The sequence below is a fragment of the Brevibacterium metallidurans genome (assembly GCF_037101285.1).
Lineage (GTDB): Bacteria > Actinomycetota > Actinomycetes > Actinomycetales > Brevibacteriaceae > Brevibacterium > Brevibacterium metallidurans.
Genome location: NZ_BAAAAF010000001.1, coordinates 227,821 through 457,155 on the forward strand (window position 1 = coordinate 227,821; position 229,335 = coordinate 457,155).

General features: G+C 68.7%; 200 protein-coding genes (2 of these 200 cut by a window edge). 80 read left to right on the plus strand and 120 right to left on the minus strand.

Annotated features, from left to right (window positions below):
* Both fbaA and AACX88_RS00990 read right to left on the minus strand, forming a co-directional pair.
* A protein-coding gene (gene fbaA / locus AACX88_RS00985; protein WP_339391240.1) for a class II fructose-bisphosphate aldolase crosses the window boundary here: on the minus strand, positions 1-335 show its beginning. The gene continues 688 nt to the left of window position 1, outside the view; the window shows 335 of its 1,023 coding nt (coding positions 1-335); the start codon lies at positions 333-335; its stop codon lies beyond the left edge, outside the window.
* 391 nt (positions 336-726) lie between these two features.
* Positions 727-2,772, minus strand: coding sequence for a BCCT family transporter (locus tag AACX88_RS00990; protein ID WP_339391241.1), 2,046 nt, complete (start codon positions 2,770-2,772; stop codon positions 727-729).
* Positions 2,773-2,893: 121 nt separating this feature from the next.
* Between AACX88_RS00990 and AACX88_RS00995 the strand changes: the two genes are divergently transcribed.
* Positions 2,894-4,213, plus strand: coding sequence for an MFS transporter (locus tag AACX88_RS00995; RefSeq protein ID WP_063249639.1), 1,320 nt, complete (start codon positions 2,894-2,896; stop codon positions 4,211-4,213).
* Between the two features lie 78 nt (positions 4,214-4,291).
* On the opposite strand, the gene AACX88_RS01000 is transcribed toward AACX88_RS00995, so the two are convergent.
* Both AACX88_RS01000 and AACX88_RS01005 read right to left on the minus strand, forming a co-directional pair.
* Entirely contained in the window at positions 4,292-4,780 is a 489-nt protein-coding gene (locus tag AACX88_RS01000; protein WP_063249638.1) for an SRPBCC family protein, read from the minus strand.
* A 71-nt stretch (positions 4,781-4,851) separates the two neighbouring features.
* Entirely contained in the window at positions 4,852-5,193 is a 342-nt protein-coding gene (locus AACX88_RS01005; protein WP_063249636.1) for an ArsR/SmtB family transcription factor, read from the minus strand.
* Positions 5,194-5,317: 124 nt separating this feature from the next.
* Between AACX88_RS01005 and AACX88_RS01010 the strand changes: the two genes are divergently transcribed.
* Genes AACX88_RS01010 through AACX88_RS01020 form a run of 3 tightly spaced genes read left to right on the plus strand, consistent with a single transcriptional unit; the run spans position 5,318 to position 8,609 of the window.
* Positions 5,318-5,974 carry a TetR/AcrR family transcriptional regulator gene (locus AACX88_RS01010; RefSeq protein ID WP_063249634.1) on the plus strand — a complete coding sequence of 219 codons (657 nt, stop codon included), beginning with the start codon at positions 5,318-5,320 and terminating at the stop codon, positions 5,972-5,974.
* Positions 5,971-6,906: an ABC transporter ATP-binding protein gene (locus AACX88_RS01015; protein WP_063249632.1), complete on the plus strand. Its 936-nt coding sequence runs from the start codon at positions 5,971-5,973 to the stop codon at positions 6,904-6,906. The genes AACX88_RS01010 and AACX88_RS01015 overlap by 4 nt, the downstream gene beginning before the upstream one ends.
* Positions 6,903-8,609: an ABC transporter permease gene (locus AACX88_RS01020; RefSeq protein WP_082834895.1), complete on the plus strand. Its 1,707-nt coding sequence runs from the start codon at positions 6,903-6,905 to the stop codon at positions 8,607-8,609. The genes AACX88_RS01015 and AACX88_RS01020 overlap by 4 nt, the downstream gene beginning before the upstream one ends.
* A 147-nt stretch (positions 8,610-8,756) precedes the next feature.
* Here AACX88_RS01020 and AACX88_RS01025 read toward each other — a convergent pair whose 3' ends face one another.
* Positions 8,757-11,072: a helix-turn-helix transcriptional regulator gene (locus tag AACX88_RS01025; protein ID WP_339391542.1), complete on the minus strand. Its 2,316-nt coding sequence runs from the start codon at positions 11,070-11,072 to the stop codon at positions 8,757-8,759.
* Positions 11,073-11,301: 229 nt separating this feature from the next.
* Here AACX88_RS01025 and AACX88_RS01030 point away from each other — a divergent pair, with 229 nt between their 5' ends.
* The 3 genes from AACX88_RS01030 (at position 11,302) to AACX88_RS01040 (ending at position 14,900) form a co-directional block, all read left to right on the plus strand.
* Positions 11,302-12,504, plus strand: coding sequence for a lipid II:glycine glycyltransferase FemX (locus AACX88_RS01030; RefSeq protein ID WP_063249628.1), 1,203 nt, complete (start codon positions 11,302-11,304; stop codon positions 12,502-12,504).
* 117 nt (positions 12,505-12,621) lie between these two features.
* Complete coding sequence (locus AACX88_RS01035; RefSeq protein ID WP_339391242.1) at positions 12,622-13,857, plus strand: lipopolysaccharide biosynthesis protein; 1,236 nt, start codon at positions 12,622-12,624, stop codon at positions 13,855-13,857.
* Complete coding sequence (locus AACX88_RS01040) at positions 13,854-14,900, plus strand: polysaccharide pyruvyl transferase family protein (protein ID WP_063249624.1); 1,047 nt, start codon at positions 13,854-13,856, stop codon at positions 14,898-14,900. The genes AACX88_RS01035 and AACX88_RS01040 overlap by 4 nt, the downstream gene beginning before the upstream one ends.
* A 16-nt stretch (positions 14,901-14,916) precedes the next feature.
* Here the strand turns inward: AACX88_RS01040 and AACX88_RS01045 are convergent, their stop codons facing one another.
* The 13 genes from AACX88_RS01045 to AACX88_RS01105 all read right to left on the minus strand — a co-directional run bounded on the left by AACX88_RS01045 (position 14,917) and on the right by AACX88_RS01105 (position 35,213).
* Positions 14,917-16,014 (minus strand): EpsG family protein, encoded by a 1,098-nt coding sequence (locus tag AACX88_RS01045; RefSeq protein WP_063249622.1) that lies wholly within the window; start codon positions 16,012-16,014, stop codon positions 14,917-14,919.
* Between the two features lie 3 nt (positions 16,015-16,017).
* Complete coding sequence (locus AACX88_RS01050) at positions 16,018-16,620, minus strand: arsenate reductase/protein-tyrosine-phosphatase family protein (protein ID WP_063249620.1); 603 nt, start codon at positions 16,618-16,620, stop codon at positions 16,018-16,020.
* The gene (locus AACX88_RS01055) at positions 16,617-17,636 is read right to left on the minus strand and encodes a glycosyltransferase family 2 protein (protein WP_082834894.1); all 1,020 of its coding nucleotides are present in this window, start codon (positions 17,634-17,636) and stop codon (positions 16,617-16,619) included. The genes AACX88_RS01050 and AACX88_RS01055 overlap by 4 nt, the downstream gene beginning before the upstream one ends.
* A complete protein-coding gene (locus AACX88_RS01060) occupies positions 17,633-18,697 on the minus strand; it encodes a glycosyltransferase (RefSeq protein WP_339391243.1) in 1,065 nt (354 codons plus the stop codon). The genes AACX88_RS01055 and AACX88_RS01060 overlap by 4 nt, the downstream gene beginning before the upstream one ends.
* On the minus strand, positions 18,694-20,289 hold the full coding sequence (locus AACX88_RS01065; RefSeq protein WP_339391244.1) for a tyrosine-protein kinase domain-containing protein: 1,596 nt from the start codon (positions 20,287-20,289) through the stop codon (positions 18,694-18,696). Before AACX88_RS01065 ends, AACX88_RS01060 begins: the two co-directional genes overlap by 4 nt.
* Positions 20,290-20,425: 136 nt before the next feature.
* Positions 20,426-21,610 (minus strand): DegT/DnrJ/EryC1/StrS family aminotransferase, encoded by a 1,185-nt coding sequence (locus AACX88_RS01070; RefSeq protein ID WP_063249615.1) that lies wholly within the window; start codon positions 21,608-21,610, stop codon positions 20,426-20,428.
* Complete coding sequence (locus AACX88_RS01075; RefSeq protein WP_082834893.1) at positions 21,607-22,647, minus strand: sugar transferase; 1,041 nt, start codon at positions 22,645-22,647, stop codon at positions 21,607-21,609. The genes AACX88_RS01070 and AACX88_RS01075 overlap by 4 nt, the downstream gene beginning before the upstream one ends.
* Position 22,648: 1 nt before the next feature.
* Positions 22,649-23,788, minus strand: a complete 1,140-nt coding sequence (locus tag AACX88_RS01080; RefSeq protein WP_339391245.1) for a GNAT family N-acetyltransferase — start codon at positions 23,786-23,788, stop codon at positions 22,649-22,651.
* On the minus strand, positions 23,785-24,927 hold the full coding sequence (locus AACX88_RS01085; RefSeq protein WP_063249612.1) for a GNAT family N-acetyltransferase: 1,143 nt from the start codon (positions 24,925-24,927) through the stop codon (positions 23,785-23,787). The genes AACX88_RS01080 and AACX88_RS01085 overlap by 4 nt, the downstream gene beginning before the upstream one ends.
* 16 nt (positions 24,928-24,943) lie before the next feature.
* Positions 24,944-26,938 (minus strand): polysaccharide biosynthesis protein, encoded by a 1,995-nt coding sequence (locus AACX88_RS01090; RefSeq protein WP_339391246.1) that lies wholly within the window; start codon positions 26,936-26,938, stop codon positions 24,944-24,946.
* 214 nt (positions 26,939-27,152) lie between these two features.
* The gene (locus AACX88_RS01095) at positions 27,153-29,690 is read right to left on the minus strand and encodes a LuxR C-terminal-related transcriptional regulator (protein ID WP_167560624.1); all 2,538 of its coding nucleotides are present in this window, start codon (positions 29,688-29,690) and stop codon (positions 27,153-27,155) included.
* 447 nt (positions 29,691-30,137) lie between these two features.
* Positions 30,138-32,504 carry a helix-turn-helix transcriptional regulator gene (locus tag AACX88_RS01100; RefSeq protein WP_339391247.1) on the minus strand — a complete coding sequence of 789 codons (2,367 nt, stop codon included), beginning with the start codon at positions 32,502-32,504 and terminating at the stop codon, positions 30,138-30,140.
* 183 nt (positions 32,505-32,687) lie between these two features.
* Positions 32,688-35,213 (minus strand): helix-turn-helix transcriptional regulator, encoded by a 2,526-nt coding sequence (locus AACX88_RS01105; RefSeq protein WP_009378779.1) that lies wholly within the window; start codon positions 35,211-35,213, stop codon positions 32,688-32,690.
* 304 nt (positions 35,214-35,517) lie between these two features.
* Here AACX88_RS01105 and AACX88_RS01110 point away from each other — a divergent pair, with 304 nt between their 5' ends.
* Both AACX88_RS01110 and AACX88_RS01115 read left to right on the plus strand, forming a co-directional pair.
* On the plus strand, positions 35,518-36,711 hold the full coding sequence (locus AACX88_RS01110; protein ID WP_063249610.1) for an acyl-CoA dehydrogenase family protein: 1,194 nt from the start codon (positions 35,518-35,520) through the stop codon (positions 36,709-36,711).
* A 24-nt stretch (positions 36,712-36,735) separates the two neighbouring features.
* Positions 36,736-37,881, plus strand: a complete 1,146-nt coding sequence (locus AACX88_RS01115) for an acyl-CoA dehydrogenase family protein (protein WP_009378777.1) — start codon at positions 36,736-36,738, stop codon at positions 37,879-37,881.
* A gap of 245 nt (positions 37,882-38,126) precedes the next feature.
* Here AACX88_RS01115 and AACX88_RS01120 read toward each other — a convergent pair whose 3' ends face one another.
* The 7 genes from AACX88_RS01120 to AACX88_RS01150 all read right to left on the minus strand — a co-directional run bounded on the left by AACX88_RS01120 (position 38,127) and on the right by AACX88_RS01150 (position 44,009).
* Positions 38,127-38,762: a TrmH family RNA methyltransferase gene (locus AACX88_RS01120; protein WP_339391248.1), complete on the minus strand. Its 636-nt coding sequence runs from the start codon at positions 38,760-38,762 to the stop codon at positions 38,127-38,129.
* On the minus strand, positions 38,759-40,624 hold the full coding sequence (locus tag AACX88_RS01125) for an ABC transporter permease (RefSeq protein ID WP_339391249.1): 1,866 nt from the start codon (positions 40,622-40,624) through the stop codon (positions 38,759-38,761). Before AACX88_RS01125 ends, AACX88_RS01120 begins: the two co-directional genes overlap by 4 nt.
* Entirely contained in the window at positions 40,624-41,496 is an 873-nt protein-coding gene (locus AACX88_RS01130; protein ID WP_339391250.1) for an ABC transporter ATP-binding protein, read from the minus strand. Before AACX88_RS01130 ends, AACX88_RS01125 begins: the two co-directional genes overlap by 1 nt.
* A gap of 150 nt (positions 41,497-41,646) precedes the next feature.
* Positions 41,647-42,213: an orotate phosphoribosyltransferase gene (gene pyrE, locus AACX88_RS01135; RefSeq protein ID WP_339391251.1), complete on the minus strand. Its 567-nt coding sequence runs from the start codon at positions 42,211-42,213 to the stop codon at positions 41,647-41,649.
* A gap of 59 nt (positions 42,214-42,272) precedes the next feature.
* Positions 42,273-42,710: a hypothetical protein gene (locus AACX88_RS01140; protein WP_339391252.1), complete on the minus strand. Its 438-nt coding sequence runs from the start codon at positions 42,708-42,710 to the stop codon at positions 42,273-42,275.
* Positions 42,711-42,942: 232 nt separating this feature from the next.
* Positions 42,943-43,449 (minus strand): Asp23/Gls24 family envelope stress response protein, encoded by a 507-nt coding sequence (locus AACX88_RS01145; RefSeq protein WP_339391253.1) that lies wholly within the window; start codon positions 43,447-43,449, stop codon positions 42,943-42,945.
* Entirely contained in the window at positions 43,446-44,009 is a 564-nt protein-coding gene (locus tag AACX88_RS01150; RefSeq protein WP_339391254.1) for an RNA polymerase sigma factor, read from the minus strand. Before AACX88_RS01150 ends, AACX88_RS01145 begins: the two co-directional genes overlap by 4 nt.
* 242 nt (positions 44,010-44,251) lie before the next feature.
* Between AACX88_RS01150 and AACX88_RS01155 the strand changes: the two genes are divergently transcribed.
* The 5 genes from AACX88_RS01155 to AACX88_RS01175 all read left to right on the plus strand — a co-directional run bounded on the left by AACX88_RS01155 (position 44,252) and on the right by AACX88_RS01175 (position 46,527).
* Entirely contained in the window at positions 44,252-44,734 is a 483-nt protein-coding gene (locus AACX88_RS01155) for an Asp23/Gls24 family envelope stress response protein (RefSeq protein WP_339391255.1), read from the plus strand.
* Between the two features lie 77 nt (positions 44,735-44,811).
* Positions 44,812-44,994 carry a DUF2273 domain-containing protein gene (locus AACX88_RS01160; protein WP_339391256.1) on the plus strand — a complete coding sequence of 61 codons (183 nt, stop codon included), beginning with the start codon at positions 44,812-44,814 and terminating at the stop codon, positions 44,992-44,994.
* 5 nt (positions 44,995-44,999) lie between these two features.
* Positions 45,000-45,368, plus strand: coding sequence for an Asp23/Gls24 family envelope stress response protein (locus AACX88_RS01165; protein ID WP_339391257.1), 369 nt, complete (start codon positions 45,000-45,002; stop codon positions 45,366-45,368).
* Positions 45,365-45,931: a DUF6286 domain-containing protein gene (locus tag AACX88_RS01170; protein ID WP_339391258.1), complete on the plus strand. Its 567-nt coding sequence runs from the start codon at positions 45,365-45,367 to the stop codon at positions 45,929-45,931. Before AACX88_RS01165 ends, AACX88_RS01170 begins: the two co-directional genes overlap by 4 nt.
* Positions 45,931-46,527 (plus strand): Asp23/Gls24 family envelope stress response protein, encoded by a 597-nt coding sequence (locus AACX88_RS01175; protein WP_339391259.1) that lies wholly within the window; start codon positions 45,931-45,933, stop codon positions 46,525-46,527. Before AACX88_RS01170 ends, AACX88_RS01175 begins: the two co-directional genes overlap by 1 nt.
* 963 nt (positions 46,528-47,490) lie before the next feature.
* Here the strand turns inward: AACX88_RS01175 and AACX88_RS01180 are convergent.
* Complete coding sequence (locus tag AACX88_RS01180; protein ID WP_339391260.1) at positions 47,491-48,366, minus strand: SDR family NAD(P)-dependent oxidoreductase; 876 nt, start codon at positions 48,364-48,366, stop codon at positions 47,491-47,493.
* Positions 48,363-49,187: a thioesterase family protein gene (locus AACX88_RS01185; protein ID WP_339391261.1), complete on the minus strand. Its 825-nt coding sequence runs from the start codon at positions 49,185-49,187 to the stop codon at positions 48,363-48,365. Before AACX88_RS01185 ends, AACX88_RS01180 begins: the two co-directional genes overlap by 4 nt.
* Before the next feature lie 51 nt (positions 49,188-49,238).
* On the opposite strand from AACX88_RS01185, the gene AACX88_RS01190 reads away from it, so the two are divergent.
* The 6 genes from AACX88_RS01190 to AACX88_RS01215 all read left to right on the plus strand — a co-directional run bounded on the left by AACX88_RS01190 (position 49,239) and on the right by AACX88_RS01215 (position 55,508).
* Positions 49,239-50,024, plus strand: coding sequence for an exodeoxyribonuclease III (locus tag AACX88_RS01190; RefSeq protein WP_339391262.1), 786 nt, complete (start codon positions 49,239-49,241; stop codon positions 50,022-50,024).
* Between the two features lie 150 nt (positions 50,025-50,174).
* Complete coding sequence (locus AACX88_RS01195; RefSeq protein ID WP_339391263.1) at positions 50,175-51,086, plus strand: GTP pyrophosphokinase; 912 nt, start codon at positions 50,175-50,177, stop codon at positions 51,084-51,086.
* 33 nt (positions 51,087-51,119) lie between these two features.
* Complete coding sequence (locus tag AACX88_RS01200; RefSeq protein WP_339391265.1) at positions 51,120-51,992, plus strand: DUF5926 family protein; 873 nt, start codon at positions 51,120-51,122, stop codon at positions 51,990-51,992.
* Between the two features lie 62 nt (positions 51,993-52,054).
* Entirely contained in the window at positions 52,055-52,810 is a 756-nt protein-coding gene (locus AACX88_RS01205; RefSeq protein ID WP_339391266.1) for a glycosyltransferase family 2 protein, read from the plus strand.
* On the plus strand, positions 52,807-53,733 hold the full coding sequence (gene pheA / locus AACX88_RS01210; protein ID WP_339391267.1) for a prephenate dehydratase: 927 nt from the start codon (positions 52,807-52,809) through the stop codon (positions 53,731-53,733). Before AACX88_RS01205 ends, pheA begins: the two co-directional genes overlap by 4 nt.
* A 98-nt stretch (positions 53,734-53,831) precedes the next feature.
* Entirely contained in the window at positions 53,832-55,508 is a 1,677-nt protein-coding gene (locus AACX88_RS01215; protein ID WP_339391268.1) for an FAD-binding dehydrogenase, read from the plus strand.
* A gap of 37 nt (positions 55,509-55,545) precedes the next feature.
* Here AACX88_RS01215 and AACX88_RS01220 read toward each other — a convergent pair whose 3' ends face one another.
* Positions 55,546-56,541 (minus strand): NAD-dependent epimerase/dehydratase family protein, encoded by a 996-nt coding sequence (locus tag AACX88_RS01220; RefSeq protein WP_339391269.1) that lies wholly within the window; start codon positions 56,539-56,541, stop codon positions 55,546-55,548.
* 257 nt (positions 56,542-56,798) lie between these two features.
* Between AACX88_RS01220 and AACX88_RS01225 the strand changes: the two genes are divergently transcribed.
* Both AACX88_RS01225 and clpB read left to right on the plus strand, forming a co-directional pair.
* On the plus strand, positions 56,799-58,376 hold the full coding sequence (locus AACX88_RS01225) for a Na+/H+ antiporter (RefSeq protein ID WP_339391270.1): 1,578 nt from the start codon (positions 56,799-56,801) through the stop codon (positions 58,374-58,376).
* A 97-nt stretch (positions 58,377-58,473) separates the two neighbouring features.
* Complete coding sequence (gene clpB / locus AACX88_RS01230) at positions 58,474-61,080, plus strand: ATP-dependent chaperone ClpB (protein ID WP_339391271.1); 2,607 nt, start codon at positions 58,474-58,476, stop codon at positions 61,078-61,080.
* 294 nt (positions 61,081-61,374) lie between these two features.
* Here the strand turns inward: clpB and AACX88_RS01235 are convergent, their stop codons facing one another.
* The 3 genes from AACX88_RS01235 to AACX88_RS01245 all read right to left on the minus strand — a co-directional run bounded on the left by AACX88_RS01235 (position 61,375) and on the right by AACX88_RS01245 (position 64,729).
* Positions 61,375-62,526 (minus strand): HTTM domain-containing protein, encoded by a 1,152-nt coding sequence (locus AACX88_RS01235; protein WP_339391272.1) that lies wholly within the window; start codon positions 62,524-62,526, stop codon positions 61,375-61,377.
* On the minus strand, positions 62,516-63,304 hold the full coding sequence (locus AACX88_RS01240; RefSeq protein WP_339391273.1) for a DUF5819 family protein: 789 nt from the start codon (positions 63,302-63,304) through the stop codon (positions 62,516-62,518). The genes AACX88_RS01235 and AACX88_RS01240 overlap by 11 nt, the downstream gene beginning before the upstream one ends.
* A 246-nt stretch (positions 63,305-63,550) precedes the next feature.
* Positions 63,551-64,729: a CaiB/BaiF CoA transferase family protein gene (locus tag AACX88_RS01245; RefSeq protein ID WP_339391274.1), complete on the minus strand. Its 1,179-nt coding sequence runs from the start codon at positions 64,727-64,729 to the stop codon at positions 63,551-63,553.
* A gap of 210 nt (positions 64,730-64,939) precedes the next feature.
* Here AACX88_RS01245 and AACX88_RS01250 point away from each other — a divergent pair, with 210 nt between their 5' ends.
* Both AACX88_RS01250 and AACX88_RS01255 read left to right on the plus strand, forming a co-directional pair.
* Positions 64,940-65,959, plus strand: coding sequence for an agmatine deiminase family protein (locus tag AACX88_RS01250; RefSeq protein WP_339391276.1), 1,020 nt, complete (start codon positions 64,940-64,942; stop codon positions 65,957-65,959).
* A gap of 284 nt (positions 65,960-66,243) precedes the next feature.
* Positions 66,244-66,870, plus strand: coding sequence for a hypothetical protein (locus tag AACX88_RS01255; RefSeq protein ID WP_339391277.1), 627 nt, complete (start codon positions 66,244-66,246; stop codon positions 66,868-66,870).
* Between the two features lie 133 nt (positions 66,871-67,003).
* On the opposite strand, the gene cls is transcribed toward AACX88_RS01255, so the two are convergent.
* Positions 67,004-68,491, minus strand: coding sequence for a cardiolipin synthase (gene cls / locus AACX88_RS01260; protein ID WP_339391278.1), 1,488 nt, complete (start codon positions 68,489-68,491; stop codon positions 67,004-67,006).
* 239 nt (positions 68,492-68,730) lie between these two features.
* Here cls and AACX88_RS01265 point away from each other — a divergent pair, with 239 nt between their 5' ends.
* Positions 68,731-69,363: an NUDIX hydrolase gene (locus tag AACX88_RS01265; RefSeq protein WP_339391279.1), complete on the plus strand. Its 633-nt coding sequence runs from the start codon at positions 68,731-68,733 to the stop codon at positions 69,361-69,363.
* A gap of 109 nt (positions 69,364-69,472) precedes the next feature.
* On the opposite strand, the gene AACX88_RS01270 is transcribed toward AACX88_RS01265, so the two are convergent.
* From AACX88_RS01270 to AACX88_RS01280, 3 genes are all read right to left on the minus strand, one after another.
* Positions 69,473-70,273 carry an enoyl-CoA hydratase-related protein gene (locus AACX88_RS01270; RefSeq protein ID WP_339391280.1) on the minus strand — a complete coding sequence of 267 codons (801 nt, stop codon included), beginning with the start codon at positions 70,271-70,273 and terminating at the stop codon, positions 69,473-69,475.
* Positions 70,274-70,282: 9 nt separating this feature from the next.
* Positions 70,283-71,479, minus strand: a complete 1,197-nt coding sequence (locus AACX88_RS01275; RefSeq protein ID WP_339391281.1) for an MFS transporter — start codon at positions 71,477-71,479, stop codon at positions 70,283-70,285.
* An 83-nt stretch (positions 71,480-71,562) separates the two neighbouring features.
* The gene (locus AACX88_RS01280; RefSeq protein WP_339391282.1) at positions 71,563-73,500 is read right to left on the minus strand and encodes a DUF222 domain-containing protein; all 1,938 of its coding nucleotides are present in this window, start codon (positions 73,498-73,500) and stop codon (positions 71,563-71,565) included.
* A gap of 611 nt (positions 73,501-74,111) precedes the next feature.
* On the opposite strand from AACX88_RS01280, the gene AACX88_RS01285 reads away from it, so the two are divergent.
* A complete protein-coding gene (locus AACX88_RS01285; RefSeq protein WP_339391283.1) occupies positions 74,112-75,695 on the plus strand; it encodes an FMN-binding glutamate synthase family protein in 1,584 nt (527 codons plus the stop codon).
* 2 nt (positions 75,696-75,697) lie between these two features.
* A complete protein-coding gene (locus tag AACX88_RS01290; protein WP_339391284.1) occupies positions 75,698-76,288 on the plus strand; it encodes a dienelactone hydrolase family protein in 591 nt (196 codons plus the stop codon).
* 1,234 nt (positions 76,289-77,522) lie between these two features.
* Here AACX88_RS01290 and AACX88_RS01295 read toward each other — a convergent pair.
* Both AACX88_RS01295 and AACX88_RS01300 read right to left on the minus strand, forming a co-directional pair.
* Complete coding sequence (locus AACX88_RS01295; RefSeq protein ID WP_339391285.1) at positions 77,523-78,428, minus strand: MurR/RpiR family transcriptional regulator; 906 nt, start codon at positions 78,426-78,428, stop codon at positions 77,523-77,525.
* A 44-nt stretch (positions 78,429-78,472) separates the two neighbouring features.
* Positions 78,473-79,276: a 3-oxoacyl-ACP reductase gene (locus AACX88_RS01300; protein ID WP_339391286.1), complete on the minus strand. Its 804-nt coding sequence runs from the start codon at positions 79,274-79,276 to the stop codon at positions 78,473-78,475.
* A gap of 156 nt (positions 79,277-79,432) precedes the next feature.
* On the opposite strand from AACX88_RS01300, the gene AACX88_RS01305 reads away from it, so the two are divergent.
* The 5 genes from AACX88_RS01305 (at position 79,433) to AACX88_RS01325 (ending at position 86,089) form a co-directional block, all read left to right on the plus strand.
* Positions 79,433-80,443: a hypothetical protein gene (locus AACX88_RS01305; RefSeq protein ID WP_339391287.1), complete on the plus strand. Its 1,011-nt coding sequence runs from the start codon at positions 79,433-79,435 to the stop codon at positions 80,441-80,443.
* Positions 80,444-80,618: 175 nt separating this feature from the next.
* On the plus strand, positions 80,619-81,647 hold the full coding sequence (locus AACX88_RS01310) for a 3-oxoacyl-ACP synthase III (RefSeq protein ID WP_339391288.1): 1,029 nt from the start codon (positions 80,619-80,621) through the stop codon (positions 81,645-81,647).
* Positions 81,648-81,655: 8 nt separating this feature from the next.
* Positions 81,656-84,397, plus strand: a complete 2,742-nt coding sequence (locus tag AACX88_RS01315; protein WP_339391289.1) for an alpha/beta fold hydrolase — start codon at positions 81,656-81,658, stop codon at positions 84,395-84,397.
* Between the two features lie 70 nt (positions 84,398-84,467).
* Positions 84,468-85,436 carry an NAD-dependent epimerase/dehydratase family protein gene (locus tag AACX88_RS01320; RefSeq protein WP_339391290.1) on the plus strand — a complete coding sequence of 323 codons (969 nt, stop codon included), beginning with the start codon at positions 84,468-84,470 and terminating at the stop codon, positions 85,434-85,436.
* 92 nt (positions 85,437-85,528) lie between these two features.
* A complete protein-coding gene (locus AACX88_RS01325; RefSeq protein ID WP_339391291.1) occupies positions 85,529-86,089 on the plus strand; it encodes an AAA family ATPase in 561 nt (186 codons plus the stop codon).
* 141 nt (positions 86,090-86,230) lie between these two features.
* On the opposite strand, the gene AACX88_RS01330 is transcribed toward AACX88_RS01325, so the two are convergent.
* On the minus strand, positions 86,231-87,028 hold the full coding sequence (locus tag AACX88_RS01330; RefSeq protein ID WP_339391292.1) for a prolipoprotein diacylglyceryl transferase: 798 nt from the start codon (positions 87,026-87,028) through the stop codon (positions 86,231-86,233).
* Positions 87,029-87,131: 103 nt separating this feature from the next.
* Between AACX88_RS01330 and AACX88_RS01335 the strand changes: the two genes are divergently transcribed.
* Complete coding sequence (locus AACX88_RS01335; RefSeq protein ID WP_339391293.1) at positions 87,132-89,054, plus strand: acetate--CoA ligase; 1,923 nt, start codon at positions 87,132-87,134, stop codon at positions 89,052-89,054.
* Positions 89,055-89,159: 105 nt separating this feature from the next.
* On the opposite strand, the gene AACX88_RS01340 is transcribed toward AACX88_RS01335, so the two are convergent.
* Complete coding sequence (locus AACX88_RS01340) at positions 89,160-90,296, minus strand: hypothetical protein (RefSeq protein WP_339391294.1); 1,137 nt, start codon at positions 90,294-90,296, stop codon at positions 89,160-89,162.
* A gap of 86 nt (positions 90,297-90,382) precedes the next feature.
* On the opposite strand from AACX88_RS01340, the gene AACX88_RS01345 reads away from it, so the two are divergent.
* Positions 90,383-91,039 (plus strand): MarR family winged helix-turn-helix transcriptional regulator, encoded by a 657-nt coding sequence (locus tag AACX88_RS01345; protein WP_339391295.1) that lies wholly within the window; start codon positions 90,383-90,385, stop codon positions 91,037-91,039.
* A 150-nt stretch (positions 91,040-91,189) separates the two neighbouring features.
* Here the strand turns inward: AACX88_RS01345 and AACX88_RS01350 are convergent, their stop codons facing one another.
* The 4 genes from AACX88_RS01350 to AACX88_RS01365 all read right to left on the minus strand — a co-directional run bounded on the left by AACX88_RS01350 (position 91,190) and on the right by AACX88_RS01365 (position 95,469).
* A complete protein-coding gene (locus AACX88_RS01350; protein WP_339391296.1) occupies positions 91,190-91,675 on the minus strand; it encodes an SRPBCC family protein in 486 nt (161 codons plus the stop codon).
* A 74-nt stretch (positions 91,676-91,749) separates the two neighbouring features.
* Positions 91,750-93,207, minus strand: coding sequence for an LssY C-terminal domain-containing protein (locus AACX88_RS01355; RefSeq protein ID WP_339391297.1), 1,458 nt, complete (start codon positions 93,205-93,207; stop codon positions 91,750-91,752).
* 100 nt (positions 93,208-93,307) lie between these two features.
* Positions 93,308-94,483, minus strand: coding sequence for a MerR family transcriptional regulator (locus AACX88_RS01360; protein WP_339391298.1), 1,176 nt, complete (start codon positions 94,481-94,483; stop codon positions 93,308-93,310).
* Between the two features lie 293 nt (positions 94,484-94,776).
* Positions 94,777-95,469 (minus strand): HEAT repeat domain-containing protein, encoded by a 693-nt coding sequence (locus AACX88_RS01365; protein WP_339391299.1) that lies wholly within the window; start codon positions 95,467-95,469, stop codon positions 94,777-94,779.
* 237 nt (positions 95,470-95,706) lie between these two features.
* Here AACX88_RS01365 and AACX88_RS01370 point away from each other — a divergent pair, with 237 nt between their 5' ends.
* Entirely contained in the window at positions 95,707-96,327 is a 621-nt protein-coding gene (locus tag AACX88_RS01370) for a GyrI-like domain-containing protein (protein WP_339391300.1), read from the plus strand.
* A 41-nt stretch (positions 96,328-96,368) separates the two neighbouring features.
* On the opposite strand, the gene AACX88_RS01375 is transcribed toward AACX88_RS01370, so the two are convergent.
* On the minus strand, positions 96,369-96,575 hold the full coding sequence (locus tag AACX88_RS01375; RefSeq protein WP_339391301.1) for a flagellar basal body-associated FliL family protein: 207 nt from the start codon (positions 96,573-96,575) through the stop codon (positions 96,369-96,371).
* A 179-nt stretch (positions 96,576-96,754) separates the two neighbouring features.
* Here AACX88_RS01375 and AACX88_RS01380 point away from each other — a divergent pair, with 179 nt between their 5' ends.
* Together AACX88_RS01380 and AACX88_RS01385 are read left to right on the plus strand one after the other, a co-directional pair.
* Entirely contained in the window at positions 96,755-97,342 is a 588-nt protein-coding gene (locus AACX88_RS01380; protein WP_339391302.1) for a peptidoglycan-binding protein, read from the plus strand.
* A gap of 44 nt (positions 97,343-97,386) precedes the next feature.
* On the plus strand, positions 97,387-98,367 hold the full coding sequence (locus AACX88_RS01385; protein ID WP_339391303.1) for an ABC transporter substrate-binding protein: 981 nt from the start codon (positions 97,387-97,389) through the stop codon (positions 98,365-98,367).
* Between the two features lie 28 nt (positions 98,368-98,395).
* Here the strand turns inward: AACX88_RS01385 and AACX88_RS01390 are convergent, their stop codons facing one another.
* Entirely contained in the window at positions 98,396-99,805 is a 1,410-nt protein-coding gene (locus AACX88_RS01390; RefSeq protein WP_339391304.1) for an aminotransferase-like domain-containing protein, read from the minus strand.
* Between AACX88_RS01390 and AACX88_RS01395 the strand changes: the two genes are divergently transcribed.
* Genes AACX88_RS01395 through AACX88_RS01405 form a run of 3 tightly spaced genes read left to right on the plus strand, consistent with a single transcriptional unit; the run spans position 99,804 to position 101,595 of the window.
* Entirely contained in the window at positions 99,804-100,871 is a 1,068-nt protein-coding gene (locus AACX88_RS01395; protein WP_422614397.1) for a DMT family transporter, read from the plus strand. The genes AACX88_RS01390 and AACX88_RS01395 overlap by 2 nt on opposite strands.
* Positions 100,868-101,197 carry a hypothetical protein gene (locus AACX88_RS01400; RefSeq protein WP_339391305.1) on the plus strand — a complete coding sequence of 110 codons (330 nt, stop codon included), beginning with the start codon at positions 100,868-100,870 and terminating at the stop codon, positions 101,195-101,197. Before AACX88_RS01395 ends, AACX88_RS01400 begins: the two co-directional genes overlap by 4 nt.
* A gap of 38 nt (positions 101,198-101,235) precedes the next feature.
* Entirely contained in the window at positions 101,236-101,595 is a 360-nt protein-coding gene (locus AACX88_RS01405) for an ArsR/SmtB family transcription factor (RefSeq protein WP_339391306.1), read from the plus strand.
* Between the two features lie 76 nt (positions 101,596-101,671).
* On the opposite strand, the gene AACX88_RS01410 is transcribed toward AACX88_RS01405, so the two are convergent.
* Both AACX88_RS01410 and AACX88_RS01415 read right to left on the minus strand, forming a co-directional pair.
* Positions 101,672-102,811, minus strand: coding sequence for a pyridoxal phosphate-dependent aminotransferase (locus tag AACX88_RS01410; protein ID WP_339391544.1), 1,140 nt, complete (start codon positions 102,809-102,811; stop codon positions 101,672-101,674).
* A gap of 125 nt (positions 102,812-102,936) precedes the next feature.
* Positions 102,937-103,620, minus strand: a complete 684-nt coding sequence (locus tag AACX88_RS01415) for a peroxidase-related enzyme (protein ID WP_339391307.1) — start codon at positions 103,618-103,620, stop codon at positions 102,937-102,939.
* Between the two features lie 106 nt (positions 103,621-103,726).
* Here AACX88_RS01415 and AACX88_RS01420 point away from each other — a divergent pair, with 106 nt between their 5' ends.
* Positions 103,727-104,077: a cupin domain-containing protein gene (locus tag AACX88_RS01420; protein ID WP_339391308.1), complete on the plus strand. Its 351-nt coding sequence runs from the start codon at positions 103,727-103,729 to the stop codon at positions 104,075-104,077.
* A 180-nt stretch (positions 104,078-104,257) separates the two neighbouring features.
* Here the strand turns inward: AACX88_RS01420 and AACX88_RS01425 are convergent, their stop codons facing one another.
* Both AACX88_RS01425 and AACX88_RS01430 read right to left on the minus strand, forming a co-directional pair.
* Complete coding sequence (locus tag AACX88_RS01425; protein ID WP_339391309.1) at positions 104,258-105,082, minus strand: hypothetical protein; 825 nt, start codon at positions 105,080-105,082, stop codon at positions 104,258-104,260.
* 165 nt (positions 105,083-105,247) lie between these two features.
* Positions 105,248-106,726, minus strand: a complete 1,479-nt coding sequence (locus tag AACX88_RS01430; protein ID WP_422614399.1) for a glutamate-cysteine ligase family protein — start codon at positions 106,724-106,726, stop codon at positions 105,248-105,250.
* A 135-nt stretch (positions 106,727-106,861) separates the two neighbouring features.
* On the opposite strand from AACX88_RS01430, the gene AACX88_RS01435 reads away from it, so the two are divergent.
* Positions 106,862-108,034 carry a M20/M25/M40 family metallo-hydrolase gene (locus AACX88_RS01435; RefSeq protein WP_339391311.1) on the plus strand — a complete coding sequence of 391 codons (1,173 nt, stop codon included), beginning with the start codon at positions 106,862-106,864 and terminating at the stop codon, positions 108,032-108,034.
* 12 nt (positions 108,035-108,046) lie between these two features.
* Here the strand turns inward: AACX88_RS01435 and AACX88_RS01440 are convergent, their stop codons facing one another.
* On the minus strand, positions 108,047-108,991 hold the full coding sequence (locus AACX88_RS01440) for an FkbM family methyltransferase (protein WP_339391312.1): 945 nt from the start codon (positions 108,989-108,991) through the stop codon (positions 108,047-108,049).
* Positions 108,992-109,129: 138 nt separating this feature from the next.
* On the opposite strand from AACX88_RS01440, the gene menC reads away from it, so the two are divergent.
* Positions 109,130-110,254 carry an o-succinylbenzoate synthase gene (menC, locus tag AACX88_RS01445; RefSeq protein WP_339391313.1) on the plus strand — a complete coding sequence of 375 codons (1,125 nt, stop codon included), beginning with the start codon at positions 109,130-109,132 and terminating at the stop codon, positions 110,252-110,254.
* Positions 110,255-110,351: 97 nt separating this feature from the next.
* On the opposite strand, the gene AACX88_RS01450 is transcribed toward menC, so the two are convergent.
* From AACX88_RS01450 to AACX88_RS01490, 9 genes are all read right to left on the minus strand, one after another.
* The gene (locus AACX88_RS01450; protein WP_339391314.1) at positions 110,352-110,585 is read right to left on the minus strand and encodes a hypothetical protein; all 234 of its coding nucleotides are present in this window, start codon (positions 110,583-110,585) and stop codon (positions 110,352-110,354) included.
* Positions 110,586-110,595: 10 nt separating this feature from the next.
* Positions 110,596-110,784, minus strand: coding sequence for a hypothetical protein (locus AACX88_RS01455; RefSeq protein WP_339391315.1), 189 nt, complete (start codon positions 110,782-110,784; stop codon positions 110,596-110,598).
* Positions 110,774-111,862, minus strand: coding sequence for a hypothetical protein (locus tag AACX88_RS01460; RefSeq protein WP_339391316.1), 1,089 nt, complete (start codon positions 111,860-111,862; stop codon positions 110,774-110,776). The genes AACX88_RS01455 and AACX88_RS01460 overlap by 11 nt, the downstream gene beginning before the upstream one ends.
* The gene (locus tag AACX88_RS01465) at positions 111,859-112,125 is read right to left on the minus strand and encodes a hypothetical protein (protein ID WP_339391317.1); all 267 of its coding nucleotides are present in this window, start codon (positions 112,123-112,125) and stop codon (positions 111,859-111,861) included. The genes AACX88_RS01460 and AACX88_RS01465 overlap by 4 nt, the downstream gene beginning before the upstream one ends.
* Entirely contained in the window at positions 112,122-115,448 is a 3,327-nt protein-coding gene (locus AACX88_RS01470; RefSeq protein WP_339391318.1) for an FtsK/SpoIIIE domain-containing protein, read from the minus strand. The genes AACX88_RS01465 and AACX88_RS01470 overlap by 4 nt, the downstream gene beginning before the upstream one ends.
* Positions 115,449-115,905: 457 nt before the next feature.
* Complete coding sequence (locus AACX88_RS01475; RefSeq protein WP_339391319.1) at positions 115,906-116,814, minus strand: cation diffusion facilitator family transporter; 909 nt, start codon at positions 116,812-116,814, stop codon at positions 115,906-115,908.
* Between the two features lie 210 nt (positions 116,815-117,024).
* Positions 117,025-118,929, minus strand: a complete 1,905-nt coding sequence (locus AACX88_RS01480) for a flotillin family protein (RefSeq protein WP_339391320.1) — start codon at positions 118,927-118,929, stop codon at positions 117,025-117,027.
* 265 nt (positions 118,930-119,194) lie between these two features.
* Positions 119,195-119,647, minus strand: coding sequence for a DUF3817 domain-containing protein (locus AACX88_RS01485; protein WP_339391321.1), 453 nt, complete (start codon positions 119,645-119,647; stop codon positions 119,195-119,197).
* Positions 119,648-119,785: 138 nt separating this feature from the next.
* A complete protein-coding gene (locus tag AACX88_RS01490) occupies positions 119,786-121,795 on the minus strand; it encodes a M20/M25/M40 family metallo-hydrolase (protein WP_339391322.1) in 2,010 nt (669 codons plus the stop codon).
* A gap of 348 nt (positions 121,796-122,143) precedes the next feature.
* On the opposite strand from AACX88_RS01490, the gene AACX88_RS01495 reads away from it, so the two are divergent.
* Entirely contained in the window at positions 122,144-123,250 is a 1,107-nt protein-coding gene (locus AACX88_RS01495; RefSeq protein ID WP_339391323.1) for a VIT1/CCC1 transporter family protein, read from the plus strand.
* Between the two features lie 125 nt (positions 123,251-123,375).
* Positions 123,376-124,251, plus strand: a complete 876-nt coding sequence (locus tag AACX88_RS01500; protein WP_339391324.1) for an aminotransferase class IV — start codon at positions 123,376-123,378, stop codon at positions 124,249-124,251.
* Here the strand turns inward: AACX88_RS01500 and AACX88_RS01505 are convergent.
* Complete coding sequence (locus tag AACX88_RS01505; protein WP_339391325.1) at positions 124,235-124,477, minus strand: hypothetical protein; 243 nt, start codon at positions 124,475-124,477, stop codon at positions 124,235-124,237. The genes AACX88_RS01500 and AACX88_RS01505 overlap by 17 nt on opposite strands.
* A gap of 166 nt (positions 124,478-124,643) precedes the next feature.
* On the opposite strand from AACX88_RS01505, the gene AACX88_RS01510 reads away from it, so the two are divergent.
* Entirely contained in the window at positions 124,644-124,943 is a 300-nt protein-coding gene (locus tag AACX88_RS01510; RefSeq protein WP_339391326.1) for a DUF4235 domain-containing protein, read from the plus strand.
* Between the two features lie 110 nt (positions 124,944-125,053).
* Here AACX88_RS01510 and aroD read toward each other — a convergent pair whose 3' ends face one another.
* Complete coding sequence (aroD, locus tag AACX88_RS01515) at positions 125,054-125,857, minus strand: type I 3-dehydroquinate dehydratase (protein WP_339391327.1); 804 nt, start codon at positions 125,855-125,857, stop codon at positions 125,054-125,056.
* A 452-nt stretch (positions 125,858-126,309) separates the two neighbouring features.
* On the opposite strand from aroD, the gene AACX88_RS01520 reads away from it, so the two are divergent.
* From AACX88_RS01520 to AACX88_RS01535, 4 genes are all read left to right on the plus strand, one after another.
* Positions 126,310-127,662 (plus strand): quaternary amine ABC transporter ATP-binding protein, encoded by a 1,353-nt coding sequence (locus AACX88_RS01520; RefSeq protein WP_339391328.1) that lies wholly within the window; start codon positions 126,310-126,312, stop codon positions 127,660-127,662.
* On the plus strand, positions 127,662-128,534 hold the full coding sequence (locus tag AACX88_RS01525; RefSeq protein WP_339391329.1) for an ABC transporter permease: 873 nt from the start codon (positions 127,662-127,664) through the stop codon (positions 128,532-128,534). The genes AACX88_RS01520 and AACX88_RS01525 overlap by 1 nt, the downstream gene beginning before the upstream one ends.
* A gap of 32 nt (positions 128,535-128,566) precedes the next feature.
* Positions 128,567-129,565, plus strand: coding sequence for a glycine betaine ABC transporter substrate-binding protein (locus AACX88_RS01530; RefSeq protein ID WP_339391330.1), 999 nt, complete (start codon positions 128,567-128,569; stop codon positions 129,563-129,565).
* 185 nt (positions 129,566-129,750) lie between these two features.
* Positions 129,751-130,275, plus strand: coding sequence for a methylated-DNA--[protein]-cysteine S-methyltransferase (locus AACX88_RS01535; protein ID WP_339391331.1), 525 nt, complete (start codon positions 129,751-129,753; stop codon positions 130,273-130,275).
* 87 nt (positions 130,276-130,362) lie between these two features.
* Here AACX88_RS01535 and AACX88_RS01540 read toward each other — a convergent pair whose 3' ends face one another.
* The 11 genes from AACX88_RS01540 to AACX88_RS01590 all read right to left on the minus strand — a co-directional run bounded on the left by AACX88_RS01540 (position 130,363) and on the right by AACX88_RS01590 (position 142,054).
* A complete protein-coding gene (locus tag AACX88_RS01540; protein ID WP_339391332.1) occupies positions 130,363-131,697 on the minus strand; it encodes a Dyp-type peroxidase in 1,335 nt (444 codons plus the stop codon).
* A gap of 25 nt (positions 131,698-131,722) precedes the next feature.
* A complete protein-coding gene (locus tag AACX88_RS01545) occupies positions 131,723-132,340 on the minus strand; it encodes a copper chaperone PCu(A)C (RefSeq protein WP_339391333.1) in 618 nt (205 codons plus the stop codon).
* Positions 132,341-132,613: 273 nt separating this feature from the next.
* The gene (locus AACX88_RS01550) at positions 132,614-133,273 is read right to left on the minus strand and encodes a hypothetical protein (protein WP_339391334.1); all 660 of its coding nucleotides are present in this window, start codon (positions 133,271-133,273) and stop codon (positions 132,614-132,616) included.
* A 240-nt stretch (positions 133,274-133,513) separates the two neighbouring features.
* Positions 133,514-135,373 (minus strand): Ig-like domain-containing protein, encoded by a 1,860-nt coding sequence (locus AACX88_RS01555; protein ID WP_339391335.1) that lies wholly within the window; start codon positions 135,371-135,373, stop codon positions 133,514-133,516.
* Positions 135,374-135,581: 208 nt separating this feature from the next.
* Positions 135,582-136,052, minus strand: a complete 471-nt coding sequence (locus tag AACX88_RS01560) for a hypothetical protein (RefSeq protein WP_339391336.1) — start codon at positions 136,050-136,052, stop codon at positions 135,582-135,584.
* 51 nt (positions 136,053-136,103) lie between these two features.
* A complete protein-coding gene (locus tag AACX88_RS01565) occupies positions 136,104-137,300 on the minus strand; it encodes an N-acetylglucosamine-6-phosphate deacetylase (protein ID WP_339391337.1) in 1,197 nt (398 codons plus the stop codon).
* Entirely contained in the window at positions 137,297-138,106 is an 810-nt protein-coding gene (locus AACX88_RS01570; protein ID WP_339391338.1) for a DeoR/GlpR family DNA-binding transcription regulator, read from the minus strand. The genes AACX88_RS01565 and AACX88_RS01570 overlap by 4 nt, the downstream gene beginning before the upstream one ends.
* A gap of 45 nt (positions 138,107-138,151) precedes the next feature.
* Positions 138,152-138,997, minus strand: a complete 846-nt coding sequence (locus AACX88_RS01575) for a class II fructose-bisphosphate aldolase (RefSeq protein ID WP_339391339.1) — start codon at positions 138,995-138,997, stop codon at positions 138,152-138,154.
* Complete coding sequence (locus AACX88_RS01580) at positions 138,994-140,184, minus strand: PfkB family carbohydrate kinase (protein ID WP_339391340.1); 1,191 nt, start codon at positions 140,182-140,184, stop codon at positions 138,994-138,996. The genes AACX88_RS01575 and AACX88_RS01580 overlap by 4 nt, the downstream gene beginning before the upstream one ends.
* Positions 140,181-141,128 carry an ROK family protein gene (locus tag AACX88_RS01585; protein ID WP_339391341.1) on the minus strand — a complete coding sequence of 316 codons (948 nt, stop codon included), beginning with the start codon at positions 141,126-141,128 and terminating at the stop codon, positions 140,181-140,183. Before AACX88_RS01585 ends, AACX88_RS01580 begins: the two co-directional genes overlap by 4 nt.
* Complete coding sequence (locus tag AACX88_RS01590) at positions 141,125-142,054, minus strand: SIS domain-containing protein (RefSeq protein WP_339391342.1); 930 nt, start codon at positions 142,052-142,054, stop codon at positions 141,125-141,127. Before AACX88_RS01590 ends, AACX88_RS01585 begins: the two co-directional genes overlap by 4 nt.
* A gap of 117 nt (positions 142,055-142,171) precedes the next feature.
* Here AACX88_RS01590 and AACX88_RS01595 point away from each other — a divergent pair, with 117 nt between their 5' ends.
* Positions 142,172-143,572: a sugar porter family MFS transporter gene (locus AACX88_RS01595; protein WP_339391343.1), complete on the plus strand. Its 1,401-nt coding sequence runs from the start codon at positions 142,172-142,174 to the stop codon at positions 143,570-143,572.
* Positions 143,573-144,228: 656 nt separating this feature from the next.
* The gene (locus tag AACX88_RS01600) at positions 144,229-146,769 is read left to right on the plus strand and encodes a LuxR C-terminal-related transcriptional regulator (protein WP_339391344.1); all 2,541 of its coding nucleotides are present in this window, start codon (positions 144,229-144,231) and stop codon (positions 146,767-146,769) included.
* Here AACX88_RS01600 and AACX88_RS01605 read toward each other — a convergent pair.
* The 11 genes from AACX88_RS01605 to dcd all read right to left on the minus strand — a co-directional run bounded on the left by AACX88_RS01605 (position 146,762) and on the right by dcd (position 158,551).
* Complete coding sequence (locus AACX88_RS01605) at positions 146,762-147,454, minus strand: hypothetical protein (RefSeq protein WP_339391345.1); 693 nt, start codon at positions 147,452-147,454, stop codon at positions 146,762-146,764. The two genes, AACX88_RS01600 and AACX88_RS01605, sit on opposite strands and share 8 nt — an antisense overlap.
* Positions 147,451-149,139, minus strand: coding sequence for a sensor histidine kinase (locus tag AACX88_RS01610; RefSeq protein ID WP_339391346.1), 1,689 nt, complete (start codon positions 149,137-149,139; stop codon positions 147,451-147,453). Before AACX88_RS01610 ends, AACX88_RS01605 begins: the two co-directional genes overlap by 4 nt.
* Positions 149,136-149,888: a response regulator transcription factor gene (locus AACX88_RS01615; RefSeq protein WP_339391348.1), complete on the minus strand. Its 753-nt coding sequence runs from the start codon at positions 149,886-149,888 to the stop codon at positions 149,136-149,138. Before AACX88_RS01615 ends, AACX88_RS01610 begins: the two co-directional genes overlap by 4 nt.
* The gene (mnhG, locus tag AACX88_RS01620; RefSeq protein ID WP_339391349.1) at positions 149,878-150,273 is read right to left on the minus strand and encodes a monovalent cation/H(+) antiporter subunit G; all 396 of its coding nucleotides are present in this window, start codon (positions 150,271-150,273) and stop codon (positions 149,878-149,880) included. The genes AACX88_RS01615 and mnhG overlap by 11 nt, the downstream gene beginning before the upstream one ends.
* A complete protein-coding gene (locus tag AACX88_RS01625; protein ID WP_339391350.1) occupies positions 150,263-150,910 on the minus strand; it encodes an MrpF/PhaF family protein in 648 nt (215 codons plus the stop codon). The genes mnhG and AACX88_RS01625 overlap by 11 nt, the downstream gene beginning before the upstream one ends.
* The gene (locus AACX88_RS01630; protein WP_339391351.1) at positions 150,907-151,509 is read right to left on the minus strand and encodes a Na+/H+ antiporter subunit E; all 603 of its coding nucleotides are present in this window, start codon (positions 151,507-151,509) and stop codon (positions 150,907-150,909) included. Before AACX88_RS01630 ends, AACX88_RS01625 begins: the two co-directional genes overlap by 4 nt.
* Positions 151,506-153,089 carry a Na+/H+ antiporter subunit D gene (locus AACX88_RS01635; protein ID WP_339391352.1) on the minus strand — a complete coding sequence of 528 codons (1,584 nt, stop codon included), beginning with the start codon at positions 153,087-153,089 and terminating at the stop codon, positions 151,506-151,508. Before AACX88_RS01635 ends, AACX88_RS01630 begins: the two co-directional genes overlap by 4 nt.
* On the minus strand, positions 153,086-153,640 hold the full coding sequence (locus AACX88_RS01640) for a Na(+)/H(+) antiporter subunit C (RefSeq protein ID WP_339391353.1): 555 nt from the start codon (positions 153,638-153,640) through the stop codon (positions 153,086-153,088). The genes AACX88_RS01635 and AACX88_RS01640 overlap by 4 nt, the downstream gene beginning before the upstream one ends.
* A complete protein-coding gene (locus AACX88_RS01645; protein WP_339391354.1) occupies positions 153,637-156,690 on the minus strand; it encodes a Na+/H+ antiporter subunit A in 3,054 nt (1,017 codons plus the stop codon). Before AACX88_RS01645 ends, AACX88_RS01640 begins: the two co-directional genes overlap by 4 nt.
* Before the next feature lie 215 nt (positions 156,691-156,905).
* Positions 156,906-157,976, minus strand: a complete 1,071-nt coding sequence (locus AACX88_RS01650) for a hypothetical protein (protein ID WP_339391355.1) — start codon at positions 157,974-157,976, stop codon at positions 156,906-156,908.
* A complete protein-coding gene (gene dcd / locus AACX88_RS01655; RefSeq protein WP_339391356.1) occupies positions 157,973-158,551 on the minus strand; it encodes a dCTP deaminase in 579 nt (192 codons plus the stop codon). The genes AACX88_RS01650 and dcd overlap by 4 nt, the downstream gene beginning before the upstream one ends.
* Before the next feature lie 395 nt (positions 158,552-158,946).
* Between dcd and AACX88_RS01660 the strand changes: the two genes are divergently transcribed.
* From AACX88_RS01660 to AACX88_RS01670, 3 genes are all read left to right on the plus strand, one after another.
* On the plus strand, positions 158,947-160,242 hold the full coding sequence (locus AACX88_RS01660) for an LPXTG cell wall anchor domain-containing protein (RefSeq protein WP_339391357.1): 1,296 nt from the start codon (positions 158,947-158,949) through the stop codon (positions 160,240-160,242).
* A gap of 7 nt (positions 160,243-160,249) precedes the next feature.
* On the plus strand, positions 160,250-161,344 hold the full coding sequence (locus tag AACX88_RS01665) for an ABC transporter (RefSeq protein ID WP_339391358.1): 1,095 nt from the start codon (positions 160,250-160,252) through the stop codon (positions 161,342-161,344).
* A 259-nt stretch (positions 161,345-161,603) separates the two neighbouring features.
* On the plus strand, positions 161,604-162,563 hold the full coding sequence (locus AACX88_RS01670; protein ID WP_339391359.1) for a hypothetical protein: 960 nt from the start codon (positions 161,604-161,606) through the stop codon (positions 162,561-162,563).
* A 30-nt stretch (positions 162,564-162,593) separates the two neighbouring features.
* On the opposite strand, the gene AACX88_RS01675 is transcribed toward AACX88_RS01670, so the two are convergent.
* The 3 genes from AACX88_RS01675 to mmsB all read right to left on the minus strand — a co-directional run bounded on the left by AACX88_RS01675 (position 162,594) and on the right by mmsB (position 166,526).
* Positions 162,594-164,573, minus strand: a complete 1,980-nt coding sequence (locus AACX88_RS01675) for an NHL domain-containing thioredoxin family protein (RefSeq protein ID WP_339391360.1) — start codon at positions 164,571-164,573, stop codon at positions 162,594-162,596.
* Positions 164,574-164,716: 143 nt separating this feature from the next.
* Entirely contained in the window at positions 164,717-165,448 is a 732-nt protein-coding gene (locus AACX88_RS01680) for a YggS family pyridoxal phosphate-dependent enzyme (protein WP_339391361.1), read from the minus strand.
* 166 nt (positions 165,449-165,614) lie between these two features.
* The gene (gene mmsB, locus AACX88_RS01685; protein WP_339391362.1) at positions 165,615-166,526 is read right to left on the minus strand and encodes a 3-hydroxyisobutyrate dehydrogenase; all 912 of its coding nucleotides are present in this window, start codon (positions 166,524-166,526) and stop codon (positions 165,615-165,617) included.
* Positions 166,527-166,658: 132 nt separating this feature from the next.
* Between mmsB and AACX88_RS01690 the strand changes: the two genes are divergently transcribed.
* The gene (locus tag AACX88_RS01690) at positions 166,659-167,534 is read left to right on the plus strand and encodes a LysR family transcriptional regulator (RefSeq protein ID WP_339391363.1); all 876 of its coding nucleotides are present in this window, start codon (positions 166,659-166,661) and stop codon (positions 167,532-167,534) included.
* 155 nt (positions 167,535-167,689) lie between these two features.
* Here AACX88_RS01690 and AACX88_RS01695 read toward each other — a convergent pair whose 3' ends face one another.
* The 7 genes from AACX88_RS01695 to rpmB all read right to left on the minus strand — a co-directional run bounded on the left by AACX88_RS01695 (position 167,690) and on the right by rpmB (position 173,613).
* Positions 167,690-168,436: a 3-hydroxybutyrate dehydrogenase gene (locus AACX88_RS01695; RefSeq protein WP_339391364.1), complete on the minus strand. Its 747-nt coding sequence runs from the start codon at positions 168,434-168,436 to the stop codon at positions 167,690-167,692.
* Between the two features lie 135 nt (positions 168,437-168,571).
* The gene (locus AACX88_RS01700; RefSeq protein ID WP_339391365.1) at positions 168,572-169,927 is read right to left on the minus strand and encodes an MFS transporter; all 1,356 of its coding nucleotides are present in this window, start codon (positions 169,925-169,927) and stop codon (positions 168,572-168,574) included.
* A gap of 394 nt (positions 169,928-170,321) precedes the next feature.
* Positions 170,322-172,388 (minus strand): bifunctional copper resistance protein CopD/cytochrome c oxidase assembly protein, encoded by a 2,067-nt coding sequence (locus AACX88_RS01705; RefSeq protein ID WP_339391366.1) that lies wholly within the window; start codon positions 172,386-172,388, stop codon positions 170,322-170,324.
* 153 nt (positions 172,389-172,541) lie between these two features.
* Positions 172,542-172,829: an HU family DNA-binding protein gene (locus AACX88_RS01710; protein WP_009376591.1), complete on the minus strand. Its 288-nt coding sequence runs from the start codon at positions 172,827-172,829 to the stop codon at positions 172,542-172,544.
* 68 nt (positions 172,830-172,897) lie between these two features.
* Complete coding sequence (gene rpsN / locus AACX88_RS01715; RefSeq protein ID WP_009376593.1) at positions 172,898-173,203, minus strand: 30S ribosomal protein S14; 306 nt, start codon at positions 173,201-173,203, stop codon at positions 172,898-172,900.
* A 6-nt stretch (positions 173,204-173,209) separates the two neighbouring features.
* Positions 173,210-173,377, minus strand: a complete 168-nt coding sequence (rpmG, locus tag AACX88_RS01720; protein WP_009376595.1) for a 50S ribosomal protein L33 — start codon at positions 173,375-173,377, stop codon at positions 173,210-173,212.
* Complete coding sequence (gene rpmB / locus AACX88_RS01725; protein ID WP_339391367.1) at positions 173,377-173,613, minus strand: 50S ribosomal protein L28; 237 nt, start codon at positions 173,611-173,613, stop codon at positions 173,377-173,379. Before rpmB ends, rpmG begins: the two co-directional genes overlap by 1 nt.
* A gap of 693 nt (positions 173,614-174,306) precedes the next feature.
* Here rpmB and AACX88_RS01730 point away from each other — a divergent pair.
* Entirely contained in the window at positions 174,307-175,389 is a 1,083-nt protein-coding gene (locus AACX88_RS01730) for a protein kinase (RefSeq protein WP_339391368.1), read from the plus strand.
* Positions 175,390-175,726: 337 nt separating this feature from the next.
* On the opposite strand, the gene AACX88_RS01735 is transcribed toward AACX88_RS01730, so the two are convergent.
* The 6 genes from AACX88_RS01735 to AACX88_RS01760 form a co-directional block, all read right to left on the minus strand.
* Positions 175,727-177,151 carry a dihydrolipoamide acetyltransferase family protein gene (locus AACX88_RS01735; protein WP_339391369.1) on the minus strand — a complete coding sequence of 475 codons (1,425 nt, stop codon included), beginning with the start codon at positions 177,149-177,151 and terminating at the stop codon, positions 175,727-175,729.
* 16 nt (positions 177,152-177,167) lie between these two features.
* Entirely contained in the window at positions 177,168-178,142 is a 975-nt protein-coding gene (locus tag AACX88_RS01740) for an alpha-ketoacid dehydrogenase subunit beta (RefSeq protein ID WP_339391370.1), read from the minus strand.
* On the minus strand, positions 178,142-179,236 hold the full coding sequence (gene pdhA / locus AACX88_RS01745) for a pyruvate dehydrogenase (acetyl-transferring) E1 component subunit alpha (RefSeq protein WP_339391371.1): 1,095 nt from the start codon (positions 179,234-179,236) through the stop codon (positions 178,142-178,144). Before pdhA ends, AACX88_RS01740 begins: the two co-directional genes overlap by 1 nt.
* A gap of 436 nt (positions 179,237-179,672) precedes the next feature.
* Positions 179,673-181,190: a hypothetical protein gene (locus AACX88_RS01750; RefSeq protein WP_339391372.1), complete on the minus strand. Its 1,518-nt coding sequence runs from the start codon at positions 181,188-181,190 to the stop codon at positions 179,673-179,675.
* A complete protein-coding gene (locus AACX88_RS01755; protein WP_339391373.1) occupies positions 181,187-181,996 on the minus strand; it encodes a hypothetical protein in 810 nt (269 codons plus the stop codon). The genes AACX88_RS01750 and AACX88_RS01755 overlap by 4 nt, the downstream gene beginning before the upstream one ends.
* Positions 181,993-182,238, minus strand: a complete 246-nt coding sequence (locus AACX88_RS01760) for a hypothetical protein (protein ID WP_339391374.1) — start codon at positions 182,236-182,238, stop codon at positions 181,993-181,995. Before AACX88_RS01760 ends, AACX88_RS01755 begins: the two co-directional genes overlap by 4 nt.
* A gap of 205 nt (positions 182,239-182,443) precedes the next feature.
* Here AACX88_RS01760 and purB point away from each other — a divergent pair, with 205 nt between their 5' ends.
* Positions 182,444-183,877, plus strand: a complete 1,434-nt coding sequence (gene purB / locus AACX88_RS01765) for an adenylosuccinate lyase (protein ID WP_339391375.1) — start codon at positions 182,444-182,446, stop codon at positions 183,875-183,877.
* Positions 183,878-184,015: 138 nt separating this feature from the next.
* Here purB and AACX88_RS01770 read toward each other — a convergent pair whose 3' ends face one another.
* The 4 genes from AACX88_RS01770 to AACX88_RS01785 form a co-directional block, all read right to left on the minus strand.
* A complete protein-coding gene (locus tag AACX88_RS01770) occupies positions 184,016-184,816 on the minus strand; it encodes a maleylpyruvate isomerase family mycothiol-dependent enzyme (RefSeq protein WP_339391376.1) in 801 nt (266 codons plus the stop codon).
* A gap of 4 nt (positions 184,817-184,820) precedes the next feature.
* Positions 184,821-185,657 (minus strand): fumarylacetoacetate hydrolase family protein, encoded by an 837-nt coding sequence (locus AACX88_RS01775; RefSeq protein WP_339391377.1) that lies wholly within the window; start codon positions 185,655-185,657, stop codon positions 184,821-184,823.
* On the minus strand, positions 185,654-186,757 hold the full coding sequence (locus tag AACX88_RS01780) for a cupin domain-containing protein (protein WP_339391378.1): 1,104 nt from the start codon (positions 186,755-186,757) through the stop codon (positions 185,654-185,656). Before AACX88_RS01780 ends, AACX88_RS01775 begins: the two co-directional genes overlap by 4 nt.
* A gap of 121 nt (positions 186,758-186,878) precedes the next feature.
* Positions 186,879-187,715, minus strand: coding sequence for an IclR family transcriptional regulator (locus tag AACX88_RS01785; protein WP_339391379.1), 837 nt, complete (start codon positions 187,713-187,715; stop codon positions 186,879-186,881).
* 115 nt (positions 187,716-187,830) lie between these two features.
* Here AACX88_RS01785 and AACX88_RS01790 point away from each other — a divergent pair, with 115 nt between their 5' ends.
* The gene (locus AACX88_RS01790) at positions 187,831-189,078 is read left to right on the plus strand and encodes an MFS transporter (protein ID WP_339391380.1); all 1,248 of its coding nucleotides are present in this window, start codon (positions 187,831-187,833) and stop codon (positions 189,076-189,078) included.
* A 25-nt stretch (positions 189,079-189,103) separates the two neighbouring features.
* On the opposite strand, the gene AACX88_RS01795 is transcribed toward AACX88_RS01790, so the two are convergent.
* The 3 genes from AACX88_RS01795 to AACX88_RS01805 all read right to left on the minus strand — a co-directional run bounded on the left by AACX88_RS01795 (position 189,104) and on the right by AACX88_RS01805 (position 193,305).
* On the minus strand, positions 189,104-190,471 hold the full coding sequence (locus tag AACX88_RS01795; RefSeq protein WP_339391381.1) for an MFS transporter: 1,368 nt from the start codon (positions 190,469-190,471) through the stop codon (positions 189,104-189,106).
* A gap of 204 nt (positions 190,472-190,675) precedes the next feature.
* Positions 190,676-192,100 (minus strand): D-arabinono-1,4-lactone oxidase, encoded by a 1,425-nt coding sequence (locus tag AACX88_RS01800; RefSeq protein ID WP_459891484.1) that lies wholly within the window; start codon positions 192,098-192,100, stop codon positions 190,676-190,678.
* Positions 192,097-193,305 carry an amino acid deaminase/aldolase gene (locus AACX88_RS01805; protein ID WP_339391383.1) on the minus strand — a complete coding sequence of 403 codons (1,209 nt, stop codon included), beginning with the start codon at positions 193,303-193,305 and terminating at the stop codon, positions 192,097-192,099. The genes AACX88_RS01800 and AACX88_RS01805 overlap by 4 nt, the downstream gene beginning before the upstream one ends.
* A 52-nt stretch (positions 193,306-193,357) precedes the next feature.
* On the opposite strand from AACX88_RS01805, the gene AACX88_RS01810 reads away from it, so the two are divergent.
* Complete coding sequence (locus AACX88_RS01810) at positions 193,358-195,037, plus strand: succinic semialdehyde dehydrogenase (RefSeq protein ID WP_339391384.1); 1,680 nt, start codon at positions 193,358-193,360, stop codon at positions 195,035-195,037.
* A gap of 51 nt (positions 195,038-195,088) precedes the next feature.
* Here the strand turns inward: AACX88_RS01810 and AACX88_RS01815 are convergent, their stop codons facing one another.
* The 4 genes from AACX88_RS01815 to AACX88_RS01830 form a co-directional block, all read right to left on the minus strand.
* Positions 195,089-195,334, minus strand: coding sequence for a hypothetical protein (locus AACX88_RS01815; RefSeq protein ID WP_339391385.1), 246 nt, complete (start codon positions 195,332-195,334; stop codon positions 195,089-195,091).
* A 63-nt stretch (positions 195,335-195,397) separates the two neighbouring features.
* Complete coding sequence (locus AACX88_RS01820; RefSeq protein ID WP_339391386.1) at positions 195,398-195,736, minus strand: hypothetical protein; 339 nt, start codon at positions 195,734-195,736, stop codon at positions 195,398-195,400.
* Positions 195,737-198,190 (minus strand): transglycosylase domain-containing protein, encoded by a 2,454-nt coding sequence (locus AACX88_RS01825; protein WP_339391387.1) that lies wholly within the window; start codon positions 198,188-198,190, stop codon positions 195,737-195,739.
* Positions 198,187-200,100 (minus strand): penicillin-binding transpeptidase domain-containing protein, encoded by a 1,914-nt coding sequence (locus AACX88_RS01830; protein ID WP_339391388.1) that lies wholly within the window; start codon positions 200,098-200,100, stop codon positions 198,187-198,189. The genes AACX88_RS01825 and AACX88_RS01830 overlap by 4 nt, the downstream gene beginning before the upstream one ends.
* A 94-nt stretch (positions 200,101-200,194) precedes the next feature.
* Here AACX88_RS01830 and AACX88_RS01835 point away from each other — a divergent pair, with 94 nt between their 5' ends.
* Positions 200,195-201,184 carry a LysR family transcriptional regulator gene (locus AACX88_RS01835; protein WP_339391389.1) on the plus strand — a complete coding sequence of 330 codons (990 nt, stop codon included), beginning with the start codon at positions 200,195-200,197 and terminating at the stop codon, positions 201,182-201,184.
* On the plus strand, positions 201,181-202,068 hold the full coding sequence (locus AACX88_RS01840) for a serine hydrolase (protein WP_339391390.1): 888 nt from the start codon (positions 201,181-201,183) through the stop codon (positions 202,066-202,068). Before AACX88_RS01835 ends, AACX88_RS01840 begins: the two co-directional genes overlap by 4 nt.
* Before the next feature lie 18 nt (positions 202,069-202,086).
* Here the strand turns inward: AACX88_RS01840 and AACX88_RS01845 are convergent, their stop codons facing one another.
* From AACX88_RS01845 to AACX88_RS01855, 3 genes are all read right to left on the minus strand, one after another.
* Positions 202,087-202,818 carry a response regulator gene (locus AACX88_RS01845; RefSeq protein WP_339391391.1) on the minus strand — a complete coding sequence of 244 codons (732 nt, stop codon included), beginning with the start codon at positions 202,816-202,818 and terminating at the stop codon, positions 202,087-202,089.
* A gap of 95 nt (positions 202,819-202,913) precedes the next feature.
* Complete coding sequence (locus AACX88_RS01850) at positions 202,914-204,854, minus strand: sensor histidine kinase (protein ID WP_339391392.1); 1,941 nt, start codon at positions 204,852-204,854, stop codon at positions 202,914-202,916.
* Positions 204,855-204,946: 92 nt separating this feature from the next.
* Positions 204,947-206,860, minus strand: coding sequence for an MOSC domain-containing protein (locus tag AACX88_RS01855; RefSeq protein ID WP_339391393.1), 1,914 nt, complete (start codon positions 206,858-206,860; stop codon positions 204,947-204,949).
* A 107-nt stretch (positions 206,861-206,967) separates the two neighbouring features.
* Here AACX88_RS01855 and AACX88_RS01860 point away from each other — a divergent pair, with 107 nt between their 5' ends.
* The 3 genes from AACX88_RS01860 to AACX88_RS01870 all read left to right on the plus strand — a co-directional run bounded on the left by AACX88_RS01860 (position 206,968) and on the right by AACX88_RS01870 (position 209,892).
* Positions 206,968-207,258, plus strand: coding sequence for a metal-sensitive transcriptional regulator (locus AACX88_RS01860; protein ID WP_339391394.1), 291 nt, complete (start codon positions 206,968-206,970; stop codon positions 207,256-207,258).
* 127 nt (positions 207,259-207,385) lie between these two features.
* Complete coding sequence (locus tag AACX88_RS01865; protein WP_339391395.1) at positions 207,386-207,598, plus strand: heavy-metal-associated domain-containing protein; 213 nt, start codon at positions 207,386-207,388, stop codon at positions 207,596-207,598.
* On the plus strand, positions 207,598-209,892 hold the full coding sequence (locus AACX88_RS01870) for a heavy metal translocating P-type ATPase (protein WP_339391396.1): 2,295 nt from the start codon (positions 207,598-207,600) through the stop codon (positions 209,890-209,892). Before AACX88_RS01865 ends, AACX88_RS01870 begins: the two co-directional genes overlap by 1 nt.
* Positions 209,893-210,136: 244 nt before the next feature.
* Here AACX88_RS01870 and AACX88_RS01875 read toward each other — a convergent pair whose 3' ends face one another.
* On the minus strand, positions 210,137-210,781 hold the full coding sequence (locus AACX88_RS01875; RefSeq protein ID WP_339391397.1) for a MerR family transcriptional regulator: 645 nt from the start codon (positions 210,779-210,781) through the stop codon (positions 210,137-210,139).
* Positions 210,782-210,915: 134 nt separating this feature from the next.
* On the opposite strand from AACX88_RS01875, the gene AACX88_RS01880 reads away from it, so the two are divergent.
* A complete protein-coding gene (locus tag AACX88_RS01880) occupies positions 210,916-211,983 on the plus strand; it encodes a hypothetical protein (protein ID WP_339391398.1) in 1,068 nt (355 codons plus the stop codon).
* Between the two features lie 91 nt (positions 211,984-212,074).
* Positions 212,075-213,166, plus strand: coding sequence for an endonuclease domain-containing protein (locus AACX88_RS01885; RefSeq protein ID WP_339391399.1), 1,092 nt, complete (start codon positions 212,075-212,077; stop codon positions 213,164-213,166).
* 147 nt (positions 213,167-213,313) lie between these two features.
* On the opposite strand, the gene AACX88_RS01890 is transcribed toward AACX88_RS01885, so the two are convergent.
* Entirely contained in the window at positions 213,314-213,577 is a 264-nt protein-coding gene (locus AACX88_RS01890; RefSeq protein WP_339391400.1) for a hypothetical protein, read from the minus strand.
* Between the two features lie 95 nt (positions 213,578-213,672).
* Between AACX88_RS01890 and AACX88_RS01895 the strand changes: the two genes are divergently transcribed.
* The 5 genes from AACX88_RS01895 (at position 213,673) to AACX88_RS01915 (ending at position 217,737) form a co-directional block, all read left to right on the plus strand.
* Positions 213,673-214,323, plus strand: coding sequence for a hypothetical protein (locus tag AACX88_RS01895; protein ID WP_339391401.1), 651 nt, complete (start codon positions 213,673-213,675; stop codon positions 214,321-214,323).
* Positions 214,323-214,850, plus strand: coding sequence for a response regulator transcription factor (locus tag AACX88_RS01900; protein WP_339391402.1), 528 nt, complete (start codon positions 214,323-214,325; stop codon positions 214,848-214,850). Before AACX88_RS01895 ends, AACX88_RS01900 begins: the two co-directional genes overlap by 1 nt.
* A complete protein-coding gene (locus AACX88_RS01905) occupies positions 214,840-215,262 on the plus strand; it encodes a winged helix-turn-helix domain-containing protein (protein ID WP_339391403.1) in 423 nt (140 codons plus the stop codon). Before AACX88_RS01900 ends, AACX88_RS01905 begins: the two co-directional genes overlap by 11 nt.
* A 3-nt stretch (positions 215,263-215,265) precedes the next feature.
* Positions 215,266-216,546 carry a sensor histidine kinase gene (locus AACX88_RS01910; protein ID WP_339391404.1) on the plus strand — a complete coding sequence of 427 codons (1,281 nt, stop codon included), beginning with the start codon at positions 215,266-215,268 and terminating at the stop codon, positions 216,544-216,546.
* A gap of 342 nt (positions 216,547-216,888) precedes the next feature.
* Positions 216,889-217,737 carry a M15 family metallopeptidase gene (locus tag AACX88_RS01915; RefSeq protein ID WP_339391405.1) on the plus strand — a complete coding sequence of 283 codons (849 nt, stop codon included), beginning with the start codon at positions 216,889-216,891 and terminating at the stop codon, positions 217,735-217,737.
* Positions 217,738-217,745: 8 nt separating this feature from the next.
* Here the strand turns inward: AACX88_RS01915 and AACX88_RS01920 are convergent, their stop codons facing one another.
* Both AACX88_RS01920 and AACX88_RS01925 read right to left on the minus strand, forming a co-directional pair.
* Positions 217,746-218,390 (minus strand): pyridoxamine 5'-phosphate oxidase family protein, encoded by a 645-nt coding sequence (locus AACX88_RS01920; RefSeq protein ID WP_339391406.1) that lies wholly within the window; start codon positions 218,388-218,390, stop codon positions 217,746-217,748.
* Between the two features lie 140 nt (positions 218,391-218,530).
* Entirely contained in the window at positions 218,531-219,031 is a 501-nt protein-coding gene (locus AACX88_RS01925) for a DUF1990 family protein (protein ID WP_339391407.1), read from the minus strand.
* A 184-nt stretch (positions 219,032-219,215) separates the two neighbouring features.
* Here AACX88_RS01925 and AACX88_RS01930 point away from each other — a divergent pair, with 184 nt between their 5' ends.
* A complete protein-coding gene (locus AACX88_RS01930) occupies positions 219,216-219,668 on the plus strand; it encodes a MaoC family dehydratase (RefSeq protein ID WP_339391408.1) in 453 nt (150 codons plus the stop codon).
* A 6-nt stretch (positions 219,669-219,674) separates the two neighbouring features.
* On the opposite strand, the gene otsB is transcribed toward AACX88_RS01930, so the two are convergent.
* Entirely contained in the window at positions 219,675-222,314 is a 2,640-nt protein-coding gene (otsB, locus tag AACX88_RS01935; protein WP_339391410.1) for a trehalose-phosphatase, read from the minus strand.
* A 103-nt stretch (positions 222,315-222,417) separates the two neighbouring features.
* The gene (locus AACX88_RS01940) at positions 222,418-223,065 is read right to left on the minus strand and encodes an HdeD family acid-resistance protein (RefSeq protein WP_339391411.1); all 648 of its coding nucleotides are present in this window, start codon (positions 223,063-223,065) and stop codon (positions 222,418-222,420) included.
* A gap of 93 nt (positions 223,066-223,158) precedes the next feature.
* On the opposite strand from AACX88_RS01940, the gene AACX88_RS01945 reads away from it, so the two are divergent.
* The 4 genes from AACX88_RS01945 to AACX88_RS01960 all read left to right on the plus strand — a co-directional run bounded on the left by AACX88_RS01945 (position 223,159) and on the right by AACX88_RS01960 (position 225,855).
* Positions 223,159-223,833 (plus strand): ArsR/SmtB family transcription factor, encoded by a 675-nt coding sequence (locus AACX88_RS01945; protein WP_339391412.1) that lies wholly within the window; start codon positions 223,159-223,161, stop codon positions 223,831-223,833.
* Positions 223,834-223,914: 81 nt separating this feature from the next.
* Positions 223,915-225,093, plus strand: coding sequence for a serine hydrolase domain-containing protein (locus AACX88_RS01950; RefSeq protein WP_339391413.1), 1,179 nt, complete (start codon positions 223,915-223,917; stop codon positions 225,091-225,093).
* Entirely contained in the window at positions 225,090-225,461 is a 372-nt protein-coding gene (locus AACX88_RS01955) for a hypothetical protein (RefSeq protein WP_339391414.1), read from the plus strand. Before AACX88_RS01950 ends, AACX88_RS01955 begins: the two co-directional genes overlap by 4 nt.
* A gap of 118 nt (positions 225,462-225,579) precedes the next feature.
* Positions 225,580-225,855 carry a hypothetical protein gene (locus tag AACX88_RS01960; RefSeq protein WP_339391415.1) on the plus strand — a complete coding sequence of 92 codons (276 nt, stop codon included), beginning with the start codon at positions 225,580-225,582 and terminating at the stop codon, positions 225,853-225,855.
* Positions 225,856-225,919: 64 nt separating this feature from the next.
* Here AACX88_RS01960 and AACX88_RS01965 read toward each other — a convergent pair whose 3' ends face one another.
* Positions 225,920-226,339, minus strand: a complete 420-nt coding sequence (locus tag AACX88_RS01965) for a Rieske (2Fe-2S) protein (RefSeq protein ID WP_339391416.1) — start codon at positions 226,337-226,339, stop codon at positions 225,920-225,922.
* A 102-nt stretch (positions 226,340-226,441) separates the two neighbouring features.
* On the opposite strand from AACX88_RS01965, the gene AACX88_RS01970 reads away from it, so the two are divergent.
* The 3 genes from AACX88_RS01970 to recQ all read left to right on the plus strand — a co-directional run.
* Positions 226,442-227,512, plus strand: coding sequence for a helix-turn-helix domain-containing protein (locus AACX88_RS01970; protein WP_339391417.1), 1,071 nt, complete (start codon positions 226,442-226,444; stop codon positions 227,510-227,512).
* 6 nt (positions 227,513-227,518) lie between these two features.
* Positions 227,519-228,073, plus strand: coding sequence for a hypothetical protein (locus AACX88_RS01975; RefSeq protein ID WP_339391418.1), 555 nt, complete (start codon positions 227,519-227,521; stop codon positions 228,071-228,073).
* 98 nt (positions 228,074-228,171) lie between these two features.
* Positions 228,172-229,335, plus strand: partial view of a DNA helicase RecQ gene (gene recQ / locus AACX88_RS01980; protein ID WP_339391419.1) — the 5' portion only. The gene runs 672 nt beyond the window's last position; 1,164 of the gene's 1,836 nt are visible here — the first part of the coding sequence; it begins with the start codon at positions 228,172-228,174; its stop codon lies beyond the right edge, outside the window.

Genomic DNA, 229,335 nt, shown 5'->3' on the forward strand with positions numbered 1-229,335 from the left:
GCCGCGAGCAGCGGCTTGACCCAGGCCTCGACGGCGTCCTTGGGGGCGTGGTCGGTGTGGAGGGCGATGTTGACGTCGTAGCTCTTGGCCACCTCGGTGGCGAAGGCGGAGAACGCGATCGCCCCGCGCACCCGGTCCTTGATCGTCGGGCCGGAGATGTACTCGGCGCCACCCGTCGAGAGCTGGACGATGCCGTCCGACCCCGCCTCGGCGAATCCGCGGATCGCGGCGTTGATCGTCTGCGAGGACGTGCAGTTGATCGCCGGGTACGCGAAGCCCTGGGACTTCGCCCGGTCGATCATCTCGGCATACACTTCGGGGCTGGCAATGGGCATATGGGCTCCTTGGTCGATGCGATCGCTGTCAGGTGCCTCCAGCCTACTCGGTCACTCCCGCCCCGGTCACGGGATGGGGCCGCTTCCGACCCGTCCTCGCCGAGGCGGCACCCCCGATCCCCGCATCCCCGCCCTCGCCGAGGCGGTCGCAGCCTGCCGGTCGGCCTACCGTCCCGGCCCTCCCGAGGAGGATTCGGTTCGACATCGGCGCCGGTTTCGGATCGGATCCTCCTCGGGAGCCGAGGAGCCGAGGGGCGAGGGACCCGAGCGACCGAGGGACCCGAGCGACCGAGGGACCCGAGCGACCACAGACGCCGGCGGCCGCGTGGACGAATCCACGCGGCCGTCGGCGCTGGGAGCGGGCTGTGCTCACCGCCCGCGGGCAGGGACCCTACCTGTCCTTGCGGTCCTCGGAGTCCCGGCGGGAGTCGGAGTCCTTGCGCGGGTTGAGCTTCCAGGCGGCGTCGCGGAGGCCCTTGCCCTCCTTGCCGTCCCGGCGCCCTGAGCCGTCCCGGTGCGAGCCGTCTCGGCCCGGCCCGCCGTCGTGACGGTCCCGACCCGGTCCGCTGTCACGACCGTCGCGACCACCACGGGCTGCCTTGTCGCGCTGGCGCTCGATGAGGCCGCGGCTGCGCGTGATCTGGTAGTCGATGCGCTCGTCGACGATGTCGCCGAGGTACTGGTCGAAGTCGTCGGCGAGGTGCTCGCCCACCGCACGGTAGGCGGCGGCGCGCTCGATCGCAGCCGTGCGCTTCGCCTCCTTGCCGAACGCCTTGAGCGTCGAGACGCACACGAGGATGAGCACGATGCTGAACGGCAGCGCCGTGATGAGCGAGCCCGCCTGCAGCGCCGTGAGACCGCCCGCGGTGAGCAGGGCGATCGCCAGCGCACCTTCGAGCAGAGCCCAGAGCACACGCGACCAGATCGGCGGATTCGGGTGACCGCCCGAGGCGAGCATGTCGACGACGAGCGAACCCGAGTCCGAGGACGTGATGAAGAAGATCGCCACGAGGATGATCGCGATGACCGAGAGCACCGAGCCCAGCGGCAGTCCGCCGAGGACGTCGAAGAGCACACGCTCGGCGACGACGCCCTCCTCGGGATCGACGAGGTCGCCCGCGCCGAAGAGCTGCCGGTAGATGCCGGCTCCGCCCATGACGGAGAACCAGAAGAACCCGACGAGCGAGGGCACGAGGAGGACACCGGCGATGAACTCCCGGACCGTGCGGCCGCGCGAGATGCGGGCGATGAAGACGCCGACGAACGGTGCCCACGAGATCCACCAGCCCCAGTAGAACAGGGTCCACGAGGCGTTCCACGCGGCACCCTCCTCACCGGTGTAGGCGCCGATGTCGAAGGTCATGCCGAGCACATTGGCGAGGTAGACGCCGAGGGACTCGACGAAGTTCTGGAAGAGGAAGAGCGTGGGACCGAGCACGAGCACGGTGACGAGCAGGAGGCCCGCCAGCGAGAGGTTGATGTTCGAGAGCCACTTGATGCCGGCACCCACACCCGAGACCACGGAGAACGTGGCGAGCAGGGTGATGATGACGATGAGGATGACGAGGAAGAGGTTGTCGTACTCCCCGACGAGGCCGATGTGGGCGAGTCCCGCGGAGATCTGCTGCACGCCGAGGCCGAGCGAGGTGGCGATGCCGAAGACCGTGCCGAAGATCGCGATGATGTCGATGAGGTCGCCGGCCCAGCCCTTGACGTAGCGGCCGAGCAGCGGTTCGAGAGCCCAGCGGATCGAAAGCGGTCGACCGCGCCGGTGGATCGCGTAGGCGAGCGCCATGCCGAGCACCGCGTAGAGCGCCCACGGGTGCAGTCCCCAGTGGACGAAGGTCTGGGCCATGCCCAGTTGCGCGTTCTCGACCTCGCCGCCGGGCCAGCCGGGCTTGGCGCCGGTGGTGGCGAAGGTGAGCGGTTCGGCGACGCCGTAGAAGACGAGGCCGATGCCCATGCCCGCGGCGAAGAGCATCGCGAACCACGAGAGGATGCCGAACTCCGGTTCGTCGTCGTCCTTGCCGAGCTTGATCCTGCCGTACTTGGACACGCCGACGACGATCGCGAAGGCGACGAAGGCTCCGACGACGAGCATGTAGTACCAGCCGAGGTCGGCGACGATCCACGACTGGATGCCGAGGATGGTCTCACCGGCACCGGTCGGGAAGACGATCGAGAGCACGGCGACGGCGACGATGACGATGAGCGCCGGCCAGAAGACGCGCGGCGCGATCATGCCGCGGCCGATCTTCACGCCCTGCCGGCGCAGCTTCTCCGTGATCGCCTCGTCCGAGTCGTCCTCGCCGATGTGGAGCTTGTCGGGCAGGTGGAGTCTGACGGGATCGGGTGCCCCGAAGAGATAGTGGTTCTGCTCCTCGTCACCCGGCGGAGTGCCCGCCGAATCTGTCTTGTCCGCCTGGGAATCAGTCATGTGGTCCTTCGTATCGGGTGCGTCCAAACGACTTTCCACCTTGCCGTAATCCTGGGCAAACATCAACCGAATTCCCATGTGGCGACCATGAACCGACCGTTCGGTTCAGTACAGTGACGTCATGCGCGCATACCCGAGATCCCCGTCCAGCTCACGCCGAGGCGTCTTCAGCTGGGCCCTGTGGGACTGGGGTTCGGCGTCGTTCAATGCCGTGATCATCACTTTCGTCTTCACCCCGTATCTGACGAAGGGCGTGGCCGCGACGGAGGAGGCCGGATCGTCCGCGCTCGGCTGGTCGCTGGCCGCGGCGGGCCTCGTCATCGCCCTCGTCGCCCCCGCCGTCGGCACCCGCGCCGACGCCGGCGGCCGGCACAAGCTGTGGCTCGGCGTCCACACCGCAATCGTCGTCGCAACGATGTTCGGCCTCTTCTTCGTCCGCGACTCCCCCGCCTACCTCTGGCTGGGCCTCCTCCTCATCGCCGTGGGCAGCGTCTTCTTCGAGTTCGCCGAGGTGGCCTACAACGGCATCATGGTCCGCATCAGCACCCCGGACAACGTCGGGAAGGTCTCCGGCTTCGGCTGGGGCATGGGGTATGCGGGCGGCCTCGTCCTCCTCGTCCTCCTCCTCGTCCTCGTCATCCAACCCGAGGTCGGCCTCTTCGGCGCCACCGACGAGGGCGGGCTGCGCTTCCGCATCGTCGCCGCCCTCTCGGCGGCCTGGTTCGCGATCTTCGCGATCCCCGTCCTCATCACCGCACCCGGCGCGAAGGCCACGGGCACCTCGGCGGGGCATCCGATCCGCGCCTTCCTCTCCGACTACGCCTCCCTCGTCCGCCGCCTCGTGCGGATGTGGCGGACCGAGCATCAGACGCTGCGGTTCTTCATCGCCTCCGCGGTCTTCCGCGACGGGCTCGCCGCGATCTTCGCCTTCGCCGGGGTGCTCGCGGCCGGCAGCTACGGTTTCTCCGCCTCCGAGATCATCATCCTCGGGGTCGCCGCGAACGTCGCCGCCGGGGCCGGCGCGATGATCGCCGGGTTCTTCGACGACCGGTTCGGCCCCAAACCCGTCATCATCGCAGGCCTCATCGTCATCATCCTCGGCGGCATCCCCATCCTCTTCTCCGCCGAGGCGGCCGTGTTCTGGGTCTGCGCCCTCGTCCTCAGCTTCTGCGTCGGACCGGTGCAGTCCTCGTCGCGGTCGTTCCTCGCCCGCATCACCCCGCCCGAACGCGCCGGAGAGAACTTCGGCCTCTACGCGACGACCGGCCGGGCCGTGAGCTTCCTCGGCCCGGCCATGTTCGCCCTCTCGATCTCGATCTTCGGCTTCCAGCGCGCCGGCACGCTCGGCATCATCGTCGTCCTCATCGCGGGCCTCCTCCTCATCATCCCCGTGAAACCGGAGGCACCGCAGATGTCGATGGCGGCGATGAGGGAGGACTGACCCCGCCGAGGCGGGCCCCCGTGCCCGTGGTCCGCTGACCGGGCGTCGGAATCGGCTGAACGGCCGGGGACCGGCTGATCAGCCGCGGGCGAGGAGGTCGTCGATCTGGCCGATCGCCTCCGTCGCGCCTTCGACCACGCCCATCTCGAGGACCGTGCGCAGGCCTTCGACGCTGTCGAAGACCGAGGTGCAGACGGCCTTCGTGCCGTCGCCGTCCGGGGTGAACGTGTAGGTGTTCGTGCTGCCGGGCAGGTTCTCGTCGATCGTGAAGGACTCGTCGGCGAACCAGTCCGTGAACTCGAAGCTGTGGGGCGCGTCGACGGCCGTGACCTCCCACAGCCCGTAGTACCTCTCCCCCTCGGGACTCGTCATGAAGTAGGTGACCCGACCACCGGGTTCGAGCGCGTGGTCGACGACGGTGGCGGGATAGGTCGGCGGTCCCCACACCCGCTCGAGCTGACGGGGGTCGGCGTAGACGTCCCAGACCCTCTCGGGCGGGGCGGCGAAGCGGGCGACCATCGTCAGGGTCTTCGTGTCCTCGTCGTGGCTGGTCTCTGTCACGGGCATGGCGTCTCCTCACTCCTGCGACCGTCTCGGTCGCCTCGACACCGACCCGGTCGGGTCGGCCTGTCCGGGGCTCACGCATCCTCGGCGAGGAGGGCGTCGATGCGCTCGACGCGGCCCCGCCATTGGACCTCGAGTTCGCCGAGGAGGTCGCGCACGGTCCGGATCGCACCGACGTCGGCACGGGTCACCTGCGACCTGCCCACGCGTTCCTTGGTCACCAGTCCCGCGCGCTCGAGCACGGCGACGTGCTTCTGGACCGCGGCGAAGCTCATGTCGTAGGACGACGCGAGCTCGGACACCGACAGCCCCTCGACCGCGACCCGGCGCACGATGTCGCGCCTGGTCCGGTCCGCCAGCGCCTGGAAGACCGCATCGGTGCGATCGTCGATGAGGGCGTCGGCGGAGACTGTCATGACCTCATCCTACAACCGAATGGTTGTACGTCAAGGCCCCGGCCGGGAGCGCGGGAGACTCGCCTGAGAAGAATTCACCGCGACCCTGTTGACAGCATCATTGAACATGCGTTTAATATTAAACATGCGTTCAACCAGCCCGCAGAAGGAGCCCGGCCGCTCCCCCAATTCGTCTCCCGAGACCGCGCAGAGGATCCTCGACGCGGCCGTCAGAGAGTTCGCCGCCCACGGGTTCGCGAAGACGACGGTGCGCGCGATCGCCGCGGCCGCCGGCGTCTCCCCCGGACTCGTCATCCACCACTTCGGATCGAAGGAGGGGCTGCGCACCGCGTGCGACGACCACGTCTTCGCGCTCATCACCGAGAAGAAGGCCGAGAACGCCCAGTACGCGGTGATGGCCATGCAGATGATGTTCGACGACCCGGTGATGACGACCGCCGTCGAATACCTCCTCAAATCGCTCCTCGACCCCAGCCCCCACGGTCAGCGCTACTTCGACCACTACGTCGACCTCGTCGAGTCCTATCTCGCCGACGGCTTCGCCGGCTACAGCTTCCGACGCAGCGACGACCCGCACGGCCAGGCGGCCACCCTCGCCGTCATGGCGCTCGCCCCGGCGATGCTCGCACAGCGCCTCGAGTCCAACCTCGGCACCGGGGACATCGCCGAGACGATGACCCGCATCGCCCCGCACCTGCTCGACCTCTACCAGAACGGCGTCCTCGACTCCGTTCCCGACCAGAACCCCGACACTCCGACCAAGGGAGATGACACACCATGACGATGACGACGACGACCGCGCGCGACCGCTCACCGGGCACCTCCTCGGCGGCCATCGAACTCGACCACGTGGTCAAGAGCTACGGACGCGTGCGCGCCCTCGACGGCCTCGACCTCACCGTCGACCGTGGCGAGGTCCACGGATTCCTCGGCCCCAACGGCGCCGGGAAGTCGACGACGATCCGGATCCTCCTCGGGATCCTCCGCCACGACCGCGGACGGGTCCGCCTCCTCGGCGAGGATCCGTGGTCGCAGGCCGTGTCGCTGCACCGGCGCCTCGCCTACGTTCCCGGCGATGTCGAACTCTGGCCGGGTCTGACCGGCGGGGAGGCGATCGACCTCTTCTCGCGGCTGCGCGGCGGGGTCGACGAGCGCCGGCGCGACGAGCTCATCGAGCGCTTCGACCTCGATCCCAGGAAGAAGGGGCGGACGTATTCGAAGGGCAACCGGCAGAAGGTCGCGCTCATCTCCGCGCTCGCCTCGAACGTCGAGCTCCTCCTCCTCGACGAGCCCACGGCGGGTCTCGACCCGCTCATGGAGGCCGTCTTCCAGGAGTGCATCCGGGAGGCGAAGGAGCAGGGACGCACCGTGCTCCTCTCGAGCCACATCCTCGCCCAGGTCGAGGCGCTCGCGGACCGGGTCTCGATCATCCGGGCGGGCAGGATCGTCGAGAGCGGTTCGCTCGCCGATCTCCGGCACCTCTCGCGCACGACGGTGACCGTGCAGGTCGTCAAGGACATCCCCGAGCTGACGAGGATGTCCGGCGTCCACGACCTCGTCCGCGAGGGACGCCAGCTGCACTTCAGCGCCGACACCGCGCAGCTGCCCGGCATCATGCGGGCACTCGGCGAACACGACATCGAGTCGCTCACGGCCACCCCGCCGACGCTCGAGCAGCTGCTGCTGCGCCACTACGGAACGGAGGAGTCATGACCACCACTCGTCTGCTCGCCGCCGACGACCCTCGTGCGGACAAGCGCACGCCCGCGCACCGCGACCATCCGGCCCACCGGGCCGAATCGGGGTCGAACCTCTCGGGCCTGGGCACGATGCTGCGCTTCATGCTCCGTCGTGACCGCCTCCGGCTTCCCCTGTGGGTGCTCGGTCTCACCGTGATGACCGCGTACTTCGCCAACGCCATCGCCGTCGTCCTCGAGGGCTCCTCCCTCGAGTCGATGATGGTCTTCGCGCAGAACCCCGTCATGGGCATCATCACCGGCCCCGGCTACGGCTTCGACGACATCACGGTGCCGCGGTTCGTCGTCGGCATGTACGGCGTCTTCCTCATGCTCGGCGCGGCCCTCATGGGGATCCTCACGATCTCCCGCCACACCCGCAGCGAAGAGCAGACGGGGCGTGCCGAGCTCATCCGCGCCAACGTCACCGGCCGGCACACGCAGCTCATCGCCGCCCTCGTCCTCGCGGTGCTCATGAGCGCTCTGACGAGCCTCGGCATGGCCGCGGCGTTCTACTTCTCGCAGGCCGAGCCGCGCCCGTTCTCCTCGGCGCTGCTCTTCGGCGTCAGCGTCGGCTCCGTCGGCGTCGTCTTCGCCGGGGTCGCGGCCGTGACCGCGCAGCTCTCCGCGTTCGCCCGGGCCTGTTCGGGTATCGCCGGGGCCGTCCTCGCCGCGTTCTTCATCGTCCGCGGCCTCGGCGACATGTCCGCCGTCCAGGACGGGGACCTCGACTGGCTGTCGTGGCTGTCCCCGCTCGGCTGGGCGCAGCAGACCGCGCCATTCACCCTCGACCGGTGGTGGCCGCTGTGGCTGAGCGCAGGATTCTTCGTCCTCCTCGTCGCCCTCGCGCTCACCCTCCAGTCGCGGCGCGACCTCGCCGCGGGCATCCTTCCCGATCGCCTCGGGCGGCCGGAGGCCTCGAAGGCGCTGAGCTCGCCGTTCGCCCTCGCCCTGCGCCTGCAGCGCTCGAGCCTCATCTGGTGGTCGGTCGGCATCCTCGCCATGGGCGTCGTCTTCGGCTCGTTCACCTCGCCGATGGCCGAGGGCGCCGAGGGCATGCCGCCGGAGATCCTCGCGATCATGGGCGGGGCCGACGGCATCGTCGACGGCTACCTCGGGTACATGGCGCTCTACTTCACGATCATCGTCGCCGTCTTCGCGATCCTCTCCGCCTCCGGGCTGCGGAGCGAGGAGCAGGCCTATCGCACCGAGCCCGTGCTCGCGACCGGCGTCAGCCGTCCCGGTTGGATGCTCGCGTGGGCGGCGGTGACCTTCCTCGGCTCGCTGCTGCTCATGGGCCTCGCCGGCCTCGGTGAGGGTGTCGGGGCCGCGGCCTCGACCGGCGACTGGGACCTCCTCTGGCCGTCGTTCGTCGGCCACGTCGCACAGACCCCGGCCGTGTGGGTGCTGCTCGGGATCGTCTACGCCCTCTACGGTCTCGCGCCGCGGCTGCAGGGCCTCGTGTGGGTCGTCTTCGCCCTCGGTGCCGTGCTCGCGCTCTTCGGCGGGATGCTCGACCTCGACGAGGCGATCCTCGACCTCTCGCTGTTCGTCCACATCGGCCAGTACCCCTCGGTCGATCTCGAACCGCTCGCGATGGCCTGGCTCACCGGGGCCGCCGTCATCCTCACAGTGATCGGGGCGGCGGGCTTCCGCCGCCGCAACCTCATCACGGCGTAGGACTGCGCCGAGCAGAGGCCACGTCAGCGCACGACCTGCCGCGGCACGGGAGTCACTCCCGCGCCGCGGCCGTCTCCGTTCCTGCGGGGTGACCTCGGCTCCCGCCGGGCGGACCGCAGCCGCTGCGAACAGGCGGACTGCCGCGGCTCAGCTCGGGGTGACGAATCCCAGCGAGCTCGCGCGAGCGACGACCTCGGCGCGACTCGAGACCCCGAACTTGCGGTAGAGAGCCGAGAGCCGATTCTTCACCGTTCCGGGCACCTGATGGAGCTCGGTCGAGATCTCCGCGATCGTCAGCCCGGACGCGAGCAGGGTGAGCAGCCGCGTCTCCGGGTCGCTCAGCTGCGGCATCGACGTCTCGCTCACGGTGATCGTCCCGACCTCCCGCAGCCGTGCGAAGAGGGCGTCGCGGGTCGCGAAGTCGCCGGAGAACGTCTCGAGCGCCCCGTCCCACGCAGGGTCGTCGGCGCTGAGGTCGAGGAGCCGGATCCGGTCGTGCCACGGGAGCAGGGCCAGGGGCAGCAGGGAGCTCACCCAGGCCGAGAGCCCGATCGCCGTGCGCAGCTCGGCCACCGCCTCGGCGTCGCGTCCCAGTCGGCTCAGGGCAGCCGCCTTGAGCGCAGCGAGGTCGGCACGGCCCGACGGCGTGAGCATCCGATGGTAGAACCACGTGTCGGCGAGCGCGATCGCGCTCTCGACGCGGCCGGCGACGAGTTCGACCCGCACGCTCTGGACGACGCGGATCGCGGAGTCGGCCGACATCTGGTCGAGTTCGACCTCCGCCCATCGCAACTGGCCGAGGGCGATGAAGATGAGGCTGCGGCTCGCGCAGAGCAGGTCCTTCTCCGTCTCCGAGGGGATCGGGAACTCACCGTGGGTCTCGACCTCGTCGTTGGCGAAGAGCAGCGCCGACTCCGTCGTCGCCGAGAGCACGGCGAGGATCCGCCCGAACACGGGGACGATGGCCTGCAGCCCCCAGCCCTGCGGGGCGGCGGCGAGGTCGTCGATGCTCCTCCGCGCCCCCTCGAGGTCGAGGCGGTCGAGGGCGCGCACCGCCGCGGCCGCGCTCCACGCCGGATGGACCATGTCGTCGACGAGTGTCGGAGGCTGTCCCGCGAGGCGGGCGAGAAGACGGTCGGCGCGTTCGTGGTCGGCGCCCGTGGCCGCGGCGAGCGCCGACCATGCGAGGGCCGCGGGGAGGAGGAAGTCCCCGTCGACGTGGCGGACGCTCGCCTGGCCCTCGACGTCGTGGAGGATCGACAGCGCCTTCGAGAGCCGACTGTCGTGGACGGCGCTGATCGCCGTGAGCAGGCGGATGGTCAGCTGGGCACGCCTGGCGCCCGGGCGCACCCTGGCGGAGAGCCCGAGCTCGACGGCCTCGGCATGCCGCCCGGCCGCCGCGAGCTCGGCTATGGCCCGGATCGTCTCGAGCGGCCCCGCCGCTTCACTCTCTGGCGCCGCGTGGCCGTCCGCCCGTGCCTCCCTGCTCTCCGCCTCACCGTCGGGGCGCACACCTCCCGCCGTCCCGGAGGAGACGAAGAGCTCCCGCATCCGCCCCTGCCGAGTCTCTGCGGCGACGGCCTCGCGCAGCTCCTCCTCCCTGATCGTCCCTTCGCCGACTCCCCCGCCGAGGCGGCCGAGGACGTCCTCGGCCAGCCGTGAGAGGAGTCCGAGCTCGGGTTCCGCACGCAGCGCCTCGGCGGGCAGTCCGGCGAAGGCCATGCACGCCGAGGCGGGGGTGAGGAGGAACATCGGCAGACCGATCGACTCCGAGAGGCGGACGAGGTCGTGCCAGAGTCCGGCCCGGCGGGCGAGGGTGAGGACGTCGGAGAGGATGGCCGGTTCGACCGCCTCGGCGCCTTCGAGATGGTCGTTGAGCACGGCGACGAGCCGGCTGATGAGGCCTTCCTCCGCCGTGGGAGCGACGTCGCGGCGGTAGGCGGCGGCGAGCAGCGACGGCACGCGGAGGTACCGTCTGCCGCCTGACTCCCCGTCGGCGACGATGACCCCGGCCATGCGCAGGCGCATGAGCACCCCCTCGGCGTCCCAGAGCTCCGTCTCGACGCCGGCGGGGACGGAGGTGAGCGCGAGCAGCGCGGTCTGCTCCGTGAACGAGCTCAGGTGCGCGAGCACTCTCGCAACCCAGACATCGGCCGTGCTCAGCTCGAGCGCCGGGGCGGGAGCGAGCGAGGCGACGTAGTCGGCGAAGCTGCGGGAGCTGAGGTCGACGGCGAAGTCCGCACCGGCAGCCGCTTCGACGGCGGTGCGCCCGAGGACGAGGTCGCCGCCGCTGGCGGAGAGGAGCTCGGCGGCGAACTCCTGGTCGGCGACGCCGAGGGCGTCGGCGAAGTCCGCAGTCGTCCGGTCGGACCCTTCGTCCTGACCGGAGTCGGCAATCGAGACCATCTTCTCCAGACCTCCACCTCGGCGGGGCGAACCAGTGTCGCGCACATCGACGTACATCACGGTCCCTCTCTCCGATCCACAGCACGGACGAGGGCATGCGTCCCCGTCGCGGCTCCGGACCGATCGCTTACCGACCCGGAGCAGTGGAATCATTCTCGGGCAGGCACACGTGCGCGGACGGCGCTTCCGCGACAGCCTGCGGGAAGCCGTCAGGGTTGTGCGGGTCGGCGAAAGGCGGGTGCCCGGGCGTAGAAGCGGCCTCTCAGCCGGCCGTACGCTGAAGACCATGCACACCGTTCGCACGATCCGCCCTGACGAGTTCCGCGGATTCCTCGATCGCACCGACGGCGCCAGCTACCAGCAGACCTCGGAATGGAGCCGGGTCCGCAGCGCCGACTGGGACCACGAACTCGTCGGCTGGTTCGACTCCGGGAACCAGCCGGTCGCCGCCGCCGTCATCCGGTACCGTCGCCTGCCCGGGGTCGATCTGCGCTTCGCCTACATCCCGCAGGGACCGCTCATCGACTGGTCTGCACCGGAGGCTCTCGACCTCCTCACCGCTCTCGAGGCCCATCTGCGCACCCGGCGCGTCTTCGGCCTGCGCATCTCCCCCGCCCTGACCCTGCGGCGGTGGGACGCCGAGACCGTGCGGGCCGGCGCCGCCGACCCGGGGATCACCCGGTTCTCCCAGCTGCCGCCCGACGACGTCTCCCGGAGCGCGCTCGATCTCGCGGCCGCGCTGCGGGAGGCCGGATGGCGTGAGGTCATCGACGACGCCGAGGCGGACGCCAGCCAGCCGCACCTGAACTTCCACCTCCGCCTCGACGGGCTCACCGAGGAGGCCGTGCAGGCAAGGATGACGAAGGCCTGGCGGAAGAACATCCGCCGGTCGGCGCGGGAGGGGGTCGAGGTGACCCCGGGAGGGCGCGACGACCTCGGCGACGTCCACCGTCTCTTCGTCGAAACGGCCGAGCGGAACGGGTTCGCCCCGCAGCCGCGCAGCCACATCGATGCGATCTGGGAGGCGATGAGCCGGGACTTCCCCGGCGGCTTCGCCCTCGACATCGCCCGCCACGAGGGCACCGCGATCGCCGCGAACGCCACGGCGCGCATCGGGCGGCGGGTGCAGGGCGTGCTCGCGGCGACGAGCGCGGCGAAGCCGGAGACGCGTGCGTCGAACGCCGCCTACTGGACGATCATCCGCCGCGCCATCGCCGACGGGGCTGAGATCCTCGACCTCGGCGGGGTCGAGGACACCCTTGACGAGGACGATCACGCCACCGGTCTCATCCGCTTCAAAGCCGGGATGGGCGCCGACGCCCACGAATGCCTCGGTGTCTGGGACCGTCCGCTGCAGCCGCTCGTCTACGCCGCCTTCGCCCGGCTGCTGCCTCTGCGCGCCCGCCTCCAGGCGCGCCCATGGACGTGGTCGATTCCGACTCCGATCCGCACAGGTGCCGCCGCGGGCGGTCGGAGGTCGGCCGGATGACAGCCGATCCGACGAGCGTATCCGCAGGCAGGGTGCGGGTTTCCGCAACCGGGTCATCGCCGTGCCCGGCGACGAGCGACTTCGGAGGGGAGGGACATGGCCGGTAGGCGCGGATCCATGCTCCTCGTGACCGTGGGCAACATCATGGTCGCCACGGCGCAGTGGTACCTCATCTGGCTCTTCGCCAGGCACGCGGGCCCCCAGGCCGTCGGCGTGTACTCGTCGCTCGTCGCCTTCATGACTCCTCTGTTCGTCATCGCCCAACTGGGTCTGCGGAATCTCTACATCACCCTGCAGACGAGCGTGCGATGGCCGGTCTACCTCGCAGTGCGCACCGCGGGGATGGTCATCGCGAGCGGTCTCGCCGCAGTCGTCCTCTTCGCAGTCGTACCCGAGACCGCGTGGGTGATCGGCACGGCGGTTCTCGTCATCAAGATCGCGAACTCGATCGCCGACCTGTATTTCGCTCGACTCCAGCGCGCCGAACGCCTCCGGACCTTCGGTGTCCTCCTCATCGTCGATGCTCTCGCCACCGCCGCCGTGACGACGGTGATCATGGCTCTGGGGAGTTCGGTCGAAGTCGCCGTCGCCGCGGCGGCTGTAGTCGCCCTTGCCGGTGCGGCGGCGACGGTCCTGCTCGGGCGCCGGCTGACCGCTGCCGTCGACGACACCGGAGGGACGCCGTTGAGCGACGAGTTCCGCTGCATGCTCCGACACGGATCGCCGCTGGCGCTGTCCCAGGGAATCCAATCGATCCTCACGTATCTGCCGATCGCCATCGTCGGCTGGCTCGGCACCACCGCGGACATCGGCGTCTACTCGAGCGCGGCGTACCTCGTCACCTTCGCCAACCTCCTCGGCGCCTCGGTGCAGATCACCCTCCTCGCGGACTTCCGCCGTCGGTTCGAGGCATCGGGCCCTGCCCTGCTCCGTCAGTCGATCCGCCGGAACAGCGTCGTGTCGATGGCCGTCCTCGCACCCCTGGTCGGCCTCGCCGTCGTCATCGGGCCGCAGCTCCTCGCCCTCGTCTACGGGCCCACCTTCGACATCAGCCGCCTCTCGGTGCTCTTCCTCTCACTCGCCGCAGTGATCGTACTGCCGACCTATCTCCTCTCCTCGCTCCACCTCGTGCTCAACCGGTACTGGGTGATGACGATCGTCGGGGCGGGGTCGATCGTCGGCGTCGCGGCGGCTGGTGCCGCCGGAGGGGCCCTCGGGCTCGGTCCCGTCGAAGCCGGAAGCCTGGCAGTACTCGTCGGTGCGACCGCCAGGTACGTCGGCGCCGACGCCCTCTCGCGCCCCGAGCCGTTCGCTCAGGCACCGACGCTCAGACAGAGAGCGGGGATGTCATGACACGCGTCGATGCGCCGGCCAGGGTTCAGCTCCTCGGCTACTTCGGGTGGGGGAACTTCGGCGATGACCTCTTCCGGGAGACCTGCGTGGATCGGGCCTCACTGATGTGGCCCGACAGCAGAGTGCGAGTGTTCGAGGGCCGGCGGGCGAACCTGTCGGAGCCCTCGCCGGCCTCCCGCGTCCGCCGACTGCGCACCGCCGTGCACGGGGCTGTGTGGTCCGATGCCTTCGCCTACTGCGGAGGATCCGTCTTCTCCGACCTCTCGGGCACCGCAGCACTGCGCTCCCGCTTCTTCCCCCGCCATTCCTTCGAGGCGCTGGGGGTGTCGGTCGGTCCGTTCTCCTCGCCCGTCGACGGCCGAGACGTGGTTCGCGCCCTGCGCGGATTCGACAGGGTCGTCGTTCGCGACGAGGAATCGCTGCAGCGACTCGACGGCCGCGCGGAGTTCGGCGGCGACCTCGCAGCCCTCAACCGCCGGTTCGCTCCCGGACGGGGACGGACCGGTCGAACCCAGGAGGGGCGCATCACGATCTGTCCCTCCAGAGCCGCGAACGTGCCGGCTGCCGACCTCGCTGAGGACGTGGCCACAGCGCTCGGCGCGCACGACGGCGAGATCACCGTGCTCGCGCTCAACTCCCACCCCCGCCTCGGCGATCTCGACGCCGCGAATGCCGTCGCCGCGCGCCTGCGCGCCAAGGGAGCGCAGGTCCGCGTCCTCGACTACGGCGACATCGGGATCGAAGGGGTCATCGCCGTGCTCAGGTCATCCGCCCTGGTCTGGACTCAGCGCCTGCACGGAGCGATCGCCGCGTACCTCCTCGGAGTCCCCTTCGCGATCGTCGACCACCACGAGAAGTGCGGTGCGTTCGCCCGCGACATCGGGCTCAGCGACGGCTTCCTCGTCTCGGGCTTCGCCGAGCTCTCGCCGACCCTCGCCGTCGCCGACCACGGTCCCGAACAAGGCCGCGCAGCGGTGTGGAGTCGGACGCCGGCCGAGTACCGCGAGCGCGCGCTGCGCACCTACACACGCGCCGACGGGTGAGAGGTCGCGGAGGCGATCAGCGGTTGAGCAGGGTCCCGAACGATCCGAAGTAGAGTGCCCAGGCTCCGAAGGCGACGAGGAGTGCGAGGCTGAGCACCGTGTGGAACCGCCCCGTGTACCTGAGGACGGGCACCGATACGAGGACGGGGATGAGCGACCACGAGAACGCCGCCAGCCGGTCGCTGAAGTAGACGAAACCCAGCGCGAGGAAGTAGCAGTTGAGGAGGATGAAGGCGTTGAGCAGCTTCGGATACCACTCCGGAAGATGGGCCAGGCGCCTCTTCACGGCGGCGTAGGCAACGAACAGCGGCCCTGCGCTCAGGAGCCAGAAGATGGGCCGGTTCGTGCCGCCGGAATACGACCGCGCGAGCTCGGAGTCGGAGTAGACCTCGATCTGTTCGATGCCCGAGCCCAGAGGACCGGCCAGGCGGGCGTTGAGGCCCGTGAAGTAGGCGATGCTGAAGATCACCCACGCCCCGAGGAGGATGTCCGTGCGCAGGCGCACCAGCCTGACCACGAGGATGACGATCGCAGGCGCGATGGCCGACCAGTGGAAGAGGAGACCGAGTCCGAGGACGACGAGGATCCAGACGACCCTGGCATTGCGGAGGACGAGCGCCAGACCGAGGAAGAGGAACGAGATCGACAGGCCCTGACGGACGAGGAAGCTCGAATAGTCGAGGAAGAATCCGAAGCACACGGTCACGTAGAGGACGACGGCCGTCTGCCACCCGGACCCGAGGATCATCCACAGGGCGATCGTGAGCATGATCGCACAGAAGGCGGCGACGATGAGGAAGTACACGTCCGCGTCATGGGTGAAGGAGCCGATGAGCCAGTTCACGAGCAGAAACGCTGGCTCCCTCCCGTCGGTCACCGTGGTGTCGAAGACCTCTCCGGGTTCGGCGAAGCTCATCGTCTCGAACTCGGCGGCATAGCGGGTCTTGTCGACGACGTCGTAGTTCGCCGGGGCCGCAGCGAGAACGATGATCGTCGCCAGCGAGGCCACCGGAAACACGGCATTGCTCCAATGCCGGAACTTCGAGCCCTCCCCGACGAGACAGAAGCCGACGATCCACAGGGTCACGAGCCCGAACCACGAGACGAGGAACATCGCTCACGCCCCGATCCGGCCGAGGCGGCGTTCCCACTCGATGAGAGTGGTGATCGCCGGCAGCATCTCGTCGAGCATGGTCTGGTGGACGGCCTCGGACCGGCCGATGGGATCGACGACGTCGTCGTCTCCTCCGTCCCCGGGAGCCCGCCGCCGGTAGCGCTGGGCGAGGGCGGCGACGGACTGCCATCGCTCGATCGGCGAGGAGCTGTCCTCGGGCGGCACGAGGGGAAGGATGCGGGCGAACTCTCTGAGGGTGAACGTGCGCTTGAGCGCACCGGGGGCCATCTGGACGACCATCGACCGCTGCGCCCGCTCCATCGTGAGGACGAGGTCGGCGTCGCGGATGTGCCGCGGGTCGAGTCGTTCGGCCCGGAAACCCTCAAGGGTGAACCCGTGCCGGTCGGCGATCCGTGCGATCTCCGGGGGCACGGTGTCATCGGCCATCGCGTTCGTACCGGCGCTCGAGACCGCGAACTGCATCGGCGCGATCTGGTCGAGGCCGCGCTGGAGGAGCTGCTCGACCAACGGCGATCGGCAGATGTTGCCCGTGCACACGGCAAGGATGCGGAACGGTGCGACGTCGATCTCCCAGCTGCCCGTCATCGCAGGCCGCCCACGAGCCCGGTGACGCGGTACATCGTCCGGTAGCCGAGGAGGTTGTAGGCGGAGCTGAGCAGACGCCTGCCCGCGCCCAGGCCGCGCACCCTGACCGAGGGCACCTGCACCCGATACCTCTTCGCGACCGCCAGTCTCTGGTCACGGGGGATCTCGCAGTCGGGGCGATGGAGGTCGCGCATGCACGAGAAGACGTTCTTGGCCCTGATGAATTCGACCGCCGCGATGATGTCGGGGGAGGCCGTGCTCTGCGCCCACTCCTCGAGGCGACGACCGACCTCGGTGAGATCGGCGAACTTGTCCGGCAGATACCGCGCCGTGGCCGAACCGGCGCTGTTCCGGCGGTACCAGTGGCCGAGGATCGGCACCGTGCGCACCACCTCGGCGCGGTCGATGCACGCGAGGTTGAAGAGGAGGTCCTCGCCCATCCTGATGCCGTCGACGAAACGCACGGCTCCCGCCTCGATGACCGTGCGGCGGTAGGCCTTGTCCCAGACGGCGTTCGCCGACTCATCGGCGATCATCTGCGCCACGGTGTGCTCGTCGAGGCGCACGTCGCTGCTCTCGGACAGACTCGCCCGGAGTCGGAGGTCAGTGGTCCGCGTCCCCGCTGCCGCGCCGAGCGCCGGGTCGTCACTCGAGGCGAAGCAGACGATGTCGGCGTCGTCGGCACCGGCGCGGACGACGGCGTCGAAGAGCAGCGGGTCGACGAGCTGATCGTCGGCGTCGAGGAAGACGACCCAGTCGCCTGTCGCCTCCTCGATTCCGCGGTTGCGGGCTGCGGAGACCCCCTGGTTGGGCTGGTGCAGGGCGCGGATCCGGGCATCCGCCTCGGCGAGGTCGTCGATGAGCGCTCCCGAGGAGTCGGTCGAACCGTCGTCGACGAGGATGAGCTCGAAGCTGCAGTAGCGCTGGGCGAGCACCGATGCGACCGTCGACCGCAGATTCGACGCCCCGTTGTAGACGGGGACGATGACCGAGACCATGGCCTCCCTGCCCGTCATCGCACACCCTGACCTGCGGTGCGCCGGTCGGTGAGCCCTTCGAGGAAGGAGCGCACGGCGTCGCCGGTGAGACGGTAGTCGAGGTCGGCCCGATCGAAGTCGAGCGGGGCCGTCATCCGGCCCGAGGCCCAGTCGGCGTGGACGGCGACGGCGAGCGCACCGGCGTCGCCGTCGGCGGCGAGCACCGCCTCGGGGACGTCCCGGACGCCTTTGACGTCGAAGGCGTACGCGCGCCGCCCCACGGCGACGGCTTCGAGCATGACCCGCGGCAGACCCTCCCACGCGGAGGTGTGGAGGAGGCCATGGCTGTGGGTGAGCGCATCGACCACGGTATCGGGCCCGTCCGCGGTGACGCGTCCGCTGAGTCCGAGCCGCCGGATGCGTTCACGGGTCGCCGACCGCAGGTCGCCGTCTCCGATCATCCGCAGATGCACGTCGACCCCCCGGGACTCCAACCCGAGCACGACGTCGAGGGCGAGGTGCGGACGCTTCCGGGCACTGAACTCCCCGATCCACACGAGTTCGAGTCGGTCGTCCGCGGACTGCGGCAGCGGCTCACCGGAGCGGTACCTCTCGAGGTCGAGGCCGACGCCCGAGCGCAGGCGCAGCAGCCGCTGGGGGTCGAACCGCTGCCCGAACCAGGCATGGTCGTCGGAGTTGATGGCGATGACCCCGGCGGTGCGGCGCAGCAGGGCCCGCTCGACCTGCTGCCACACCCGGTCGCCGAGTTCGGTGCCGGTGTTCCAGTGCAGACCGTGGCAGAAGTAGACGACGGGGACCTCGAGTCGGGCGGTGCGCACCAGCGCCGAGGCGGTCGCCGAGTTGGTCACGACGACGTCGAGGCGTTCGCTGCGAACCCATCTGCGCAGTCCTGCCCACGCGGTCACGGCGCCCGGGCCGGGGCGCCTGCCGAGACCGGAGATGACGACGCTGTCCCCGTCCGCGGTCGGCGTCCCCGCGGCGACGGACACCGAATGCCCTGCGGCCGTCCACGTCTCGATGATCTCGGGGAAGAACGAATCGACCATGTGTCCGACGCTGGCGAGCAGGCCGATCCTCACGACAGCCTTCTTCCCTGCGCGAGGCTCTCGCGCCTCGTCAGGGCGTCGGAGTGGCCGAATCGTACGGGTTCGGTCGCGTCCTCGGGAAGCGGCCACACGGTCGGGACCGTGGGTCCCGAACCCCGCCGGGGCCGGAGACGATCGGCGGTCGCCTCCGAACCGTCGACGGTGAGGTCGGAGCCTCCGTCGTCGTCGGGCAGAGGTGAGCCGGAGCCGCGGCGGTGCCGCGGCGGCACATCCTGGGACCTGCTCGAGTAGACCTGGTAGTAGCCGCTCGTCTCCGCCGACGACCTCGGCACCCGGTTGAGGACGAGGTTGACCGGAACGTCGAGCACATCGAGACTGCGCAGGGCCTCCTGCAGTTCGCTGATCCTGACCTCTCCGACGCTGGCGACGAGGAGGACCCTGCCGACGTACTTGGAGAGTGTGAGGGAGTCGGCCACGGGAAGGAGCGGCGGGCCGTCGAGGATGACGAAGTCGAACTCGCCGCTCAGGCGGGTGATGAGCGTGCCCATCGCACGCGAGTCGAGGAGCTCTGCGGGATTCGGCGGCATCATACCGGCGGTGAGGACGTAGAGCTCGTCCTGGCCCCAGGGCTGGAGGAGTTCGGAGACGTCGGCGGACCCGAGCAGGGCGGTGGTCAGGCCCGCGGAGTTCTCGAGTCCGAGCTTGTCGGCCACCGTGGGCTGCCGGAGGTCGACGTCGACGAGGGCGACCCGACTGCCCGCCTGGGCGAGGGAGATGGCGAGGTTGATGCTCGTCGACGACTTGCCCTCCTGGGCCTTGGCCGAGGTGATGAGCACCGCCGGGTTCGTGTCGTCGACCTGGGCGAATCCGAGGTTGGTCCGCAGCCGCCGGAACGCCTCCCCGCGAGCGTTGTCGAGGCCCATGTCGCTGATGAGGGGCTCCTCGGCGATCCGTGCGTCGGCGGGGATCGCGGCGAGCACCGGCGCCGAGGTGATCGGTTCGAGGTCCTCCTTGGCCCGCAGGCGGCCGTCGAGGTTCGTCCGCAGCAGCGCGATGCCGAGCCCGACGGCGAGACCGACGGGCAGTCCGAGTCCGACGCACATCCACAGCGGCAGGCCGTCCGCCTGCGCTGCCGGCACCGCAGGGTTGGAGACCCGCAGCTGGATCTGACCCGTCCCGTCATCGCCCTGGTTCTCGACGTCGTCGATGACCGTGACGAGGCTCTCGGCCACGGCATCGGAGAGTTCGGCGGCGTCCTGCGGCGTGGCCGCTGTCGCCTCGACGGTGATGAGCACCGTGCGCGGGTCGCTGAACGCCGTCACCTGGGAGTCGAGCTCCTCGGGGGTGACGCCGAGGTCGAGTCGGTCGATGACCGGTTCGAGGACGGGGCGGGACCCCGCCATGTCGACATAGGTCTGGATCCGCTCGAGGATGAAGTTCGACGCCATCTGCATCTGATACGGGTCGCCGGACGTCGAGACCGACGCGAACATCTCGGTCTGCGAGGTGTAGGTCGTCGGTCTGAGCAGGGCGTAGGCGAGGCCGGCTGCTCCTCCGAGGAGGGTCACGATGATGATGAGGGCGACGTTGCGCCTCATGATGCGAAGGAATTCCTTGAGTCTCATGTCTCGTTCCACTCGGGTCGGCGACTGCGGATCGGGATCGCAGCGCGGGTGGGGCGTGGTGACTGCCTTCGTTCCAGGCTAGGCACGCGGACCCGGTCGGCACCGCCGACCGGTCCTGAGGGTACGGGCTGCCGCATCACCGGTGCGGCCCTCCGCAGAGGACCTCGGCGATGACGGAGAGGACCCGATCGAGTTGGCTCGGGCTCAGCGCGGAGCCGCTGGGCAGGGTGAGGCCGGTCGCGTAGAGGGCCTCCGCGGTCTCTCCGCCGTGCATGACGCAGCCTGTGAACACCGGCTGGAGGTGCATCGGCTTCCACAGCGGGCGGGTCTCGATGTCATGGTCGGCCAGCCGCTTGCCCAGCTCCTCGGCGCTGAAGCCGGTGACCTCGTCGTCGATGAGCACGGCGGTCAGCCACGCGTTGTCCGGGTGCGGATTGTCCGCACCGAAGAGCGCGATGCCCTCGGTCCCTGCGAAGAGCTCGAGGTAGGCGGCCCGGTTCGCCTGCCTGCGGACGATCATCGATTCGAGACGGGTGAGCTGGGCCCTGCCGATGGCGGCGAGGAGGTTGCTCAGACGGTAGTTGAACCCGACCTCGGTGTGCTCGTAGTGGGCCACCGGCTGCCGCGCCTGGGCGGAGAGGTAGGACGCGTACGCGGCGAGGTCGCCGTCGTCGGTGAGCAGCGCTCCTCCACCTGAGGTCGTCATGATCTTGTTGCCGTTGAAGGACACCGCTGCCGCCTGTCCCATGCTCGCCGTCGCCCGACCGGAGTGGAGCGAGCCCAGCGATTCGGCGGCGTCGACGAGGACGGGGACGCCGAACTCCGCGGCGATCGGCAGGATCCGGTCGTAGTCGGCGGGCCGTCCGAGCAGGTCGACGGGGACGACGGCGGCGGGCAGGCGTCCCCGGCCGGCGGCTGTGCGGAGGGCGTCGTGGAGCAGCGCCGGGTCCATGTTCCCGTCGGATCGGCAGTCGATGAACTCCGGTTCCGCCCCGCAGTAGGTGATCGCGTTCGCCGTCGCGGCGAACGTCATCGTCGAGGTCAGCACCCGGTCGCCCGGTCGGACCCCGAGACCGAGGAGTCCGAGGTGGAGGGCCGCGGTTCCCGACGACAGTCCCACCGCGTGCCGGACGCCGACGGTGGCGGCGAGCTCCGCTTCGAAGGCCGTGAGATCGGGCCCTGTGGGAGCGATCCACCCGCTGCGGAAGGCGCTGAGCAGGTACTCCTCCTCGAGTGCTCCCACGTCGGGGGTGGACAGCGGGATCCGCCCGATCTCGGGTGTCCGGGTCTCGGTGGTCGATTCGGCATCGGAGATCGTCATGACGCCATCCTCAGTTCGGTGGTCGGGTGGGTTTCGGTCCGCAGTGCGCAGCAGAGGTATTCCTCGCCCGCGCGTGCGGGCGACGCGGGGTGCGGAAGCGGCACGGTCCCGCGCGGGTCGGTGATGGGCCGGAAGCCGGAGGCGAGGTAGAGGTGGGGCGCGCCGGCGGCCGTCGAAGCGGGGCAGAAGGCATAGTCGGCGTCGGTCGCCCGGACCCGGTTGAGCAGCAGACGCAGCACTTCGCGGCACAGCGACTCGTGCTCATCGTCCTCGAGCGCGGAATGAGTCGGATCGGGGAGGAAGCGGATGATCCGAGCCGCGTCGCCGGTGCCGACCATCTCGCACAGGCCGACGCGTTCGCCGCTTCGGGTCCGCGCCATCCACTGGGTGAGCTCCCGGGTGCGGGCGATCTGCTCGAACTCGATGAGGTCCGAGCGCATGCTGCCTCCGAAGCTGATCATCGTCGCACTCCCGGGATGGCTGACACCGTCGCGGCGGAAGACCGTGAGCACGGTGCGCACGAGGATCCGCAGATCGGTGCGCAGGCTCATCGTCTCGACGTACTCGACGTCGAGGTCGAACCGCTCGTCCCAGGACAGTGCGTTGCGGCCGCTGACCTGGGCGAGTCCGCTCAGTCCGCCGCGGACGGCGTGCCGTCGGGACTGTTCGGGCGTGTAGAGGGGGAGGTACTCGGTCGTCAGGGGTCGGGGTCCGATGAGGCTCATGTCCCCGACGAGGATGTTCCACAGGCTCGGCAGCTCGTCGAGGCTCGTCGCCCGGATGAAGCGACCGAGAGCCGTGAGTCGAGCCGAGTCGTCCGTCCATCCGCGTCCCGGGTCGAGCGGCCGCATGCTGCGGAACTTCTTCAGGCGGAAGATCCGGTTGCCCTCGGTGACCCGCTCCTGGGTGAAGATCACCGGCGCGCCGTGGGCGACGAGGACGAGACCGGCGACGACGGCGATGACGGGAGCGAGGACGAGGAGCCCGAAGGCCGCTCCGGTGACGTCGATGGCGCGTTTGAGATGAGGGTAGGCCATCTCAGGACCTCGCCTCAGCGGTCTGCCTGACAACCGGTTCCGTCGGGCTCAGCGCCTCGGCACCGCGCCGGTAGGCGGGGAAGAAGTCGCTCGCCTCGTCGAAGTCGAGTCCGTTCGCCGCCAGGCGGCGCCGGTGGGCCTCCAGCAGCTCCTCGTAGCGGCCCGGTGAGAGGATGCGTTCGCCCGTGAAGTAGTCGTACTGCCCATCGAGGGCGAAGCCGCGCTTGTAGCGTTCGAGGCTGTCCTCGGCGGTGACGCCGCCGCCGAGGACGTACCGACGTCGACCCTGCGCCTGGAGCCACTTCATCGACTCCATCTTCACGAGGTCGTTGGGCCGCACGCCGAACGCCGCCGCCTCGGTGCCGCCGAGGAAGTAGTATCCGTCCTCCCTGCCGAAGAGCAGGAGGTCGACGGAGACGAGGCGGCCTTCGTGCTGGGCGTAGACGTAGGCGAACTGGCCCGGCAGCGCTGCGTGGATCCCCTCGAAGAACGGGCGCTCGAAGCGGTACCAGTCCGCGCTGTCGCGCCTCTCCATGGTCTCGGTGTAGATCCGCACGAAGTCGTCGACGAACTCGCCTTCGGTGTCGATGACCGTGGTGACGCCCTCGCGCAGGGCGCGGCGGACGTTGCTGCGGACCTTCGGGGCGACCTTCTGACCGAGGTCGTCGGCAGGGACGCTGAGGTCGCGGACGTAGTTCGTCTGGCGCCTGCGCGTCGTGCCCTGGTAGGGCAGCATCGTCTCGGTGAAGAGGGTGAGCCGTGAGAACTCGCTGACGACGGAGTTCTCGTCCGCCCAGAGATCGAACATGCGCCAGAACTGCGCGGAGGCCCCGTCGATGTCGCTGATGCCCCAGTGCAGCGGTCCCCCGTAGCCGTAGGGCGAGATGATGTCGAACATCCGTTCGCCGCCCGCCGCTGCCGTGAGCTCCGCATCGATCTCGCGGAGGAAGAAGGGGTAGAGGACGTATCCGTCGCCGACGGTCATGACCGCGGCGGCGAGCTGTCCGCCCCCGGCGCGCAGCAGTGAGCAGACGTCCGGGTGGGCGAAGGGATGTCGCTCCGCCAAGGCGGACCAGAGTCCGATCCATTCCTCCCGGTCCGTCGCCGCCTCGGCCCAGAGGACCTTCCACTGCGCATTCATGCCGACACCTCCGTCGTCCGGCTCTCGGTCTCTCCCTGGTGCGTGCAGCTGTGCTGCGCGGATCGATAGACGGGGAAGAAGCTGTCCGTGGTGTGCGGGCAGCTCAGCTCCGAATAGCGCGCCGGATCGATGACCTGCTGCGCCGTGCGATAGCGTCGGCGCCCGGATTTGGCCATCGACAGCTTGTAGCGCAGGAGGCTGTCGTCCTCGGTGTTCGTCACTCCGCCGGTGAGCACGTAGTCGGCGACTCCACGGGACTGGGCGTAGAGGAACGCCTGCATGACGAGGTAGCTGTTCGCTCCCGACCGCAGGCCCTGCGCATCGGAGGCGCCGAGGAGCGCATAGGCGATGTCGTTGCAGAAGAGGATGAATTCGACCGAGGTCGCTCTGCCGTCCTCAAGCGCGTAGATGTAGGCGAAGCTGCCGGCGAACTCACGATGGAGCATCGCGAAGTAGTCACGGTCGAGGTAGAACCGCTCATCGGCGCCGTTGCGGTCCAGGGTCTCGCGGTGCAGCCGGAGGAAGTCCTCGAGCCGCTCTCCGCTCTCGTCGACGACCACCTGGATTCCGGAGGACTCCGCCTTCCGCAGGGTTCTCCGATAGCTCTTCGAGGCGTCGGCGAGAAGCTCGTCGATGGTGCGGCCCTCGAGGCTCTTCACCGCGTGCGGAGCCTGCTCGATGTGGTCTCCCGGGTAGCCGAGCGAGGAGTCCGCGAGCGGATTCTCCCGATGGAACTCGGTGACGACCCCCTTGTCGAGGGCCCAGTGGCGGAACCGCCGCCAGAACCGATCACTGACCTCGGCGGTGTCCGCCCGATGGCCCAAGCTCAGCAGAGGACCCCCGTAGAGCAGCGGCGCGGCGACGTCGTAGCACTCGCTCGTCACCGGCCGTCCGCAGGCATCGTGGGTGACCTCGCGCAGGAGGAAGGCATAGAGGACGTGGGAGCCGGAGCGGTCGTCGAAGACGGCGGCCAACGGCGTCTCCCCCTCAGCGGCGAGGGTCGCCAGGTAGTCGGGGTGGGAGAAGGCGTCGCCGGCGGCACAGCGGTGCCAGGCGTCCAGCCACGTCTCGTAGCCGTGGGTCGAATCGGTGCCGACGATGTGGAAGGCGGTGTCGGCGAGGTCGTCGTCGATGTGCATGGTGTCCTCACTCGGGTCAGACGGCATTGGGTTCACCCACGAAGCGTCGGCGGACGGCTTCGAGGAGTTCTCGGGTGTCATCGTTCGCTTCGGGCAGACCCTTCTCAGTGGCATCTCCCGCATCTTCGCTCTCAGAGCGCACGCTCACGGACGCAAGCACCGGGGACTGCGTCGGCTCCGCCTCGGTCGGCCGTTCGAGTCCGGTGGTGCAGGTCTGGGCGCAGAAGAGGTCGATGACCTGTCGTGATGCCGACTGCCCCGGCAGGATCCGGTGGTCGAGCGCGGGAGCCTCGACGCGGCTGATCCGCTCGTGGACCCGCACGACCGCACCCTCGTAGTCGCCGAAGAGCTCCTCGTCGAGCTTCTCGCCCTCACGCAGTCCGGTGTAGATGATGTCGGCAGAGCGGTCGGACATGGCGACGAGGCTGCGGGCGATGTCGTCGATGCGCACGGGTTCGCCCATGTCGAGGACCATGATGGTGCCGTCCTCCCCGATCGCAGCGGCCTGGAGGACGAGCTGGCAGGCTTCGGGGATGGTCATGAAGAACCGTCGGACCTCGGGATCGGTCACGGTCACGGGACCGCCTCGGCGGATCTGCTCCTGGAACGAGTGGAGCACGGACCCGCGGGAGCCGAGCACATTGCCGAACCGCACGGACAGGTACGTTCCGGCCGATCGCGCTGCGAAGCCGCTGACCAGCTGCTCGGCCACCCGCTTGCTGCGTCCGAGCTCGCTCGTCGGCGCCGCCGCCTTGTCCGTGGAGATGTTGACGAAGGTCTCGACCTCGGCCGCCGCTGCGGCCTCGAGGACGTTGAGCGTCCCGTGGACGTTGGTCTTCCACGCCTCCTGCGGGAACCGCTGGAGCATCGGCAGGTGCTTGAGGGCCGCGGCGTGGAAGACGATCTGCGGTCTCGTCGCGGCGAAGATCCGGTCGAGGGCCTCCCGGTCCCGGATGTCGGCGAGCATGGTGTTCGGCGAGGTGAGGAGCGCAGAGCCGAAGAGGGTGAGCTCGACCCCGTGGAGCGCGGACTCATCGCGATCGAGGAGGATGAGGGACTCGGGTCCCAGCGAGGACAGCTGCCGGCACAGTTCGCTGCCGATCGAACCGCCCGCACCGGTGACGAGGACGCGCCGTCCGGCGATCGTCTCCGCGATCTCGGTGAGATCGGTGTGGATGGGACTGCGGCCGATGAGGTCCTCGACCCTGAGGTCGCGGATGTCGGCGATCTGCACCCGACGGTCGACGAGTTCGGCCAGCGGCGGGATGGTGCGCAGCCAGCGGCCGGTCATCTGCAGGCTGTTGCGGCACGCGTGGAGGAAGCGCGCATCGGAGTCGGCGATCGCGACGATGACGCCGGAGACGTTGAGCCAGTCGACCACCTCGGCGATGTCGTCGCTCGTGCCCCGCACCCGCACCCCGTGGATGCTCAGGTGCCGTTTGCGCGGATCGTCGTCGATGAGGCCGACGGGCAGGTACGCGCCCTGCGGATCCGAGAGCATCTGCCGGATGAGGGATTCCGCGGCGTCGCCGGCACCGACGACGAGTACCCTCTCCCCCTGCCGGGGCCGCGTCGCGAACTGGTGCACCCAGCGGATGACGTAGCGGGTGCCCGACATGAGGATGAGGGCGGCGAAGACGAAGAGGAGGACGAACGGCGCGTCACCGGCGGTGACGAGCATGAGGGCGCACGCAACCGCGAGGCAGACGAGGACGAGCCCGCCGAACTCGGAGAAGCTGCCGTAATGGTAGCGGCGCCGGTAGAGGCCGAGGCTGAGTCCGACGAGCAGCTGCAGGGCCAGGGCCACGGCGAGGACCATCCCGACGGTCGGCCCGCTGATCCACTCGAAGCCGAGGACCAGCCACGCCAGCCCTCCGGCGAGGACCCAGGCGGAGGCGTCGAAGACGATCTGCAGCCAGGTCTTGTTCTCCCAGATCACCATCGCCAGTCGTGACGACCGACTTCCCGAGAGCGCTCCAGGCGCCGGATCGGGGTGTTCGGATGCTGTCATTGCGAACTCCAATGCACTATGGGACTTGCGGTGCGCTCTCGCCCTCGGGCGGCGTTCTCGCTGCGGCCGGCTGAAGTCGGCGGCAGCGGAACCGTGCCTCTCGGGGGATTCGCGATCGCCTCCACGCTATGGCGGTGTCCGCGCCGCGAACCCGATGCGGGAGCGGTTCTGCGGGCATCCGCGCGGGCTGTGCGGACTGCCGCCAGTCGGGTGCTCAGACGGCGGCGAGCCTGGGATTGCCGGCGAGGAGGGAGACGAGTTCGGTCCGCGACCCCACTCCGAGCTTCCGGTAGGCGGCCGTGAGACGGAGCTCGACGGTGCGCAGGGAGACGAAGACCCGGCCGGCGATGTCCTTGTTCTTCAGCCCCGCCCTGACGAGTTCGACGACCTTGAGCTCCTCCTCGCTGAGCTCGGCGAGCTGCGGGTGGACCGGGGGTTCGGAGGGAGCCGGCGCAGGCGGACCCGGCGACTGCGCGGAGCCCTCGACCCCGAGCTCGGTGAGGATCGCCTCGGCGGCGAGGAACTGCTCCCGGGCACGGGAATCGGACCCGAGCTGCTGCAGGCGCCTGCCGAAGGCGGTGTGGGTGAGCGCCTTCTCGTAGAGGGAGTCCTGGGCGCCCCACGACCGCAGCGCGAGGTTGAAGAGCTCGTTGCCCTTGTCCCCGGAGGCGAGGAGGGCCTCGCCCCGGCGCAGGGCGAGTTCCGCCCACCGCGAGGGACAGCGTTCGACCCGCTTGCGCAGCTGCTGGACGAGGAGTGCCGCGTGCTCTCTGCGTCCGATCTCGACGAGGGCCTCGATGAGGTCGGCTTCGTGGCGGCGGACGTTGGGATTGACCTCGTTCGCGGAGAGTTCGTCGCATCGCCGCAGATGGCGCACGGCCTCAGCGGGGTAGCCCATCCGCAGCAGGCAGCTTCCCTGCAGGGCGTTGAGCTCGGCGAGCAGGCGGCGGTTCTCCGACGTCGTCGCCAGGGCGGCGAGCCGCTCCTCGACGGGTTCGGCGTCGCATGCGGCACCGTGCATGAGCAGCGCCCATGTCCGGAGGACGAGGACCCGGTCAGGCCGCACGTCGGGCAGGGTGACGCTGTCTGCGACGACGGCGCGGATGAGTTCGTCGGCCAGCCGCAGGCGGCCCGCACGCACAGCGGTCTCGGCCTGCAGGCAGCGCGCCTGCAGACGCCAGATCGTTCCGTCCCCGCTGCTGCGACGGAGGAGGGAGAGCGCGGCCTGGGCCGAGTCGAAGTGCTCGGTGAGCATGAGCCCCGAGGCGACCGCGAGGACGAACTCGGGGTCGAGGTCGTCACCGTCGTGGTCGCGCAGGGCCGTGAAGCTCCGCACCGCCGACCGGTCCGTGCCGCGGGCGCTCTCGAGCCGGATCGTCGCCGCCTCGAGCAGCCGGTGCCCGTCCTCGCCGAGGTGGTCGACGGCCCCGCGCGCCTCGCGCAGCAGCTCTTCGGCCTCCGCGTATTCGCCGCGTTCGCAGCGGCACATGCTCAGGGTGAGCTGGAGGCGGGCGACCTCGGCGGGAGCTTCGGCGCGTTCCCTCTTCGACCAGCTGTTGATGAGGTGGGAGGGCAGGGTCTGGCGCTGGGCGAAGGCGATCCGGATGCCCAGCGTCCGTGCGCGGACCGCGAGCGCGGGCGAATCCGACTGGCCGGCGATGCGCACATAGCGGCTCGCGAAGACGAACTCGCCGCGCTCGTAGAGCTGCCATGCGATGTCGATGAGGGCCGGTGCCAGGGACTCGTCGTCGGTGCTCACCCGCATCGCCCGCTCGACGAACTCGATTCCGGCCGGGCCGGTCCCCTCGGTGATGAGCGTCCTGCCGTCGTCGATGAGCGTCGGCGCCGTCTGCTCGGTCGGCCGCGCGAAGGACGCATGCCAGTGCTCGAGGCGCGGGTCGATGCCTGCGGAGTCCTCGGCGAGCTGCTCGTGGCCGGCGATGCGCTCGCTCGACCCCATCGACTGGTGAGCCCAGGCGCGGACGAGGTGGTTGGTGATGCGCAGGTGCGGGCCGCGCCTTTCGATGATGTCGCGGGTCTCGAGGTCGTCGACGATCTCCCACAGACCCGGGATCCGAGCGGCGAGGGGTCCCCACAGCGCTGCCGGTGCCAGGGACAGCTGTCGGAGCAGGGTGATCGTCTGCGGGCCGGGGCTTCCGAGGACGTCGCGGAGGATCGATGCCCCGGTGTCGCCGAGGCGCACAGGGATGGTCAGCGGACCGTCACCGAGCCGCTCCCGTCGGTTCATCTCCGTGACGATGCTCTCGAGCGCGAGCGGACGTCCGCACGCGGTGGCCGCGGCGAGGTGCGCCGCCTCGGGGGCGAGCCGGCCCTCGCAGAGGTCCTGGGCCGCGGCGACGAGCTCGTCGCGGCTGAACTCCCGGAGTTCGACGGTGGGGATGAGCGAGAGGGGTCCGTCGTCGGGAAGGGAGGTCGCGGAGACGGCGAAGTTCGCGCACCCGGACTGCGCGCGCCTGAGCATCTGGCCGAGGACCGCCTGGGACGGTCCGTCCATCCGGTCGGCTCCGGCGACGACGATGAGCGCGTCGTCGGCGATTCCGGCTCCGCGCAGCGCCGACTGGGCGGCATCGGCGATGTCCTCGCCGCGGTCGTGCGCGAGGTCGGCGACCGAGGTGCGGCTGTCGATCGCCCCGAGCGAGGTGAGGAGGATGTCGATTCCGGAGCAGTCGCTGCCCGGCTCGGAGTGGCTGAAGTGGACGCGCAGGACCGGTCCCGACCATTCTGCTTCCACCTCTCGGAGGAGAGAGGCCTTGCCGAGGCCGGTCCGGCCGACGACCGCAGCGGCGCGATGACGCTCCAGGAGCGTCCGCAGCCGTGCGAGTTCGCCCGGCCTGCTCGATCGCGATGTGCGCGGATCGGCTTCGTCGGGTCGGCTCCGCTGCGGCGGGACCGACGCGTGGGGATGGGATGACTGGGGATTCTGGGGATATGCGGGGATGTGCATGCACCCCATCTTCGTGAGCCGTCCCACCGGTCACCAGGTGGTCATTACGGGATAATTCTCGGCGGATACTCGAATGTGCCCGCCGGTTGCCGGAATGTCACTACTCGATCACTCGCTGATGACGATTGCGTGACAGCCGGTGACTACTCGAATTCCCTGCGTGTCGTTCTCTCCTACTCGATCGTGCGGTGGCGGCCGGCCCGTTGATCTGCGATTTCGCGTCTGTCCGCTGGCTCATCCCGGCCGGTCGGTCCGCAGGCGGCTGAGCGCCTCGGCCACCTCCGACCGGGAGGTGATGTCGAGCTTGCGGTACATCCGGTAGGTGTGGCCCTCGACGGTGCGCACCGCGACGCCGAGCTCCTCGGCGATCTCCGCGTTCGACAGGCCGGCGACGATGAGCCGGGAGATCTGCCGCTCCCGATTCGTCAGCTCGACGGCCTCCTCCTGGACGCGGTGGGGGTGCGTCGGGGGCTCTTCACGCCAGGATTCGGCGATCTCGCGGCAGCGCTCGGCGAGGTCGGGTCCGATCCCGCCGAGGTCGTCGGCGAGCGCCGTGAGCGCCTCAGGGTCCTCATTCCGCAGGGCTGCCCCAAGCGATCCGAGGCGCCACCGGTCCCTCTCGCCGGCAGCGGCGGCGAGCGCGAGGATCGCCTCGGCGTCGTAGAGGCCGAAGTGGCGCAGCAGCTCGAGCCGCAGCCGCATCGCGAGCGCGAACTCCTCTTCGGCCTCGGCCTCCGCGAGCACCTCGGCGAGGGCGTCGAGGTAGGACTGCTCTCCCGTGAGCACGGCGCGCGCGACGAGCCGCAGGCCTCGCGCACGGCCGCCCTCGAGGTAGACGTTGGCCACGGGCAGGCGGACGAAGCGCGCATCGAAGTCGTCGGCCGCTTCGGCGTTGCCGCTCATCATCGCCGAATACTCGGCCTGGGCGAGGGCGAAGGCCATGAACTGCTGCTGGTTCCAGTACTCGAAGGCCTCGACCGCGGCGGCCGCACGTCGGGCGGACTCGGCCCACCGCCCCTCCTGGCCGAGGATGCGGGCGAGCACGAGGTCGCGCGGCCCGCTCGAGGCGGCGAGGAACGCGAGGTCCTGGCTGCGCACCTCGCTCAGCCCGTCCCTCACCTCGTTCCGCCTGCCGGCCTGGAGCATCGCCCACGTGCGGAAGCAGTCGAGCATGATCAGCGGCGTGCCGATGGTCGTCATCTTCGCCTCGGTCTCCTCGAGGAGGTCGAGCACATCCTCTCCGCGGCCGCGTTCGAGCTCCTTCGAGGCGAAGGCGATCGCGATGCTCACCCGCAGGGTCTCCGGCACCTCCTCGGTCGTCATCCACCGGGCGTCGACGACGTCGTCACCGGACAGGCGCGCCCACGTGAGCCGGCTGACCCGGTCGAGGATGACGCGGGTGAGGTCGATCTGCGCGAGGACCTCGGCGTCCCCGTCCGCGGCGGCCGCGATCCGGTCGAGTGCGGTGAGGAAGTCGTCGACGGACAGCGAGGGGGATTCGCGTCCGACGTCCCGGAAGATCCACACGATGAAGGCCTCGAGGACGAGGAACGGGGTCTGCGCCCGACGCACCGTCCTGGCGAGGATGTCGAGGCCGACGGGGACGAGGTTGACGTCGCAGTAGAGGCGACCGAGGTCGAAGAGCTCCTGCGGGTCCATCGCCTCGAACGGCACCCCGCGGAGGATCCGCAGCGCCCGATGCCATTCGCCGAGGGCGATCGCTATCCGGGCCGCGTCGATCGAATCCCGCAGGGAGATCCTCGCCCCGCAGCTCAGGCCCCAGTCGGCGCGGAGCATCCGCGAGCGCTGGGAGGGCGTGCCGGGGGCGGATTCGACGAGTTCGAACATCCGGCGGCTGCGTCCGACGGGAACGGTCACCCGGATCGTCTCCGTCGAATGGGATTCGAGGGCGACGTAGACGGGCGAGCCCCGCGACTCGAGCCCGATGACCCCGGCGGCGACGAGGTCGTCGGCGGCCTCCCCGTAGCCGGCGCTGAGCATGAGCTCGACCTCGACCTCGCCGGCGAGGACGACGAGTTCGAGCGCGCCCCGCTGCTCATCGCTGTAGCGGGCGAGGTGGTAGGAGATGACGTCGCGGACCCGCTCGTCGTAGGCGATGTCGAGTCCGTCGAGCAGCCACACCCCGTGCCGGAGGCGGAACCGGTTCCACTGCCGGGCGTACCTGAGCAGTTCGAGGACCCGGACCGGGACCCCCATGGTGAGGAACATCGTCGCGTCGATGACTCCCCGTGACACCACCCCGCCGAGGTGGTGCTCGAGCATCGCCGTGACATCGTCCTCGTGGAGCGGGTCGAGGAGGACGTGGTGGAGGAGGCCGTCGGCGACGAGCTCCCGGAAGTGCGGGGAGCGGCCGTCGACCGCAGGCTGGACGGTCACGGCGATGCGGATCTCCCCGTCGGTGGCGAGCTGGCTGAGCACGCTCACGCTCGCGTCGTCGAGGTGGTGGGCGTCGTCGACGAAGACGACGGGCGGCTCGTCGCCGGCCGTGAGCATGGTGACGACGCGGTTGAGCAGCGTCCCCTCGTCGTCGGCGAGGTCGACGGCGAGGCCGAAGGCGCCGAACGGACTCTCGGCGAGCACGCGTCCCCGCGCACCCAGAGCTCGCGGCCGCCGCGTTCGGCGTGGACGAGCTCGATGAGGCTCGTCTTCCCCGCCCCGGTGTCGCCTTCGATGACGACTCCGGCGGCTCCCGTTCCGACGAGGGCTGCGGCGATCTCGGCGAGTTCGCCGTCACGACCGAAGCAGTCCCGGCGATCCCGCGCCTCAGACATGGACCCTGCCCCACGTGGAGACGAGTTCGCGCAGCTCGCGTCGGTTGGCCACCTGCAGACGGCGGTAGATCCGGCTCAGGTGCCATTCGATGGTGCGCGCCGAGAGATGGTGGAGCTCCCCGAGCTCGTGGCTGCTCGCCCCCGCCATGACCCCGTCGACGAGCTTGCGCTCGAAGTCGGAGAGGACGGTGTGGAACCGCGACCCCGTGGCACCCGAGCGCACCGTGCGCGTGCTGTTGCCGATGAGGATCCTCGCCTCCTTGACCGCCGAGCGGTCGCCGACCTCGACGGCCCGCTTCTGCGCGAGCTTCGCGAAGTCCGAGGAGGTGAGGTACGAACCGAATTCGAGGGACGCGCGTGCGGCCTCGATGAGCGCATCGGCGTCTCCGACGAGGACGCCCTCGGCCACGGTCCGGGCGAGCCGCCCGATGGCACCGTCGATCTCACCTCCCAGGACGGCGAGGCTGTGGCCGGCGGATCCCTGACCGAGGCGAGCGGCCTCGATGAAGGCGAACGCGGCCATCGTCGCCGCGCCGTGCTCGGCGATCGAGGTGCCGAGGGCATGGAGGCGGTCGGCCGCCTCGGCGGGATGGGCGAGCGCGAGCGCCTGCAGGTCGAAGAGGCGCGCTTCGGCCTCCGCCCACCACGAGTAGCGGTCCGCCCGCTCCTCGTCCCACGTCGCCTCCCGCAGCCGCTGCGGATCCGAGGGCCGGCCGAGTAGCGCATCCGCGTAGCGCTTGGCCGCGCGTCCCACCCCGGTGAGATCGATGAGATCGGTCTCCTGGGCCGGTTCGAGCACGGCCTGCAGGGTCGACTGGGCTCGCGCGGGATGGCCGGTGCGCAGGTCGACCAGCGCCCCGGCGAGTTCGAACATCCGGTCCCCCGACCGGGCCTCGCGCACCGATCGCCGCGCCCCGGCCCAGTCCCCGGACAGGTAGCGGGAGACGAAGATCTGCGGTGCCGCGTCCTCGAGCTCGTAGCTGGTCAGGCCGGGCAGGGAGAACATCAGCTCGGCCTGGTCGATGCAGCGGATCCCGTCGACCACCCGGCCCTGCAGGACGAGGACGAGACCGAGGATCGCGCAGGCCCGCAGCCGATGCCGGTTGAGGCACTCGTGGTCGTGGAAGACCTCGGAGGCGAGGCAGCGGGCCTCGTCGAGGCGGCCTCCCCGCAGGGCGAAGCGGGCGCGGGTGACGTCGACGCGGCCCGTGTCGGCCGGGGTGCTCAGGAGGTCGCGCACCCATTCGACGCGCAGCTCCTCCGGAGCGTTGGGATCGGTGAGGCGATAGTCCATGCACAGGAGCCGGGAGAGGTACTGGGGGTCGGCGTCCTCATCGGCGTCGGCGAGCAGACGGGCGAAGGTCTGCTCCGCCTCGGCGATCCCCCCTCTTCCTTTGTCCGCGCGCACGAGTTCGAGGAGCACACGGTCGGTCTCCCACCCGGAGGCGACGATGAGGTCGGCCGCGTCGGAGTACCGCCCCTCGGCGTTGGCATCGCCGACGGCGGCGAAGATCCGGTCCTCCGGCTGCCCGACGCCGAGGGACAGACCCCAGCGCAGGTACCCGAAGAGGGCACGGCCCTCGAGGTCGTCGAGGTCGACGACATCGGCGAGGAGCCGGAACAGTCTGAGGCTGTGGGAGGGCATGACATGGGCTTTGAGGGTCTCGGCGATGACCGGCTCGGCGAGGTGGACCCCGGCGCCCGGGCCGCGCTCCATGACGACGAGGCCGATGTCGGCCAGGGCGTCGATCTCCCCCGGCGAGCAGAGGAGGGCGAGGCTGTCGTAGGGGACCTCGCCGACCATGGCGACGACCTCGAGGACGGGCCGGAGGCCGCTGGGGACGTTCCACAGGATGCGCTCGTGCGCGCTCGACTGATCGGCGCCGAAGATCACCTGGTTGAGCAGGCGCGGGTTGCCGCCGGTGTCGCGCAGGAGCTCGGCCGCCGAGCGGGTCGGGGCTCCGGCCGATTCGACGAGCGCGGCGATCGCGCTCTCGTCGAGTCCGGTGAGGTCGATGCGCACAAGCGATCCGCCCAGCCACAGCTTCGCGAGGAGATCGACCGGCGGCCGGATGGATTCGGCGCCGGCGACGAGGCGGATGCGACGGGCATCGGCGAGGCGGCAGAGGACGGCCAGCGAGGTGGTGTCGATGAGGTTGCTGTTGTCGAGCTGGACGATGGGCACTGTGTCCTCGCTCGCCGCCGCGAAGGCGCGGGCGAGGGTCGACAGCGCCGCCCCGGGTGCGATCTCGCGGTGGGCGCCGGCCTGGGAGAGGAGGATCTCGAGGACGCCGAGCTCGCGGTCGCGCAGCAGCTCGGAACCGCGCAGGCGATGCACCGTGGTGTCGGACTCGAGATGGTCGAGTGCCCGATTCATCACGGTGGTGCGTCCGATGCCCGCGGCGCCGACGACGAGACACCCGCAGCGGTCGGGGTCGACGAGCGCGTGCCGCACCGCCGAGACCTCGTCTGCGTAGCCGAAAGCGCGACCCTGCGGGGATGGGACCGTAACCGACATGTGCGCTTCTTTCGGTGTCGCCGCAGTCCTGCCCGCGGATCGCGCGGACAGCACACGGCTGTCTGCCTCGCGGATGCTCGAGCGGATCCTCCGGGTACGGCGCTCGGAGGTTCGGACTCGCAGGCCGTCGGGAGGGGACCACTGACCACCGCGAAGCTGGGGATGTGGGGACACTGTAACCGCATATCCCGCTCCCCGCAATCGACCCGTCCGCCTGTCGACCACCTCGGTGAGCTACTTGTGGGACACTTCACGCGAACGTAGTATGGACAGAAACTTACTGAACGATCTATCAGGAGCACTCATGGACACCCTTCTGAGCGCAGAGGAGCGCGAGTTCGCGCAGCAGATGCGTCAGTTCTATCGCACGGAGATCCCCGAAGAGCTCCGTTTCAAGGTCGCCACCGGCCAGGAGCTGTCCAAAGAGGACATGGTGACCTCGCAGCGGATCCTCAACGCCAACGGGTACGCCGTGCCCCACTGGCCGCTCGAGTGGGGCGGTCAGGACTGGACCCCGGTCCAGCGCCACATCTGGCTCGAGGAGATGCAGCTCGCCTGCGTACCCTCGCCGCTGCCCTTCAACGTCTCCATGGTCGGGCCGGTCATCGCGAACTTCGGCTCGCAGGAGCTCAAGGAGCGGTTCCTCCCGGCCACGGCGAACATCGACATCTGGTGGTCGCAGGGGTTCTCCGAACCCAACGCCGGATCCGACCTCGCCTCCCTGGCCACCTCGGCGGTGAGGTCCGGGGACAAGTACATCGTCAACGGACAGAAGACGTGGACGACGCTGGGCCAGTACGGGGACTGGATCTTCATGCTCGTGCGCACCGATGCGAACGTGAAGAAGCAGGCGGGGATCTCGTTCCTCCTCATCGACATGAAGTCCCCCGGCGTCACCGTGCGCCCGATCCAGCTCATCGACGGCGGCCATGAGGTCAACGAGGTCTTCTTCGACAACGTCGAGGTGCCGGTGGACAACCTCGTCGGCGAGGAGAACAAGGGGTGGACGTACGCGAAGTTCCTCCTCGGCAACGAACGCACCGGGATCGCCCGGATCGGCGCCTCGAAGGTCAACCTCGCCCGTGCCAAGGCGTACGCGGCGGTGACGAAGACGGCCACCGGCACCCTCCTCGACGACCCGCTGTTCTCGGCGCGCCTGACCCGGCTCGAAGCCGAGCTCACCGCGCTCGAGATGACCCAGCTGCGGATCCTCTCGACGCAGGCCGCCGGCTCGGACAAGCCGGATCCGCGGTCCTCGGTGCTCAAGCTCAAGGGCTCGCAGCTGCAGGAGGACATCAGCGAGATCCTCGTCGACGTGCTCGGACCGCAGGGTCTCGACTTCGTCACCGACCGGGTCCAGGGCGAGGGGCTGACCGACCTGCCGCTCGGCGCCGTCGACGCCCTGCCCGCATACTTCAACACCCGCAAGGTCACCATCTACGGCGGTTCGTCCGAGGTGCAGCGCGGAATCATCTCGAAGGCTCTGCTCGGGCTCTGAGCCCGGCGAAGGAAGTGGACATCCATGGATCTTGAACTCAACGACATCCAGCAGGAGCTCGCGAGCACCCTGGGCAAGTACCTGCGCACCGAATACGATGCGGCCGCCCGCGAGGCGATCCTCAAGAGCGACGAGGGCATCTCGCGCGAGAAGTGGCAGCAGTTCGCGGAGATGGGCCTGCTCGGCCTCACCGTGCCCGAGAGCTTCGGCGGTGCGGAGATGACCTTCGCCGAGGTGGCTGTGGTCCTCGAGGCCTTCGGCCGTTCGCTCGTGCTCGAGCCCTTCGTCGCGACCGCGGTCCTCGGCACCAATGCGCTGCTGCTCGCCGGCAGCGAGGAGCAGAAGCAGGCGATCCTGCCCGGCGTGTGCGAGGGCGAGACCTTCCTCGCCGTCGCCGCCCTCGAGCCGGGGCAGCGCTACGCTCTCGCCCAGCCGACGACGACGGCGACCGCCGACGGTGACGGAGTGCGCCTGACCGGGGAGAAGAACGGTGTGCTCGGCGGCGATGTCGCCGACCACTTCGTCGTCACCGCGGTCGAGAACGGCGAGCTCGGCCTCTTCCTCGTCGCCGCCGACGCGCAGGGGCTCACACGTGTGACCCATCGCCAGGCCGACGGGCTCGGCAGCGCGAGCGTGCGCTTCGACGGCACTCCCGCCCAGCGCCTCGACGCCGGCGACGCCCATGCCGTGCTCTCGGAGGTCTTCGACATCGCCAACGCCGCGCTCATGGCCGAGGCCGTCGGCGCGATGGAGGCGTCGCTGACGATGACGGCCGAGTACCTCAAGACCCGCGAGCAGTTCGGGGCGCCGATCGGTGCCAACCAGGCGCTCCAGCATCGCGCCGCGGACCTCTACGCGGACCTCGAGTACGCCCGCAGCATGGCGCTCTTCGCCCGTCTCGCCGTCACCGCCGAGGCGGAGGGCGCGGAGAAGGATCGCCACCGCGACGTCATCGCCGCGAAGATCATCATCGACTCGACCGCGCGCCACATCAGCCAGGAGTCGATCCAGATGCACGGCGGCATCGGCATGACGATGGAGTACCCGATCGGGCACTACGCGAAGCGCCTCACCGTGATCTCGAAGACCTTCGACGACGCGGACTCGCTCACCGCCGAGCTCGCATCGATCGGCGGTCTCATCGAACCCCACGCCGCCGACCTGTCCTGAGGAGGGCGGCCTGGTGAGTCTCGGCGGAAGGGCAACCGCCCGGTGAGTCACAGCGGGATCAAGGACGCTCAGTGTCGATTCTGAGCTTGCGAATCGACACTGAGCGTCCTTTTTCTGCGTGCTGCCGCGCTACCCGACCGGCTGGTCGAAGACGTGGCGGCGATGTCCGCGTGCTAGCGGCCGCCCGCGTGCCGCCAGCACTCCGCCCGCACCCGCCTCGCGGGCGTGCCAGAGTCCGTGCCGAGCTACCCGATCGGCTGCTCGAAGACGTGGCGGCGGATCCACGCGTGCATGGTGATTGCCGCTGCGGCCGCGGCATTCATCGACCGCGTCGAACCGTACTGGGCGATCGAGAGCACCGCCGAGCTCGCCTGATGCGCCTCCTCGCTCAGCCCCGGCCCCTCCTGGCCGAAGAGCAGCAGGCACCGCTGCGGCAGCTCGAACGTCTCGAGCGGCACCGAGTCCGGGAAGTTGTCGATGCCGATGAGCGGCACGTCGTTCTCGACGCACCATTGGAGCAGGTCGTCGACGCTGGGATGGTGGATGACGTGCTGGTACCTGTCCGTGACCATCGCCCCGCGCCGGTTCCAGCGCCGCCGCCCGACGATGTGCACGGCCGCGGCATTGAACGCGTTCGCCGTGCGCACGACCGAGCCGATGTTGAGGTCGTGCTGCCAGTTCTCGACACCGACGTGGAACCCGTGCCGCACCGTGTCGAGGTCGGCGACGATGGCATCGTGGCGCCAGTAGCGGTACTTGTCGACGACATTGCGCCGGTCCCCGTCGCGCAGCAGCTCCGGATCGTACTCCTCACCGACAGGCCAGGGGCCGGTCCACGGACCGACCCCCACCTGTTGCTGCTGCTCGAGACCGTCGGTCACTTCGCGTCGGGGTCCTTCTCGTCGTCCTTCGCCGAGGAGGTCGTGCCCTTGGCGGCCGCAGCTCCCTTGGCAGGCGCGGACTTCGCCGAGGAGGTCGTGCCCTTGGCAGACGCAGTGCTCTTGGCGCTCCCGGCACCCTTCGCCGAGGCGGCCGAACCCTTGGCAGCCGTCGTACCCGTGGTCTTGTCGGTGACCGTGGCCGTCTCGACCTCGGTCACCTCGACCGCGTCCGCAGCTTCGGTCTCCGACCCGTCCTCCGCCGAAGCGTCGTCAGCGTCCTCCGCCGCAGCGTCGTCGTCCCCGTCCTCTGCGGAGGCAGCATCCTTGTCAGAGGCAGCGTCCTTCGCCGAATCAGTGTCGTCAGAGCCCTTCGCCGCACCGACGGCGGCACCGACCTTCTGCGCGCGCTTGCTCATCTTCACGGTCTTTCCGCCACGGCCTCCGCCCGAGAGCACCGAGCGGACGTAGGCTCCCCCGGCGATCGCGTGGACGATGAGGGCGAGGACTGCCGCGATGGCGGCGGCGACGAGGCCCTCCCACCATTCGGGCTGGCCGGAGAAGTAGCGGCCGGCGATGCCCAGCGGCGAGGTGAACGGCGTCCACGAGAGGACCTTGCCGACGACTCCGCTCGAACCGAGGATGACCGGGGCCATCGCACCGCCCACCGTGAGGATGCCGATGATCGTCACCGCGGTCTTCCGCGCCCGGTCCCCGGTCAGCGTCGAGGCCCACACGAGGAGCGCGAAGACGGTCCACGCGGTGAAGAACAGGGTGAGGGCGAACCAGCCGAGTCCCGGCAGCATCGCGAACGCGATCCCGGTCTTGCCGGTGATCGAGAGTCCGAGCTCGAGGACGACCGCTGCGACGATGAGATGGATGACGACGAGCGTGAGCATGCCCGTGACCCGCCCGGAGGCGGAGGCCCGCGGCGGAATCGTCGCCGCGATGATCTCGGTGATCCGGTTGCGCTTCTCCAGACGCAGGTTCTGGTACAGCGCGGTGCCGAGCGTGGCGATGACGAGCAGCGAGAAGACGACCATGCCCCACAGCAGCGGGGTGGCGACGTCCTCGGCGACGGCGGGCGTCTGCAGCAGCGTCGCCTCGGTCTTCGGGGCGAGCTTCTCGAGCAGCGCCGTGGGCTGCTTGTCGAGTGCGATGATCGTCGGCTGCGACTGACCCGTGGGGTCCTGGATGAACGCGGCGTCGACCTTGCCTTCGCGCACGAGCTTCTCCGCCGCCTGCGCGTCGGGGACGTCGGTGATCTTCACCTGCAGCTGCTGTTCGTACATCGCAGCCTGTTCGCCCACACCCACCATGGCCATGCTCGGGGTGCCCGAGGCGGCCTGGGAGTCGCGGACGACGCCGCTGATGATCGCGGCGAGGATGCCGAGGATGACGACGGCGACGGTGACGAGGAAGAAGGGCGAGCGCATGACCGTCGAGGATTCGCGGTTCGACACGAGCCACGAGGCCTGGCGCCTGCCGACGTCGACGAACTCGGAGACGAGTCCGGTCTCCGGGAGGTCCTCGGGGTCGGGACGGTCCTCAGCGAGTTCGAAGGGAACCTCGTCGAGGCCCGTCGTCGAGTCGGTGTCGGACTCGGAGTCCGCCTCGGCGACCGTGTCGGCCTCACCGGTGGTCGCGGCGCGGGCCCCGGTCGCGGCGCGGGCACCCGACTTCGAGCGGCTTCCGGTCGTGGTCACCGTCTCGGTGACGTCCATGTCGAAGTCGTCGAGGCTCGTGGGCGCGGTGCCCTTCGACGTCGTCCGCTTCGTGCCCGCCGAGGCGGTGTCCTTCGCGGTGTCCTTCGCCGAGGCGGTCGTGTCGTCCTTCGGGTTCTGCGCGTCGTCCTTGCGGGCCATCACAGGGTCTCCTTGTACTTCTCGGCCAGTGTCGGGCGGACTCGTTCGAAGCTCTCGACTCGCTCGAGCCTCGCCACGGTCGCGGCGGCCGATCCGGGATCGTTCGCGCGGAAGGTGATGACGGTGTCGATGACCTCGATCTCCGTGATGCCCGCGCGTCCCCGCAGCGACGACGCGGCCGCCTCGGCGTCGGCCAGGGCGACCTCGTAGCGATGCTCGCCGAGGAGGTCGTCGACGCTGCCGGCGGCGGTGACCTTGCCCTGGCTGAGCACGACGATGTCGTCGGCGAACTTCTCCGCGGCCTCCCAGTCGTCGGTGGCGAGGATGACGGGCACGCCCGAGGCGGCATGGGCCCGCAGCAGGGACATGACGAGTTCGGTCGACTTCGTGTCGAGGCCGTTGAAGGCGTCGTCGATGACGACGACGTCGGGGTCGGCGGCCAGGGTCGCTGCAATGTCGACGCGGGCGATCTCGGCGCCGCTGAGGTTCTTCAGCGGGGCGTAGCCGCGGTCGGCGAGCTCGAGCCGGCCGAGCAGCGTCAGGGCATTGCGCTCGGCAGCACCGAGGGTGATGCCGTGGAGGCGCGCGAGATAGACGATCTGATCGATGACGCGCATGTTCGGGTAGCCGCCGCGCTCACCGGGCAGGTAGCCGAAGTTCTGCCGGTCGCCGAAGTCGAGTTCGTAGCCCTCGAGTTCGACGGTGCCCTCATCAGCGGTGATGAGGCCCATGATGACGCGCACGAGTTCGGTGCGGCCTGCCGATCGGGTCCCGACGATGGCGGTGATCCGACCCGGCTCGGCGGTGAAGCTCACCTCATCCAGATATGTCCGCTTCCCCTTGCGCAGGGAAATCCCTTTCAGTGTGAGCACACGCGATCCTTACGTTGTCCAACGGGCGCCGTTTGCAGCCACGGCCCTTGAGAGTTTCTCATCTATCGTGGTGAATCGCGCAGGGCGATTCAAACCAGGTCCGGGATTTCAACGGAATTGACAGTCGAGTCCCAGCTGGTGGTCGCGAGCTCAGTCGAGCCCGAGGTCCTTCGTCGTCAGCGCCGTGAGATAGGGGATCCCGGTGGCTTCGACCTTCTCCTTCGCCCCCGTGTCACGGTCCATGACGACGGCCACGGCGACCACCTCGGCGCCGGCCTCCCTCAGCGCCTCGACGGCGGTGAGCACGGAACCGCCCGTCGTCGAGGTGTCCTCGACGGCGATGACACGCTTGCCGGCGACATCGGGACCCTCGACGCGACGGGACATCCCGTGCTTCTTCGCCTCCTTGCGGACGACGAACGAGTCGACGGGGGTGCCGCGGACGACGGAGCGGTGCATGACGGCGGTGCCGACGGGATCGGCGCCCATCGTCAGTCCGCCGACGGCGTCGATGGAGTCGAGCAGGCCCTCGGCCTCGAGGAGGTCGAGGACGACGTCGCCGATGAGCGGGGCCGAGCGGTGGTCGAGGGTGACCCGGCGCAGATCGAGGTAGTAGTCGGCCTCGCGGCCCGAGGAGAGGGTGACCCGACCGCGGACGACGGCGAGTTCGTCGATGAGGTCGAGCAGCTGTCGGCGGGTGTCCGCGGGGTCGGTCATGGCCCCCAGTCTACTTGGCCCTCACCTCGCCGAGGCGGGGGCCGGTTCCGCGGGCACGCTCAGTGTGCGCTGTCACGGGTGATCACCCTGAGATCGACCTCGACGGGCTTGCCGACCTCACGGTCGACGACGCCGAAGATCTCGTCGACGATCACAGCGACGGACCGCGAATCGTCGAAGTGGGCGTCGATGCGCACACGCCAGCCGTTCTCGGACTCGGAGAGGTCGATGCCCACGAGCTCTCCGCCGGAGCGGCGCAGCACGCGGGCCGTGGCGCTGGCCACGAGGTCCTTCATCCCCGGCGCGAGTGAGGCCACTCCCCCGATGCCGACGATCCGGTGGGCGAGCTGCTGCGCGGTGTGCGTGAGCGGGCCGCCCTCCGTCGGATCCGCATCGCCTTCCGCGTCGGGGCCCGGCGGCAGTGCGGGCTCGGAAGTCGCGTCCGGTCCCGCGGGAAGCTCGGGTTCCGGCGCCGGGGTGGTCGGTGGCTTCGGCACGGTTCCTGAACCGGCGCCTGCGCCTGCGCCTGCGCCTGCGCTCGGGGATGTGCCCGGCGCCGGCACGGGGCTGGTATCCCCGGTTCGCGCGGCGCTCGCTGGTCGGCGCCCCGGCATCGGCGCTGAGGGGGTGTCCGGATGCGACTCGGGCGGGTTCGGGGGAACGATGGGTTCCTCGTGCCTGACCTCGAGCGGAGTCGGCGTCTCGTGCGGGTCATGCGCCACGCGGGGGTCATTCGACATAGGCATCCTCGACTTCGATATCGATCCGTGCTGCCGGCACTCCGAGTTCGCGCTCCAGCGCTTCGGAGACCGCTGCCCTGATGAGATCCGCGGCGGCGACGAAACGGATGTCCGCGCGCATCGTCACGGTCAGCCGCACCTCGGCGGCGCTGCCGGACGGCTCCCCTGCGGCGGCGATGCCGACGCTGCGGGAGCGGATCCCGTCGACCGTGTCGACGGCACTGCGGATGATCGTCCGCACCGCCGCCGAGGCGATCGAGTACTCATGTCCCTCACTCGTGCGCAGCTTCGTCGACGGTCCTCGGTAGAGGTCGTTGCGGACGAGCTGGAGGATCCGTTCCCGGATCCCCGCGGTCTGCTCGGGGTCGGGAACGTAGTGGCCCAAATAGTCGTCGATGACATCGCGCAGCTCGGAGTCGAGATCGGGAGCGGCGCGCTCGGCGTCGAGGTCCGGAGCGGCGCGCTCGTCCTCGACCTGCCTGCGATCATCACTCATGTCCATCCCTTCATCCCTTCGACGATGGCGGCTCGGGCGCGATGGATCCGGCCGCGCACACTGCCTTCGGTGATGCCCAAGGTGTCCGCCACTTCAGCGTAGCTGAGGCCCTCCATCTGGTGGAGGACCCAGGTGATGCGCTGCTCGGTGGACAGGGTCGAGAAGACCTCGGCGAACCGTTCGAGCGCACTGCGCGCCTCGACGCGCTTCTCCACGGAAGCGCGTTCGTCGGGGTGGATGCCCATGTCCTCGGGGTCGACCGGATCCGTCGACCGGCTCACGCGTTTGCGCAGCACATCCGTGCACCGGTTCGAGGCCATCCGATAGACCCAGGTGCCGAAGGCCGCGGGAGCGTCGAGCGCAGCGAGCGATCTCCACGCCTGCACGAGAGTGTCCTGGACGACGTCCTCGGCGTCCTGCCTGTCCCCGAGCGTGCGCATCGCGAAGCGCAGCAGTCTGACCTCGTACCGGTCGACGAGTGAGGCGAAGGCGTCGACATCGCCTTCCCGGGCCCGCACGACGAGGGTCACGACGTCGATTCCATCATCACCTCTTGCCATGATTCAGATCATAGGCGAGGCGGCCACCTGGGAACATACCTTGTCGTGGAATTGCCGGAATGTTCACTGATTCGAGACCGCGGCGCACATCCCGCAACGCCGGAGGAGGGCCCGGCCCAGAGGGCGCAGAGGGCCTCCCGCCCAGGGGTGCGAAAAAAACTTCGGAATCGTGCGTGAGGATTCCGCACCCGCCGCGTCTGTACCTATGTCAGCACCTCCGACACGAAAAGGATTGAATGATCATGCCTGAGACCAAAGATTCCTCCACCACCTCGGCCGCTGGCTCGACCGCTTCGGCCGGCGCCGACATCAAGAGCCCCCTCGTCACCGACAAGGGCAACACGACGATCTCGGAGAACGTCGTCGCCAAGCTCGCCGGCATCGCGGCGCGCGAGGTTCCCGGCGTCTTCGGAATGGGCAACGCCGCTCGCCGTGCGTTCGACACCCTCACCGACCGGATCCCCGGCTCGCAGACGAACGTCTCGGGCGGAGTGTCCGTGGAGAAGGGCGAGAAGCAGACCGCGATCGATCTGACGATCGTCGTCGAGTACGGCTCCTCCATCGTCGACGTCGCCGAGGCGATCCGCCGCAACGTCATCCGTGCCGTCGAACAGGGCACCGGACTCCAGGTCGTCGAGGTCAACATCGACGTCACCGACGTCCACCTGCCCGACGACGACAACGACGACCAGAAGAAGCAGGACGAGTCGACCAGCCTCTCCTGACACACCCATCCCTCGCTGACGCCCCCGAGGCGAGCCCTCGCCTCGGGGAGCGCAGCGACAGCCCTGGAAGGACAGCCATGTCGAAAACACTTATCGGACTGCTCGTCGGACTGACCCTCGGCATCGTCGCGTACTTCGGAGGATTCATCGCATTCCTCGTCGTCGCAATCTGCGGTGGGCTCGGTCTCACCATCGGTCTCGTCCTCGACGGTCGACTCGACCTCGGAGCCCTGAGCTCGCGTTCGACGACGCGGAGGTGATCGGCGTGGCTGCATCACGCGGTAGCCTCACGATCGCGGACAAGGTCGTCGAGAAGACGGCCGCCGAGATCCTCAAGGGCATTCCCGGAGTGGGCGGCACGACCTCGGGCTTCCTCGGCATCGGCGGCAGTGACAGCCTCGATGCCAGACCGAGCGTGTCCGTGACGCTCTCCGGCCGCAGCTGCATCCTTCAGGTGCGGCTGGGCATCAGATATCCGCTGCCGATCTCCCAGACCACCGAATCGGTGCGCGAGACCCTACGCTCGAAGGTCGAGTCGCTCACGGGAGTCAGCGTCCGCCAGGTCGACATCGATGTGACCTGGCTCCGGCCCGAGACCGCGGGCCGCTCAGCAGAAGTGAGGAGTCTGGCATGAGTGCACAGCTTCTGCGCGCCCGTCCTGCACGGGTCGTGCCATCCGTCATCGTCGCCGTGGTCCTCCTGCTCATCGCCGTGGGTCTGGGATGGGCGGGGATCGCCGCGATCGCCCAGGCGAACTCCGCGAACGCGTCGCTGGAGACGATCCTGCCGGGCATCGCCGGCGCCGAATCGCTCCAGTGGAGCACCCCCGCCGTGATCGCCGTCGCCGTCGTCGTCGCCCTCATCGGCCTCGTGCTCCTCGTCCTCGCGATCTCGCCGGGAGCCCGCCGCATCCTCGGACTGCGGGCCCCTGCGGCCGAGCACGTCGAGCGCCTCGAGGTCGCCATGCCGACGTCCGCGCTCTCCGACCTCGCCGCCTCGGCGGCGGATTCCGTCGACGGGGTCGCCCGGGTGCGCGCCTCGTCGAACACCCGGTCGTCGATCGTCACGTTCAGCACCCCGGTGCGTGACACCGCCGAGATCCGCAGCGAGGTCGCCGATTCGGTCACGCGTCGACTGGATTCGATCGACTTCGTCAGGCAACCGAGCGTGCGCGTGCACGCGGTCAGGAGGCAGTGATGCGACGCATGGCAGCCGGGGCGAATCGCACCGGACTCTTCATCATCGGACTCATCCTCCTCCTCGGCGGGGCGTTCGCGGCCCTCTTCGGGCTCGGACTTCTGGGCAGCATCCTGCCGGGACTCGACCCCGCGGCGAGCCTCGCTCCGATCGCGGACAAGTTCGCACTTCCGTTCTCGGGCCTCGTCGCCGTCGTCATCGCCGTCGTGCTGGCCGTCATCGGCATCTGGTGGCTGTCCCTGCAGATCCCGCGCAAGGACGCCGCGAAGCCGCTGCGCCTGCAGCAGGATGCGCGGACGGGCATCACCTCGGTCACCGCAAATGTCATCGCCGAGGCGGTCTCCGACGATCTCGAGGCCACCGAAGGCGTCGAGGACGCCCAGGTCATCCTCCGCGGCAGCGCGAAGCGACCCGAGCTCATCGTCCACGTCGACGTCGACGAACGCGCCGACATCGATGCCGTCGTCGAGGAGATCGCCACCCGGGTCGCCGGGAACGCGAGCGAAGCACTCGGAGTGCCGATCGCGGCCATGGGTCTCGAGATCGGCGTCGCCCGCACCTCGAATCGGAAGCAGCGAGAAGTCACTCTCGCCTGAGACGCCCTCCCGCACTTGAATCGGCGGGATGGACGGAGCCGGAAACGGTGAAGCCGGTCGGACGGTCCGCACACGGACCGTCCGACCGGCTTCTGCGTGTGTGTGCGCACCGCGGCGCACCCTGTTCCCGACCGCCCCGCCCGATCGCGCCCATGGCCTGGACACATTGGCCCCTCGTGACGCGTGTTCGCCGGCCCGCAAGTCCGATGCCGTTCGATCGTCGCCGGTGGCAGCCGGTCGCCTGCGATCGTCGCCGCCGTCGTCGCCGTCGTCGATCGTCGCGATCGGCAGCCTGTCGCCTGCGATCGACGGCGCAGGCGACAGGTGAGGCGCTTGCCCCGGGGGTGTCTGTCCGCCGCCCGGATGCAGTCGGTCCGGGTGCGCCCCCGCCTCGTCACTTCCGCAACTCGGCGGGACGAGGAGATCGCGGAGCCAGCATGAGTCACATCACATCGCCGGACCGAAGAATTCCTCTTGAGCGGACGTTCGATGACGTCTGCCGCTCGGACACGCGCCACAGCCGCAGCAGACGGGGCCTCGATGACCTCAGAAATGACTTTTAGTGACGTAAACGATGACTTAATCGTGACCTGAACTGGCCACTCGCATGCGATCGCCGGTTGCTCATTTCTGCTCGAAAGCCTGTGGATTTGAACAGTGTTCTGCAAACAGTTGACGCCGCCGTGATCGAAAGAGGGTGAATGACAAAGACCCCGGGGCGCGTAATCGCGTCATCCCGGGGTCCTCGCAGCACTCCCCTCGAGTACCCGGACGCATCCCCATACGTCCGTTATGTCCACCCGATCCCCACCGGGCGGACATCACAATTTCACCACACCTTCCGCCTCGTTGTAAAGGTTGATCTCCTACTTATTTACTCTCATTGAATGAGAGATTCGACGTCTCTGAGACGAGAACCCGCTGATGAGAGCGTCGGTCGAGATGGTTCAACCCTCAACTTTCCTAGTCATTCAGGGTCGAAAAAAACTTTGCGAAAAAGTTCTCACGGGATTCCTCCGGCACCGCCTCCACGCTGCCGCGATCATGCCGGCGGTCGAATGCGAATCCCTGAGAACCCCGTCGGACGAGACCGCGCGGAACGAACCGGGCGAACTTCGCGACCAGCGAGTACTGCCAACCGGGAATCGACACCACCCTGCCGCGGCGGGCATCGTGCAGGGAAGTGCGCACGACGTCATCGACGCTCAGCCAGATCCACTCCGGCCCCGGTCGTTTCGCCCCGAGCCGTTCGTGGAACTCCGTGCGGACGAACCCGGGCAGCACCGCAGTGACGGTCACCGGGGTCTCCCGCAGCTCCCCGGCGAGCGCTTCGGTGAAGACGAGGCTCGCCGCCTTCGACGCCGCGTACTGCCCCATCGTCGTCAGCGCGGCCAGAGAGGACACGGTGATGATGCCCCCGCGTCCGCGCTCCCGCATTCCCGCAGCTGCGGCGAGGGAGAGCTCGCGCACGGCACCGGAGAGCACCATGTCGAGGTCGGCGACGTCCTGCGGGTCGGACTCGAGGAGACCGTGCTTGAGCCCGTAGCCGGCATTGTTGACGAGCACGTCGACGCGACGGGTCTCGATGACCTCGACGACTGCGGCGATGTCCGCAGGCTGAGAGAGGTCGGCGATGACCACCTCGGCGACGATGCCGTTCTCGGATTCGAGCTGTGCTGCGAGCGCCTGCAGCCGCTCCGCACTGCGGGCGACGAGGATGAGGTCGAATCCCTCGGCCGCGAGCGCCCGGGCATAGCCGCGGCCCAGGCCCGCGCTCGCTCCGGTGACCAGAGCCCGGGGCACGGAGCCGCCCGCACCGGCGTCACGGGCCGTGGTCATTTCGCGCCCTGGCCCATCCGCACCGTCAGCGACTGCGCGGCCGTGCCGATGGGACCGAGCGCATCACTGAGCACGCTCGCCGTCTCCCCGACCCCGGTGGGTCCGAAGGCGACGCGGGTCTCGAAGCCGACCCAGCCCGGCTCGGGTGTGCGGACGAGGTGGATCGTGAGGTCGACGTTGGGGAAGAACGTCGTGCGCGGGTCGGCGCGGATCGCCAGGCCGTTCGCGGTGTCGACGAACTTGACGACGGCGGCCGCAGGCGGGTCGACCTCGCCGTCGACGAGCGGCAGCGGGGAGGTGATCCAGCTGCGGGCGAAGCCCGGTCGCGCATCGGCGTCCTGTCTGCCCTTGAGCGAGGCGATGTATCCCCCGCCCCAGCGGTCGCTGAACGGAGAGGCCGGCATCTCCTCCGGCGCAGGCAGCGGCGTCCATTCGCTGCCGGCCACTGCGGTGGTGTCGCTGCCGAGCAGACGCCACACCCGGGCCTGGATGCTCACCCGGTCGCCGTGGCGCATCGAGGCTTCGATGAGCTCGATCGTCCGGCCGGGGCGGACGACGCTGACGTCGATCGTGAACTCTCCGGAATGGATGACGCCGAGGATGTCGAAGCTCACCCGGGAGACGATCTTCTCGCTCGGCAGTCGGCGCTCCACCTCGGCGAGGACGAGGCCGGAGGCAGGGGCGAGATGCTGCTCCCCGGGCTGCCACGCGCCCTGACTGTGCAGCGTCGAGACGAAGCGGTCCTCACCGAGGCGCACATAGTAGGAGTCGGGGACGGTCGCGCCGTCGTGGCCGAGGTGGCGATTGAGAGCGTCAGGCATGCCGCCAGACTATCGGGTGCCATCGACGCGGACACCGTCTAGGGTGGAGGGGTGAGAATCGCGACGTGGAATGTCAACTCGATCCGTGCCCGTGCCGAGAGGATCGGAGCGTGGCTCGACCGCTCCGATGCCGATGTGCTGGCGATCCAGGAGCTCAAGTGCCGGGACGACCAGTTCCCGCGGGAGGTCTTCGACTCCCGCGGCTACGAGGTGGCCTTCCACGGGCTCAACCAGTGGAACGGGGTGGCGATCGCCTCCCGCGTGGGGCTTGAGGATCCGCAGATCGGCTTCGCGGGCATCCCCGCCTACGAGGACGTCGTCGAAGCGCGGGCGATCTCGGCGACGTGCGGAGGGGTGCGGGTCCATTCGCTCTACGTCCCCAACGGCCGCGAACTCGGCCACCCGCACCTCGACTACAAACTCCAGTGGTACCGGGCGCTGACCGACGTCGTCGCAGGCACGCTCGCAGCGGACCCCGAGGAGAAGCTCGTCCTCTGCGGTGACTTCAACGTCGCCCCCTTGGACGAGGACGTCTGGGACATGGCCGCCTTCGAAGGCGCGACCCACGTCTCCCCGCCCGAGCGACAGGCGTTCTCCGACCTCCTCGGCGCCGGCCTGACCGAGGTGACCCGCCAGTTCACGCCGGGACCCGGGGTCTACACGTACTGGGACTACCAGCAGCTGCGGTTCCCGAAGAAGCAGGGGATGCGCATCGACTTCGAACTCGCCTCCCCCGCGCTCGCGAAGACCGCGACGGCCGCGATGATCGACCGCGAGGAGCGCAAGGGCAAGGGGGCCTCCGACCACGCCCCCGTCGTCGTCGACTTCGAGGTCTGAGTCCTCGGCTGCGTCGTGCCGACCGTCCGCCGAGGCTGTTTCCTCGACTCGTGCTCTCCCCCGTTCCGACACCGGGTGAGCAAAGCGGCCGAAAGCATGGACATCGCCCCGCTCATCTGGTGAAGTTGGAGCAGGAGGAAGGTGACGACGATGTCAGCAACAGTCCGTGAGCTTGTCGGAGAGGCCTACGAACGGCGCGAGTCCACCTGGAGGGCGGCGCTGGAGACGGTCGAGGATTGGATCGACGCGGCGCGCTCGAGATCCCCCCAGCTCACCGAGGACCGGATGCGGATCGTCCCCGGCCGGATCAAGGATCCCCTGCGCACGGGAGAGAAGCTGCGCCGCAAACTCGCCGATGCCAACGACGAGATCCACGAGGCCGTCGAGGTGGAGAACCAGGTCATCGACGTCGTCGGTGCCCGCGCCGTGTGCCGCACCGAACGCGAGCAGTCAGTCCTCTGGGACATCCTCACCGATCCCAACGACGACTCCGCGATCAGCATCGTCGAGGTCCGCGACTACACGGCCCACCCCAAGCCGTCGGGCTACCGGGGCCGCCACCTCATCGTCGAGGTGCCCTTCGACTCCGAGCCCTCCGTGCTCGTCGAACTCCAGATCCGCACGATCCTCCAGGACGCCTGGTGCGTCCTCGCCGAGGAGCACCTGTTCAAACCCGGCCAGGTGCTCACCTCCGATTCGCAGCAGGAGAGGCTCTCCCTCGTCCTCGCCGGCCTCTTCGCGCAGGCCGACTCCGTGGCCGGGTTCATCGCCGACGACGTCGGCGCCTACCTGGGCCTCGGCAATGCGGCTCCCCCGCGGACGATGTCCGATCCCGCCGAGGAGGCTCCGTCGATCGAGGTGACGATCCGCGAGCTCAACCACTCCTACGTCCTCGCCGCCGACGAGGTGGGCCGCCACGGCATCATCCGCTTCGAAACGCTCGGACTCACCCCCGACAACCCCGACCGCGCGGGCCTGCCGTCCCCCGGCGACACGCTGCGGGTGCGCATGGACGAATCCCACTCGACCCGGTACTTCATCCCCGTCTCCGGCGAAGGCTGAACCGCCTCGGCGCACCGACTAGACTTGTCTCCCATGGGAAAGAAGTCGAAGCGCTCCAAGGAAGACCTCATCGCCAAGCGGCTGGCCAGGGCTCAGGCCACGGCCTTCATCGCTCGCCCCTTCGAGGGTCTGCCGTTCGAATCGGACCTCATCTGCCTGCGCGAACTCGTCCCCGCGGCGACCGCAGAGGTGCGGCTCAATGCCGAGCACGGCGGCCAGACGGTGACGATCGCCTCGCTGCTGCCCGCCGCCTGGCAGGCGTGGCGCCGCGAGGACGGCGAGGTCTACGCCGGCATGCAGGTGCCCGTGTCCTCGACCGATGCCTCCCGCGACGTCGCCCGCGGCATCCTCACCGCCGTCGAGGCGCAGCCGGGCACGACGGTGGAGGGAACCACCGAACCCGGTGAGGGTCCCCGACTTCAGGACATCCTCGACCTCGAGGCGCCCTTCGACGTCCGCGTCCGCGAATCCTTCGACTACTGGGACCTGCCCGGTGACGACGACGAGGTCGCCGCCGCCCTCGAGCAGGCGAACGAGTCGATCACCCCGACGGAGAAGCTCGCCTCGGTGACCGCCGCGTACTGGACGGAGATGTCCGGGCGCACCTACGTCCGCTGGGCCCGCAGCGAAGGCGAGGACCGCGTTGTCGACGCACTCGCCCGCCTCGCGGCCGTCGGCGGCAACGACCTCGGCGGGCCCGGGACGTTCCTCGGCTACTTCCGCGCCCACGGGATCATCATCCCCGTGTGGGAACTCGAGTTCGGCACGCAGGCCGACGACGTCGAGGAGCCGATCGCCGAGTTCGCGACCCGCCTCGATGCGGCGCTGTCCACGGACGAACCGCTGAGCACGGAAGCCCGCCGGGTCCGGTCGGGCATCGTCGCCCGCCAGCTCACCATCCACTGACCGTCACGCGGCCCCGCAGCGGGGTCTCGTGTCGTCAGTGTCAAGAGGAGAGGAAGAACTCCGTGCCCGAGCAGCGCACACCGAGCGGAATCGCCGCCGTCATCCCCGCGATGAACGAAGCCGAGAGGATCGCGGCGACCGTGGCGAGCACGAAGCTCATCCCCGGCGTCGACATCGTCATGGTCGTCGACGACGGGTCGAGCGACGACACCGGGACCGTCGCCCGGCGCGCCGGAGCCGAGGTCGTCACCCACCGGAAGAACAAGGGCAAGGCCGCGGCGATGATGACCGGTGCCTTCGCGATCCGCAACCGTGAGATCTCCGAGGCCGGCCCCGGTGAGACGCCCGCGCACCGAGCGCTGCTCTTCATCGACGGCGACCTCGAGGACTCCGCGGTCAACACCGCCCCGCTCGCGGCCCCGGTCCTGGCCGGCGAGGCGGATATGACGATCGCGATCCTGCCCGCCCAGAAGCGCAAGGGCGGCGGGTTCGGCCTGGTCGTCGGACTCGCGAAGAAGGGCATCGCCGAACTCTCCGGATTCGAAGCGACCCAACCGCTCTCGGGCATGCGCTGCCTGTCCCGTGAGGCCTTCGACGCGGCCCTGCCGTTCGCCGCCGGCTGGGGTGTGGAGACGGCGATGACGATCGACGTCGTCAACGCCGGTCTGCGCGTCGAGGAGGTCGAATGCGACCTCCACCACCGGGTCACCGGACGCGACCTCAAGGCCCAGCTCCATCGCGCCGCGCAGTACCGCGACGTGGCCCGGGCCCTGCTCGTGCGCAGGCTCGCTGCCCGCAGGGCGAAGGCGCAGAAGTGAGGTACGCGTACCTCGGCCCCGAGGCGACGTTCACCGAGGCGGCGCTGCTGACCTACCTCGATGCGAAGGGCCTGCGCGAACAGGCCACGATCCAGCCGATGCGCGGGGCCGCCTCGGCGCTGGACTCCGTCCTCGAAGGCGAGAGCACGGCCGCCATCGTCCCGATCGAGAACTCCGTCGAAGGCGGAGTGCCGGCGACGATCGATGCGCTCACCGAGCACGGGGACCTCCAGATCATCGCCGAGGTGGTCGTGCCCGTCCGCTTCGTCCTCGCCGTGCGCCCGGGCACCGACGCGATCACCTCGTTCGGCTCCCATCCCCACGGCGAAGCGCAGGTGCGCGCCTACATGGCCGAGCACTACCCCGACGCCGTCTACATCCCCACCTCGTCGACGGCCGCCGCGGCCCGCGACCTCGCCGGCAACGCCAGTGACCATGTCGCCGCCGTGTGCCCTGCCCTGGCCGCCGAACGCTACGGCCTCGAGATCGTGGCCGAGGACATCGGCGACCGCCAGGACGCCGTGACCCGGTTCGTCGTCGTCGCCCTGCCCGGGCAGATCCCCGAGCCGACCGGTGCGGACAAGACGACGCTCGTCGCCGCCCTGCGCTCCGACCGGCCGGGCGCCCTCCTCGAACTCCTCGAGCAGTTCTCGACCCGGGGCATCACGATGTCGCGGATCGAATCCCGACCCACCGGCGACCGGCTCGGCCTCTACCAGTTCTCCATCGACCTCCTCGGCCACATCCGGGAGGCCCGCGTCGCCGATGCGCTCCTCGGCGTCCACCGGGTGGCGATGAGCGTGAAGTTCCTCGGCAGCTATCCCAGCGCCGATGCCACCCGTCCGATCATCGACCCGACGACGACGGACTCCTCGTTCGCCGAGGCGAGCGCGTGGCTGACCGGAGTCCTCGACCGGGACTGAACCGCCGGGACTGAACCCGCCTGGACCGGTCCGCCGGGACCGGCCCGCCGGGACCGGTCTGCCGATCCGACCGCACCGCCTCGACGAAGGAGTCGACCTTGGAGCCCAACAGCGCAGCAGCCGCCGACGCCGAGACCCCCGATGCGATCGTCGTCGGGGCGGGACTCGCCGGACTCGTCGCCGCGTACGAGCTCACCCGGGCCGGCCGGCGCGTGCTCATCGTCGACCAGGAGAATAGGGCCACCCTCGGCGGTCAGGCCCACTGGTCGCTCGGCGGGCTCTTCCTCGTCGACTCCCCCGAGCAGCGTCGCCTCGGCGTCCGGGACTCCCTGGACCTCGCCCGGCAGGACTGGGCCGCCTCGGCGGGATTCGACAGGGACAGCGACCGCTGGCCGCGCGCCTGGGCAGAGGCCTACCTCGAGTTCGCCGCCGGGGAGAAGCGGGGCTACCTCCGCGACCTCGGCCTGCGGCTGACGCCGATCGTCGGCTGGGCCGAACGCGGCGGTGGCGGTGCCGACGAACACGGGAACTCCGTGCCCCGGTTCCATCTCACGTGGGGCACCGGCCCCGAGGTCGTGCGCATCTTCCGCGAACCTCTCGAAGCCGCCGAGGCGGACGGCCGGGTCGACTTCCGCTTCCGCCACCGCGTCGATGAGCTGATCACCGAGGGCGGCACGGTCGTCGGAGTCCGCGGGCACGTGCTCGCCCCGAGCCCCACGGCCCGAGGTGTGGCCTCGAACCGGGAGGAGATCGGCACCTTCGCCTTCCGGGCGTCCGCCGTCATCGTCACCACCGGCGGGATCGGGCACAACTTCGACCTCATGCGCCGGTACTGGCCGACCGAGCGCCTCGGCGAATTCCCGTCCCGGATGCTCGCCGGGGTGCCCGCCCACGTCGACGGTCGGATGCTCGAGATCGCCGAGGCGGCCGGGGCGAACCTCATCAACCGGGACCGGATCTGGGCGTACACCGAGGGCATCGAGAACTGGAACCCCGTGTGGCCGAATCACGGGATCCGCATCATCCCCGGCCCCTCCTCGCTGTGGTTCGACGCCGAAGGTCGACGCCTGCCCGCCCCGAACTATCCGGGCTTCGACACGAACCGGACGATGCGGGCGATCCTGACCACCGGCCACGACTACTCGTGGTTCGTCCTCAACTCCGCGATCATCAGCAAGGAGTTCGCGCTCTCGGGCTCCGAGCAGAACCCGGACATCACCCTCAAGGACTGGCGGCTGACCCTCGAGCGCGCCCGTTCGGGCGAGGCCCCGGGCCCGGTCGAGGCGTTCATGCGCTTCGGGTCCGACTTCGTCGTCGCCGAGTCCACCGAGGAGCTCGTGGCGGGGATGAACGCCCGCTCCCGCGGTCCCGTCATCGACCATGACCGCCTCGTCGCCCAGATCCGCGACCGGGACCGGGAGGCTGACGACCCGGAGGCCGCCGACGAACAGGTGAAGGCGATCCACGCAGCCCGGCGGTACCTCGGCGATCGGATCGTCAGGGTGGCAGCCCCGCACGCGATCCTCGACCCCGCCCACGGACCGCTCATCGCGGTGCGCCTGAGTCCGCTCTCGCGCAAGACGCTCGGCGGACTGGAGACGAACCTCGACTCCCAGGTCCTCGACTCCCAGGGCGAACCGATCCCCGGGCTCTATGCCGCGGGCGAGGTCGCCGGGTTCGGCGGCGGCGGAATGCACGGGTACAACGCGCTCGAGGGGACGTTCCTCGGCGGCTGCATCTTCTCCGGACTCCGGGCGGGGCGGGCCGTGCGCTGACCGGGTCAGCGCCTCTGTCAGACGGCGTGCGCCCGGGTCAGGCGGTGGAGTCGGGGGTCTCGTCGGCGACCGCCTCGGCGGCGGAATCACCGGGCGCCGGGCGCTGCAGCCGTGACGGGGTGAGGTACTGGGTCGTCGAGATCCCGAGCACCCGCTGCTGGCGGGTGAGGTTGTACGTGCGGTCGAACTGGAGGTATTCGACGAGGAAGAGCCGGGCGCTGTCGCCGCGCTTGAAGAACGACTTCACCTTGAGCCCGACCTTCGCGGCCACGAGCGCCTTGTCCTTCGCGATCGCCTCGATGACGACGGGGTCGTAGCCCATCCGCGCGAAATGCGTGGCCACGGCGTCCTTGAGCCGGTACGGGATGGGATCGCCGATGTTGAACGGACCCGAGGCCGAGGGCACGTCGAGGCACGCGAGCGCGACGCGGACGAGGTTGTCGATCGCCGTCAGCGTCATTTTCTGCCGCCCGCCTCCGGGCAGGGTGAGCACGCCCTTGCGCGCGAAGCAGCGCAGGCTGGGCATGAACATCGTCTCCCCGGGACCGTAGACGGCGGCCGGGCGGAGGATCGCGGCGTCGGGGCGGATGCGGGTGACGAGCTGCTCGGCGAGGACATGCGTCTTCGCGTACGCGTCGTGGTACTCGTTCGGGTCCTTCGGCCCCGCCTCCTCCCAGAGGTCGGTGTGGGGCGCGGTCGGCGAGTAGACGGTCGTCGAGGAGAGGTGGACGATCCGCGCACCCTCGAAGGCGTCGAAGACGTTGCGCGTACCCGTCACCCTGACGTCGTAGAGGTCCTCGTACGAGGCGGTGACGTCGTGGATGCCCGCACAGTGGAAGACGGCGGTGACATTCTTCGCCAGCGAGCGCACGGGCGCGGGCGCCTCGGTGCGGATGTCCCATTCCTGGAAGTTCACACCCGGGATCTGGGGGTCGCGTCGGCACAGAGCGTAGACCGGCTCCTCGCGCGTCGCCAGAGCCCGGGCGATGGCACCGCCGATGAAGCCGCTCGCCCCGGTCACCACTATCGCCACGGCCGCTCCTTGCTCCTCTTTCCGGGTGCAGCGCATCCCCCTTCGCGGCGCTTCGCATCCGGCCGAACAGGCTTCGGTCAGGGGGAGTCCGCGCTGCACACGGAACACTGCCTTGCCTAAGGCAACTGTAACCGACGGGGCCGCGGGCCCCGGCGGGAGGGCCCGGAAATTCACCCCCCACAGCAGCGCATCCGGAGAATACAATTGCCTCAGTCGTAACCTTCCTTGCCCCAGCCGCGCTGCCTCAGGAGTCCCCGATGACGACACTGCTCATGGTCATCGGCTTCGGCGCTGCCACGAGCATCGTCGTGGGCATCGGGCAGAAGGTCCGACTCCCGTGGCCGGCGCTCATGGTCGTCATCGGCATCGCGGGTGCCTTCATCCCCACCTTCGCCGAGGTGACGATCGAACCCGATCTCATCCTCCCCCTCTTCCTCCCTCCCCTCCTCTTCGCCGCGGCGCAGAAGACCTCGTGGGCGCTGTTCGCGATCCGGTGGCGCTCGATCCTCGGCATGGCCGTGGCCCTCGTCGGGGTCACGGTGGCCGCGGTCGCCGGCTCCGCGCTCCTCCTCATCCCCGGCATCACGATCGCCGCGGCCATCGCCCTGGGCGCGATGCTCGCCCCACCCGACCCCGTCGCCGTCGATGCGGTCGCGGGCACCGTCTCGATACCTCGGCGGATCATGTCCTCCCTCCAGAGCGAAGGACTGTTCAACGACGCCGCCTCCCTCGTCATCTTCCAGACCGCGATGGCCGCGGCCCTGGCCGGCACCGAGGTCGACTTCGGTGAGCTCATTCTCGCCTTCCTCCTCTCCGCCGTCGTCGCGATCGCCATCGGCTTCGCCGTCGTCGCCGTGGTGTGGTGGGTGATGTCGCGCATCGACCATACGATCGCCCGCTCCTCGCTCATGCTCGTCCTGCCCTTCGGCGTCTACCTGCTCGCCGAGCACTTCCACGCCAGCGGAGTCATCGCCGTCGTCGTCGCCGCCCTCGAGGTGCGCAGGCGCGACGTCGAGGGCAACTCCGCCGAACGTGTCACCCAGGCCTCCACGTGGCAGGTCCTCGAGATGCTCATCACCGGCATCGCCTTCGGGCTCATCGGCCTCGACCTGCGGCTCATCGCGGAGAGGGAGAGCGGCGACCTCGGTCGGGCCGTGCTCATCGGGCTCGCGATCGCGGGTGTGATCGTCCTCGTGCGCTTCGCGTGGCTGCTCCTGGGCACCGCGCTCGCGGCCACGCGTGGGCGAGATGACCCGGATGCGGCGCCTCTGTCCGTCCGCGACGCTGTGCTCATGACCTGGGGCGGGATGCGCGGGCTGGCCACGATCGCCTTGGCGCTGTCGATCCCGCAGGTCACCGCCACCGGGGAGCCGTTCCCGGGGCGCACCTACATGGTCGTCGCCGCTGCCGTCGTCCTCCTGATCACGCTGGTGTTCGCCGGGCTGAGCTTCCCCACCGTCGTGGGCATGCTCGGCATCGACGACGAGGAGGAGCGGGAGCGGGCGCAGACCGCGCAGATCGCCAAGCGCGCCTATGCCGCGGCCCTGGCCCAGATCAAGGCCGACGACACCCTCCCCGACGATGTCACCGAAGCCCTGCGGGCCCGCTTCAAGTCCCTGCGCACTCAGCTGCTGGGCACCCCCGACGATCAGGCGAGTGCCGAACAGGCGGCGGCGTTCAAGGAGAACCGCGGAAAGCTCATCGCCGTGCAGAAGAAGGCGATGCAGGCCGCCCGGACGGAAGTGCTCAAGGCCCGCAACGAACGCGGCACCGACCCGGAGATCGCCGACAGGGTGCTCCGGCGCTTCGACCTGCAGGCGGTGATGCAGCCCTGAGATTTCCGCACAATCCTAAAGTTGAGTGGAATAGACTCAACTTTGGAGGCGTTGAACCGAAGAGAAGCAGTCACACACCAATCACAAGGAGATGCGCATGGACGCACAGATGACGACCAAGTCACGTGAGGCGCTGCAGGCGGCGGTCAACGACGTCGTCGCACGCCACAACAACCAGATCGAACCCGCCCACCTCGTCGCGGCCCTGCTCGAGCAGCCCGATTCGCTGGCCTCGAACCTGCTGGCCAAGGTCGGCGCCGACCGCCAGTCGGTGCTCACCGCCGTCGACGCAGTCATCGGCGGCTTCCCCACCGTCAGCGGATCCTCCGTCTCACAGCCGAGCCTGTCCCGGGCCGGACTCGAGATGATGAACCTCGCCCAGGAGGAGATGACGGCGCTCGGCGACCAGTTCGTCTCCACCGAACACCTCCTGCTCGCCGCCGCGGCGATGCACGACGGCTCCGGTGACGCCCTGCGCGCCAACGGCGCGAGCCGCGATGCGCTGCTCGCCGCCCTGCCCGAGCTGCGCGGAGGCAAGAAGGTCACCTCGGAGAACCCCGAGGACACGATGCAGTCGCTGGAGAAGTTCGGCATCGACCTCACCGCCGCCGCCCGCGACGGCAAGCTCGATCCGGTCATCGGCCGCGACAAGGAGGTGCGCCGGGTCATCCAGGTGCTCTCGCGGCGGACGAAGAACAACCCCGTGCTCATCGGCGAGCCCGGCGTCGGCAAGACCGCCGTCGTCGAGGGCCTCGCCCAGCGCATCGTCGCCGGCGACGTGCCGGAGTCCCTGCGGGACAAGACGCTCATCAGCCTCGACCTCTCGGCCATGGTGGCCGGCGCGAAGTACCGCGGCGAGTTCGAGGAGCGCCTCAAGGCCGTGCTCGAGGAGATCAAGAACGCCGACGGCCAGATCATCACCTTCATCGACGAGCTCCACACGATCGTCGGCGCAGGCGCCGGCGGGGACTCCTCGATGGATGCCGGCAACATGCTCAAGCCGATGCTCGCCCGCGGTGAGCTGCGGCTCATCGGCGCGACGACGCTCGACGAGTACCGGGAGAACATCGAGAAGGATCCGGCGCTCGAACGCCGCTTCCAGCAGGTGTTCGTCGGGGAGCCGAGCGTCGAGGACACGATCGCGATCCTCCGCGGCCTCAAGGAGCGCTACGAGGCCCACCACAAGGTCTCGATCAACGACGGCGCCCTCGTCGCCGCCGCCGGACTGTCGAACCGGTACATCACCGGCCGTCAGCTCCCGGACAAGGCGATCGACCTGGTCGACGAGGCGGCATCACGGCTGCGGATGGAGATCGACTCGGCCCCGGTCGAGATCGACGAGCTCCGCCGCGGCGTCGACCGCCTGAAGATGGAGGACATGGCCCTGTCGAAGGAGACCGACTCCGCATCGCAGGAGCGCCTGAGCAATCTGCGCGCCGACCTCGCCGACAAGGAGGAGCAGCTGCGCACTCTCGAGGCGACGTGGGAGTCCCAGCGGGCCGGCCTCAACCGGGTCGGTGAGCTCAAGACGAAGCTCGACGAGCTGCGTTCGCAGGCCGAGAAGGCCCAGCGCGACACCGACCTCGAGACCGCGTCCCGGCTGCTCTACGGGGAGATCCCCGCGGTGCAGAAGGAGATCGCCGAGGCCGAGGCCGAAGAGGCCGAAGCCGACGCGGGTCAGACCTCCGACCCGATGGTCAGCGACAAGGTCACGGCCAACGACATCGCCGAGGTGGTGGCGTCGTGGACGGGTATTCCCGCCGGACGTCTCATGCAGGGAGAGGTCGAGAAGCTCCTCGGCGCCGAGAACGAACTGGGCAAGCGCCTCATCGGGCAGAAGGACGCCGTGGCTGCGGTCTCCGACGCCATCCGCCGCTCGCGGGCAGGCGTGTCCGATCCTGATCGTCCCACCGGTTCGTTCCTCTTCCTCGGACCGACCGGTGTCGGCAAGACGGAGCTGGCGAAGTCGCTCGCCGACTTCCTCTTCGACGATGAGAAGGCTCTCATCCGCATCGACATGAGTGAGTACGGGGAGAAGCACACGGTCTCCCGCCTCGTCGGTGCCCCTCCGGGCTACGTCGGCTACGACGAGGGCGGTCAGCTCACCGAGGCGGTCCGCCGTCGGCCGTACTCCGTCGTCCTGCTCGACGAGGTGGAGAAGGCGCATCCGAGTGTCTTCGACATCCTCCTCCAGGTCCTCGACGACGGTCGTCTCACCGACGGTCAGGGTCGCACGGTCGACTTCCGGAACACGATCCTCATCCTCACCTCGAACCTCGGTTCGCAGTTCCTCGTCGATCAGGCGATGACCGCGCAGGAGCAGAAGGATGCGGTCATGGACGTCGTGGCCTCGGCGTTCAAGCCGGAGTTCCTCAACCGCCTCGACGACATCGTGCTCTTCGATGCGCTGAGCAACGACGAGCTCACCTCGATCGTCGACCTGCAGATCAAGAGCATGGACAAGCGCCTCGCGGATCGTCGGATCACCCTCGACGTGACGCAGGAGGCCAAGGACTGGCTCGCGCTCGAAGGCTACGATCCGGCCTACGGCGCACGGCCGCTGCGCCGTCTCGTGCAGCGCGAGATCGGGGACAAGCTGGCGCGGAAGCTGCTCGCCGGCGACATCCAGGACGGCGACACGGTGCTCGTGACGATGCCCGAGCACGCCGACACCACGGGTCTGGAGCTCCAAGCCAAGCAGTGAGGCCTGCGGACTGATCGGCTCGATCGAAGGAGGGGCGACCATCACGGTCGCCCCTCCTTCCGCATGTCCGGGCGGCAGGGGCCTCTCGGTGTGTCTGGGCGGCAGGGGCCTCGCGGTGTGTCTGGGCGGCAGGGGCCTCGCGGTGTGTCTGGGCGGCAGGTGCCCTTCTGTGGAGGATCCGATGCGAAATCGAGGCCATTGTCGCATCGGATCCTCCACCGAGAGCGCCGTGGCGGCGCAGTCGGTGGCGTGGTCGGCCGTCAGTGCGGCGTCAGGGCGTTGGGACTTGCGGTGTCAGGGCGTTGGGACGCTGCGACTTGCGGTGTCAGGGCGTTGGGGTGCCCCGCGGGTCGAGGTCCACCAGCGCCGGAGGAACGCCCCGAACCTCTCGAAGCTGCGGTCCTTGATGAAGATCGCGTCGACGGCGATCATCGTCAGCGAGAACCACGGCAGCCCCATGAGCAGGGCGATGCCGAGGTGGAAGGAGAGGATCCCGATGAGGGCCACGACGCGGGTCCACCGGTTGAAGAGCATGAACGGGAATGCGACCTGGAAGAGGATCGAACCCCACGAGATGACGACGACGCCGGGCCCCCAGGCTGTGACGAGGTCGGAGAGGACCGGCCAGGTGCCGAACTGCTGCGTCTGCAGGGGGTTGTACACGGCGAACCCGTGCTGCCACGCGGTGCCGCCGGCCTTGTAGAGGCCGCCGGACATGTAGATCGAGCACACCTGGAAGGCGAGGACGACGATCGCCAGGTTGTTGGCCATGATGAGGATCCAGCGGAACTCCCCGCCGTCCGTCTCCGGGAAGGCGGGATTGCGCTTCCGGCGGCGCCTGGCGTCGAGCGACCACCTGCGGGTCGTGTCGGCGAAGAGGAGGGCGATGAGGAACATGCGGTAGGCGTTGTCGCCCTGGTCGCCGGCGCTGTCGTTGAGCTCGATGAAGCTCACCCAGAGGATGAGGTAGAAGGGCAGGATGATGCGCGTGCGCCAGCCGAGGATGACGGTGATCGCGAGGAGCCCGAGCACGACGATGAGCGCGGTGTAGAGCGGCGGGTTGGTCACCGTCCGGTGGAAGAGCGAGAACAGCCAGATGTTCGGGAAGTCGCTCTTCGGAGCCGCGATCTCGCCGTTCCAGGCAGCCCCCACCCCGAAGGCGTAGTTGCGGGCCGCGAAGTTCGTCAGCAGCAGGCCGAGGCCGGCAACCCCCATGAGGATGCGGGTCACGGCCAGGCCGTAGGTCGCGTGGTAGCGGCCGGTGAGCATCTCCTCGAGCCAGGCCCAGCCGCGGCCGAGCTTCGCGACCGCCCGGGAGACGAGCGAGCCCCCGTCGGTCGGGACGTCGGCGCGTGCGGCTTCGGTCGCCTCGGCGCGGTCAGGGTGGTCGGTCGTCGCCGTCAGCGTCGGCGCTGTCTCCTCGGCGCGCCTGTCGTCACTGCTCATCGACGCACCTCACTGTGTCGGAGGAGCAGAAGTACTCGGCGAACTCCTCGTTCGACTGGTTCTCGGCGAAGGACAGTGCCCTCCAGCCGACGGGGACGGGCTGGATAGCCGGGCGTTCGGCGTCCTTGTCGTTGCGCTGGGCGAAGGGGACGACGTTCTGCCGAGCCGCCTGGTACTGCACCCGCTGGACGTCATCGCCCCAGACGGCGAGCGCCACCTGCGTCGCGTACCGGGTCGCCACCTGCTCGTCCTCGAGATAGCCGGCGACCGCGCCGTCGGGGTCGTCGAACTCCGCGAGCTTGGATTCGAGGCGGTCGACGGAGTCGTCGCCCTTGAAGTAGTCGAGCGCGACGATCGCCTTGTGGTCGTCGCTGAGGTCCTCCCACGAGCCCTTGAGATCGGAGGCGACGCCGATGCCCAGGCCGGCCGATCGCGGCGGGAAGAGCTTGTACTTCGAGTGGTCGATCTCGACGTCGGTGGCCCGGACCCAGTCTGTCGTCGTCTCCCCGCCGTCGGGCGTCGAGACGACGGCACGGACGTCGAAGTAGTAGTCGCCGTTGATCGGCTCGGGCGCGAACACGCTCCACGACTGCCCCCACATCGGGATCATGTACTTCGAGAGCAGGTCGCCGGGGATGACTTCGCGCAGGGTCGACGACGGAGCGATCCAGAGGAATGTCGCGAACAGGTGGAAACCCGTGATCGCCATGGCGATGACCATGATCGTGCGTTTGAGCACGGGGTTCGGCCGTTTCGCCGGGGTCGTCTTCTCGTCCATCTCAGTTCCAGGTGGGCAACGGTGGGTCCGTGCGATCGCCCCGAGTCCGGGGAGTCACCTGGCCGGGAGTCACCCGTGGGCAGACACCTGTTCAGGAATCACACAGGCTCTAGGCTACTGGAGTCCGCCGGATCCGCACCGCTGATTCCGCATGAGAATGCGGATTCAGCGCCCGCTTCAGCTGCGCAGCCACCCCTGCATCAGCTGCACAGCCAGTCCTGCATCAGCCGCGCAGCCACCCCCGCTTCAGCTGCGCAGCCAGTCCTTGACGAGGTCCGTGCTCTGCCCCAGTGCGGGCGGGGCGAGATCGTAGCTCGGCGGGGTCTCGGAGAGGCGGATCGGGTTGCTCACCGTGGGGATGACCCGGTCCCCGGTGCCCGCCTCGGCGATGGGATCAAGGCCGAGCCGGGCCGCGAGGTCGACGCCTTCGGCGATCGTGTTGATCGGGGCGCACGGCAGTCCGGCGGCCGAGAGCACCTCGAACCACTCCTGGTTCGTCCTCTGCGCGAGTGCCGCGACGAGGTAGGGCTCGAGTTCGGCACGGTTGACGTTGCGGTTCGCGGCCTGGGCGAAACGGTCGTCGGCGGCCCATTCGGGGTGGCCGAGCACCTCGGCGAGGAGGGCGAACTGGGTGTCGTTGCCGATGGCGATGATGATCTGGCCCTGCTTCGTCGGCATCGGCTGGTACGGGTAGAGGCTCGGGTGCGCATTGCCCATCGCCCGCGGCGTCACGCCGCCGGCGACGTAGGCCGAGGTCTGGTTCGCCAGCCCCGAGAGCGCCGAGGACAGCAGGTTCGTCTCGACGAGCTGGCCGACGCCCGTCTCCGCCCGGTGGACGAGGGCGGCGAGGATCCCGACCGTGGTGTGCAGGCCGGTGAACACGTCGACGATCGCGACGCCGGCCTTGACCGGGCCCGACTCCTCGGTGCCGGTGACGCTCATGAAGCCCGAGAGGCCCTGGATGAGCAGGTCGTAGCCGGGCTGCGGATTGTCGCGGCCGAACCCGGTGACGGAGGCGTAGACGATGCTCGGATTCGACTCGCGGACGGTCTCGTAGTCGAGGCCGTACTTGGCCAACCCTCCGGCCTTGAAGTTCTCGACGAGGACGTCGGCGCGGCGGGCGAGCTCCTGGGCGAGCGCAAGATCCTCAGGATCCTTGAAGTCGAGGACGACGGAGTGCTTGTTCCGGTTCGCCGTGAGGAAGTACGTCGCATCGTCCCCTCGCCGAGGCGGCGCCCAGTGACGGGTGTCGTCCCCGGTCCGGCCCTCGACCTTGATGACCGTGGCGCCGAGGTCGGCGAGCATCATCGTCGCGTAGGGACCGGCGAGGACGCGGGAGAAATCGGCGACGAGGATCCCGGACAGCGGCCCGGTCCCGCTTCTGGCGAAGAGCTCCTCGGCCCCTGCTGTGCTCCCCTGATCCACGTGCGACTCCCTTCGGCGCGAACTGCGTGGGCGTCCCGTTCGTCTCCATCGACCCGAACGTCGCCTATCCTCCGTCAGACTATACGGAAGGTCACCGCCTGCCTGCGGTGCGAAATCAGTTGCGCCCGCGCCGTCGCGGCTCGTTACACTCGGGAGCACAACCAGCACCGATCCCCGCCTGGGATCCCAGCACCATCGAAGGGGCAGACGATGACGTTCCACATGCCGGCCGAGACCGCCGCACACGACCGCATCTGGATGGCGTTCCCGTCCTCCGGCTACGCCCTGGGCACCTCGGAGGAGGAGGCCGAGGCGGCACGGACCACCTGGGCTGCCGTGGCGAAGGCGGCGCACCGGTTCACCCCGGTCACCGTCGTCGTCTCCCCGTCGCAGGTCGACCATGCCCGCCGCCACCTCGGCGAGGACATCGAGATCGTCACCGCGGAACTCGACGATGCGTGGATGCGCGACATCGGGCCGAGCTTCGTCATCGACGACGAGGGCCGGCTCGCCGCCGTCGACTGGGTGTTCAACGGCTGGGGCGCGCAGGAATGGGCGAAGTGGGACAACGACGAGCACATCGGCCGCTTCGTCGCCGACCGCGCCGAGGTGCCCGTGATCTCCTCGTCGCTGCGCAACGAAGGCGGCGGCATCCACGTCGACGGGCAGGGCACGGTGCTCGCGACCCGCAGCGTCCAGCTCGATCCGGGTCGCAACCCCGGCCTCACCGAGGCGGACGTCGAGGCCGAGTTCGCGCGCACGATCGGGGCGAAGAAGGTCATCTGGCTCGACCGCGGCCTGCATCGAGACAACCAGACCTTCGGCACCCGGGGGCATGTCGACATCGTCGCGACGATGCCGAGCCCGGGCGTCGTCCTCGTCCACGACCAGCGCAACCCCGACCATCCCGACTATGCGCTCAGCCAAGAGGTCAAGGAGCTGTTCGCGAACGAGACGACCGCCGACGGCAAGCCCTTCGAGGTCGTCCCGATTCCGGCACCGGAGATCCTCGAGGACGAAGAGGGCTGGGTCGACTACTCCTACGTCAACCATCTCGTGACGAACGGCGGAGTCATCGCGTGCACCTTCGACGATCCGATGGACGCCGAGGCGAAGGCGATCCTCGAGACCGTCTACCCGGGTCGCACGGTCGTCGGCGTCGACGCCCGCGAGCTCTACGCCCGCGGCGGCGGCATCCACTGCATCACGCAGCAGCAGCCGAGCCTCTGAGCGGCGTCGCCGCCGGTGCTCGCGGTGCCGGCGGCGCCGTTCGGGGTGTCGGCAACCCAGTTCGCGGTGGCACCGGCGGTGTTCGGGGCGTCGCCGACGCTTCGCAGAGCATCGCCGACACGCGGGCGATAGCGGTCAGGGGACTTGCCGTGACGCGGTTCGACCGATATGAGGGAAACCGGGCACACGAGCATCATCGTTCGTCCAGAATCTCGGTATAGGCTGGTGGTCCAGGACACATTCCGTCCCTCACAGCAGTCGACGCAGCAGAGGAGAGCACGACCATGAAGAAGCGATTGATTCTCCTGGCCGGACTGGGAGTCGGGTACATCCTCGGCTCGCGCACCGGCCGTCAGAGCTACGAGAAGCTCAAGGCACAGCTGCAGGAGCTGTGGACCGACCCGAAGGTCCAGGAGACCGTCGACAAGGCCAACCAGTCGATCCGCGAGAAGGCTCCGGCCGTCGCCGATGCCGTGCAGTCAGCGACCGACAAGGTCACCGCCGCGGCACAGGAACTCGACGGCGACGAGGACACAGGCACCTCTGAGGCCTCGGGTTCGGCGTCCGGATCGACGTCGGGGTCGACCACCGGATCCGGTTCGTCCGCGACCTCGGCCGGTGGTGCCGCAACGAGCACAGTGCCCGGATCGACCTCCGGGGCGAGCACTTCGGCGACTTCCAGATCTGGCACTCCCGCGCAGAAGCCCGCCGCTGCGAAGACGACCGACTCGAAACCGGCCCCTGCGAAGCCCGCTGGCTCGACGCCGAAGTCGGCCGATGCCAAGCCCGCCGCTTCGACGCCGAAGCCTGCCCCGAAGCCGACGCCGGCACCCAAGAAGGCCCAGGACGTCATCACCGATCCGTCACGGTCGATCGAGGACGAAGGACCGACCACCTCGGCGACGAACTGAGGCCCTGTGCCCCGGCAGCACTCCTGTGACTGAGCCGCAGGACTCCTGCGGCTGAGCGGGCCGAACCTGACAGCGGCCGTCCCGATCGGGACGGCCGCTGTCGTCGTCTGGTCGAACCCCTGCGACGCAGCCTCTACAGCAGCGAGCTCGTCAGCCTCGCGACGTTCTCGATGTACTTCTTCCGCAGAGGCCGGTTCCGCCAGGACTCGGCGTCGAGTTCGACGGAGTTCGGCGCGTACTCTTCGGCCTCGAGCGCGTACATCCGCGCCGTGAACTCCTTGTCGACGATGAACATCGTCACCTCCATGTTCATCGCGAACGACCGCTCGTCCATGTTCGAGGACCCGACGATCGAGACGTCGTCGTCGATGAGCAGGAACTTCGAGTGGAGCACGGTCGGGGCGTGGTACATGAAGATCCGCACGCCCGCCCGGACGAGCTCGTCGTAGTACGACTGCTGGGCCCGGTGGGTGAGCCAATGGTCGCTCGTCTCACCGACGTAGAGGCGCACGTCGACTCCCGACCGCGACTCGGTCGTCAGCGCATGGAGCAGCGACTCATCGGGGACGAAGTAGGGCGAGCACACGACGACCGTGCGGTTCGCGTTGTAGATGAGGTGGTTGAACAGCCGCAGGTTGTTCTCGTCCTCGAAGCCGGGACCCGACGGCACGACCTGAGCCATCGCTCCCCCGCGCTGCGGCGCTCTGAGTTCGAGACGGGCCGCCTCGTCGAAGAGCTCATCCGTCTCCGAATACCAGTCGGTGGTGAACACCGCATCGAGCTCGTCGACGACGGGACCCGTGCACTCGAGCATGAGATCCTTCCACTGGAAGCCCTTCCGCAGGTTGCGACGCTTGTTGTACGAACGGTCGATGATGTTCTGCGAACCGGTGAACGCCACAGTGCCGTCGACGACGAGGATCTTGCGGTGATTGCGCAGGTCAGGGCGTTGGTATTCGCCTTTCCACGGACGGATGGGCAGGGCCCGGCGCCACGGCACACCGGATGAGTCGAGCCTCTTGACCAGCTCCGAGTAACCCGGATAGCCGATCGACCCGAGGTGGTCGATGAGGATCCTCACCCGCACCCCGCGGGCATGCGCGGCGAGCAGGGACTCGAAGAGCCGCCTCGTCGTACCGTCGATCGCGACGATGTAGAACTCGAAGTGGACGTAGTCGTGGGAGGCGTCGATGGCGTCGGCCATCGCGTTCATGCACTCATGGTTGTCGGTGTGGAGTGCGAATTCGTTGCCGTGCGTCATCGGCAGGGCGCCGAGGTCGAAGTTGAGCAGGGCCGAGGTGAGCAGCGGTTCCGACAGGTGGCTGTGGTCGCCGATGATCGCCTGGTCGTTCGACTCCTCGCGGATGATGTCGTTGATCAGCGTCTGCTTGTCACGCCGCCGCTTGGGCAGCTTCGAGGACCCGAGGAGGAGGAAGACGAGCAGACCGACGTAGGGGATGAGGAAGATCGCGAGCAGCCAGCCCAGGGCGACGGACGGTCGGCGATTGTGCGGAATCCAGCCGAGCGCGACGATGCGGATGAGGAGATCGACCAAGACCAGGATGACGATCAGCCAGTTCGGCCAACCGTGGTCGACGGTGAAGAGGGGATAGATCTCCACGCCGCTCGCTTTCGTCCCTCCGGTCCTCGCCGGATGCTCTGCCGCTGTCCGTCCTCATCGTATCGTGCCCGGCCACACCTGGTGTGGGACCTCTGCTGCGGCGACCGATCACCTCCTCATCGACGCTCGGCCTGGGCTCGTGGGGGAACCTCGGTCTGCTCCCCTGATCGCTGCCGAAGTCAGGCGGGCACGATAATGGAGGCCAGACCATATGTCCCCCGACCGAAGGTGCCGCCACGATGAGCGTCGATCCGACCACCGTTCCCATCCGCCCCGCCGTGAGCGTGATCATGCTCCGCGACGGCGGCGAGGGGCTCGAGGTCTTCGTCCAGCACCGGGTCTCGACGATGGACTTCGCCGCCGACGCCGTCGTCTTCCCCGGCGGTCGAGTCGATCCGGTCGACTCCGAGGCGGCGAACGGCATCGAAGTCGCCGATCCCGAGGTCCACGTCGACGCGTGGAAGGAGTCGACGATCGCCGAGGCGGATGCCGGCTGGCGCGTCCTGCTCGCCGCAGCAGTGCGTGAGGTCGCCGAGGAGACCGGGGCCGTCCTCGACCCGTCCCTGCTGCGACCGTGGGCGAACTGGGTGACCCCGCTGGGCCAGCCGAAGCGCTTCGACACGTACTTCTACATCGTCTCCGCCGAGGAGGCGGACGCGCCCCGCCATCTCACCACCGAGGCACATACGAGCGAATGGCTGCCGGTGACGTCGATCCTCGCCTCCGCGGCGGCCGGTGACCTCATGCTCATGCGTCCGACGTTCGTCCTGCTCAGCGAGCTCGCACAGTTCGATTCGGCAGCCGTGGCGACAGCCGGTGAGCGGACCATCGATGTCATCCGCCCCGAGCATCCGGAGCATCAGGAACGCTGAGCACGGCAGCGTCGCTCGGCCGTCAGCGGCTCTCAGCCGCCAGCGCCGCCCAGCCGTCGACGTCGCTCAGCTGTCAGCGTCTGCCCGGTTGTCGGCGTCCGCGCGAATGTCAGCGGCGGGCGCGCAGTTCGGCGAGCCGGCTCTCGACGACGCGTCGCTGCTCATCCGATCCGAGGAGTTCGGACAGCGCCTCCTGTTCGGCGTCGAGGCCGACCTCGAGCGGTTCGGCGTACGAGAGGTCGACGAGGCGCTTCGACCAGACGAGGGAGGTGCGGGACTTCGCCGCGATCTCCGCGGCAAGCTCGAGAGCCCGGGCGACCGGGTCGTCGGCGAGCTCTTCGACAAGGCCGATCCGCTGGGCTTCGACACCGCCGATCGCCTCTCCGGTGACGATGAGCTTCTTCGCCATTCCCGGGCCGACGAGGCGCGGCAGCAGCTGAGTGCCGCACATATCGGGGATGATGCCCCACTTGATCTCCATGAGGGAGAACTGCGAGTCCGGGGCGGCCACGCGGATATCGGCGCCGAGGGCGATCTGCATGCCGCCGCCGAGCGCCGGGCCGAGGACAGCGGCGATGACGGGCACCTCGACGAGCGACCACACGTGGACGGCCTTCTGGGCGAGCGCCCGAGCCGCACCGAGCCGGTCTCCGACATCGACGCCTCCGGGACCCGCCTCGGCGATCCGGGCCATCTCGGACAGGTCGAGGCCGGCGCTGAACGCGCGGCCCCGACCGGAGATGACGACGGCGCGGACCTCCGGGTCTTCAGCGAGCGTCAGCCCCGCCTCGACGAGGTCTTCGAACACCTCATGGGTAAGGGAGTTGAGCTTCTCGGCACGGTCGATCTCGACGTGGGCGACGCCGTCGCGGGTCTCCCAGACGACGGTTCGGTGTGCGGCGTGGGGCATCGGTGCTCCTCAGGAAGGTGATGATCGGTGGCGTTGAGTGAACCCTACTAGGACGACGACGGCGGCGAGGGAGGTCACGCACATGACGACGACGCCCGGCCACGCGTAGTCGGTGAAGAGGACCGCGGACAGCCACGCGCCGAGGCTTGTGCCGAGGTAGTAGACGGTGAGGTAGATGGCGGCCGAGCGCGTCGTGTCGACTCCCGGTCGGGCGGCGCTCGCTGCGGCCGATGCGCCGGTGTGCCCGAGGAAGAACCCGCCGGTGAGCAGCGACATGCCGATGACGATGACGGGCAGGGAGTTGACCAGGGTGAGGACGGCGCCGATGATCGCGACGACCATGCCGATAAGGGTGAGCCGGGTGCGGGTGAAGCGCAGCGCGAGGCGGCCGTAGTAGGTCGTGACGACGGTGCCGACGAGGTAGATGAGGAAGAAGAGGGCGACGGCGCCTTCGCTGAGCTGCCAGGGATCGCGCTGGAGTCGGGAGCCGAGCATCGTGAAGGATCCGCCGAAGACGATCATGCAGAGGAAGCCGGTGAGGTAGATCGCCCACAGTCCGTGGCTCAGGGGGATGGGTGATCGCCGAGGCTGTCCCTCGTGTGCGACACGGCGTTTCGGGGCGGTGGTGGTGAGGTCACGGCGCAGCAGCCAGACGACGATGAGTCCGAGGGCGAGGGAGACGGCTGCGGTGAAGGCGAGGCCGCCGTGCCAGCCGAGGACTTCGGCGGCGAGTCCGGTGAGCAGTCGGGAGCTCAGTCCGCCGATCGTGTTCCCGGCGATGTAGACGCCGATCGCCCCGGGCAGTGCGGACGGGGAGAGGCGCAGGGAGAGGTAGGCCATGGCTGTGGCCGGCACCGAGGCGATCGCGATGCCCTGGAGGAAGCGGACGGCGATGAGGAGTTCGGCGCTCGGCATGAACGGGAGGATGAGCGCGAGGACGGCGGCGACGATGACGCCGGCGGCGATCTGGCGTGCGTGCCCGATGCGGGAGGCGAGCAGGGAGAAGGGGATGAGGAAGCAGGCCATGGCCACGTTCGTCGCCGAGACGGTGAGACTGGCGGTGGGTGCGTCGATCGAGTAGGCCTCGCGGATCGCGGGGATGAGGCCCTGGGTCTCGTAGAGGACGAGGAAGACCGCGACTCCGGCAAGGAAGACTGCGACGACGGTGCGCCGGTCGCTCGTCGCGTTCGGCTCGCCGTCGGTCATGAGGCTCACGGTATGCCTCGAGCGGCGGCGGACTCAAACCGGTCCGCAGGGCGAGTCGGGGAAAGCCCACACTGCCGCGACGATCACGGGTCGAAGAGCGTGTCGATGATCTGCTGAGCGATGAAGCGCGCGTGCAGGATGGGTTTTCGCTCGGGATCGATCGAGGCAGGGGGCACCCAGGCCGGTCGTCCGTCGATGAGCATGATCGCGTGCCAGTCGGAGTGGTCGATGAGGTGATGGTGGGCACCGCAGGCGAGCGTGAGGTTGTTGATGTCGGTGCGGCCCTCGTTGGCCCACGGCACGATATGGTGCACTTCGCACCACCCCGGTGGAGAATCGCACCCGGGGAACGTGCATCCCTGGTCACGGGCCGTGATGACGGCCGTCTGCTTCTCGTCGGCGAAGCGCCTCTCGGTCGCGACCTGCACCGTCTTCGCCTGGTCGCTCATGAGGTGGAAGAAGACACGTCCGTTGAGGCCCGAAGAAGTGAGTTCCTGCATGGGCACCGGGTTCTCCGTGCCGGTCTTCCCCCTTCCCGTGCTTGCGGCGAGGTCTTCGGCCTTGGCCGTGACCACGAGGGAGTAGCGTGCACCCGAGTTGGGCCGCGTCATCTCGATCTTGCCGACGAGGGAGGCGAAGCGTTCGTACATCCACCGCCTCGCCGAGGGCTGAGCGTCGACGGTGCTCACCTGGGTCCCGTCCTCGTGGACTCCGTAGGCGGCGGTGCCCTCGATCGGCTGCCCGCGTCCGTCGAGGGCGGCACCGCTGCCGTCCTGAGCGAACATCGGGGCGTCGAAGCGCTGTCCCGAGAGAACCGCGTCGAAGACCTCGAACGCGTCGGCTCCGTCTGCTGCCGCGAGATCGTCGGCCGCAGAGACTCTGCCTGCTGCGGCCGAGCCGCCCGGTGCCGTAGAGCCGTTTGCTGCGCTGGAACCGTCAGCCGCCGCAGCACCATTCGACACCGCACCGCCGGCTTGTTCCGCGCCGGCCTGCGACCCGGTGCCGCCGGTCTTCGCGTCCTTGGTGCGGCACGACTCGATCCTCGAAGTGAGGAGTCCGTTGAGGAGACCGCCGGTGATCGGGTCGAGGCGGCCGGACAGATCCCAATCGCCGTTGCGTCGAGCCTTGAGGTGCACACAGTAGTCGTCGCGGTCTCGTGACTCCGAAGGTTCCTTGCCGTCCGGGTCGATGATGTCGAGCATCCGCTGGAAGATCTCCCTGATGTCCGACACCCGCACCTTGCGCGCTTCGCTGACAAGCTTCGCCTCGGTCTCCGCACGGAGTTCGGCGCTGACCCAGGTCGGCAGGCGCTTCATGCACTCGGCGATGACCGATGCCTGCCCTTCGGAGAGCATCCCGTCGTGCAGCCCGTTCGCGACCGTCGGATTGAGCGGCGGCATCGCCTGCCCGGTGATGTCGACCCGACCGCCGAAGTTCTTCGCGAGTTCGGTGCGACGATTCGCTTCCGCTCCAGTAAGGCCGAGACGGTTCTGAATGAGCGACTTCGTCGTCTTGGCCCCGAAGTCAGTCGGGGTGCCGACACGCTCGAAGACGGCCAGGGTCACCGCGAACAGCGACCGATTGACGCGGTCGAGCGCCTCGAGGGCGTCGGTGAGCATGACTGCTTCCTCCGGCCCCATCGGCCGTTCGAAGGTGCGCAGCTCCTCGTTGAGCGTCGTGAGCCCGGTGATGCCGTCGAGCACCTCAGGGGCGAACCGTGAGAGCGCCGACCATTCCTCGTCACTGATCATCGAGTGTCGACTCAGGCGCCTGGTGTCCGGCATCGTCGCGGGTTCCGCGCCGTCTGCCTCGGGCAGGTTCGTTCCGGTCGGATCCGCATCGTCGACGCGCGGCCTGTCCATAGACGATTCGCCGCAAGCAACCTCCTCGGGCTCCACGCCGACAACCTCTCCGGGCTCCTCCTCGAGCAGGTCGTCGGACACCGCAGGGATCTCCTCGAACCGGTCCGCGAGGCTGTGGCCGGTGAGATCGAAGCCGGCATCCCTGAGCTGATCGAACATCGACGGCTGGTCGAACGTTGACGACCGGTCGTCCGCGCGCTTCGCTCGGCGCGACCCCCGACCCGGCGCACCCCTCCCCCTGCGCGGCCCCGAGGCACGACTGTCGTCGCCTGGGTGCTGCCTGTCCGGGGTGAGTGTCATGACTCCTGATCCGCCTGCCAACGTCTGTGTTGTTGGTCCGATTCTACTCCTTGAATGTGATCTGCACAATAGTCTGTTCCCAATTTATTCGATCTTTCTTCCACTCTGAATTCGTTCACTCGACACTTCAGTGGACGCAAGAGCATCGCCGCAGGTGACGAACCTGGTTCCCCGCCCTTCCGCCGTCGGAACACGTAATCTTCATCGGGCCGCCCCACCGCGAACCGGGCGGCACCCGTGAATTCCCCCAGTTCACGTGAACTCAGGGCGACCTTTCCTGAAATCACCGCCTCGGCGGTCTAGGCTCGGATGCGAGCACATCAGCCGGCTGCGATCATTCGGCCGCTTTCGACCCCCGCTGCCGCTGAGGGCAGCGGACGGTCGGTCCCGCCGACGACGAACAGAGTTCGCCGCCGAACGGAACCGCCGGCACGTGCACGAGAGAACCCCGCGCAATCCAAGGAGACGCAATGGCAGGTCAGCTCCCCATAGTTCGCTTGGTCACCGGCGAGACGACAGGACAGCGCGTTGCGCGCATCGCCGCTGCCGCCTCGGCGGTCGGACTCGGCGCACTCGCCGCCTGGGACCTGACGCAGAAGAAGCACGCGATCCTGCGCAACTACCCCATCGCCGGCCATGCCCGCTTCCTCCTCGAGTCCATCCGCCCGGAGATCCAGCAGTACTTCATCGAACGCAACTGGGACGGCCGCCCCTTCAACCGGGACACCCGCACGACGATCTACGAACGCTCGAAGGGCATCCACTCCGAGCAGGCCTTCGGCACCGAACGCGACGTCTCCCGCACCGGCTACGAAGCGCTCATGCACTCGACCGCGCCGATACCCAACTCGCCCGCCCCGCCCCGGATCACCGTCGGCGGCAAGGACTGCACGCAGCCGTACGACATCTCGCTGCTCAACGTCTCCGCGATGAGCTTCGGCTCGCTCAGCGACAACGCCGTCCGGGCGCTGAACAAGGGCGCCGCGATGGGCGGCTTCGCCCAGGACACCGGCGAAGGCTCGATCTCGCCCTACCACCGCGAATTCGGCGGCGACCTCATCTGGGAGCTCGGCACCGGCTACTTCGGCGCCCGCACCCCCGAAGGCGACTTCGATCCGGACAAGTTCGCCGAGAAGTCACGCGACCCGCAGGTCAAGATGGTCTCCCTCAAGCTCTCCCAGGGCGCGAAGCCCGGCATCGGCGGGGTGCTGCCGGCGGCGAAGGTCACCGAGGAGATCGCGAAGATCCGCGACGTCCCCGTCGGCAAGGACTGCATCAGCCCACCGAACCACAAGGTGTTCTCGACCCCGATCGAACTCCTCCAGTTCATCGCGAAGATGCGCGAACTCTCCGGGGGCAAGCCCGCCGGGTTCAAGCTCTGCGTCGGTTCGCGCACGGAGTTCCTGGCGATCTGCAAGGCGATGATCGAAACCGGGATCACCCCGGACTTCATCATCGTCGACGGCTCCGAGGGCGGCACGGGCGCGGCACCGCTCGAGTTCGAGGACAACGTCGGCCTCCCGCTTACCCAGGGCCTCATGATCGTCCACAACGCCCTCGTCGGGGCGGGGCTGCGCAACGAGATCAAGATCGGCGCCTCGGGCAAGGTCGCAAGCGGATCCGACATCATCAAACGCCTCATCCAGGGTGCGGACTTCACGAACTCCGCCCGCGCGATGATGATGGCCGTCGGCTGTATCCAGGCCCAGGCCTGCAACACCGGCAAGTGCCCGGTCGGCGTCGCCACCCAGGACCCCCGGCGGGCGCGGGCGATCTACGTCCCCGACAAGGCCGATCGGGTGCGCAACTACCACGACGGCACCGTCGCCGAGGCGATGCGCATCATGGCTTCGATGGGTGCCGCCGAACCCAGCGAACTCGAACCGACGATGCTGCGCCGCAACCTCTCCCCGTCCGAGTCGTGGTCGTACGCCCGCCTCTACGACTGGCTCGAACCCGGCGAGCTCCTCGGCGACGCCCCCGCGGACTGGGCAGCCGACTGGGCCGCAGCCCGCGCGGACACGTTCCGCATCCCCCGCGGACACAGCCGCTGACCGTGGCCACGATCGTCCTCACGCATTCGGCGCTCGGCAGGACGCCCGGGATCGATTGCATCGCCGACTCCTACCGAGACCGCGGGCACACGGTCATCGCCCCCGACATCTACGACGGGCACACCTTCACCACCGCCGAGGCGGGGCTGGCCCATTCGTGTACCGTGGGCTTCCGCACCCTCGTCGACCGGGTGACCGCCTCCAGCCGTGACTTCGACGGTCCGCTCGTGTTCGCCGGCCTGTCCCTGGGTGCCGCGATCTCCCAGCAGATGGGCAAGAACGACGAGCGTGCCGCAGGCGTCCTCCTCTTCCACGGCGGCGGTTTCCCCGCACCCACCCGGTGGCAGTCGCATGTGCCTCTCCAGGTCCACTTCGCCGTCGACGACGTCTGGCGGGATGCGGACAACGTCGACACGCTGCTCGCCTCGGCCCGAGACGCGGGCGCCGCCGCCGAGGGCTTCCTCTACCCCGGATCATCACACCTGTTTAGCGACCCGGAATCCGAGGACTTCGAGCCGGAGAGCGCCGCCGTCCTCCGCAACCGAGCGCTGAGCTTCCTCGCCGAGGTCGATGCCCGTACCGCGGGACGGTAGACCCGAGGTCGATGCCCGTACCGCGGGACGGTAGACCCCGGTCGACGCCGCACTGCGCGGCAGCAGACGCGCTGACGACGACCGCACCACGGGACGCTCGACTCACTGTCGACGCCCGCGCCCTGGAAAGCCGGCCACGCCCGCACTGCGGGACGGCCGACCACCACCGAGGTCCGCATCGCGGGACACCACACGGACCGGAAGGGCTCACCGCGAAAGAACAACGGCCCCTTCGCCGCCTCCCACACCGAGAAGACCGCCGAAGCCCGCACCGGGAAAACAGCAGTCTCGCCTCCGACATCCACACGAAGACGCCGGAATCCGACCTCTGAAGTGCGCATTCCGTCGTAAGGGCCCCTGTCACGACGCACCTGCTCCTCGCTCACCCGAGAGTTCACCGACCCGACGCCGGAGAATTTCCCAGAACTGGGGTTACATTCAGCGGCACTTGTCATACTCTGGAATGAAAATTCCATACAGATGAGCGACTGTCCCAGGCACTTCGGACGAGGTCACCTCCACGTCCGTCGTTCCACGGCACCGTCCCCGATGCGCTGATCCCCGACCGCCCCTCACGGCCGGACTCAACGAGTCCACGTGCGCGGACTCATCGACCCCCGCGTGCGACACCCATCGCCGACCCGCCCCTGCCGACAGCGACGACCCTCGCGTTGCCGGAAATCCCCCGACAGTCGGAGCGTTCCCTTGACCAGGGAACGCTCCGCTGCCCGACATGTCGTCTCGTGCACACCCGAGAAGGATCCCCATGCTCCCCGCCCGTCCCGGAACATCTGCTCTCCGCACCACCGTCGAGAGTCCTCGGCAGACACCGTCGTCTGCCTTCGTCCCACAGACCCCCTGTCGCGATCCCCGACCCGCCGTCGGAGCCACCGATGGATGAGAAGGGAAGACGAATCGTGTCCGCGCTCGATGCGGCCGGCGCCGCAGCTCCCGGGCCCCCTGTCCCTCAGCCCGCCGTCCCCGTCCCAAGCGACTCCGCATCCCCGCCGAGGCGGTCGTCGGCTCTGTCCGAGAACGGCCCCGGGGGCGCGTCCCCGGGGTGGAGGGTCGCCGCAACGGGCTTCCCGAGCGTGCCCTTCCGGGCCCGCCGCCACCCCGGACCGCGACGCTGAACCCCGCCGAGGTGCTCGTCGGCATCGGCTGAGTCACCCGCGGCCGATCCGCCTGCGGCCGGCCCGCTCGCCCGCGGCAGATCGACGCGCGGCCGCGCAACTCACTCGCGCCAGGCGTCACCCTGCAGACGCAGCCGCACCGGGTCGACGCGGGCGAGTCGCCTGACGCTGTCCTCGCCGAGTCCGGTCGCGACGAGTTCGCTCACGGCTTCGACGAGTGCGAGCATCGGTGCGAGCGTGTCCGCGGGACCCGAGGCCCTGACATCGGCCGTGAGCACATGGTCGGCCAGCGTCGCCGCCGGTGAGAGCCAGAGATCGGTGAAGACGAGCGTCGTCAGGCCGAGCTCCTTGCCGATCCGGACCACCTCGGCGAGGGTCGGATCGTAGCGTCGGACGTCGAAGGCGACGAGGATGTCCCCGCGCCCGAGGTCGATGAGCTGGGACGCCGCAAGCAGCGGGGACGACGACAGCCGCGTCACCCGCGGCCGGGCAGGGGCGAGCTGCGCGTGGAAGATGTCGGCGATGTAGCCGGTGTACGTGGACCCGGCGAGCGCGAGCGTCCGCTTCGTCTGCACGAGCAGCGCGACGGCCCGATCGAGTTCGTCGCCGATGACGGAGTCGAAGGTCTCGTCGATGCCCGCATGGTAGCCCTGACGTGCGGCATCGAAGACCGGTTCGTCGCCGGGCACCCGGACCTGGGCCTGCGAGAGGTTCGAGGCCTCCCGCTCCCTCATCTCGACCTTGAGCGCCTCCTGCAGTCCCCGATACCCGTCGAAGCCCAGGGTGCGGGCGAAGCGCACGACCGAGGGGGCGCTGACTCCGGCGGCCCCGGCGAGATCGGCGATGGGTTCGAGTCCCGCGAGCGGATAGGAGGCGAGGATCGCCCGTGCGATCTTCCTCTCGGCGGGCGTGAGGCCCGGCATCGCCGAGCGCATCCGCACGGAGACTCTCGGGGTGCTGTGTGCGTGATCGTGTCCGCCGGAGACCTGCTCACGCCCGTTGACCATCGCACCAGCATAGCCATCCCCGCACTCGGCTCCGCGACGAGCCGTCATTTCATGACGAGGCCGTTGTCGACGATGAGGTTCTGACCCGTCACCGCACGTGAGCCGGGTGAGGCGAAGAAGACAACCGCCGAGGCGAACTCCTCCGGAGTGGTCACGTGCCCGAGCGCCGAGGCCTCGGCGATCCCGTCGAAGACCTCCTCCGGGGTCGCCGCCGAAGCGTCGGTGGTGCGCAGGAGTCCCCCGGAGACCATATTCACCCGCACCCCGATCGGGCCGAGGTCACGGGCGAAGGTGCGGGTGAGCGACAGCAGCGCCGCCTTCGCCGCGGTGTAGTCGTGATAGGGCACGACCGGGTTCTGCACGAGGTTCGTGCCGATGTTGATCACGCGCCCCGATCCGATCTCCCGGAACCCGTGCATGGCCGCCTGGATCGTGTTCATCGCCGCCCCCACGGTGCCGCGGAACTGCAGGGCGAGGTCCTCCCAGTCGATCTCGTCGGCGGGCTGCCGGTCGTCGCCGTTGAACGTGTAGTCGAGCAGGGCACTGTTGACGACGGTCGAGACCGGAGTGCCGAACTCGGCCTGCGCGGCCTCGAACATCGCATCGACGGCCCGGTCGTCGGTGACGTCGGCCTCGATCGCCGCGGCACGACCGCCCCGGGCCCGGACCGCCTCGGCGAGTTCCTCTGCGGCATCGGCGGAGTACCGGTAGTTGATGACGAGCGAGGCACCCACATGGGCGAAGGCCTTCGCGATCGCCGCCCCTACCCCGCGGCCGGCTCCGGTGACGAGGACGAGCTGCTGGTCGAGGGGCATGGCCGCTGTCGTGAAGGCCTGGGCGTTGCTCATCGGGATTCTCCTTCGAATTCCGGGCGGTGGGCTCGTCCCCAGCTTACCCACGAGACCGCGCCGCGGAGGCGCTGAGACCCATCTTCTGCAGGCCCGTGCGGGACAAGCCATAGAATAGGACAAGAACACTGTTGTCCATCCTGCAAGGAAGTCCCTATGAGCGCGATCGGCGCCAGCATTTCCATCGGAGTCCTCGCGGCCGTCGTCGTCATCCTCATCTACCTTCTCGCCGCGAGGGTCGGGAAGTGGCAGCCCGCCCCCGAATACCGGGCAGCAGGCGCCCAACCGCAGGGATACAACCAGCAGGGCTATGGCCAGCAGGGCTACGGACAGCAGGGGTACAACCAGGCTCCGCCGCGCCGCCGCGACCTGCGCGGCTACAGCGCCGACGAGGCCGAGACCCGGGTGATGCCGAGCGCCGACGAGGCGAAGGCGACGACGGCCGAGCTGACCCAGAACATCGCCTACTCCGGCCGGATGATCGAGCAGAACCGCCGTGCGGCCACCTCGTCCTCGGGCGACACGATCGCCGTGTTCACCTACATCCTCGGCGCCGGCCTCCTCGCCGCGATCGCGTTCGTCTTCTTCAACAACCTGCTCCTGCCCGCCACCGTCGGCGCCCTCGTCGGCGCGATCATCTGCGTCGCCCTCGCCGCGACCTACACGATCAAGTCCCTCGACTTCTGGCCGGACAATTCGACGATCTCGATCATCAACCTCGGCGTGGCCCTGGCAGCAGCCCTGGTCATGTACATCGGGGCCTCGCGGACCGAACGCGACCGGATGACGCTCAACTCGATCATGGACTCCTTCGAACCCCTGCCCTTCAGCGAAGGCTTCTCCGGTTTCGCCGCCGCCGTCGTCGACCGGGTCGTGAAGTTCTTCACCGACTACGGCTTCCTGGGCTTCGTCTTCCTCCTGTTCATGGCCATCGGCTGCATCATCGTCTTCACGCTCGCCGCGAAGTCCCTCATCGACGTCATGGACTGGCGGATCTTCGTCCAGTTCGGACGCAATGTCACCGACCGCCCGATGCCCTACCGCCGGGCCGAGCGGTTCCAGTCCTCGAAGGTCTCCCACACCGTGACCTCGATCGTCCTCGCCCTCATCGCCGTGCTCTGCGCCACCGGGCTGCTCTACGATGCGTTCACGTGGTTCACGCGCTGAGCCCGCGCCACCGGGGGCACGGGACCGCGTGAGCCGGATCACCGCTGAGAACGATCTCAGCAACTGCGCGCTAGGATGGTCCCCGGACTTCCTCCGGCCTGCCGCGCCCACCCAGTGCGGCAGGGCGGCCCAGGCAGACGTCGACGAACGACCCGAAAAGGGATGAGAACCTCAATTGGCGAACGGCAACGCAACTTTCCGGCACTCGAATGTGGCGCTTCTCGGTCTGGCCGAGATCGTCGCCCCGAACGTAGTGACCTCACACGAATTCGACGAGCGCCTCGCCGATACCCTCACCACCCTCGGCCTGCCCACGGGTCTCCTCCAGCGTGTGGCCGGGGTTGAGTCCCGCCGCAACTGGGATCAGCCCAGCGATTTCGTCGCCGGTGCCGTCGCCGCCGGCGGCAAGGCCCTCGCCGAGGCGGGGGTGGAGCCGGGTGCCATCGGGCTGATGGTCAACACCTCGGTGACCCGGGAGCACTTGGAACCGTCTGTGGCCGTCGGCGTCCACGCCGGGATCGGCCTGGGCCCGCAGGCGATGAACTTCGACATCGCCAATGCGTGCCTCGGGTTCGTCAACGGCATGACCCTGGCCGCGAACATGATCGACGCCGGCCAGATCGACTACGCCCTCGTCGTCGCCGGCGAGGACGCCTCCCGCGTCCAGGAGGCCACGCTGCGCCGCCTCACCCGCGACGGCATCACCCGTGAGGAGTACCTCAACGAGTTCGCCTCGCTCACCTTGGGCTCCGGCGCCTCCGCCGCCGTCCTCGGACCCGCGGACAAGCACCCTGAGGGCCACCGCATCCTCGGCGGGATCACCCGGGCGGCCACCCAGCACCACGAGCTCTGCGTCGGCGACCACAATGGGATGTTCACCGACACGAAGGGCCTGCTGGCCGGGGGCATGGAGCTCGTCGTCGCCGCGTGGGAGGAAGCCCACGAGACCGGCTGGGACTGGCGGAACATGGACCGCTACGTCATGCACCAGGTCTCCGACGTCCACACGAACTCGATCACGAAGGCCGCGGGCCTCGATCCCGAACGGATCCCCGTGACCTACCCCGAGCTCGGCAACGTCGGGCCCGCCTCCCTGCCGATCACGCTCAGCCGTGAGGTCGAGACGCTCAAGCGCGGCGACCGGATCCTGTGCATGGGCGTGGGATCGGGGCTCAACACCGCCATGACCGAAATCGAGTGGTAGAGGATCGGATGAAGCACCCTGCACGGCCGGCAACGACTCCCCCGACGCTGCCCGAGTGGGATCCCGCTTGGTCCCGGATCGTCACCGCCGCCACCGCCGACGGCCCGCATGACTTCCATGTCCTCGACACCCTGAGCGCGCTGCGCGCCGAAGGCCTCGAGCCGGCGGGCACGATCCTCGCCCTCCACGGCAACCCGACCTGGTCGTACCTGTGGCGCAGGCTGGCCGCCGCGACCCTCGCCTCCGCCCGTGCCGGCGGCCGCGCCTGGCGTCTCATCGCCCCCGACCAGCTCGACATGGGCTTCTCCGAACGTCTGCCCCATGCGGGTCTGCCCACTCCCTCCGGCGCCGAGGTGCGCCGCATCTCCCAGCGCATCGCCGACTTCGACGCCGTTGTCACTCCCCTCCTCGCCGAGGCGACCGGCGGTGCCGAGGCCGCCGCCGTGACGTCTGCGTCGGGTGCGGCCGACAGCGCCGATCATCCCGTGGTGACGATCGGCCACGACTGGGGCGGAGTGCTTTCCCTGGGCTGGGCCGCCCGGAACCGGGACTGGGTCGATGCCGCGATCAGCCTCAACACGGCCGTCCACCAGCCGGAGAACGCGCCCATCCCGGCGCCGCTGCGGGCCACGCTCGCCGGGCCCATGCTGCCGACGGCCACGGTCGTCACCGACGGCTTCCTGCGCGTGACGCTGCGCCTCGGCGATCTCGACCCGCAGGTGCGGGCCGCGTTCCGCGCCCCCTACGAATCGGCGGACCTGCGCCACGGCATCGGCGGGTTCGTCGCCGACATCCCCGTCAACGAATCCCACCCCTCGTATGCGGAGCTTCAGCGCATCGGTGAGGACATCGCCGCCTTCGACCGCCCGGCGCTCCTCGTGTGGGGACCGAAGGACCCGGTGTTCCTCGAACGCTACCTGCGCGATCTGCGGCAGCGTCTGCCGCAGGCCGACGTCCACCGCTTCGAACTCGGGTCGCACCTCGTCAGCGAGGACTTCGACGTGCCCGGCCTCGTCCTCGACTGGCTCGACGTGCAGTTCCCCGCCGAGGGGCGCTCGAGCGGGGACGCCCCAGCGCCGGTCGGCGCATCCCCGACCGCGGCCCGCCCGGTCACCGCGATCCTCGACGCCCGCCGCGACGACGAGACGATCGCCTCGGTAGACTTCTCGAAGGACCCCGCCCAGCAGATCACGTGGCGTCACCTCTGGCACGTCACCACGGCCATCGCCCACGGCCTGCGGGACCTCGGCGTGCGCCCTGGCGACCGGGTCTCGATGCTCGTCCCGCCCGGCAACAACCTCACCGCAGCGCTCTACGCGTGCCTGAAGATCGGCGCGGTCGCCGTCGTCGCCGACGCCGGACTCGGCCCCCGGGGCATGACCCGGGCCGTCACCTCGGCGGATCCGCAGTGGATCATCGGCGAACTGCCCGGACTCGGCCTCGCCCGTGCCTTCGGCTGGCCCGGACGGCGCATCTCCGTGTCCCCGCTCGGGCCGGTGCAGCGGAGGATTGTCGCCGCCGAGACGAGCCTGACCGAACTCGCACGCACCCCGATCTTCGGGGATCCGCCCACCCCCGGACCGGACGACGACGCCGCGATCCTCTTCACCTCAGGGTCGACGGGCCCGGCGAAGGGTGTGCGGTACACGCACGGCGACATCGCCGCCCTCGCCGCGGTGCTCACCGACGTCTTCGACGTCCGTGAGGGCACCGGTCTCGTCGCAGGCTTCCCGCCGTTCGCGCTGCTGGGACCGGCGATCGGGGCCACCTCGGTGACACCGGACATGTCCGTGACGAAGCCGAAGACGCTCACGGCCACGGCGATCGCCGAGGCGATCATCGCCGGCAGCGCGACCATGGTCTTCGCCTCCCCCGCCGCGTACCGCAACGTCGCCGCGACCGCGGGCGAACTCGACGCCGCCCAGCGCGCGGCGTGTGCGGGCGTCGAGCTCGTCCTCTCCGCCGGCGCACCCGTCCCGCTCGAGCTCATGGAGTCCATCGCCGAGGTGTTCCCGAACGCCGCGATCCACTCGCCGTACGGGATGACCGAAGGGCTGCTGCTCACCGACATCGACTCCGCCGGCGTCGCGGCGGCCGCGGCCGGGGACGACCTCGGCGTGTGCGTGGGCACCCCGATCGACGGGGTCGAGCTCGCCCTCGCCCCGATCGACGGTGATGGCACAGCGGCCGCGGAGCTGCTCCAGGGCACGGCGGCGCAGGGCCGCCTCGGCGAGTTCGTCGTCAGTGCCGCGCACCTGCGCTCGGGGTACGACAACCTCTGGCGCACGACCGCTGATGCCGGGCGCGACCGCCTCGGCGGGCTCTCGTGGCACCGGACGAACGACATCGGGCACATCGACGATGAGGGGCGGGTGTGGCTCGAGGGCCGGCTGCAGCATGTCGTGACGACCCCGCGCGGGCCGGTCGGTCCCGGTGGGCTCGAGGCGCTCATCGACTCCGATTCCGAGGTCAGCCGCAGTGCCGTCGTCGGCACCGGGCCGGTGGGGACGCAGGCGCTCGTCGCGGTCCTCGACGCCGAGGGGACTGCACTCTCTGCAGGGCTCGCCCCGCTCGACCTCACGGCGCGGCTGCGCGCTCTCGTCGCCGAGACCGGGCAGGATCTTGCGGCCGTCCTCGTCGCGCCGAGCTTCCCGACCGACATCCGCCACAACTCGAAGATCGACCGGTCGCGGCTGGCCGAGTGGGCTGAGACGGTGCTCACCGGCGACGGTGTGCCCCGCCGCGTCTGAGGCCCGCGCCGTCGTCGCGCCCCCTGCCGTTCGATCCCGGACCGTCCCCGAAACGACTGAGGAGACCACCATGCAGATCACCGTCACCGGCGCCTCCGGCCTGCTCGGGTCGTCCGTCGCCCGTGCACTCGTCTCCAGAGGTCACACCGTCACCACCCTGCAGCGGCGTCCGTCCGGGGTCGAGGGCGCCCGCGATGTGCTCGGCACCGTCACGGATCCCGCGGCTGTCGCCGAGGCGGTCGCGGGCGCCGAGGCGATCGTCCATCTGGCCGCGAAGGTCTCGATGATGGGTGATCCCAGCGAGTTCGAGGCTGTCAACATCGGCGGCACCGCCACCCTCGTCGAGGCCGCGCGCGCCGCCGAGGTGCCCCGGTTCGTCCACATCTCGTCGCCGTCGGTCGCGCACACGGGTGAGTCGATCGTCGGCGACGGTGCAGGACCGGCTTCGCCTGAGCATGCGCGCGGCGAGTACGCCCGGACGAAGGCGGCCGGTGAGCTCATCGCCCTGGGCGCGGACTCCGCGGACTTCCGGGTCCTCGTGCTGCGCCCGCACCTCATGTGGGGGCCCGGGGACACGCAGCTGACCGAGCGGGTCATCGACCGGGCCAAGGCCGGGCGGATGCCGGTGCTCGGGTCCGGGGCGGCACTCGTCGACACGCTCTTCGTCGCCAACGCCGTGGACGCGATCGTTGCGGCAGTTGCCGCGGTCGATGAGACCCATGGTGAGGCGCTCGTCGTCACGAACGGTCAGCCGCGGCCGATCGGCGAGCTGATGTCGCGCATCGCGATCGCCGGCGGAGCCGCCGAGCCGCGGCTGCGCATCCCCGTCGGACCCGCCCTGGCCGCAGGGGCGGTCGTCGAGCGGGTGTGGGCGCTGGGCGATCACGACGACGAACCGCCGCTGACGCGGTTCCTCGCCGAACAGCTCTCGACCGCGCACTGGTTCGATCAGCGCAGGACGCAGGAAGTGCTCGGCTGGACGCCTCGGGTGAGCATCGAGGACGGTCTGGAGATCCTCGCGGCCCACTACGCCGGCTGACCGACCCTGTTGCGCGCGATTCCGGCCGTGCGCGTTCCCGGTCGGTGCGGCACTCGAATCCTCGGCACAGGTTGTCCCTGCACAATGGGTTCATGACCGCGACACGGTCGTCTCCGGTCGTCCTGCTCGCAGGCGTTCCCGGGGCCGGCAAGACCGAGACCCTCAGGGAGATCAAACGCCGTGCGCCGTGGCTGCGGGTCTCCGATCCTGAGCCCGTGCGCGACTGCCTCCGCCGCATCCTCCCCTGGGTGCCGTACGCGGTGGCGCGCCCATTCGTCCACACCATCGCCCACATCGCGGCGTTCTGCCGCATCCTTCGCCGAGGCGGTCCCCCGGTCGTCGTCCACGACCCGGGAACCCGCCGGTGGAGTCGGCTCCTGATCTCGGGGCTCGCGCATGCGGCCGGCCGTGATGCCGAAGCTGTCTACATCGACGTCGGTCATGAGGCTGCACTGCGCGGTCAGGAGAGGCGTGGCAGGGTCGTGCGCAGACCCGCTTTCGACCGGCACTGGCGCCGGTGGACCGAGCTGCGGGCGCGCATCGTCGCCGGTGAGGGGCTGGGCACGGGTGAAGGATGGTCGCGAATTGCGCTCACGACGAGGGATCGCGCCGTCGATGATGTCCTCGCCCTGATCGCAGGTGCCCGCCGGTAGCGCGCGAGCGCGGGGTGGACGAGTTGCGCCAACGGCTGCAGAGGTTCCGGCTGCTCCGTGGTCGAGCCGCTGCCGGGGTCGGCAGCTGCCGAACCTGAACCGGCCGCCGACTTCGGCCGACGGTTCGATGACGTTGGTCGCCTAGTGCGAGCGCCCCTCGTCGCCGGAGGCGGACTCCGACCGCGACTTCTCGTCGTCGAGGGCGTCGATGGACACGCCGGGCTCACCGACCGGCGGGGACTCGAGCGACGACCCCTGTGCCGAATCGTCGCGGGACTCGTCACGGACCTCGCTTTCGCGTTCGGCGGCTTCTCTCGCGTGATCGGGTTCGACCTCGTCGACTGCCGAGGCGTCGGCCTCGGCCCGCTCCGCCTCCTTGGCATCTGCAGCCCGTTGTGTCGCGGTGTCGTCCGGCTGGGGCTCATCTTCGGCAGGCACGGCTGCGTCATCGGCCGACTGCGTCGCTGACCCGTCCGCGAGTTTTCCCTCCGCCGCCGGAACCGCACCTGTCGCTGCCGCAGCAGATCCCGCGGCGGCTGACCCTGGAGCGGCCGTGGCGCTCGGCCCCGGGCTCGCCGCGCTCTTCCCGTGACTTCCCTCGCCTCGGGTGTCCGCCTCGGTGCGCTCGGAGTCCTCCGACCCCACCGCGGTCCCGTCACCGGTCTCGGGACTCACCCCCGCCTCGGCGGCAAGACGGGCACGCCGCTCCGCACGGGCCTGCGCACGCTCCTCCTCGCTCATCTTCGGCTTCGCCGGCACCCCGTCATGCTGGCTGGGACGCACGGTCTCCCAGATGAGGAGAGTGATGACCATGGTGACGCCGACGATCCCGCCCATGAGCAGCGAACCCCACGGCCGCGGCATCGAGAAGAGATCCGCGAACGCGTTGACGACGAAGAGGGCGACGATTCCGATGATGAGGGCGATCAGATAACGCATCCTCCCATTGTGCCCGGGAACCGACCCCGATGCCGGGAGCCTGAGGTAACGGTTGGGCACCCCCGCCTCGGCGATGGAATGTGCCATGCGTCACAATGGGGTCATGGATGCCACCTCACGCCCCACCTATGACGACGTCATCACTGAGATCTCCGTCGACCCCGGCGCCTACTGGCTGACGCAGGCCCGGAAGCTCATCGACTGGGTGAGGGAACCGACGATCGCCGTCGACGACTCGCAGGCCCCGATCTACCGCTGGTTCCCCGACGGCAAGCTCAACGTCTGCTTCAACGCCCTCGACCGCCATGTCGCAGCCGGACGCGGCGATCAGGCGGCGATCATCTACGACTCCCCCGTCACCGACACCGTCCGGACGATCACCTACGCCGAGCTCCTCGACGAGGTCTCCCGGTTCGCGCGCGCCCTGTCCGATCGCGGCGTGGGCAAGGGCGATCGCGTCGTCATCTATATGCCGATGATCCCCGAGGCGGCCGTCGCGATGCTCGCGTGCGCCCGGATCGGGGCGATCCACTCGGTGGTCTTCGGCGGCTTCGCCCCGGCCGAACTCGCCGTGCGCATCGACGACACGGCCCCGAAGGCCGTGATCTCCACCTCGGCGGGAGTCGAACGGAACCGCATCCTCGAATACAAGCCGATGCTCGACGAGGCGATCTCCTTGGCCTCCTCGAAACCGGAGTTCTCCGTCATCGTCCAACGCGACGAGCACCGCTGCGAACTCGGTGCGACCGACCTCGACTACGCCGAGCTCCTCGCCGCCACCTCTGAGGGCATCGACCCGGTGACGGTGAAGTCGACCGACGAACTCTACGTCCTTTACACCTCGGGGACCACCGGCAAGCCCAAGGGCATCGTCCGCGACTCCGGCGGCTACGCCGTGGCACTGGCCTACTCGATGCCGCACATCTTCGGCCTCGAACCCGGGGACACGATGTTCACCGCCTCCGACGTCGGCTGGGTCGTCGGGCACTCCTACATCGTCTACGGCCCGCTGCTCGCCGGAGTCACCTCGGTGCTCTTCGAGGGCAAGCCGATCGGCACCCCCGACGCCGGGACGTTCTTCCGCATCATCGAGGACCACGGGGTCAACGTCCACTTCACCGCGCCCACGGCCATGCGAGTCGTCCGCAAGGAGGACCCGAACGGCGAGCTCATCGGCAAGTACGATCTCTCCTCGCTGCGCGCGTCGTTCCTCGCCGGCGAACGGCTCGACCCGGACACCTATGAGTGGACGACGAACATCCTCGCCGAGGTGACCGGGCGCGAGATCCCCGTCGTCGACAACTGGTGGCAGACCGAGACGGGGTGGCCGATCGCGGCGAACCCGCTGGGACTCACCCGGTTCCCGCTCAAGGCGGGCTCCCCGACGAAGCCCGTGCCCGGGTATGAGATCGAGGTCGTCGACCCCGGGGGCGCGCCGGTGCCGGCCGGGCAGGAGGGCCTCATCGTCATGAAGCTGCCCCTGCCGCCGGGAACGATGGCGACGGTGTGGGGCGATGACTCCCGGTTCGTCTCCTCGTACCTCTCGGCCTTCGACGGCTACTACCTCACCGGCGATTCCGGCTACCTCGACGAGGACGGCTACGTCTTCGTCATGGGCCGCACCGACGATGTCATCAACGTCGCCGGCCACCGCCTGTCGACCGGAGTGATGGAGGCCGTCATCGCCTCCCATCCCGCGGTCACCGAGGCGGCCGTCATCGGAGTCCACGATGAGACGAAGGGGCAGAGTCCGCGTGCGCTCGTCGTCCTCGGTGATTCCGCCGAGGCGGCCGACCCGGAGGAGATCACCGCCGAACTCGTGGCGATGGTCAGGCGGGAGATCGGTCCGGTCGCCGCGTTCAGGCAGGTCGACATCGTCAGTGCGCTGCCGAAGACGCGGTCGGGGAAGATCCTGCGCAAGACGATGCGCGAGATCGCCGACGGCATCGAGAATCCTGCCGTGCCGTCGACGATCGAGGACCGCACCGTGCTCGATGACCTCGAGGCGGTCCTGCGCGGCCGGTGAGGCTCAACCGGCTGCAGGGCCGGTGTGGCCCCGCTGGCTGTGGGGCCGGTGTGGCTCAGCCAGCGAGGGGCGCTGAGGCTCAGCCGGTCGTGGGGCCGGAGAGGCTCAGTCCCGCGAGTCCGTCTGCTGTGCTGACCGCTGCCCCTGAGCGAAGCCGGCGGCGAATCCGCGCTCGTAGGCGTCTTCGCGTCTGCGACCGCTCGCGCCGCGCAGCCACTGCGCGAAGAGCATGCGCGGGTCGCAGTCGGCGTCGAAGCCCTCACGTGGGCCGCCGGGACCGAAGCCGCCCCACGGTCCGAAGCCTCGATCGCCGCTGCGCGGACCGCGTCCGCCGCGGGACCCGGGTCCGTCGCCGGGGCCGAAGCCTCGACCACCACCGCGCGGGCCGCCGCGGCGAGCGCCTCGACGGAACAGCATGCGCGGATCGAAATCATCGTCGAAGTCGTCGTAGCCCCGAGGGCCATCGCTTCGACGCCGGTCACTGTGGTCATGCGGGCCACGGTGGTCACGTGGGCCGGCAGAGCCTGAGTCGTCGCGGGCGAAATCGCGGTGATGTCCTTCGCCAGGGCCCCGGTGGTGGCCATGTCCACGACGGCCATCAGAGCCCCAACCAGGACCGAATCCGCGACCGCGGGCGAATCTGCGCATCTTCTCGCGCATCGCCCTGATGTCGTCGTCATCGCCGCCGAGTGCGTCGATGATCTTCGTCAGCGACTCGGACATCGCTGCGACCTCGTCGGCGGTGAGGATATCTTCGACCTTCGCACTCACGCGGTCTCGCAGCGCACGGACTCGGTCGCGAAGTTCGTCCGGGTCGACACCGTCTGCATCGTCGCGGTGATCGCTCTCAGCCCAGACGCCGCCATCGGCGACATCCTCGTCATGGCGGTAGCGCCTGCCTCGGCGACGCAGATCGGCGACATCACGAGGATCGATGTCCTCGTCCGCGACCGCTGAGAGGAACTCCCTGCGCAGCGATCGCCCTGCCTGCCTGAGCAGTCGTGCGAGATTCGGGGCGTCCTCGCTGGTGACCTCGTGATCGATCGGGCGGTCATCGACATCGACGAACTCGTCGACCTCGACCTCGGCTTCGATGTCGCCATCAGCGTCGGCTGCGTGGCCGGTGCCGTCCGGACCGTCCGCCTTGCCTTGGACGTTCGCGCCGTCCGGGCCTTGCGCGGCCGCGCCGCGTTCGTCGTTGGTGTTGTCGTTGTCATCGTCAAAGTGATTGTGCGTGGACATGTCATCTCCTTTACTTGTTATCTGACATGTATATGCATAGTGACATGCATTCACGAAACATGTCAAGAGACATGTAAAATTCAGGCATGACGACAGACGACACGACTGCCAAGATCGCCGAGGCACTCACCCAGCTCCAGTGGAGACGAGGATTCCGTGGGCCAGGACCCGGCGGACATCGCGGCGGACCCGGAGGATTCCCCGGTGGAAATCCCTTCGCCGAGGGCGGCCCCTTCGGCGACGGCGGACTCTTCGGCAAGGGCGGGCCGTTCGGGACCGGACCGGGCGACAGCGAACGGGGTCACCACGGCCCTGACCACGGCGGTCCGGGCCACGGTCGGGATCGCCGCGATCACCCCGGCCGAGATGAGTGGCGGGAATGGGCACACCGTCTGGGCGGTCGCCTCGGCGGGAGAGCGCAGCTGCGACTGCTCATCGCCCTTGCCCAGGTCGGGCACGCCATCGGGGTCAGCGCGCTCGGCGAGGCGATCGGGGTCGATCAGCCACGAGCCTCACGGCTCGTGTCGCAGGGTGTCGAGCTCGACCTGCTCCGGCGCGAGGCCGATCCCGACGACGCTCGCCGCACGCTCATCGCGCTCACGGAGAAGGGGAGGGCGATCACGAACCGCTTCCTCGGCGCACAGCAGGCCAGCGTCGATGTCGCGCTCGATTCGTTCACGGACAAGGAGCGGGAGACGCTCGCCGACCTCCTCACGCGCCTCGCCGACGCGTGGCCACGATAACCAGCGGCCCCAGCCGTGCCCGACGCGCAGGTCTGACCAGCGGTCGCGGCCGTGCGGTCTTGCGTACCAGATGTGAAAGGCGATCGGGGCCACGATGGACACGGCCGGCCTTGTTGCAGCTGAATGCGGGAAGCCTCAGCTGTCGACGCTTCAGCTCTCGGCGAGCGCCTTGAGCCGCTCGAGCGAGGCCAGCAGCTTCTCTGCCGTCGTCGACTGTGCGCGGGGCAGCCGCTGCGGATCCCGCAGCTGCGTCCAGTCGTAGGTGTGCCGGACGCGCACCGAGTCACCTTCGGGTTCGAGTTCCCAGATCCACTTGTGCCCGAGCTTGGGCTGTCCGACCTCGGCGGGCATCCACGCGATGAGGCGGCCTTCCTCGAAGTCGACGACGTGGTTCTCCCGGTCGACGCCCTTCGTCAGGGTCGTGATGAACGATCCGCCCGCCTCGGTGATGCGCTGACCCGCAGCCGCTTCGCCGAGGTTGTCGTTGCCGTCCCATTCCGGCTGCCGTGCGGGGTCGGCGATGAGCGCGAACACCTCAGCAGAGGGGGCGTCGATGACGAGTTCGGCGCTGACAACCTTGAGGGCAGGGTCGATCGCGTCGAAGGCGGAGGCATCGGAGTGGGCGGAGTCGGTCATCGGCTTCCCTTTCGGCCGTGGTCCAGGACGGGGTCTCTGCCGTCAGACTACTCCGACCTGGTGACTCCGACACTTCAGTCCTCGATCGCCCGATCCTGTCGGTCGGCGCGGGCTGCGGCGGTGCTGAACCGGGTGAAGAGCCTGGAGGAGTCGCTCGAGAGCGAGAGCAGGACACCGACCTGGAGGGCGACGGTGACGAGCGAGTACATGTTCGTCGCGATGCTGCGGTCACCGGTGAGGTAGTTCGTGAACGAGATGATGACCGAGATCGTCGAGAGTGTGAGGATCCACAGTCTCGCCCGGTTGCTGCCGCGGAAGACGGAGATCGAGGCGATGACCTGGATGACACCGATGATGAGGCTGAGCCCGACGAGGACGCCGGCGACGATCCGGGTGACGATCTCAGTGTCGGCAGCACTCCCTCCGGTGCTGGCGACGTCGGCTCGCAGGCCGTCCCAATCGAGGAGGATGCTGAGCACATCGGTGGCTTGGAGGAGGACGAGGACGAGGCCCGCCCCGATGAGCGTCTGCAGAGGCCGCTTGCTCCACAGGGTGCGGGCAAGGTCGGAGACCGAGTTCGAGTCGTGGTAGATCTGCGTGGCGTCGAGGGCGAGGTCGAGCCGCTCGGGATAGTCGTCGGCGTCAGTGGTGACCATCTTGACGTCGATGATCGGCAGGTTGCCGTCGGTGACGATCGCATCTCCACCGCCGTTGCGGGAGTGGTAGCCGGTCGAGAAGTCCTTGATGTTGTCGACGGTGATCTCAGGGTCCGCCTCGGTGACGGTCTTGACGATGTAGTCGCGCTCGATGTCCGTGTTCTCTTCGATCTTGTGGGTGATCTGCAGGGTGAAGAGGGAGAGCCCGACGCTCTTGTCGTACGTTCCCGCCGCCAGCCAGTCCGCCTGCAGACCGCCGGGCAGCAGCCACCCCGAGGGGCATTTCCAGAAGCGGACGTGATGGCGTTGGCCCGGGTCGCCGTCGACCTCCTGCTGGTAGGCGAAGTCCTGCCGACGACCGAAGAGCATGAGCGGGGAGACCGGAGCCTCGGGGTAGCTCGACTTCGTCAGGGTCGACTTGATGATGCCCCACGTCGAGGCGGCCGTGATGTCGTCGGCGAGCGTCCACCCGGCGGCCTTCATCGCATGGTGGATCTGCGCCTCCTCGCCCCGCCATGCGAGGTTGACGGGATCGCCGAGGAGGCCGTCCGAGGTCCTCGTGCGCCCGATGAAGTAGTTGGGGACGTAGATCTGGGAGAGGATGCGGTGCAGCCGGGGCAGCGCGAGATACGACACGACGGCCCAGAGGATGAGCAGGGTGAGCACCTGCCACCAGCCGAGGGAGAAGCCCTTGAGGAGGATGAGCAGGGCGAGGAACAGGGAGGCTGCTCCGCCGAAGAGGAAGAAGAAGTAGTCGAGGACGCCGGTGACCGTGAAATGGTGCCGTCGGAACACGAACGACTGCCGACGGCGGTTCTTCTCGCGATCGGGTGCCTGCCCGGGAGGGGGATCCGGAGTCTGGGCTCGGGGATTCATGGACCAAGTGTAGCGACGGGCACTGACTCCGGCAGGGGAACTGGGCGGAATTCTCTCGGTCGTGAGTGTCGGGCACGTGGTGCCCGCAGTCGCGAGTCTCTCAGTCGTGGCGCGGTGAGACGTGTCGACGCAGCAGAGACGCATTCGCGGTGGCAGCGATCTCCCGTACCTCGTCCTCGGCGAGGACGGCGATGAGTGCGTCGCTCTCGGCACCGGGGATCTCGACGAGCACCTGGAGGACCCGGAAGCGCACGGTCGGATCCTGTGAGCCCGACCGCGTTCGCAGCTCGGCCATGATCGTCTCGGCGACGGTCAGGTCGGCAGTGGTGCGGTCGGCAGCGACCGGACCGGCCGCAGCGGGTTCGGCCGGAAGCAGGAAGGCCGCGGTCGGGACGTCCGCATGTGGACCGGAACGAGCCGGTGCGACAGACGGGTCGCCTGCGGTGTCGGCGAACATGAAGCCGGCGAGCGCCTCGGCGGCGTCGATGTCCTTGCTCCCGCTCATCGCGATGTCGAGGAGCATCGGCACGGCGGACGGGTCGCCGCGGCGTCCGAGGGCGAGCGCTGCGATCGTGCTCACCTCGGGATCCTCGTCGTCGAGTGCCGCGCGCATCGCCTCCGCGATCACGGCGTCGGACTCGGCGAGGTCGTTCGCCGAGGTGGTCCTCCAGATCTCGTCGAGCGCGCGGATCGCATTGCGCCGGACTCCGGGGTCCTCGGAGTCGAGCCCCGCGGCGAGAGGTGCCACGGCGTCGTGACCGGCCTGGGCGAGAGCCCACCGCATCGCGCCCGCCGCATTGAGCACCGATTCCTCGAGCACCGCCCGTGAGAGCATCTCCACGGGCACACCGCCGTCGACCCCGCTGCCGAGTGCGGCCTTGTGGCGTTGGATGACATCGCGGGATTCGAGCGAACGCATGAGGTCGATCGCGGTGAGCAGACTCTCGCCGTCTGCGGCGCCGAGGCCGGAGACCTGCTCGAGATGTGTCAGCAGGCGCTCGTCGGCCGCGATGCGCTCACGAACGGCGGTGATGAGGTCGGCGATCACGGCGGAGGCGTCGAATCCAGGATCGGCGAGCAGCCGACCGATCTCGGGCAGAGAGAGTCCGAGACTGCGCAGACCCTCGATGTGGAAGATCCGGCCGATATCGGCCGGTGAATACTCTCGGTAGCCGTTCGACGATCGCGCGCTGGGAGTGACGAGCCCGAGCGACTCGTAGTGTCTGAGCATGCGCGCGCTCACGCCCGAGCGCCGAGACACCTCGCCGATGAGCATCGCCGCCTCCCTTTCGTCACTGCCCCGGAGTGCTGACCTGCGGTGATCCTGCCTGCACTGGTTATGCCGGAGTCATCGAAGCTCTGCACCATTGTGCACCCGCCACAATCGATTGCGTCCGGCCCTGCTCCAGGACGACTCACCCTGCTCCCGTGCCAGCGCAGAGACGCGGAGGGCACCGCAACGCCCAAGGGGTTCGGAGGAAGGAGTCCGAGGAGACGGCGATGCCGGCTCGGTGCCGAGCTTGCCCCGCTCGGCACCGCACACGGCGGCCGACCCTTCCCGAAGTCGGACTAGGCCGTCGCCTCGGACCCCAGTGCGACCACACGCTTGGCTTCGCCCATGGCGTGGGCGAAGCCGGCGTCGGGGTCATGGAACATCTCAACCGTCGCCAGAGCGTGTGCGCGCACTGTTTCTTCCTCTGCCCCAACACTCCCATCCACCACTGACACGAGATCATCGCCGAGCGCGACAAGCGCCCGGCTCAGGCTCTTCTGCGTCTCCAGATCACCCCGTCCCAACTGCGTGACCAGGGCTGATGCAAGATCCGCTCGATTCTCACCCGGCACCAGGGACACCGCGGATCGCCACGCACTGCGGGCCACCTCGGCGTCGGGATGGGCGATGAACCGCAGTCCGATGACATTCGGGTCGATGGCTTCCCAGCCGCGTCGGTCGCCGATCTTCGACAGCGTGTGCAGCGCCTGGCTCTGCGCCTGCGCGACGTCGGAGTCGAGCTCGGCGATGAGCCTCGGCACGACGAGGTCCGGATCCAACCGCGTCAGCGCCCACGTGAGCATGTCGCGGACGAAGAAGTCCGGTTCGAGGCGGCAACGCTCGATGAGGACGTCGAGGAACTCGTCGTCGGCATCGGTGCCGATCGTCAGTGCAGCCCGCAGCCGCTGGGGCGCAGCGCCTCGGCGCAGCATCTCTGTCTGCACTGCTCCGTCGCGGTCATGTCCTCGCGAATGAGTGGTCTCTGTCATGATGTCAGCCTCCTTCTGCTCTCGTGGCGACGACTCATCCCAGTGAAGGCCTTGACATCGTGTCAAGGTCAAGGCCGACGCTGAGGCCGACCCTCGGCGACCAGGGACATGCCCGCCTTCGCCGAGGTTGACACCACCACTGCCACCACAGAAATCGCCGGGCCGGAACTCGCCATAGAATCGGAGAGAGCGCCAACCGGCCATCAGCGATCGACAGCTACTGCGTCAGGGGCAGCCGTGGAGAAGATCGACCTCAAGAAGACCCTTCCGAGCTACCGCGCGAAATCCGGCGAGTTCAGCACGATCACCGTCCCGCCGATGCGGTACCTCATGCTCGACGGGCACGGCGATCCGAACACCTCACCGCAGTTCACCTCGGCGGTCGAGTCGCTCTACCCGCTCGCGTACGCGCTGAAGTTCCTCAGCAAGCGGGAACTCGACCGCGATTACGTCGTGCCGCCGCTCGAGGGTCTGTGGTGGGCCGAGGACATGAGCTCCTTCACCACCGCACGGAACAAATCCGACTGGGACTTCACCCTCATGCTCCTTGTTCCGGACTGGCTCGATCGCACCCATATCGAATCCGCCGCCGAGGCGGTCGCCCGCAAGTCCTCTCCCCCGCGCCTGCATGAGGTGAGGGTCGAGACCCTCGACGAGGGCACCTGCGTGCAGACCCTCCACCTCGGGTCGTTCGATTCGGAGGCCGAGGTGCTCGCCCACCTCCATGACGACGTCATCCCGAACGCAGGGTTCGCACTCACCGGCACGCATCACGAGATCTACCTCAGCGACTCCCGGAGGACGGCACCCGCGAAGCTGCGGACGATCCTCAGGCAGCCGGTGCGACGCGTGAGGTGAGGCGGAGTGTTCGGGCTCGGCACGTGGCCCGACGAGGCGATTCAGCCTCCGCTCGTCCAGCCACCGGTCGCTGGACTCGTTGACTGGTTTTCCTGCGGCGACGGATCGACCGACGGTGGTTCACCGTGGCTCGAGCCCACGGTCAGCGCAACGACGATGACGACGCCGACAATGAACAGCGTGGCCACAACCGCAACGGTGACGATGAGGCAGCTGGCAAGCGGGGATCGTCGAACGAAACGGGTCATGCCTTGATCCTAGGTGGATGGGACGGTCACGGGCGGCTGCGACGTTTGCCAGATCGGCAACACCCGCCCGGCCGCGCAGCCACAGTCAGCGCTGCTCCCACTGGTCCGTGATCGTTCTGTGACAAAAAGCATGGCGTGGTCACATTGACCCTTCAGTTTGTTGCATTATCGTTATATTCATGCCTCGACAGACACGACACCGCAAGGGACCCCGGTCCGTGCTCGTCGGTGCCCTGATCGGACTCGGGGCAGCGGTCGCAGCACTGGCGATCGGCGCCGTCGTCATTCTCAGCGCGCCCGTCTCATTCGGCTCGACGACGATCAGGCAGATGCAGATGTCATCGGTGAATCAGCTCAACCAGCAGCAGATCGACAACGCCCGACTCATCATCGCCGTCGGCCGCGGCGGCGGATTCGACGACGAAGCGATCCGCATCGCCCTCATGACGGCTCTGCAGGAGTCGTCTCTGCGCAACATCGACTACGGCGACCGTGACTCCGTGGGCCTCTTCCAGCAGCGCCCGTCCCAGGGCTGGGGCGATCCGAGCGAACTCACCGACCCGGTGTTCGCGACGAAGTCGTTCTACGGCATCAATCCTGAGATCAAGAACCCGGGACTCGACCAGATCGAGGACTGGGACTCGATGACCCCGACCGAAGCCGCCCAGGCGGTGCAGCGCTCGGCCTATCCCGACGCGTACGGCCAGTGGGAGTCACTCGCCGATGACCTCATCGGCTCGCAGAACGACGTCGAAGCCCTCCACTGAGGGGCCACTGCTCAGCCCCGGACGCCCCTGACTACACTGGCTGGGTGAACTTTCGCACTGCTCTCCCCGTCCTCGCCTACTCCGTCGCCGCTTCCCTGGTCGTCAGCGGCTGTTCGATCCTTCCGGGCTCGGCCGCTCAGTCTGACGGCAATTACCCGCAGACGATCGACTCGCCCTTCGGGAGCGCCGAGATCCCCTCGGCTCCCACGAAGGTCGCCGTCGTCAGCTCGACCGATCTCGACATCGCCCTGGCCCTCGGCGTCGCACCCGTCATCGCCCCCGCCGCAGACGGTACCGACCGGTTCAGCCCGTGGGCCCAGCAGGCCATCGACGACAAGCGCCTGAGCGCTCCCGACACCTTCGATGCCGGCGGCGGCCCGGACATCACCGCGATCGAACGGGCCCAACCGGACATCATCCTCGCCACCGGACTCGAGGATGCCGGCGACCGCTTCGACGAACTCTCCGCGATCGCCCCGGTCGTCGCCTCGGCACCGGATGCGACCTGGACGGACAGGACCGCCGCGGTCGCCACGGCACTCGACCGGGCCGACGAGGCGAAGACCGTCGTCATCGATGTCGATGCCCACGCCCCCGACATCGCAGACAGCCACCTCGAGTTCGAGGACACCACCTACACGCTCGCCGATGTGCAGAAATCCTCGATCGACTACCTCTCCTACGACGGCAGCGACGACAGCTTCTTCACCGGGCTCGGACTCCTCTCCGCGCCTGCGGCCGCGAAGTACACCGCGGCGAAGCACACCGTGAAGAAGTCGAAGGTCGACACCCTCGACGCCGACGTGCTCTTCATCCACTTCCCCAGCAGCGGCAAGGGACTCCTCGACGAATCCGATCTCTCCGACCCGTTCTACCGCGAGGTCAAGGTCATCCGCGGCAAGCACTACACCGTGCTCGACGATGACGAGTTCACCGCCCTGACGAACCTCTCCCCGCTCAGCTATCCGTGGCTGCTCGACGAACTGCCCGACGCCATCGGCAAGGCCGAGCAGGGCGAAGCCTGAGCCGTCCTCCCGGGCGGGACCCGATAGGTCAGTTCCCCGCTGACCGCTCCATCACCTCGCCGAGGCGGCGCATCGCCTCCCGGTACCCTGCCGGATTCGGACCGGCGAAGTTGAGGCGCACATGCGGGGCGTGAGCTTCGGTGGGGAAGAGCTCCTCCCCACCGGTGACGAACACACCCCGCGCAGCCGCCTCGGCGACGAAGGATCGGACATCGGTGCCCTCGGGCAGCCGGCACCAGAGGTTGAGTCCGCCTTGGGGCACGTGGTCGACGGTCAGGGCCGGCACCTCGGCGCGGATGGCCGAGAGCAGGGAATCGCGGCGATCGCCGAGGCGGCGGCTGAGACCGCGCACATGCGTGCGCCACGCGGGGCGGGTGATGACGTCGAGGGCAGCGGCCTGCAGGAGCGGGCTGACGTACATCGATTCGGCCTGCACGTCTGCGCGGATGCGGTCGCGGGCCGGTCCGCGGGCGATGACGGCGGCGACCCGGATCGCCGGGGACACGCTCTTCGTCAGTGACCGGACGTAGACGATGTGACCGTCCGCGTCGTCGCCGATCATCGGCACGGAGACGTCGTCGATGCCGAAGTCGTGCGCCCAATCGTCCTCGATGAGGAAGGCCCGACGGGAGCGGATGACCTCGAGGATCGCCGTTCGCAGCTGCGGGGACCAATGGACCCCGGTCGGGTTGGTGAAGTTGGGCTGGGCGTAGAACGCGGTAGCACCGGTGCGGTCGATCGCCTCGGCGACGACGTCCGGATCCGGTCCGGCGGGCCCTGACGGCACGGGCACGAGCGTGACTCCGGCACGTCTCGCCGCGGTGATGAGACCCCAGTAGGTCGGGGATTCGACGATGAGCGGACGGCCGGGACCGATGAGCGACCGGAGGATCGACCCGATGCCGGTCTGGCTGCCGGGGGTGATCGTGACGTCGGAGGGCGCCGGCGGTGAGGCCGCTCCCGCGTCGGAGACCTCGGCGGCGAACCAGGCCTGCAGGTCGGGCAGGCCGGCGACCGGTGCCCGGCGCAGCGAATCTTCGAACCTCGCGGCCCGCCCCAGCGCGCTTCTCACCAGCGCCCGCGGCAGCAGGTCCGGATCGGGGTAGCCGTCATGGAGGGCGAACTGGTCGACCCCGGCCTCACGCAGCGGTGCCACGACCGGGCCGGGCAGGAACTCCCGCGGCCCTAGGGTGCCGGTCTGCCAGCTGAGGTCGGGAGTCGCGAGCGTCCTTTCGCGCCGCACGAACGTCCCGACTCCCGGCCTCGACTCGACGAGTCCGCGCCTGGCCAGACTCGACAGCGCCTTCTGCACGGTCACCGGCGAGGCCTCGTACTCCTTGACCAGCGCCCGTGAGGACGGCAGGCGCGCGCCGTCGGGGGCGGAGGCGATCCATGCGGAGAGTTCCGCCGCGATGCGCGAACTGCTATCGTGGTGCATGAGATATGATAATAGCGCTATCACAACTGTTCGCCAACCGCTACTTTCGCCCGGCGGCCGCTCTCTGATCGGCGACCGGGCTGGAGTGTGGTGGGGCCTGCTCGGCGTCACGGCGTTCTCCTTCACGGTTCCCTTCACCCGCATCGCCGCCGAGTCGGGATCGATGTCCCCGCTGTTCATCGGCGCCGGCCGCGCGACGGTCGCCTCGATCCTCGCAGGGCTGCTCCTCTGGCTCGTCTGGCTGCGCGGACGCTCGCGATCCGGCGGTGAGTTCACCGGTGCCGCGTCGCCCGGTGCCGCGTCCGCCGGTGCTGCCTCGTCCGGGCCTGCGTCCGCCGGCCGCACTCCGGGGGCATCGTCTGTCCGCCTCCCGACCGGGATCCAGTGCCTGCGTCTGCTCGTCGTCGCCGGCGGCGTCGTCCTCGGGTTCCCGTTGCTCACCTCGTATGCGCTCAGTCAGACCCCGGCCAGTCACGCGGCGGTGGTCATCGCTCTGCTGCCGGCCGCAACCGCTGCGGCCGCGGTGATCAGGACGAAGGAGCGTCCCGGCCGGGGCTTCTGGGTGATGGCCGCGCTCAGTGCGGTCCTCGCCGTCGTCTTCGCGCTCGTCCAGGGCGCCGAGTTCGGCGGCCTGCGACCGGCTGACCTCCTCCTCTTCGCCGCCGTGGTCGCGGCGGCCGTCGGGTACGCCGAGGGCGGGGTGCTCTCCCGCGAGATCGGGTCGTGGCAGACGATCTCGTGGGCGCTCGTGCTCTCGGCGCCGGTGACGCTCGGCCTCACCGTTCTCGCCATCGTCACCGTCGCCCCGTCGGGGTCGCCGGCGCAGTGGGCGTCGTTCGCCTACCTCGGCGTGATCAGCATGTTCCTCGGTTTCTTCGCCTGGTATCGGGGTCTGGCGATCGGTCCGATGGCGCAGGTCTCCCAGGTGCAGCTCATCCAGCCGGTGATGTCGATCGCGTGGGCGGCGCTCCTCCTCGGCGAACGCCTCGACTGGCCGACGATCGTCTGCGGAACCGCCGTCATCGCCAGCGCCGCGCTCACCGTGCGCACGAGGCTGCGCTCATGATCGCCCTCATCCTCGTCCTCGCGTTCGCCGCGGTCGTCTTCGCGATCGGGAGGTTCGCGTGCCCACCCCACGACCGGCTGCCTCTGTCTCGTCTCGATCCCGCCGAGGCGGTCGGCACGTGGGCGCGCGGATGTGCGGTGATTGCCTCGGCGGGACCTCTGTCGGCGGTGCGGGCAGGCGACGGCACGCCGGCCACCGGCGAGCGACCGGCCGAATTCGGGAACGACCGTGGTGAGGAGGGCGGTCGGCTCGCGGACGACGAGTCCACCGATGACGGACCCTCCAATGGCGGGCCCTCCGATGGCGTGCCCGACCTCGGCGGCTGACTTGCTGTAGTTCAACCCTGTTCCGGTAGCCTCTATCCATGGCTGACTCCCAAGATTCCATCCCGGTCAACGCTGCCGTTGATGCGCTGCTGCGCAACCCCGCGGACAATCTCAACGCCATCACCGAGACCGCCGACCTCTTCAAGGCGCTCGCGACTCCCTCGCGGCTGAAGATGCTCCTCGTCCTCGCCCACGGCGAGGCGACGGTCACACACATCGTCGATTCGACCGGCCTGTCCCAGCCGCTCGTGTCCCAGCATCTGAAGTTCCTCCGCGGGCTCCACCTCGTGGGCGTCAAGCGGCTCGGCCGCGAGGCCTACTACTCACTCAAGGACGACCACGTCGCCCACATCATCCTCGACGCCCTCGCCCACACCGTCGAGGGCCACGAGCACTGAGAGGCGCGTCCGCCCAGCGGCCCCGGCGGCCGGGTCACGTCAGATGATTTCCGGGTCACGTCAGGTGATCGCCGGGTCAGCCCAGGTGATCGAGGACCCGGTCGAGCGCCTCGGCGGTCCGCTCCGCACCCACAGCCAAGGACAGTCGCACCGAGCGCCAGCCGTCCACGGAGTCGAAGTCGTCGCCGGGGGCGAAGGCCACGCCGGTCGCGTCGAGGAGGTCCTCGCACCACTGGGTCGCCGTGGCGAACCGGCCGCCCGAGCGCTCAAGGATGTCGTCGATGCGCGCGTACATGTAGAACGCGCCGTCGGGTGGGGCCATGTCGGTGAAGCCGAGGTCCGCGGTCGCATCGAGCACGTGGTCGCGGGCGCGGGCGAATGAGGCGACAGCGGCCTCGCACTCGGCATAGGACTCCGGATCGAACGCGGCGACTGCGGCATGCTGGGCCGGCACCGGCGCACACAGGGCGAGGTTGCCGGTGACGTTCTCGGCGGCCTTCGTCAGTCGTTCGGGCAGGATCGCCCAGCCCAGCCGCCAGCCGGTCATCGCCCAGTACTTCGAGAACGATGAGATGACGATGGCCTCGTCGTCGTGGGCGAGCGCGGTCTCCCCACGGGTCCCGATGTAGCTGATGCCGTGGTAGATCTCGTCCGAGATCACCTGGACGTCGTGGTCGCGGCACCAGGTGATGAGCTCGCCGAGGTGGTCGGCCCCGATCATCGTCCCCGTCGGATTCGCCGGGGAGGCGAGCATGAGGCCCTTGAGCGGGGCCTGGGCGTGAGCGGCCTCGAGGAGGTCGATCGTCGGTTGGAATCCGTGCTCGGCACCGCAGTCGAGTTCGACGATGTCGGCGCCGAGGGCTGCGAGGATGTTCTTGTACGCGCCGTAGCCGGGTCGGGCCACGGCCACCCGGTCGCCGACGTCGAAGCAGGTGAGGAACACCGTCTGGAAGGCACCGGAGGAGCCGGTGGTGATCTGGATGCGGTCGATGGGGATGTCGATGCCGTACCAGTCGCGGTAGTGTCCGGCGATCGCCTCGCGCAGTTCGGGGATGCCGAAGACCGCCGAGTAGCCGAGGTTCGTGCCGTCGGAGAGGATCTGGGCGGCACGGCGCTTGACCGGGCCGGGAGCGCCCTGGGTGGGTTCGCCGAGGCACATCGCGATCGTGTCCCGCCCGGCCCGCTGCATCGCCTGGACCTTGCCGACGATGTTCATCGCCGCGAACGGCCGTACGAGTCCGGCCCGGTTCGAGACGGCGAGGCCGGGGGTGGCGGGGCCGGGGGTGGCGGGGTCCGATACCGCGGCATCGACCCGGCTGGGGGCGTGGGTGGTGTCGGGGTTCATCGTCCGCTCGCTTCTTCGGGCGCCGGGGCTCCGGGCTCTGTGGCTCCGGGCGCGGTCGCTTCGGGCCTGGTGGTTTCGGCCTCGCGGTCGTCGGTGCTGGCTTGCGAGGTCGGCTTCTCCCGCGGGAGGCGGCCGAGGATGTGGAATTCGGGGTTCGGCCGCATTCCTGCGACCTGGGCCATGCGGTTGGAGAGGCCGAAGAAGCCGGTGATCGCGGCGATGTCCCACGCGTCTTCGTCGTCGAAGCCGTGCAGGGCCAGTGCGGCGTAGTCCGCCTCAGTGATCGTCCACGGTTCCCGGCAGACCTTCATCGCGAAGTCGAGCATGGCCTTCTGACGTGGAGTGATGTCCGCGTGAGCGTAGTCGAGTGCGACTTGGTCGGCGATGTAGGGGTCCTTCGCGTAGATGCGCAGCAGGGCACCGTGGGCGACGACGCAGTAGAGGCAGTTGTTGACCGCCGAGGTGGCCGTGACGATCATCTCCCGGTCGGCCTTCGTCAGGCTGCCGGTCTCCTTCTCCATGAGGGCGTCGTAGTAGGCGAAGAACGCCCGGAACTCGGCGGGCCGACGGGCCAGGGAGAGGAACACGTTGGGCACGAAGCCGGACTTCTCGGACACGGCGAGGATGTGGTCGCGGATGTCGTCGTCGACCTCGGCGATGTCAGCCAGTGGGTATCGCATAGTGCACATGCTAGCTGTCGTGAGTTCGCGGGGCTTAGGGTGAGGGCTGATGGGCACGTGGGCGGCGATGGTGCCGCGGGTGTCGGAGAAGTGAGGAGCAGAGGCGATGGATGCGGAGAACACGGGAGCTGCCGGCAGTGCAGATGCAGGATCCGGCGACGCCAGCGCCACTGACACGGGGGCGACCGGTGAGGTGCAGCTCGACAACGGGATCTTCCGGGTGACGCGGTGGACGATCGAGCCGGGCGGAGTCATCCCCATGCACCGCCACGAGCACGAGTATGTCGTCGTCCCCATGGTCACCGACTCGATGCACGTTCAGAACTCCGACGGCACCGAGCTCACCGCCGACCTCCAGGCCGGCGTCTCCTACACTCGGCCGGCCGGCTCCGAGCACGAGGTCTCGAACCCCGACGGCGACGACGCTGTCATCTTCGTCGAGATCGAGCGCCTGTAGCGCAGGGTGCTTCGAGCCGCCCGCGACCGGGCGCAGACTGCCGTCCGCTCGGGAATTTCGGACGCGCAGTGTCGATTCGGGTCGCGGAAATCGTCACTCAGCGTCCTTTGCCCAAGCGAAGAACGAGTGCCGCGGACATCCCGGCTCGGGTCTACGCGCTTTCAGCGCGGCTAGGTCGTCTCACCGCCGCAGTCTCGATCGGTACCAGAGGACGACAATCGCCAAGCCGATGAGAATGAACAGCGCCATGACGCCGAGGAACGCGAAGACTTCGGGCATTCCCTCTTCTCCTTCCGCGGCAGTCCGAATCGCGACGACGAAAGCTGCCGCAGTGAGGACGGACCAGGCGAGTGTCCATCCGAGGCCGATGCCGAAGACGATGTGGTCCCAACTCAGTGGTCTGCGCGGTGCTGGGCCGTGCTCGACATTCAACCCATCGGGCCTTGTGTGGTCTGCGGTGGGTCCTGAATGGCGACTTGCCGTGTCGTCACGACCAGTGTCGTCGTCCGGTGAACCGATCGCGCTTGCCCGCGTGTCAGGGGAGACTTCACCATCTCGCGCGCCCTCAGTAGCGGTGGCCTCCAAAGCGGTGTCCACGGTGTCTGAACCGTCGAAATCGGCGGAACTCGAGAAATCTGGGCCCGCGGGCTCGGGCTCTCGTCGCACTGGTGCTGAGTCGAGCAGCGCGAGGACTGTTCCACCGGAATTGATCCGGTCCGCATAGTCGAGCAGCGCGTACGTCCTCGCGACAAGAGTCTGCTCAGCAGGCTCAGCGGACGTGACGACAGCAGCGAGCCCGTCGACGTCCTCACGGATCGCGCTGATGAGCATTCGCGCTGGGAAATCGGGTTCGAACGCCAGTTGCTGAATCGCTTCCAGCACCTCTTCGACGCACCCCGAAACCTCAGACTGACGATCATCGAGGTTCGCCGAGCTGTCCTCCCACAGCATCGGATAGGTGGGCTCGAAGTCGTCGTCCACCGCGTCGGCGAGCTCGTTGAGCATGAGGAGCTCTCTGCTCTTCCTTCTTCTGCGAAACATGGGGAACTTTCACTATCGATCTGGCAGACTGCCGTCCGCTCGAGAGTTTCGGACCCGCAGTGTCGATTCGGGTCGCGAAAATCGTCACTCAGCGTCCATTTCCAGTCGCGAAGCGGCTGAACCCGGACCTCAGGCCGGCACGTCCCACGTGTGCACGGGTCGTCCGCTCGCCTGGTTCTCGAGGTACGCGTCCATCATCGCCTTGAGCGCCTCGCGGCGTTCGGGCGAATTCGGCCGGCTGCCGGGTGCCAGTTGGTCGAGCATCCGCAGCTGCCACGTCGCCCCGTTGGCCTTGCCCTCGGCCCGGCCTTCGATGATCGACATGTACTCCTCGATGACGTCCTTGTCGATGTTCAGCCGTCGCAGCCCGCGGCGCGCCTGCGGGATGAGGACGTCGATGACGAGGTCCGAGACGGCGATGTGACCGATCTTCGGCCACGTCACCCGCGCGGTGATGCCCTCCTTGGCGCACGCGAAGAAGTTCTCCTCCGCCTCGGCGAAGGACATCCGCGACCACACGGGACGGTTCTCGCCGACGAGGAACTCCGCGAGTCCGTAGTAGAAGGCGGCATCGGCGACCATGTCCACCGGGGTCGGACCGGCCGGCAGCAGACGGTTCTCCACGCGGATGTGCGCGCCGTTGTCGCCGGCATCGTAGATCGGCCGATTCCACCGCCACACGGTGCCGTTGTGGAGGTTGAGCTCGAAGAGCTTCGGCGCATCGGCCTCGCTGAACTCGACGAAGTCCTTGATCTCCGGCAGCAGCGGCGGGAAGTAGCGGACGTTCTCCTCGAAGAGGTCGAAGACGCTGGTGATCCACCGCTCCCCGAACCACACACGCGGACGCACACCCTGCGTGACGAGTTCGGGAGTGCGCGTGTCGATCGACTGCCCGAAGACGGGGATCCGGGACTCGTGCCAGAGCTTGTGCCCGACGAACAGCGGCGAGTTCGCGCTCACCGCCACCTGCGCGGCGGCGATCGCCTGGGAGGCGTTCCACGCCTCGGCGAACTTGTTCGGCGCCACCTGCAGGTGCAGCTGCATCGACGTGCACGAGGACTCCGGGGCGATGTCGGCGAACTCCTGCCGGTACGTCTCCTCGCCGTCGAGCTCGATCTTGACGAACTCGCCGCGCGCGTCGATGACCGAATTGCTCAGCGCCTCGTACCGGTTCTCCTCCGTCATCCACGGATCGTGCTTGAGGAACTGCGTGGTCAGCGTCGGCAGCGTCCCGATCGAGGCGACCCTGAGCCCCTTCGCCTCGGCGGCGCGCTTCGCCCGGGCCAGGCGGTCGGCGACACCCGACTCGAGCGTCTTGAGCCCGCGCCCCGCGACCTGGAGGACCGGGTGGTTGAGCTCGAGGTTGAACCCGCCGATCTCCGACTGGAACTCATCATCGAGGTCGCCGAGCACCTCCTTGTTGCGCAGGCTCGGCTGATTGTCCTCGTCGACGAGGTTGAGCTCGAGTTCGAGCCCGATCGTGCCCGCCGACTTGAACTCCGCATGCCGCAGGTACGTGTCGAAGAGCTCGAGGTTCTCCGCAAGCTTCTCGCGGTACAACGTCCGCTCTTCCGGTGTGTACCGTTTCGAACTCACTGCCTCACCCATGCCTCAAGCAAACCACAGACATCGCCTGTTGTGGCCGGCCGCCCCGGGACTTTCTTCGACTCGCCGAGGCGGTCGCCCCGCTGTGCGATCCGGACAGCTGCCCTCCCGGCTGGGGTGCCGCCGTAGAATCGGCGCATGTCGACCTCTGTGAAACCCGCCACGCAGCCCTCTGACCTCGTCCGCGACGCCGAGGAGCGCCTGCCGGACATGCTCGCCGACATCGCCCGCGTCATCACCCTCGAGACCCCGTCGGCCGACAAGGACGCCGTCGCCGCCGGGGCCGCCGACTTCGCGGCACTTCTCCACGAGCGCCTCGGCGCCCAGCCTGAGATCCTCACAGTCGACGGGGTCGCGCATGTCCGCCTGCGCTTCGGCGACGGTCCCCCGCGCGTCGTGCTTGTCAACCATCAGGACACCGTGTGGCCGCATGGAACCCTTGAGCGCCTGCCGTTCTCGACCGAGGACGGCATCCTCCGCGGACCCGGCAGCTTCGACATGCTCACCGGGGCGATCATGAGCGTGCACGCGGCGGCGATCCTGGCCGACCGCCTCGGCGAGGGCGGACTCGAGGGTCTGTCGATCCTCGTCACCGGGGATGAGGAGGTCGGGTCCGTGACCTCATCGGATCTCATCCGCGCCGAGGCGGCCGACGCTGCCGCCGTGTTCGTCATGGAGGCGAGCGCGGACGGTGCACTCAAACTCGAACGCAAGGGCACCGGGATCTACACGCTGATCTTCCGCGGGAAGGCCGCGCACGCCGGGCTCGAACCGGAGAAGGGCGTCAACGCGGGCATGGCGCTCGCGCTCACCCTCCCCCTCATCGCCGAGCTCGCCGACGCCGAGGCGGGCACCACGGTCGTGCCGACGACGATCACCGCGGGGACGACGTCGAACACCGTCCCCGCCGAGGCGCGCGTCGACGTCGATGTCCGTGCCCGGACCGCGGCCGAACTCGAACGCGTCGACGCAGCGATCCGCGCCCTCGCCGCGAACCCGCGGCTCGAAGGGTCGACGACCGAGGTGATCGGCGGAATCAACCGACCCCCGTTCGAACCCGAGCGCTCCGCTGAGCTCTTCGACCGGGCGACCGTGCTCTCAGCCGACCTCGGCATCGCGGCCCCTCGCGGGGTGGCCGTGGGCGGGGCCTCCGACGGGAACTTCACGGCCGGTGACGGGATTCCCACGCTCGATGGCCTCGGCGCGGTGGGCGATGGTGCGCATGCCGAGCACGAGCATGCGATCATCGCCGAGATTGCACCGCGCACCGCGCTCCTCGCCGCCCTCATCGCCGATCAGCTGGGGCGCTGAGGACTTCAGCACTCAGTCCACGGGGTACCCGGCGGCCCGCAGCTCCTCAGGCGTCTTCGTCGTCAGCAGCCAGTCGCGCAGGTGCGGATCGGGCACGATGCGGCCCCGGTGGGTGAGCCGGTCGGTGCCGACGAGGTAGAAGCGGTAGCCGAACTCCCCGAGCACGGCCATGAGTTCGCCCGGGTGCGCCCGGTCGGCGAGCACCTCGCAGAGGATGTCCGGCCGCAGCGCGCCGAGGAAGTCCCGGCCCCAGCCGAGCACGTCGTTCTCCGCGCCTTCGACGTCGATCTTCACCGTCACCCGCGACGTGCCCGCCGGCAGCTGCGGCAGGAGTTCGTCGAGCGAGGTGAAGCGCACCTCGACGCCCACGGCGAAGTCCATCGACGCGGCGTAGAACGACGGCAGCGCCGATCCGCCGTCACCGGTGGGCACCCGCATCGTCTCCCCGGGCCGCCCGACCCCGGTGGGATGGATGCTCACCCGGTCGCCGAGGCGGTTGCGGGCGACGTTCTTCTCCAACCCGGCGACGACGGCGGGGATGATCTCGAAGGAATGGGCGATCGCGGTGGGGTTGGCCGCGAGGACGGCCATCGTGAACACCCCGGTGTAGGCGCCGATGTCGACGAACACCTCGGCGTCTCTGCTGAGATCGACCATGAGGTCGAGGGCGAAGGCGTCCTCGGGTTCGGTCCGCCGGCCCTTGCCCCAGTAGAACTCCTTGGCGATCTCGCAGCGGAAGGGATCGACGAGGACGAAGTCGGCGCCTCCGGCACGGCCGGCCACCTCGGTGAGGCCGATCGGGGCGGGAAGCCGGCCGACCTTGATCCCTCTGATCCGGGGCGCGACGGCGCGCATGAGGGGGTGGAGGATCGGCTGGGCGAGGGCGGCCTTGATCGGGAGCTTGAGCCCGAACCACGACTGCTTCCGGGCGGTGAGGCTGCGGAGATAGTCGTTCACGGTGGGCCCCTTCCCTCGCGTGGGCTCTTCGGGCCACCGTATCAACGGGTGGGGCCGCTGACCACCGATCGAGTGCGAGGGCCTAAGCTGGTGACCGGTGTCACCCGTCCCCCGCAAGCGAAGCAGGAGCCCCGACCGATGAAGCTCGTCTCGATCACCCTTCACCAGGTGTCCATTCCCCTCGTCACCCCGTTCGAGACCTCGTTCATGCGGGAGACGGAGAAGGACTGCTACCTCGTCGAGGCGACCTTCGACACGGATCGCGGCAGGATCACCGGGTGGGGCGAGTCGGTGGCGATGATCTCCCCGCTCTACTCCTCCGAATACGTCGCCGCGGGCATCGATGTCACCCGGCGGTGGCTCGCCCCGATCCTCTTCGGCGTCGAGGATCTCACGGCCGAGACCGTCGGCTGGCACCTGCGTCACGTCGTCGGGCATCCGATGGCGAAGTCTGCGCTCGAGATGGCCGTCATCGACGCGCAGCTCCAGGTCAGCGGGCAGTCGTTCAAGTCCTACCTCGGCGGGGTCGTCGACGCCGTGCCCTCGGGGGTGTCGGTGGGCATCCAGGACACCGTCGAGGAGACGGTCAGGGTCATCGGCGACTACCTCGACGAGGGCTACGCGCGGATCAAGCTGAAGATCAAGCCGGGCAAGGACATCGCGCCGGTGGCCGCCGTACGTGAGGCCTTCGGAGACGACTTCGGGTTCCAGGTCGACGCGAACGCCGCGTACACCCTCGTCGATGCGGCTCACCTGCGCCGCCTCGACGACTACGGACTCCTCCTCATCGAGCAGCCCCTCGGCGAGGCCGACATCCGTCAGCACGCCGAGCTTGCGAAGCTCATGGAGACTCCGATGTGCCTCGATGAGTCGATCGTCTCCGCCGAGGCGGCCGCCGACGCGATCGCGCTCGGCGCAGCGGCCGTCATCAACATCAAGCCCGGCCGCGTGGGCGGCTACATCGAGGCGAAGCGGATCCACGACCTCTCCGCGGCCAACGGCGTCGCCGTGTGGCACGGCGGAATGGTCGAGACGGGCCTGGGCCGGGCCGCGAACGCCGCCTTGGCCTCGCTGCCCGGCTTCACCTTGCCCGGTGACATCTCCGCCTCGAGCCGCTTCTTCCACGAGGACATCACCGAGGAGATCGTCATGCACGACGGCATGGTCGACGTCCCCGACACCGTCGGCTTCGGCGTGTCCATCGACCCGGGCAAGCTCGAGAGGTTCCGCACCGAGGCGATCGAGATCCTCCCGCAGGGGTGAGGGGCGGGGGCGTTGGTCAGGTCCCTACTGGCCGAGTCCGACGACGCACCGACGGACGCTCGCCCGCCCATATGCGCTCCGACGCCGCATACCGGTCTCAGGATCCGCTCAGCAGCATGTCCAGCACCGACTGGACCTGCGGCGCGGGTGACGCACTCATATTGGAGATCATCTGCGCACACGAGGCGACCAGGGTGACGATCAGCCAGACGGCGATGACGATCGCCAGGATCTTCAAGGCGAGGAAGATCTGCCTCTTGAGCCGCGCACGCTGCTCCATGGTCGGTGGGACGGATTTCCGTTCCGGGAGCTGGAACTGAGGCATCTGCATCAAGGTCTCCTCACAAGTCGTCTTTGGCTCGGGCAACGGTCTCGAGCGCATCGTCTGCGCGGTGGCTCAGGGTCATCGCCGTGGTGACGAGCGGAACGATGAGTTCGCGTTCGATGCGGGCGGATTGGGCGTCGTTCCAGGTACCGGAGATCGTGCGCATGGCCGCCTCCAGTGTTCGCCCGACTTGGTCAATCGTCATCGGCGTCTCCTGCGAAGCGAATGGGGATGGTCTCCGCCGCGATCGCGATCAATGCCCGCAGCAGCGGAGCACCGGAGACAAGGGCTCCCGTCTCCGGGTCGAGCACCACGGGATTCGCGAGGATGAAGTCGACCATCGCCCGGAACGAGTGCGGACCGCTCAGTCCGTCGCGGGCATCGCGGGCGTCGAAGTAGTCAGGGTGCGGATTGCGTCGGAACATTGCGGCGCCGCCGGTGGACCACCGGTGAGCCACCGCGGTGAGCGCAGCCGCACTCTGTTCTCCGTCGGAGTCCATGGCACCGATGTCGGCGAAGGCAGGAACCGCGGCCGGGTCGAAGGCGAGGAGCTGCACCGACTCGATCGCGGGATCGACGAGCAGCCGTTTCCAGTCGACCGCAGTCTCCCCAGCCTCGCCGCCGGACGACGCAGCCGGCGGCAGGGAATCCGACGCAGCACCGTCATGGTCGCCCATGGACGCTGTCGACCTCACGGTCAGGTTCGAGCGCGGCGGCGACCCCGAACTGCTCAGATACGCACCCAGCACATCCTTGAGGATCACGACCTTGGTCATCGCGGCGAGCGCAATCGCCGTCTCTGCGGCACGGGCAGCGCTGACCGATGAGCGGTAGTCGTTGAGCGCCGAGCGGATCCTCGAACGGGCGGCTTCGCTGCGCTCTCTGAGTCGGCGGCAGCGGTGCTCCTCGGCCTCGGCTTCGCGTTCGATCGCGCTGGCGGAGTCGAGCTCGCCGCTCGCCCTCGACACTCGCCCCTGAGCGCGGGACACTGCAGAGCCGCGGTACCTCGGATCCTGGTTCTGAGCGGAGGCGAGCTCTGCACGGGCCGCACTCAGCTCCGCTTCCGCCTCCCGTCTCCTCGCCTCGGCGCGCCGATGTTCGTCGATCGCCTCGTCGAGGTCACGGCGACGACGCGCCACGGCCTCATCGGCTTCGTCGGAGCTGGCCGCAAGCGAGCGCTCGACCGCTCGAGCGGACTCGTCGAACCCGGCCCGGTACGTGGCCAGGCTTCGCGACAGGGCCTGCAGCGCCCCGACGCTGGCATGGACTCGGTCGGCGGTCATCGTCCGAGGAAGTCCCGCAGCTGCCGTGCTTTGAGGTCGACTTCGCGGGAATGGTCGAAGAGCTGGTCGGCGAGCTTCTTCAGCCCGTGCGTCGCATCGTGCACGTCGTGATCGATGCGCTCCTTGACCCGGTCGTTCCAGTCGATGGTCCGCAGGGTGAACTCGAGCTCCTTCGCCAGTTTGATGACGTTCTCGCCGTTGGTGCGCAGGCGCCGCGAGAACGCTTCGAGTTCCGGCGCATTGGCATGGACGCGATCACTCATTTCACTGCTCCTGTCGGCAGAACTGTCCGAATCCACTCCGGGTCGGAGAGGACGTAGGGAAGGTACTTCGCGTGGGTCCCGGTATCGATGTCGTAGTGGATCATCTGCCCCTGGTCGGGTCGCACTCGCACACTGGAGGAGGTGAGTTGGGCGATGTCCTCCGCCGACATCGCACCGATGAGCCTTGTCGAGAACTCGTGTTGGAGCTTCCTGCTCATCCGCGACTCGACCGCCTGGTACGAGTCCGCGGCGACGATGACATGGATGCCGACTTCCGGCCCCTCGGCGGCGATCTTCTCGAGCTGCTCGTGCAGCGAAGTCGTCGGTTCGTCGTCGAAGCTCATCGACCCCGAGTAGCTGTTCGGATCGAGGTCTCTGGCCTTCTGAACGCCGAGGAGGGAGAGGATGAGCGGTGCTGAGGTGAAGTCCTGTTCGTCCTGGCGTCTGTCGAGTTCCGCGAGCACAGCGCCGAGGCGCTCACCGGCGGTCCGCGCGGTCGAGAACGTCGCCGTGCCTTCGGCTTCCAGCCCGGAGATCACGTCTCGCAGCTCCTGGGTGATGTGGGAGAACGCGACGATCTCATGGGTGGCGAACGGATTCGAGGATCGGGCCGAGAGCCACAGACCGGAGAGTGTGCCGACCAACTGCTCGGAGGTGTTGCGATCGACGTGGAGGACGTTGGCGCCGACTTCGCGCCTGAGCTCGACGGTCAGCTCGGAGTTGAGCGAGAAGGCGGTCCCGGGTCGCAGCGAGAGCGGCTGCCCCGTGGCTCCGCGGTCCTTGCGTTCATTGAGTGCGAAGACTCCTCGTGGCTCCTCCTCGAGTCGGGCCAGCGTCCCCGACTCGAAGATCCGCGGCGTCCTGAGGAATCCGCTGTCGTCGGCCTTCGCGCGGAGCGCTTCCAAGCGCTCCTTGCGCTCGGGTTCCCCTTCGAAGGCACCGTTGAAGGGAATGTTGGCGGATTCCCGCCCGGAGGCATTGTTGAGGATGCCTTCACCTCGAGAGCTGATGAGCTTGTGCGCCGGGTTGTGATCGTCCATCACCGTCATCGCGTCTTCGGTCGAGCTCGGAAGCAGGACCCGCACGTTGAGCAGCTGCAGCGACTGCTTGTTGATGGCGATCATCCCACTCAGCGTCTGTGAGCTGAGCACGATGTGGATGCCGTGGCTGCGCCCCTGCTTGATGATGAGATCGAGGGCCTTGGCCGCTTCCTGGCCGATGCGATCGTCGTCGTTGAAGAGCACTTGGAACTCATCGAAGAAGACGACGATCCGGGTGAGATCCCTGCCCGATCTCCGGTATCCCCCGATGTCGGCCACATGGGCTGCTTTGAACTCGGCCGCTCGCCTCTTGAGTTCGGTGACGATCGAGTCGAGGACGTTCATGCCGAGCTCGCGTTCGCTCTCGACCGCGATGCAGGCAGCATGCGGGAGACCCTTGTCCGCGTAGTCGGCGAATTCGACTCCCTCTTTGAAGTCGAGCAGATACAGCTCGAGTTCGTCGGGACCGTACAGTGTGGTCAGACCGGCGAGGATCGTGTGGATGAGCGTCGACTTTCCGGACCCGGGTCGACCGACGATGAGCGCTCCGGTGAGATTGCCCGAGTCGAGGCGGAGGAACGCGATATCCGTGGCACCGGACCGACCGATCGGAGCGACGACGCTGTCGCCGGCCGTGTTCGCCCACCAGCTCGACGGCTCGTCGAGCGCGGGTACGGTGAGGCCTGAATCCAGCTCGGTTCGGGTCCCCGCGGCGACCACCTCGGCGAACTTCCCGAATGTCTTCGACAGGGCCGTGTCGATCTCCAGACTCCTCGACCGGCCTCCCACCGCCCTGACGATGCGGTCGACGATCGTTCCCCCGGGCCCTTCGCCGAGGGTGCTGGCCGGATCGGAGCCGAACCCCCACAGGAACGCAGAGTCCGTTTCCGGGGCGTTCGCCGACGGCGCCAGATCTGCGTCGAGGAGGAGGGCCGAGTCCAGGGGAAGCCGGTCGAGATCGATCCGGCGGAAGTCGTTCTCGTCGACATCCGTGTCCGCGGTGATGAAGGTGAAGACACCGCATTTCGGTCCGTGCTCGATGATCCGCTGAAGCTGATGGAGCATGTCGTCATCGAAGCGATGCGGAAAGTCCTGCACGATGAGGACCCGGTAGGCTTCCGCCACTTCACCGGCAGCTTCGTTGTACTCGGTGAGAGACGAGTACGTGCCTCGCAGGTATTTCTGGACGACGAGTTCGATGTGCGTGGTCAGGGAGCTGAGAAGGTCTTTGATCCCCTCGGTCTCGCTGCGCACTTTGTCGGAGACGAGTTCGCTGTTGTATTCGCCGAGCCCAAGGAAGCGGGACACGGCGTTGCCCATGCCCATCGGATCGATGACACCCACTCGCAGACTCCCCGCGGGGAACGAGCACAGCGTCCGGGCCAGGAAGTTGCGCACCACTGCCTCGAGAAGCTCGTTCGACGTCTCTGCCCGAGAGTAGGGCAGGACAACGGTGCCGGCGGAGCGAAGATCTCTCAGGTAGGGCACCTCCAAGGGTGTGGGGCTCTGCTCATTGAGTATCGAATTCTCGTATCTGACCAGTCCGATGAGCTGTGGGACGACCTCGGCCGGCGGTGTCCAGTCGTCGAAGTCCCGAAGCTCCCAATGGACCTTGGCGCCGGGACCGATCCCGGCCATCAGTTCGACGAAGCTGTCCTGGATCCGGGAGACCTCCTGTGCGACGTCGTTGCCGATGCGCCCCAGTTCGGCCCGGTAGCGAGCGTTGTGTTCGAGCTCGGACTCGTCCCGACGTGCTCCCTCTGACTCGCCCTGCCGCGCGAGGTCGTGGGCCTTCGTGACGCAGTGCAAGCGGCAGCCTTCGTAGACCCGCAGAGCACGCTCGAGCCTGTTCCGCGGACCACGGGTGAGCACGCGGCGAGCGTCGAGTTCGCGTCGGAGTCTCTCAATGTCCTCTTTGGCCGAATTGATCGTCACGGAATTGAATCCGACACCGCCGTTCTCTGTCTCCGTATACGGAACATCAACCGGTTGGATGTCGTTGGCCTGATGAATGGAGGAGAGGACCGCCCACGCGCGATTCGAACCGGAGAGGACATCCTGCAGCCACCGCTCGAGGTCCACCGCCAGCGACGCATGTGCCGACATCACCGTGCGGATGCGTTCGACGGAGGCCGTCATCGACTGGTCATCGTCATCCCAGCCGCCTCGCTGACCACGCAGTTCGATGATGCGACGACTCGCTCCGGTCGATTCGGCCAGGAATCGCTCGAGCAGTTCGTCCGCAGTGGCGGCCTCATCCGGCGTCGGTTCCGCAGCGTGCATATGACGAGCCTTCCTCAGTGACGGCAATCACGGTTCATGCTCATGAGCCTACAACTTCTCACATAGTTTGTGAGAGGCGAATGAACTTTATTCGACGACACTCTCTATTCATCTCATCGCACGCTTCAATTGAAGTTTCTACAATTGAAATATCAATATTATTTGCGCGCGGCGTTCGCCGTGCTTCGTCTGGCTCGTCCCTTCCCTGTGATCATCAGCCGCGCCGTGGCCATCAGGCATCATCGCAGTTCTGCGACGGCATGCCTGGCGTTCGTTGACCGCACCCGCGTCGGGTCCGCTCGTGGATTCGTCACCGCAGGAGAGACTGCGCCGATGACGACGAAGCGCCCGACTTCATCGTCATCGGCGATGAAGCCGGGCGCTGCTGCCGAAGGTCCGAACTGATCCGTCGATCAAACCGATCAGCACCGGGCGCCTCTCAGCCGACGGCGGCCCCTCAGCTGTGGGTCTTCTTCTCTGCCGCAGCCTCTTTGGCGGTGTCGAACTGGAACGTCGAATGCTCGATCGAGATGTTGAAGTGCTTGGCGACGCAGTCCTGGAGGTCGGCGAGGATCTTCGGCGCGTGTCCGTCGTAGAAGCACTCATCGGCGAGGACCACGTGCGCTGTGAGCACAGGCAGGTTCGAGTCGATGCGGGTGACGTGGAGATCATGGACCTCTTCGACGTGGTCGACCTCCTCGATGTGCTTCCTCACGTCATCGAGGTCGAGCTGCTTCGGTGCCGACTCGAGGAGGATCGAACCGGTCTCCTTGAGGATCGCGAAGGCGCGCGGCACGATGAGGGCCGCGATGACGAGGGCCGCGACCGCATCGGCACGCGTCCAGTCGAAGAGCCAGATCGAGACGGCCGCGACGATGACGGCGACCGAGCCGAGCGCATCGGCGATGACCTCGAGGAACGCCGCCTTGAGGTTGAGCGAGGCGTCCTTCGACGAGGTGAGGATGAGGATCGAGACGATGTTGCCGGCCAGTCCGACGACACCGAAGATGAGCAGCTCGGGACCCGGCACCTCGGGCGGGGCGAAGAATCGGCGCACGCCTTCGATGAGGCTGTAGATGCCCAGGCCGAGCAGCAGGGTCGCCTGAGCTCCGGCGGCGAGCACCTCGGCGCGCTTGAATCCCCAGGTCTTCTGGCCCTTCGGCGGGCGGGCGACCAGGGTCGCTGCGAACAGCGCGATGCCGAGGCCGATGAGGTCGACGGAGTTGTGCCCCGTGTCGACGAGCAGAGCGAGCGAGCCCGTCCAGATGGAACCGAAGACCTGGAACGCGAAGATCACCAGGACGATGCAGAACACGATCGCCAGGCGCTTGCGCGACCCGGCCTCGTGCGAGTGGTCATGAGACATAGGAACTCCTTTCGAACTCACATTAACATATGCGCATGTGTTTATAAATCGGACCTGAGTCTGGGTGGATCATGAACGCTCCCGCGATCGTTCTGCAATGGTAAGCGCCTCCGTGGAGGATCCGACTCGAATCCTGGGTGAATATCGAGTCGGATCCTCCACGGAGGCGCGTGAAGAGCTGCCCGCCGAGGTGGTCCCGCCGGGGTCAGGTCACTCTGGCGGGGTGTCCTTGCCGGGCTGGTCGCCGTCGGAGTCCGAAGTGTCGTCGTTCGATGCCGAACCGCCGGCGGCCGGTCCACTGGCCGAACCGCCGCTTCCCGCACCGCCGCCGGTCGAACCCGCGCCCGTCGGCCCTCCCGTGCCACCGGCCGTCGACCCGCCCGCAGCGCCGCCGTCGCGGCGGCGCAGCGCTTCGTCGATGTAGGCCTGAACGTCGATTCCGGTGGCGCGCTTGACCTCGTCGCCGATGTGCTGGATGTCGATGCCGCCGTCGGGATCGAGGAAGTCAGCGGGGTCGAAGCCCGCCCACTGACCGCTGTCCCACTGACCGCCGCGACCTCTCGCGCCCGGGCCGCCGCGACGCTGAGCACTGCCGTCACCGCGCGAACGACGTCCGCCGGGAGCACCGCCTCGGCGCCCGGCGTCGTCATCGTCGGCGAGCCGACCCTCGATCACCTGACCGGAGCCGGAGCCCGAACCATCCGAGCCCGAACCGCCGGACCCCGAACCCCCGGAGCCGTCACCCTCAGCGTCGTCGGCGTCTCCGGACGAGCCCTGCGCGCGATCGACGAGGTCGGTGAGGTCGATGCCCGTCGTGCCGCGGACGACCTCGAGGACCTGCGCGAGGTTGTTCGACACCGAGTTCGCGAGCTTCGACTCGCCGTCGGTCGAGACGATCGAGAGGTCCTTGATGTTCGAGTACGGTGCGACGAGCTCACCGGCGATGTCCGGCAGCACTTCGAGCACCTTCGAGAGGACCGCGGCGTCGTTGAACTTCTTATACGCCTCGGCCTGCGCCTCGAGGGCACGGGCTTCGGCCTCACCGCGGGCCTTGATGGAGTCGGCTTCGGCCTGGCCTTCGAGGCGGATCGCCTCGGCTTCCTTCGACCGGCGGTGGAGTTCCGCGGCCGCCTCGGCGCGACCCTGTGCTTCGATCTCGTACGCCCTGGCATCGGCGGCGGCCTGCTGCCGGTAGCGTTCGGCATCTGCGGGGCGACGCACCTCGGCGTCGAGCTGTTCGGCGCGCAGCTCGGCGGCTTCCTTCGCCACGACCCGATCGCGTTCGAGCAGCTTCTGCTTCTCCGCGGCGGCCGCGAGCGGACCCGCGTTGTCGGCCGTCGCCTGCCGCTGGTCGGCCTCCTCCTTCAGGGCCGCGCGACGCAGCGCGAGCTGCTGCTGCTGTTCGGCGATCGCCTGATCGGTCAGCGCCTGCTGCTTCTGCGTCTCCTCGTTCTGCTGCGCCTCCTCGACGGCCGCGGCACGGGAGGCGTTCGCCTCGGCGATCGCTGCGTTCTTCGCGACCTCGGCGGCCTGCGGGCGACCCCAGTCGCGCAGGTAGCTGCCTTCGTCCTCGACCGCGGAGATCTGGAAGGTGTCGATGACCAGACCCTGGTTGTTCATCGAGTGCGCGGACTCCTCCTGCACCTGCGCGGCGAACGACGCACGGTCCTGGATGATCTGCTCGACGGTGAGCGTGCCGACGACGGCGCGCAGCGTACCGGAGAGGATCTCCTTCGAGTAGTGGTCGATCTGATCCTGCTGATCGAGGAAGCGCTGTGCCGCCTTGCGCACGTCGTCGTCCGTGCCGCCGACCTTGACCTGTGCGACGCCGCGCAGCTTGAGCGCGATGCCGTTCTTCGAGATGCCGTCGATCTCGACGGAGATCTGCCGCGAGGACAGGGAGAGGATGAAGGCCTTCTGCACGACCGGGTAGACGACCGCGCGCCCGCCGATGATGATCCGTCCCGAGCCCGACGCCCCCGAGGCGTTGCGGCCGGTGATGATGAGGGCCTCCGAGGGGGAGGCGATCTTGTACGACCGAAGGATGACGATGAGGGCGATGATGACGACTACGACGATGACGCCGATGCCGACCACGCCGAGCATGAGGTCCATGAGCGGGCCTTTCCGTGACTCGTGAAGGGGTGCGGCGGACCGACGCGGAGTCGCCCCGTGCTCACCACCCTATCGGAGGCGCTCAGGGATGCCCAGGGTCATTCCTTTCGATGATCCCAGGTGAGAGGCTCGCCGAGGCGGCCCTGCGTTTCGGTCCGCAGGTACCGTCGCGTCTGGGGCCGGGTCACCCCGCCGAGGCGGGCCTCATCGCCCCGGACTCAGACGACGCGTGCGGTGCCGGGTCACCCCGCCGAGGTGGGCCAGATCAGCTTCCGGGAGGGCCGACGATGAGGAGGCCGGAGAAGACGACGATGACGACGACCACGCCGATGCCCGCCGCCAGGCCGGGTGAGCGGATCGCCCATGCGCACAGCTTCTCGAGCGGACCCCGCGGTGCACGGCCGTCGCGTCCCAGACCCCAGCCGCCGTCGAGGGCGCCGGCGCGGTTGGTCGCGATCTCAAATGGGATCGTCGCGAACGGCACGACCGCCGAGACGAGACCCATGAGGAGCCTGCCGATGCCCCACTTCTGCGAGATGCCGACGAGGATGACGACGAGGACGAAGCAGAGGAAGACGAAACCGTGGATGCCGCCGCCGATGCGCACGCCGATCTCGGTCGTCTTCGTCACGTACTTGAGGAACATGCCGGTGAGCAGAAGGGCCCAGGTGACGGCTTCGGCCACGGCGAAGAAATTGAAGAGCTTCTTGGGAGTCACGGAACCCCATTGTGCCGGGCGAACTTGAGTGAAGCCTGCGCCGCGCACTGCGCGCAGTCCCGGCAGACCCCGTGCAGACATGGACACGCGGGCCGGCGAACTTGTCCAGTCACCGGCCCGCGTGGCTTCGGGGTTGTGTTACTTCAGGCTGCCTGCCTTCCGGCGGCGTGCCCCCATGGTCATGACCACACCGAGCACGATGAGCGCTGCGGCGGAGGCGATGAGCGGGAGTGCCTCGGAACCGGTGCGCGGGAGGTCTCCCCCGCCGCCAGCCCCGGGATCGTCGGCGCCGGCGGCGACGACTTCGAAGGACCCGGTGAGGGGATCTCCGCCGTCGCATTCGACGGTGACGTCGTACTTGCCGACGTACTCAGCCGACTTCGACTCGTCGAGTCCGCGGACGCCGAACTTCGCGACGCCATCGGCACCCACGGTGGCCGTCTGCTCGAACTCCTTGATCTTCCCGTTCTGCGGGGAGACCGTCATCGTCGCAGTCGTCCCGGCCGTGCAGCCGGTCGCCGTGACCTGGACGCCCTTGTCGGAGACGAAGTCGTTCTCATCGACCTTCTTCGGGTCGATGCTCAGACTCCGCTCGACCGGATCGTCCGTGGGAGTCTCCGTCGGGGTCTCCGTCGGCGTGCTCGTCGGCGTCTCGGTCGGGGTCTCCGTCGGAGCCTCGGTGAGATCGTAGGCGAGCGTGTGCACGGAGTAGGCGATCGCCGGTCCGAAGATGTCGAGGGCCTCCTTGCTCATGTTCTCCACCGTGTCGGTGGCCTGGTGGTAGTTCGTGTCCTGAGGCTTGCCGGCCTCACCACCGAACCACTCGACCTCCTGCTCGGTCTTGATCTCGTCCGCTCCGGAGAACAGACCGCTGACCGGGATGCCCGCGTCGAGGAAGGCCTGGTAGTCGGAGCGACCGGAGAACTCGGTGCCGACGTTCTTCTGATCGTTGTCGGCGAAGTAGTCGGTGAAGACCTTCTCCAGCTCGGCCGAACCGTCGGGCACCGTGATGCCGTCGGGGATCGGGACGTCGGAGCCGTCGGAGTCGAGCGTGCCGACGACGTAGTTGTCCGAACCGATCATGTCGAAGTTCATGTACGCCTTGACCTTCGACAGCTCCTCGGCGCTGAGGCTCTCGACGTACTTCTCCGAGCCGACGAGTCCGACCTCTTCGGCTCCCCAGAAGCCGAAGCGCACGGCGTTGTCGACCGGCGTCGGCTGCTTGGCGAGCGCCTCGGCGGTGGCGAGGAGCGCCGCCGAACCCGAGGCGTTGTCGTTGGCCGCAGGACCGTCGGGCACACCGTCGAGGTGGGCGCCGAACATCTGCACGTTGTCCTTCTTCCCGGCCTTCGTCTCAGCGATGACGTTCCATGTCGTCACCGTCTTGTACTCGGTCTCCAGGGTGAAGTCGGTGGCCGGGGCCTCCCCTTCACCGGCGGCCTGAATGGCCTCGAGGAGACCGTTGCCGAGGTTGTAGGTCGTGCCCACGGTCGGTGCGCCGTTCTCGATGCGCGCGCCGAGGGTGGCGTTGAGCTCCTCGTCGGGAGCGTCCTTGGTGTTGTTGTAGATGATCACCGCGGCAGCCCCGGCGTCGGTTGCGGCCTGCGCCTTTTCCCCGAAGGTGCAGGAGCCGCGAGCGACGAGGACGACCGAGCCCTTGGCCGAATCGTCGTAGTCGCTGGCCTTGCAGCCGAGCTGACCGCCGGCCAGATCCGAGTAGTCGTCGTCGACCGGCAGGACGAGCGGCAGACCGGTCAGCGGCGCCGAGGTGCCCTCGGTGTAGCTCGCCGGATTGACGGCGATGTCCTTGCCGTCGACCTTGACGGCGACGGTGCCGTAGGTCTGGTCCTCGACCTCGAACGCCTGTCGCGAGATGTCGTATGCGCCGGTGGCCTCGAGCGTCTGCTCGACGTACTTCACAGCCTCCTCGTAACCCGGTGCGCCGAGCGCCCGGTAGCCCGTGTCCTTGTTGGCCACGGAGATGTCGGAGAGCTTCTGCACCTGCTTCATCACGGCGTCTCCGGTGACGCCCATGTCGGTGTGCTCTGTCGGTCCCGCGGTGCCGGCGGCCATCGCCGGCGCCATGCCTCCGAGGACCAGTCCCGCGGCTGCGGTGACGGCCAGAGAGGCTCTGATGCGTAACTTCATGGAGATCCTTTCGCTCCTCACAGTGCCACGCGAATCGCTCCCACCTCATGGGCCGTCGGACGTGCACGACCCTGCACGCTGGTGAATGCGCAGACTTCTCGGCACCCCGCGATGGTCGCAGGGGTGCGGTGCGCTCGGTGCTGGGAGGGTCTGACTCTGTCGCTTCGCCGAGTGCTTCGCCTTTGGTAACGAATCACAAACTTCTATAACGAAACGGTGACACAACTCACATAGTCCATCAATTTAGCCGATCAGAACGCCCGTTAGGTCACGACTTGATAACAAACCACATTTAAGCAGTTGCGCAAGTGTTGAACTCACGGGCGGGTTCCGCGTAGAATCAGACCAGTGAGCAACCAGCATTCCCCGATTCAGACGCAGTCCGAACCACCCGATCGCCGCACCATCCGCCGGTGGCAGCGCTATCTGGCCAACGAACGCCTCGAGGAACGCGTCTACCGCGATCTCGCGCAGCGCCGCACCGGCGAGGACCGCGAGATCCTCCTCGCCCTGGCCACCGCGGAATCCCGGCATCAGCAGCACTGGATCAGCCTCCTCGGCGAGCATGCCGAACGCAAGCGCACCCCTGACCTCGTCACCCTCTTCCTCGCGTTCTTCGGCCGGCTCTTCGGCTCCGTGTTCATCCTCGCGCTCGCGCAGCAGTCCGAGACGAGCTCGCCGTATCAGGACGAGGTCGCCGCGTCCCCGGAGATGGCTGCCGATGAGCGCATCCACGCCGAGGTGGTCCGCGCCTTGGCCGCCCGGTCCCGCGCCAGGCTCTCGGGCAACTTCCGCGCCGCCGTCTTCGGCGCCAACGACGGCCTCGTCTCCAACCTCGCCCTCGTCCTCGGCGTCGGCGCCGCGGGCGTGTCGAACACGGTCATCCTCCTCACCGGCATCTCCGGCCTCCTCGCCGGCGCACTGTCGATGGGGGCCGGCGAGTACATCTCCGTGCGCTCCCAGCGCGAGCTCCTCGACGCCTCCATGCCCGACCCGGAGTCCCGGCATGCCCTGGCCGATCTCAACATCGATGCGAACGAACTCGCCCTCGTCTTCCGTGCGCGTGGGATGGATGCCGCCGAGGCGGAGGCCAGGGCCCACAAGACGATCGCGCAGGCGAAGTCGACGCAGGCCCCGCAGCTGCCGAGCATCGACGCCGGCGTCGACCGCGATGCCCTGGGCACGGGCATCGGCGCGGCGGTCTCGAGCTTCTGCTTCTTCTCCTCCGGCGCGCTCATCCCGATCCTGCCCTACATCTTCGGCATGTCGGGTCTGCCCGCGGTCTTCCTCTCCGCCGGCCTCGTCGGCATCGCGCTGCTCTTCACCGGCGGCACGGTTGGCCTGCTCTCGGGCAAGGCGCCTGGGCCGCGGGCGCTGCGGCAGATGGCGATCGGCTTCGGCGCGGCCGCCGTCACCTATGGTCTCGGCCTCCTCTTCGGCATCTCGACCGCCTGAGAACGCCGCACGGTCAACGACTGCGCAGGCCGTCCGAGACCGCACCGGCAGCCCTGCTGCCTGGGACCATCCTCACTTGTCGTCACGGTCTCCCGTCCGGAGTGCCGCGACCGTAGACTGTGGACATGACCGAAGTCCTCGTCCTCATCGATCCCGGCACGGCGACGATCACGTCCGCCCCGCTCGACTCCCCCCAGCTGCCGGTGACGGATCTCTCCGCCCACCGCGGCGACGGAGTCTTCGAAACCGTCCTCGTCCACGTCGACCCGACGACGAAGGAGCCCACCGTCGTGTCCCGGGAGAGGCACTTCGCCCGGTTCCACTCCTCCGCCTCGGCGCTGGACCTGCCCGAACCCGACCGCAGACTCTGGCGTCAGGCCGTCGACACCGTCGTCGCGGAGACGATCGCAGCGAACCCGGGCATCACCGAGTTCGGCGTGCGCTACTCGCTCTCCCGCGGCGGCGCAGCCCCGCGCGGTTGGGCCTTCTCCGTGCCCATCGACGAGTCCCTGACCACCGCACGGGCCGAAGGTGTGCGCGCGGTGAGCATCGACCGCGGGTACCCGGCATACCTCGGCCGCAGCGCTCCCTGGCTGCTCATCGGCGCGAAGACCCTGTCGTATGCGGTCAATCAGGCCGCGATCCGCCACGCGAAGGCCCAGGGCGTCGAGGAGGTCCTCTTCGTCTCCCACGACGGCGTCGTCCTTGAGGGTCCGACGTCGAACATCGTCATCCGCCGAGGCGACCACCTCCTCACCCCGGATCCGGCGGCCGGCCTGCTGGCGGGGACGACTCAGCGGCTCCTCTTCGACCATGCCGGTCGGCTGGAGCTGCGCGCGGACTTCGCCGATCTCAGCCTCGACGACGTCCATGCCGCTGATGGCGCGTGGCTGGTGTCCTCGATGCGCACGGCCGTGACGCTGCGCGAACTCGACGGCAGGGAGCTGTCGCGGGACGAAGCGCTGACGAGGGAGTTCCAGCGGATCATCGCCGCCGGGTGACCTGCTCCTGACAGCTCGCCGTCGGCGCCCCATCGGAGGACTCCTGCGCGTCGTCGATGCGGGGCACGGCCGCGGCTAGGATGAGGCCGAGGATCGACGCCCCGCACCCGGTGAGCCAGAGCACCCAGAAGGCAGGGGCGAATTCGGGGATGAGGCCGAGGATGAATCCGGCGGCGCCGAGCACGAAGAGACCCGTGATGACATAGCTCTTGCGCCTGCACAGCATGGACTCCACCTCTCCTCTTCCGTGACCCACGCTAGCGACGGCGGAGAATCGGCACATCCCACAAAAGTATGAAATCGACGGGCCTGCGATAGTGTGGGCACCGAGGATTCCTCGACTCGGCGACGCGTGCGCTCGCCCCGAGCACTTCGGACGAAAGGACACGGGCATGGGAAAGCTCGCTTGGCAGATCATCGGCGTCGGAGCACCCATCGTGGCGGCGTTCGCGGCCCGCAAGGCGCTGACGTTCGCGTGGGAGAAGTCGACGCACCGTCCCGCACCGTCGAACCCCGTCGATGATGAGATCTCGATGTCCGAGGCGCTGGCCTGGACGATCGTCTCCGGTGTCGGCGTGGCCGTGGCTCAGCTCGTCGTCCAGCGTCTGGCCGCGAACACCGTGCGCAAGAACTTCGGCGACGAAGCGCTGCCGAAGAAGTACCGCAAGCAGATAGCCGAGGGCGTCGACTGACGACTTCGCAACCGAGGACCCCGGGAGCCGACCATGTCATCGGCTCCCGGGGTCCTCGGCGTCTTCGCACTCGCCGAGGCAGTCGCTGCCCTCAGCCGGCGGAGTCGTTCCTAGCCGTAGAGCGAGTCGAGCATCGCGGCGAGCTCGGCCGCATCGATCTGCCCTGGCGCTGACGCCTCCCCCATCTGCGCGAACGTCGCACAGGTACCGAAGTCCCCGCCGAGGATGCGGCTGGCTCTGCCCATCCGACCCATCGAGATCCCGAGAACGGGGCGATCGAGGCCCGCGTCCGCCTCGGCGGTGGCGCGCAGGAGATCGGCGACGTCGGTCGGCGAGATCGGCATCATGGCGATCTTCACGACGTCCGCACCGGCTTCGGCCATGCCGGTGAGCGTCTCCACCATCTCCTGCACACCGTCCGTGGACGCGAAGTTGTGCTGGGAGGCGACGACGCTCTGCCCATGTGCATGCGCTGCGTCGATGAGCTCGCGTGCATGGGTGCGGGCGATCTCGACGTCGACGGCAGGCGCGACCCGGTCGGCGACGACCCGCCGGACCACCTCGGCGTAGTCGTCCTCGCTGACATCGGCGACACCACCCTCGAACCCCGAGCGCAGGGTGATGAGCACCGGCAGACCCGCTTGGGTCACATCCGGGGCCAGCGAGGTCACCGCCTCGGCGACGGCATCGACGACGACCGGGACACCATCATCCGCCGCATCGGACGCCGGCCCCGCCTGACCGACGGCGGCGACGAGGGGGTCGATGCGCCATTCGATGACGTCGGCAAGGCCGCTGGCAGCGATCCGAGCGCACTCCTCGGCGAGGGCCGCGGACTCGGTCTGCTGGACCGGGATGATGACGGCGGGTCGGCGAGGATTGCGGGCGTCGTCGAGGAACGGCAGAGGCTTCATCCTCCCCACAATAGGGTGCCCCGCCGATGACGGCGCGGGCGTCTCATTCAGTCGGACAACGTCCGCGGTGGGCAGGTCGAGTCAGCTGCGCAGGGCAGACCAGATCGACTGCGGCGAGCCTGGAGACGCAAACGAACTTACAAGTCAGTGAGCTTTACAGATCAGTAAACGCAAATAATCTACGACTCCTTGAGTGCGCACTGGAATATAACGATCAAGTAACGCCATGAGTTGCGTCGTTGCAGGTGAGATAGCCTGTCAAACACAACACTCCCTAGGACAACAATAAAATCTCCGCCGAAAAGCATGAAGAATTCTATAATGGTCCAGAGAAATCCGTGAGCGGTGAGGCCCATGTGATCGGTGCGTGTTCGACTGCTCCACTGCCTGACCGCGCGACTGGGTGACGCCTCTCGTACCTGCGGACATTCCGGACTGCAAGGAGGAAGCGCGTGAGCGTCGTCAGAGCTTCACATGTCTACAAGGTCTTCGGCAAACGCCAGAATGAAGTCGTCAAGCGCCTCGAAGAAGGCGCGGACCGCAAAGACCTCAGCAAGCTCGGAACCGCCGCGGTCATCGATGCCAGCTTCGAGGTGCAGCCCGGAGAGATCTTCGTCGTCATGGGACTCTCCGGCTCCGGCAAGTCGACGCTCATCCGCACGCTCAACGGTCTGTGGTCGACGACCTCGGGATCGGTCGAAGTGCTCGGCACCGACATCGCAAAAGCCGACAGCCGCACTCTCCGGAAGGTGCGCAGCAAGCACATTTCGATGGTCTTTCAGCATTTCGCCCTGCTGCCGCATCGCACCGTGCGTGAGAACGCCGCTTACGCGCTCGAGATCCAAGGTGTGCCGAAGGCCGAACGTCTGGCGAAGGCGGACGAATGGCTCAAAGCCGTCGGACTCGAGGGCTGGGGAGACAGGTACCCGCAGCAGCTCTCGGGCGGCATGCAGCAGAGAGTCGGGCTCGCACGGGCGCTGGCCGCGGAGACCGACATCCTCCTCATGGACGAGGCGTTCTCCGCCCTCGACCCGCTCATCCGCAGGGAGATGCAGGAACAGCTCGTCGAACTCCAGTCGAAGCTGAACAAGACGATCATCTTCATCACACACGACCTCAATGAGGCTATGTTCCTCGGTGATCGCATCGCGGTGATGCGCGACGGCAGGATCGTGCAGATCGGCACCGCCGAGGAGATCCTCACTGAACCGGCCGACGATTACATCGCGGAGTTCGTCCAGGACGTCGATCGCACCCGCGTGCTCACCGCGTCCTCGATCATGCGAGAGACCCAAGCAGCCATCAACATCGACGCCGGGCCCCGCTTGGCGATGAAGGCCCTCGACGACAACAGTTCGTCGGGACTCCTCGTGCTCGACGACGATCGCACGGTGCTCGGCCTCGTCAGCGATCGTGCAGTTGTCCAAGCCGCACGAGAAGGCCTCCCGACCATCCGGGACATCGTCGAACAGACAGACCTGTACACCGTGACGCCCGATACCCCGATCTCCCAGCTCTTCGCACCCAGCTCTGCCGCGAAAGTGCCGTTGACCGTGGTCGATGAGGACAACCGTCTGCTCGGCATCATCCCGCGCGTCGCGCTCCTCAATTCGATGGCCGATCCGGGCCCTGCGACCGGTGAGATCCCCGCAGTGGTCGAGGTGCCTGAGCCGTTAGTCGAATCACCCACTGCCGGAGAGACCGACACGTCCGAGGGAGCTGCTTTCGCCCAGGAGCAGAACTCCCCCACCGAGGTGGCCGAAACGACCGAATCCCACACTGACTCAGAAGGGAGGAACGCCTGATGGATCTCCTCAATCCCCGCATTCCACTGGGCACCTGGATCTCCGACTTCCTCGATTGGTTCACCGTCGCCTTCCGCTGGCTCCTCGACCTCATCACCTTCATTCTCGGTGGACTGTATGACGTCCTCTACCTCGTCTTCTCCTCACCGGTCTACTGGGTGATGATCATCATCTTCGCGGTCATCGCCTACTTCGCGGCCGGCTGGAAGGTCGCTCTCTTCACCCTCATCGGGTTCTATGTCGTCCGGGCACTCGACCAGTGGGACAACACGATGTCGACTCTGGCCCTCGTGCTCGTCGCCGTCATCGTCGCGCTCGTCATCTCGATCCCGCTGGGCATCCTCGCGGCGAAGGTCAACTGGGTGTCGGCCGTCGTCAAACCGATCCTCGACTTCATGCAGTCGATGCCCGCGCTGGCCTACCTCGTTCCGGCGATCATCATGTTCGGCATCGGCCAGGTTCCCGGAGCGATCGCCACCGTCATCTTCGCCCTGCCACCCGGCGTTCGCCTCACCGAGCTGGCGATCCGCCAGGTCAACACCGAAGTCGTCGAGGCAGGCCAGGCATTCGGTGCGAGTCCCTCGCACATCCTCGCGAAGATCCAGATTCCCCTGGCGATGCCGACGATCATGGCCGGCATCAACCAGGTCATCATGCTCGCCCTCTCGATGGTCGTCCTCGCCGGCATGGTGGGTGCGGGAGGCCTCGGTGGTGCCGTCGTCGGTGCCATCAGCGCGCTCGACGTCCCGCTGGCAGTCGAGGCCGGTCTTGCGGTCGTCATCGTGGCGATCTTCCTCGATCGCGTCACGGCCGCTCTCGGCAACCGAACTCCCATCGAACGGGCGCGCCGAGCCGCGTCAGCGTCGTCCTGAACCGCACGATTCAAGTGTCAAAGGAGAATCACATGAAAACCCGAACGGTATCGAAGCTGGGAGCGATCCTCGCAGCGAGCGCACTCGTGCTCTCTGCCTGCGGCGCCTCGAACTCAGGCGGCGGCTCAGGCGGCTCGACCGAAGCCGCAAGCAGCGGCGGCAAGGACTGGTCGCAGTGCTCCCCGGGATCCGAGTCGAAGGATGTCGCAGGAACGGAGGACAGCGACAAGAACGTCACCCTCGGCATCTTCAACGGCTGGGACGAGTCGTACGCGACCGTCTACCTGCTCAAGAACGTACTCGAGCAGGACGGCTACACGGTCAAGACTCAGGAGCTCGATGCAGGGCCCATGTTCACGGGTGTGGCCCAGGGTGACATCGACTTCTTCACCGATGGCTGGCTGCCGCTGACACACGCCAGCTACATCGAGCAGTTCGGCGACGATCTCGTCCCCCAGGGCTGCTGGTACGACAATGCGAAGCTGACCATCGCGGTCAACAACGATTCGCCGGCCAAGACCATCGAGGACCTCAAGACGATGGGCGACGACTACAACAACACGTTGTATGGAATCGAGGCCGGAGCTGGTCTGACGAAGACGACGAAGGAGAAGGCGATCCCGGAATACGGGCTCGACAACATCGACTTCAAGATCTCGTCGACTCCGGCCATGCTCGCACAGCTGAAGAAATCGACGGAGGCCAAGGAGAACGTCGCAGTCACCCTGTGGCGCCCGCACTGGGCCTATGACGCATTCCCCATCCGCGACCTCGAGGATCCGAAGGGCGCGATGGGCGACGCGGAGAAGATCTACAACTTCTCAAGCAAGGATGCGGCCGAGTCCAAGCCGTACGTCTCGCAGCTGCTCAAGAACCTCGTCCTCGACGACAAGAAGCTCGCGAGCCTCGAGAATCTCATGTTCTCCGAGGACAACTTCGCGGGCAAGGATCATGCGAAGGCCGTGGAGCAGTGGCTCAAGGACAACCCGGACTTCGTCGACCAGTGGAAGAAGGGCGAACTCGCCAAGTAGTCCCGAATGCCGCTGACGCGGCCATCGGATCTGCTCAAGGGCACTGCGGACGGTCGTCCGCAGTGCCCTTCGCCATCCATGTCAGCGAACACCGATCGCGTGGACTGCTCCGAGTACGACATGCGCTCACGGGTAGGCAATGATGGCCGACCCGAGTTCGAGGCAGCCCCCACTAGGGTGGGACCATGACCGGATCCGATGAGGCCCCCACCGTCCAGCGGGGACAGCTCGACACCGCCGTCGGGCTCGTCGCACTGACGAGCACCGGTGAGGCGATCGTCCGCCTCGAATGGGTCACCGCCGAGGAGGCCGGGTCCGACGGCGGGGTCCCTCGCGATCCGCTCCTCGTCGACGCGCTCGCTCAGGTGCGGGCATACTTCGACGGCCGCCTCGGCGAGTTCGATCTTCCGCTCTCACTGGCGGGGATCTCCGCGGTCGCGACGACAGTCCTCCGGACGCTTGCCGACACCGTCGGGTTCGGGGAGACCGTCACCTACGGCCAGCTCGCTGAGCGCAGCGGCACCGGGATTCCGGCACGCGCGATCGGCAGCATCATGGGGATGAACCCGCTGCCGCTCATCATCCCCTGCCATCGCGTCGTCGCCGGCGACGGCCTCGGCGGCTACTCCGGCGGACCCCCGGGTCAGGGTCTGGAGACGAAGCGCAGGCTCCTCGAATTCGAAGGTGCCCTCCCGCAGTCCCTCTTCTGAACGACAGCGCCCCAGACGACACCAGGGCCGTGACCCGATGGGTGTCCCCACCAGGTCACGGCCCTGCTGCCGAACGATGACGACGGCTCAGCCCTCGAAGAGAGCCTGACCGACGTACTCGCCCTGCTTGACTCCCCGCGGGATCGCCCACACCGTCGACGCGATGGGCACGGTCCAGATGTTGAGCAGGTCGAACTCGGCGAGCCGCCGCTGGATCGGCAGGAACTGCCGTTCGATGTCCGCCTGGAACGACGCGAACAGCAGACCGGCCTCACCCCCAGGACCGGTCTCGTAGTTGTACGGCCGGCGGTGGATCTGCGCCTCGGGACCCAGACCGTCGCGCGAACGCGCCACGTGCGAGGCCGACGAGATCACGGTGAGCCCGCGCTTGTCGACGGCCTTGAAGTCCGGATCGTCGAACTCGGACGTGCCCGTCAGCGGGGCGCCGTTGTCCAAGGTCCGCCCGATCGCGAACTCGCGACCCGGACGGTCCGCCTCATCCCAGGTCTCGAGGTTCATCGCGATGTCCCGCAGCACGAGGGTCGTTCCGCCCTGCAGCCAGTCGGGCAGGTTCGCGCCGAGGTCGCTCGGCGGCTCACCACGTGAGGAGAAGACGGGATCCTTCCGACCGCTCGCCCTGCCCCACACGAGCCGAGTGAAGTCCTCCGACCCCGGGCCCGGACTCGCCGTGCCGTCGATCTGACCGAAGAGGTTGCGCTGGGTCTTGCCCTCCCCCTTGCTGCCGTACGAACGACGGAACCCCGTGCGCTGCCAGGCCACCTCGGCGAACGCCCGGGAATCCTTCCACAGCATGCGCCGGGCATGGTTGACGCCGATCGGATCGTCCCCGCAGATCTGGATGAGCAGATCTCCTCTCGAGCGCTTCGGATCGAGCCGGTCGATCGTGAACTTCTCGAGCGGCCCCAGCCACGACGGGACCTTCGCAGCCCCCGCCGTCCTCACGAGCCCGGGACCGAAGCCGAACGTCACCGTCAGGCGCGCGGGATCGTTGGCAAGCTCCGGTTCGGAGTCCGCCAAGGGCGCCACACCCTGCGTGAGCGCGGCCGCGTCATCGGTGAGCAGACGCAGCCAGCGCTTGACGTCGTCGGCCGTCGACCCCGGCTTGAGGGTGAACGCGAGGAACTCCCCGTGCGCCTGCGGCATCGTCTCGACCCCGGCCTGATGCTCGCCGTAGAACGGCTCCGCGACCGCGCCGTTGGCGCCCTGGGTGTCTCGCCGAGGCTGCTCATCGACCTGCTTGTGCGAGGCCCGTCCCACGCCGAATCCGGCGAGCGAACCGACGGCTCCCGCCCCGCCGGCGACGGCCGCCGACGCGATGAGGCGTCGACGGCTGAAGCCGGAGCGGGCCGAGCCCTCAGCGTTCGCGGTCGGATCGGATTCCGTTCCTGACGCGTCGCTCATCTGCGGATCCTGCGACGGGCGGGGATCACTTGTCACCGGACATGTCCATCCCGTCCATGCCGCTGTCGCCGGACTTCTTCTCGCCGTCCGTGCCGGCATCGGCCTCACCCGGCGCGTAGGTCTCCTGCGCACCCGAGTAGTCCTTGGCGACGGCCTTGACGGGGATCGTCTCGTCGTCGGCGGTCACGAGCTGGACGTCGATCTCCTCACCCGGCTTGATGGGTCGGGTCAGACCCATGACCATGATGTGGTCGCCGCCGGGCTCGAGGGTGTAGGACTGGCCCGCCTTGATGACGAAGCCGCCCTTCTTCTCCTGCATCTTCATCGTTCCGGTGCCGTCGTCGACGGTCTCGTGGAGCTGGACCATCGACGCACCGTCGTACTTCGCCTCGACGAGGTTGATGTCCTTGTCGGTCGTGTTCGTCAGCGTGCCGAAGATTCCGGTCATGTTGTCGTCAGCGGCCTTGACCCACGCGTCGTCGAGCGTGAGCGAGGCGGCCGCGGTCTCTGCGGAGCTCGCCGAGGTGGTCTCGGAACCGCTGGCCTGCGTGCTGCTCTGGCCGCAGCCGCTGAGGCCGAGGACGAGGGCGACCGAGGCGGCGGCGATGGGCATGGCGGTGGTGAGGATGGTGTTCTTTCGCATTTTCGTCTGCACTTTCGTGTGGTGGCGCTCGACGATGTCACTGGACTCGGTCGCTGCTGGGACCGGAGGTCAGGCGACCTCAGCGGTCTGCGGACCCGAACGGGGCGAGGACCGGGATCTCCCGGTCGGATACGGTGTCCGACGCAGGTTTCACCGCCTCGGCGAGGCGGGAGTCCCTGCTCGGGAGGCAGGACCGCAGCGACTGGTCGGCGAGTGCCGAAGATGATGGGACGGCAGCTGAGGCATCGGGCCGTGGGCTGCCGGGGTGGGGTGTCAGACGAGTGCGGGAGGGCCGCGGCGATAGTTCGGGCCGAGGACGGCCGTGGCGATCCGCGTCGGCAGGTCGCAGAACTCGGCGAGGAACCGGTTGTCGGCGTCGGCGAGGGTGCGGCGGACGAGCGCGAAGGCGCGCAGCGCGATCCCGACGGGGCCGAGTGCGAGCTGGAGGATGCTCAGGACGAGGTCTTCGCCGCGTTTGAGGATGAAGGCGGTGATGACGATGCCGACGATGTGGGCGAGCACCATCGTCGGTCCTGCGCCGTTCGAATGGTTCATCGTCTGGGCCATGGCGGCCTGGCTGAGGTCGAGCGAGCCGACGGGTTGGCTCATCATCTCGTGCTCGCTCGCGGACATGCCGGCCATCGTCGAGCCCGAGCCTGCCTGCGTCGTCGCGCCGTTCATCGGACCCATCGAGCCGAACCAGCCCATCGAGACATGCATGAGGATCTGCCCGAGTCCGATGATCGCGGCGAGCGAGAGATGGCCGAGCCTGCGCCCGGCGAGGATCATCGCCGCCCAGAGGACGAAGACGAAGACGAATCCGGTGCCGACCACGGAGACGTCGCCTCCCGCCCCGACGTGCATGAGCAGGGCGAGCAGGGTGGTGATGAGTGCGGCGAAGAGCGCCCGGACGGACTTGTGCCAGCCGGTCATGCCACCTCCTCACTTCAGCGCCTGCTCAGGCTTCTCGGACCTTCTACCCAGTGTAGAACCGGGGGCGTGGGCCATGCCAGTCGCCGCCGTCGCGCCCGGTCACCGGTATCGCGCCAGGCGGGCCCTTCCGAGCCCCGGCGAAGTCTACCCGTCTGCGGTGAACGTCCGGGGACGAAACGGCGAGGCGATGCGGAAGGGGGGGGGGCCGCGCGGTCCCACCCCCTTCCTGCCGCCGACTTGTCAGTCGGTCCTCTCCGCCCGACGGCGAGCGAGGAAGACGACCGCAACACCGAGAGCCATGAGTCCGGCGGCGATGCCGACCATGCCGAGTGTCTCGACACCCGTGCGCGGCAGGCTGCCGCCGTTCGAACCACTGGTCGACCCGCTGTCCGTGGTGCCTGAGGTGCCGCCGTTCGACCCGGTGCCGCTCGACGAACCGTTCGACGCCCCTCCGGACGATGACGTGCCGTTGCTGCCGTTCGCCGCCGATGCGGCATCGCTGCCCCCACTCGTCGACCCGTCGTCGCTGTTCGAGGCCGCATCGGAGTCCACGCTGTTCGCTGCGGAGTCAGCGTTGGAGGCGGAGTCCGATTCGGTTCCGTCCGCCGACGCACCGGCATCGGAGCCGTCCGCCCCGGAAGCCGCATCACCGGTATCGGCAGCGGCATCCGAATCCGCTCCATCTGTCGAGGCGTCAGCCTCGGAGCCATCGGTCGAAGCATCGGCTTCGGAGCCATCGGTGCTCGCGTCCGATTCCGATCCGTCCGCCGAGGCGTCGGCCTCGGTGCCGTCCGTCGACGCGTCGGCTTCGCTCGTGGTCGACTTCACGTTGACGATCTTCCCGGCATCCTGCGACATGCCGCCGCCCGAGGACAAGGTCACCGTCTTCGCCTCGTCGCTGGTCTCATACCCGGCTGGAGCCTTGACCTCCGTGAGGGTGTACTCGCCTTTGACGAGCTTGCCGACGCGGAAGCGTCCGTCGGTCTTGTCCCCGTCGAGCTCACCGTTGTCGACGATGGTCTTCTCGTAACCGTTCGGCCCCGTGAGGGAGAATTCGGCGCCGGGGAGCAGGTCGCCGTTCTCATCGACCTTCTGCCACGACAGGTAGCCGATGCTCCCGCTGCCGCCGCCGGCGGGCCGCTTGTACGTGACGTTCTGCGTGGCCTTCTCACTGCCCGACACCGCGGTGTTCCGCAGCACGTCTCCGTCCTTGACGGAGTCGTCGGGGTAGACGGTGTAGAAGATCCAGTAGGCGTAGTCGCGGGTGCTCTCGGTCTTCTCGGAATCGAAGTCCACCCGGAACGAGGGAGTCGCGTCGTCGAAGGACACCGTGAAGTCCTCACCCCTGGTGAGGTAGACGGTCGGAGTCATACCACCGTCGATGTCGCGGCTGCGACGAGTCGCGCTGACCGAGTCCTTGTCGAGCACCGTGCGGGCGTCGTAGAAGTCCTCGATCCTCAGCCCATTGCGCTGAAGCTGCTGGGCGCCGATGCCGACTCGGTACGTGATCGACCCGTCGGGGTTCGAATCGTAGAGTTTGTACATCTTCGTCGGCAGACCACCGGAGAGCGGAGTGATCTCGGTCCGCGTGTGGAACTTCGTTCCGCTGCCGGTGGTGAAGTCAAGGCCCGCGCCTTGGGTGGGGATGCGTGCGATCGAGGGGAAATCGAGGGTGGCTTCGACGTCGGAATGCGAGTCGACGTAGTCCGTGAATGTGCACGTGACCGTCCTGGTCGCGACCTCGCAGTTCGCGATGACCGCACCCGAATCGTCCTTCAGTTCGATGCTCGACGGCGCGCCGTCGATCTGCGAGGCGAGATTCACCGTCACCGTATCGCCGGCGGTCGCCGACTCCGGCACGGCGAAGTCGATCTTCACCGGCAGCTGGGTCCTCGCCCGCACGCTGCCCGGATCGGGCGTCGTCGAGATTGTGGTGACGGCGTCGACCTCGGCGGCCTGCGCGGGGGTCGCCGTCGGCGCCAGGAACCCCACGGCGAGGACCAGGGCAGCCGCGCCGGCGAGGAAGCCCGACATCGTCCGCGATCGCGGCTGGGAGCCGCCGCGGGCCGCGCGTCGATGCAGGGTGATGGGGGATGGCATTCCGTGTCTCCGGGTAGGGGATCGTCTCGAGGGGGAAACGTGGGTGTGCGCCCTCTCCGAAACGAAGAAAGCGCACGTGGGTAATCCCGATCCTAACGGAGCAAACAGCGACTACGCCAGTCGCTAATGGGCGCCCAAAACGCCCTCGACAACGACTGTTGTCGCTCACTCATAAGGTTACTCGACAGTTGTCGTTACCGGAATCAGGTCACATGCGCAGCCAGGTGTCCTCGGTGCGCTTGACCATCGCACCGGCCTCCTCAGCCGCGGCCATCCATGTCACGGGCACACCCTCGGCATCGATGACGGAGTCGGAGAGGACGATGACGTCGAAGTTGCACACGAGTCCCGCCATGGCCGATGCCCACACCGCCCCCGGGTCCTCGTCGAGGCCGGCGATGACGATGCGGTCGACGGCCATGTCATGCAGTCCCGCAGCGAGGTCCTCGATGCCTTCGAAGATGTCGGGATTGTCCGAGCGGAGCACGAGGTCTTCCTCGTCGGGTCCGTAGACGCTGATCTCCGCATCCTCGCGATCGGCCAGCTCCTCCTTCGTCGATGCGAAGATGAGGACCCCGCCCACCGCGCGCGTGCGCCCGACGATCCCGCCGAGGGTCTCGATCGCCTCCTGGGAGGTGAAACCGGTGTCGTCCGTGTCAATGAGGAGCAGTGCATCCATGGGCACCATCTTCCCACGACAGGCGCCCGCGGCGGCAACGTCGGCTGTGCCTCAGTCCCCGATCCACACCCTCTGTGTGCGCATCCGAGCGTCGAGGAGCACGCAGTCGGCCGTCTGACCGACACGCAGCAGGGAGTGGACCTCGGGATCGAGGCGACCGAGCGCCCGCAGCGGGACGAGGCTCGCCGCCTGCGCGGCCGCGACCGGACTCATGCCCACCTCGGCGACGGCCCGCCGCACGGCCTCGTCCATCGTCAGGGTCGAGCCTGCGATCGACCCGACGCTGCCGTCGTCACGGCGCACACGCGCCACACCGTCCTCGACGCGCACAGGCAGCGCACCGAGCACATAGTCACCGTCGCCCATGCCCGTCGCCGCCATCGCATCGGTGATGAGCGCGACCCGGCCGGGAGCGAGATCGGCGATCATCCGCGCCGCCGGGGCGTGGACGTGGATGCCGTCGTTGATGAGTTCGAGTGTGACGTGCGGGGCGTCGACGGCGGCGAGGATCGGACCCGGGCCGCGGTGGTGGATGCCTGACATCCCGTTGAAGACGTGGGTGAGGATGCTCGCGCCCGCATCGAAGGCCCGCGCCGCCTCGTCGTAGCCGGCGGCGGTGTGCCCGATGGCCACCTTCACCCCCGCCGAGGTGAAGCGTTCGATCGCCTCGAGCGCTCCGGGCAGCTCCGGGGCGAGGGTCACCTGGACCAGCTGACCGTCGGCGGCCTCGAGCAGACGGTCGACCGCCTCGGCGGTGGGGGACGTGAGCACCTCGGGCGAATGGGCGCCCTTGAAGTCCGGGGAGAGGAACGGTCCTTCCGCGTGGAGCCCGAGGACGCACCGATAGTCGCGGGCGGCCTGCGCCCCCGTGCGCAGGGCCGCGCTCAGCCCGTCGATCGTGTCCGAGACGAAGGAGAGGACGAGCGCCCGGGTCCCGTGGGCCCGGTGGACAGAGAGGATCTCGCCGAGGTGCTCGGCCCCGTCCTCGACGTTGCGTCCGCCGGCGCCGTGGGTGTGGATGTCGACGAACGCCGGCGCGAGGAAGGCGCCGGCGGCGTCGACGACCTCGGTGCCCGAGCGCACGAACCGCTGCCAGTGCGTTCCCCGCCCGCGGCCGACGATGGTGCCGTCTGCGACCGCGAGCCACGTGTCGGCGAAGTCGGTCGAGAAGGTCGCCGGGTCGCTGTCGAGGATGACGGCGTCGTGGACGATGGCATCGACCCGCTCCGGGGCGGCGTCGGCGCTCATCGCCGCCCCGCCTCGGTCCCGGTGCGATCGGTGCGCGCGAGGTCGACGGCGAATCCGGCCGCCGTGAGCTCGCCCAGGGCCGCCTCGCCGAGGCTGTCGTCGGTGATGATCTCCCCGAACACCTCGGTCCCGCCCACCGAGGCGAAGGAGCGGCGCCCGTACTTCGAGGAGTCCGCAACGACGACGGCGCGGTCCGCCCGCTGGGCCATGAGCCGGTTGACGTACGCCTCGTCCTCGTTCGCCGTCGTCCCCCCGGCACTCGCCGAGAACGCGTGGACGCCGATGAACGCGAGGTCGAGCCAGATGCCGCGCAAGACCGCGTCGACGAACGACCCGACGAGTTCGAAGCTCGAGGTGTTGATGACGCCCCCGCAGACGATGACCTTGATGCCGGGATGGACGGCGAGCTTGTTGGCGATGTCGACGGCGTTGGTGACGATCGTGAGGTCGTGGAGGAGGTCGTCGCGCTGGCTGAGGGCATCGGCGACCATGAACGTCGTCGTCCCCCCGGAGAGCCCGATCGTCGATCCCGGTGCGATCCGGTCGATCGCGACCCGGGCGATCGCGGCCTTCGCCTCTGTGGCGGCGGCCTCCTTGTACCGCAGGGACAGGTCGTAGTCGACGTTGCGCCGACTCGCCCCGCCGTGCGTACGTTCGAGCAGCCGCCTGCCTTCGAGCAGGTCGAGGTCGCGGCGGACCGTCGCCAGGGACACGCCGAGCTCCTCGCTCAGCGCCTCGACGCCGACGGTGCTGTCGCGGTCGAGGCGCGCGAGGATGCGATCGAGACGGTCTTCACGCGGGCTCATAGAGCCACTTTCGGGCCTCGTCCGCGGTTTTGGCAAGCGGGGGTGTCATTCGCCGCCCCGGCCCGCGAGCAGGGTGAGCAGACGCGCCGCCTCGGCGGCGAAGGCCTCCCGGGCGGGGGCGAGGTACTTCCTCGAGTCGACGAGTGAGGGGTTCTCGGTCAGGGTCTCGCGCACCGCGGCGGTGAAGACGGAGTTGAGGTGGGTCGAGATGTTGACCTTGCGCATGCCGGCGGCCACACCGCGACGGATCTCGTCGTCGGCGACTCCGGAGGAGCCGTGGAGGACGAGTGGGACCGGGACCACCTCGGCGAGGCGGGCGATGAGGGCGAGGTCGAGTCGACTCGTGCGCTCGACCATCGCGTGCGAACTGCCGACGGCCACGGCGAGGGCATCGATGCCGGTCAGGGCCGTGAATTCGACGGCTTCGGCGGGGTCGGTGCGCACTCCCGGGGCGTGCGCGCCGTCCTTGCCGCCGATCTCCCCGAGCTCGGCCTCGACGGCGATGCCGGCGTCGTGGGCCCGGCGGACCACCTCGGCGGTGGTGGCGCAGTTGGCGTCGTAGTCGAGGTGGGCGCCGTCGTACATGATCGAGTCGAAGCCGAGCCCGATCGCCTCGTCGACGAGGGCGGTGTCCGTCGCATGGTCGAGGTGGAGGGCCACCGGCACTGCGGCCGCGTCGGCGATGGCCCGGGTCGCGAGCGCGATCGGGGCGAGTGCCCCGTGGTAGCGCACGCAGTTCTCGGAGATCTGCATGATGACCGGCAGACCGGCCGCCTCGGCGCCGGCGGCGATGGCCTCCGCGGACTCGAGGTGGATGACGTTGAACGCTCCCACCGCGGTGCCGGATTCCGCCGCCGCATCGAGCAGGGCGGTCGTCGATGCTCTCGTCATGGTCTGTCTCCGGTTCGCTTTGGGTCGGCGGGCGTGTGATCGCCGAGGAGGTGATGCGTGGGTGCGTGATCGCCGAGGTTCGGACCGGTGGGCGCGTCATCGCCGCGGAGGTCGTCGACGTGGACGCGCTCGCGCAGTGCACGCCAGTCCGGGTGGATCTGTCCTGCCTGCGGCATGAGCACGGCGGCGGCCGAGACCGCGACGGCTCTCGTGAGGATCTCGACGACCTCGTCCTCGCCGAGGCGGGCGCGGGGGTCCGGTCGCCCGGCGAGGCAGGCGGCGAGCGCGGCGACGGCGGCGTCACCGGCACCGGTCGGGTTGCCCGTGAGCGCCTCGTCGAGGCGGGCCCGGCCGCGCGGACCGGCCTCGTCAGCGAGGACGAGCCCGTCGGACCCGCAGGAGAGGAGGACGTGCTCGGCACCAGCGTCGATGAGCCGGGCGACGCCGTCGAGGACGCCTGTGCGAGACAGGTCGTCCGTCGCCGCGGCAGCGGTCGCTGTGGCGTCCGTCGCCGTGGTGGCCGCCGACGGGGCAGCCGTCGCTGCCGCGTCGCCGGAGAAGAGCTCCGCGAGCTCCTCGTCGTTGGGTTTGACCCAGTCGGCTCCCGCAGTCGCGGCGGCGAGGAGAGCCTGACCGGAGGTGTCGACGATGACCGTCACCCCGGCCGCATGGGCGGACTCGATGAGCTCGGGCACAAGGCCCGGAGGGCAGTCGGCGGGCGTCGATCCGGAGACGACGAGGACGCGCACGGCCGGATCGTGCAGGCGGGCTGCGACTGTGGACTGCAGCTGCGCCCAGACCTCGGGCGGGTGCGGGTGCGCGGTCTCGTTGACGAGCGTCGCCCGGCCCGAACCCTCGATCACGGCGATGCTGCGACGCAGCGGCGAGGGTGTGGGGGTGAGATCCCAGATCGGCCCCGGCGCCCCAGGCCCTCCCGGGGACCCCTCGCCGAACGAGGACGCGCCCGGCGATGACCCGCCCGGCCAATGGTCCTCGTTCACGGGACCATAGGTCGTGACGGGGACTCCGAGCGCGGCGAGCACACGGGCCACATTCATCCCCTTGCCCCCGAGCGCCTCGGCGGCAGGAGCGGCCCGATGCGAGCGACCGAGACCGAGCTCCCCCACCTCCAGGGTGAGATCGAGCGCGGGACTGAGCGTGAGCACGGCGACAGCTGGTCTGCTCACCGGGTGCTCCGGGTGAGCAGACCGGCGCCGATGAGACCGGCGACGGGTCCGAGTTCTGCCCGGCGAATGTGCGGGGCGCGGTGGAAGTCCAGGCGGGCCCTCAGGGCCTCGTCCACCCCGTCGAGGAGCTCGTCGGCGCTGCTCAGCCCTCCTCCGAAGACGATCGCCTCGGGAGCGACGACGGCAACGAGCTGTGCGCACATCGCACCGAGGGCATCGACCGCCTCGGCGAACACTTCGGCGGCGATCTCATCACCTGCGTGCATGGCCCCGAGCACGTCGAGCGACCCGGCCACGGCGGTGCCGCTGCGCGCCGAGTACCTGCGGGCGATCGCAGCTGCTGAGGCGATGTGCTCGATGGGACCGCGGAAGAGTCCGTCCGCGGTGTCGACGGCGACCTCGCAGAAGCCCACCTCCCCGGCGAACCCGCCGGCCGAGACCAGCCGCCCCTCGACCATGATCGCCGCGGCGATGCCCGTCCCGATCGTCACCATGGCCGCGTTGCCCGGCATCTCCTCGGCGAGCGCGAACTCCGCCCGCCCGGCCGCGCGGACGTCGTGGGAGACCGTCGTGGCCACGCCGAGGCGGTCGGTGAGGATCCGGGCGAACGGGACGTTGCGCCAGCCGAGATTGGCAGAGAACACACCCGTGCCCGTCGCCTCCTCGACGATGCCGGGGAGGACGACGGCCGCCTCGGCGATCGGATGATCGGGATGCGTGCGACCGAATTCGGCGCCGAACTCCGCGACGACGTCGACGACCTCGCCGGCGGCGGCGTCCGCGCATTCGGGGGTGGGCGCCGTGATCGCCTCGACGAGGCGGCCGGCCTCGTCGAATAGCACCGCCTTCATCCCCGTGCCGCCGACGTCGACGGCGAGCGCAACCGGGCCGGGGCCCAGGCTCCGCCCGGCGGCGACGCTGAGGATCTCGGCCCGCGTGGTCATGCGCCGAGGATGACGGAACGGGTGAGCGAACGCGGATGGTCGGGATCGACGCCGAGGCGTCGGGCCTTGGTCAGGGCGAGTGCGTGAAGGCGGACGAGGTCGGCCAGCGGGTCCCGGTCGGATTCGACGAAGCGGGCGCCGGTGGCCTCGACCTGCTCGCGCAGACCCGCAGGCGCCTGACCGTACTGCCAGGTCACCCGGCCGGGAGCGGCGATCGCGATGGGGCCGTGCCGGTACTCCATCGACGAGTACGACTCGGTCCAGGCCTGGGCGGATTCGCGCAGCTTGAGCGCCGCCTCATTGGCCAGGCCCCAGGTCCAGCCCATGCCGAGGAAGCTGTACTGCTCGGCGTCGATGAGGGCGTCGTCGAGGATCGCGGGGTCGAACTCGGTGAAGTCCGCGCTGATCCCCTCGAGCACGGTCCGCGCGTCGGTCACCGCCTTCCCCACCGCCTCGCCGCCTCCGGTCCACGTGCGCAGCAGGGCGATCGTCGAGGTGCAGAAGCGGGTCTGGACCACGGAGCGCTCATCGGCGTAGTCGAGTGCGATGACCTCGTTCGCCCGGTCGGCGATCGGGTTCTCGGCGCCCCCGACGATCGCGGTCACCGGAACCGACCCGGCGAGGCGCTCGAGCGCGTCGACGACCTCGGTCGTCGTTCCCGAGCGGGAGATGGCGACGACGCGGTCGTAGGTGCGGTCAAAGGGGTACTCGCTCGCGGTGAATGCGTCGGTCTCCCCCTGGCCTGCGCCTTCGCGGAGGTTCGCGTAGATCTGCGAGGCGAACCACGACGATCCGCATCCGATGACCGCCACCCGTTCGCCGGGCGCCGGCACCGCGGCCTCCGAAACGGTGAGCGACAGGGTGCGCTCCCACGCCTCCGGCTGATCGCGCAGCTCCTCTGCCATGTACTCGCCACCACTGGTCATTGCGCACTCCCTTGATCGTTTTCTGATTCAATCAATCACTATCATGACACATTACGAGACTTGTGGATAGTTTTCGTGTAGGGTTCGAGACAAGAACACTCGCAAAGGAGCAGTCACGTGGCATTCCTCACCGACCTGCGGCAGTCACCCCGACTCGTCACCATCGTCGCATTCGCAGCCGTCGCCTTGGGCATCACCTACGGCTACGACATCTCGAACATCGCCGGCGCGCTGCTGTTCATCGAAGGCGACCTCGGCCTGAACAACGCCGAGCTCGGCGGACTCGCCACCGCCGTCGTCGTCGGCCAGATCGTCGGCGCGATCATCGGCGGTCCGCTCTCGAACGCGATCGGCCGGAAGAAGTCGATGTTCCTCATCGCCGGCGGCTACATCGTCTTCTCGATCATCTCCGGCTTCGCCCCCGGCTACGTCTCCCTGCTCATCGCCCGCCTCTTCCTCGGCGTCGCCATCGGCATCGCCCTGGCCGTCGTCCCGGTCTTCATCGCCGAGTCCTCCCCGACGAAGGTCCGCGGCGGCCTCCTCGTCGCCTACCAGGTGACCACGGTCATCGGCATCGTCGCCGGCTACCTCGTGTGCTGGGGGCTCGCGCTCATCGAATCGTGGCGCCTCATGCTCGGGCTCGCGGCGGTGCCCGCCGCGATCGTCCTCATCCTCCTCTTCCGGGTCCGTGAGACGCCGCACTGGCTCATGCTCAAGGGTCGTGACGCCGAGGCGGCCGCCGCCCTGCGCGAACTCGATCCCGACCGCGACGTCGACCGGGACCTCGGCCTCATCCGCGCCGAGCTCAACCAAGAGAGCGGTCGCCTCGTCGAGATGTTCCGCGGGCACCTGCTCAAGGCGTCCCTCTTCGTCATCGGACTCGGCTTCTTCATCCAGATCACCGGCATCAACGCGACGATCTACTATGCGCCCTCGATCTTCGAGTCGATGGGCTTCAGCGGGTACGGGGCACTCCTCGGTCTGCCCGCGGTCGTCCAGACCTTCGCGCTCGTCGCCGTCATCGTCTCGATGTTCATCGTCGACCGCCTCGGTCGTCGGCCGGTGCTGCTCACGGGCATCGGCATCATGATCGTCTCCACGCTCGTCCTCGTCCTCGTCTTCAGCCTCGGCGGGGAGGCCGGCAGCACCGCCGGGGGCACGGTGTTCGGCGTCATCGGCATCATCGCCTTCACGATGGGCTATACCTTCGGCTTCGGCTCGCTCGTGTGGGTCTATGCCGGCGAGACGTTCCCCGCGAAGTATCGCGCGCTCGGCGCCTCGCTCATGCTCACCTCCGACCTCGTCGCGAACGCGATCGTCGCACAGTTCTTCCCCGACCTCCTCGATCTCATCGGCGGTGCCGGCGTCTTCCTCGTCTTCGGCGCCCTCGCCGTTCTCGCCTTCCTCTTCGTCTTCCGCTTCGCCCCGGAGACGAAGGGCCGCGACCTCACCGAGATCTCCGCGTACTGGGCCAACGGGGCGAAGTGGCCGACGGAGCTGAAGAACACCGCGAAGTGAGCCTGCCCCGCGCCGGTGCGAGCCGGGACCAAGCGCCGTCCGCATCCTGGTGCGGGCGGCGCTCGATTGCGTGACCGCAATCGGCAGGAGAGCAGTCATCGATCGGCCACAGCGAGCCGACCCCATTGATTTCAGTGGCCGTTGATATCGATCTGCAAACGATTCTGCCCGCCTTGGACCAAACGGCGGACCAAACGAACTCCGGGACTCTCCCGACCAGGGTCTGCGAGTCTCCCGTGTGGTTAGACTCCGAGTCGGGCAGCCCTCCGGACGGGGTCGCCGAGGCCCAGCGCAGACCTCGGCGGGCACCAGTGGAATGGGCTGTCCGCGCTCAGCTCCGCATCGATCCGCGATGCCGACAGGGACATCGAACAGGGAATCACATGACATCCGCTCGACCATCATCGCACCGGCTCCAGCCGCCGTCGGCGGATACCATCAGGAGGTCAGCACTGACACCCTGAACCAGTACCGGTGGCGGTCCTCCTCTGTGCCGAGGCCATCCCCAGGGGGCCGTCACCCACCATCGCCGAATCTGCTGCCGTAGGCCCCTCGACACGGTCACGGTCCGTTCCCTGCCCGCTCAGCTGCTCTGATGCTGCTGGGCGGGTCGGGACCGGATCGCCACGATCTCCGAATGTCAGGAAGAGCAGTTCGTGCCACCAGCACCATCACCTCTCCATCCGACCGGGATCCCCCGGATCGGCGCCAGGGCAGTGCCTCGCACCGCCCTCCTCAACCGTCTCGACGCCCTCGCCCCGGTCACCGTCGTCCAAGGTCTCTGCGGTTGCGGGAAGACGACACTGGCAGCCCAATGGGCGCAGCGCAGGCATGCCGAGGGCGACGAGGTGCGCTGGGTCGACGCCGCCGACGCCGACGCGATCCTCACAGCACTCCGAGCCCCGGGCGGGAGCGGTCGACACCGGATCGTCGTCGGCGACAACGCCCACCACCTCGGCGATCCCACCGTGCTGGCGCGCATCGTCGCCGCCGTCGCCGCCGATCCCCGCCTCCATCTCCTCCTCTGCAGCCGCATCGACCATCCTCTGGCGCGGCTGAGCGAGGATGCCGGCATCGAGACGGTCGTGCTTGCCGGCCGTCACCTCAACATCTCGGCCGGCGGGGTGCAGGCCTTCGCCGGCAGCTGGGGGCACGAGATCACCGATGAGCACGCGCATCGGCTGCACGGGGAGCTCGGCGGGTGGCTCGGCCTCCTCCGCTGGGCCCTCGACCACGCCGACTCGCACTACGACAGCTCCGGGAGACAGGCCGCCACGCAGTATCTCCAGGCGAACATCCTGCCGCTCATCACCGACCGCGACGCCCTCGTCTCGGCGATGATGATCGGGGCCACCGGATACGTCTCGATGGCTCTCCTCGTGCGCGTCTTCGACTGCGACGGACCTGCCGGCCACCTCCTCGGCGGGCGCACCCTCACCGAACTCATCGACGGACTCACCCGACACGGGATCCTCGAGCCCGCGCACGCGTCCGCCGGCGCGATCCGGCGATTCCCGACCTTCCTGGGCACCCTCCTCACCGACCTCCTCGAGGCCGACCATCCTGCACTCGCTCAGCATGTCCATGCCACGGCAGCGGAATGGTTCGCAGCCCAACTGCCTATGGAGACCGACGAATTCGGCGGTCTCGCCGTCGTTCACGCCCGCGCCGCCGGCGACTGGGACCGGCTCGCAGAGATCTGGAGGGAGCGCGGCTTCAGTGTGACGATCCGCCACCCCGAGCATGCGCGTGAGGCCTATTCCGACATCCCCGACCACCGGCTCGCCGATCACCCCGAACTCGCACTCGCAGCCTCGGTGATCTCCACCCTGGATGCGGGACTCGACCGTCGGCGCGGGCGCACTGTCATCGGCACCGGTCGACCGCCCGGATGGGCGATGACGGCCGCGTCCCCGGCTGCCGGCATCGTCGAGACCACGGCGGAGGTCATCGCGGCCCGGCACCGCGGCGACGTGGTCGAGGCGCTGCGCCTCGCCTCAGAGTTCTCAGCGGCCGACCTCGAGCCGCGCAGCAGCGAGAACTCACTGCTCGCGCACGCGTGGTTCGATCTGCAGTGGGCCCTCGCCTCCTTCGCGGCACAGGACACTCCGCACGCGGTCCGCCACCTCTCCGCCGCCGCCCATTCCGCTCATACGGTGCGCGCCGAGGCGATCGAGTCCGCCGCGACCGCGCAGCTCGCCCTCATCAACGCCGTCGCCGGGTATGCGCGGTCCGCTGCGAAACGTCTCGACGAGCTCCGCACCATCGAGTCCGGTCGCCTGCGTCGCCGCCCGCGGATCCACGCCGGACGGATCGCCGAGGGGCTGCTCCGCCTCGACCGACTCGACCCGGGTGCGCTCGAGTGCTTCGACATCGCGGGGGCGGACGATCTCGAGGAGTGGGCGATCATCGCGTGGGCGCGGACGCAGCACGCGCTCCTCTTCGATGACCCGATGATCGCCCTGACCGAGGTCAACCGGGTCGCTTTCCTCCACCAGCAGACATCCCGGGCAGGCAGCCGGAACCGTCGCCTCATCGACCGGTGCATCGCTGATCTCTACCTCGCACTCGGGGAGCTCAATCGGGCTCAGCGCCACCTCGACGACGCCGACCCCGACCGTCGGACCCTCGGCGTGCCGCGCACCAGGCTCGCTTTCATCTGCGGGGACTATCCGGGCGCGCGCAGCACCGCGGCCACCCTTGCCTGGGATCCGGAGGTGTCGCTGCGCGATCGCATCGATCTCGTGCTGCTCAAGGCCGCGAGCGCCCACGAGATGGGCGACATCGACACCGCCCGGCTGACGATGGCCCGTGCCGTGAGCCTCGCGGCCTCGGCGAACACCCTCATGCCGTACACCGCTCTTCCCCGGGACGTCTGCCGTGCTCTTCTCGCCCTCGTCGACCACGACCTCGGCGAGCGTGATCTCTCGCTCATCGATGCGCACCGGCAGCCCTATCCCGACCACGGTGAGCTCGTCGTGCTCAGCGCGCGCGAAGCGGTGGTGCTCGGTGCCATGGTCGAACACGAGACCCTCGCCGAGGTCGCCGATGCCCTCGTCGTCTCACCGAACACCGTGAAGAAGCAGGCCCGCGCCGTCTATGCGAAGCTCGGGGTCCACGACAGGCAGGCGGCTCTCCTCGAGGCGCACCGCCTCGGGCTCCTCCCCGAGGGTGCCCCGGGGCCGGAGGTCACTTGAACGTGGGGGTGGGAACCGATTCGCCGTCGATCTGGAGCGTGGGCAGCATCTTCTTGAAATCCTCGGCGGCGGCTTCGTCGGACTGCAGGGCCCGCATCTCGATGCCGATGTCGACGAGGCGGCCGTTGGTCTGATAGCCGATCCGCGCTCCGTACATGACGGTCGGCTCCTGGTTGATCGCGAAGATCTCGGTCTTGCCGAGCACTCCCTGGAACGACCAGTAGTATCCGGAGCCGATGTTTCCAGTGCGCTCGGCCGTGACGGTCGAACCTTGCTCGGAGAACGTGTACTGCCGCTTGCCGTCGACGACGGCCTGAGGCGATTCGTTGAACGCTTCGCTGCACGAGACGATGATCGCGTCGCTGTCGGTCAGCGACGAACCGCGGGTGAAGACGACGAACGCCGGGGAGCCGCTGCCTTCGAACCAGTCGGGCCCGAGCGCGAAGCTGAGGTCGACCGGGCATTCGGCGCCGAGGTTGAGCAGCTTGGTCTCCATGCCCTCGGGCACCGTCGGCTCCGTCGGCTCGCCGGTGGGGTCCTCGCCCGCCTGCTGTTCGACGCCGACGCGGATCGGACCCGACTCGCGTTCGGCAGTGCGGATCTGCAGCACCGAACAGCCGCTGAGCAGCAGCGTCGCGGCCGCGCTGCCGGCGACGACGGCCCGAGGCCACGACCTGTGCGTCATCGCGAATCGCCTCGGGACCGCAGATCGCGCCTGCTCGGGTACTCTCGCTGCCCGCCGGTGTTCGGGTCGGCCGGCTGCCCGTTGTGCGGCTGTCCGCCGGGCTGGCCGGTGTTCGGCTGGTGGCCGTCTGGTCGGCGGGGATCCGGGCCCGGCGGAGGGAAGCCGGGATTCTGCGATCCCTGCTGCGGGGCACCGGACTGTCGGGGGCCGGAGTGGGCATTCGGATGCGAACCACCGAACTGCTGACCCTGCTGACCCGGCCGACCGCCGTACTGCTGGGGTGCCGCGGCCGGGCCGCCGGCGAACGGCTGTCCGCCGGGCTGGTTGCCCCCATAGCCGTTGGGCTGACCGCCGGGCTGGCTGCCGGCATACGGCTGCGGGCCGGAACCCGGCTGGCCCATCGGCTGGGGACCCGAGTTAGGCTGCCCCATCACCTGCGGGCCGGAGTTCGGCTGGGCCATACGCTGAGGGCTGCCCGGCCCTCCCTGCTGGTCAGCACGCTGGCCGCGGACGGGTTTGAACTGCGAGTGCTGGCCGGAGTCTGTGGGGAAACCGCGTTCGCTCGGAGCCCCGGCACCCACCGACTCGCCGGTCGACCGGTCGATGAGCGTGCCGTCGACGCGTTCGAGGCGACGCTTCGAGGTCCGCCTCGGCGTGCCGAGGATCCGGCCCTGGAGTTCGGCTTCGCTCGGCTGGCGCGGGGGCAGGAAGCCCGGCGCATGCCGCATATCTGGGTTCTGGACCGGCTGCACGGGATGCGATCCTGCCGCGGCTCGTTCCCCGCCCTCGGCGAGCGGGGGTGCCCCGACGGGGGCGGCATCGGCGAGGACCGGCAGAACCATGCGCACCGAGGTGCCCACGCCCTCCTGGCTGAACAGCTGCACGGAACCGCCGTGTCGGGCGACGATCGAGCGGACGAGGGACAGGCCCATTCCGGAGCCGGCGACCGCGCGCACCCGGGAGCCGCGTGAGAGCTCGTCCCACACCTGGTCCTGCTCCGAGATCGGGATGCCGCTGCCGGTGTCGGCGACCTCGACGACGACCCAACGGTGGTTGTCGATGATCTGCTCGTTCGCGCGCAGCTCGACGACCTCGGCCTGCGAGGAGTACTTGAGGGCGTTGCCGAGCAGGTTGAGGATCGCGGTGAGCAGCAGATCCTCCTCACCGGCGACGTCGGGCAGACGCCAGGGCGCCCGGGCGACGGTGGCCACGATCATCCTGTCCTCGGCGCCCGGCGCGGTCGAGGCATCCTCGACGGCCTGGTGGATGAGCCGATCGAGATCGACACGCGAGTATTCGATGATGCGGGTCTCGACGTCGGCGAGCTTGCGCAGATCCGCGAGCAGACGCGCCACCCGCCGGGAGGAGAGGTCGACCTGCTTCGCCGAGGGCTCCACCTCGGCGATCGTCCCGCCCTGCCGCGCGACCTCGCGGATCGTCGCCGCCGAGGTGCGCAGGGCGGTGAGCGGATTCTTCAGTTCGTGGTCGAGGCGGATGAGCATCCGGTTGCGCTTGGCCATCGAATCCTCGGCCGCCGCCGTCTCGATCGACTCACGCAGAGCGGCCTCCCGCCTGCGCAGACGCCGCCAGCCGAAGAAGACCAGGGCGGCAAGACCCGCGAGGACGAGGAAGAGGAGCAGGAGGAACAGCCAGATCTGGACCTCGATGACCAGGAAGTTCGTCATACCCGTCGCAGTCCTTCCTCGCCGTGGACCTCGCCCACGAACCGGTAGCCGCGCCCCTGCACGGTCGCGATCCAGCGGGGTTCGGCGGCATCCTCGCCGAGCACCCGGCGCAGTTCGGCGACCCGGGAGTCGACGGCGCGGGTGCCCACAGCCTCTTCGAAGCCCCAGAGGACCTCGAGCAGCCGGGCCCGGTCGATGAGTTCGTCCTGATGGACCATGAGGTATTCGAGCAGGGTGAAGCCCTTGGGTGTGATGACGAGTTCGCGCTGGCCCAGCCACGCGCGCCTGCCCACGCGATCGACGCGCAGCCCGAAGCTCGAGACGAGGACGGGGGCGGTCGCCAGAGGCGGTCCCTCGGTGCGGGTGCGGCGCAGCACCGCGCGGATGCGAGCGACGAGCTCGTGCGGGTCGAAGGGCTTGTTGAGGTAGTCGTCGGCGCCCTCCTCGAGCGCCATCGCCCGCTCCACAGCCTCTCCCACCTGGGTGAGGAGGAGGACGGGCACCCAGTTCTCCTCCTGCCGCAGCGCCCGCAGCACCTGCCGGCCGTCGGCACCGGGCATGAGGACGTCGAGCACGCAGACGTCGGGGCTGTGCCGGCGGATCTCGTCGAGGGCGAGCAGCCCGTCACCGGCGGCGAGCACACGGAATCCCGAGCGCTGCAGGAACGGGACCACCGCGCCCAGCACATCGGGTTCGTCATCGGCCACGAGGACCAGGGGTTGGTGTTCTCGCTGATTGTCAGCCGTCATTCTCGTCCGTTCCGAACTCGCGTCGCCGTTCCCTGGCGACCTCCCGCGCTTCTGCCCGATCCACTGCCTCGGCCAGTTCGTCTCGATACAGCATAGATCGACGCAGGTGCTTGGTGCGATAGCCGGCCCGACCGACCATGTGCGTGGCGACCGGGACCGTGACGAGTTGGAAGGAGATGATGATCGCCAGAGTCGACACCGTCGCCCACGTCGGGAAGTGGATGGCGATCGCGATCGCGACGAGGATGAGCCCGAGGACCTGCGGCTTCGCACTCGCATGCATGCGAGAGAGCAGGTCGCCGAAGCGGAGCAGACCGACCGCCGCGGCCAGGGAGAGCACCCCGCCTGCGAGGACGAGGACTGCGGAGATGATGTCAAGGACCATCGTGGCCTCCCTTCGCACCGTCACCGGCGGATCCGTCGTGATCACCGGCGGAACCGCCGCGACCATCGCCGGTCCGCGGGCCGTCATCGGCGTCGTCAGGACCCGGATCAGGGCCCGCCCCGAACCCCTCCCCCGAGGCGTCGGGCGAGTTGGCCCGTGCGTCGGCGCCCATCTCGTCGGCGGCGAGCGGGACGATGAGCTCATCGCGCACGGTCACCTCGACCGGGCCGTCGGCGACGTTCGCGATGCCGCGGGCGACATCGTCGGGCCACGTCGACCCTGACCCGCCGGAGTCGTCCCGGTTCACATGCCAGTCGGAGGCGGAGAAGTCGCTCAGCGCCCCCACCTCGGCGCCGGGGGTCATCGAATCGGACTTCGAGACGTAGCGGGAGACGCTCACGGACCCGACGAAGCCGAGCATCGCGAGGACGATGAGCACCGGCAGGAGGTCGGTGCGCCCGGTCAGCGCCATGTACCCGCCGAGGCCGCACATGAGGGAGGCGAGGATGACGTCGGTGGCGATCATGCGGTCGAGGATCGACGGACCCCGGATCACCCGGTAGAGGGCCAGGAACACCGAGGCGGCGAAGAGGACGGCCGCGGCCACGACGATGGTCTGGTAGATCGTCTCGCTCATCGCTGACCTCCCGGGGTCTCGGACGACGCGGAGCGGTCGAGGGGGTCGGGGTCGACCTTGAGGGCGGCGAGGTCACGGGTCGAGCCGAGCGCCCTGATGAGGAGTTCCTCGATGTGGTAGACCTGCCGCTTGGCCGCGAGGATCTTCTCCTCCGTGTCGCAGTCGAGGACGTGGAGGTAGAGGCGGCCGCCCGCACGGTCGCTGTCGACGATGATCGACCCGGGGATGAGGCTCGCGGTGTCGGCGACGAGGGTCATCATGAGGTCCGAGCGGGTGCGCAGATCGCACGCGATGACCGAACCCGCACCGACCGCCTTCGGGCGGAACGCGTACCACGCGACCTCGACCGAGGCGAGGACGAGTGAGTAGGCGAACCACACGGCGAAGACGAGGGCGTGGAGGACGTTGAACCGGCCGGAGAGGACGACCGGCGGCAGGTAGAAGACCCGGGTGAGGAGGAAGGCGAGGATGATGCCGGTGACGACGCTGAGCACGGTCAGCGAATCCCACAGCATCACCCACAGGAGGACGAGGAAGAAGACGAGGACGAGCTGCTGGACGATCCGGCGGCCCTTCGTCCCGGCCCTGCGCGGACTCATGAGCCCTCACCTCCGAGCACCTCGGTGACGTAGTTGATCGGGTTCTGCAGGTTCTCCGCCGCCCGCTCCGAGAGGTCCCACAGAGGGCCGGCGGCGACGGTGAGGAGGAGGGAGACGACGACGATCGCCGAGGTGGCTGCGAACATCGGTCCCGGCACGCCGATCCGCGAGCGCCAGGTCTTGCCCGCCTGCAGGGTGCGCTTGCGTTCGGCGAACTCCTCGACGAGCTCCTCGTTGGGCTCCTCTGCATCCGCGGGGTCGCGCCAGAACGCGAGGTTGAAGGTGCGGCCGATGACGTAGAGGGTGAGCAGGCTGGTCACGGTGCCGGCGACGATGAGGACCGTGGCCAGCCAGTTCGCGTCCTCGAAACCGGCTTCGAAGAGCGCGACCTTGCCGATGAAGCCCGAGAACGGCGGGATTCCGGAGAGGTTGAGGGCGGGGAGGAAGAAGACGATCGTCAGCGCCGGGGAGAGCACCATGAGACCGCCCAGCGACCGCGTCGACGTCGACCCGCCCCGCATCTCGACGAGGCCGATCGCGAGGAACAGCGCGGTCTGGACGATGATGTGGTGCACCGTGTAGTAGATGCCGGCGGCGAGCCCGAACGCCGTGCCCAGGGCGACGCCGAAGAGCATGTAGCCGATGTGGGAGACGAGGGTGAAGGAGACGATGCGTTTGATCTCCGACTGCGCGATCGCACCGAGGATGCCGACGATCATCGTCAGCCCCGCCGCGACGAGGAGCGGGACGCGCAGCGAGGAGTCGGCGAAGAGCAGGGTCTCGGTGCGGATGATCGCGTAGATGCCGACCTTCGTCAGCAGGCCCGCGAAGACCGCGGTGACCGGGGCGGGAGCCGTCGGATACGAGTCGGGCAGCCAGAACGAGAGCGGGAAGATCGCGGCTTTGATGCCGAAGCCGATGAGCAGGAGGACGTGGAGGATCATCTGCACGTCCGGGGGCAGCTGGTCGAGGCGTTCGGCCAGCTGCGCCATATTCACCGTGCCCGTGGCCGCATAGATGACGCCGATCGCGGTGAGGAAGATGATCGAGGACACCAGGGAGACGACGACGTAGGTCACGCCTGCCCGGATCCGCTCGGCCGTCGCGCCCAGGGTGAGCAGGACGTACGAGGCGAGCAGGAGCATCTCGAAGCCGACGTAGAGATTGAAGAGGTCCCCGGCGAGGAAGGCGTTGGCGACACCCGCGCAGAGGATGAGGTAGCTGGGGTTGAACACCGAGATCGGGGTCTCGTTCGAGTCGTCGTTCGCATCCTGGCTGAGCGCGTAGATGAGCACGCAGAGGGTGACGAGGGAGGACACGACGAGCATGAGCGCCGAGAGCCGGTCGGCGACGAGGACGATGCCCGCCGGGGCCTCCCAGCCGGCGATCGCCACGACCTGCGGCCCCTCCCGGTCGACGCCGACGAGGAGGATGAAGGCGATGACCATGACCGCGGTGAGCGTGAGCAGGGAGACGAGGTTCTGCGACCGCGTGTGCTTGGACAGCACGAGGGCGAAACCCGCGCCGATGAGCGGCAGGAGGACGGGCATCGGGATGAGGACGGCGAGGAAGTCGGTCATGGCCGCTCCCCCTTCTCTTCGGTGCCCCGTTCGTCGCTGTTCTGCCTCTCCTCGGCCTTGTCGGCCGCGGCCTCGCGTTGGGCGGGCGTCCCGTCGTCGTCGAGGTCGATCGCCCCGCGGATCGGACTCTCCGCCTCGTCGCCGAACTCGGTGTCGTCGTAGTCGGTGCTCGCCTCCGCCTCGGAGTCGATCATCTTCGTGATCGCGACCTGGAGGTCAGCGGCATCGTCCTGGAGGGAATCGGCCCTGACCAGACGCCAGGAGCGGTAGATCATCGCGAGCAGGAACGCCGTGACGGCGAACGTGATGACGATCGCGGTGAGCACGAGCGCCTGCGGCAGCGGATCGGACATGCCCTCGGTCGAGAGGTTCTTCCCGTCCGTCAGCGGCGGCCTGCCGCGACCGGCGGTGAGCACGATGAGCAGGTTGACGGCGTTGCCGAGCAGGATGAAGCCGAGCAGCACCCGGGTGAGCGAGCGCTCGAGCATGAGGTAGATGCCGCACGCGAAGAGGACGCCCATGGCCAGGACCATGATGAAGGGCAGACTCACAGCCGTCCCCCTTCCGCACCGTTGTCGACCTCGAGGTGGTTGACGCGGTTGAGGATCTTTGACACGGCCTCGTGCTCCGCCTCGGCGCCGAAGTTCTCGGTGAGTCCGAGCGAGGTGTTGAGACGGTCGGTGAGCATGAGTTCGTCGCGCTCCTGATGGAGGTCCACCTCGGCGCCGAGCGACCGGAGGATGTCGAGCATGAGGCCGACGACGATGAGGTAGACGCCGATGTCGAAGAACGTCGGGGTGCCGAACTTGATCTCCCCGAGCACCGGGAGGTTCGCCTCGACGAAGAAGGACTGGAAGACCGCATCGCCCCAGAACCAGCCGCCGACCGCGGTGAGCACGGACAGGATGAGACCCGTGCCGAGCAGACCCGAGGGAGTGAACCGGGCCGCCTCGGCGAGTTCGAACTTCCCGCCCGCGAGGTAGCGGACGACGAGCGCGAGACCGGCGACGAGGCCCCCGGCGAACCCGCCGCCGGGGGTGTTGTGCCCGGTGAAGAGCAGGTAGACGGAGAAGACGAGGACCGCGTGGAAGATGAGGCGGGCGGTGACCTCGAGGATGATCGAGCGGTTGCGCGGGGCCAGGGTGCGTCCGGCGATGAGCCATGAGACGCGGCGGGCCTCGAGTCCCTCGTGCGCGGGACTCTCAGGGGTGCTGGGCCGGCCGACCTCGTCGGGCACCGGCTGGAAGCGCAGCTGACCGCGTCGCCCGACTCCCCTGCTGCCGGCGGCGAACCGGGAGAGGTGGCCTTCGCGGCCGCGGACGAAGATCAGACCGGCCACCCCGGTGCCGGCGGCCACGAGCACGGAGATCTCACCGAAGGTGTCCCACACGCGGATGTCGACGAGGGTGACGTTGACGACGTTCTGGCCGTGGCCGATCTCGTAGGCGAGCTGCGCGAAGTCGACCGAAGCGGGTTCGGTCATCCGGACGCCCGCGGCGATGAGGACGACGATCATCATCGTCACCCCCACGGCGGCGCCGATGATCGCCCGCCAGGCGGGGGTGAACCGGCCGGTGCTCTGGCCGATCCGGGCGGGCAGGCGGCGCAGGACGAGGACGAAGACGACGATCGTGATCGTCTCGACGAGCACCTGGGTCAGAGCGAGGTCGGGGGCGCCCATGAACGCGAAGAACGCGACCATCGCGTAGCCGGAGATGCCGGTGACGACGACGGCGGTGAAGCGCTTCTTCGCCCGGGTCGCGGCGATCGCGACGACGATGAGCACGGTCGCGACGATGAAGTCCAGCGGTGAGTCGAAGAGTCTGAAGCGGATGTTCCACGTGTCGTTGGAGATCACGGCGAGGCCGACGCCGGCGACGAGGACGAGGTAGATGACGCTCTGGTAGAAGGGCAGCGAACCGCGCTGGGTGCGGGAGGTGACCCACAGCGCCAGGGCCTCCATGCCGCTGATGAGATGCCGGTAGACGTCGTGGAAGTCGATGCCCGATGGCAGCGTCGACTGGACCTTCGCGACCGTGTCGCGGGCGAAGAAGAGGCCGAGGCCCGCGGCGACCGTCACGGCCGAGAGTCCGAGTGCCGGTTCGAGACCGTGCCACAGGGCGAGGTAGTACTCGCCGTCGGCCGGGTCGGTGGCCGGCAGTGCCCTGGTCCACGCCTGGAAGTACGTGTCGACGATGCCCACACCGGGTCCCAGCGCAAGCGTGAGGACGGTGAGGATGACCGGGGAGATGACGAGGGTGACGTTCTCGTCGCGGCGGGCGATGTCGTCGACGCCGGGCTTCGAGGAGAAGGCTCCCCACACGAAGCGCGCGGAGTAGGCGACGGTGAGGACCGAGCCGATCATGATGCCGACGAGGGCGATGATCCCCGCCTTCGTCCCCGATTCGAGCAGTGTCGAGTACACCGCTTCCTTCGCGACGAAGCCCAGGGTCGGGGGCAGGCCCGCCATCGAGGCCGCTGCGATCGTCGCGCACACGGCGACGACGGGGAACGCCCGCCAGCCCCCGGAGAGCTTCGTGAGGTCGCGGGTGCCGGCCCGGTGGTCGATGATGCCCACGCAGAGGAACAGGCACGCTTTGAACAGCGCGTGGGCGATGAGCAGGGTGAGCGCGGCCAGGGTGATGTCCGGGGTGCCGAACGAGGCCATGACCGTGAGGAACCCGAGCTGGGAGACCGTGCCGAAGGCGAGGAGGAGCTTGAGGTCGGTCTGGCGCAGCGCCTGCCAGCCGCCGATGAACATCGTCAGCAGGCCCGCGGTGAGCAGGATCTCCGTCCACCCGGGCAGATCGTGATAGCCGGGGGCGAGACGGAGGATGAGGTAGATGCCGGCCTTGACCATGGCCGCCGCGTGCAGATACGCACTGACCGGGGTGGGGGCGGCCATCGCGCCGGGCAGCCAGAAGTGGAAGGGCAGGAGCGCGGACTTCGAGATCGCGCCGATGAGGATGAGGATGACTGCGGTGACGATGACGGGACCGGAGTCGAGGCCGAGTTCGCCGCGTTCGACGAGCACCGAGATCCGTCCGGTGCCGGTGGCGACGATGAGGAGGACCATGCCGACGAACATCGCCAGACCGCCGGCGGTGGTGACGATGAGCGCCTGCAGGGCCGCCTGACGGGACCGGCGCCGCGACTGGCTGTGCCCGATGAGGAGGTAGGAGAAGACCGTCGTGCCCTCCCAGAACACGAAGAGCAGGAGGAGTTCGTCGGCGATGACGAGTCCGTACATCATGCCGGCGAAGGCCATGAACACCGCGGCGAAGCGGGCCAGGCCCGGCTCGTCGGCCGGGAAGTAGCGGGCGCAGTAGATGAAGACGAGGGTGCCGACCCCGGTGACGAGCAGGCTCATCACCCACGAGAGGACGTCGAGGCGGAAGACGCCGGCGAGGTCGAGGGCGGGCAGCCAGTCCAGTGATTCGGTGAGCGGGGCGCCGTCGGGGCCGAAGATCGCCGAGGTGGCGCCCAGCGTGAAGACGAGTCCGGCCAGGGGGACGAGGGCGAGGAGGAGGAAGGCGTTGCGGCCGAGCAGCCGCACGAGCGGGTAGGCAATGACAGCAGCCCCGAAGAAGGCTCCTGTCATCACTATCACCGGCGGACACCTCCGTCATTGTCGATCACTGAAGCGTGAAATCTGCTCAACAGCATTTTCGCATGGAACGCGGCGGTTCTCCCAATCAACGGACCCAGGAGTCATCGCCGTCCGCGTACCGGATGAGCGGGGCCGCGATCCCCGTGTCAGCGGGCGTCGGGGCGAGTGCGCTCACGCACCTCGCCGAGGCGGGAGGGCCCCGGAGGTCAGGAGCGCAGCTGCGCGGAGGTGACAAGGAACCCGTTCTCGTCGAGGCCGATGCCGTCGCTGCGGGCGAGCAGCTCGGCGCCGATGGCGTCGACGAGCGAGGCCACCTCGGCGCGCATCCGCCGGAAGCGACGGTCGTGTCCGGGCCGGAAGCGAACCTCCTCGGTGTCCATCCAGTGCACGTGGTATTCGATCTGCGGCAGCTCGGCGGCGGCGCGGACGATCGGGGGCACCCATTCGGCTTCGGTCACGCGGATCTCGATGCCCCCCGCGGCTTCGTCGAGTTCGCCGAGCGGGATGAGCAGGGAATAGCCGTCGAGGATGACCGGCGCGGTGGCGTCGAAGAGCGGATCGTCGAGGCTGGCCTGGGCGAGCACCGCGGTGTCCGGCGTCGGCAGCTCCTGCTGGAAGGCGTGCGGGGCATGGCGGCGGACGAGGGAGAGGGCGACCTCGGGTTCGAGCCAGTACGGCGAGTAGAGGTAGAGGTCGACCTTCGCCTCGGGGTCGGGCACGAGCACGCGCGTGCCCATGCCGGCCTCGTCGGCGAGGCGCACGGCCAGGTGCAGGCGTGAGGCGATCGCGATGAGGAGGCTGAGCGCCCGCTCCTCCTCACGGTCGGGCAGGCCCTTCGGGAACGCTTCGTGGAGGCCGTCGGCGTCTTCGAACCAGTCCGGCGGCGGCGCGGGCTCCCGGTCCCGGGGGGTTTCGAGGACGACGGCGTGACGCGTCCAGTCGGGGATCTCGAGGGCCGCGACGGCGGCGGGGTCGAGGTCGACGCCGGCGAGGAGTCGGGAGTGCCGGGAGAGGCGGACCTGGTCGTCTGCGCCCAGGCGCGGGGCGACGTCGGGCAGACGGTTGTGGACGAGGGCGAGGACGTCGGAGACCTCGATCTCCTCATCGAGGAGGAGAAGATGGCGAGCGCGGAGATCGGCGAAGGCGTCGGGGGCGCGCGCGGCGCTGGCCGGCGCGGCGTCGGCAACGGCTGCCGAGCCGTCGCCGGGAGCGCTCGCGGAGGAGGCGGCGCGTTCCGCCTCTTCCCGCTGCCTCCTCAGCTCGCGCCGGGTGATCACATGGCCCTCCGGTAGAAGTTCGCATGCGACCGCGACGCCGTGGGACCGCGCTGGCCCTGATAGCGGCTGCCCGTGGCCTCCGAGCCGTAGGGGTGGTCGGCGGCGGAGCTGAGCCGGAAGAAGCAGAGCTGGCCGATCTTCATCCCCGGCCACAGGGTGATCGGCAGGGTCGCGACGTTCGAGAGTTCGAGGGTGACGTGACCGGTGAACCCGGGGTCGATGAACCCGGCCGTCGAATGCGTGAGCAGTCCCAGCCGCCCGAGCGAGGACTTCCCCTCGAGCCGGGCGGCGACGTCGTCGGGGAGGGTGACGAGCTCATGGGTCGAGGCGAGGACGAACTCGCCGGGGTGGAGGACGAAGGGCTCCTCGGGATCGACCTCGACGAAGCGGGTGAGCTCCGGCTGCTCGAGGGCCGGATCGATGACCGCGTACTTGTGGTTGTCGAAGAGCCGGAAGTAGCGGTCGAGGCAGACGTCGACGCTCGCGGGCTGGATGAGCGAGAGGTCGCACGGGTCGAGGGCGATGCGACCGGATTCGAGTTCGGCGCGGATGTCGCGATCGGAAAGGAGAGTCACACCCCCGATGGTAGTCGGATCGGCCCCCGCCGCGCAGTCACGGTACGGTCATACCCACGGACAGCCTCCTCGGCGGGGCCGGAATCCGGCACGACACGCCGTTACTATGTTACGAATTGATAACATTTGTGCGATATTTCCTTGAATTTGCTCCGTGTGTCTCCACATGCGCCTGAGTGAATGCTCTAGAGTGGTGTGCTGTACGAACCCGCGCACGATGGTGCCTTCCTCTTCTCAGCCAAGGAATGCCGGGAGTTCCATCGCCTTTTGTGGGTTGACATCAACCGAAAGGCATTACTGTGAAGACCTCGCGTCTTGTGCTTGCCCCCGCAGTAGCCGTTGCATTGACCGGTCTCGCCGGCGCGCCCGCGCTGGCTGCGACTTCGTCTCCTACGGTGCCCAATGGCCCGCTCTGCGCCTATGACGACGCGCAGTCGAAAGCCGACCCCCAAAATGACTCCGCCGTCCCCGACGCGAAGACCCCGCAGGCCACCGTGGCCGAGGCGCAGGTCAGCCGGGACGACATCGCGGACAAGAAGAAGGGCATCGGCTTCTCCGGCACCGGGTTCACCCCCGATGACAAGGCCACCGTGACGGTCGTCGGCACCGACGGGACGAAGTACACCCCGGATACGAAGCTCACCGTCGATGAGAAGGGCCAGGTCAACGGCACCTACTTCTTCTCGACGACTCAGGACGCAGAGGTGCCGCTGGGCGATTACACGCTCTTCCTCACCGATCTCAAGACGGAGAAGGAATCCTCGAAGGTGACCTTCGAGGTCGTCGCGAAGGACGCGGACAAGGACGATTCGGGCAAGGGCTCCACATGCGAGCGCCCGACCGCGCCGGCCCCGTCGACCACGGCGCCCACCCCCTCGGAGACCGCGAAGCCCACGGAGACGGCCAAGCCGACCGAGACCGCGAAGCCGAGCCCGACGGAGACGAAGACCGAGGAACCGGCACCGTCGACCACGGCGCCCACGCCGACCGAGACCTCGAAGCCCTCCCCGAGCGAGTCGCAGAAGCCGACCACCGCTCCCAAGGAGACTCCGACTGAGACTCCGGAGCCGACGGAGACCGCGACCGAGACCCCGACCGAGTCTGAGACGCCCACGCAGACCCCGACGGAGACGAAGACCGGCGAGACCACCGCTCCCGTCAGCCCTGGCACGGATGAGAAGAAGCCCGCTGCAGCGGCGCAGTCGCTCATCATCGACCCGACCGAGATCAGCTCCGAGGACTTCCTCAACAAGGGAGTCAAGCTCGGCGTCACCGGCGCTCAGCCCGGCGAGAAGATCACGATCGTCGTCGAGCACGCGCAGGGCAAGGTCGACCGCTACACGATGACCAAGGACGCCGACTCCGAAGGCAAGGCGACCTTCGGCGTCCAGGCCAAGGTCAAGGCCGTGCTCGGCACCTACAACGTCCGCGTCCAGGCCGAGAGCTTCGACAAGCCGCAGGGCGGCAGCTTCACCGTCGTCACCAACGGCACCTCCGTCAGCGAGGGCAGCGGCAACGGCAGTGGCAGCGGAGACAACGGCGGCAGCGCGACGTCGGGAGACCTGCCGCGCACCGGTGCCGAGATGACCGGACTCGCGCTCGGCGCGGGCCTCCTCGTCGTCGGCGCGGCAGCCGTGGTCATCACCCGTCGTCGGGCCAACGCGGCCGCCGACGATCCCGCGGAGTTCTGACGATCCGTTGAGCAGAGAACTGTCCCTGGCGGGGCTGCACCTCGGCGGACGCCCGATCGACCTCGGTCGTCTTCGAGCTGGGACGGTTCTCGGACTCATGGGCAGCGCGGACAGCACCACTGAGGTGGTGCTGTCCGCGGCAGCCCGATCCGACATCGCTCCACCCCCACAGATCCCGACCGGCTTCCGGTCGGGTCGTCTGCGTGTGCGCAGATGGGTGAGGGCGTACCTGCGCGCCGCCGATGCCGATCCCGGGGAGGCGGCATCAGCGGCGGCGCTGAGCAGATTCGGTCTCGAGCCCACCGTGCTGCGTGAGCGCATCGGCGACCTCGATGCGGCGACCCGGGCCAAGCTCGTCCTCGCCGCGGCCTGGGCGACCGGGTCGGAGTGGCTGACGTTCATCGACCCCTTCGCCGGGGTTCCCGGTCACATCCGCACCGGTCTGCGCGCCCGTCTCGCCGACCTCGCCGCCGCCGAGGACCGCGGCATCGTGCTCAGTTCGACGACCCTGACGGACTTCATCATCGCCGAGGCGGGAGTCGCCGACGTCGAGAAGGGCGAACTCGTCGCCTTCGGTTCCCTCGCCTCCGTCGTCACCGAGCCCCGCGGGTCGCTGCCCGCCGAGCTCACCGGGGTCAACATCTGGTCCGGCCTCGCCCGCAAGGGCTGGCTGTCGATCGGACATTCCGCGGTGCGCGCACGCACCGAACTCGACGGCAAGGTCTTCGTCACCCTGCCCTGGCGCAGCGCCGTGGTCTCACTCGACGAACACGACCCCGCCTTCACCTCGGCGGCGGTCTTCGAAGCGATCGTCGTCGGCCTGCGCGACCGGGGATCAGCCATCCAGGCGAAGCTCTCCCCCGTCGACACGGAGATGGGGCTCGCACTCGACGTCGACCTCGCCGATCTCGCGCATCTCGGCGCGAGCGGGGGCGACGCAAGCGCCGCGGAGGGCGAGGCGGGGACTGCCGGCACGGGCTACGGCATCCTCCACCCCGGCCTCGGTGAGGATCTGCCCGCGCTGCGACGCAACGTCAAGGTGGGCACGCACGTCTTCGTCGACGTCGACACCTCGGCGCTGCGGGCGTACTCGGTCGAGTGACCGCCGCACCGCGACTGCGCGCCTGCGGCCGGCACATCGCGACTGCGACTGCCTCGGCGGGACCCTGCGACCGTGTCGCCGTGACACTGTGATCGGCACACCGCGACACTGTGACCGCCTCACCACGCACGCGTGAGTCCGACAGGCCCGCTGTCCACTAAACTGGATTCGTCATCCCATCCGAATCGGCGTGCGCCGTTTCGGCACCCGGCCGCCCTGACACCCGGCCGAGTCATCCCCGAGCCGAACAGGAGAGGCCATGCGACCGCCCCGCGCACTCCTCATCTCGGCTCTCGTCGTCATCGTCCTCACCGTCGCCTCGGTGCCCCTGCTCAACGTCACGGTCTACACACCGGCGCGCACGGTCGAGGCGTACATGTCCGCGATCGAGGCAGGCAACGCCGAACGCGCCTTCTCCTACCTCTCCTCCCCCACCCCGGGATCGACGCTCGCACTCAACCAGGACGTGCTCTCCGCGTCCCCGGACCTGCCCCGCGAGGCCTCCGCCGAGACGCTGTCGACCGAGGGTGACCGCGCAACCGTACGGCTGTCCTACGTGCTGTCCTCGCAGACCCGCAGCATCGACCTCACGCTCGTGAGGCTCCCTGCCGCCGCCGGCCTCTTCGACCGGTGGGCGATCGAGCAGAAGGCGTGGCCCACCCTCGACCTCGACGTCTCGGGGTCCTCGACCGCCACCGTCAACGGCTACAGCGTGGCCGCCGGCGAGGTCCCCGTGCTCTTCCCCGCGACCTACCTCGTCGGGTTCGATGCGTCGTTCCTCAAGTCGAAGTCGGAGCGCGCCGAGGTGACCGGTCCCGGCGACTCCCCCACCGTCACGCTTTCGCCGGAGCCCACCGCGAAGCTGCAGGAGGCCGTCGCGAAGCAGGTCGACGAACATCTGAAGAACTGCGTGAAATCGAAGACGCTCATGCCCTCCGGCTGCGTGTTCGGCTACGAGACGGACAACGAGATCCTCGGCGACGTCGAATGGTCGATCGTGCGCGAACCGAAGATCAGCCTCACGGCCTCCGGCGGCGACCTCGAGCTCACACCGGCGACCGCCGAGGTGCGGATCAAGGGCCGCTACCGCGACATCGTCACCGCCGACGAGCAGAACCTCGACGAGACGCTCTCGTTCGTCCTCGGCGGGTCGGTTGTCGTCAAGGCCTCGAAGGTGCGCGTCGAGCCGCGCCGCCTCGGCGAAGTCTCGATCATGTGACGAGGCCGTCGGGCCGGGTGCTGAGTTCCCTCACGCGCCGCGGAGGTCGAGGTCGAGGGCCGACGCGCCTGTCGCGGTGAGGTCGAGCGGGATCCCCCAGTCCTGCTGGTAGAGATGGCACGCGGCATGGAGCGGGATCTCTCCGCCCGGCTCCCCATCGCACGCGGCCGCGCGGGCCGTGACATGGAGGACCCCAGAGGTGAACTCGGGGTCGATGACGATGTCCCGACTCAGCCCTTCGGCACCGCCGGACCCGGAGACGATGAGCTCGGGCGGCGTCGACGACACCTGGAGGTAGGTCGGGTCACCCCACCGGTCGTCGAGCTTCTGACCTGCCGGAACGGTGAAGCTCACGCTGATGGACACCGGCCCTGAGGCGAGTTCGGTCGAGGGACGGTGGCTGGTCTGCGCGCCTTCGTCGACACGTTGGGCGTCCTTGGGCAGCGTCACCCGGGTGAGCGAGTGCGCAGCGGATTCGACGACGAGGAGTGCGGCGTCGCCCTCGTCCCCGACGACGAGGATGTCGGAGGGCTCGCGCAGACCGCGAGCCAGGGTCGAGACCTCGTTCGTCACCGGGTCGAAGCGGCGGATCGCCCCGTTGTAGGTATCGGCGATCGCGAGCGTCCCGTCGGGCAGGGTGCGCACGCCCAGCGGGTGCTGGAGCCTCGCCTCGGCGGCCGGACCGTCCCGGAACCCGAAGTCGAAGAGCCCGACGCCGACGAGTGTGCTCGCCTCACCCGTGGCCGGGTCGAGGCGGCGGATCGCCGAGGTCTCCGAATCGGCGACGATGACGGTGCCGTCGGGCCGGAGGTCGAGGCCCGAGGACTGCGCGAACCACGCGGTCTGCGCGTCGCCGTCGACGAGGCCCTCGTTCATCGTCCCCGAGAGCAGGCGGATGCTGCCGGTGGCGGGGTCGAACGACCAGACGGTGTGGTTGCCGGCCATCGCGACGACCACCTCGGCGGTGGAGGGGACGAAGAGGACGTCCCACGGGGAGGAGAGCTTGACGTCGAGGGCGGGGCCGTCATAGCGGCCGAGCGCGCCGTGCGTGCCGCGGACGTTGTCGATCGCCCCGACCATGTGCTGCTCACCGGTGCCGGCGATCGTCGTCACCGTCTCCGTCGTCAGGTTGATCCCGCGGAGGACGTGGTTGACGGTGTCGGCGACGACGAGGTGGTAGCCGACCTGGGCGGCGAGGTCGTCGGGCAGGACGGTGGTGCCGCCGGGCTCGCTGAACTCGGCGGTGTCGAAGTCGCCGTCGGTGAGGCCCCGCTCCCCGGTGCCGATGCGGCGGAGCACGGTCTGGGCGTCGGGATCGTATTCGACGAGGCTGTGGTGGCCGGAGTCGGCGACGAGGAGGTTGCCCGAGGGCAGGACCGTGACCTTGCCGGGGTAGAAGAGTTCGGTCTCCGGGGCCGGCGGGGGCACGTAGGGGCCGTCGCCGGAATGGAGAGTGCCCTTCGCGGAGTGTTCGGCGATGAGGCCTTCGATGATCTCCCCGAGACCGGCACCGTGGCCCTCACCGGAGAGGGTGGCGACGAGGTAGCCTTCGGGGTCGATGACGGCCAGGGTCGGCCATGCGCGGGCCGTGTAGGCCTGCCACGTGATGAGGTCGGGGTCGTCGAGGACGAGGTGTTCGACCTGGTAGCGTTCGACGGCCTGGTCGACGGCCTCGACGGTGCGTTCGAACTCGAACTTCGGCGAGTGGACGCCGATGATGACAAGCTCGCCGGAGTACTTCTCCTCGAGCGGGCGCAGTTCGTCGAGGACGTGGAGGCAGTTGATGCAGCAGAACGTCCAGAAGTCGAGCAGGACGACCTTGCCGCGCAGGTCGGCGAGGCTGAGTTCCTTGCCGCCGGAGTTCATCCACCGGCGCCCGAGGAGTTCGGGGGCGCGCACCTTGGGTTCCCGTGTGCGAGGCGTGTCAGGGGTGTTCTTCGCCGTGGGGTCCTCGGCGGTGGGTGCGGTGTCCTCAGCGGTGGCCGGGGAGCTCTGCGGGCTGACGTTCATCTCCCCATCGTCTCAGATCCCCCGCCGAGGCGGCAGGGCGGCTGTCATCCTGGGACGCAGTGGGCACGGGGTGAGGTCGCAGGCGGAGCGGAGCGGGTGCCGCATCGCCGTCGCCGGTCTATGTGCAGTCGCGGGCACCAGGCTCACGTGTAATCGCGGGCGCCGAAGACGCTCGAGCCGATGCGCACCATCGTCGCGCCTTCGGCGATCGCGAGTTCGAAGTCGCTGCTCATGCCCATCGACAGCTCGGTGGCCTCCTCCGGAAGCACCCCGGATTCGCGGAGGCGGGCGCTGAGTTCGCGGAGGTCGGCGTAGCTCGGGCGGATCTCCTCGGGCGTGCTGCCGGGCAGGCCGATCGTCATCAGACCCCGCAGGCGCAGGCGATCAAGACGGCGCACGGACTCGACGAGCGCCTCGGCGTCCTCCGGGGCGACCCCGGACTTCGAGTCCTCGCGGGACGTGTTGACCTGGACGAAGACGTCGATCGTGGAGTCGAGGACGTCGAGGCGGTTGGCGATCTTCTCGGCAAGCTCGAGGTTGTCGACGGACTGGATGCACTGGGCATGCCGGAGCGTGTGGTTGACCTTGTTCTTCTGCAGGGGGCCGATGAGGTGCGCCTCGTGGGGCAGGTCGGCGAGGTCCTCGGCCTTCGCGACGAGCTCCTGGACCTTGTTCTCCCCGATGAGGTCGAAGCCGTGCTCGATGGCCACGCGGATCTTCTCCGCCGGTTGCGTCTTCGTCGCGAGCAGGATGCTCACCTCGTCCGCGGACCGGCCGCTCGCCTCGGCGGCGGCAGCGGTGCGGCCTGCCACCTCGTCGAGGCGGGAGCGGATGTCGGCGGCTTCTTCAGGTGTCAGAACGTCGGGCGAACTCATGTCTCCAGTCTCGCATGAGGTCGGTCGACGCCTGCGTGCCGGTCTGCGCCCATCATGAGACGACTGTGCGCCCCTTCGCGGGTGATCTCGGCGTCGAGATCACCCGCGAAGGGGCGCAGAATCCTCAGGGCTGCCGGCTGCGGCGCCTGGCCTGCCGGCTGGGGACTCAGGCGTCCTTGGGCAGGCCTGCGGCCTCGGGGTCGATGTTCCGGATGATCGCGGTCGTGTCGAGTCCCTCGAGCCCTTCGTCGACGAGCTTCTGCAGCTGCGCGTAGACGAGCGAGGCCGCGGGCAGGTCGACGCCCTGCGATTCGGCTCCGGCGAGCGCGAGTCCGACGTCCTTGTGCATGAGCGCCGTGGCGAATCCGGGCCGGAAGTCGTTGTTCGAGGCCGCGGTCTCCGTGACGCCCGGCACCGGGTACCACGTGCGCAGCGGCCACGAATCGCCGGAGGAGACCTTCGCGATGTCGTAGAACGCCTTCGGGTCGAGGCCGAAGCGCTGCGCGAGCACGGCGCCTTCGACGACGCCTTCGAGGCTGATCGCGAGCATCATGTTGTTGACGATCTTCGCGGCCTGACCTGCGGCGTCACCGCCGGCGTGGAAGATGTTGCCGGCCATCGGCTCGATGAAGGCCTTCGCCTCGGCGACATCGGCATCGGAGCCGCCGAGCATGAACGTCAGGGTCCCGGCCTGGGCGCCGGTGACTCCGCCGGAGACGGGTCCGTCGACGAAGCGGAACCCGGCGGCCTTCGCCTCTTCGTGCAGGGCGCGAGCCGAGTCGAAGTCGATCGTCGAGGAGTCGACGAGGAGGGTCGAGGGATCGGCGCTCGCGAGCACCCCGTCGGGGGCGAGGTAGACGGTGCGGGCGTGTTCGCCCTTGGGCAGCATCGTGAAGACGATGTCGACGTCGGTGACCGCCTCGGCGATCGAACCCACCGGGGTCACACCTGCCTCCGCTGCCGCGGTCACGGCCTCGGGGACCACATCGAATCCCTTGACGGTGTGTCCGGCCTTGACCAGGTTCGCTGTCATCGGCCGTCCCATATTGCCCAGGCCGATCCATCCGATCGTCGCCATCGTATGCCTCCTCGCATCGAGTTCTCGTGTGTTCCCCTTCACATTACGCCAGCCGGGCACTCGGGGATCCGCCGGGTCGGGCACCTCTTCCGCACCCGCAGTGTGCATGCACGCAGATAGAATGAGCAGACTATGGCCGCACATGCACCGCTCGGTTCCGGCAGGCAGATCTCACCCGAGGATCTGCTCACGCTGCTCGCCGTCGCGCGCCTGGGGAAGTTCACGGCGGCCGCGCACAGTCTCGGACTCAACCACACGACGGTGTCACGGCGCATCGCCGCCCTGGAGAAGGCCTACGGTCAGCGGGTCCTCGTCGCCTCCCCCGACGGCTGGGAGCTGAGCACGGCCGGTCGACAGCTGCTGCCGATCGCCGAGGACATCGAGTCGGCGCTCGGGCGCATCGACGCCCCGGAGACCTCGGCGCTCTCGGGCACGATCCGCATCGCCTGCCCGCAGGCCTTCGCCCTCGAATACGCGGTCCCGGCGCTCACGGACCTGCAGAAGAGCCACCCGGGTCTGCAGATCGAACTCATCACGGCCACACAGCGAGCCCGCCAGTACCGGTCGGGTGTCGACATCGAGGTCGTCGTCGGCCGTCCGGACTCCCCGCGCAGCGTCGCCAAGCGCATCCGCGACTACCGGCTCCAGCTCTACGCCTCGCAGGACTATCTGCGCACGCATCCGGTGCCGGTCACCCTCGACGACCTCGCCGAACACCGCATCGTCTACTACATCGAGAACTCACTCCAGGTCGACGACCTCGACGAGGCCTCATCGGAGATCCCCACAGGCAAGGGGTTCTTCCGTTCGAACTCGGTGCACGCACATGCCCGGGCCACGGCGAACGGGGTGGGCATCGGCATCCTGCCCGACTTCCTCGCCCGTGACGACCCGAGTCTCGTCCAGGTGCTGCCGGACCTCTTCTCCAAGCGCGTCTCCTACTGGGCTGCCGTCCGTCACGAGGCGCTGCGCAATGCGGGCGTCCGCAGCGTCCTCGAAGTGCTCTAGGCCGCGCGGGCGCTCACTCTCAGCCACCTTCCGGTCGCTGGGCAACCCGGCGCAGAGTTGCTGAGCGCCCGGAAGGTTGCTCGACTGGAGGCAGCGACGCCCGGAGGGTTGCGCTGCGCCCGGAGGGTTGCTCGTGCGGAGCATTGTTGAGCGGCTCAGGCTGCGGTCCAGCCTCCGTCGACGCTGTGCGCGGCCCCCGTGACGACGGCGGCGGCATCACTGGCGAGGAAGAGTGCGAGCTGGGCGATGTCCTCGGGTTCGGCGAGCTTCGGCACCGCCGAGTGGCCGAGGAAGACCTTCTCGAGCACCTCGTCCTCGCTGATCCCGTTCGTCCGCGCCTGATCCGCGATCTGCCCCTTGACCAGGGGCGTGAGCACGTAGCCGGGGTTGATCGCATTGCACGTCACCCCGTACGGTCCCGCCTCGAGCGCCGTCGTCTTCGTCAGCCCCATGAGCCCGTGCTTGGCCGCGACGTACGCCGATTTGTTCGGGGAAGCGCGCAGACCGTGCACCGAGGAGAGGTTGATGATCCTCCCCCAGCCCTTCGCGTACATGCCCGGCAGCGCGGCCTTCGTGAGCACGAACGGCGCCTCGAGCATGAGGGTCATGATGAGCCGCCAGTCGGCGAGCGGGAACTCCGGGATCGGGTAGATCCGCTGGATGCCGGCATTGTTGACGAGGATGTCGACGTCGAGGTCGATCCCGTCGAGCGCCGAGGTGTCGGCGAGGTTGACGGCCCACGCCTCACCGCCGACGGCCGTCGCGACGGCGTCGGCCGCCTGCGCATCGACGTCGGCGACGGTGACGCTCGCCCCCGCCGCGGCGAAGGTCTCGCACATCGCCTTGCCGAGCCCTGAGGCCCCACCGGTGACGAGCGCGCGCTTGCCTGAGAGATCGACCATGGTCCGTCCTCCTTGTGTGAGTGTGGTGTGCTGCTCCCCGCCGAGGTGCGGCAGTCGCGACCGACTCCGCCCCGCCTCGGCGAGGTGGCACGCGGACCGCCGCCCCACCTCGGCGAGGCAGCGGTTCGAGGAATCTCAGCGCTTGCCGGCCAGGCGGCGCTCCTTGTCCTTCGCGTCGAGCGAGTGGAGGTCGATGCCCTTCGTCTCGCGGGTGTAGATGAGCGCGACGAGGGAGATGAGCGCGGCCACGGCGAGGTAGATCGCGATCGGCACCGAGGAGCCGAACTGGTCGAGCAGGGCGGTGGCGATGATCGGGGCGAAGGAGCCGGCGACGATCGCGGTGACCTGGTAGCCGGTCGAGACGCCCGAGTTGCGCATGCGGGTCGGGAACATCTCGGCCATGATCGCCGGCTGGCCGGCGTACATGAACCCGTGGAAGACGAGGCCGAGCAGCAGGGCGAGGAAGATGAGCCCGGGTTTGCCGGTGTCGTACATCGGGAAGGCGAAGAAGCCCCAGGAGGCGGTGAGGATGATGCCGATCGCGTACGGCGGCTTCCGTCCGATCCGGTCGCCGAGGGCGCCGATCATCGGCACGAGCAGGGCGTGGATCGCATGCGCCCCGAGCAGGAGGCCGAGGATCTCGCTGGCCTCGATGCCGACGGCGACCGCGAGGTAGGTGATCGAGAACGTCACCACGAGGTAGTAGTGGATGTTCTCCACGAGCCGCAGGCCCATGGCGGTGAAGACCTCGCGCGGGTAGCGCTTGAACACGGCCTTGACGCCGTAGTCGACGCCCTCTTCGATCTCCTCGGCCTGGATCTTCTCGAAGATCGGGGCATCGGAGACGCGGGTGCGGATGTAGTAGCCGATGAGGACGATGACCGCCGAGAGCCAGAACGCGACCCTCCAGCCCCACGAGAGGAAGGCCTCTTCGGACAGGGTCGAGGTGAGGACGAAGAGGACACCGGTGGCGAGCAGGTTGCCCAGCGGCACACCCGACTGCGGCCACGAGGACCAGAAGCCGCGTTCCTTGTCCGGTGAGTGCTCGGCGACCAGCAGGACCGCGCCGCCCCATTCGCCGCCGACCGCGAAGCCCTGGACGATGCGCAGGAGGACGAGGAGGATCGGGGCGAGGTAGCCGATCTGGTCGAAGGTCGGCAGGCAGCCCATGAGGAAGGTCGCCGCGCCGACGAGGATGATCGAGAGCTGAAGGAGCTTCTTGCGCCCGAACTTGTCACCGTAGTGGCCGAAGACGATGCCGCCGATGGGGCGGGCGATGAAGCCGACGGCGTAGGTGGCGAAGCCGAGCAGGATCGGCGTCAGCGGGTTGTCCGACGGCGGGAACAGGATGAAGTTGAACACCAGGGTCGCCGCCGACCCGTAGAGGAAGAACTCGTACCATTCGACGACGGTGCCCGCCATCGAGGCGGCGACGACCTTGCGCAGCTGCGCTCGGATCGACTTCCTCTCCGCATTGCTCTGTGCACTCATGACTCTCCTTGGTTTCCACGATCCGCGTCCCCATTGAGCGGGCAGACCGTTCTGCTGTGGCGGCAAAGGCGGCGATCCGGCAGCGGCGGCGACCTCGACGATGAGGTCTCTGCCGCGGCTGGTCGCGCCGACATCCACCGCTTAGGTGAATGATGCTCAAGAAACAGTGTGCGCCATCACATCGGAGATTGGGATGGATGAGGGTGAGAATTCGGGAATTCGGCGTGCACATTCGCGCACATCGTGTGTGCGTGATGAGAGGGTCGCCGAGGCGGTCGCCCGGATCCGGTGTCCCCGACGCGGGCAGGTCGCTGCCGCTGGGACCGGAGTTCAGCCTCGGCGGGGGCCGACGGTGGCGGGCTTGAGTCGACCGCGGTGCGGCTGGATCCCGGCGTCAGCCTCGGCGGGGGCCGGCGTTGGCGTCGCGTTCGGCCATCTGCGAGAGCATGTCGTTGTACGCGCGCAGCTCGGCATCCCCGGTGCGGGCCTCACGACGGTCGACGCGCTTGGCCTCACGATCCGAGGACTTCGACCACTGGAAGGCGACCATGATCGCGAGGAAGAGGGTCGGGATCTCGCCGATGCCCCACGCGATCGCACCACCGCGCTGCTGGTCCTCGATCGCCGTGTAGCCCCAGTCGGTGCCCATATTGCCGAACCAGTCGCCCTCGATGAGGACCTCGGAGCTGAGCAGCGAGATGCCGAAGAACGCGTGGAAGGCCATCGTGATGAGCAGCATGAGCAGGCGCAGCGGGTACGGGAACCGTTTGACGCCGGGGTCGATGCCGATGAGGGCCTGGGCGAAGAGGTAGCCGGCGCCGAGGAAGTGGACGAGCATGAGCTCGTGCCCGATGTGCCATTCGAGGGCGTACTTCATCAGGCCCGCGTAGTAGAAGACGACGAGGGAACCGGCGAAGTTGACGCTCGCGACGATCGGGTTGGCGAGGAACCGCATGTACGGGGTGTGGACGAGCCACAGCACCCATTCGCGGATGCCCCGGGAGCCGTCGGTGCGGGCCGTGGTCGCGCGCATGAGCAGGGTGATGGGGGCGCCGAGGACCATGGGGATCGGCACGACCATGACGAGCATCATGTGCTGGATCATGTGCGCGGAGAACGAGACCTCGCCGTAGACCTGCACGCCGCCGGAGGTGACGTAGAGGAGCCCGATCATGCCGATGATCCAGCTGACGAGGCGGAAGACCGACCACGTGTCGCCGCGGCGGCGCAGGTGGATGAAGCCTGCGACGTAGGCGATCGTCAGGCCCACGGAGACGACGACCCAGAGGGGGTCGACGGACCATTCGGAGAAGAAGCGGGAGAAGTTCGGCGGTGGCGGCAGCTGCTCGCCGGTGAGGATCTCCGAGGGCGTCGGATTGCCCACGGGTTCCTGGGACACGGGCGGCTGCGAGCGCGACAGAGCCACGGCCAGGCCCATGGTCGCGCCGAAGATGACGAATTCGACGAGGATGAGGCGCCAGAACTCGACCGTCGCCGAGGCGGCCCGACCGAGGCGGGCGATGACGAACCGACGATGCCAGAAGCCGATGAGTCCGAGCAGGATCGTCGCGAACGACTTCGCGATGATGACCTGCCCGTAGGGGGTCATGAGGTCGTCGAGGTTCTCCACCCGCAGCATCGAGTTGACGACACCGGAGTAGGCGACGACGACGAAGGAGAAGAGGGCGATCGCGGAGTAGCGGGAGATGAACGTCGACAGCTCCGGGGACTTCGCGAGCTTCGCACCGAGCAGCGCGATGACCGTGAGCCCGCCGAGCCACAGGCAGACACCGAAGAGGTGGAGGCCGATGCTGTTGACGGCCTGCGTGTGACCGGTCGCCGAGGCGGAGTGGCCCATGAGGGCGAGCGGGATCATCACGCCGATCGAGAGCAGGGCGGCGAAGGCGAGTCCGAGATAGGAGCGGGACCCGAAGCACAGGGTCGAGGCGACGGCGATGAGGACGACGATGAGTGCCCAGTACTGGCCGAAGGCGATCTGGGTGAGGAAGACGCCGAGCTGGTTGGAGAAGTTGAGGTAGGCCTGCGCGCCGACCGTGGAGACGAAGGTGAAGAGGAGCACGGCCACGGCCGAGACGGTCCACGCCACCGAGGCGGCCTCGGCGATCTTGAGCGACTTCTCCCACAGGGCGTCGAAGGGCGTCTCGTCGTCCTTCGGGGCCTTCTGGCCCTTCTTCGTGCGCACGCGTCCCTGCGTGCGAGGAAGGATGAGGAGGGCGAAGAGGAGAGCGCCGATGGTGAGGCTCATCGCGAGGTTGAACACCATCTTCGCGGCGGGCAGTCCGAAGCGGACGATCGCGCCGGGGTCATTGATGACCGTCGGTTCCGCGGCTCCCGTGTAGAGCATCGCGACGAGTCCGGCGCCGAAGCCGAGGAGGGCGAGGATCGGGATGGCTGCGCGAGCGGTGAATCGGATGATCGGCTCGTTGTCGTGAGAGGTCACAGATGTCCGCCTGCCGATTCATGCATGGGTTCAGAATATCGTCCCGGGGTCGCCGGGCGCGAACTCGTGCCCGCCGAGGTGGTGCAGATTACCCCGGAAAAGCAGATGACCCGGACCATTCGGTCCGGGTCATCTCGCGCTTGAGCGCGAAGGTCACTTCGGGGTGCCAGCGGCAGCCTTGAGCTTCGAACCAGCGGACAGCTTCACGGAGTAGCCGGCCTTGATCTCGATCTCTTCACCGGTCTGCGGGTTGCGACCCTTGCGAGCGGCACGCTCGGTGCGCTCGACGGAGAGCCAGCCGGGGATGGTGAGCTTCTCGCCCTTGCCGACGACATCGGAGAAGACGTCGAAGACACCGTCGAGAACATCCGAGACCTGCTTCTGGGTCAGGCCGGACTTCTCGGCAACTTCTGCAACGAGCTCACTGCGGTTCTTAGCCATAAAAGTGTCCTCCTTAGGACAAGTCGGTCAGTTACCGGTCCGTTTTCCGATAACGAACTCCCTAGAGATTACCAGCTCGACTTGGTGATGCCGGGCAACTCGCCGTCATGCGCCATTTCGCGGAAGCGGACACGCGAGAGTCCGAACTTGCGCAGGTAGCCGCGGGGGCGACCGTCGACCTGGTCACGATTGCGCACGCGCACAGGCGAGGCATCGCGGGGAAGCTTCTGCAGGCCGAGGCGTGCTTCTTCACGCTGCTCGTCCGTGCTGTCGGGGTGGGTGAGCTGACGCTTGAGGGCCGCACGGCGCTCGGCGTAGCGTTCGACAATGACGCGACGCTGCTTGTCGCGGGCGATCTTGGACTTCTTAGCCATGTGGGCTCAGCGCTCCTCTCGGAAATCGACGTGCTTGCGGATGACGGGATCGTACTTCTTGAGCACGATGCGGTCCGGGTTGTTGCGGCGGTTCTTGCGGGTCACGTAGGTGTACCCGGTGCCGGCAGTCGACTTGAGCTTGATGATCGGACGAACGTCTTGGGTCTTCGCCATCAGAGCTTCACTCCCTTGGCAATGAGTTCGGTGACGACGGCGTCGATCCCGCGGACGTCGATGACCTTGATGCCCTTGGCGGACACATTGAGGGTGACGTTGCGGCGCAGCGACGGCACGTAGTAGCGCTTCGTCTGAATGTTCGGGTTGAAGCGGCGCTTGGTGCGGCGCTTCGAGTGGGACACATTGTGTCCGAAACCGGGAACGGCCCCGGTGACTTGGCAGGTTGCTGCCATGACTCTCCTCCAGTTCACAAGTTACCGACTCTCGAAACAAGCTCGTTCGCTTGCGCCGATGTCGGAAGACATCAACAAATTCATGCGATGCTGCTGTGCAGGGCAGGCGCCTTCTCGGTCGCAGACTGCGGTCCGGTCGGAGACGGCTGTGCACCCGTGCACGCGGCGTTCGCAATGGAAATTGTGTACGCCGAAACAGGTATGCCCGTTCGGGCGAGATGTCTCACCAGCGCTGAAGCCGTAGCCTGTGAGAGATGGCCGAAGCTGGAGTGCAGCGGTGGGTGAGCACCATGTCGGTCGCGGCCGATCGATCGAGGACCGATCTGTCACGACACAACAGACATCCAGTCTAGAGAGAGTCGGGCCTTCTGGGCAAATTCACACCCTCCGCGGCCCCCGGCCCAGGTGGGGAGACGGCCGCACCAGGTCCGCCTCGGCGGGAGATCCGCCTTTCAACTACCTGCCGGTAGGCGTGTCGCCCGGATCGGCGCGGATCGCGCGGGATCCCTGCGGATCGGCCGACCGCTGCTGCCGAGCCCGCTGGGTCGACGGCGGCGTACTCAGGGAAGGGCCGCCCCGGCGATCACTGCAGGTGTAAGGCTCATCGGGGCGCGCGAACCGTGTTGAAGACCCACCGAACTCGTGCCAAGGTAAGAAGATGACTGCCACCATATCCGGCACTCTGGAGGGCAGATGAGCGACGTTCCACCGAGGCCGCGCATCCGTCCCGCGACCAGTGACGACTGGGAACCGACCGATCGATCCGGCCGGGGCGCTCAGGCTCGGCCGCAGGGATCGGATCGTGACGCGAACCCGGCCGATGCCGAGTTCGATCGTTCGACGTACTACGAGTACATCGAACGCCACACGGGCGACTTCCCCGTTTCGCAGACCCGGCGGGCCAACGTCTTCGCCCCGGCCGGCAGCTCCCCGTTCCAGGATCACCTCCACGCGGGCGCGCGCGAGGCACGCGAGTCCGAGGGTTCCCGCGGTTCGGGTGGTCGTTCGGGTGGTCGTTCGGGTCCTCGCCGAGGCGGCGGACCGTCTGGGTCGACCGATTCCGGCGGTTTCGGTGCGGTCGGTGGATATGGTTCGAGCTCAGCCTCGGGCTATGGGTCCTCGGGCTATGGATACGGTGCAGGCTACGGGACGAGTCCCAGCGGTGTCGGGCCGGGCGGACCCGAGTCGGGTCAGGCACCGGCGGTCGGGCCGAAGCGGACCGGCCTCAAAGTCACAGTCGTCGTCCTCGCGATCCTCATGGTCCTCGCGCTGCTCGCGTTCTTCGGTGCCCGGTGGCTGGCTCCCGATTCGGGCACCGTGCCCGTCGACGTCGGCGGCGAGGCGACCTCCCAGGCACCGTCGCCGAGCGACGAACTCGTCCGCCCCTCATCCTCTCCCGAAGACGAACTCAACGGCTTCGTCCAGTCGGATGCGTCGAAGGCCTCTGCTCTCGAGGGCCAATGGGTGACGCAGGTGAGCGCGAAGAAGGTCGGCATCGAGGCCGATGGGAAGACATGGTCGGCGCAGGACATCCTCGACGAATTCAAGGCGAACCAGGTCAAGTACCCGGGCTCGATCCTCATCTACAGCGGTGACTGGAAGGCCTACAAGTCCGGCGACTACTGGGTGACCGTCGTCGATACGCCCTACAAGGACTCCAAGCCTGCGCTCGAACAGTGCCGCGCGTGGGGACTCGATCGCGATCACTGCCTCGCCAAGCGGCTGGTCAAGGACGGCGAGTACTCCGAGAAGAACAGCGCCTACCTCGACAAGTAGGGTGCCGGGGCCGGTCCGACAGCAGACCGCGCGAGCGACCCCCAGCCGCATGAACCACGTCGGGGCGCATAGACCACCTCTGGCTTCACACAACGCCCCCGGAGCCGCTCGTCCTACCCGTGCACGTGTAGGACAAGCCGCTGAGGAGTCGTTGTGCTCGAGGGCCCAGTCGCGAGCACCCGACGTCCCGGAGAGCGTCGTGCAGCGAAAAGCGAGCGGCCGAGCCGTTCTGCATGGAGACGCCCCGCACGCGACTGCGCGCCGGACGGTATCCCATCCGGCGCGCAGTCGGTTCTCAGCGGTCGGGCCTCAGCAGTCAATCGAGCTCAGCGCAGGCTCACGCGAGGAGGACGCTGGGGTCCTCGAGGCCGCGGCCGACGTCGGCGAGGAACTTCGAGATGATCTCACCGTCGACGACCCGATGGTCGGCGCTCACCGACAAGGTCGTGATCTCGCGCGGGACGATCTCGTCGTCGACGACCCACGGCTTCTTCCGCACCTGCCCGAACGCGAGGATGGCGGCCTCACCAGGGTTGATGATCGGCGTACCGGCATCGACGCCGAACACGCCGACGTTCGTGACGGTGATCGTCCCACCCGCCTGATCGGCCGGCGGGGTCTTGCCCGAGCGGGCCAGGGCCGTGAGGTCCTGGATGCCCTGCGCGAGCTGCGTCAGCCCCATCGTGTGCGCATTCTTGATGTTGGGCACGATGAGCCCACGCGGGGTCGCCGCGGCGATGCCGAGGTTGACGTACTTCTTCACGACGATCTCATCGCCCTCGAGCGAGGAGTTGATCCGCGGGTTGCGGGCCACGGCCCACGCGACGGCCTTCGCGACGATGAGCAGCGGGGAGACGCGAACGTCCTCGCCGAGGACCTTCGATGCCTTGAGCCGCCGGACGAACGCCATCGTCTCGGTGACGTCGACGTCGAGGAACTCGGTGACGTGGGGCATCGTGAACGCGGAGTCGACCATGGCCTTGGCCATCATCTTCACCACGCCCTTGAACGGGATCCGCTCCTCGAGCTCCCCGGACTCCCCCGCCGAGGCGGTCGCCCCGGAGGCAGCAGGAACCGCAGCCGTCGCGGTGCCCTCGGCTGCCGCCTGGACGTCGGCGCGAGTGACCTCGCCCCGCGACCCGGTCGCCGTGACCGTGGCCAGGTCGATGCCGAGGTCCTTCGCGAGCTTGCGGACCGGGGGCTTGGCCAGGGGCTTCGCACCCGTACCGCCGGCACTCGCCGAGGTGGCCTCCGCCGGAGCCGGAGCCGGAGCCGGTGCGGCTGGTGCCGCGACCGGAGCCGGAGCAGCCGGTGCCGCAGCCTGAGCAGCAGCGGGCTCAGCAGCCGGCGCCGCAGCGGGAGTCGCGGCCGCGCCCTTGCGGGGGCGGCGCTTCGACGAGGCGGCCTTCGCGCCGTACCCGACGAGTGTGGCTCCGCCTTCGGCATCGGCGCCCTCCGAAGCCGGCGCCTGCGTTTCGGCATGGGGGGCAGGCATCGTCTCGGCCGCCTCGGCGCCGGAGTCACCGGCACCACCGAAGCGGATGATCGGGGTGCCGACCTCGACGGTCTGACCCTCCTCGACGAGGAGGGCGCCGACGGTCCCGGCCTGCGGGCTGGGCAGTTCGACGAGGGACTTCGCGGTCTCGATCTCGACGAGGATCTGGTTGACGGTCACCTCGTCGCCGGGGGCGACCTTCCAGGACACGATGTCCGCCTCGGTGAGGCCTTCGCCGACGTCGGGAAGAGGGAATTCGTTTGCCATGCTTGCTCTCCTTACGTCAGTAGGCCAGGGCCCGATCGACACCGTCGAAGATGCGATCGAGGTCGGGCAGGTAGTGCTCTTCCATCCGCGAACCCGGGTACGGGGTGTGGTACCCGCCGACGCGGATGACCGGGGCCTCGAGGCTGAAGAAGCAGCGTTCGGAGATGCGGGCGGCGATCTCCGAACCGAGTCCGAGGAACGTCGGGGCCTCATGCGTGACGACGAGGCGTCCCGTCTTCGCCACCGACTTCTCGATCGTCGTGAAGTCGATCGGGTTGAGGCTGCGGAGGTCGATGAGCTCGACGCTCTTGCCCTCCTCGGCGGCCGCTGCGACGACGTCCTGCGCGGTCGGGATGAGCGGACCGTAGGCGACGAGAGTGACGTCGGTGCCCTCGGAGACGACGCGCGCATCATGCATCGGCAGGTCCCTGCGGCTGGTGTCGACGTCCCCGCGCTGCCAGTAGCGGCGCTTGGGTTCGAAGAACATCACCGGGTCGTCGCTCTTGATCGCGTCCTGGATCATCCAGTACGCGTCGTTGGCGTTCGACGGACTGATGAGCCGCAGACCGGCATGATGGGCGAAGACGGTCTCCGGGCTCTCCGAGTGATGCTCGGGTGAGCCGATGCCGCCGCCGTAGGGCACGCGGATGACCATCGGGATGCGCTCGTTGCCCAGGGTGCGGTTGTAGAGCTTCGCGACCTGGGTGACGATCTGGTCGTAGGCGGGGAAGATGAACGCGTCGAACTGGATCTCGACGACGGGCCGGTAGCCGCGGATCGCCATGCCGATCGAGGTGCCGACGATGCCGGACTCGGCCAGCGGCGCATCGATGACACGCTGCGGGCCGAAGTCCTTCTGCAGTCCCTCGGTGACGCGGAAGACGCCGCCGAGCTTGCCGATGTCCTCACCAATGAGGACGACCTTCGGGTCGTCCTCCATGGCCTTGCGCAGACCGGCTGTGATCGCCTTGGAAAGCGGAAGTTTCTCCATCAGGCCTCACCTGCATCGGCGAATGAGGCCTGGTACGCGAGGTATTCCGCACGTTCCTCATCGACGAGAGGGTGAGGTTCGGAGGTGACATGGGCGAACATCTCGACGCCGTCGGGATCTTCCATGGTCATGCAGTTGTGGCGGATGCGCGCGGCCAGGGTGTCGGCTTCGGCGTCGACCTCCGCGAAGAACGACTCGTCGGTGTCCGAGTGCTTCTCGAGGTAGGCGCGCAGACGCGTGATCGGATCGCGGTCGGCCCAGATCTCCTCTTCGGCGCGGTCACGGTACTTCGTCGGATCATCGGCTGTGGTGTGCGCGCCGCGACGGTACGTGTAGGCCTCGATGAGCATCGGGCCGTTGCCCGCACGCACCGAGTCGAGGCTGGCCCGGGCGACGGCGTACATCGCGATGATGTCGTTGCCGTCGACGCGGATGCCGGGCACACCGAAGCCCTCACCGCGACGGTAGAGCGGCGCCGGGGTCTGGACGTTCGTCGGCTCGGAGATCGCCCACTGGTTGTTCTGGCAGAAGAAGAGGACGGGTGCGTGGAAGGCGCCGGCGAAGGTGAGCGCCTCGGAGACGTCGCCCTGCGAGGTCGCGCCGTCGCCGAAGCACGCGATGGCCACGGTGTCGCGCTCGAGGTCGCCGGTGCCGACGTCGCCGTCCATCGCCACACCCATCGCGTAGCCGGCGGCGTGGAGCGTCTGCGAGCCGATGACGATCGTGTACGTGTGGAAGCGGTGGTCCTGAGGATCCCAGCCGCCGTGGTTCTGGCCGCGGAAGATGCCGAGCAGGGTTTCGGGTTCGACTCCGCGGGTGTAGGCGAGGCCGTGCTCACGGTAGGTGGGGAAGACGAAGTCCTGGGGGCGCGCTGCGCGTCCCATGCCGATCTGAGCGGCCTCCTGGCCGAACATCGGCGCCCACAGGCCCAGCTGACCCTGGCGCTGCAGTGCTGCGCCCTCCGCATCGACGCGGCGGACGAGGACCATGTCCCGGTAGAACCCGCGCAGATCCTCGTCGGTGAGCTCTGCGGCGAAGGCGTCGTACTCGCCCGAGGCGACACGGTTGCCGTCCTCGGTGAGCATCTGAATCATCCGAGGCTCCGCGGACTGACTGTGGGCAGTCCCGGATCCTACTGAAATGTTCGAGGTCATTTCAGTTCTCCTTTGTTCAAGGTCCGACCCACCGGAGGTGACCAGTGGCGGACTGGGTGCTGCGGGTGGGACCTCTGATGGGAGGACTCACCCTCGAGTGATGCGATTCACAGGTATGTCAACGATACCGAATCGCCTCACGCCGTGCCACTGGACCGGTGTGTCGACAGACTCGAGCGGACACGTCGCCCGCTGCGGCTCCGACAGGTCATCGGTCGTGGTCAGCCTAGGGGTGTGACCTGGGGTTGTGCGTGATCCGCCAAAGGTCTTCGGCGGGCTTTGTCGATCCTCGCCGAGGTGGTTGGGAGTCCGACCACCGCACGTCCGAGGAGTCCGTGAGCAGGCTCCGCCAGTCCCCTGATCACCCGTGACCGCGTCAGGTCCGCTTGCGTTTGCCCTGGTAGTCCCTGGTCTGCGTGATCTCCCCGGAGAAGAACCGGGCGTTCCTGTCCGTGAATCTCCTGAGACCGGGGTTCCCGGCTGCGACCATGAGGCCGAGCGACGCGGAGTAGGCCGCCGAGGAGTGGGCGTCGCCGGCCGAGGAGAACATGGCGTCGAGTTCCGCATCGGACTTGCCTGCGAGGTTCGGCGCCTTCCGGAGTTCGTCGGGATCGTAGTCGACGGTGATCGTCGACCAGCTGTCCCGCGCGGGGTTCTCGTTGCCGTCGAGGTCGGGCACGAGATCCTGCTCGTGTTCGATCGAGAGGACGTCGATGCTCTCGTCGATGGGGAAGTCGGAGACGGGTGCGCCGACCGTGACGAGGGCGGTGACGTTGACCTCGGCGAGGAACGCCGGGTCGGCGGCGAGCGATCCGGCGGTGATCCCGCCCTGCGAGTAGCCGACGAGCATGACCTCGTCGTCGGGGCCGATGCCGGCGTCGGCGATCGCCTGCCTGACCATCTCGCGCATGACCGTGTCGTTGCCGGCCATGCCCTGGACGTTCGTCGTCAGGTCCGTGGTGTTCTCCCCCGGTTCGGGCGACCAGTCGGTGGTCGCGGGCACGTAGACGATGTAGCGGGTGGTCCCGTCGGGGGATCTCACCTCCTCGATGCGCACCTGTCCGGAATCGACGCCGCGGTGCTGGGCGGCCTCCCGGTCGTAGAGTTCGGCGACGTCGGCCGGCGGCTTCTCATGTGCCGGGGTGATGCCCTCGGCCTTCCAGACCTCGACCTCGGAGGGGGTGAGGAGTCCGACGAGGTTCGCCGCGGCGAGCACCCACGCCGTCATCGAACCCGAATCGTGGGGCCACAGCTTCGTGTCCGAGTCGACGTCGAGCAGACCCGGTGGCAGGCCCATGAAGCCGATGACCATGCCGGGCAGCACGTGTTCGATGACGGCCCCGGTGACATCGGAGTTCTCGAAGACGAGGGCGACGAAGTCCTCCTTCAGCTGCGCTGCGGTCTGGGAGAGGTCGATGCCGAAGCGCTTCGCGACGGCGTCGTCGAGCCCGGTGGCGTCGAGGACCGTCCACCCGGCGTAGGCGGGAACCCCGACGGCGATGGCGACGGGGATGACGACGGGCAGGCTGATGGCGATGAGGCGACCGGTGACCCAGCCGAAGCCGTCGAGGAGTCCGCCGAAGACCTCGCTCACTCCCTTCTCCGCGCTCCGGTAGGCGAGCGCGGCGGCGCGGATCGCGAGCACGGTCCCTTCGAGTTCGGCGATCACGAGGGCGAGCTGCCCGTGGTACTCGAGACGGGCGGCATCGAGCCGGAGAGCGGTGAGCGGGGCGGGCACCTGGGTGAGCAGGGTGGCGAGGTCGAAGTCGTCGGCGAGTCCCGCGGTGGTGAGGTCCCCGATCCGGGCGCCGAGGCGCTCGAGGTCGTCGCCGCTGACATCGATGCGGTCGTCGATGCTCACCACCCCGCCGCCCCGGGACCGCGTCGCGATCATGGTCGCACCGCCTCGGCGACGGTGAGCCGGGTGAGCATCGAGGCGATGAGCATCCTCACCGCGCCGTCGGGCATCTCCTCCATGCCCGCGACGGTCATCCCGTTCTCGTCGCGCTCGAGGAGGGGACGCGACCACGTCCCGGACGTCCGGTTGAGGAACTCCATCCCCGGTCGCCCGCTCTCGCCGAGGCGGCTGAGCGTGAGCACGCAGTCGCCGGCGATGAGGTCCGAGAGGTCCTCGCAGACGGCGGCGACCTCAGGGAGGTCGAGGCGGCGGAGGAACTGGAATCCCGCGAAGTCCGCCAGCTCGGCCCCGCGCAGGGCGAGCATCGCCAGGCACATGCCCTCGCCGACCGCGAGTTCGAGGTGGACGGCCTCCCGTGCGGCCCCGACGACGAGGGTGATCCGCGACCGGGCGAGGTTGAGTTCGGCGGCGAATCCGGCCAGCCACGCGGAGAGGACGTCGAGGTCGCGGGGTCGGACCACCTCGGCGGGAAGTCCGTCGGGGCCGGGGACGGTCGGTGACGTCACGGTGATCCCCGCCGAGGCGGCCGCCCGCGTCATCGTCGACCGTGCAGCCGGATCCGGTCGGTCGGATCGGGCGGGTGCTGAGTCCGGAGCGGGCTGGGGTGCTGAGTCCGGAGCAGGCGCGGGTGCGGAGGCCTCAGCAGGCCCGGGTGCCGAGTCGCAGGCTGCCGCGGGCAGGAGGTCGCGGGGCCACAGACGCAGGAGTCGGTCGGGCAGCCGGAGGATCCGTCCGACGTCGACGACGATCCACTGGGCACCGAGCACACCGGAGGCGTTCACAGCTGCAGCCTCCCGCCCACGGAGACGACCTGGAGGTGGAGGTCGTAGGCTTCGGCGAGGTCGTCGGCACGGTCGGCGAGCACGCCGATCGCCTCGGCGCAGGAGGCCAGCCGCTCAACGAGGAGGCGTCCCGCCGGGGAGTCCCACCCCTCGATCCGGCGGGCGGCGTTCGCCAGCGACCGCAGTTCGTTCGCTCTCTGCCTCCATCCGTCGCGGCTGGCGGCGAGTTCGTCGGTGATCATCGCGGTCTCCTCTCCGATCGCACCTGGTCACCCCCACGCTAGGAAGGGATCACGGTCGGGCCCAGAGGCGGTTTTCGGCCTGTGGATACCGTGTGGGCGTCCACAGGGTCCCAGCACGCGAGTCCCGGCGCCGTCCACAGGAAGGCGACCCCGAGTTCGGCTCACCCGTGCGCCGGTGGGTGCGGGCTCGTGAGAAAATGAGGGCATGCCGACCGTTTCGCTTGCTGAAGTCTCGCCCGCCATCGCTCTCGGACCGCTCGACGGTCGTTACCGCAAGGACACCGCTGACCTCGTCGATCACCTCTCCGAGGCAGCGCTCAACCGCAACCGCATCCGCGTCGAGGTCGAGTGGTTCATCCACCTCGCGCAGAACTCGGTCATCCCGGGCGTGCGCCGCCTCACCGACGACGAGGTGACGGGCCTGCGCGCATTCGCCGAAGGCTTCGATGCGGAGACGATCGCGACCCTGGCCGCGCACGAAGCGGTCACGGTCCACGATGTCAAGGCCGTCGAATACACAATCAAGGACGCACTAGTGGAGATCGGTGCGGACGATCTCTCCGAGCTCGTCCACTTCTGCTGCACCTCCGAGGACATCAACAACCTCTCGTGGGCCCTCGGCATCCAGGGCGCCACCGAGGCGGTGTGGCTGCCGCGCGCGAAGGCCCTCATCGACACGCTCGCCGAGACCGCCGAGGCCCTGGCCGAGGTCCCCATGCTCGCCCACACGCATGGTCAGCCGGCGACGCCGACGACGATGGGCAAGGAGCTCGCGGTCTTCGTCCACCGGCTGCGCCGTCAGTACGAGCGGATCGCCCGGACCGACTTCCTCGGCAAGATCAACGGCGCCACCGGCACGTATTCCGCGCACCTGGCCGCGGTGCCCGGGGCGGACTGGCCGCAGATCGCCCGCACCTTCGTCGAGGGCGGCCTTGGACTGACCTTCAACCCGCTGACCACGCAGATCGAGTCGCACGACTGGGACGCCGAGCTCTTCGCCGACATCTCCCGGTTCAACCGGATCGCGCACAACCTCGCGACCGACATGTGGACCTACATCTCGATGAACTACTTCAAGCAGATCCCCGTCGCCGGTGCCACCGGGTCCTCGACGATGCCGCACAAGGTCAACCCGATCCGCTTCGAGAACGCCGAGGCGAACCTCGAGCTCTCCTCCGCGCTCCTCGATTCGCTCGCCGCGACCCTGGTGACCTCGCGCATGCAGCGCGACCTCACGGACTCGACCTCGCAGCGCAACATCGGCGTCGCCTATGGTCATTCGGTGCTCGCCCTGAACAACCTCGTCAAGGGGCTCGGTCAGCTCGCGATCAACGAGGATGCCCTCGCCCACGACCTCGACACGAACTGGGAGGTCCTCGGCGAGGCGATCCAGTCGGTCATGCGCGCCGCCGGCCTCCAGGGGGTGCCGGGGATGGAGAACCCGTACGAGAAGCTCAAGGAGCTCACCCGCGGCAAGCGCATCCACCAGGCGGATCTGCAGGAGTTCGTCGCAGGCCTCGGGCTGCCCGAGGACGAGACGCAGCGCCTCACCGCGCTCACCCCGGCAGGCTACGTCGGTCTCGCCGCGCAGCTCGCCCGCGACGAGGTCGCCGCATGGCGGGAGACCTCGGAGAGCTGAGGGCTCTCCGGCCGGTCTGAGGCCGTAGCGGGCCGAGTCGGTGCTCGCACCGGATCAGGGCGGAACATCACGAGGGGCTCACCTGCGGTGCACATCACCGCTGGTGAGCCCCTCGCCGTTAACAGTTGCGGGATCTGCTCACAACCACCTCGGTGCGGGGACGGCAGCACCCGTCGATGTCCGCACCCCGGCATCACCGCGTCCCGAGGCCCAGCGCACGAGCTCGGGCAGGGTGCCGCTGACGACGGTCACAGCATCACCGTCGGTGGCGCCGCCGAGGGAGTCGCCGACGAAAGTGCTTCCGAACGAGACGCCGCCGGCAGAGTCGTCGCCGACCGCGGAGTCGCCGGCGCCGTCGACCGTGACGAGGATGCCCGCATCGGTCCCCCGAGTCCGCCACGTTCCGGTGATGTCGGCGAGCAGCCGTTCCAGCACCGGTTCGGGGACGTCGCCGAAGCCCGCCCCGTTGTCCAGATCGATCGCGTGGAGCCACACCTCGCGGGTGCGCATCCACACGGTCTCCCTGGCCGGCACCTCACGGCCCTGCGCGGTGCGCACCACGGCCTCCCACGCGTCATCGGGGCTGTCGCGCCATTCGACGTCGAGGCTGATCGCGGCGTGCTCGATGAGGTGGCGCAGGGCACGGGCCGGCAGGGTCGCGCCGAAGTCGATCTCGGCATCGCGGGCCTCCGGCGAGTCGTACATCGGGGTCTCGACGCCGGTGTTCGCCCACTGGACGAGGCGGGTGAGCGCACGGGCGTTGTACCCGACGTGGGCGATGAGGTGCCGCCTCGACCACCCGGGCAGGAGGCTCGGCTCGTCGAGCTCTGTGTCGGAGAGCTCGCCGAGCTTGCGGGCGAAGAACGCCGTGCCTCGGCGAACGGTGAGCAGTTCGGCTCGCAGCCGGGGATCAGTGGTGAGATCGTGCCTGGCGACCATCGGCTCAGCCTGCGTCGACGATGCGGTTGGAGATCTGCCCGATGCCGTCGATCGACACGCTCACCTCGTCGCCGACCTTGAGGTAGACCTGCGGGTCACGGGCGCGACCGACGCCTCCCGGAGTACCGGTGAGGATGATGTCGCCGGGCTCGAGCGTGATCATCGTCGAGATGTAGGAGACGAGGTGGGCCGGGGAGAACACGAGGTCGGCGATCGCATGCTGCTGCATGACCTCGCCGTTGACGGAGGTCGTGAGCACCGCCTCGGCGGGGTCGAAGTCATCCCCGGTGGCGAGCACGGGACCCAGCGGAGTCGAGTCCTCCCACATCTTGCCCTGCAGCCATTCCTTCGTCCGGAACTGCCAGCCGCGCATCGAGATGTCGTCGGCGATCGTGTACCCGGCGATCGCCTCGGCGGCCTCAGCCTCGTCCGCCCGGCGGATGCGGCTGCCGATGACGACGACGAGTTCGCCCTCCCAGTCGAGCTCGGGATCCTCCGGGGCGAAGGGCACATCGGCGAACGGGCCGGTCAGGGTTTCGGCGAACTTCGCGAACAGGGTCGGGTAGGCGGGGAGGTCACGGCCCATCTCGAGGATGTGGCTGCGGTAGTTGAGCCCGACGCACACGATCTTGCCGGGGCGGGTGATGAGCTGGAGCTCCTCGGCGTCGGCGACGGGCACGGTCGTTCTCGCGGCGGCGAGCGCCTCGGCGGCGGTGCGGGTCCAGTACTCGTCGGTGAGCAGCGCTCCGACGTCGGCGAAGTCCTCGACGATGACGTAGTCGTCGCCGTTCTGGACGGCGGCGCGGGATCCGGACGGGGTGGCGATGGTGGCGAGTCTCAACGGAGTTCTCCTTCGACGTGGGTGCGGGCAAAATTCAGGGTTTCGATGATCGGGCGGTCGTTGAAGGCGAAGAGGTCGAGCTGCGTGTCGGCCTCGATGCTCACCGCCGACCATGAGGGCATGACGACGAGGTCGCCCTTGACGACGTCGAAGACGCGGTCGTCGACGAGGATGCGGCCGGCGCCTTCGAATACCTGGACGACCTCGGAGCCGACGCTCCTGGTCACCGGGGTCTTCGTGCCGGGACGGAGCCGGTGGAACTCGGCGCGGATGGTGGGCATGACGTCGCCGCCGGTCGTCGGATTGACGTAGCGGATCGCGGCGTGGCCCTGACCGACGGTGGCGGGGAAGCCTTCGTCCTCGAGGCGCAGCTGTTCGGTCAGCGCGCGATCCGTGTGCTCCCACCGGTAGGCGCCGATCGGTGAGCTCACGGTGTTCGTCAGGCCCGAGAGCGGCCGCAGCCCCGGGTGGCCCCACAGCCGTTCCGAACGTGAGATGTCGGGTGTGGATTCGTCGGTGACCCGGTCGATGCCGAACTCGAAGAACGAGGTGTCGGCGTAGTGGACGAAGGGGATGTCGAGGCCGTCGATCCACGCCATCGGCTGGTCGGTCTCGTTGTGGTGGCCGTGGAAGTTCCAGCCCGGGGTGAGCAGGAAGTCCCCACGCGACATGCGCACCGGGTCGCCGTTGACGACCGTCCACACGCCTTCGCCCTCGACGACGAAGCGGAACGCGTTCTGCGAGTGGCGGTGTTCGGGGGCGACCTCATGCCCGCCGAGGTATTGGATCGCCGCCCACAGCGTCGGGGTGGCGAAGGGGGCCCCGCCGAGGCCGGGGTTGGCCAGGGCGATCGCGCGCCGTTCTCCCCCACGGCCGACGGGCACGAGGTCGCCGGCGCGCTGGGCCAGGGGCAGCAGGGTCGACCACTGCCAGCGGTGGGCCACGGCCGCCGAGGCGGGAACCTGCGGCATGAGCTCGTCGAGCTGCGTCCACAGCGGGATCATGTTCGCCTCCGCCATGGTCTGATACATCGACTTGAGCTCCGCGGCCTCCTCGGGCGTCGGGTCGGGGTTGATCATCGTCGGTGTCGGGTGCGTCATCGGACCTCCTCGGCCGGTGTGTCGAATCTGCGCCGAGGCTATCGCCGGACACGGGCGCGTGGAGAGCACATTCCGCAGAGCAGAATCTGAGGTGCGGGGAGCGTGTGGGCCTCAGGCCGGCTCACCCTTCGGCGGGCACGTCCGATTCGGCCGGCGCGGTCTTCGCCGGTCGGTCCTCGCCGTCGGCGGCGATCCGTGCGAGTTCAGCGCAGGCGCGGCGCAGATGGTCGATCGAGTCCTCCGAGGTCAACTGCCTGGTGCGCACCGCGGGAGAGCTGAGCGCGACCGCGTCCTGCGGCGGCAGTCCTCCGGCCCGAGGCACGGCAGCGCCGATCGCGCTGATGTCGACCTCAGTCTGCCGGAGGTTGAGTGCGTATCCGACCCGGCGGACCTCGGCCATCTCCGTGAGCAGGCGCATCAGGTCCGGGGTGCCCAGGCGCTCGGCCGGGGTGCGACCGCCGGCGTAGAGCGATCGGATCGAGGCGTCGTCGAGGGCCGCGAGCAGGGCCTTCCCGCCCGAGGTCAGCCGTGCCGGCAGCACCGTGCCCGTGCGCTCGCCGACGCGCAGCCGCTGCCGGGATTCGACGGTCGTGAGGAACTCGACGCTCACACCTCGGCGCCGGACCAGGGACACCGTCTCCCCGGTCTCGGCACTCAGGGCCGCGAGGACCTCGAGTACGAGACCGGGCACCGATTGGGTGCCCGAGGTCTCAGCCACCCCGAGGGCCGGACCCGGCCGGTACTGACGGGCGGGTCCGCGGGTGACGAATCCGCGGTAGAGCAGGGTCGAGAGCAGGCGGTGCGCGCTCGAGGGAGCGACGCCGAGGTAGGCGGCGACATCGGCCACGCGCACCCCGTCCTGTGGGTGGCGGCGCAGGAGGTCGATGAGCAGCAGGGCGTTGTCGACGGATTCGATCGCGTGGTCGGGTCGCTTGACGATGCTGAAGTGCTGCGGCATGCCCTTACGGTAGCCGACCCCCGCTCTGCCTCTCAGGTTCTCATGGTGCCCGCACAGATTCCGTAGAGCAGAATTATCTCGTGATCGGATTCACATCGTCCTTACGGTTTCCCCCATGACCGAGACCCTCTCCACTCAGGCCCCGGTGCGCAGCGAAGCGCGCCGCTGGGCAGCTGTCGTCATCTGCTGGCTGCTGATCGTCATGGACGGCTACGACCTCATCGTCTACGGCGCCGTGCAGAACTCACTCATCGAAGGCACCGATTGGGGGCTGACACCGTCGTCGGCAGGCACCCTCGGATCCCTCGCGTTCCTTGGGATGATGATCGGCGCCGTCGTCGCCGGGCGCCTCTCCGACTCCCTCGGCAGGCGACGGACGATCCTCGCCTGCGCGATCGTCTTCGCGATCGCCACCGTCGCCTGCGCTCTGGCCCCCAATCCTGCGACCTTCGGGGCGCTGCGCCTCATCGCCGGGCTCGGGCTCGGCGGCCTCGTGCCCTCGGCGAATGCGCTCACCGCTGAACTCATCCCGCCGAGGTGGCGCGGGTCGATGGCGACCCTGATGATGTCGGGTGTGCCCCTGGGCGGGACGATCGCCGCGCTCACCGGCATCTGGCTCATCCCGGCCCTCGGCTGGCGCTCGATGTTCTGGGTGACGGCGATCTCCTTCGTCGTCATCGTCATCGCCTTCAAGGTCCTCCCGGAGACCTCGACGACCCGCGACTCGACAATGCCTTCGCAGGAGAAGGCGGGCTTCCGCACGATCCTCGGGGTGCCGTGGCTGAGCTTCTCGATCCTCTTCGCCCTGACCACGCTCTTCACTCTCTTCGCGTGGTACGGCCTGGGCACGCAGCTGCCGAAGATCATGCGCGACTCCGGCGCCGACCTCGGACCGGCACTCGCCTTCACCCTGGCCCTCAACCTCGGCGCGGTCGTCGGATCCGTGCTCACCGCGTGGGCCGGGGACCGGTTCGGGATCCTGCCGACCGCGACCGTCTCTGCGGCCGTGGCGGGCATCGGACTCGTCTCGCTCATGGGTGGCACGACCGCCACCGTGGCCATCTATGTCGCGCTCGTCCTCGCCGGCATCGGCACGCACGGCACACAGTCGCTCATCATCGGGGCGATCGCCTCGCACTATCCCGAGCATCTGCGGGGCACGGCGCTCGGATGGGCGCTCGGCGTGGGCCGGATCGGCGCGGTCCTCGCCCCGCAGGTCTCGGGCATCCTGCTCGGACTCAACGGTGTGCCGCCGGCGATGAACTTCCTCCTCTTCGGCGGGGCAGCCCTGCTCTCGGCGCTCGTGCTCGGCACGCTCACCGTGCTCACCCGCAAGCGCAGAACCCAGTTCGCCGAGGTGTGAGGACCAGGCCGTCTCCTCGCCGCCCCTACGCGGGCACGAGGTGGCGGTCCTCGTCGATCTCGGCGAGGGTCTTCCGGCCCATGCTGCGGGCGAGGAAGAGGACAGGGACGCCGGCGACGATGACGATGACGGTCGCATAGATCGCCGGGGCCAGGGTCAGCCCGGTCGAACTCATAAGCCATGTGGCCACGAGCGGTGAGAGTCCGCCGAAGAGGACGGTGGCGACGTTGTAGCCGATCGCCATGCCCGAGAAGCGGCTCGTGCCGGTGAACTGCTCAGGGATCATCGCCGCTGCCACCGCGCTCCACCCGGCGGCGGGGATCGCGAGGAACGCCGCGCCGCCGATCGCGATCGCCGCCGAGTCGTTGCTCAGCAGCACGTAGGCGGGGATCGTCGTGAAGATGAAGACGACCATGAGACCGGCCAGGGACACCTTCCGGCCGAACCGGTCGGAGGCGACGCCGAAGAACGGGGTGACGACGATCGCGACGACGGCGGCGACCGTGCCGAGGGCCAAGGAGCCCGAGTTCGGCACCTTCGCGACCTCTTCGATGTACGTGGGCACGTACGTGATGTTGAGGAAGTAGCTGACCGATCCGATCGAAGAGATGAGGAAGGCGACGATGATCGCCCGGGGCTGTTCGAGGATCGCGGTGATGAGCGGCGACCGCTGCAGTGCGACGTCGGTCTTCTCGGCGTTCTGGAGTCGCTTGAATGTGTCGGTCTCGACCATCATCCGGCGCAGCGGCACCATGAGCGCTGCGAGCAGGGCGCCGAGGATGAAGAGGATCCGCCAGCCCCACGACTCCATCGCCTCGGTTGAGAGCGTGTTGGCCAGCAGCGCCCCGGACCCGACGGCGAGCAGCGCGCCGACCTCGCTGTTCGCCGCCGCCCAGCTCGCGGCGACTCCCCGCTTGCCCGGCTTCGCCGATTCCATGAGGAAGACCATGATGCCCGTGTACTCGGCGCCGACGGAGAATCCGGACAGGCAGCGGAAGAAGACGAGGCCGACGCCGGCCCAGATGCCGATCGTGTTGTAGTCGGGCATGACGGCGATGCCGAGCATCGAGACGGCCATGAGGACCGCGGAGACGACGAGGGCATGTTTGCGTCCGACCCGGTCGCCGAGGTGGCCGAAGACCATGGCGCCCAGCGGCCGGAAGAGGAATCCGGCCGCGCCGACGCCGAGGGTGAGCAGCAGGGAGTCCGCCTGCCCGCCGAAGAACTCCTTCGTCAGCGTCGTCGCGACGTAGAAGAAGATGGAGAAGTCGTACCATTCGACGACGGTGCCGAAGGCGGCGACGAGCATCGAGCGGCGGCGTCCGCGCTCCTTCTCAGGGCTGCCGGCCCCGGGGTCGGCACTCGGACGTGATGCTGATTCGAACTCGGACATCGGCGGTTCCGTTCGCTCGCAGGGAAGGTGCATGGGCACCTCACTGGTGATCCGCGCCCGACACTATCAGCTGGCCCGGACACAGAGTAGGCTTTCGTCGAATCTCGCCGCGTCCTTCCTGGTCACAGCAGTGCCCCGAGGACGCGGACAGCCCCGTCGCCGCGCGAGTTCGATCAGGCTCCCCTGCTCACATCTCCCACTTGCTCACCCCCGCACCCCGAAGAGCGCATCGGTGAACCGGTTGCCGAACACCGCATCGGGGTCGAGGCGGGCGCGCAGGGCGCAGAAGTCGTCGAAGCGGGGATAGGCTGCACGCAGCTCCTCGGCGCCGAGGCTGTGGATCTTCCCCCAGTGCGGCCTGCCTCCATGGGCGCGGCAGATGAGTTCGACCACCCGGAAGTACTCCTCGCAGTCCTCCTTGTGGAACCGGTGGACGGCGATGTACATGGTCTCCCGGCCGGTCGCCGTCGACAGGGCCACATCATCGGCGGCCGCTGCCCTCACCTCGAGCGGGAAGGAGATCCTCCACCCGCGCGATTCGATGGCCTGCTGGATCTCGCGGATCGCCGTGACCCCGGCATCGAGCGGGAGCGCGTACTCCATCTCGTTGAACCGCACCCGCCGCGGGGTGACGAAGACGTCGTGGCCCGGTGCGCGGTACGTCCGGTCGGAGACCGCGGCCTGGGCGATCCGGTTGATCTTCGGGATGAGGCCGGGCACCCGCGCGCCGAGTTCGACGGCTGCCAGCAACGCCCCGTTCTCGACGATCTCCTTGTCGAGGACGGTGAGCAGCCGATTGCGCACTCCCGCCTCGGCGAGGCGGCCGGGACCGGCCTGACCTGCAGGAACACGCGTGTTCGTCTTCGTCAGGGCCGAATCCGTGTGCGGGAACCAGTAGAACTCGAAGTGGTCGGCGTTCCGCATCCGGGGGACGAGTCCGTCGAGCAGGTCGTCGAGATCGGTCACGACCTCCTCGGCGATGAGATCGAAGGCGGGCACGCATCGGATCTCGATCTCGGTGAGGATACCGAGCACGCCGAGGCTGACCCGCGCGAGGTCGAAGGTCTCGGCGTCCTCATCGGCCGACAGCTCCTGGACCGTTCCGTCCGGACTCATGAGGCTGAGTCCGGTGACGGTGCCCGCGAACCCCGTGAACCCGAGGCCGGTGCCGTGGGTGCTCGTCGAGATCGCCCCCGCCAGCGACTGCGGGTTGACGTCGCCCTGGTTCTCGAGCGCGAGCCCGTAGGGGGCGAGGAGGGCGGGGATGTCGCGCAGCCGTGTCCCGGCGCGGAAGCGGACGCGACCGCTGGCCTCGTCGACGGCGACGATCCCGGTGAGCGCGTCGAGGTTGATCATGACGTCGTCACCGGCGGCGACGGGGGTGAAGGAGTGCCCGGCGCCGACGGCCCGGATGCGGTGGCCCGCCCCGGCCGCCGCCGTCACGACAGCCTCCAGCTCCCTCGCCGAGGTGGGGCGTGCGAACGTGTGCGGGTGCGCGTGGACGTGCCCGGACCAGTTCCGGAACCGGGTCCGCCGCGCCCGTCCTCGGTCCTCGCCCGGTCGTGTGCGACCGGTCGCGCGCGATTCCCGATCGTCCGATTCCGTGCTCCCGGTGTCGTCTGCTCTCACAGCACCCATCCCTCTCCTCTGTACGTGGTCCACGAGTCGGTGACCTCGCCGCCTGCGACGACGAGGAAGCGGGCGAAGTGCTCGGCGAGCTCCCCTGCCTTCGCGTGGCGGAACCAGACGAGGTCGCCGAGGCGCAGCAGCTCGGTGCCCGGTCCGTGAAGCGGCGTCTGCACCTCCCCGGCGGCTTCGAGCGGCGAATAGTCGAGGCCTGCGGGCCACGCGATCGTCGGCAGGCGGTCGGGACCGGGCACGCCCGAGGCGATGAAGCCGCCCTTGGGCACCGTGACCCAGCCGGGACCGGGCCGACGGACGACGGGCGTGACGAAGTAGGCGGCCGGGTCGTGACGGAAGTGCGTGTACCCGTCGAAGAGGCCCGGGGAGAAGAGCCCCGAACCGCAGGCGACCTCGGTCAGCGTGCCCTCCGCGGTGCTCGTCTCCAGGGAACCGGTGCCGCCGCCGTTGACGAACTCGAGGTCGGTCAGCGCTCTGACCGCAGCGACGATGCGGTGCCGGCGTGCGGCGAGTTCGGCCGCCGAGCGTGCCTGCATCGCCCGGACCGCCATCTGCGATGGGGTGCGGCCTGCATCCGCGGTGCCCGCGATCTGCCCTTCGTAGGCCATGAGCCCGACGAGGCGGAGGCCCGGGCGGGCACGAATCTGCTCGGTCAGGTCGACGACGTCTGCGACCTCCCGCAGCGGCGAACGCCTCGCCCCGATGTGGAAGCGGTCGCCGAACCGTCCCTCGCCGAGGCGGTACGAGGCGTCGATGTCGATGCACACGCGCAGCGGCGGCGCGGTCGTGTCAGGACCGTTCGGTAGCGTCGCGGCCACCTCGGTGAGGAGATGGAGGTGATCGGTGGAATCGACCATGAGGGTGATCGAGGCCCGGGCAGCGGGATCGGAGAGGAGGCGGCGCAGACTGGTGCGGTCGACGCTCGGATAGCCGACGACGATGTCGGTGATGCCTCGATCGTGAAGAGTGAGTGCTTCGAGAAGGGAGAACGCGAGTACACCGGAGTAGGCAGGATGGGCCAGGGCACGCTCGATCGCCGGCAGGGTGCGCAGTGACTTCGTGGCGACACGGATCGACAGTCCGTGCGCGCGGTCAGCGAGGGCGTCGAGGTTGGCGTCGAAGGCGTCCCGGTCGATGACGGCGGTGGGAACATCGATCTCACGCAGAGCGTGGCGCAGTTCACCAGAGACCATGGCAGGTAGTCTAACTGCAGGCCAGCCCGCCGATCGATGACTTCGAGGGACGATGAGACCAGAACCGGCCACCAGCATCAAGCGACCTGACCAGACGCAGGGTCCCGACCAGACGCGGCTTCCCGGCGGCAGAACGTCGCGAGACGGCACGCAGCCGACCGAGCGCCGCGGGCGGTTTCCCGAGCGTGGGCCGCTTCCCGAGCGCCTCGCCGACTTCCTCGCGAGCGAGCCCTACCGGGATGCTTCGGGAAGCGGCGGAATCGTCCGCGGCCCCGACCCGCTCACGGGTGAGTTCCGCGATCGGTTCGCGGCGAACACGGCCGCCGACGTCGAGCGCGCGTACGAGAGCGCTCGGATCGCGGCGCGCACGTGGGCGGCCCGGCCGGTCGAGCACCGCGCCCGCGTTCTCCTGCGCCTCCATTCCGCTCTGCGCCGACATGAGGACCTCCTCCTCGACATCATCCAGTTCGAGACGGGCAAGGCGCGCATCCACGCCTACGACGAGGTGCTCGACACGTACAACGTCTGCCGCCACTACGGGGTCACCGCCCCGCGTCGCCTGCGGCCGGAACGGCGCCGCGGCGCGGTGCCCGGACTCACCCGCACCGAGGTCACCCGCACCCCGGTCGGTGTCGTCGGGTTCATCACGCCGTGGAACTACCCGCTCACGCTCGGCGCGACCGATCTCTTCGCAGCCCTCGTCGCCGGCAACGCCGTCGTCCACAAACCCGATTCGCAGACGGCGCTCACCGCCGTGATCATGCGTCGGCTCGCGATCGCCGTCGGCCTGCCCGCCGAGGTGTGGCAGCTCGTCCCCGGCGAGAACGACGAGGTGGGACCGGCGCTCATCGCCGGTGCCGACGGTCTCGCGTTCACCGGGTCGACGGCGACCGGGCGGACGATCGCCGCCGAGGCGGGATCGCGGCTCGTGCCTGCCGCGCTCGAACTCGGCGGCAAGAATCCCATGCTCGTCCTCGCCGACGCCGACCTCGAGGCCGCCGTGGCCGGTGCGGTGAGAGGATGTTTCGCCTCGGCGGGGCAGCTGTGTCTGTCGATCGAGCGGATCTACGTCCACGCCGATCTCTATGCGGAGTTCTGCGCCCACTTCGCCGAGGCGACCAGGAAGCTGCGTCTGGGCGCTGAGTTCGCGTACGGTCCGGAGATGGGGTCGCTGGCCGGACCGAAGCAGTTCGACAGGGTGAGCGCCCACGTCGATCAGGCGAGGGCAACCGGTGCGCACGTCATCGCTGGCGGCCACCCCGTTCCCGAGCTCGGACCATTCTTCTACGCACCCACCGTGCTCACCGACGTGCCGGAGGCCGCCGATCTCCGCACAGAGGAGACCTTCGGGCCCGTCGTCGCGGTCTACCCCGTCGCCTCCGATGCCGAGGCGATCGCACGGGCCAACGACTCCGCGTACGGCCTCAACGCGAGCGTGTGGTCGCGGCGCAACGGCATGGCCGCAGCCCGGCAGCTCGCATCGGGAATGGTCAACGTCAACGAGTCCTATATCGCCGCGTGGGGGTCGATCGACGCGCCGGCCGGCGGCGTCAAGGCGTCCGGTCTCGGTCACCGGCACGGCGTCGAAGGGCTCCTCCAGTTCACGGATGCGCACACGATCGCCGAGCAGCGCCTCGTCCCCATCGCTCCCGGCGGACTGCTCGATCAGCCGCGTTTCGCGCGCACGCTCACTTCGGTCTTCGGCGCCATGCGGGCTCTGCGGATGAAGTGAGTGCTCAGCCGATAAGCGTCCGAACGACTTCACCGGATTCGAGGTCGTCACTCACGGTGCGCGTTCGCCCAGATCAGCGTCCTCGGCGGCCTCCCACTCGCGTGATTCCGCATGGTGGGATCGTCTGTCCGCCAGTGACGTCGAAGCAATCGCCGTGCCCAATGAAGCCAGTCGGCGGCGACGATCTTCGGCATCGGCGAGCCGTTCCAGGTGAGCACCTAAGGTCAGGCCGTCCCTGGCGGCCTGCTTCTTGAGCCTGTTGCGGAGCGCTTCGCTCACCTTGACCGTCGCAGCCATATTCTCAGTATGCCCTTCCTCAGCCGGTCGGACGGGGAGCTCGATCTCGGTCGGAGGTCACCGTCAGAAGGCACCGCCGATCATTCCCGCAGCGACGACGACGCCGGTGACGATGACCGGGACTGCGGCGATGATGAGCGGAATCGGACGAGTCAGTCGGTAGCCCGCCCATGCCCACAGGCCGATGTCGATGACGAGGAGCCCCACGATGCCGAGATAGGACATGGTGGTCACCCAGTCGGTCTGTGCGTCCGCCTCGCAGTGGATCATGCAGCCCGAATAGGCGATGAGCCCGAGGAAGGAGAACATCGCGATGGGGAAGGCGAAGACCACCAAGGCGGCGGCCCCGAACCCGAAGGCGCCTCCGATCGAGGCGGGCCGGCCCTGCGCATCGACACGCATTCAGTTCCCTCCCAGTCCTGCTTCGCTCTCATCACCAGCGCCCCGACCGGTGTCGGCAGCGTCCCCGCCCGAGCCGGCCGCGTCTGTGCCCGAGCCGGCGTCGCTGCCTCGCCGTGAGGTGTCTCCCGAGTCGGCGGCACCCGAGTCACCGGAGCTGCCGGATCGATCGCCGCCAGAACCGCCTCCGCCGGATCGTTCACCGCCAGAGCTACTGCCGCCAGAGCCACCGGTGCCGCCTGAACCACTGCCGCCAGTATCTCCACGCGAGCCACCGCTGTCACTCCCGCTTCCGGAGCCGCCGGCTCCGGCCGGTCGCGGGAAGCTGCCGGTCTTCGCACGCGGTGCCGCATAGTCCATGAACTCCCGCCACGTCGGTCCCGACACTGTCTCACCATAGACGATGCGCGGCATCGATCCCCGCGAGTTCGTCCGCCAGTCGCGCGTGCCTTCGGGGTCCCCGGTCCACACCGCCGTCGACAGACCCTTGGTGAACCCGACGAGCCAGCTCGCGCCCACCTCGAAGTTCGTCGTCCCCGTCTTCGCCGCCGCCGGTTCTCCGATGCGCAGTCGCGTCGTCGTCCCGCCTTCGAAGGTCTGACTGAGCGCGTACGCGACGGTGTCGGCGATCGTCGGATCGATCACCTCGGCGCAGCCCTTCCCCTCCGACGACCCGGCGGATGATCCGCCGGACGCCCCGCCAGACGCCCCGCCCGTACGCGACGCCCCACCGGACCTCGTGATCTCCTTCCCGTCGGCCCCGGTCACGGTGACGATCGCCTCGGGGGCGCACCTCCGACCGCTGTTCGCGAACGCTGTGTACGCCGAGGCCATCGTCAGCGGCGAGACCGAGACCGTGCCGAGGATCGACGACGGGTAGAGGACCTGCTCGGTGCCGTCGGCGAGTGTCGCCGTCGACAGCTTCTTCCCGGTGCCCAGATGCACCCCGAGGTTCGTCGCCGTGTCGCGGATGTCGCACATGTTCAGCTGCGAGGCCATGTCCGCGTACGCCTTGTTCACCGACCGCTTCGTCGCCTCGAGCACGGTCATCCCGCCGTTGGCCCCATCGGAGTCACCGGCATTGCGCGGGTTGTACCCGCCTGCCGCATAGTTCCGCCCGTCGCACCCCGAGGTCGAGAATCCCGTGTAACCGCTCCCCGAACCGTTGACCGTATCCCCGAGGCTGCGACCGTCCTCGAGCCACGCGGCGAGGACGAACGGCTTCCACGTCGACCCCGGCTGGAACCCCGTGCCCCCGCCTGCGGGAGCATCGACGGAGTAGTTGACCGAGGTCTTCCCCCGCTGCTTCTCCTCGCCGAGGCTGTACTTCGTGTTCTGCGTCATCGCCCGGATCTCCCCGGTGACGACATCGACGCTGACCAGCGCCTGCGCGGCCCCCGACCGATCACCGACGGGCAGCTGCCTGCGCACGGTCTCGACGGCCTTCTTCTGCAGCTTCGAGTCGATCGAGGTGCGGATCCGCAGACCGCCTCGGCGCAGGGTCTCCTCCCTCTCCTCCGGGGTGGCGCCGAAGCGCTCGTCGCTGAGCACCGCACTCTCGACGTACGTGCAGAAGTACGCGAGGTCCCCAGCGGCCGAACAGCCCCTCGGGGTGACGTTCTCCTTGAGGTCGAGCCCCTCGTCCTTCGCCTTCGCCAGCTCCGCGGAGGTGATGAAGCCGTATTCGGCCATCTTCTCCAGCACGAGGTTGCGGCGTTCGATGACGGCGTCGGGGTTCCTCTGCGGGTTGTACCGTGCCGGGTTGCGCACGATCCCGGCCAGGGTCGCCGCCTGCGCGATCGAGAGGTCTGCGGCGTCGATGTCCCAGTACTGGCGGGCCGCTGCCTGGACCCCGTAGACGTTCGGGGACCCCGAGTAGCTGTTGATGTTGAGGTAGCGGGAGAGGATCTCATCCTTCGAATACGTCTGCTCCACGGTGATCGCCAGCCGCATCTCCCGCAGCTTGCGCGCCATTCCGCTCGCGCCCGTACGATCCCGCGCCCGGTCGATGCCTGCCGTATCGCCTTCGGCCTGACTGGAGTTGATGAGGGCGTTCTTCACGTACTGCTGGGTCAGCGTCGACCCGCCGTGGAGCGAACCGGTGAGCAGGTTCTTCGCCACCGCCCGGGCGACGCCTTCGACGTCGACGGGCCCGTGCTCGTAGAACCGTCGATCCTCGATCGCCAGCGTCGCATCCTGCATAGCCTGCGAGACCTGGTCGAGGTCCACCTCGTCGCGGTTCTGCCACGAGAAGGTCGCGAACTCCTTGCCGTCCTTCGTCAGCAGCGTCGACGGCTGCGCGAGCGGCCGGTCGTCGAACTCGGCGGGCATGGCGTCGAAGAGGCTCATCCCCTCCCCGAGTGCCGCCGCCGTCGTCCCGGCGACCGGGATCGCCAGACCCGCGGCGACGATGCCCGCACACATGGACACGGCCAGGAACCTCAGCAGGTGCCTCACGAGTTCATCTCCGTGAAGAAGCGGTCGGCGACCGGCACGGCCGCCTCGGCGCCGAACCCGCCGTCCTCGACGAGCACGGCCACGGCGAGGTCGCCCTGGAACCCGGCGAACCACGAATGGGTGCGCGGGGGCACATCGGTGCCGTACTCCGCAGTCCCCGTCTTCCCGTACACGGGGTCGCCGGGGATGTCGTCGAGCGCCGAGGCGGTGCCTGAGGTCACGGTCCGCCGCATCATCGCCTTGACCTCGGTCAGCGCCTTCTTGTCCGGGGCTGCGACCTCGCCCGAGCGATCACGGGCGTCGGGGAGGACGAGCAGGGGTTTGACGGTCGTGCCCTTGGCCACGGTCGCCGTCATCGTCGCGACCGCGAGCGGAGTGGCGAGCACCTTGCCCTGGCCGATCATCGCCGCCGCGTGCTCGACCGGGTCGTCGACCTCGGGCACGGAGGCCATGTAGGCGTCCGTGCCGATGTCGATCTGCCCCATGCCCATGCTCATCGCCGTCTCGCTCAGCGTCTTCGCCGTGACCTTCTCCGCCGAGTTGACGAAGGCGGTGTTGCACGACTGGGCGAAGCTCTCGGCGAAGTCGACGGTGCCGAGCACGTGGTCCTCGGCGTTCTTGAAGCGCTTGCCGTTGACCCGTGTCGTCTTCGGGCAGTCGAGGGAGGTCGTCGGGGCGATGCCCGATTCGACCATCGCCGCACCCGAGACGACCTTGAACACCGACCCCGGCGGGTACTGACCCGTCAGCGCCCGGTCCCAGGCCGCGCCCTTCGGGTCGGCATTGGCCACGGCGAGCACATTGCCGTCGCTCGGTCGGATCGCGACGATCGCGGTCGGCTTCTTCGCCGTCTTCGCCGCCTCCTCGGCAGCCGTCTGCACGGCGACGTCGATCGTCGTCGACACGTCCTTGCCGGGCCGACCGTCGACGGTGTGCAACGCAGTCGGGGCACCACCCGAACCGGAGCCACCCGAACCGGAGTCGCCGGAGCCGTCGCCGGTCTCAGCGCTCACGGCGAGGATCCGCAGTCCGGGGGCGGGCCGAAGGGTGCCGTCGTAGAGCATCTGGATCCCGCTGCGCCCGACGTACGAGGCAGGGGTGAGGCTCGCGGGTTCGGCGACGACCTCGTCGGGTTCGGCCCGTCCCGCACTGCCGAGGGTGGCCTGGGCGAAGCCCTTCGTCCGCGACAGCGGCTGGGTCCGGGAGCGGAAGACGGTGCCGGGCAGCTTGTAGATCGAGCCTTTGACGAGGTCGTAGTCGTCCTTGCGCAGCGTGATCACGGGGACGAACGCCTCCAGATCGGCCTGGTCCACCTTCGTCGCGAGCTCGCCGGCGTCGACGTCGAGGGACTTCTCGAGCTGGGCCAAGGTCGCCTTCTCGTCGGTGAGTCTGCTCGGCTGGAGCCCGACGTCGATGACCTCCCCCTCGGAGAGGAGGACGGCGTCGTTCGCGCCGAGGATGCGCCCGCGCGTGCCCGGGGTGCGCTCGGCGGTGAGCACGCGATCGGTGCGGAGATCGGGATGGACGAGGCGGGGATCGAACTCGGCCGTCCACATCGCACCGGACCGGCGCAGGGGAACCTCGACGGTGTAGGTCCACGGCTGGTCCGCCGAGGCGAACTCCCACGTCCAGTTCAGCGTCGCCGTCGCGGTGTCTCCGGCCGAATCGACCGAGTCGACGGTGACGGTGCGCGAGGCCTCGCCGAGGTCGGCGACGATCCGGGCGAGTTCGTCGCCGGCGTCCGGATTCTCCCAGGCCTGTGAGTTGAGCTCACCGGCGGTCAGGTCGACCGCGATCTGCGACGCGGCGATCGAGGGGAGGACGGGCAGGGTGCGCAGAGCGAGGACGCCGACTCCGATGAGCACGAGCACGGCGGCTGCACCGATGATCCTACGTGTCAGGGGCTTCATGGTGCTATCGTTGGCACCCAGCCTGAGCATGTCCAATATCACATGGAGTTCCGATCATGCGTATTCTGATATACACCGAGGTGGGAGTCGGTTCGTGAACCTCCTCAAGAGCCTCGAAATGTTCCGCGCGGTCGCCGAGCACGAGAGCTTCACCCGGGCCGCCGATGAACTTTCGCTCGCTCAGCCGCCGATCTCCCGCGGCGTCGCCGACCTCGAGAAGCACCTCGGGGTCCGTCTCTTCGACCGCAGCCGCCGACGCATCAGACTCACTGCCGCCGGCCGCGCGGTGCTGCCCGACGTCCTCGAGATCCTCAGACGCATCGACGGCCTCGCCGAGGCGGCCGGGCGGCGTGAGGAGGGAACGCTCATCGGCGTCCACGGACAGCTCGACCCGGCCGTGCTCGTCGCAGCGACGAGGGACATCCGCCTCGGCGGGGCGGTGCCGCGGTTCCTGCCCACGGAATCGGCGGCACTCGACGACCTCATCGAATCCGGGGACGTCGACGCCGGCCTCGACGTCCGCGGCCTCGGCTCGGCCCTGCCGACGCAGCGTCGACGTCAGTCCAGCGATCTCGTCGTCGACCTCGTCGTCGCCTCCACCCGCTTCTCCGGCACCGAGGGCACGATCGGCGCCGCCGATCTGCGGGGGATGCCGCCGGGGATGGGATTCGGACGGCTGGCGGACCGGGAGACGATCGCGATCCTGCCCGAGGACGCGGGTCTGCTCCACGATTCGGGGCTGCTCACCCCGCTCGTCGCCCGCGGCATCCACCTGGGTCAGCTGCGGGTCACCGACTCCGAGTTCGATGCCGTCACCCACGTCTTCGCCCACGGTTCGGTGCTCCTGTGCACCGCGATGACCGCGCGCGCCCATTCGCTGCCCTACCGGGGGCTGCGCGACGTCGAACTCGCCCGCCGCGTCGAGGTCATCGGCTCCGGCAGCTGCGACCTCCTCGATGAGATGGAGTCCCCCGAGGTGAGGTCCGCGATCGCTGCGATCATCGGGGCGAGGTCCCAGGAGCTCAGCGCCGTGGCCCCCGTCCGGGATGCCTACGCCGACGAAAGGCTCTACCCGAGACCATGAGTGAGACAGTCATCGATGAGATCAACGGCGTGTGGACGAGCCTCGGCGCGCAGGGGTTCCTCTACGCCGAGGATCTGAGCTCCCACCGCTCGGTGGGCATCCGGGAGTCCGCGCGCATCCCCCTGGCCTCGGTCGGCAAGGTCGCGATCGTCGCGGGCCTCCTCGACGCCGCCGCCGATGGGGCCCTCGACCTCACCGAGCGCCTCCTCGTCGACCCCAGTGCCTCGACTCCGGGCGGGACGGGGATCTCGGGGCTGCGCGATCCCGTGGAGATGAGTCTGCGCGACCTCGCCGCGATGGCCCTGGCCGTGAGCGACAACGCCGCCGCGGATGCGCTCTTCGCCCTCGTCGGACCCGAGCGGATCACGGCCCTGCTCCACCGGTTCGGGATCCGGTCGTTCGAGGTCCTCGCCCCGATGTCGCATCTCTACGACGTCCTCGCCGAGGTGGCCGACGGCGATGAGGCGACGGCCCTGGCCGTCGCGGTCGCCGACGCCCGGTCCGGCCGGGTGCCGCTGCTGCCGGATTCGGCGTTCAACACCGGCACGGTCAGGGCCACGGCCCGCCTGTTCGAGCTCATCCACACCGGTGAGCTCCTCGGCTCGGAGGATTCGGCGCTGCTGCGCGAGCTGCTGCGCAAGCAGATCTTCCGTCACCGCATCGCCGCGGGGTTCCCGATGGATTCGGCGCAGTACTACGGGAAGACGGGGACCTTCCTCAACTTCCGTCACGAAGCCGGGGTCGTCGTCGACAGCGATGGGACGGCCTACAGCATCGCGATCTTCACCCGATCGACGATCGCGACGTTCTCCCAGCCGGAGCTCGACGCCTCGATCGGCTACTGCGCGCGGCTCGCGATCGAGCACCTGCGCTCACTCGGGTGAAAGGGTGCCCTGCGCCCCTCACTCCTCGGTGACGACGGTGTACTCGAGGACGGGCCGCCCGGCGGAACCGTAGCGGGGCCTGCGGTCGAGCATGCCGGCGTCGGCCATGGCCTCGAGGTAGCGGCGTGCGGTGACCCGGGAGACGCCGAGGCTCTCGGCCACCTCGGCGGCGGACTGTCCCGGCTTGCCGACGAGCACCCCTTTGACCTCCTCCTGCACCCCGTCGGGCACCCCCTTCGGGGTCGCGGTCACGGTGTGGGTGCGCAGGGCGGCGATCGCGGTGTCGACCTCGTTCTGCGTGACCTCCCCTTCGGGACAGTCGGCGCCCAGCCGATTGCGGAACGACGAGTACGCCTCGAGCTTGGACTTGAAGACGGGGAACGTGAACGGCTTGATGATGTACTGGGCGACACCGTAGGAGAGCGCCTCCTGGACGATCTGCATGTCGCGGGCCGCGGTGACGGCGATGATGTCGACGTCGACCCGCTGCCCGCGGATCGCCCGGCAGACCTGGAGGCCGTGACCGTCGGGGAGGTTCATGTCGAGGAGGACGAGGTCGATCCCGTCGGGGTCGAGTCCGAGGATCTTGCCGGTCAGCGCCGCCATCGCCTGGGTGGCGTTCTTCGCCACACCCGCGACATGGTAGCCGTCGAGGCGTTCGATGTACTTCGCGTGAGCCCGGGCCGCGACGGCCTCGTCCTCGACGACGAGCACACCGATGCTCGAGCCATCCTGGGAATTCTCCGACATGCCGCCAGTCTAATCCGCAGGCGGTGAGGCGACCCTGGGTTCGTGTTCCAGGCTCGCCACATCGATGTCACACGGCGTCGTCGGGCGACCGCACCCTACCGCGCGGCCGACACCGGCTCCGGACCCTTCCCGTCCACAGCGTCGTCGGGCAGCCAGACGGTGAGGACGGCGCCGGAGAACTCGTCGCAGTCCTCTCCCCTGCCCTGGACGTCGATGGCCCCGCCGAGGCGGCGGATCGCCTGGACGACGAGGGAGAGGCCGACCCCGCGGGTGCCGGTCTGCCGGCGGCCGTCCCCGCGGTCGGTGGTCACCCCGTCGTGCTTCGTCGACCAGCCGCGTTCGAAGATCGCGTCGAGGTCCTCCTCGGCGATGCCGGGACCGTCGTCGCTGACCTCGATGGTGAAGCCCGCGGCCCCACCAGCACCGCTTAAGTGCACATGCACCCGTTTGTTCTCCGGCAGCACGTCCTGCCTGCTCAGGGCATCGAAGGCATTGTCGATGAGGTTGCCGAGGATCGTCGCGAGATCCCGATCGTCCCCGCCGAGGCTGCCGGTCAGTCCCGCGGTGTCGACCGTCATCTCGATGCCCGCCTCGGCGGCCTGGGCGACCTTGGACAGGAGGAGGGCCGAGAGCACGGGGTGATCGAAGCTCATGTTCCCGTCCCCGGTGACCCGGCTGAGGTCGTCGAGGTCCTTCGCGGCGAAGTCGATGGCCTCATCGACGTGGCCGGTCTCGAGGAGGGAGATGACCATGTGGAGGCGGTTGGCGTACTCGTGGGTCTGGGCCCGCAGCGAATCGGAGAACGAGCGGACTGAGACGAGTTCGCCGGTGAGCTCGGCGAGTTCGGTGTGGTCGCGCATCGTCACCACCCACGTGTCCGCGCCCTCCTCGGTGGGCTGCTGGTTGACGACGAGGACGCGGTCGTCGGTGTAGTGGATCTCATCGCGGGCCCACCGGCCGGAGGCGAGCAGGTCGGTCAGGGCCTCGGGCAGGTCGAGGTCGGCCAGCGGGATGCCACCCTCGGGGGTCGTCGCGGCGACCGGGTCCGGGGCGACGGGCGGAGACCCGGAGTCACGGGCATCCCGCTTCGACCCGGTGCTCGGCAGACCGAGGAGTTCGCGCGCCTCGGCGTTGATGAGCACGATGCCCATCGACCGGTCGACGAGGACGAGGCCTTCGGAGACGGCCTTGAGCACGGAGGAGTAGAACTCGATCATGTTCCGCAGCTCGGTGGCCCCGTAGTCGCCGGTGACCCGCCGCAGCCCGCGCGAGGTCACCCACGAGGCGCCGATGCCGAGGAGGAGGGTGGCGATCGCGATGCCGATGAGCCATTTGCTCTGCGCGAGGAAGCCCGAGCGCACGGCGTCGGCGGAGTTGCCGACGACGACCGCGCCGACGACGGTGCCGGGGCCCACCTCGTCGAGGCCGAGCTGTTGCGCGAAGACCGGGGTGACGACGTACATCGTGCCCCCGCCCTCACCGCCGTCGTCGACGAAGCGGACGTCCGAGCGGCCGCTGAGGACCCGGGTGGTGTTCACGGAGGCGGCGAGCTGGTCGAGCGAGTCGTCGGGGATGTCGCCCGAGGAGGCGGTGACGATGTTCTCCGCCAGGTCCGCCCGCCGGTTCGCCGAGCCGAGGGAGGGCGGGGTGCGGATGTAGTCGATGGGCACGACCGAGGCGATGTCGAAGTCGTACTCGGACACGACCGTGCGCAGCATCGTCCGCAGGCGCTCGTGCGCCGACGGGGCGAGGAACTCGTCGCGCGAACTCGCCTCATCGGCTTCGACGGCGCCGAGGGAGAGCGAGATGCTGTCTGCGGCCGAACGCAGCAGGTCCTGTTCGCGCTTCGTGTTGAGCTGGGAGAGCTGGAGGTAGAGCAGGCTCGTGGTGAGGATCATGATGCCGACGAGCATGACGGAGTTGGCGAACATGATCCGCCCGGCCACCCCGTAGCGGACCCGCCTGCTCAGCCGGACGACAGGGTCGACGAAGGTGCGGGTCAGCGCCGGGCGCGCTGTCGTCGATGCCGTTGCCATGGCCCCATTGTGTCACCAGGGCCGCGGTCGGTCGCGGCCGCGCAGCCTCGGCTCAGCGGGCACCGGTGCCTCGACGGGCACGGCCCTGTCCCTCAGAGGGCGAGGCTGATCGGTCCGGCCGGGACTGCCGAGCACGCGAGCACATGGTCCGCGGGCACCCGGGCCGCCGGTTGGACGGGGTAGAGCACGGATCCGGCTGAGAGCGCGATCGAGCACGTCCCGCACGAACCGCCGCGGCACGAGCTCTCGGCGTTGACCCCGCGGGCCTCGAGCGCGTCGAGCAGGGTGCCCTGTTCGGGTTCCCAGAGGAAGGTCGTGCCGGATTCGGCCAGGGTCACCTCGGCGGGTGCGCATTCGGCGATCGCTTCGCTCATCCCGGTGTGCGGGGAGGCGAAGGTCTCCTGGTGGACGCCGGGGACTCCGGCCTCCTCGGCCGCGGCGATAACGGCACGGGTGAACTCGGCGGGCCCGCAGACCATGACGTTGTCGCAGCCGGTCAGGGTGGCGACGAGCTCGTCATGGCCGGGTCGGCCGTCGACGGCGGTGTCGCGGTGCTCGGTCTCCACGGGCAGCCCCGTGCCCTGCGCCCGGTCGACGAGCCGGTTCCACAGGCACGCCGTGCGCTGGTCCCGGTCGACGTGGAGCAGGCGGATCCGCTCGGCCGAGGGCTCGGTTCTGCCCAGCGGGTCCCGTGCGGCACCACCGGCCGCAGACCCGACCTCGGCCGCTGCCGGCCCGTCGGCCCCGACCGCGACCGGTCGCCGGGCAGCCTCGCGCAGCAGTCCGAGGCTCGGGGTGATCCCGATGCCCGCGGTGATGAGCGCCGTCGTGCCGCCGAAGACCCGATCCGCCGTCATCGTCCCATGCGGTCCTGACGCGAGCACGCGTTCACCGGCCGGCAGGCTCGCGACCGCATGCGATCCCTTCCCCTGCGTGCGCACGGCGATGGAGACGACGTCGTCGGTGACGTCGGTGATCGTATACGTCCGCCAGAACGGCGCCCCGAGGTCGAGGTGGACGCGCAGGTTCGTCCCGGGTTCGTCGAACTCGCGGATCCAGCCGAGTTCGTCGCGCAGCGAGATCTCCACGGTGTCGTTGCAGATCTGCCGGGAGCTGACCACACTCATGAAGCGCGGGGTCCGGGCCGTGCGGACGAGTTCCCGCGGCGCCGCGCCCTCGACGACGATCTCGTCACCGGCGGTGATCGTCCCGGATTCGAGGATCCGACCGTAGACCCCGCAGTGGAGGTGCCCGCACCCGGAGGCGAGGATGCGGGGGACGTTGACGTCGACCTCAGTGGTCACCGGGTTGACGGTCGTCGCCGGGCAGCGTTCGATCGCCTGGCTGATCGCCAGCCGCACGCCGCCGATGCGCACGATCCGGCCGATGAGCCCGAACTCCGCGAACGGTGCGAGACCGTCGAGGAGGATGTTGCCGCGGAACCGCAGCGGGTCGAGCTCATCGGACTCCCCGAGGGCCGCGCGGCCTTCGTCGGTCTCGCCGATCGCTGCGACCGTGGCCGGGTTGATGAGTGAGATCCCCGATTCGCGGGAGTCGAACATCCCCTGTCCGGCGACGACGATCCCCCGCGGGTGGACACCCTGTGGGGGTATGTTCGCCGAGAGGAACTCCGCCGAGGCGGTCCGCGACCGGTCGTCGTGCGTGCCGAACGTCGTCGATGCCCCCGACGGCGCCGTCAGCGTGATCGTCGACCCGGCGACCTCCTCGGCGCTCCCCCCGCGGACCTGGACGACGTCCGCGCGGGACCCCGCGACCTCCTCGGCGGGCATTGTTGCGACCTGCCATCTCTGCAGGTCAGGGTTGTTCTTGAGGACGGTGAAGGCGGAGTAGCGGTGCCAGCGGTCGGCGGGCACGTTGAGGCTGCCGTTCGTGAACGCGGCGACACGGTCACCCCGGATCCCGCGCTCTGAGTCGACGACCGCCTCGGCGATCTCCTCTGCTGGGAACCCCTTGACGGGGAAGCGGAACAGTCTGGCAGCACGCATGTCTCGAGTGTACGAGCACGGATGCGGCGAAAGTGCGAGAATGAGACGCATCGCACAGACGGCCGCAGACGGTTGATTCATACCCTATGGGGGTATATAGTCACGTCATGACTGAGCATCATGGATACACCCCGCAGAAAGACGCTCTGGCACGCCGGATGAAGCGGATCGAAGGACAGGTCCGCGGGATCGCGAAGATGATCGACGACGACAAGTACTGCATCGACATCCTCACCCAGGTTTCGGCCGCCACAGCCGCACTGCATGCGGTCTCCATCAATCTCCTCGAAGAGCACATCGCTCACTGCGTCGTCGACGCCTCCGCCGCCGGCGAGGACGAAGCGCGCAAGAAGATCGAGGAGGCTTCAGCCGCCATCGCCAGGCTCATCAAGAGCTGACCCGATCCGCCAGGACACCGGCCCCATGTTCGCAGTCCGGCGCCCCCGCGGATCGCGCACTCGTGACACGCCGCTGCGACCCCGCCGACCGACCGGTCGGCGGGCACGTGCGAAGAAAGCAGGAGACATGACGACCACCACCATCACCGTTTCGGGAATGACCTGCGGCCACTGCGTCGCCTCCGTCAAAGAGGAGATCGGGGCGCTGCCCGGGGTCTCCGAGGTCACGGTCGATCTCAACGCCGGCGGGGATTCGCCGGTGACGATCACCTCGGCGGATGCCCTCGACGCAGCAGATGTGCGCGCCGCCGTCGACGAAGCAGGCTACGAGGTCAGGTGATGTCGCGCGAGGTTGATCTCGACATCACGGGAATGACCTGCGCATCGTGCTCGGCTCGGATCGAGAAGAAGCTCTCCCGTCTCGACGGGGTGAGCGCCGAGGTGAATCTGCCGCTGAACTCGGCCCACGTCGTCATCGACTCGGGTCTCAGCGACGATGACATCACGGGGGCCGTCGCGAAGGCAGGGTACGGGGCCACGGTCCGGAAGGCCGCCTCGTCGGGACCGGAGATCGTCGACTACGATCCCCGGCATCTGCGCCCGCGCTTCATCGGCTCGCTCATCCTCGCCGTGCCGATCGTCGCGATCTCGATGGTCATGAGCTGGCACTTCCCGGGCTGGCAGTGGGTGGTGGGCATCCTCGCCCTGCCCGTCGTCACCTGGGGTGCGTGGCCGTTCCACTCGGCCGCCCTCAAGGCGGCCCGTGGCCGGTCGACGACGATGGACACGCTGGTCAGCGTCGGCATCATCGTCGCCAGCGGCTACTCGTACGCGACCCTCATCCGCGCCGTCGTCGACGGCTACGGCTGGGCAATCCCCGGCACGTACCACGTGTGGTTCGAAGCGGCCGCGGCGATCACGGTGTTCCTCCTCATCGGCAAGCTCACCGAGGATCGCGCGAAGAACCGCGCGACCGCGGCCCTGCGCGAACTCCTCGACCTCGGCGCGAAGTCGGCGACCGTGCTCAGGGAGGCGGGGGCCGGTGGGAGCTCCGGAGCTGCCGGGTCCGCTGGGACCCGGGTCGAGGTCGAGGTGCCGATCGACGAGCTTGCCGTCGGCGATGTCTTCCTGGTGCGCCCGGGTGAGAAGATCGCCACCGACGGCGTCATCGTCGCCGGACATTCGGCCATCGACGAGGCGATGCTCACCGGCGAATCCGCCCCGGTCGAGGTCGGCGTCGGCGACACGGTGACCGGCGCGACGATCAACACCTCCGGTGTCCTCGAGGTCCGCGCCGAGCGCGTGGGATCCGATACGACCCTGGCGGCGATGGCCGATCTCGTCAGCCGTGCGCAGCTCGGCAAACCCGCGGTGCAGCGCCTGGCCGATCGGATCTCCGCGATCTTCGTCCCCATCGTCTTCGTCATCAGCGCGCTCACGCTGCTGACCTGGGGGCTCGTCACCGGTGATTGGGCGATGGGCCTCCATGCGGCACTCACCGTCCTCATCATCGCCTGCCCGTGTGCGCTGGGACTCGCGACCCCGACGGCACTCGCCGTCTCGTCGGGACGCGGTTCACAGCTGGGCATCCTCGTCTCCGGGCCCGAGGCCCTCGAGTCGACGCGGTCGATCGACACGGTCGTCCTCGACAAGACGGGCACACTGACCACGGGCGTGATGACCTTGACCGGCACACAGCTGAGTGAGAACGACTTCGCGCTCCTCGCTCGGCTCGAGCACGGCAGCGAACACCCGGTGGCCCGGGCGATCGTCGAGGCCCAGGCCGCGCGCAGCGCCGGGAGCCCGGTCGGCGGCAGCGCGGTGCCTGGGAGCACGGCCTCCGGCGGCGTGACTGCCGGGGGCGGAACCGCCGGGAGCGGCGCGACTGAGGAGACCGCCTCGGCGAGGGTCGAGGACTTCCGAGCCATCCCCGGTGGTGGGCTCGAAGCCCGCATCGACGGATCCGCGGTCCTCGCGGGCAGGCCGGATCTGCTCCGCGAACGCGGCATCACGGTCGACATCGACCCATCCGCGGTGCCGGCCGGTGCGACGATCGTCGCCCTCGCCGTCGACGGAGACTTCCGCGGGCTGACCTTCGTCGCGGACGAGATCAGGGACGGGGCCGCCTCGGCGATCTCCGAACTCCACGATCTCGGGCTGTCCACGGTGCTGCTCACCGGGGACAACGCCTCAGCCGCCGAGGCGGTCGCGAGCGCCGTCGGGATCACCGAGGTCCGGGCGGACGTCCGCCCCGAGGGCAAGATCGCCGTGGTCACCGAGCTGCAGAATGCGGGCCGGTCGGTCGCGATGGTCGGTGACGGCATCAACGATGCCGCAGCCCTGGCCGGTGCCGATCTCGGGATCGCGATGGGCTCGGGCACGGATGCGGCGATGGCGGCCTCGGACATCACGATGGTCCGGTCGGATCCGCGGCAGATCCCGCAGGCGATCCGGCTCTCCCGGAAGACGCTCGGGCTCATCAAGGGCAACCTGTTCTGGGCGTTCGCGTACAACACGGCGGCGATCCCGGTGGCTGCGGCAGGCCTGCTCAGCCCGATGATCGCCGGGGCCGCGATGGCGTTCTCCTCGGTGTTCGTCGTCCTCAACAGCCTCCGGCTGCTGCGGTTCAAGTAGAGGCACGGCAGCCCGGGAAGGGGTGCGTCGGACCGAACAGCATCTGCGCGAACGGCGCCCACGGCACGAACCGTGGGCGCCGTTCGCGTGCCGTGGCGCAGTCCGCGCCCACTTCCGGGCAGACCGCACAGTCTGCGCCCACTTCCGGGTGAGAATCGCAACCACATCACCCGGGGCAGTCCGCACAATCACCCGAAACGTTCCGCACTCCTCGCCGTCGCCCGGGGCGCCGACCGCACCGAGGTCAGTCCGCGTCGCCCTCGCCCGGCCAGTACCGGCGCCTGGCCCGATCGGAGTGCGCGAGTCGGCGCATGCTGTCGATGAAGATCTCGCCGAGCACGGTCCCCACCACGGACTTCTCGACGATCGCCGCGGGGGAATCCGCCGCTGCGAGGCTGGCCATGTCGGCGTCGGCGATCCGGTCGGCCGCCTCGGCGTAGACCTCGAGGTGACCGAGCATCTCCGCGTGCCCCGTTTCGATCATCGTCTCCACGGCCGTGAGCAGGGCGTCCCTGGCCGGTTCGTCCTCGGCGAGGTTCCACCGTCGGTCGGCGATGAGGTCGTCGACGATCGCCGAGGCGCGCGCCCGGTTCTCCGTCTCCCCCGCCTCGGGGCGGTCGTTGATCCCGAGCATCGCCTGGCCGAGCGCCTCCGGCACCTGCGGTGTCGGGGAGTCGAGTTCGGCCAGGACCGCTCGCGCCGCCGCGATCGACATCCCGCCGATCGTCACCATCGCGCGGATCAGGCGCACACGGTGGAGGTGGTCCTCACCGTAGCCGCCGGGGGTGTCCTCGGTCGTGCTCGCCCGCGCCACGAGTCCTTCGCGGATGTAGTACTTGATGCGCGGGATCGGCACACCACTGCGAGCGCTCAACTCCGATATCCGCATCGTCTCCGCTCACCCCCTCGTCTCCGACCTGCCGAACTGCTGAAACACCGAAACACCGGAACTCCGTCAGCATCTCCGTGAGAATCTCCGTCGGGCTCTTGCGCCCCATTTCCAGATAGCCTACTATCCATTGTATGGATAGCGGACTATCTGCCAACGGCGGCGATAGGACCCCGGATCGGCCGAGAACCGGGGCATCGCCGGATCAGGGCGGCGACCCGACCGGAACGGGACCGAGTCTCTCGTCGCTGACCTCCGCGCTGCTGCGCCTCCACCGTCCGCTGATCATCGCCGCGGCGTTCTCCGCTCTCATCGCCGTCGTGGCGACCATCGGGTACTTCGTCGACGACCGCACCCTCGTCGGAGTGCCCATCTGGCACAAGGCTGCGAAGTTCGGCGTCTCGATCACGATCTACACGCTGACGATCGCATGGATGCTCGACTACCTGCCCGCTCGCAGCCGGTTCGTCCGGACGCTGGGGACGATCATCGCCGTCGGCATCACCATCGAACTCGTCTTCATCGTCGTCCAGATCATCCGCGGGCAGATGAGCCACTTCAACGTCCGCACCGTCTTCGACGCGACCATGTACTACAGCATGGGCGGACTCATCACGGCAGTCTGGCTGACCAACCTCGTCCTCGCGATCGTCCTCGCCTTCCGCCGCCTGCCCGATCGCGGCTTCGCCGCCGGCATCCGCTGGGGAACGGCGATCGGTCTCATCGGCATGGCGATCGCCTTCCTCATGGCCGTCGGCGAGCTCGAGGTCGTCGACATGGACGCCGCCGAGGCGCAGGGCCTCGCCGGTGCCCACAGCGTCGGTGCCCCCGACGGCGGTCCGACGATGCCGATCACCGGGTGGAACACCGAGTCCGGAGACATCCGCGTCCCGCACTTCGTCGGCCTCCACGCCCTCCAGGCCGTGCCGCTCTTCGCCCTCGGGCTCCTCCTGCTCGGCAGGCGGTGGCCCAGGCTGCGTCCAGCCGGCACACGGGTGGGGCTCGTCCGGGTCTTCGCGCTCTTCTGGTTCGGCCTCGTCGTCATCACGACGGTGCAGGCGATCCGCGGCCAGTCGGTCGCCCAGACCGACGCCCCGACGTTCGCAGCCCTCGCCGGACTCCTCCTCCTTGCGGGTCTGGCATCGTGGGCCGTCCTCGCTCGCCGAGGCGGGGCGCCGTCAACGAGTACGCCCCCACCCTGAGCTGCCGCACTCGACCGCAGAACCCTGTGGACAGCCGCCGCGTGAGTCCGCGGTCACCTCGGCGAATGCGTCGATCTCGACGGGCACGTCAATGAAGGACGAGGACACCCACCCGAGGAAGCGGGACTGCCCGACCGACATCGCTGGGTTCCACAGCGGCACCGACTCGTGCGCCCAGAGCCTGTGCATGCTCAACCGCTGCCCACAGGCGACGAACCCGCCCTTCCCTTCGGCCACGAGGTCGACGACAGTCGGCGGCATGGACCTCCGCCTCGAATACCGTGATCATTCGTCGGTCTTCCGCACCGCCGACGCACCGGAGAGGGGAGTGACCTCCCATGCGCTGAAGACCGACCGTCACCGCCGGGCGCTCTACCGAGGCGTCCGCATCGACGAATCCGCTCCGGTGCCGCTGCTGACGCCGACCTGGGCCGACGACGCATGGATGGACGAGGCGCTGAGGCTGCGCGCTGTGCTGGCGCTGTGTCCCACCGCGGTCGGATTCGGTCTCACTGCGGCTCGACTCTTCGGTCTGCCGCTCCCCCGAGATCGCACGTTCACAGCGCTCCACGTCGCGTCGACGAATCCCGCGACGAAGCTGAGGCATCCGGCCATCGCGTTCCATCGGCCGCGGAGGCTGAGGTCGGTCGTCTGGCTCGACCTGCCCCTGCAGTCACCGACCGACATCTTCGTCGAACTGGCCCTGCTGCTTTCCCGTGATGCACTCATCGCCCTCGGTGATGCCATCGTCGGCGGATGGCACGGGCCGCCCCTGTGTTCCCTGGCCGAGCTGCGCGACGACATCGCCCAACGTCGCTACCTGCGAGCAAGGGCGACGACGCAGGAGGCGTGCGCCCTCATCCGCGAAACGGTCGATTCTCCCCAGGAGACGGGACTCCGGCTCTGGGCCCTGCGGCGTGGACTGCCGGAACCCGAAGTCCATCCGCAGGTGTTCTGTCCGCTTCTCGGCCGAGTCGTCGAACCCGATCTGGGTTACCGCCGGGCCCGGCTCGCCCTCGAGTACGAAGGCGGTCACCACTTCGAGTCGAAGGAGCAGTGGACTCGTGACATCAATCGGGACGAGGGACTGCACGCGGCGGGTTGGACGGTGCTCAGAGTCACGAGCCGCACCGATCGGAGGCAGTTGGAGGCCAAGATCCGCGCGCATCTCGAGCGGGAATGACGCGACGGTGCGGACTGCTGCGCGAGCACTCGTGCGCGTGGCAATCTGCGGAAGGTCGGCACCGATTCTGCGGACGCTCACCGGTGATCAGCGAGCCAGTTCCACCGCCGAGTGGGCGCAGAACGCTACTCCGTGAACTAGGGACTCCTACTTGAGGATCGGGTAGGACTGGTCGTCGTTCTGCGTGTCGTTGCGCAGAGCCCAGTTGAGCACCGAGGCGAGCGCGGTGACCGCGACGAAGGCGACGCCCGCGTAGATGAACGCGAAGCCGAAGGCCGCCGGGTCCTGCCACGCACGGGTGACGACGATCGAGAGGATGAGGACGGCGACGCCGCAGACCAGCCCCACTTTGAACGCGTCCTTGTAGGAGACGGTGCTGGAGGACTTCTTAGCGGATTTCGACGGTGCCATACCTCCAGGGTAGCGACTCGAGCTGAGAGTCGCCCACTCCGGCCCGCACCCCGACGGAAGTGGACGCATGGAGGAGAACACGCGAAAATATCATCGTGCCCCTCCCCACACCTGTGCGCTCGAGCGCTGCCCGCCCGGCAGCAGGCGTCCTGACCAGCGGCGGTCTCCGGACGCTCGTGGCCTGCGTGTGCGCACTCACCCTGCTCGTCACCGCCTCGGCGTGCGGTCCCGATCGGGGCCTGCGGGTCGAACCCGCGAGCACGGCCTCCCCGACGATGCTCAGTCAGTCGAACGAGGACGCCGGTCCGAAGGACACGCCGTTCTCCCTCGAACAGATCCGCACGACCATCGAGGACTCTTCGGGTGTGGCCGTCACAGGCCGGGCGGCGGAGACGGCGAAGGTCGCCGGCGACTGCAGGGACTGCCTGAAGTTCGGCGCCCCGTTCACGCGCGGTGACCAGAAGTTCCAGGTCGTCACCGTCGCCAACCCGAAGCGGCGCAGCGAGGATATCGCCGGGGTCGTCATCAGCGAGAAGGACGGGCAGCCGAGGCTCGAGCTCATCGCCACCGGCAACCAGCTCACGCTCAGCCCGGGGAAGAACGGGACCGTCGTCGTCCAGGAGGCGATGTACGCCGACGGCGACCAGGACTGCTGCCCTTCCGGCTGGTCGGTGCAGGTATTCCGCCTCCATGACGGTAGGTTTGAACCGGGTCAACGCTTCACGCGACTGAATGGGGAGTCGTAATGCATATTGTGCTGGTCGAGGATGATGAGGTCATCCGGGAGACGACGCAGATCGGACTCGAGCAGTTCGACTACACCGTCTCCGCCTTCGCCGACGGCCGCGAAGGCTACGAGTTCGTCGCCGCGCACGGCGCCGACGTGCTCCTCCTCGACCTCATGCTGCCGACGATGAACGGCGCCTCGATCTGCCGCGCCGTCCGCGAGCGCTCGGCGATCCCGATCATCATCATCTCCGCCCGCTCCGACGCCATCGACATCGTCCAGGCGCTCGAAGCCGGCGCCGACGACTACCTCACCAAGCCCTTCGACATGCAGGTCCTCAACGCCCGCATCCGCGCCGTCGTCCGCCGCTTCATCACCACCGGCACCGACCGCCTCGGCTACTCGCCGACGACCGACCTCATCGACGACCACGAGACCGTCATCGGTCCCGGCGGGGTCATCACCGGCGACGGCATCCCCGAGGTCCTCGGCCCCAGTCCCGGCATGGACTCCCGGCGATCGCTCCCGCACAGCGTTGGCCGATGACGCCTACCTCGGCGCCGGGGGCAAGTTCACGTCCTCGGCGGGCACGGCCACCGACGTGTCCATCCCGCCCCGTCCCGAATCCTCGCCCACCGCCGAGGCGGCCGCCCCGGCGAGCGAGCTCGGACCCTTCCGCACCCGCCTGGGCTCCCTCGTCCTCGACACCGGTCGGCTCACCGTCGAGGTCGACGGTGAGGAGGTCCACCTCACCCCGACCGAACTGCGCGTCCTCCTGCTGCTCACTGAGCAGCCCGAGCACGTCTATTCGCGGGAGAAGATCGCCTTCACCGTGTGGGGCTACGAATGGGCGGGCGACTCCCGGGTCGTCGACGTCCACATCCAGCGGCTGCGGAAGAAGATCGGGGCGAACATGATCGAGACCGTCCGCGGCTTCGGGTACCGCTTCGCCGGCTGAGCCATGTCCCTGCGCTGGAAGATCTCCCTGCTCATCGTCGCGTCCGTGATCATCGCGGTGCTCTCGTGCAGCATCATCCTCAGGCAGTCCGCGGCCCGCGCCGAGGACGACCGGATGCGCTCGACGGTGACCGACCAGCTCGCGAACGCGGTCAACATCTTCTCCGAGACCGGGGTGCTCACCCTCAACGCCCGCATCGACGACCCGCAGCTGCCCGCCGATGCCCGCGCCCAGGCGCTCAAGGGCCAGAGTGTGACGATCCGCTCCGAGGTCGATGGGGAGGAGATCGTGTGGGCCGCTGCCCCCATCGAGGTCGGCACGTATACCGAGGTGATCTCCGTGCGGGCCTCGACGGCCGACAGCCGTGAACTCATCGGACGCATCGACCAGGCGCTGCTCGTCGGCATGATCGGCTCAGCCCTCGTCGTCGGCGGCGTCGGTTCGATCGTCGCCGGTCGCATCTCGCGCCGACTCACCCTCGGTGCGCAGGCGGCCCGGAAGATCGCCGCCGGTGACACCTCGATCCGGATCGCCGACGTCGTCGACGAATCGGATCAGGAGGTGTGGGCGTTCGCCTCGGCGGTCGACACCGCGGTGACGAGGCTGAGTGAGCGCATCGACTCCGAGCAGCGCTTCACCGCGGACCTCGCCCATGAGATGCGCACCCCGCTCACGGGCCTCGTCAACGCCGCGAGTCTGCTCACGGAGGATTCGCGTCCGGCCGAGCTCGTCAAGGACCGGGTGCAGCGGATGCAGGTCCTCGTCGAGGATCTCCTCGAGGTCTCCCGTCTCGACGCGGGACGCGCGAACCCGGAGTTCACGCGCGTCGACATCGACCAGGCGATCCGGTCCCTGCTCGGGACGATGAGCGCCTCGGGGGCGTTGGCCGGGCACGAGGTCGACACGGACTTCGGGGCTGCCGGCGCACGACTCGTCACCGATGTCCGCCGCTTCGAGCGCATCGTCTCGAACCTCCTCGTCAACGCGATCAAGCACGGCGCTGACCCCATCCGGCTCGCCACGACCCCCGCTTCGATCGTCATCACCGACTCCGGCCCCGGCTACCCCGCCGACATCGTCGAGACCGGCCCCACCCGGTTCGTCTCCGCCGGGGGCGGCGGCATGGGCCTCGGCCTCGTCATCGCCCAAGGTCAGGCGCGCCTCCTCGGCATCCGCCTCGTCTTCGACAACGACCCGGTCACCGGCGGAGCGCGCACCGAGGTGGTCTTCCCCGACGAAGAGGCTCAGGACATCGCCCTGCGCCAGCAGCTCGGCGTCGACTGACGCGGCCAGAACGGTTCCCCACGACCGCGCCCGATCCGCTCAAGCACGCGGAAGTGACATTACGTTACAGTACCGTTACACTTCTGTAATATTGAGTTTGCCGGCCGTCGGGGGTTCTCGACGGCCGAACCTTGGATACGACACAGGCAGTATGGAGCGACATTGACGGGTGAGGTCACGGGAACCGTGCGGCGCAGAGACCTGCGCAGGCAGCAGGCGAACCCTCAGCAGGGAACCCGATCCGACACCCCCTCCCCGGCTCCCTCTCACACCTTCTCACCCGCAGCGGCCTCCGCGCCGGCATCGTCGTCACCGACTCAGCTCTCTCCCCGCCGTGCCGCGATGGCCGAGGAAGCACGCAAGGCTGCCGGATCGCCGCGGCGCCAGGCCATGGCGGACGAACGCGCACAGGCCCGCACCTCGGCACCGGGCGCCTACTCGGGGCAGCGCGGATCCGACGGCGCACTGCTGCGCTCGGTGCGCAGGAAGCGCGCGACGACCGTGACCACGCTCTCCGGCCTCTCCGTCGCCGGTGCCGCCGTGGCCACGGTGATGTTCGCCACCGCAGGCGGCGGCAACGAGGTCACCGTCGACACCACCGCCGACGCCGGCCCCCGCCAGGTCAACGCCGAATCCGTCGACGCCGACATCCCCGCCTCGGACGAGAAGACGTCCGTCGAGGTGGGTGCGCCGAGCGCAAAGCAGCAGAACGCCGAGGCGGCGAGCCGGTCGATCGCGAAGAGCGCGCTGCCCGGCTGCGCTGCCGAGCAGGACTTCTCATCGGGTGCGAGCAACGGAGAGCTGCCCAAGGAGTGGCTGTGCGACCTCGGCCAGGGCGGACATCAGCTGCGTGCCGACGCCGCGGTCTCGTTCGCCGAGATGAGCGCCGCGTACAAGAAGGAGACGGGCAAGAACATCCCGATCACCGATTCCTACCGCAACCTCGAAGGTCAGATCTCCGTGGCCGGCCGGAAGCCGGGCCTCTCGGCGCGCCCCGGCACCTCGATGCACGGGTGGGGTATCGCCCTCGACCTCGGCGGCGGCACGGAGTCCGAGTCGGGTCCGTGGGACTGGCTGGTCAAGAACGCCGGGAAGTACGGCTGGGAGAACCCGGACTGGGCGAAGTCGTCGAAGTACGAACCGTGGCACTGGGAGTACGTGCCGGCCCGGGATCAGATCAAGGGCAAGTGACCGCGCTCTCAGGTGAGCGTCCGCGCAGCCTCCTGCGCTGCCCGCACTGACCGCGCGACGTCGATGCCTTCGCGCAGATCGGGCGCCGGTTCGAGTTCGCTGTCCACCTCGGTGAACCGGATCTTCCCTGCCCATGCGTCCCCGGCGACATCGTCGTCGGGATCCTCGGGCCACTCATCGGAGATCCGCAGCGACCATTCCTCGATCGGCATCTCCAGCAGCAGAGTCGCGGCGAGTTCCTTCTTCGTCGATGCCCGGACCTCGGCCGACCGGCCGGGAAGGAGACGATCGGTGAGGAGGCTCAGCGTCTGCTCCTTCCGGTCACCGACCACCTCGGCGAACTGCCCGAGGATGAGCGCACTGCGGTAGAGCATCGAGGATTCGAAGGCGCTGCGGGCGACGACGACCCCGTCGACCTTCGTCACGGCGACCGCGCACGGCTGCGAAAGCAGGCTCCGCATCCAGCGTGAGCCGGTCGACCCGTGGATGACGATCGTGTCGCCGACACGGGCGATGAGGGTGCCGAAGGCGAAGGGGCGCCCGTCGCGAACGATCGAGACGTGCGCGATCGCGGTGTCGTCGAGGAGACGGTGGAGTTCGGTGAGGTCATCGCTCATCAGCTCGGGTGAGCGCTGGGGGACGAGGTCGCTCATGCGGACTCCTTCGGCGCGGCTGCCGGCGCCCGTCGCCGACGAATGCCTCGAAGGTATCACCGGGGAGGTCCTCTGCCCCGACGGATTCCGTTGCCTCCGCCCGCCGAGGTGGGTGCGGGGGCCGCGGGGACGCACATGCGTCACGTCCGCAGGGCGCGCGAGTACCGCCGTCGATAGATCACCTGGGCGATCCGGACGACCGGCTCGCCGAGGCGCCAGATGCCCAGTCCCGCCCGCGACACCGAGCGGAGGATGAGGAAGACACGATCGTCGGGACGGTGGACGAGGAGGAACGACTCCTCCCCGGTGATCGGGTGGCCGGGCTTCGTGCCGTACGTGAAGCCGCGGAGATCCTCGGTCTCGACGACCTCGAGCACGTGTGAGGGTTCGGGCAGTCGGAGAAGGCCGAGTCGTACGCGGATCGTCGGTTCCTGGCCTGCTTCGACCCGTCCGGGCGGGGCGATGTCGAAGCCGCTGCGGGTCTTGACCTGCCAGTGGAGGAGCTCCTCGGCGCGGGCCTCGAACGTCGTTCGACCCCGACCGACGAAGTAGGCGGCTTCGAAGCAGCGGTAGCCGTCGGGACGCTCGAGCCACCTCGGCGAATGAGGGCAGGTGAGGAGCGGGTTCGCCGATGAGGTCATACGACCACCGTAGCCGTCGCATCCGATTCGGCAGTAGAGTGCGCAGTGACAGCTCGCACAATCGAATGTCCGATAAGGACCTCACGCGGCAGTCCGGGCACGACCGCACACGACGGCAGTCCGCACACGCCGACAGCCCACGCCCCACGACAATCCACGCACCGTCAGGATCGAAGGAGAACCCATGCGAACCCTCACCGGAATCGCCGAGATCGAATCCGCCGTCGGCACCGAGCTCGGCTCCTCGGAGTGGCTGACGATCGACCAGGCGGCGATCACCGCTTTCGCCGACGCCACCGACGACCACCAGTGGATCCACCTCGACGAGGAGCGGGCTGCGACCGGTCCGTTCGGGACGACGATCGCCCACGGATTCTTCACGCTCTCGCTCCTCCCGCACTTCTCACGGGAGATCTTCGCCGTCGAAGGGGTGGCGATGACGATCAACTACGGACTCAACAAGGTCCGCTTCCCGCAGCCGGTCCCCGTCGGTTCCCGTCTGCGCGACACCGCCACGCTCACCGATGTCACCCGCGGCCCCAAGGGCACGCAGATGATCATCAGCCACGTCATCGAGATCGAGGGCGAGGACCGCCCGGCGTGCATCGCCGAGATGGTCAGCCTCGTCGTCGAATGAGGCCCCTCAGCTCGGGCGGTGGGCGTCGAGCATCTGCGCGACGCGGATGTAGCCGAGGTGCGAGTACGCCTGCGGATGGTTGCCCAGGTGCATCTCCGCGACGGGGTCGTACTCCTCGGGCAGCAGGCCCGTGGGGCCGAGCAGATTGTCAAGCTGGCGGAACAGATCCCACGCGTCGTCGATGCGCCCGACTCTGATGAACGCCTCGATGAGCCATGTCGTGCAGATGTGGAACCCGCCCTCGAGTCCGGGCAGGCCGTCCTCGTACCGGTAGCGGAAGACCGTCGGCCCCACGCGCAGCTCCCGCTCGATCGCATCGACGGTGGAGATGAATCGCGGATCGTCGGGTTCGAGCAGACCGCTGAGCCCGACGAACAGGCACGCGGAGTCGAGGTCGGTCTCACCGTAGGCGACGGTGAAGGCCCCGACCTCCTCGTTGTAGCCGTGGGTGAGGATGTCGCTCTTGATCTCCTCCCGCAGCTGCCGCCACGCACCCGGCGGCTGCTTGTCGAAGCGCTCCGCGATCCGCAGCGCCCGATCGACCGTCACCCAGCACATCACGCGCGTGTAGACGTTGTGCTTGGGTGCCCGCCTGGCCTCCCAGATGCCGTGATCGGCTTCGAACCACCGCTTGCTCACGGCTTCGACCATCTGCGTCGTCAGTGTCCAATAGGCCTCCGGAAGCTCGCCGAGGTGCTCGGTGAGCTCGTCGAGGAGCTCGGTGACCGGTCCGAAGACGTCGAGCTGGACCTGGTGCTCTGCGGCGTTGCCCACCCGCACCGGCCGGGACCCGGCGTATCCGGGCAGATGCGCGAGCACCGCCTCGGTGGTCAGGGCGGAACCGTCGACGGCGTAGAGCGGATGGAGCTGCTCGGGAGCGACGGTATGGTCGAGGATCCCGGTCAGCCAGGACAGGAAGCCCTCCGCCTCGGCCGGAGAGCCGAGGGCGAGGAGGGCACGAGCCGTCATCGATCCGTCGCGCAGCCACGTGTAGCGGTAGTCCCAGTTGCGCACGCCGCCGATGCCTTCGGGCAGGGACGTCGTCGGGGCGGCGAGGATGCCGCCGGTCGGCTCGTGGCACAGGGCCCGCAGCGTGATCGCCGACCGGATGACCTCTTCGCGGTGGTGGCTCGGGATCGACAGCGTCGACGTCCAGTTCGTCCAGAACCGCAGCGCCTGGTCGCGCACCCGCTGCTCACCGCCTTCGGCGATGTACCGGGCGTCGCCGGTGCCGGAACCGCACGCGAGGACGAGGACGACCGCTCCGCCGGGGAACTCGGCGGGCACGACCGTCGCCTCGGCGGTCTGGGACTGGCCGGCCTCGACGATCTCGAAGTCGACGCCGGGGGCGATGAGCATGATCGGCTCCGAGGTCCCGAGGACCCGCACGCCGTCACGGACGGGGGCCATGCGGGTGGGCACCGTCGCATAGTCGAGGCGCGGGGCGAAGCGGATCCGGGCGGGGGCATCACCGGTGAGGACGCGGACGACGATCGTGTCGTCGCTGGCCCCGTCGACGGGTGCGAGGTAGTCGATGCAGCTCAGGCCGGGCCACCGGGTCTCGAGCAGGGTCGAGTGCGTGAGGTAGCGCTGGGTGAGCGGAGCGACGCCGGAGGCGGCGTTGACCGCGAAGTAGCCGGCGGCCGCGGTGCCGAGGATCTCGGAGAACATCGAGGACGAGTGCGGCAGCGGGTGCGGCATCCAGCAGATCGACCCGTGCGGGTCGACGAGTGCCGTCGACTGGCCGTTGCCGAGCAGGCTGTGCCGGTCGATGGGGGTGGCCTCTCGGCCGAACAGCCACGATTTGCGCAGCTCGTAGATCGCCGCGAGGACGACGGAGACCGCGTCCGGGCTGGGGAGGCGGAAGTCCGCGTGGGTCTCGTCGTCGCCGACCTTGAGCCCGAGGTCGAGGGGCCCGAGCGTCTCCATCGCGCTCTCGTCCGAATGGTCGTCACCGATGAAGACGACAACCTCGGCGCCGGTGCGGGCGCGGAGGTTCTTCAGCGCCTCCGCCTTCGAGGAGGGGACGACGGAGAGGTCGACGACCTGCTTGCCGCGGGTCGGGAAGACCGCGTGCGCCTCGATGAGGGCGGCGATCCCGTCCTCGACGGCCTGCCGGGCCTCCTCGTCGAGTCCGCGCAGGTGGACGGCGGCACCGGCGGTCTTGTGCTCGGTGACGTCGGCGGGCAGCGTGTCGACGAGGTCGCGCCGGAAGTCCTCGAGGGTCGCCCGCTGGCTCGCGTCGAGTGCGCGGTGGACGTCGGTGTCGGTCTCGCCTCCGTGGGAGCCGAAGAGGTGGACTTCGCGGGGCAGGCGCGACATCGCTGCGAGGTCGCGCAGGCTGCGTCCGGAGATCACCCCCGCCGAGGTGGACGGCAGGAGGGCGAGCGCGCGCAGCGAGTCGACCGAGGACTCGAGCGGGTACGCCTCGGCGGGGTTGTCGACGATGGGCGCGATCGTCCCGTCGTAGTCGGTGGCGATGAGCAGGGACGGTGAGCGTGAGACCTCGAAGAGGCGCCGGAACAGGTCGTCGGGCAGGGCTCGGCTGGCTTCCGCGAGATCGCCGAGGAGGCCCGACGAGGAGACGGACGCGGAGATCGGAGTCAGCGGGGACACATCGGTGTAATCGTGTTCGACGGTGCTCATCTCACCTCGGGTATCTGTCGGAGGTCGGGTGGCGGTCGGTGGTGGTGCGGTGCTGCTGGGCTGGCGGGGTGCTGTGGTTCGGACGGTCGAAGCGGCGCCCGGGTCACTCGGCTTCGGGTGCCTCGTCGTCGGCCGATCTCTCGGCCCGTCGGGCCTGCCTGGCCTTGCTGATGCGCGAGTAGCCGCCGATGATGAAGATCACTCCGGCGATGAGCGCTGCGGCTCCGGTGAAGCCGGCGATCGCGAGTGCCTCGAGGCTGTCTCCGGCGAGGAGGATGATGCCGAGGAGGACGTGGACGACGGCGGAGATGAGGAAGTCCGTGGCCATCGGGTGGTGGACGAGCTTGCGGTAGTTCCACAGTTCGATGAGTCCGGTGAGGATCGCCCAGATGCTCAGCGCGGCCCGGAGCTCGGCGGGGGTGTCGGCGATGGCGAGGAAGACGATCGCGGGCACGGTGACGATCGCCTGCCCGAAGACCGCGGTGCGCACCGAGACAGGTGAGCGCAGCGCCTGGTAGACGAGGACGAGGGCGAGCAGACCGAGGTAGACCATGCAGAGCAGGTCGACGACGCCGACCCCGAGGGACAGCTGGGTCGGGTCGACGGCGTCGCGCGGCCAGAACACCGTGGCGAAGCCGAAGAGGACGCCGAGGACGCCCCGGACGATCATCGGCGCGCCCATGACGCTCGCGTCGGTGAGGTTCTTCTCCGCCGACAGCGTGGGTTCGGTGCGCGATTCTTCAGTACTCATCACCCGACCAGTCTAGAACCGACATCCGGCCGAGTCCCAGCCCGACGCTTTTTCAGTCTTTACGTAATTACGTACTTTGTGTATGGTTAGGATATGGACTCACCGTCGACCGAGACTCAGCTCGCAGCTTCGCCCGCATCGCTCGAGGATCGTTTCGCGCAGCTCGAACGCCGCGTCGGCGAACTCGAAGCCGCGGCGCAGACATCTGCGTCTCAGCAGACTCCCGCCTCACGGCAGACGTCCCCGAAACACCTCACCGCCGTGCCGGCCGGAGCGGCCCTGCCCGCAGGCCCCGCCGTCGACTCATCGCCAGCGGATGACGCTTCCTCGCCGGATGACACCTCTTCCTCCCCGGCATCCGACGACGTGTTCTGGGCGCTCAACGGACTCGTCGACCGCCTCGGACCGGAAGGTGGGGTCACGTACACCGGTCACATCACGCCTCCCGGCGCCGAATCGCCCGTGTCGTGGCAGATGGGGCTGAGCGCCGAGGCGCTGAGCGAGATCGATTTCGCCGCGGCCGCCGGGGCGCTCGCGGCGTTCAGCCATCCCGTCAGGCTCGCCCTCCTGCAGGCGATCTATGAGGGGACGACCACCGTCGCCGAGCTCAGCGCCGATGACCGCTTCGGCACGACGGGGCAGGTCTACCACCATCTCAAGGCCCTCGCCTCCGCCGGATGGCTCGAGAACATTCCGCGCGGACACTGGCGTGTGCCCGCTCAGAAGGTCATCCCCCTGCTCACGCTCATCCTCATCGGCACCCACTGACCACCCGTCCCCGACCCCGCCTATCCGACCACCCCTCGACCCTGCCCTTCCGGATCGTGACCGCATCACCGAGGAGTCGCAATGACCATCCGCAGTGACCAGGAACCCGGCACCATCGAAGACGAACCCCGGCGGCCGCCTCGGCGAGTCTGGGCAGCTGGCATGATCGCCGCGCTCACCGCGATCGGACTCCTCCTCATCACCCCGCTTCCCCGCGGATTCCAGGGCGAGGTGACCGGGGATGCGGCGCTCATGGAGGCCACGGCCGAGGCGCTCGGCAGCAGCCACTGGAACCATGTGGCCGTCGTCAGGGTCGACGGGGACACGGTCTCCTCGGCCGGGACAGGGGCGGACGAGGACACGGAGTTCGAGATCGGGTCGATCACGAAGACCTTCACCGCCGCCCTCTTCGCCGATGCCCTCGAAAGGGGCGAGGTCACCGAGTCGACCCGCCTCGGCGAGGTCTGGCCTCAATTGGGAGGCGCGGTCGCTGAGGTGAGGTTGGCAGATCTGGCGATGCAGCGTTCGGGACTGCCCCGACAGCAGCCGCCGCCCAGCCTCGGCGATGGCATCGCCTCCATTCTTGCCGGCTATGTGCACACGGATCCGTATCGGGGTGATGTCGACGATCTCGTCCGCGCCCTCGGTGAGGCCGATGTCAGCGACAAGAAGCCGGAGTACTCGAACTTCGGGTTCGCGGTCCTCGGGCAGGCGCTCGCCGAGGTGACGGGCACGAGCTATGCCGACCTCGTCCGGGAGCGGATCACGCAGCCGTTGGGGATGGACGAGACTGTCGTGCCCACCTCGACGGAAGGGCTCTCACATGGGATGACGTCGTCGGGTCTGCCGGCGGCACCGTGGACTTTGGGGGCTTCGGCACCGGCCGGGGCGATCCGGTCGACTCCGAGGGACATGACGATCTGGTTGCGGGCGACGATGGACGGCACCGCTCCGGGTGCGGCGGCGAGCGAGCCGAGAGCGACGTTCGACGAATCCGACCGGATCGGGTGGGCGTGGATGACGACGACGAACCGGATTCCGAACGTCACGTGGCACAACGGGGGCACCGGCGGCTACCGATCGTTCCTCGGGTTCGACCGGGCGAACCGGACGGGGATCGTCGTCCTCTCCGACTCCGCGAACTCGGTGGACGGGGCGATCTCGCTGATCTCGGAGAAGGCAGGGACGGCCGCGGCCGGGTCGGCGGGGCCGGCAGCGGATTCAGCGGCTGTGGCCCCAACGGATGGAGGAGTCCGATGAACCCGGAATTCGTCGCCCAGCTCACCGCTGCCGTGGTCCTCGCGATCGGTGTGCGGACCGCGATCGGCGCCACGCGTCACCCGAGCTCGCGCATACAGATGTTCACCAGGCTCGTCGGCGCGCTCGCGATCCTCCTCGTCGTCCGCCTCATCGCGCCGTTCGGCGGTTGGGGAGACTGGTTCGTCTGGGTATGGCTGGCCGCCTGCGCCGTCAGCGTCGCCGCCGCCTATCGGGCAGCTGTGGCCTGGCCGGACCTGCCGTCACGAGGAGCGGCGCCACGGGCGGCAACGGTCCGCCTCGCCATCTGGTCGGCGATCCTCCTGCTCGTCACCAGCGCCCTCACCGTCCCGGGGCTGCTTCTGGGGTGAGAACAGTGAGTCTGGGATGAGAACAGTGAGTCTGTCAACGACGTTTCGGTCAACCACGCGTCTGTCAATGACGACAGATCCTGCCGGGCGACCGCCCTGCAGGCAGAGTTGAGGAGAGATGATGAATCGCAGAGAACCGCTTCGGCTGGACCGACGAGTGTGGACTGTCGCCGTCATCGGCATGGTCATCGGAGGCGTCGTGGGCCTTCTCATCTGGGGGCCGCTCCAGATGGTCCCCTTCGCGATGATCGGCTTCGCCCTGGGACTCGCGGTCGCCTGGGCACTGCCCCGCGCGAACGGATCCCGCGGCGGAGCAGGCGGCTCAGGCGACGGACAGCCCGGGCCGGAGGACAGTCGGGCGCAACCCGATGATGACCCGAGGAATCCGCGCTGACCGTTGGGGTGGGTCTCCCCTGCCGCTGAGAGGCCTCTGACTCCCCAGGGGCCAACGAAGTCGCCTACTTTCCCGAGATCGTCAGCGTCCCGCCCGATTCGGCGACCGAGTACTTCGGCAGCGGCTCGGTGGCCGGACCGCCGAGCACCTCGCCGGTCGTCGTGGAGAACTGCGAGGAATGGCACGGGCACGTGATCTTGTCCTCGGTCACCGTGCGCACCTGGCATCCCTGATGCGTGCACACCGAGGAGAAGGCGTAGAACTCGCCCTCCTTCGGCTGGGTGACGACGTACGCCTCGTCGATGACGGTGCCCGAACCGACAGGGACGTCGCTCGCCTTGACCGTCGCGTCCGCCGGTGCCGACTCCGACGAGCCCGCTCCGGACTGTCCGCTGTCGCTTCCGCACGCCGAGGTGAGTCCGACGGCTGCGACGGTGCCGACGACTCCCGCCGAGGTGATCATCGTGCGTCTGTTCGGTTCCACCGTGCTCTCCTCGTGTCGCGAATGTCCGTCGGGTTCAGGGTACAGCTATGCGCCACGTGTTCTCTGATTGGGAAATTACCAATCGGAGGATAGAATGAGATCATGGACACGATTGGGGCCAGGGTTCGTGCTGCCATTCTCAGCAACGGATCACTGCAGAAAGATGTCGCGTCGGCGGTCGGCATGACCACCGACGCCCTCTCTCGTGCGCTCAATGGACAACGAGGTTTCAGCGCCTCGGAACTCGCCGCGATCGCCCGCCATCTCGACGCCGACCTGCATTACCTCATCACTGGCGAAGCCGACCCGCACACTCTCACCGTATCGGCGAGGCACGCCTTCGATCCAGATACCCGCCGGCGATCTGCCGATGGCGCAGAAGCCGACCGCACCGTCATCAACGGCGTCGTCTTGGCCCTTCGCCAAGCCGACCTTCACACCTCTCCACCCGAGTTGCCGCGCACGCCCGATGAAATGGCCAACCTGCTCGGCCAGGACTTCGCCCGGGATTTCATCAACAGGCTTGATGCTCTCGGTATCAATGTCATCCGGATCGAGGATATCTCCACCGCCTACAGCTTCATGGCTGACGGACGCCCAGTGATTGTCATCCGCTCCACGGGAAACTGGTTCTACGAGAACTGGAGCTTGGCACACGAGCTCGGCCATCTCTGCCTCGGACATTCGGGTATCGTGCCGGGGTCTGCCGTTGTCGATGCCGCCGAGGCTGCGGCAAATGAGTTCGCCGCGGAGCTCCTCCTGCCGGCGACCGCTCTGATCGACGTCGATGAATCCGTGGTCGAATCGGCGATGGCGGAACTGATCTGGGCGTACGGGGTTTCCACCGAAGCAATGCGGAATCGACTGGAGAACCTGGACCGGCCGGTATCCGGATCGGTTCAGGCTCTGCTGCTGAAGAATACTCAGCGAGCTCTACGGCATCACTGGATCTGGGGTGCTGATGACCCCATCACCGAGCGTATGACGGAAGCCAGCGCCCGCCGCTTCCCTCAGTCCTGGATAGAGGGACATCTCGCCCGCATTGCCCAAGGCACTCTGCACAAGGACACCCTGGCGTGGATGCTCGGAGTAGCAAGCGAGGCGCTTGAAGTCGAAGAGCCTCCATCGACTGGTCCGACGGACACCGCCGACTTGGCCGATCTTCTCGGCTGAAACGCGATGACCGATCAATCCAATCTGGTTCTGCATGACACGTCTGTCCTGGTCAACTTCCACCGCGCGAGCCTGCTCAAGGCGTTGGACTCGATGCTCGGTGAGAGGATGCTGTGGAGCGCGACGGTCGCTCGTGAGTGTGCACGGCTGGAGTCCAGCCTCAATCTGCCCGGACTGACCGCGGAAGCCACTCTGGTTCTCGGAGAGCCGCTCTTTCCCGACGATGACGAACATCGGAAGATTCGGCAGCTGCGTGATCAATTCGCCGCGCCTGGTGAACACCCGGACGAGCACCTTGGTGAAGCCGAGATCATCGCGATAATCTCCGCCCGGCGGCTCAAGGCTTTCATCGCGACAGACGACAAGCACGCAAAGCGCATAGCGTCTCCGATACGTTGCGTTTCCTCCTGGCAGCTGCTGTACTTCGCGCACCATCGGAGGATCATCACCGACGCGGAAGCACTCCACTTCTGGTCTGAGTTCGTATCAAGTGGCGGCATTCCGGAGTGGAGCATCGGAACCGAGACCAGATTCATGGAATGGCTGACAAACGACCGATGACACGCGCCCGGTTTCCGGGATCCGCTGAACTCACCGCCCACGCCGAGCACGCGCCCACCTGAGTACGCGTGTCAGCGTCCTCCACTAGGCTGGTCGGCATGACCGCCGCAGCCACGACCTCCGCCCTCGACGTCCTCCACGATGTCTTCGGATACGAGGAGTTCCGCGGCCAGCAGGCGGCGATCGTCGACCGGCTGATCACGGGTGGGGACGCCGTCGTCCTCATGCCCACCGGCGGCGGCAAATCGCTGTGCTACCAGATCCCCAGTCTCGTCCGGAACGGCACCGGCGTCGTCATCTCCCCGCTCATCGCGCTCATGGCCGATCAGGTGGCCGCGTTGGACAACCTCGGCGTGTCGGCCGCCTACCTCAACTCGACCCTCGACCTTGACGAGGCCCAGGAGGTCGAACGGCGGCTCCTCGACGGCGAACTCGACCTCCTCTACCTCGCCCCCGAACGGCTCGTCCTCCCCCGGACCATGCAGTTGCTCGAGCGTGCCGACATCTCGCTCTTCGCGATCGACGAAGCCCACTGCGTCTCCCAGTGGGGTCATGACTTCCGCAGCGACTACCTCGGCCTCGGGGTGCTCGCCGAACGGTTCCCCACGGTCCCCCGCATCGCCCTGACCGCGACCGCGACCCCGGCCACGCATGCCGAGCTCACCGAGCGCCTCCACCTCCAGAGCGCCGAGCACTTCGTCGCAAGCTTCGACCGCCCCAACATCACGTACCGGATCGAACCGAAGGCCTCCGCCCGGTCGCAGCTGCTCACCTTCATCACCACCGAGCACCCCGGTGACTCCGGAATCGTCTACTGCCTGTCCCGGCGCAGCGTCGAACAGCTCGCCGAGGCGCTCGTGGCCCGCGGCATCCCTGCCCTGCCGTACCACGCCGGCCTCCCCGCCGAGGTGCGCGCCGAGCATCAGGCCCGCTTCCTCCGCGAGGACGGCATCGTCATGGTCGCGACGATCGCCTTCGGCATGGGCATCGACAAACCCGACGTCCGCTTCGTCGCCCACCTCGACCTGCCCCGCAGCGTCGAAGGCTACTACCAGGAGACGGGTCGCGCCGGCCGCGACGGACTGCCCGCGGACGCGTGGATGGTCTACGGCCTCGGCGACGTCGTCTCCCAACGCCGCCTCATCGAATCCGGCGAAGGCGACCAGGCGCACAAACGCCGGGTGATGTCCCACCTCGACTCGATGCTCGCCCTGTGCGAAACCGTCGACTGCCGCCGCGTCCAGCTCCTGCGCTACTTCGAC

Excerpts from the sequence above, each read along its gene's own strand:
- rpsN (WP_009376593.1), bottom strand. The coding sequence starts at position 173,203 with ATGGCTAAGAAGTCCAAGATCGCCCGCGACAAGCAGCGTCGCGTCATT.
- AACX88_RS01970 (WP_339391417.1), top strand. The coding sequence starts at position 226,442 with ATGGACACGATTGGGGCCAGGGTTCGTGCTGCCATTCTCAGCAACGGA.
- AACX88_RS01870 (WP_339391396.1), top strand. The coding sequence starts at position 207,598 with ATGTCGCGCGAGGTTGATCTCGACATCACGGGAATGACCTGCGCATCG.
- AACX88_RS01350 (WP_339391296.1), bottom strand. The coding sequence starts at position 91,675 with ATGACCGACTCCGCCCACTCCGATGCCTCCGCCTTCGACGCGATCGAC.
- AACX88_RS01330 (WP_339391292.1), bottom strand. The coding sequence starts at position 87,028 with ATGCGTTATCTGATCGCCCTCATCATCGGAATCGTCGCCCTCTTCGTC.
- AACX88_RS01770 (WP_339391376.1), bottom strand. The coding sequence starts at position 184,816 with ATGGTCGCCAGGCACGATCTCACCACTGATCCCCGGCTGCGAGCCGAA.
- AACX88_RS00990 (WP_339391241.1), bottom strand. The coding sequence starts at position 2,772 with ATGACTGATTCCCAGGCGGACAAGACAGATTCGGCGGGCACTCCGCCG.
- AACX88_RS01295 (WP_339391285.1), bottom strand. The coding sequence starts at position 78,428 with ATGGTCAACGGGCGTGAGCAGGTCTCCGGCGGACACGATCACGCACAC.
- AACX88_RS01945 (WP_339391412.1), top strand. The coding sequence starts at position 223,159 with ATGGACTCACCGTCGACCGAGACTCAGCTCGCAGCTTCGCCCGCATCG.
- AACX88_RS01425 (WP_339391309.1), bottom strand. The coding sequence starts at position 105,082 with ATGCTCAACGAGCTCGCCGACGCGGTGGACGACGACTTCGAGCCCACC.
- AACX88_RS01080 (WP_339391245.1), bottom strand. The coding sequence starts at position 23,788 with ATGAATGCGCAGTGGAAGGTCCTCTGGGCCGAGGCGGCGACGGACCGG.
- AACX88_RS01575 (WP_339391339.1), bottom strand. The coding sequence starts at position 138,997 with ATGACGAGAGCATCGACGACCGCCCTGCTCGATGCGGCGGCGGAATCC.
- AACX88_RS01010 (WP_063249634.1), top strand. The coding sequence starts at position 5,318 with ATGCGTTCAACCAGCCCGCAGAAGGAGCCCGGCCGCTCCCCCAATTCG.
- AACX88_RS01820 (WP_339391386.1), bottom strand. The coding sequence starts at position 195,736 with ATGCGTGTCGATGCGCAGGGCCGGCCCGCCTCGATCGGAGGCGCCTTC.
- AACX88_RS01085 (WP_063249612.1), bottom strand. The coding sequence starts at position 24,927 with ATGCACATCGACGACGACCTCGCCGACACCGCCTTCCACATCGTCGGC.
- AACX88_RS01300 (WP_339391286.1), bottom strand. The coding sequence starts at position 79,276 with ATGAGCAACGCCCAGGCCTTCACGACAGCGGCCATGCCCCTCGACCAG.
- AACX88_RS01670 (WP_339391359.1), top strand. The coding sequence starts at position 161,604 with ATGCGACCGCCCCGCGCACTCCTCATCTCGGCTCTCGTCGTCATCGTC.
- AACX88_RS01530 (WP_339391330.1), top strand. The coding sequence starts at position 128,567 with ATGAAAACCCGAACGGTATCGAAGCTGGGAGCGATCCTCGCAGCGAGC.
- AACX88_RS01155 (WP_339391255.1), top strand. The coding sequence starts at position 44,252 with ATGCCTGAGACCAAAGATTCCTCCACCACCTCGGCCGCTGGCTCGACC.
- AACX88_RS01015 (WP_063249632.1), top strand. The coding sequence starts at position 5,971 with ATGACGATGACGACGACGACCGCGCGCGACCGCTCACCGGGCACCTCC.
- AACX88_RS01365 (WP_339391299.1), bottom strand. The coding sequence starts at position 95,469 with ATGACAGAGACCACTCATTCGCGAGGACATGACCGCGACGGAGCAGTG.
- AACX88_RS01315 (WP_339391289.1), top strand. The coding sequence starts at position 81,656 with ATGAAGCACCCTGCACGGCCGGCAACGACTCCCCCGACGCTGCCCGAG.
- AACX88_RS01355 (WP_339391297.1), bottom strand. The coding sequence starts at position 93,207 with ATGAATCCCCGAGCCCAGACTCCGGATCCCCCTCCCGGGCAGGCACCC.
- AACX88_RS01395 (WP_422614397.1), top strand. The coding sequence starts at position 99,804 with ATGAGATATGATAATAGCGCTATCACAACTGTTCGCCAACCGCTACTT.
- AACX88_RS01110 (WP_063249610.1), top strand. The coding sequence starts at position 35,518 with ATGGACACCCTTCTGAGCGCAGAGGAGCGCGAGTTCGCGCAGCAGATG.
- AACX88_RS01040 (WP_063249624.1), top strand. The coding sequence starts at position 13,854 with ATGACACGCGTCGATGCGCCGGCCAGGGTTCAGCTCCTCGGCTACTTC.
- mnhG (WP_339391349.1), bottom strand. The coding sequence starts at position 150,273 with ATGGTCCTTGACATCATCTCCGCAGTCCTCGTCCTCGCAGGCGGGGTG.
- AACX88_RS01880 (WP_339391398.1), top strand. The coding sequence starts at position 210,916 with ATGGATAGCGGACTATCTGCCAACGGCGGCGATAGGACCCCGGATCGG.
- AACX88_RS01635 (WP_339391352.1), bottom strand. The coding sequence starts at position 153,089 with ATGACCGACTTCCTCGCCGTCCTCATCCCGATGCCCGTCCTCCTGCCG.
- AACX88_RS01700 (WP_339391365.1), bottom strand. The coding sequence starts at position 169,927 with ATGAGTGCACAGAGCAATGCGGAGAGGAAGTCGATCCGAGCGCAGCTG.
- AACX88_RS01735 (WP_339391369.1), bottom strand. The coding sequence starts at position 177,151 with ATGGCAAACGAATTCCCTCTTCCCGACGTCGGCGAAGGCCTCACCGAG.
- AACX88_RS01785 (WP_339391379.1), bottom strand. The coding sequence starts at position 187,715 with ATGCCGCAGCACTTCAGCATCGTCAAGCGACCCGACCACGCGATCGAA.
- AACX88_RS01150 (WP_339391254.1), bottom strand. The coding sequence starts at position 44,009 with ATGGCAAGAGGTGATGATGGAATCGACGTCGTGACCCTCGTCGTGCGG.
- AACX88_RS01055 (WP_082834894.1), bottom strand. The coding sequence starts at position 17,636 with ATGACGGGCAGGGAGGCCATGGTCTCGGTCATCGTCCCCGTCTACAAC.
- AACX88_RS01815 (WP_339391385.1), bottom strand. The coding sequence starts at position 195,334 with ATGGCTGCGACGGTCAAGGTGAGCGAAGCGCTCCGCAACAGGCTCAAG.
- AACX88_RS01050 (WP_063249620.1), bottom strand. The coding sequence starts at position 16,620 with ATGACGGGCAGCTGGGAGATCGACGTCGCACCGTTCCGCATCCTTGCC.
- AACX88_RS01065 (WP_339391244.1), bottom strand. The coding sequence starts at position 20,289 with ATGAGACTCAAGGAATTCCTTCGCATCATGAGGCGCAACGTCGCCCTC.
- AACX88_RS01390 (WP_339391304.1), bottom strand. The coding sequence starts at position 99,805 with ATGCACCACGATAGCAGTTCGCGCATCGCGGCGGAACTCTCCGCATGG.
- AACX88_RS01695 (WP_339391364.1), bottom strand. The coding sequence starts at position 168,436 with ATGGTCGATCTCTCAGGCAAGCGCGCGCTCGTCACCGGTGGGGCCTCA.
- AACX88_RS01940 (WP_339391411.1), bottom strand. The coding sequence starts at position 223,065 with ATGAGTACTGAAGAATCGCGCACCGAACCCACGCTGTCGGCGGAGAAG.
- AACX88_RS01910 (WP_339391404.1), top strand. The coding sequence starts at position 215,266 with ATGTCCCTGCGCTGGAAGATCTCCCTGCTCATCGTCGCGTCCGTGATC.
- AACX88_RS01830 (WP_339391388.1), bottom strand. The coding sequence starts at position 200,100 with ATGAAGCCCCTGACACGTAGGATCATCGGTGCAGCCGCCGTGCTCGTG.
- AACX88_RS01690 (WP_339391363.1), top strand. The coding sequence starts at position 166,659 with ATGGCCGCACATGCACCGCTCGGTTCCGGCAGGCAGATCTCACCCGAG.
- AACX88_RS01920 (WP_339391406.1), bottom strand. The coding sequence starts at position 218,390 with ATGAGCGACCTCGTCCCCCAGCGCTCACCCGAGCTGATGAGCGATGAC.
- AACX88_RS01265 (WP_339391279.1), top strand. The coding sequence starts at position 68,731 with ATGAGCGTCGATCCGACCACCGTTCCCATCCGCCCCGCCGTGAGCGTG.
- AACX88_RS01555 (WP_339391335.1), bottom strand. The coding sequence starts at position 135,373 with ATGCCATCCCCCATCACCCTGCATCGACGCGCGGCCCGCGGCGGCTCC.
- AACX88_RS01090 (WP_339391246.1), bottom strand. The coding sequence starts at position 26,938 with ATGACAGCATCCGAACACCCCGATCCGGCGCCTGGAGCGCTCTCGGGA.
- AACX88_RS01070 (WP_063249615.1), bottom strand. The coding sequence starts at position 21,610 with ATGACGATCTCCGATGCCGAATCGACCACCGAGACCCGGACACCCGAG.
- aroD (WP_339391327.1), bottom strand. The coding sequence starts at position 125,857 with ATGAAGCCTCTGCCGTTCCTCGACGACGCCCGCAATCCTCGCCGACCC.
- AACX88_RS01855 (WP_339391393.1), bottom strand. The coding sequence starts at position 206,860 with ATGCGTGCTGCCAGACTGTTCCGCTTCCCCGTCAAGGGGTTCCCAGCA.
- AACX88_RS01680 (WP_339391361.1), bottom strand. The coding sequence starts at position 165,448 with ATGAGTTCGCCCGACGTTCTGACACCTGAAGAAGCCGCCGACATCCGC.
- AACX88_RS01565 (WP_339391337.1), bottom strand. The coding sequence starts at position 137,300 with ATGAGCGCCGACGCCGCCCCGGAGCGGGTCGATGCCATCGTCCACGAC.
- AACX88_RS01160 (WP_339391256.1), top strand. The coding sequence starts at position 44,812 with ATGTCGAAAACACTTATCGGACTGCTCGTCGGACTGACCCTCGGCATC.
- AACX88_RS01805 (WP_339391383.1), bottom strand. The coding sequence starts at position 193,305 with ATGGTCTCTGGTGAACTGCGCCACGCTCTGCGTGAGATCGATGTTCCC.
- AACX88_RS01875 (WP_339391397.1), bottom strand. The coding sequence starts at position 210,781 with ATGCGGATATCGGAGTTGAGCGCTCGCAGTGGTGTGCCGATCCCGCGC.
- AACX88_RS01535 (WP_339391331.1), top strand. The coding sequence starts at position 129,751 with ATGACCGGATCCGATGAGGCCCCCACCGTCCAGCGGGGACAGCTCGAC.
- AACX88_RS01270 (WP_339391280.1), bottom strand. The coding sequence starts at position 70,273 with ATGCCCCACGCCGCACACCGAACCGTCGTCTGGGAGACCCGCGACGGC.
- AACX88_RS01625 (WP_339391350.1), bottom strand. The coding sequence starts at position 150,910 with ATGAGCGAGACGATCTACCAGACCATCGTCGTGGCCGCGGCCGTCCTC.
- AACX88_RS01550 (WP_339391334.1), bottom strand. The coding sequence starts at position 133,273 with ATGACCGGCTGGCACAAGTCCGTCCGGGCGCTCTTCGCCGCACTCATC.
- AACX88_RS01610 (WP_339391346.1), bottom strand. The coding sequence starts at position 149,139 with ATGACGAACTTCCTGGTCATCGAGGTCCAGATCTGGCTGTTCCTCCTG.
- AACX88_RS01525 (WP_339391329.1), top strand. The coding sequence starts at position 127,662 with ATGGATCTCCTCAATCCCCGCATTCCACTGGGCACCTGGATCTCCGAC.
- AACX88_RS01030 (WP_063249628.1), top strand. The coding sequence starts at position 11,302 with ATGCACACCGTTCGCACGATCCGCCCTGACGAGTTCCGCGGATTCCTC.
- menC (WP_339391313.1), top strand. The coding sequence starts at position 109,130 with ATGAAGCTCGTCTCGATCACCCTTCACCAGGTGTCCATTCCCCTCGTC.
- pdhA (WP_339391371.1), bottom strand. The coding sequence starts at position 179,236 with ATGATTCAGATGCTCACCGAGGACGGCAACCGTGTCGCCTCGGGCGAG.
- AACX88_RS01560 (WP_339391336.1), bottom strand. The coding sequence starts at position 136,052 with ATGGATGCACTGCTCCTCATTGACACGGACGACACCGGTTTCACCTCC.
- AACX88_RS01790 (WP_339391380.1), top strand. The coding sequence starts at position 187,831 with ATGACCGAGACCCTCTCCACTCAGGCCCCGGTGCGCAGCGAAGCGCGC.
- AACX88_RS01480 (WP_339391320.1), bottom strand. The coding sequence starts at position 118,929 with ATGGACCTCATGCTCGGCGTGGTCGGCATCGGCGTCATCGTCGTAGTC.
- AACX88_RS01845 (WP_339391391.1), bottom strand. The coding sequence starts at position 202,818 with ATGTCGGAGAATTCCCAGGATGGCTCGAGCATCGGTGTGCTCGTCGTC.
- AACX88_RS01020 (WP_082834895.1), top strand. The coding sequence starts at position 6,903 with ATGACCACCACTCGTCTGCTCGCCGCCGACGACCCTCGTGCGGACAAG.
- AACX88_RS01540 (WP_339391332.1), bottom strand. The coding sequence starts at position 131,697 with ATGAGCGACGCGTCAGGAACGGAATCCGATCCGACCGCGAACGCTGAG.
- AACX88_RS01420 (WP_339391308.1), top strand. The coding sequence starts at position 103,727 with ATGGATGCGGAGAACACGGGAGCTGCCGGCAGTGCAGATGCAGGATCC.
- AACX88_RS00995 (WP_063249639.1), top strand. The coding sequence starts at position 2,894 with ATGCGCGCATACCCGAGATCCCCGTCCAGCTCACGCCGAGGCGTCTTC.
- AACX88_RS01340 (WP_339391294.1), bottom strand. The coding sequence starts at position 90,296 with ATGTCCACGCACAATCACTTTGACGATGACAACGACAACACCAACGAC.
- AACX88_RS01975 (WP_339391418.1), top strand. The coding sequence starts at position 227,519 with ATGACCGATCAATCCAATCTGGTTCTGCATGACACGTCTGTCCTGGTC.
- AACX88_RS01925 (WP_339391407.1), bottom strand. The coding sequence starts at position 219,031 with ATGACCTCATCGGCGAACCCGCTCCTCACCTGCCCTCATTCGCCGAGG.
- AACX88_RS01285 (WP_339391283.1), top strand. The coding sequence starts at position 74,112 with ATGGCAGGTCAGCTCCCCATAGTTCGCTTGGTCACCGGCGAGACGACA.
- AACX88_RS01590 (WP_339391342.1), bottom strand. The coding sequence starts at position 142,054 with ATGACCAGTGGTGGCGAGTACATGGCAGAGGAGCTGCGCGATCAGCCG.
- AACX88_RS01885 (WP_339391399.1), top strand. The coding sequence starts at position 212,075 with ATGAAGGACGAGGACACCCACCCGAGGAAGCGGGACTGCCCGACCGAC.
- AACX88_RS01860 (WP_339391394.1), top strand. The coding sequence starts at position 206,968 with ATGACTGAGCATCATGGATACACCCCGCAGAAAGACGCTCTGGCACGC.
- AACX88_RS01960 (WP_339391415.1), top strand. The coding sequence starts at position 225,580 with ATGATGAATCGCAGAGAACCGCTTCGGCTGGACCGACGAGTGTGGACT.
- AACX88_RS01380 (WP_339391302.1), top strand. The coding sequence starts at position 96,755 with ATGCCTCGACAGACACGACACCGCAAGGGACCCCGGTCCGTGCTCGTC.
- AACX88_RS01950 (WP_339391413.1), top strand. The coding sequence starts at position 223,915 with ATGACCATCCGCAGTGACCAGGAACCCGGCACCATCGAAGACGAACCC.
- AACX88_RS01105 (WP_009378779.1), bottom strand. The coding sequence starts at position 35,213 with ATGTCGGTTACGGTCCCATCCCCGCAGGGTCGCGCTTTCGGCTACGCA.
- AACX88_RS01435 (WP_339391311.1), top strand. The coding sequence starts at position 106,862 with ATGTCGACCTCTGTGAAACCCGCCACGCAGCCCTCTGACCTCGTCCGC.
- AACX88_RS01000 (WP_063249638.1), bottom strand. The coding sequence starts at position 4,780 with ATGCCCGTGACAGAGACCAGCCACGACGAGGACACGAAGACCCTGACG.
- AACX88_RS01470 (WP_339391318.1), bottom strand. The coding sequence starts at position 115,448 with ATGCACGCTGCGGAACCGACGCCGGATGAGGCCGCCACTGCGGACGAA.
- AACX88_RS01915 (WP_339391405.1), top strand. The coding sequence starts at position 216,889 with ATGGCCGAGGAAGCACGCAAGGCTGCCGGATCGCCGCGGCGCCAGGCC.
- AACX88_RS01795 (WP_339391381.1), bottom strand. The coding sequence starts at position 190,471 with ATGTCCGAGTTCGAATCAGCATCACGTCCGAGTGCCGACCCCGGGGCC.
- AACX88_RS01185 (WP_339391261.1), bottom strand. The coding sequence starts at position 49,187 with ATGCCTGACGCTCTCAATCGCCACCTCGGCCACGACGGCGCGACCGTC.
- AACX88_RS01955 (WP_339391414.1), top strand. The coding sequence starts at position 225,090 with ATGAACCCGGAATTCGTCGCCCAGCTCACCGCTGCCGTGGTCCTCGCG.
- AACX88_RS01605 (WP_339391345.1), bottom strand. The coding sequence starts at position 147,454 with ATGACGCACAGGTCGTGGCCTCGGGCCGTCGTCGCCGGCAGCGCGGCC.
- AACX88_RS01255 (WP_339391277.1), top strand. The coding sequence starts at position 66,244 with ATGAAGAAGCGATTGATTCTCCTGGCCGGACTGGGAGTCGGGTACATC.
- AACX88_RS01035 (WP_339391242.1), top strand. The coding sequence starts at position 12,622 with ATGCTCCTCGTGACCGTGGGCAACATCATGGTCGCCACGGCGCAGTGG.
- AACX88_RS01850 (WP_339391392.1), bottom strand. The coding sequence starts at position 204,854 with ATGGCAACGGCATCGACGACAGCGCGCCCGGCGCTGACCCGCACCTTC.
- AACX88_RS01750 (WP_339391372.1), bottom strand. The coding sequence starts at position 181,190 with ATGATCGCGACGCGGTCCCGGGGCGGCGGGGTGGTGAGCATCGACGAC.
- AACX88_RS01675 (WP_339391360.1), bottom strand. The coding sequence starts at position 164,573 with ATGAACGTCAGCCCGCAGAGCTCCCCGGCCACCGCTGAGGACACCGCA.
- AACX88_RS01760 (WP_339391374.1), bottom strand. The coding sequence starts at position 182,238 with ATGATCACCGACGAACTCGCCGCCAGCCGCGACGGATGGAGGCAGAGA.
- AACX88_RS01115 (WP_009378777.1), top strand. The coding sequence starts at position 36,736 with ATGGATCTTGAACTCAACGACATCCAGCAGGAGCTCGCGAGCACCCTG.
- AACX88_RS01235 (WP_339391272.1), bottom strand. The coding sequence starts at position 62,526 with ATGAGCAGTGACGACAGGCGCGCCGAGGAGACAGCGCCGACGCTGACG.
- AACX88_RS01780 (WP_339391378.1), bottom strand. The coding sequence starts at position 186,757 with ATGACGCACCCGACACCGACGATGATCAACCCCGACCCGACGCCCGAG.
- AACX88_RS01710 (WP_009376591.1), bottom strand. The coding sequence starts at position 172,829 with ATGGCTAAGAACCGCAGTGAGCTCGTTGCAGAAGTTGCCGAGAAGTCC.
- AACX88_RS01475 (WP_339391319.1), bottom strand. The coding sequence starts at position 116,814 with ATGTCTCATGACCACTCGCACGAGGCCGGGTCGCGCAAGCGCCTGGCG.
- AACX88_RS01460 (WP_339391316.1), bottom strand. The coding sequence starts at position 111,862 with ATGACCGCCGACCGAGTCCATGCCAGCGTCGGGGCGCTGCAGGCCCTG.
- AACX88_RS01505 (WP_339391325.1), bottom strand. The coding sequence starts at position 124,477 with ATGCTGTGCAGGCGCAAGAGCTATGTCATCACGGGTCTCTTCGTGCTC.
- AACX88_RS01740 (WP_339391370.1), bottom strand. The coding sequence starts at position 178,142 with ATGGAGAAACTTCCGCTTTCCAAGGCGATCACAGCCGGTCTGCGCAAG.
- AACX88_RS01045 (WP_063249622.1), bottom strand. The coding sequence starts at position 16,014 with ATGTTCCTCGTCTCGTGGTTCGGGCTCGTGACCCTGTGGATCGTCGGC.
- AACX88_RS01500 (WP_339391324.1), top strand. The coding sequence starts at position 123,376 with ATGACCGAAGTCCTCGTCCTCATCGATCCCGGCACGGCGACGATCACG.
- AACX88_RS01840 (WP_339391390.1), top strand. The coding sequence starts at position 201,181 with ATGAGTGAGACAGTCATCGATGAGATCAACGGCGTGTGGACGAGCCTC.
- AACX88_RS01180 (WP_339391260.1), bottom strand. The coding sequence starts at position 48,366 with ATGACCACGGCCCGTGACGCCGGTGCGGGCGGCTCCGTGCCCCGGGCT.
- AACX88_RS01170 (WP_339391258.1), top strand. The coding sequence starts at position 45,365 with ATGAGTGCACAGCTTCTGCGCGCCCGTCCTGCACGGGTCGTGCCATCC.
- AACX88_RS01730 (WP_339391368.1), top strand. The coding sequence starts at position 174,307 with ATGAGCGACGTTCCACCGAGGCCGCGCATCCGTCCCGCGACCAGTGAC.
- mmsB (WP_339391362.1), bottom strand. The coding sequence starts at position 166,526 with ATGGCGACGATCGGATGGATCGGCCTGGGCAATATGGGACGGCCGATG.
- AACX88_RS01545 (WP_339391333.1), bottom strand. The coding sequence starts at position 132,340 with ATGCGAAAGAACACCATCCTCACCACCGCCATGCCCATCGCCGCCGCC.
- AACX88_RS01630 (WP_339391351.1), bottom strand. The coding sequence starts at position 151,509 with ATGAGTCCGCGCAGGGCCGGGACGAAGGGCCGCCGGATCGTCCAGCAG.
- AACX88_RS01195 (WP_339391263.1), top strand. The coding sequence starts at position 50,175 with ATGTCAGCAACAGTCCGTGAGCTTGTCGGAGAGGCCTACGAACGGCGC.
- AACX88_RS01430 (WP_422614399.1), bottom strand. The coding sequence starts at position 106,726 with ATGGGTGAGGCAGTGAGTTCGAAACGGTACACACCGGAAGAGCGGACG.
- AACX88_RS01810 (WP_339391384.1), top strand. The coding sequence starts at position 193,358 with ATGAGACCAGAACCGGCCACCAGCATCAAGCGACCTGACCAGACGCAG.
- pyrE (WP_339391251.1), bottom strand. The coding sequence starts at position 42,213 with ATGACCGACCCCGCGGACACCCGCCGACAGCTGCTCGACCTCATCGAC.
- AACX88_RS01280 (WP_339391282.1), bottom strand. The coding sequence starts at position 73,500 with ATGTTCGATCAGCTCAGGGATGCCGGCTTCGATCTCACCGGCCACAGC.
- AACX88_RS01450 (WP_339391314.1), bottom strand. The coding sequence starts at position 110,585 with ATGCAGATGCCTCAGTTCCAGCTCCCGGAACGGAAATCCGTCCCACCG.
- AACX88_RS01415 (WP_339391307.1), bottom strand. The coding sequence starts at position 103,620 with ATGCGATACCCACTGGCTGACATCGCCGAGGTCGACGACGACATCCGC.
- AACX88_RS01275 (WP_339391281.1), bottom strand. The coding sequence starts at position 71,479 with ATGACCGACGGCGAGCCGAACGCGACGAGCGACCGGCGCACCGTCGTC.
- AACX88_RS01645 (WP_339391354.1), bottom strand. The coding sequence starts at position 156,690 with ATGACAGGAGCCTTCTTCGGGGCTGCTGTCATTGCCTACCCGCTCGTG.
- AACX88_RS01145 (WP_339391253.1), bottom strand. The coding sequence starts at position 43,449 with ATGAGTGATGATCGCAGGCAGGTCGAGGACGAGCGCGCCGCTCCGGAC.
- AACX88_RS01200 (WP_339391265.1), top strand. The coding sequence starts at position 51,120 with ATGGGAAAGAAGTCGAAGCGCTCCAAGGAAGACCTCATCGCCAAGCGG.
- otsB (WP_339391410.1), bottom strand. The coding sequence starts at position 222,314 with ATGAGCACCGTCGAACACGATTACACCGATGTGTCCCCGCTGACTCCG.
- AACX88_RS01400 (WP_339391305.1), top strand. The coding sequence starts at position 100,868 with ATGATCGCCCTCATCCTCGTCCTCGCGTTCGCCGCGGTCGTCTTCGCG.
- AACX88_RS01615 (WP_339391348.1), bottom strand. The coding sequence starts at position 149,888 with ATGACGGCTGACAATCAGCGAGAACACCAACCCCTGGTCCTCGTGGCC.
- AACX88_RS01345 (WP_339391295.1), top strand. The coding sequence starts at position 90,383 with ATGACGACAGACGACACGACTGCCAAGATCGCCGAGGCACTCACCCAG.
- AACX88_RS01410 (WP_339391544.1), bottom strand. The coding sequence starts at position 102,811 with ATGAACATCGTCGGCAAGGTCCAGGCGATGCAGCGGGCCGGGCGGGAC.
- AACX88_RS01570 (WP_339391338.1), bottom strand. The coding sequence starts at position 138,106 with ATGAGCCCGCGTGAAGACCGTCTCGATCGCATCCTCGCGCGCCTCGAC.
- AACX88_RS01335 (WP_339391293.1), top strand. The coding sequence starts at position 87,132 with ATGGATGCCACCTCACGCCCCACCTATGACGACGTCATCACTGAGATC.
- AACX88_RS01005 (WP_063249636.1), bottom strand. The coding sequence starts at position 5,193 with ATGACAGTCTCCGCCGACGCCCTCATCGACGATCGCACCGATGCGGTC.
- AACX88_RS01455 (WP_339391315.1), bottom strand. The coding sequence starts at position 110,784 with ATGACGATTGACCAAGTCGGGCGAACACTGGAGGCGGCCATGCGCACG.
- AACX88_RS01225 (WP_339391270.1), top strand. The coding sequence starts at position 56,799 with ATGACGACACTGCTCATGGTCATCGGCTTCGGCGCTGCCACGAGCATC.
- AACX88_RS01510 (WP_339391326.1), top strand. The coding sequence starts at position 124,644 with ATGGGAAAGCTCGCTTGGCAGATCATCGGCGTCGGAGCACCCATCGTG.
- AACX88_RS01320 (WP_339391290.1), top strand. The coding sequence starts at position 84,468 with ATGCAGATCACCGTCACCGGCGCCTCCGGCCTGCTCGGGTCGTCCGTC.
- AACX88_RS01465 (WP_339391317.1), bottom strand. The coding sequence starts at position 112,125 with ATGAGTGATCGCGTCCATGCCAATGCGCCGGAACTCGAAGCGTTCTCG.
- AACX88_RS01360 (WP_339391298.1), bottom strand. The coding sequence starts at position 94,483 with ATGCTCATCGGCGAGGTGTCTCGGCGCTCGGGCGTGAGCGCGCGCATG.
- AACX88_RS01490 (WP_339391322.1), bottom strand. The coding sequence starts at position 121,795 with ATGAAGTTACGCATCAGAGCCTCTCTGGCCGTCACCGCAGCCGCGGGA.
- rpmG (WP_009376595.1), bottom strand. The coding sequence starts at position 173,377 with ATGGCGAAGACCCAAGACGTTCGTCCGATCATCAAGCTCAAGTCGACT.
- rpmB (WP_339391367.1), bottom strand. The coding sequence starts at position 173,613 with ATGGCAGCAACCTGCCAAGTCACCGGGGCCGTTCCCGGTTTCGGACAC.
- AACX88_RS01125 (WP_339391249.1), bottom strand. The coding sequence starts at position 40,624 with ATGGCCCGCAAGGACGACGCGCAGAACCCGAAGGACGACACGACCGCC.
- AACX88_RS01025 (WP_339391542.1), bottom strand. The coding sequence starts at position 11,072 with ATGTACGTCGATGTGCGCGACACTGGTTCGCCCCGCCGAGGTGGAGGT.
- AACX88_RS01375 (WP_339391301.1), bottom strand. The coding sequence starts at position 96,575 with ATGACCCGTTTCGTTCGACGATCCCCGCTTGCCAGCTGCCTCATCGTC.
- AACX88_RS01305 (WP_339391287.1), top strand. The coding sequence starts at position 79,433 with ATGAGCGCGATCGGCGCCAGCATTTCCATCGGAGTCCTCGCGGCCGTC.
- AACX88_RS01890 (WP_339391400.1), bottom strand. The coding sequence starts at position 213,577 with ATGGCACCGTCGAAATCCGCTAAGAAGTCCTCCAGCACCGTCTCCTAC.
- clpB (WP_339391271.1), top strand. The coding sequence starts at position 58,474 with ATGGACGCACAGATGACGACCAAGTCACGTGAGGCGCTGCAGGCGGCG.
- AACX88_RS01900 (WP_339391402.1), top strand. The coding sequence starts at position 214,323 with ATGCATATTGTGCTGGTCGAGGATGATGAGGTCATCCGGGAGACGACG.
- AACX88_RS01325 (WP_339391291.1), top strand. The coding sequence starts at position 85,529 with ATGACCGCGACACGGTCGTCTCCGGTCGTCCTGCTCGCAGGCGTTCCC.
- AACX88_RS01405 (WP_339391306.1), top strand. The coding sequence starts at position 101,236 with ATGGCTGACTCCCAAGATTCCATCCCGGTCAACGCTGCCGTTGATGCG.
- AACX88_RS01075 (WP_082834893.1), bottom strand. The coding sequence starts at position 22,647 with ATGGCCTACCCTCATCTCAAACGCGCCATCGACGTCACCGGAGCGGCC.
- AACX88_RS01240 (WP_339391273.1), bottom strand. The coding sequence starts at position 63,304 with ATGGACGAGAAGACGACCCCGGCGAAACGGCCGAACCCCGTGCTCAAA.
- AACX88_RS01175 (WP_339391259.1), top strand. The coding sequence starts at position 45,931 with ATGCGACGCATGGCAGCCGGGGCGAATCGCACCGGACTCTTCATCATC.
- AACX88_RS01585 (WP_339391341.1), bottom strand. The coding sequence starts at position 141,128 with ATGACCACGCGGGCCGAGATCCTCAGCGTCGCCGCCGGGCGGAGCCTG.
- AACX88_RS01865 (WP_339391395.1), top strand. The coding sequence starts at position 207,386 with ATGACGACCACCACCATCACCGTTTCGGGAATGACCTGCGGCCACTGC.
- AACX88_RS01250 (WP_339391276.1), top strand. The coding sequence starts at position 64,940 with ATGACGTTCCACATGCCGGCCGAGACCGCCGCACACGACCGCATCTGG.
- AACX88_RS01930 (WP_339391408.1), top strand. The coding sequence starts at position 219,216 with ATGCGAACCCTCACCGGAATCGCCGAGATCGAATCCGCCGTCGGCACC.
- purB (WP_339391375.1), top strand. The coding sequence starts at position 182,444 with ATGCCGACCGTTTCGCTTGCTGAAGTCTCGCCCGCCATCGCTCTCGGA.